Annotated in this window: 188 protein-coding genes, 2 tRNA genes and 1 riboswitch; of the genes, 109 read left to right on the top strand and 81 right to left on the bottom strand. The window is 69.4% G+C overall.

Annotated features, from left to right (window positions below; genetic code table 11):
• Positions 1-187: 187 nt before the first annotated feature.
• A complete protein-coding gene (locus tag ELQ90_RS14495) occupies positions 188-1081 on the bottom strand; it encodes a response regulator transcription factor (protein WP_128496016.1) in 894 nt (297 codons plus the stop codon).
• Positions 1082-1171: 90 nt separating this feature from the next.
• Positions 1172-2128, bottom strand: a complete 957-nt coding sequence (locus ELQ90_RS14500; protein ID WP_128496017.1) for a glycoside hydrolase family 6 protein — start codon at positions 2126-2128, stop codon at positions 1172-1174.
• A gap of 147 nt (positions 2129-2275) precedes the next feature.
• Here ELQ90_RS14500 and ELQ90_RS14505 point away from each other — a divergent pair, with 147 nt between their 5' ends.
• Together ELQ90_RS14505 and ELQ90_RS14510 are read left to right on the top strand one after the other, a co-directional pair.
• Positions 2276-3754: a malate:quinone oxidoreductase gene (locus ELQ90_RS14505; RefSeq protein WP_128496018.1), complete on the top strand. Its 1479-nt coding sequence runs from the start codon at positions 2276-2278 to the stop codon at positions 3752-3754.
• A gap of 2 nt (positions 3755-3756) precedes the next feature.
• Positions 3757-4383 carry a thymidine kinase gene (locus tag ELQ90_RS14510; RefSeq protein ID WP_128496019.1) on the top strand — a complete coding sequence of 209 codons (627 nt, stop codon included), beginning with the start codon at positions 3757-3759 and terminating at the stop codon, positions 4381-4383.
• Here the strand turns inward: ELQ90_RS14510 and ELQ90_RS14515 are convergent.
• A complete protein-coding gene (locus tag ELQ90_RS14515; protein ID WP_128496020.1) occupies positions 4352-4837 on the bottom strand; it encodes a VanZ family protein in 486 nt (161 codons plus the stop codon). The genes ELQ90_RS14510 and ELQ90_RS14515 overlap by 32 nt on opposite strands.
• Entirely contained in the window at positions 4834-5259 is a 426-nt protein-coding gene (locus tag ELQ90_RS14520; protein WP_128496021.1) for a VanZ family protein, read from the bottom strand. The genes ELQ90_RS14515 and ELQ90_RS14520 overlap by 4 nt, the downstream gene beginning before the upstream one ends.
• A 68-nt stretch (positions 5260-5327) precedes the next feature.
• Between ELQ90_RS14520 and ELQ90_RS14525 the strand changes: the two genes are divergently transcribed.
• Positions 5328-5404, top strand: a tRNA-Pro gene (locus tag ELQ90_RS14525).
• Positions 5405-5540: 136 nt separating this feature from the next.
• On the opposite strand, the gene ELQ90_RS14530 is transcribed toward ELQ90_RS14525, so the two are convergent.
• Together ELQ90_RS14530 and ELQ90_RS14535 are read right to left on the bottom strand one after the other, a co-directional pair.
• Positions 5541-6515 (bottom strand): metallophosphoesterase, encoded by a 975-nt coding sequence (locus tag ELQ90_RS14530; RefSeq protein WP_424980832.1) that lies wholly within the window; start codon positions 6513-6515, stop codon positions 5541-5543.
• Positions 6512-8995 carry a transglycosylase domain-containing protein gene (locus tag ELQ90_RS14535; RefSeq protein ID WP_166409095.1) on the bottom strand — a complete coding sequence of 828 codons (2484 nt, stop codon included), beginning with the start codon at positions 8993-8995 and terminating at the stop codon, positions 6512-6514. The genes ELQ90_RS14530 and ELQ90_RS14535 overlap by 4 nt, the downstream gene beginning before the upstream one ends.
• A 161-nt stretch (positions 8996-9156) precedes the next feature.
• Here ELQ90_RS14535 and sp36 point away from each other — a divergent pair, with 161 nt between their 5' ends.
• Positions 9157-9315 (top strand): Sp36 family protein, encoded by a 159-nt coding sequence (gene sp36, locus ELQ90_RS14540; RefSeq protein ID WP_128496023.1) that lies wholly within the window; start codon positions 9157-9159, stop codon positions 9313-9315.
• Entirely contained in the window at positions 9315-9785 is a 471-nt protein-coding gene (locus ELQ90_RS14545) for a RidA family protein (protein ID WP_128496024.1), read from the top strand. Before sp36 ends, ELQ90_RS14545 begins: the two co-directional genes overlap by 1 nt.
• A 71-nt stretch (positions 9786-9856) precedes the next feature.
• On the opposite strand, the gene acs is transcribed toward ELQ90_RS14545, so the two are convergent.
• Positions 9857-11821 (bottom strand): acetate--CoA ligase, encoded by a 1965-nt coding sequence (acs, locus tag ELQ90_RS14550; RefSeq protein ID WP_128496025.1) that lies wholly within the window; start codon positions 11819-11821, stop codon positions 9857-9859.
• A 498-nt stretch (positions 11822-12319) separates the two neighbouring features.
• On the opposite strand from acs, the gene ELQ90_RS14555 reads away from it, so the two are divergent.
• The 5 genes from ELQ90_RS14555 (at position 12320) to ELQ90_RS14575 (ending at position 15355) form a co-directional block, all read left to right on the top strand.
• Positions 12320-13345: a TadA family conjugal transfer-associated ATPase gene (locus ELQ90_RS14555; protein WP_128496026.1), complete on the top strand. Its 1026-nt coding sequence runs from the start codon at positions 12320-12322 to the stop codon at positions 13343-13345.
• Entirely contained in the window at positions 13342-14349 is a 1008-nt protein-coding gene (locus tag ELQ90_RS14560) for a type II secretion system F family protein (RefSeq protein WP_166409097.1), read from the top strand. The genes ELQ90_RS14555 and ELQ90_RS14560 overlap by 4 nt, the downstream gene beginning before the upstream one ends.
• 93 nt (positions 14350-14442) lie before the next feature.
• Positions 14443-14652 (top strand): DUF4244 domain-containing protein, encoded by a 210-nt coding sequence (locus ELQ90_RS14565; RefSeq protein ID WP_128496028.1) that lies wholly within the window; start codon positions 14443-14445, stop codon positions 14650-14652.
• The gene (locus ELQ90_RS14570) at positions 14649-14999 is read left to right on the top strand and encodes a TadE family type IV pilus minor pilin (protein WP_128496029.1); all 351 of its coding nucleotides are present in this window, start codon (positions 14649-14651) and stop codon (positions 14997-14999) included. Before ELQ90_RS14565 ends, ELQ90_RS14570 begins: the two co-directional genes overlap by 4 nt.
• The gene (locus ELQ90_RS14575) at positions 14999-15355 is read left to right on the top strand and encodes an Rv3654c family TadE-like protein (protein WP_128496030.1); all 357 of its coding nucleotides are present in this window, start codon (positions 14999-15001) and stop codon (positions 15353-15355) included. The genes ELQ90_RS14570 and ELQ90_RS14575 overlap by 1 nt, the downstream gene beginning before the upstream one ends.
• Before the next feature lie 21 nt (positions 15356-15376).
• On the opposite strand, the gene ELQ90_RS14580 is transcribed toward ELQ90_RS14575, so the two are convergent.
• Positions 15377-15613 (bottom strand): hypothetical protein, encoded by a 237-nt coding sequence (locus tag ELQ90_RS14580; RefSeq protein ID WP_128496031.1) that lies wholly within the window; start codon positions 15611-15613, stop codon positions 15377-15379.
• A 114-nt stretch (positions 15614-15727) separates the two neighbouring features.
• Between ELQ90_RS14580 and topA the strand changes: the two genes are divergently transcribed.
• From topA to ELQ90_RS14615, 7 genes are all read left to right on the top strand, one after another.
• On the top strand, positions 15728-18520 hold the full coding sequence (topA, locus tag ELQ90_RS14585) for a type I DNA topoisomerase (protein ID WP_128496032.1): 2793 nt from the start codon (positions 15728-15730) through the stop codon (positions 18518-18520).
• Positions 18517-19158 (top strand): dTMP kinase, encoded by a 642-nt coding sequence (tmk, locus tag ELQ90_RS14590; protein ID WP_128496033.1) that lies wholly within the window; start codon positions 18517-18519, stop codon positions 19156-19158. Before topA ends, tmk begins: the two co-directional genes overlap by 4 nt.
• 109 nt (positions 19159-19267) lie before the next feature.
• Complete coding sequence (locus ELQ90_RS14595) at positions 19268-20518, top strand: DNA polymerase III subunit delta' (RefSeq protein WP_243696200.1); 1251 nt, start codon at positions 19268-19270, stop codon at positions 20516-20518.
• 8 nt (positions 20519-20526) lie between these two features.
• A complete protein-coding gene (locus ELQ90_RS14600) occupies positions 20527-22086 on the top strand; it encodes an alpha/beta hydrolase (RefSeq protein ID WP_128496034.1) in 1560 nt (519 codons plus the stop codon).
• Between the two features lie 113 nt (positions 22087-22199).
• Positions 22200-22272, top strand: a tRNA-Thr gene (locus ELQ90_RS14605).
• Between the two features lie 147 nt (positions 22273-22419).
• The gene (locus tag ELQ90_RS14610) at positions 22420-22896 is read left to right on the top strand and encodes a helix-turn-helix transcriptional regulator (RefSeq protein ID WP_128496035.1); all 477 of its coding nucleotides are present in this window, start codon (positions 22420-22422) and stop codon (positions 22894-22896) included.
• The gene (locus tag ELQ90_RS14615; protein WP_128496036.1) at positions 22893-23297 is read left to right on the top strand and encodes a VOC family protein; all 405 of its coding nucleotides are present in this window, start codon (positions 22893-22895) and stop codon (positions 23295-23297) included. Before ELQ90_RS14610 ends, ELQ90_RS14615 begins: the two co-directional genes overlap by 4 nt.
• 30 nt (positions 23298-23327) lie before the next feature.
• On the opposite strand, the gene ELQ90_RS14620 is transcribed toward ELQ90_RS14615, so the two are convergent.
• Positions 23328-24053 (bottom strand): DUF72 domain-containing protein, encoded by a 726-nt coding sequence (locus tag ELQ90_RS14620; RefSeq protein WP_128496037.1) that lies wholly within the window; start codon positions 24051-24053, stop codon positions 23328-23330.
• Between the two features lie 395 nt (positions 24054-24448).
• On the opposite strand from ELQ90_RS14620, the gene ELQ90_RS14625 reads away from it, so the two are divergent.
• The 6 genes from ELQ90_RS14625 (at position 24449) to ELQ90_RS14650 (ending at position 33459) form a co-directional block, all read left to right on the top strand.
• Positions 24449-25375 (top strand): aldose 1-epimerase family protein, encoded by a 927-nt coding sequence (locus tag ELQ90_RS14625; protein ID WP_128496038.1) that lies wholly within the window; start codon positions 24449-24451, stop codon positions 25373-25375.
• The gene (locus ELQ90_RS14630) at positions 25372-26412 is read left to right on the top strand and encodes a Gfo/Idh/MocA family protein (protein WP_128496039.1); all 1041 of its coding nucleotides are present in this window, start codon (positions 25372-25374) and stop codon (positions 26410-26412) included. The genes ELQ90_RS14625 and ELQ90_RS14630 overlap by 4 nt, the downstream gene beginning before the upstream one ends.
• 41 nt (positions 26413-26453) lie before the next feature.
• The gene (locus ELQ90_RS14635) at positions 26454-27944 is read left to right on the top strand and encodes a D-alanyl-D-alanine carboxypeptidase/D-alanyl-D-alanine-endopeptidase (RefSeq protein WP_243696201.1); all 1491 of its coding nucleotides are present in this window, start codon (positions 26454-26456) and stop codon (positions 27942-27944) included.
• A gap of 32 nt (positions 27945-27976) precedes the next feature.
• Positions 27977-28492, top strand: a complete 516-nt coding sequence (locus ELQ90_RS14640; RefSeq protein WP_128496040.1) for an NUDIX hydrolase — start codon at positions 27977-27979, stop codon at positions 28490-28492.
• A gap of 35 nt (positions 28493-28527) precedes the next feature.
• Positions 28528-29121, top strand: a complete 594-nt coding sequence (locus ELQ90_RS14645) for an isochorismatase family protein (RefSeq protein ID WP_128496041.1) — start codon at positions 28528-28530, stop codon at positions 29119-29121.
• A gap of 396 nt (positions 29122-29517) precedes the next feature.
• On the top strand, positions 29518-33459 hold the full coding sequence (locus tag ELQ90_RS14650) for an IPT/TIG domain-containing protein (protein WP_166409100.1): 3942 nt from the start codon (positions 29518-29520) through the stop codon (positions 33457-33459).
• Between the two features lie 64 nt (positions 33460-33523).
• Here ELQ90_RS14650 and ELQ90_RS14655 read toward each other — a convergent pair whose 3' ends face one another.
• Positions 33524-34963, bottom strand: a complete 1440-nt coding sequence (locus ELQ90_RS14655; protein ID WP_128496043.1) for a helix-turn-helix transcriptional regulator — start codon at positions 34961-34963, stop codon at positions 33524-33526.
• Positions 34964-35085: 122 nt separating this feature from the next.
• Here ELQ90_RS14655 and ELQ90_RS14660 point away from each other — a divergent pair, with 122 nt between their 5' ends.
• Entirely contained in the window at positions 35086-36939 is a 1854-nt protein-coding gene (locus ELQ90_RS14660) for a phosphoenolpyruvate carboxykinase (GTP) (RefSeq protein WP_128496044.1), read from the top strand.
• Between the two features lie 172 nt (positions 36940-37111).
• On the opposite strand, the gene ELQ90_RS14665 is transcribed toward ELQ90_RS14660, so the two are convergent.
• The 4 genes from ELQ90_RS14665 to ELQ90_RS14680 form a co-directional block, all read right to left on the bottom strand.
• The gene (locus tag ELQ90_RS14665) at positions 37112-39025 is read right to left on the bottom strand and encodes an ABC transporter ATP-binding protein (RefSeq protein WP_128496045.1); all 1914 of its coding nucleotides are present in this window, start codon (positions 39023-39025) and stop codon (positions 37112-37114) included.
• 49 nt (positions 39026-39074) lie between these two features.
• A complete protein-coding gene (locus tag ELQ90_RS14670; RefSeq protein WP_128496046.1) occupies positions 39075-39290 on the bottom strand; it encodes a hypothetical protein in 216 nt (71 codons plus the stop codon).
• A gap of 68 nt (positions 39291-39358) precedes the next feature.
• Positions 39359-40549, bottom strand: coding sequence for an N-acetylglucosamine-6-phosphate deacetylase (gene nagA / locus ELQ90_RS14675; RefSeq protein ID WP_166409102.1), 1191 nt, complete (start codon positions 40547-40549; stop codon positions 39359-39361).
• The gene (locus ELQ90_RS14680; RefSeq protein WP_128496047.1) at positions 40546-41763 is read right to left on the bottom strand and encodes an ROK family transcriptional regulator; all 1218 of its coding nucleotides are present in this window, start codon (positions 41761-41763) and stop codon (positions 40546-40548) included. Before ELQ90_RS14680 ends, nagA begins: the two co-directional genes overlap by 4 nt.
• Positions 41764-41915: 152 nt before the next feature.
• On the opposite strand from ELQ90_RS14680, the gene ELQ90_RS14685 reads away from it, so the two are divergent.
• The 7 genes from ELQ90_RS14685 to ELQ90_RS14715 are packed head-to-tail and all read left to right on the top strand — an operon-like array spanning position 41916 to position 49022.
• Positions 41916-42956: an SIS domain-containing protein gene (locus ELQ90_RS14685; RefSeq protein ID WP_128496048.1), complete on the top strand. Its 1041-nt coding sequence runs from the start codon at positions 41916-41918 to the stop codon at positions 42954-42956.
• On the top strand, positions 42953-43870 hold the full coding sequence (locus tag ELQ90_RS14690; RefSeq protein ID WP_128496049.1) for a BadF/BadG/BcrA/BcrD ATPase family protein: 918 nt from the start codon (positions 42953-42955) through the stop codon (positions 43868-43870). Before ELQ90_RS14685 ends, ELQ90_RS14690 begins: the two co-directional genes overlap by 4 nt.
• Positions 43870-44799 carry a sugar phosphate isomerase/epimerase family protein gene (locus ELQ90_RS14695; protein ID WP_128496050.1) on the top strand — a complete coding sequence of 310 codons (930 nt, stop codon included), beginning with the start codon at positions 43870-43872 and terminating at the stop codon, positions 44797-44799. Before ELQ90_RS14690 ends, ELQ90_RS14695 begins: the two co-directional genes overlap by 1 nt.
• Entirely contained in the window at positions 44796-46163 is a 1368-nt protein-coding gene (locus ELQ90_RS14700; protein ID WP_128496051.1) for an ABC transporter substrate-binding protein, read from the top strand. Before ELQ90_RS14695 ends, ELQ90_RS14700 begins: the two co-directional genes overlap by 4 nt.
• Positions 46163-47098, top strand: coding sequence for a carbohydrate ABC transporter permease (locus ELQ90_RS14705; RefSeq protein ID WP_128496052.1), 936 nt, complete (start codon positions 46163-46165; stop codon positions 47096-47098). The genes ELQ90_RS14700 and ELQ90_RS14705 overlap by 1 nt, the downstream gene beginning before the upstream one ends.
• A complete protein-coding gene (locus ELQ90_RS14710; RefSeq protein WP_128496053.1) occupies positions 47095-47910 on the top strand; it encodes a carbohydrate ABC transporter permease in 816 nt (271 codons plus the stop codon). Before ELQ90_RS14705 ends, ELQ90_RS14710 begins: the two co-directional genes overlap by 4 nt.
• On the top strand, positions 47907-49022 hold the full coding sequence (locus ELQ90_RS14715; RefSeq protein ID WP_128496054.1) for a Gfo/Idh/MocA family protein: 1116 nt from the start codon (positions 47907-47909) through the stop codon (positions 49020-49022). The genes ELQ90_RS14710 and ELQ90_RS14715 overlap by 4 nt, the downstream gene beginning before the upstream one ends.
• Positions 49023-49113: 91 nt before the next feature.
• Here the strand turns inward: ELQ90_RS14715 and ELQ90_RS14720 are convergent, their stop codons facing one another.
• The 6 genes from ELQ90_RS14720 to ELQ90_RS14745 form a co-directional block, all read right to left on the bottom strand.
• The gene (locus tag ELQ90_RS14720; RefSeq protein ID WP_128496055.1) at positions 49114-50544 is read right to left on the bottom strand and encodes an MFS transporter; all 1431 of its coding nucleotides are present in this window, start codon (positions 50542-50544) and stop codon (positions 49114-49116) included.
• A 166-nt stretch (positions 50545-50710) separates the two neighbouring features.
• The gene (ribH, locus tag ELQ90_RS14725; RefSeq protein ID WP_128496056.1) at positions 50711-51181 is read right to left on the bottom strand and encodes a 6,7-dimethyl-8-ribityllumazine synthase; all 471 of its coding nucleotides are present in this window, start codon (positions 51179-51181) and stop codon (positions 50711-50713) included.
• A 73-nt stretch (positions 51182-51254) separates the two neighbouring features.
• Positions 51255-52538 carry a 3,4-dihydroxy-2-butanone-4-phosphate synthase gene (gene ribB, locus ELQ90_RS14730; RefSeq protein ID WP_128496057.1) on the bottom strand — a complete coding sequence of 428 codons (1284 nt, stop codon included), beginning with the start codon at positions 52536-52538 and terminating at the stop codon, positions 51255-51257.
• Positions 52535-53161: a riboflavin synthase gene (locus ELQ90_RS14735; protein WP_128496058.1), complete on the bottom strand. Its 627-nt coding sequence runs from the start codon at positions 53159-53161 to the stop codon at positions 52535-52537. Before ELQ90_RS14735 ends, ribB begins: the two co-directional genes overlap by 4 nt.
• Before the next feature lies 1 nt (position 53162).
• Positions 53163-54185: a bifunctional diaminohydroxyphosphoribosylaminopyrimidine deaminase/5-amino-6-(5-phosphoribosylamino)uracil reductase RibD gene (gene ribD / locus ELQ90_RS14740; RefSeq protein ID WP_243696202.1), complete on the bottom strand. Its 1023-nt coding sequence runs from the start codon at positions 54183-54185 to the stop codon at positions 53163-53165.
• A gap of 94 nt (positions 54186-54279) precedes the next feature.
• Positions 54280-54425, bottom strand: a riboswitch (FMN riboswitch).
• Between the two features lie 44 nt (positions 54426-54469).
• Positions 54470-55507, bottom strand: coding sequence for a sugar-binding transcriptional regulator (locus ELQ90_RS14745; RefSeq protein ID WP_128496059.1), 1038 nt, complete (start codon positions 55505-55507; stop codon positions 54470-54472).
• A gap of 90 nt (positions 55508-55597) precedes the next feature.
• Between ELQ90_RS14745 and ELQ90_RS14750 the strand changes: the two genes are divergently transcribed.
• From ELQ90_RS14750 to glpK, 3 genes are all read left to right on the top strand, one after another.
• A complete protein-coding gene (locus ELQ90_RS14750) occupies positions 55598-57373 on the top strand; it encodes a glycerol-3-phosphate dehydrogenase/oxidase (protein ID WP_128496060.1) in 1776 nt (591 codons plus the stop codon).
• Positions 57374-57495: 122 nt separating this feature from the next.
• Positions 57496-58248 carry an MIP/aquaporin family protein gene (locus ELQ90_RS14755; RefSeq protein WP_279432141.1) on the top strand — a complete coding sequence of 251 codons (753 nt, stop codon included), beginning with the start codon at positions 57496-57498 and terminating at the stop codon, positions 58246-58248.
• Between the two features lie 68 nt (positions 58249-58316).
• Complete coding sequence (gene glpK / locus ELQ90_RS14760) at positions 58317-59831, top strand: glycerol kinase GlpK (protein WP_128496061.1); 1515 nt, start codon at positions 58317-58319, stop codon at positions 59829-59831.
• Positions 59832-59914: 83 nt separating this feature from the next.
• Here glpK and ELQ90_RS14765 read toward each other — a convergent pair whose 3' ends face one another.
• From ELQ90_RS14765 to ELQ90_RS14780, 4 genes are read right to left on the bottom strand one after another with little or no spacing between them, the layout of a single operon-like run.
• Positions 59915-60517, bottom strand: a complete 603-nt coding sequence (locus ELQ90_RS14765; RefSeq protein ID WP_128496062.1) for a GNAT family N-acetyltransferase — start codon at positions 60515-60517, stop codon at positions 59915-59917.
• Positions 60518-60547: 30 nt separating this feature from the next.
• Positions 60548-61552: a tryptophan--tRNA ligase gene (gene trpS / locus ELQ90_RS14770; protein ID WP_128496063.1), complete on the bottom strand. Its 1005-nt coding sequence runs from the start codon at positions 61550-61552 to the stop codon at positions 60548-60550.
• Positions 61553-61607: 55 nt separating this feature from the next.
• Positions 61608-62456 (bottom strand): exodeoxyribonuclease III, encoded by an 849-nt coding sequence (locus tag ELQ90_RS14775; protein WP_128496064.1) that lies wholly within the window; start codon positions 62454-62456, stop codon positions 61608-61610.
• A 47-nt stretch (positions 62457-62503) separates the two neighbouring features.
• Positions 62504-63646, bottom strand: a complete 1143-nt coding sequence (locus ELQ90_RS14780) for a YihY/virulence factor BrkB family protein (protein ID WP_128496065.1) — start codon at positions 63644-63646, stop codon at positions 62504-62506.
• 146 nt (positions 63647-63792) lie between these two features.
• Here ELQ90_RS14780 and ELQ90_RS14785 point away from each other — a divergent pair, with 146 nt between their 5' ends.
• The gene (locus ELQ90_RS14785) at positions 63793-64740 is read left to right on the top strand and encodes an FHA domain-containing protein (protein WP_128496066.1); all 948 of its coding nucleotides are present in this window, start codon (positions 63793-63795) and stop codon (positions 64738-64740) included.
• A gap of 125 nt (positions 64741-64865) precedes the next feature.
• On the opposite strand, the gene ELQ90_RS14790 is transcribed toward ELQ90_RS14785, so the two are convergent.
• From ELQ90_RS14790 to ELQ90_RS14810, 5 genes are all read right to left on the bottom strand, one after another.
• Positions 64866-65627: a succinate dehydrogenase iron-sulfur subunit gene (locus tag ELQ90_RS14790; RefSeq protein ID WP_128496067.1), complete on the bottom strand. Its 762-nt coding sequence runs from the start codon at positions 65625-65627 to the stop codon at positions 64866-64868.
• Position 65628: 1 nt separating this feature from the next.
• On the bottom strand, positions 65629-67443 hold the full coding sequence (gene sdhA, locus ELQ90_RS14795) for a succinate dehydrogenase flavoprotein subunit (protein WP_128496068.1): 1815 nt from the start codon (positions 67441-67443) through the stop codon (positions 65629-65631).
• An 11-nt stretch (positions 67444-67454) separates the two neighbouring features.
• On the bottom strand, positions 67455-67913 hold the full coding sequence (locus ELQ90_RS14800) for a succinate dehydrogenase hydrophobic membrane anchor subunit (protein ID WP_128496069.1): 459 nt from the start codon (positions 67911-67913) through the stop codon (positions 67455-67457).
• 11 nt (positions 67914-67924) lie between these two features.
• Positions 67925-68257 (bottom strand): succinate dehydrogenase, cytochrome b556 subunit, encoded by a 333-nt coding sequence (gene sdhC, locus ELQ90_RS14805; RefSeq protein WP_243696214.1) that lies wholly within the window; start codon positions 68255-68257, stop codon positions 67925-67927.
• Positions 68258-68535: 278 nt separating this feature from the next.
• Complete coding sequence (locus ELQ90_RS14810; protein ID WP_128496071.1) at positions 68536-69669, bottom strand: magnesium and cobalt transport protein CorA; 1134 nt, start codon at positions 69667-69669, stop codon at positions 68536-68538.
• A 79-nt stretch (positions 69670-69748) separates the two neighbouring features.
• Here ELQ90_RS14810 and ELQ90_RS14815 point away from each other — a divergent pair, with 79 nt between their 5' ends.
• The 13 genes from ELQ90_RS14815 to ELQ90_RS14875 all read left to right on the top strand — a co-directional run bounded on the left by ELQ90_RS14815 (position 69749) and on the right by ELQ90_RS14875 (position 85617).
• On the top strand, positions 69749-70864 hold the full coding sequence (locus ELQ90_RS14815; RefSeq protein ID WP_128496072.1) for a mannose-1-phosphate guanylyltransferase: 1116 nt from the start codon (positions 69749-69751) through the stop codon (positions 70862-70864).
• Between the two features lie 174 nt (positions 70865-71038).
• Positions 71039-71809, top strand: coding sequence for an HAD family hydrolase (locus ELQ90_RS14820; protein ID WP_128496073.1), 771 nt, complete (start codon positions 71039-71041; stop codon positions 71807-71809).
• 47 nt (positions 71810-71856) lie between these two features.
• Complete coding sequence (locus ELQ90_RS14825) at positions 71857-74346, top strand: glycoside hydrolase family 65 protein (protein ID WP_128496188.1); 2490 nt, start codon at positions 71857-71859, stop codon at positions 74344-74346.
• Between the two features lie 413 nt (positions 74347-74759).
• Positions 74760-76334 carry an ABC-F family ATP-binding cassette domain-containing protein gene (locus tag ELQ90_RS14830; RefSeq protein ID WP_243696204.1) on the top strand — a complete coding sequence of 525 codons (1575 nt, stop codon included), beginning with the start codon at positions 74760-74762 and terminating at the stop codon, positions 76332-76334.
• Between the two features lie 181 nt (positions 76335-76515).
• Positions 76516-77604 (top strand): BMP family lipoprotein, encoded by a 1089-nt coding sequence (locus ELQ90_RS14835; protein WP_128496074.1) that lies wholly within the window; start codon positions 76516-76518, stop codon positions 77602-77604.
• Positions 77605-77722: 118 nt separating this feature from the next.
• On the top strand, positions 77723-79237 hold the full coding sequence (locus tag ELQ90_RS14840; RefSeq protein ID WP_128496075.1) for an ABC transporter ATP-binding protein: 1515 nt from the start codon (positions 77723-77725) through the stop codon (positions 79235-79237).
• Positions 79234-80496 (top strand): ABC transporter permease, encoded by a 1263-nt coding sequence (locus ELQ90_RS14845; RefSeq protein WP_128496076.1) that lies wholly within the window; start codon positions 79234-79236, stop codon positions 80494-80496. The genes ELQ90_RS14840 and ELQ90_RS14845 overlap by 4 nt, the downstream gene beginning before the upstream one ends.
• Positions 80493-81809, top strand: a complete 1317-nt coding sequence (locus ELQ90_RS14850) for an ABC transporter permease (protein WP_128496077.1) — start codon at positions 80493-80495, stop codon at positions 81807-81809. Before ELQ90_RS14845 ends, ELQ90_RS14850 begins: the two co-directional genes overlap by 4 nt.
• On the top strand, positions 81806-82234 hold the full coding sequence (locus ELQ90_RS14855) for a cytidine deaminase (protein ID WP_128496078.1): 429 nt from the start codon (positions 81806-81808) through the stop codon (positions 82232-82234). The genes ELQ90_RS14850 and ELQ90_RS14855 overlap by 4 nt, the downstream gene beginning before the upstream one ends.
• Before the next feature lie 63 nt (positions 82235-82297).
• Positions 82298-83602 carry a thymidine phosphorylase gene (locus ELQ90_RS14860; RefSeq protein ID WP_128496079.1) on the top strand — a complete coding sequence of 435 codons (1305 nt, stop codon included), beginning with the start codon at positions 82298-82300 and terminating at the stop codon, positions 83600-83602.
• Between the two features lie 48 nt (positions 83603-83650).
• Positions 83651-84781 carry an adenosine deaminase gene (locus ELQ90_RS14865; protein ID WP_128496080.1) on the top strand — a complete coding sequence of 377 codons (1131 nt, stop codon included), beginning with the start codon at positions 83651-83653 and terminating at the stop codon, positions 84779-84781.
• A 105-nt stretch (positions 84782-84886) separates the two neighbouring features.
• On the top strand, positions 84887-85348 hold the full coding sequence (locus ELQ90_RS14870) for a PTS sugar transporter subunit IIA (RefSeq protein WP_128496081.1): 462 nt from the start codon (positions 84887-84889) through the stop codon (positions 85346-85348).
• On the top strand, positions 85345-85617 hold the full coding sequence (locus tag ELQ90_RS14875) for a PTS sugar transporter subunit IIB (RefSeq protein ID WP_128496082.1): 273 nt from the start codon (positions 85345-85347) through the stop codon (positions 85615-85617). The genes ELQ90_RS14870 and ELQ90_RS14875 overlap by 4 nt, the downstream gene beginning before the upstream one ends.
• Positions 85618-85666: 49 nt before the next feature.
• Here ELQ90_RS14875 and ELQ90_RS14880 read toward each other — a convergent pair whose 3' ends face one another.
• The gene (locus ELQ90_RS14880) at positions 85667-87349 is read right to left on the bottom strand and encodes a phospho-sugar mutase (RefSeq protein WP_128496083.1); all 1683 of its coding nucleotides are present in this window, start codon (positions 87347-87349) and stop codon (positions 85667-85669) included.
• Entirely contained in the window at positions 87346-88179 is an 834-nt protein-coding gene (locus tag ELQ90_RS14885; RefSeq protein ID WP_128496084.1) for a purine-nucleoside phosphorylase, read from the bottom strand. Before ELQ90_RS14885 ends, ELQ90_RS14880 begins: the two co-directional genes overlap by 4 nt.
• Before the next feature lie 137 nt (positions 88180-88316).
• On the opposite strand from ELQ90_RS14885, the gene ELQ90_RS14890 reads away from it, so the two are divergent.
• Positions 88317-89753 (top strand): NAD(P)H-quinone dehydrogenase, encoded by a 1437-nt coding sequence (locus ELQ90_RS14890; RefSeq protein WP_128496085.1) that lies wholly within the window; start codon positions 88317-88319, stop codon positions 89751-89753.
• Positions 89754-89804: 51 nt separating this feature from the next.
• Here the strand turns inward: ELQ90_RS14890 and ELQ90_RS14895 are convergent, their stop codons facing one another.
• From ELQ90_RS14895 to ELQ90_RS14905, 3 genes are all read right to left on the bottom strand, one after another.
• Positions 89805-90746: a hypothetical protein gene (locus tag ELQ90_RS14895; RefSeq protein WP_128496086.1), complete on the bottom strand. Its 942-nt coding sequence runs from the start codon at positions 90744-90746 to the stop codon at positions 89805-89807.
• Positions 90747-90902: 156 nt separating this feature from the next.
• On the bottom strand, positions 90903-92672 hold the full coding sequence (locus ELQ90_RS14900) for an acetyl/propionyl/methylcrotonyl-CoA carboxylase subunit alpha (RefSeq protein WP_128496087.1): 1770 nt from the start codon (positions 92670-92672) through the stop codon (positions 90903-90905).
• Positions 92673-92802: 130 nt separating this feature from the next.
• Positions 92803-93456, bottom strand: a complete 654-nt coding sequence (locus ELQ90_RS14905; RefSeq protein ID WP_243696205.1) for a Maf family protein — start codon at positions 93454-93456, stop codon at positions 92803-92805.
• 43 nt (positions 93457-93499) lie between these two features.
• On the opposite strand from ELQ90_RS14905, the gene ELQ90_RS14910 reads away from it, so the two are divergent.
• Genes ELQ90_RS14910 through ELQ90_RS14925 form a run of 4 tightly spaced genes read left to right on the top strand, consistent with a single transcriptional unit; the run spans position 93500 to position 97720 of the window.
• Positions 93500-94750: a class I SAM-dependent RNA methyltransferase gene (locus ELQ90_RS14910; protein ID WP_128496089.1), complete on the top strand. Its 1251-nt coding sequence runs from the start codon at positions 93500-93502 to the stop codon at positions 94748-94750.
• Between the two features lie 15 nt (positions 94751-94765).
• On the top strand, positions 94766-95422 hold the full coding sequence (locus ELQ90_RS14915; RefSeq protein ID WP_128496090.1) for a response regulator transcription factor: 657 nt from the start codon (positions 94766-94768) through the stop codon (positions 95420-95422).
• Complete coding sequence (locus tag ELQ90_RS14920; RefSeq protein ID WP_128496091.1) at positions 95412-96674, top strand: sensor histidine kinase; 1263 nt, start codon at positions 95412-95414, stop codon at positions 96672-96674. The genes ELQ90_RS14915 and ELQ90_RS14920 overlap by 11 nt, the downstream gene beginning before the upstream one ends.
• Positions 96671-97720 carry a hypothetical protein gene (locus ELQ90_RS14925; protein WP_128496092.1) on the top strand — a complete coding sequence of 350 codons (1050 nt, stop codon included), beginning with the start codon at positions 96671-96673 and terminating at the stop codon, positions 97718-97720. Before ELQ90_RS14920 ends, ELQ90_RS14925 begins: the two co-directional genes overlap by 4 nt.
• Here the strand turns inward: ELQ90_RS14925 and ELQ90_RS14930 are convergent.
• From ELQ90_RS14930 to ELQ90_RS14945, 4 genes are all read right to left on the bottom strand, one after another.
• Positions 97696-98490: an SDR family NAD(P)-dependent oxidoreductase gene (locus ELQ90_RS14930; protein WP_128496093.1), complete on the bottom strand. Its 795-nt coding sequence runs from the start codon at positions 98488-98490 to the stop codon at positions 97696-97698. The genes ELQ90_RS14925 and ELQ90_RS14930 overlap by 25 nt on opposite strands.
• A 58-nt stretch (positions 98491-98548) precedes the next feature.
• Positions 98549-99934, bottom strand: coding sequence for an LLM class flavin-dependent oxidoreductase (locus ELQ90_RS14935; protein ID WP_128496094.1), 1386 nt, complete (start codon positions 99932-99934; stop codon positions 98549-98551).
• A gap of 553 nt (positions 99935-100487) precedes the next feature.
• Positions 100488-100745: an acyl-CoA carboxylase subunit epsilon gene (locus tag ELQ90_RS14940; RefSeq protein ID WP_128496095.1), complete on the bottom strand. Its 258-nt coding sequence runs from the start codon at positions 100743-100745 to the stop codon at positions 100488-100490.
• An 11-nt stretch (positions 100746-100756) separates the two neighbouring features.
• Positions 100757-102328: an acyl-CoA carboxylase subunit beta gene (locus ELQ90_RS14945; protein ID WP_128496190.1), complete on the bottom strand. Its 1572-nt coding sequence runs from the start codon at positions 102326-102328 to the stop codon at positions 100757-100759.
• Positions 102329-102515: 187 nt separating this feature from the next.
• Here ELQ90_RS14945 and ELQ90_RS14950 point away from each other — a divergent pair, with 187 nt between their 5' ends.
• The 5 genes from ELQ90_RS14950 (at position 102516) to ELQ90_RS14970 (ending at position 107148) form a co-directional block, all read left to right on the top strand.
• Entirely contained in the window at positions 102516-103310 is a 795-nt protein-coding gene (locus ELQ90_RS14950) for a biotin--[acetyl-CoA-carboxylase] ligase (RefSeq protein ID WP_128496096.1), read from the top strand.
• A gap of 50 nt (positions 103311-103360) precedes the next feature.
• A complete protein-coding gene (locus tag ELQ90_RS14955; protein ID WP_166409104.1) occupies positions 103361-103906 on the top strand; it encodes a PH domain-containing protein in 546 nt (181 codons plus the stop codon).
• Positions 103907-103937: 31 nt separating this feature from the next.
• Positions 103938-105167, top strand: coding sequence for a 5-(carboxyamino)imidazole ribonucleotide synthase (locus tag ELQ90_RS14960; RefSeq protein WP_279432142.1), 1230 nt, complete (start codon positions 103938-103940; stop codon positions 105165-105167).
• Between the two features lie 107 nt (positions 105168-105274).
• On the top strand, positions 105275-105793 hold the full coding sequence (gene purE, locus ELQ90_RS14965; RefSeq protein ID WP_424980836.1) for a 5-(carboxyamino)imidazole ribonucleotide mutase: 519 nt from the start codon (positions 105275-105277) through the stop codon (positions 105791-105793).
• A gap of 53 nt (positions 105794-105846) precedes the next feature.
• Positions 105847-107148, top strand: a complete 1302-nt coding sequence (locus ELQ90_RS14970) for an LCP family protein (RefSeq protein WP_128496192.1) — start codon at positions 105847-105849, stop codon at positions 107146-107148.
• An 87-nt stretch (positions 107149-107235) separates the two neighbouring features.
• Here the strand turns inward: ELQ90_RS14970 and rfbB are convergent, their stop codons facing one another.
• The 4 genes from rfbB to ELQ90_RS14990 form a co-directional block, all read right to left on the bottom strand.
• Entirely contained in the window at positions 107236-108234 is a 999-nt protein-coding gene (gene rfbB / locus ELQ90_RS14975) for a dTDP-glucose 4,6-dehydratase (RefSeq protein WP_128496099.1), read from the bottom strand.
• A 51-nt stretch (positions 108235-108285) separates the two neighbouring features.
• On the bottom strand, positions 108286-109422 hold the full coding sequence (locus tag ELQ90_RS14980; RefSeq protein WP_128496100.1) for a glycosyltransferase family 4 protein: 1137 nt from the start codon (positions 109420-109422) through the stop codon (positions 108286-108288).
• Positions 109419-110285, bottom strand: coding sequence for a dTDP-4-dehydrorhamnose reductase (gene rfbD, locus ELQ90_RS14985; RefSeq protein ID WP_128496101.1), 867 nt, complete (start codon positions 110283-110285; stop codon positions 109419-109421). The genes ELQ90_RS14980 and rfbD overlap by 4 nt, the downstream gene beginning before the upstream one ends.
• Positions 110286-110357: 72 nt before the next feature.
• A complete protein-coding gene (locus ELQ90_RS14990) occupies positions 110358-111083 on the bottom strand; it encodes a CAP domain-containing protein (RefSeq protein ID WP_128496102.1) in 726 nt (241 codons plus the stop codon).
• A 195-nt stretch (positions 111084-111278) separates the two neighbouring features.
• Here ELQ90_RS14990 and ELQ90_RS14995 point away from each other — a divergent pair, with 195 nt between their 5' ends.
• From ELQ90_RS14995 to rfbA, 3 genes are read left to right on the top strand one after another with little or no spacing between them, the layout of a single operon-like run.
• Positions 111279-111884, top strand: coding sequence for a dTDP-4-dehydrorhamnose 3,5-epimerase family protein (locus ELQ90_RS14995; protein WP_128496103.1), 606 nt, complete (start codon positions 111279-111281; stop codon positions 111882-111884).
• Positions 111881-112843, top strand: a complete 963-nt coding sequence (locus tag ELQ90_RS15000) for a class I SAM-dependent methyltransferase (RefSeq protein ID WP_128496104.1) — start codon at positions 111881-111883, stop codon at positions 112841-112843. Before ELQ90_RS14995 ends, ELQ90_RS15000 begins: the two co-directional genes overlap by 4 nt.
• Positions 112844-112862: 19 nt before the next feature.
• Entirely contained in the window at positions 112863-113726 is an 864-nt protein-coding gene (gene rfbA, locus ELQ90_RS15005; RefSeq protein WP_128496105.1) for a glucose-1-phosphate thymidylyltransferase RfbA, read from the top strand.
• Positions 113727-113813: 87 nt separating this feature from the next.
• Here the strand turns inward: rfbA and ELQ90_RS15010 are convergent, their stop codons facing one another.
• The 4 genes from ELQ90_RS15010 to ELQ90_RS15025 are packed head-to-tail and all read right to left on the bottom strand — an operon-like array spanning position 113814 to position 118749.
• Positions 113814-115388: a glycosyltransferase family 2 protein gene (locus ELQ90_RS15010; RefSeq protein ID WP_128496106.1), complete on the bottom strand. Its 1575-nt coding sequence runs from the start codon at positions 115386-115388 to the stop codon at positions 113814-113816.
• Positions 115385-116725, bottom strand: a complete 1341-nt coding sequence (locus ELQ90_RS15015; RefSeq protein ID WP_166409106.1) for a glycosyltransferase family 4 protein — start codon at positions 116723-116725, stop codon at positions 115385-115387. Before ELQ90_RS15015 ends, ELQ90_RS15010 begins: the two co-directional genes overlap by 4 nt.
• Positions 116726-116767: 42 nt before the next feature.
• On the bottom strand, positions 116768-117628 hold the full coding sequence (locus tag ELQ90_RS15020; protein WP_128496108.1) for a glycosyltransferase family 2 protein: 861 nt from the start codon (positions 117626-117628) through the stop codon (positions 116768-116770).
• A complete protein-coding gene (locus tag ELQ90_RS15025) occupies positions 117625-118749 on the bottom strand; it encodes a glycosyltransferase family 4 protein (protein WP_243696207.1) in 1125 nt (374 codons plus the stop codon). Before ELQ90_RS15025 ends, ELQ90_RS15020 begins: the two co-directional genes overlap by 4 nt.
• Positions 118750-118866: 117 nt before the next feature.
• On the opposite strand from ELQ90_RS15025, the gene ELQ90_RS15030 reads away from it, so the two are divergent.
• The 3 genes from ELQ90_RS15030 to ELQ90_RS15040 all read left to right on the top strand — a co-directional run bounded on the left by ELQ90_RS15030 (position 118867) and on the right by ELQ90_RS15040 (position 123175).
• Positions 118867-119685 carry an ABC transporter permease gene (locus ELQ90_RS15030; RefSeq protein ID WP_128496110.1) on the top strand — a complete coding sequence of 273 codons (819 nt, stop codon included), beginning with the start codon at positions 118867-118869 and terminating at the stop codon, positions 119683-119685.
• Complete coding sequence (locus ELQ90_RS15035) at positions 119682-120425, top strand: ABC transporter ATP-binding protein (protein ID WP_128496111.1); 744 nt, start codon at positions 119682-119684, stop codon at positions 120423-120425. Before ELQ90_RS15030 ends, ELQ90_RS15035 begins: the two co-directional genes overlap by 4 nt.
• A gap of 71 nt (positions 120426-120496) precedes the next feature.
• Complete coding sequence (locus ELQ90_RS15040; RefSeq protein ID WP_128496112.1) at positions 120497-123175, top strand: hypothetical protein; 2679 nt, start codon at positions 120497-120499, stop codon at positions 123173-123175.
• A 55-nt stretch (positions 123176-123230) separates the two neighbouring features.
• On the opposite strand, the gene ELQ90_RS15045 is transcribed toward ELQ90_RS15040, so the two are convergent.
• Positions 123231-124550, bottom strand: a complete 1320-nt coding sequence (locus tag ELQ90_RS15045; protein ID WP_208020677.1) for a rhamnosyltransferase WsaF family glycosyltransferase — start codon at positions 124548-124550, stop codon at positions 123231-123233.
• A 127-nt stretch (positions 124551-124677) separates the two neighbouring features.
• Between ELQ90_RS15045 and ELQ90_RS15050 the strand changes: the two genes are divergently transcribed.
• Both ELQ90_RS15050 and ELQ90_RS15055 read left to right on the top strand, forming a co-directional pair.
• Positions 124678-127821: a glycosyltransferase gene (locus ELQ90_RS15050; RefSeq protein ID WP_166409108.1), complete on the top strand. Its 3144-nt coding sequence runs from the start codon at positions 124678-124680 to the stop codon at positions 127819-127821.
• A gap of 137 nt (positions 127822-127958) precedes the next feature.
• Complete coding sequence (locus ELQ90_RS15055) at positions 127959-129257, top strand: UDP-glucose dehydrogenase family protein (protein ID WP_128496115.1); 1299 nt, start codon at positions 127959-127961, stop codon at positions 129255-129257.
• Between the two features lie 59 nt (positions 129258-129316).
• On the opposite strand, the gene ELQ90_RS15060 is transcribed toward ELQ90_RS15055, so the two are convergent.
• The 3 genes from ELQ90_RS15060 to ELQ90_RS15070 are packed head-to-tail and all read right to left on the bottom strand — an operon-like array spanning position 129317 to position 133148.
• Entirely contained in the window at positions 129317-130588 is a 1272-nt protein-coding gene (locus tag ELQ90_RS15060; RefSeq protein ID WP_243696208.1) for an O-antigen ligase family protein, read from the bottom strand.
• Positions 130585-131922 carry an O-antigen ligase family protein gene (locus ELQ90_RS15065; protein ID WP_128496116.1) on the bottom strand — a complete coding sequence of 446 codons (1338 nt, stop codon included), beginning with the start codon at positions 131920-131922 and terminating at the stop codon, positions 130585-130587. The genes ELQ90_RS15060 and ELQ90_RS15065 overlap by 4 nt, the downstream gene beginning before the upstream one ends.
• A 47-nt stretch (positions 131923-131969) precedes the next feature.
• Positions 131970-133148 (bottom strand): acyl-CoA dehydrogenase family protein, encoded by a 1179-nt coding sequence (locus tag ELQ90_RS15070; protein ID WP_128496117.1) that lies wholly within the window; start codon positions 133146-133148, stop codon positions 131970-131972.
• A gap of 171 nt (positions 133149-133319) precedes the next feature.
• On the opposite strand from ELQ90_RS15070, the gene manA reads away from it, so the two are divergent.
• The gene (gene manA / locus ELQ90_RS15075) at positions 133320-134528 is read left to right on the top strand and encodes a mannose-6-phosphate isomerase, class I (RefSeq protein ID WP_128496118.1); all 1209 of its coding nucleotides are present in this window, start codon (positions 133320-133322) and stop codon (positions 134526-134528) included.
• Between the two features lie 18 nt (positions 134529-134546).
• Here the strand turns inward: manA and ELQ90_RS15080 are convergent, their stop codons facing one another.
• Complete coding sequence (locus tag ELQ90_RS15080) at positions 134547-135527, bottom strand: GlxA family transcriptional regulator (RefSeq protein WP_128496119.1); 981 nt, start codon at positions 135525-135527, stop codon at positions 134547-134549.
• Between the two features lie 82 nt (positions 135528-135609).
• Here ELQ90_RS15080 and ELQ90_RS16710 point away from each other — a divergent pair, with 82 nt between their 5' ends.
• The 4 genes from ELQ90_RS16710 (at position 135610) to ELQ90_RS15095 (ending at position 140966) form a co-directional block, all read left to right on the top strand.
• Entirely contained in the window at positions 135610-135747 is a 138-nt protein-coding gene (locus tag ELQ90_RS16710) for a hypothetical protein (RefSeq protein WP_166409110.1), read from the top strand.
• A 253-nt stretch (positions 135748-136000) separates the two neighbouring features.
• Positions 136001-136327, top strand: a complete 327-nt coding sequence (locus tag ELQ90_RS15085; protein WP_128496120.1) for a WhiB family transcriptional regulator — start codon at positions 136001-136003, stop codon at positions 136325-136327.
• 80 nt (positions 136328-136407) lie between these two features.
• Positions 136408-139557 (top strand): glycosyltransferase family 2 protein, encoded by a 3150-nt coding sequence (locus ELQ90_RS15090; RefSeq protein WP_128496121.1) that lies wholly within the window; start codon positions 136408-136410, stop codon positions 139555-139557.
• Positions 139554-140966, top strand: a complete 1413-nt coding sequence (locus tag ELQ90_RS15095; RefSeq protein WP_128496122.1) for a DUF5719 family protein — start codon at positions 139554-139556, stop codon at positions 140964-140966. Before ELQ90_RS15090 ends, ELQ90_RS15095 begins: the two co-directional genes overlap by 4 nt.
• Positions 140967-140990: 24 nt before the next feature.
• Here the strand turns inward: ELQ90_RS15095 and ELQ90_RS15100 are convergent, their stop codons facing one another.
• On the bottom strand, positions 140991-141443 hold the full coding sequence (locus ELQ90_RS15100; protein ID WP_128496123.1) for a metallopeptidase family protein: 453 nt from the start codon (positions 141441-141443) through the stop codon (positions 140991-140993).
• An 89-nt stretch (positions 141444-141532) separates the two neighbouring features.
• On the opposite strand from ELQ90_RS15100, the gene ELQ90_RS15105 reads away from it, so the two are divergent.
• The 3 genes from ELQ90_RS15105 (at position 141533) to ahcY (ending at position 144788) form a co-directional block, all read left to right on the top strand.
• Positions 141533-141745, top strand: a complete 213-nt coding sequence (locus ELQ90_RS15105; RefSeq protein WP_128496124.1) for a DUF3499 family protein — start codon at positions 141533-141535, stop codon at positions 141743-141745.
• Positions 141746-141750: 5 nt separating this feature from the next.
• Positions 141751-143196, top strand: a complete 1446-nt coding sequence (locus tag ELQ90_RS15110; protein WP_128496125.1) for a phosphomannomutase/phosphoglucomutase — start codon at positions 141751-141753, stop codon at positions 143194-143196.
• An 89-nt stretch (positions 143197-143285) separates the two neighbouring features.
• Positions 143286-144788, top strand: coding sequence for an adenosylhomocysteinase (gene ahcY, locus ELQ90_RS15115; RefSeq protein WP_128496126.1), 1503 nt, complete (start codon positions 143286-143288; stop codon positions 144786-144788).
• A gap of 94 nt (positions 144789-144882) precedes the next feature.
• On the opposite strand, the gene ELQ90_RS15120 is transcribed toward ahcY, so the two are convergent.
• Complete coding sequence (locus ELQ90_RS15120; RefSeq protein ID WP_128496127.1) at positions 144883-145722, bottom strand: RDD family protein; 840 nt, start codon at positions 145720-145722, stop codon at positions 144883-144885.
• A gap of 18 nt (positions 145723-145740) precedes the next feature.
• Between ELQ90_RS15120 and ELQ90_RS15125 the strand changes: the two genes are divergently transcribed.
• Positions 145741-146736, top strand: a complete 996-nt coding sequence (locus ELQ90_RS15125) for a stage II sporulation protein M (RefSeq protein ID WP_128496128.1) — start codon at positions 145741-145743, stop codon at positions 146734-146736.
• Positions 146737-146969: 233 nt separating this feature from the next.
• Here ELQ90_RS15125 and ELQ90_RS15130 read toward each other — a convergent pair whose 3' ends face one another.
• Genes ELQ90_RS15130 through ELQ90_RS15155 form a run of 6 tightly spaced genes read right to left on the bottom strand, consistent with a single transcriptional unit; the run spans position 146970 to position 153406 of the window.
• Positions 146970-147716 (bottom strand): aquaporin, encoded by a 747-nt coding sequence (locus ELQ90_RS15130; protein WP_128496129.1) that lies wholly within the window; start codon positions 147714-147716, stop codon positions 146970-146972.
• Positions 147717-147774: 58 nt separating this feature from the next.
• Positions 147775-149082, bottom strand: a complete 1308-nt coding sequence (locus ELQ90_RS15135) for a DUF58 domain-containing protein (protein WP_128496130.1) — start codon at positions 149080-149082, stop codon at positions 147775-147777.
• Positions 149083-150090: an AAA family ATPase gene (locus ELQ90_RS15140; RefSeq protein WP_128496131.1), complete on the bottom strand. Its 1008-nt coding sequence runs from the start codon at positions 150088-150090 to the stop codon at positions 149083-149085.
• Positions 150087-151289 (bottom strand): DUF4350 domain-containing protein, encoded by a 1203-nt coding sequence (locus ELQ90_RS15145; RefSeq protein WP_166409112.1) that lies wholly within the window; start codon positions 151287-151289, stop codon positions 150087-150089. The genes ELQ90_RS15140 and ELQ90_RS15145 overlap by 4 nt, the downstream gene beginning before the upstream one ends.
• A 2-nt stretch (positions 151290-151291) precedes the next feature.
• The gene (locus ELQ90_RS15150) at positions 151292-151954 is read right to left on the bottom strand and encodes a DUF4129 domain-containing protein (RefSeq protein ID WP_128496133.1); all 663 of its coding nucleotides are present in this window, start codon (positions 151952-151954) and stop codon (positions 151292-151294) included.
• Between the two features lie 3 nt (positions 151955-151957).
• Positions 151958-153406 carry a DUF7847 domain-containing protein gene (locus tag ELQ90_RS15155; protein WP_128496134.1) on the bottom strand — a complete coding sequence of 483 codons (1449 nt, stop codon included), beginning with the start codon at positions 153404-153406 and terminating at the stop codon, positions 151958-151960.
• Positions 153407-153590: 184 nt separating this feature from the next.
• Between ELQ90_RS15155 and mtrA the strand changes: the two genes are divergently transcribed.
• The 5 genes from mtrA (at position 153591) to hpf (ending at position 159157) form a co-directional block, all read left to right on the top strand.
• On the top strand, positions 153591-154277 hold the full coding sequence (gene mtrA, locus ELQ90_RS15160; protein ID WP_128496135.1) for an MtrAB system response regulator MtrA: 687 nt from the start codon (positions 153591-153593) through the stop codon (positions 154275-154277).
• A 4-nt stretch (positions 154278-154281) separates the two neighbouring features.
• Positions 154282-155940, top strand: a complete 1659-nt coding sequence (gene mtrB / locus ELQ90_RS15165; protein ID WP_208020678.1) for an MtrAB system histidine kinase MtrB — start codon at positions 154282-154284, stop codon at positions 155938-155940.
• A complete protein-coding gene (locus ELQ90_RS15170) occupies positions 155937-157616 on the top strand; it encodes an LpqB family beta-propeller domain-containing protein (protein WP_128496136.1) in 1680 nt (559 codons plus the stop codon). Before mtrB ends, ELQ90_RS15170 begins: the two co-directional genes overlap by 4 nt.
• A gap of 86 nt (positions 157617-157702) precedes the next feature.
• The gene (locus tag ELQ90_RS15175) at positions 157703-158377 is read left to right on the top strand and encodes a ComF family protein (RefSeq protein ID WP_128496137.1); all 675 of its coding nucleotides are present in this window, start codon (positions 157703-157705) and stop codon (positions 158375-158377) included.
• Between the two features lie 114 nt (positions 158378-158491).
• Positions 158492-159157 carry a ribosome hibernation-promoting factor, HPF/YfiA family gene (gene hpf, locus ELQ90_RS15180; RefSeq protein ID WP_128496138.1) on the top strand — a complete coding sequence of 222 codons (666 nt, stop codon included), beginning with the start codon at positions 158492-158494 and terminating at the stop codon, positions 159155-159157.
• Positions 159158-159247: 90 nt separating this feature from the next.
• On the opposite strand, the gene ELQ90_RS15185 is transcribed toward hpf, so the two are convergent.
• The 6 genes from ELQ90_RS15185 to ELQ90_RS15210 form a co-directional block, all read right to left on the bottom strand.
• Entirely contained in the window at positions 159248-159832 is a 585-nt protein-coding gene (locus ELQ90_RS15185) for a PadR family transcriptional regulator (protein ID WP_128496139.1), read from the bottom strand.
• Between the two features lie 75 nt (positions 159833-159907).
• Positions 159908-160675 (bottom strand): FadR/GntR family transcriptional regulator, encoded by a 768-nt coding sequence (locus ELQ90_RS15190; protein WP_128496140.1) that lies wholly within the window; start codon positions 160673-160675, stop codon positions 159908-159910.
• Positions 160672-161460 (bottom strand): 3-oxoacyl-ACP reductase, encoded by a 789-nt coding sequence (locus ELQ90_RS15195; RefSeq protein WP_128496141.1) that lies wholly within the window; start codon positions 161458-161460, stop codon positions 160672-160674. Before ELQ90_RS15195 ends, ELQ90_RS15190 begins: the two co-directional genes overlap by 4 nt.
• On the bottom strand, positions 161457-162836 hold the full coding sequence (locus ELQ90_RS15200; RefSeq protein WP_128496142.1) for an aldehyde dehydrogenase family protein: 1380 nt from the start codon (positions 162834-162836) through the stop codon (positions 161457-161459). The genes ELQ90_RS15195 and ELQ90_RS15200 overlap by 4 nt, the downstream gene beginning before the upstream one ends.
• Positions 162833-163570 (bottom strand): gamma-glutamyl-gamma-aminobutyrate hydrolase family protein, encoded by a 738-nt coding sequence (locus ELQ90_RS15205; RefSeq protein WP_128496143.1) that lies wholly within the window; start codon positions 163568-163570, stop codon positions 162833-162835. Before ELQ90_RS15205 ends, ELQ90_RS15200 begins: the two co-directional genes overlap by 4 nt.
• Before the next feature lie 22 nt (positions 163571-163592).
• Positions 163593-164954, bottom strand: coding sequence for a glutamine synthetase family protein (locus ELQ90_RS15210; protein WP_128496144.1), 1362 nt, complete (start codon positions 164952-164954; stop codon positions 163593-163595).
• Between the two features lie 192 nt (positions 164955-165146).
• Between ELQ90_RS15210 and ELQ90_RS15215 the strand changes: the two genes are divergently transcribed.
• Positions 165147-166676: an amino acid permease gene (locus tag ELQ90_RS15215; RefSeq protein WP_128496145.1), complete on the top strand. Its 1530-nt coding sequence runs from the start codon at positions 165147-165149 to the stop codon at positions 166674-166676.
• Between the two features lie 183 nt (positions 166677-166859).
• Complete coding sequence (gene secA / locus ELQ90_RS15220; protein WP_128496146.1) at positions 166860-169724, top strand: preprotein translocase subunit SecA; 2865 nt, start codon at positions 166860-166862, stop codon at positions 169722-169724.
• 174 nt (positions 169725-169898) lie between these two features.
• On the opposite strand, the gene ELQ90_RS15225 is transcribed toward secA, so the two are convergent.
• The gene (locus ELQ90_RS15225) at positions 169899-170396 is read right to left on the bottom strand and encodes an Rv3235 family protein (protein ID WP_243696209.1); all 498 of its coding nucleotides are present in this window, start codon (positions 170394-170396) and stop codon (positions 169899-169901) included.
• Between the two features lie 588 nt (positions 170397-170984).
• On the opposite strand from ELQ90_RS15225, the gene ELQ90_RS15230 reads away from it, so the two are divergent.
• Positions 170985-171575, top strand: a complete 591-nt coding sequence (locus ELQ90_RS15230; RefSeq protein WP_128496147.1) for a hypothetical protein — start codon at positions 170985-170987, stop codon at positions 171573-171575.
• 62 nt (positions 171576-171637) lie between these two features.
• Here ELQ90_RS15230 and ELQ90_RS15235 read toward each other — a convergent pair whose 3' ends face one another.
• Entirely contained in the window at positions 171638-171925 is a 288-nt protein-coding gene (locus ELQ90_RS15235; RefSeq protein WP_128496148.1) for a helix-turn-helix domain-containing protein, read from the bottom strand.
• 124 nt (positions 171926-172049) lie between these two features.
• Between ELQ90_RS15235 and ELQ90_RS15240 the strand changes: the two genes are divergently transcribed.
• From ELQ90_RS15240 to ELQ90_RS15250, 3 genes are read left to right on the top strand one after another with little or no spacing between them, the layout of a single operon-like run.
• Positions 172050-172685, top strand: coding sequence for a hypothetical protein (locus ELQ90_RS15240; RefSeq protein WP_128496149.1), 636 nt, complete (start codon positions 172050-172052; stop codon positions 172683-172685).
• Positions 172682-173947: a CpaE/TadZ family protein gene (locus ELQ90_RS15245; RefSeq protein ID WP_128496150.1), complete on the top strand. Its 1266-nt coding sequence runs from the start codon at positions 172682-172684 to the stop codon at positions 173945-173947. The genes ELQ90_RS15240 and ELQ90_RS15245 overlap by 4 nt, the downstream gene beginning before the upstream one ends.
• Positions 173948-173956: 9 nt before the next feature.
• Positions 173957-175450: a sensor histidine kinase gene (locus tag ELQ90_RS15250; protein ID WP_128496151.1), complete on the top strand. Its 1494-nt coding sequence runs from the start codon at positions 173957-173959 to the stop codon at positions 175448-175450.
• A gap of 94 nt (positions 175451-175544) precedes the next feature.
• Here the strand turns inward: ELQ90_RS15250 and ELQ90_RS15255 are convergent, their stop codons facing one another.
• Positions 175545-175793: a WhiB family transcriptional regulator gene (locus tag ELQ90_RS15255; protein ID WP_090711166.1), complete on the bottom strand. Its 249-nt coding sequence runs from the start codon at positions 175791-175793 to the stop codon at positions 175545-175547.
• Positions 175794-176164: 371 nt separating this feature from the next.
• Between ELQ90_RS15255 and ELQ90_RS15260 the strand changes: the two genes are divergently transcribed.
• On the top strand, positions 176165-176617 hold the full coding sequence (locus ELQ90_RS15260; RefSeq protein ID WP_243696210.1) for a hypothetical protein: 453 nt from the start codon (positions 176165-176167) through the stop codon (positions 176615-176617).
• Between the two features lie 46 nt (positions 176618-176663).
• On the opposite strand, the gene bcp is transcribed toward ELQ90_RS15260, so the two are convergent.
• The 3 genes from bcp to aroA are packed head-to-tail and all read right to left on the bottom strand — an operon-like array spanning position 176664 to position 179565.
• Entirely contained in the window at positions 176664-177134 is a 471-nt protein-coding gene (bcp, locus tag ELQ90_RS15265; RefSeq protein ID WP_128496197.1) for a thioredoxin-dependent thiol peroxidase, read from the bottom strand.
• 5 nt (positions 177135-177139) lie between these two features.
• The gene (gene rsgA / locus ELQ90_RS17050) at positions 177140-178207 is read right to left on the bottom strand and encodes a ribosome small subunit-dependent GTPase A (RefSeq protein ID WP_243696211.1); all 1068 of its coding nucleotides are present in this window, start codon (positions 178205-178207) and stop codon (positions 177140-177142) included.
• Positions 178204-179565, bottom strand: a complete 1362-nt coding sequence (aroA, locus tag ELQ90_RS17055) for a 3-phosphoshikimate 1-carboxyvinyltransferase (RefSeq protein WP_243696212.1) — start codon at positions 179563-179565, stop codon at positions 178204-178206. The genes rsgA and aroA overlap by 4 nt, the downstream gene beginning before the upstream one ends.
• A 151-nt stretch (positions 179566-179716) precedes the next feature.
• On the opposite strand from aroA, the gene ELQ90_RS15275 reads away from it, so the two are divergent.
• Together ELQ90_RS15275 and ELQ90_RS15280 are read left to right on the top strand one after the other, a co-directional pair.
• Positions 179717-180451, top strand: coding sequence for a sigma-70 family RNA polymerase sigma factor (locus tag ELQ90_RS15275; protein ID WP_128496153.1), 735 nt, complete (start codon positions 179717-179719; stop codon positions 180449-180451).
• Positions 180448-180714, top strand: coding sequence for a zf-HC2 domain-containing protein (locus ELQ90_RS15280; RefSeq protein WP_128496154.1), 267 nt, complete (start codon positions 180448-180450; stop codon positions 180712-180714). Before ELQ90_RS15275 ends, ELQ90_RS15280 begins: the two co-directional genes overlap by 4 nt.
• A 111-nt stretch (positions 180715-180825) precedes the next feature.
• On the opposite strand, the gene ELQ90_RS15285 is transcribed toward ELQ90_RS15280, so the two are convergent.
• The gene (locus ELQ90_RS15285) at positions 180826-184611 is read right to left on the bottom strand and encodes a multifunctional oxoglutarate decarboxylase/oxoglutarate dehydrogenase thiamine pyrophosphate-binding subunit/dihydrolipoyllysine-residue succinyltransferase subunit (protein ID WP_208020679.1); all 3786 of its coding nucleotides are present in this window, start codon (positions 184609-184611) and stop codon (positions 180826-180828) included.
• Positions 184612-184744: 133 nt separating this feature from the next.
• Between ELQ90_RS15285 and guaB1 the strand changes: the two genes are divergently transcribed.
• The 4 genes from guaB1 to ELQ90_RS15300 all read left to right on the top strand — a co-directional run bounded on the left by guaB1 (position 184745) and on the right by ELQ90_RS15300 (position 188763).
• Positions 184745-186187 carry a GMP reductase gene (guaB1, locus tag ELQ90_RS15290; protein WP_128496156.1) on the top strand — a complete coding sequence of 481 codons (1443 nt, stop codon included), beginning with the start codon at positions 184745-184747 and terminating at the stop codon, positions 186185-186187.
• A gap of 75 nt (positions 186188-186262) precedes the next feature.
• Complete coding sequence (locus tag ELQ90_RS16715; RefSeq protein ID WP_166409116.1) at positions 186263-186415, top strand: hypothetical protein; 153 nt, start codon at positions 186263-186265, stop codon at positions 186413-186415.
• On the top strand, positions 186408-187721 hold the full coding sequence (locus ELQ90_RS15295) for a hemolysin family protein (protein ID WP_128496157.1): 1314 nt from the start codon (positions 186408-186410) through the stop codon (positions 187719-187721). Before ELQ90_RS16715 ends, ELQ90_RS15295 begins: the two co-directional genes overlap by 8 nt.
• Positions 187714-188763, top strand: a complete 1050-nt coding sequence (locus tag ELQ90_RS15300) for a hemolysin family protein (protein WP_128496158.1) — start codon at positions 187714-187716, stop codon at positions 188761-188763. The genes ELQ90_RS15295 and ELQ90_RS15300 overlap by 8 nt, the downstream gene beginning before the upstream one ends.
• Positions 188764-188832: 69 nt before the next feature.
• Here ELQ90_RS15300 and ELQ90_RS15305 read toward each other — a convergent pair whose 3' ends face one another.
• On the bottom strand, positions 188833-189903 hold the full coding sequence (locus tag ELQ90_RS15305; protein ID WP_128496159.1) for an NADH:flavin oxidoreductase/NADH oxidase: 1071 nt from the start codon (positions 189901-189903) through the stop codon (positions 188833-188835).
• Between the two features lie 82 nt (positions 189904-189985).
• On the opposite strand from ELQ90_RS15305, the gene ELQ90_RS15310 reads away from it, so the two are divergent.
• From ELQ90_RS15310 to ELQ90_RS15325, 4 genes are all read left to right on the top strand, one after another.
• The gene (locus tag ELQ90_RS15310) at positions 189986-190819 is read left to right on the top strand and encodes an ADP-dependent NAD(P)H-hydrate dehydratase (RefSeq protein WP_128496160.1); all 834 of its coding nucleotides are present in this window, start codon (positions 189986-189988) and stop codon (positions 190817-190819) included.
• 106 nt (positions 190820-190925) lie between these two features.
• The gene (locus tag ELQ90_RS15315; RefSeq protein WP_128496161.1) at positions 190926-191381 is read left to right on the top strand and encodes an FMN-binding protein; all 456 of its coding nucleotides are present in this window, start codon (positions 190926-190928) and stop codon (positions 191379-191381) included.
• Positions 191368-192285: an FAD:protein FMN transferase gene (locus ELQ90_RS15320; RefSeq protein WP_128496162.1), complete on the top strand. Its 918-nt coding sequence runs from the start codon at positions 191368-191370 to the stop codon at positions 192283-192285. The genes ELQ90_RS15315 and ELQ90_RS15320 overlap by 14 nt, the downstream gene beginning before the upstream one ends.
• A complete protein-coding gene (locus ELQ90_RS15325) occupies positions 192282-193781 on the top strand; it encodes a ferredoxin--NADP reductase (RefSeq protein WP_128496163.1) in 1500 nt (499 codons plus the stop codon). Before ELQ90_RS15320 ends, ELQ90_RS15325 begins: the two co-directional genes overlap by 4 nt.
• A 223-nt stretch (positions 193782-194004) precedes the next feature.
• On the opposite strand, the gene ELQ90_RS15330 is transcribed toward ELQ90_RS15325, so the two are convergent.
• From ELQ90_RS15330 to ELQ90_RS15340, 3 genes are read right to left on the bottom strand one after another with little or no spacing between them, the layout of a single operon-like run.
• A complete protein-coding gene (locus tag ELQ90_RS15330; protein ID WP_128496164.1) occupies positions 194005-194802 on the bottom strand; it encodes an amino acid ABC transporter ATP-binding protein in 798 nt (265 codons plus the stop codon).
• Positions 194799-195668, bottom strand: coding sequence for an amino acid ABC transporter permease (locus tag ELQ90_RS15335; RefSeq protein WP_128496165.1), 870 nt, complete (start codon positions 195666-195668; stop codon positions 194799-194801). The genes ELQ90_RS15330 and ELQ90_RS15335 overlap by 4 nt, the downstream gene beginning before the upstream one ends.
• Positions 195669-195690: 22 nt before the next feature.
• Positions 195691-196542, bottom strand: a complete 852-nt coding sequence (locus ELQ90_RS15340; protein ID WP_128496166.1) for an ABC transporter substrate-binding protein — start codon at positions 196540-196542, stop codon at positions 195691-195693.
• A 142-nt stretch (positions 196543-196684) separates the two neighbouring features.
• Between ELQ90_RS15340 and ELQ90_RS15345 the strand changes: the two genes are divergently transcribed.
• From ELQ90_RS15345 to ELQ90_RS15360, 4 genes are all read left to right on the top strand, one after another.
• Complete coding sequence (locus tag ELQ90_RS15345) at positions 196685-197923, top strand: glycosyltransferase 87 family protein (protein ID WP_128496167.1); 1239 nt, start codon at positions 196685-196687, stop codon at positions 197921-197923.
• Positions 197924-197959: 36 nt separating this feature from the next.
• Complete coding sequence (locus ELQ90_RS15350; protein WP_128496168.1) at positions 197960-198268, top strand: thiamine-binding protein; 309 nt, start codon at positions 197960-197962, stop codon at positions 198266-198268.
• Positions 198269-198395: 127 nt separating this feature from the next.
• Complete coding sequence (locus ELQ90_RS15355; protein WP_128496169.1) at positions 198396-199625, top strand: glycosyltransferase 87 family protein; 1230 nt, start codon at positions 198396-198398, stop codon at positions 199623-199625.
• 64 nt (positions 199626-199689) lie between these two features.
• A complete protein-coding gene (locus ELQ90_RS15360) occupies positions 199690-200925 on the top strand; it encodes an MFS transporter (RefSeq protein WP_243696213.1) in 1236 nt (411 codons plus the stop codon).
• Here ELQ90_RS15360 and ELQ90_RS15365 read toward each other — a convergent pair.
• The 5 genes from ELQ90_RS15365 to ELQ90_RS15385 form a co-directional block, all read right to left on the bottom strand.
• Positions 200915-201562: a response regulator gene (locus tag ELQ90_RS15365; protein WP_128496170.1), complete on the bottom strand. Its 648-nt coding sequence runs from the start codon at positions 201560-201562 to the stop codon at positions 200915-200917. The two genes, ELQ90_RS15360 and ELQ90_RS15365, sit on opposite strands and share 11 nt — an antisense overlap.
• A gap of 35 nt (positions 201563-201597) precedes the next feature.
• Positions 201598-202821, bottom strand: a complete 1224-nt coding sequence (locus ELQ90_RS15370) for a hypothetical protein (protein ID WP_128496171.1) — start codon at positions 202819-202821, stop codon at positions 201598-201600.
• A complete protein-coding gene (locus tag ELQ90_RS15375) occupies positions 202818-204044 on the bottom strand; it encodes a sensor histidine kinase (protein ID WP_128496172.1) in 1227 nt (408 codons plus the stop codon). Before ELQ90_RS15375 ends, ELQ90_RS15370 begins: the two co-directional genes overlap by 4 nt.
• Positions 204045-204156: 112 nt before the next feature.
• Positions 204157-205362 carry a homoserine O-acetyltransferase MetX gene (gene metX / locus ELQ90_RS15380; RefSeq protein WP_128496173.1) on the bottom strand — a complete coding sequence of 402 codons (1206 nt, stop codon included), beginning with the start codon at positions 205360-205362 and terminating at the stop codon, positions 204157-204159.
• 135 nt (positions 205363-205497) lie between these two features.
• Positions 205498-206823 carry a bifunctional o-acetylhomoserine/o-acetylserine sulfhydrylase gene (locus ELQ90_RS15385; RefSeq protein WP_128496174.1) on the bottom strand — a complete coding sequence of 442 codons (1326 nt, stop codon included), beginning with the start codon at positions 206821-206823 and terminating at the stop codon, positions 205498-205500.
• Between the two features lie 248 nt (positions 206824-207071).
• Here ELQ90_RS15385 and ELQ90_RS15390 point away from each other — a divergent pair, with 248 nt between their 5' ends.
• From ELQ90_RS15390 to ELQ90_RS15425, 8 genes are all read left to right on the top strand, one after another.
• The gene (locus tag ELQ90_RS15390; RefSeq protein WP_128496175.1) at positions 207072-207848 is read left to right on the top strand and encodes an SDR family oxidoreductase; all 777 of its coding nucleotides are present in this window, start codon (positions 207072-207074) and stop codon (positions 207846-207848) included.
• Complete coding sequence (locus ELQ90_RS15395) at positions 207845-208408, top strand: phosphoribosyltransferase (RefSeq protein ID WP_128496176.1); 564 nt, start codon at positions 207845-207847, stop codon at positions 208406-208408. The genes ELQ90_RS15390 and ELQ90_RS15395 overlap by 4 nt, the downstream gene beginning before the upstream one ends.
• The gene (locus tag ELQ90_RS15400) at positions 208405-209121 is read left to right on the top strand and encodes a Type 1 glutamine amidotransferase-like domain-containing protein (RefSeq protein ID WP_128496177.1); all 717 of its coding nucleotides are present in this window, start codon (positions 208405-208407) and stop codon (positions 209119-209121) included. Before ELQ90_RS15395 ends, ELQ90_RS15400 begins: the two co-directional genes overlap by 4 nt.
• Positions 209118-209816, top strand: a complete 699-nt coding sequence (locus ELQ90_RS15405) for a uracil-DNA glycosylase (protein WP_208020680.1) — start codon at positions 209118-209120, stop codon at positions 209814-209816. The genes ELQ90_RS15400 and ELQ90_RS15405 overlap by 4 nt, the downstream gene beginning before the upstream one ends.
• A 9-nt stretch (positions 209817-209825) precedes the next feature.
• The gene (locus ELQ90_RS15410; RefSeq protein WP_128496178.1) at positions 209826-210404 is read left to right on the top strand and encodes a GNAT family N-acetyltransferase; all 579 of its coding nucleotides are present in this window, start codon (positions 209826-209828) and stop codon (positions 210402-210404) included.
• 100 nt (positions 210405-210504) lie between these two features.
• Positions 210505-211938 carry an amidase gene (locus tag ELQ90_RS15415; protein ID WP_128496179.1) on the top strand — a complete coding sequence of 478 codons (1434 nt, stop codon included), beginning with the start codon at positions 210505-210507 and terminating at the stop codon, positions 211936-211938.
• Positions 211935-212315 (top strand): TraR/DksA family transcriptional regulator, encoded by a 381-nt coding sequence (locus ELQ90_RS15420; RefSeq protein ID WP_128496180.1) that lies wholly within the window; start codon positions 211935-211937, stop codon positions 212313-212315. The genes ELQ90_RS15415 and ELQ90_RS15420 overlap by 4 nt, the downstream gene beginning before the upstream one ends.
• Positions 212316-212474: 159 nt before the next feature.
• On the top strand, positions 212475-218589 hold a 6115-nt coding region (locus ELQ90_RS15425; protein WP_128496181.1), incomplete at its 3' end, for a PA14 domain-containing protein.

The raw sequence follows: 218589 nt of genomic DNA on the forward strand, positions 1-218589 counted from the left end.
CCCCTCAGTTCCCTGGGCCTCTCGAGAGGCTCGAATCCCAGACGACCCAACATCGACTCGAGCCCTTCGACGGGTTCAGGGAGCACCCCCTCAGCTCCCTGAGCCTCTCGAGGGGCTCGAGTCGTTTTGCGGGGTCGCCGGGTGGTCGGGTCGTCGGGCCGGGCGGGCCGTGGTTCGGGACGCGCCGCTAGTTGAGGGCAGCGAGGCGGTAGCCGACGCCGCGAACGGTCTCGATGAAGCGGGGTGCGGCGATGTTGTCGCCGAGCTTGCGGCGCAGATTGGCCATGTGCACCTCGACGGCGCGCTTGTCGGCATCGTTCACGTAGTACGTCGTGACGTAGTCCTCGCCGCGGAGGCGCAGCGCGAGGTCGGCCTTCGAACGCACGCGGCGGCGCGAATCCATGAGCGCGGCGACCAGGTCGAACTCGCTCCGCGTCAGTTCGAGCTCGACGCCGTCGACCTCGGCGATCCGCATCTCGGCGTTGACGCGGAGGCCGTTGTGCTCGAGCCAACCCTCGTCGGGCGAGTCGCTCGACGACGCAACGGGTGCCGGCGCGGAAGGTGCGTCGGCCGGGGGAGCGACCGCTGGTACCCGCGCCGAGACGGCGGGCGCGACGGCGTCCATGGTCGCGCTCCAGACGGGGGCGGCGACGGGGCCGCTCGTGGCAGCGGGGTCAGCGACGGCCGGCTCGCCGCCGGCGAGCCGGGGTCGACGCAGCATCGCCTCGATGCGAGCGCGCAGTTCGCGCGGGCGGAAGGGCTTCGTGACGTAGTCGTCCGCCCCGGCCTCGAGTCCCTGGAGGGCGTCGATCTCCTCGTCACGAGCCGTGAGCATGACGATGTAGGTGCTGCTGAATGCGCGGATGCGCTTGGCCGCCTCGAACCCGTCGATGCCGGGAAGGCTCACGTCGAGGGTCGTCACGACGGGGGAGAACTGGCGCACCGCTGCCACACCGTCGATCCCGTTGTCAGCCGACACCGTCTCGAATCCCGCTTGAGAGAGTACGGTCTCGAGGAGTCCCCGGATGTCGGGGTCGTCTTCGATGATTACGGCGAGGCGCCGTTCGCCAGTGTCATCCATCGGGCCGATCGTAGCAACTCGCGGACGCTTCGGATGCCCCCCTCGGCCGGGGCGCCGTCGGCGTGGCGCGCTGTTCGGCAGGACCGAGGATCACCAGCCGGCGTTGCGCGCGAGTTCCGCGAGACCCGCCGGCCACCACTCGCCCGCCGCGGGTCCGCCGTTGCAGGAACCGTCGCTCTCGCCTGGCGCCTTGATCCAGAGGTTCGCGTCCATCGCGCCGCTCGTCGGTTCGGTGAGGGGCGTGGCGCCGAGCGCCCGGCCGGACGGGTTGCACCAGTCGGCGTTCGAGCCGGCTCCGTTGCGGGAGGTGTCGATGACGTAGTGCGCTCCGCCGAGGAGGCCGCTGAGCTCCTCCGCGTAATCGCGTTCGTCTGCGGTGGGGTTGAAGTTCGAGACGTTCGTCGAGAAGCCCCTGATCCCGTCGACGCCGACCCTTTCGAGGAGATCCGCCATGTCGTCGACGCTCCGCCAGTTCGAGTGTCCGCCGTCGACGTAGACCCACGCGTCGGTCCCGGCGAGGGTCGACACCGCGTCGCGGACGAGCGCGACCTGTTCGTCCTCGTCCTCGCACTCGATCGCGAGTGAGAGCGAGTCCGGCTCGACGATGACGACGCTGTGTTGCTCACCCAGTGAGTCGGCGATCTCCGCGACCCACTCCGGGTAGGCGGAGGGGGAGAGCCCTCCGGCGGAGAAGTTTCCGCAGTCGCGGTTGGGGATGCCGTAGACGACGAAGACGGGCACCGACCCGGTCCGTGCGGCGTCGGACACGATGGAACGTACGTAGCCGCCGACCTCACCGGGACCCTGCTCCTCCGGCGTGAGCCAGATCCCGGTCGGCGTCGTGGCGACGCGTTCGACGACGGCGTCGCCCTCGCCGGCCGCGACAGCGGTCGCCGCCGATCCGGCGGGATCGACGTAGATGCGCTGGGCGTCGAACGGTCCGCTCATCTGTGCGTTCACGAGGAAGACGAATCCGGCCGCGACGACGAGCACCGGTACGAAGACGCTCGCGAACACGAGCGCAGTACGCCCTCGGACTTCACCCACGATCCTCCCCCACCGGCCGCCTCTTCGACAGTGTATTGCCCCATCCGGCCGCTGGAGTCCGCCCGACGCGTCCTGCCTGCCGCGGTGGTGCGGCGACGGCTGCCCGGCCGGGTTCGATGCTCGTCCGCGCCACCTAAACTAGAGGTCATGACGTCTCCTGAACCGGTGGATGTCGTCCTCATCGGTGGCGGCATCATGAGCGCGACACTCGCTTCCCTCATTACCGAGCTCGAGCCCGACTGGACCGTCGAGATCTTCGAGCGCCTTGGCGATGTCGCCCAGGAGAGCTCGAACCCGTGGAACAACGCGGGGACGGGTCACGCGGCGCTGTGCGAGCTCAACTACATGCCGGAGGGCAAGGACGGCTCCGTGGACCCGTCGAAGGCGATCGGCATCAACGAGCAGTTCCAGCAGAGCCGGCAGTACTGGAGCCACCTCGTGGAGAAGGGCGCCATCTCGCAGCCGTCGAGCTTCATCAACGCGGTCCCGCACATGACCTTCGTGACGGGTGAGCACGACGTGACCTACTTGCGGAACCGCTACGACGCGCTCAAGGACCAGCCGCTCTTCGCCGGTATCGAGTTCTCGGACGACAGCCGTCGCATCGCGAAGTGGGCCCCTCTGCTCATGGCCGGTCGGCGCTCGGGCGTGCCCTTCGCCGCGACGCGGGTCGAGGCGGGGACGGACGTCGACTTCGGCGCCCTCACGCGCCAGCTCTTCGCGTCGGCGATCGACAACGGCGCGAAGCTCCGCCTCAATCACGAGGTGCGCACGCTCAAGAAGAACCGCGACGGCACGTGGCACATCGGATTCCGACGCACCGTGGGGCGCGCCCCCGGTGCCGTGGACGCGCGCTTCGTGTTCGTCGGAGCCGGTGGCTGGGCCCTCAAGCTTCTGCAGAAGGCCGGCATCCCCGAGATCGACGGCTACGGCGTCTTCCCGATCTCCGGTCAGTTCCTGCGTACCGACGACCCCGCGATCGTCGCGAAGCACCAGGCGAAGGTCTACAGCCAGGCAGCGGTGGGCGCTCCGCCCATGTCCGTTCCCCACCTCGACACGCGCGTCGTCGACGGCAAGCCGAGCCTGCTCTTCGGGCCGTACGCCGGATTCAGCCCCAAGTTCCTCAAGAACGGCTCCATCCTGGACATCGTGACCCAGGTGCGCCCGAAGAACCTCGGCCCCATGCTGTCGGTCGCCCGCGACAACCCGAGCCTGCTCACCTACCTCATCGGCGAGTTGCTCGCGTCGCGGAAGAAGAAGGTCGCGGCCCTGCGGGCGTTCATGCCGACGGCCGACGGATCCGACTGGGAGCTCATCACCGCGGGTCAGCGCGCGCAGGTGATGAAGAAGGACCCGAAGAAGGGCGGAGTCCTGCAATTCGGCACCGAGGTGATCGCCGCGGGCGACGGCACGATCGCCGGTCTCCTCGGGGCGTCACCGGGGGCCTCGACGGCCGTGCCGATCATGCTCGACGTCCTGCGCACGTGCTTCCCCGGCAAGGCCGACGAGTGGGACGAGGCACTGCGCACGATGATCCCCACGGTCGGGACGACCCTCAACGACAAGCCGGAACTCGCCGACGAGGTCCTCACACGTACGGCTCGGGTACTGGGAATCGCTCGCTAGCCATGGCGAAGCTGTACTTCCGTTACGGAGCGATGAACTCGGGCAAGAGCACCGCTCTCCTCCAGGCGGCCTACAACTACGAGGAGCGGGGACAGCGGGTCCTGCTCACGAAGCCCGCTGTCGACACGAAGGGCGACCGGTCGATCCAATCGCGGCTCGGCGTCACGCGCGAGGTCGACTACGTCATCGAGCCGGCGGAGGACACGCTCGCGCAGTTCCGACGGCATCGCCAGGAATCGCTCGAACGCGACGGTGTCGACATCAGCTGTCTGCTCGTCGACGAAGCGCAGTTCCTCGAGGGGACGCAAGTCGACGGTCTGCTGCGCGTCGCGCTCCTCGAGGGCGTACCGGTGCTCGCGTACGGGATCCGCACGGATTTCCTCACCGAGGCGTTCCCGGGATCGAGGCGCCTCCTCGAGGTCGCTCACACGATCGAGGAGCTCAAGACGATCTGCCGCTGCGGCAGGAAGGCTCTCTTCAACGGACGTAAGGTCGGAGACCGGTTCGTCTTCGACGGCGATCAGGTCGCCATCGACGGTGAAGAGGTGACCTACGAGTCGCTGTGCGGCAATTGCTACCTCGAGGAGTCGGGCAACGTCATCGGTGCCCACCCCGCGCCCGCGGCCTGACGCGCTCCTCCAGCCACCGATCGGTGCGGCGGCGAGCCGCGGCTCGTGAGGCCAGCCGGAATGCCGTGACCACGAGTGCACCGATCGTCGCACCCACCGTGTTCGCGAGCACGTCGAGCGGGGTCGCGAAACGCTGCGGCAGCAGCATCGCCTGGCCGAACTCGATCGCGAGCGACAGGGCCAACCCGATGATCGGGGCGAGCCACCATTCCCAGCGGGGGAGCACGAGCGCGATGAGGGCGCCGAGCGGCACGAACATCACGATGTTGGCGCCGAATTCGAGGTGGGCGTAGTCGACCCAGCCGGGTGCCCCGGCTGCGGCGAGTCGGTCGAGTATCGACCCGAGCACGCTGCGCATCCCCCGGTCCACGGGGACGGGCCAGTAGCCGATCACGAAGACGACGGTGAGGGTGAGCGTCGCGAGGACGCGGATGGCGGTCGTCCGCCCGCTCACGTGACCTCGGGGCGCCGCCGCTCACGGCGGCGGACGATGAGGGACAGGGCGCCTCCGATGAGTGCTCCCGCGGTGTTGGCGACGAGGTCGGACGTCGTCGCGAAGCGTTCGGGCAGGAATGCGCCCTGCAGGAACTCGATGAGCAGCGTGAAGGCGAGTCCGAGCACGATCGCCCACGCCCACATCCACCGCGGCACGCTGAGCGCGAGGAAGAGGCCGAACGGGATGAACATCACGATGTTCGCGGTGAACTCGATCGCCTCGAAGGTGATCGCCTCAGGGAGTCCGGCGGCGTGCAGCGCCTCGACGATCGCCCGGGCGAGGGGAGTGCCGTCTCCGCCCCGGGGATCCGGCCACAGTGTCATGGCGAGGATCGCGAGCGTCGTGACGGCCAGGAGGATCGTCGGAAGTCGTCTCGCCATGCGCTCGATTATGGCAGTGTCTCGGGCGGCGAAAATCTCGGGTATCCTGGACGAGGCCTTCGGGCCATCGGGGTGTGGCGCAGCTTGGTAGCGCGCCTCGTTCGGGACGAGGAGGTCGCAGGTTCAAATCCTGTCACCCCGACCATCCGGGCCCGGATCCACGCGAGAGCGAGGATCCGGGCCTTCGTCGTTCCCTGTCTCTCCCACAGAGGAAAACCCCTGTGGGCACGTGTAATCGTGCCCACAGGGGATCTTCAGAGGAGGAGGGGAGGAGGGGCCGACTAGCGCTCGGAGGGGACGAGGGTCAGCAGGGTCGCCTCGGGGAGGCACGCGAAGCGGACGGGCGCATAGATCGAGGTCCCGAGCCCCGCCGAGACGTGCAGGAAGGCCGTCCGGTAGGCGTGACGCCACGTGCTGAGGCCCTTCACCTGACGGCGGGGGATGTCGCAATTGGTGACGAGGGCGCCGAAGAACGGCACGCACACCTGGCCGCCGTGCGTGTGACCCGCGAGGATGAGCTCCGCGCCGTGCGTGACGAAGGAAGCCAGCACGCGGCGATACGGCGCGTGCGCGACACCGATCGTCACCGTCGGCTCCGAACCGGCGCTGTCGTCGTCGAGCGACTCCTCGTCCTGCCGCGAGTCGATGAGACCCGTGAGCCGGTCGAGGCGGTCGCGCCCGATGTGCGGGTCGTCGACACCGAAGAAGTCGAGACGGGTGCCCTTGATGGTGAGCGAACCGACGTCGTTGTTGAGACCGGTCCAACCGAGGCCCTCGCGGAAGAACCGCTCGAGTCGCGCCGTGTCGAGATCGGCGGGGGTGTCCTTGACGCCCCCGGAGTGGCGGACGAGATACCGGAGCCAGTTCTTTCGAAGGGGCCCGTGGTAGTCGTTCGAGCCGTTGACGAAGACACCGGGGATGCCGGCGAAGTCCGCGAAGGCCGCCTCGATGCCGGGAATCGCGTCCTCGTGGCCGAGGTTGTCACCCGTGTCGACGACGAGGTCGGGTCGCAGCTGGGCGAGAGACCGCACCCAGGCCCGCTTGTCCCGTTGCCACGGCGCCATGTGCAGGTCGGAGAGGTGGAGCACCCGGATCGGCTCCGAGCCCGCCGGCAGGACAGGCACGGTCACTCGGCGGAGCGTGAACATCTTCCGCTCGACGAGCGAGCCCCACGCGAAGGCGAGCGCCCCCGCCAGCACTGTGGCGCCCAGCACGATGCCGGGCGCCACGACGCCGCGAGGAAGGCGCGAACTCAACCGCAACCGATCGACACGGTCGAGGCGGGCTCGCCGTCGGTGTTGCCACCGGGGTTCTGACTCGTCACGCGTGCGTCGTCCGCCGTGCACGAGCCGTCGACGGCCACCGCGAAACCGGCGCCTTCGAGCTCCTGTTTGGCGTCGCCCGGTTCATCACCGATGACGTCGGGCACCGCGACTCCCTGTCCGTTGCTGACGTAGAGCGTGATCGTGGAGCCGAGCGTCGCGCGCCCACCGCCGGCGGGGTCGGACCGCGCCACACGGCCGGCTTCGACGGACGAGGGGACCTCGCCGTCGGCGACGTTCACGTCGAAACCGGAGGCCTCGAGCTGCGCCGTCGCCTCTTGGACCGACATGCCGGAGACGTCCGAGATCGCTCGTGTCACGACCTTGGTGAGGTCGGGGTCCGGAGCCGGGAAGGCGTCGCCGCCGTACTTGTTGATCGCCGCGTCCATGATCGGACGTGAGATGGCGTGGCGGAGCTGTCCCCCGTTCGTCCCCTTGATGACCGTGCGGTTGAGTCTCGTGAACCCCTCGACGTTGCCGACCCACACGGCGGTCGTGACCTTCGTCGTGCTGTCGACGATCCAGGTGTGACGGTATTCGTCCGCGGTTCCCGTCTTGCCGAGGATCGGCGCCTCGTAAGGGTTCGACGCGGTTCCCGTTCCGCGGGTCATGACGCCCTGGAGCGCGTACGCGGCGGTCGCGGCGATGCCCTCGTCGATCGCCTGCGAGCACGTGCTCTCGGGCTTGGCGAGCTCGGTGCCCTCCGGGTCGACGATCTTGTCGATCGCGACGGGCGTGCACAGGACGCCGCCGTTCGCGATGGCCGCATAGGCCGTGGCCATCGTGAGCGGGGACACCTCGTTCGTTCCGAGGATCGACGAGTTGTTCGTCTGGAGGGGCTTCCCGTCCGCTCGGTGCGCACCGAGCGCCTCGGCGGTCTTGCTGATCTCGCAGAGGTCGAGTTGCGACGCCATCGCGGCGTACGCCGTGTTGACGGATCGCTCCGTCGCGGCCCGCACCGTCATGTTGCCACCCTTGTAGCCGCCTTCACCGGCGTTCTTCGGGTCCCACGTTCCACCGCCGAAGCCGCACGAGTCGTACATCTGGAACGACCGCTTGAGTCCGTTGACGCTCGCGTTGACGGAGTTGCCGTTCTCGAGCCAGTTGACGAGGGTGAAGAGCTTCCACGACGAGCCGGCCTGGAAGCCGGAGGATCCGCCGTAGTCCTTGTCGGTGTTGTAGTTCACCTGCGTGAAGTCGCCGCCCGTTTGGGAGGTGCTGAACTTCTTGCTCTGCGACATCGCGAGGATCCGGCCCGTGCCGGGCTGGACCGTGACGGCCGCGGCCGCGACGTTCATGCCGTCGATGGAGGTCGGCATCTTGCCGTAGATCGACTCCTCGGCGGCGTGCTGCACCGTCATGTCGAGGGTCGTGTAGATGTCGAGTCCGCCACGCTTCAGGAGGTTGAGGCGATCGGCGGGGTTCTCGCCGAAGGCCGGCGAGTTCTTGATCTCGTTGATCACGTAGTCGCAGAAGAACGCCGCTCCGCCGGAGGGCTCACAACCGGCCTGCGGTTCCGTGATCCGCGGCTCGATAGGGGCTTCCTTGGCCTCGTTGTACTGCTCGTCGGTGATCTTCCCGTACGTGTGCATCGCGGCGAGCGTGACGTTGCGGGCCGCGAGGGTCTCGGCGTAGCCATTCGCAGCGCCGTTCGTCTCGCTGTCGGGGCGGTCGATGCGCAACGTGTTCGGGTTCGTGACCATCGAGATGATCGTGGCCGCCTGCACGAGGTTTGCGTCCTTCGCCGAGACGCCGAAGTAGTACTGCGACGCCGATTCGACGCCGTAGGTCACTCCGCCGAAGTGGGCGATGTTGAGGTACCCGCGGAGGATCTCGTCCTTCGAGTACTTCTTCTCGAGGCCGATCGCGTACCGCATCTCCTTGAGCTTGCGGGCCATGCCGTCTGAGCCGTCGGCGGTCGTGTACGCGGTCGCGCACTTCTCGCCCTCCTCCACCGACTCGGCGTCGCTCACGCAGCGCTGGACGAGAGTGTTCTTGACGTACTGCTGGGTGATCGACGACCCACCCTGGACGTTCTGCCCGAGCGCGTTCGAGACCACGGCGCGGCTCGTACCGATGATGTCGACACCACCATGCTCGTAGTACCGGTTGTCCTCCTTGGCCACCGCGGCGTCCTTGAAGAACTGCGAGATCTGATCCCACTGCACTTCCTGCCGGTTCTGGTCGTAGAACTGGGCGAGTTGGACAGGGGTCTTGCCGTCGGTGTCGTAGACGTACACCGTCGACTTCTCCATGAGCGGCGTGATCTCGAGGAAGTCGGGCAGGGAGTTGAACACCTTGATGGTGTTGCTCGCTCCCATGCCGGAGATGGCGAGGGCCGGGGTCACGGCGGCGGTGACGAGGATACCGGCCGCGGCGCTGAGGCCGACCAGGCCGAGGAGACCCCCGAGCACACCTCTAGCCGTACGTTTTTGATGAGGCATAGGATCGATGGTAAGCGACGATTCTGGAAATGCGCCCTATCACGCGCGCAGACGGGCGCCCGGTAGCGGCACGCGATCGGGGGTGTCGTACCTCGTCAAAGACCCGCACACCCCATCTCGAAGGAGTCTCCATGACGCGCTGGGAGTACATCACCACGCCGCTTCTGATCCACAACACCACCGCGATCCTCAACAACTGGGGGAGCGACGGGTGGGAGCTCGTACAGATCGTGAACGGCCCGGAGGGCGGCCTCGTCGCCTACTTCAAGCGCCCGGTGGTGAGCGCCTGATGGGAGCCGTGACCGATCGGCTCGCCGAACTCGGCGTGGAACTGCCGGAGGTCGTGCCGCCGCTCGCCGCCTACGTCCCCGCCGTGGTGAACGGCAATCTGGTCTTCACGTCGGGTCAGCTCCCGATGTCGGGAGGCCAGCTGCCCGCGACCGGCAAGGTCGGCGAGGGCGACGGGCTCGTCTCCGCCGACGACGCGAAGACCTACGCCCGCACGTGCGCGCTCAACGCGCTCGCCGCTGCGCGCTCCGTGATCGGTTCGCTCGATCGCGTGACGGCCGTCGTGAAGGTCACGGGCTTCGTGGCGTCCGATCCATCGTTCACGGCTCAAGCGGCCGTCATCAACGGCGCGAGCGAGTTCCTCGGCGAGGTCTTCGGCGACGCCGGGGTGCACGCTCGATCGGCGGTCGGCGTGGCTGTGCTGCCGCTCGACTCGCCCGTCGAGGTCGAGGTCATCCTCGCGTTCGCCTGATCAGCAGCGACGACACGACGGCGGGCTCCCGGATCGGGAGCCCGCCGTCGTCGTCTGAGGACGCGTGCCGGTCAGCGCACCACCTTGTCGCCGATGATCCTCATGACCTGCGTGTCCGCGAGCGTCGTCGTGTCGCCGATCTCCCGGCCCTCGGCGAGATCGCGCAGGAGACGCCGCATGATCTTCCCCGAGCGGGTCTTCGGCAGCTCCGCGACGACGTAGATGTCACGGGGACGCGCGATCGCGCCGATCTGCTTCGCGACGTGCGAGCGGAGTTCGGCCGCGACGTCGGTCGCCTCGGCGTCGGCCTTCTGGCTCTCCTTGATGATGACGAAGGCGACGACGGCCTGCCCCGTCGTGTCGTCGGAGGCGCCCACGACGGCCGCTTCCGCTGTGAAGTGGTGGGCGACGAGCGCCGACTCGATCTCCGCGGTCGAGAGGCGGTGCCCTGAGACGTTCATGACGTCGTCCACACGACCCAGCAGCCAGATGTCGCCGTCCTCGTCGATTCGAGCGCCGTCGCCTGCGAAGTACCGATCACCGAACGTCGACCAGTAGGTCTCTCGGAAACGCTCCTCGTCGCCCCAGATGCCGCGGAGCATCGACGGCCACGGTTCCGTCACGACGAGGAGTCCATCGCCCTGGCCGACGGACGTGCCCGCGTCATCGACGACATCGACCGAGATGCCCGGGAGGGGGACCTGAGCGCTGCCCGGCTTCGCCTCCGTCACGCCCGGCAGGGCCGAGATCATGATGGCGCCCGTCTCGGTCTGCCACCACGTGTCGACGATCGGCGTCCTGTCCGCGCCGATGACGTGCCGGTACCAGAGCCATGCCTCAGGGTTGATCGGCTCGCCGACGGATCCGAGCAGCCGGAGGCTCGACAGGTCGAAGCGCTCCGGAATCTGCCGACCCAGCTTCATGAAGGACCGGATGGCCGTGGGTGCCGTGTAGAGGATCGTCACGCGGTACTTCTCGATGATCTCCCACCAGCGCCCGGAGTGCGGGGTGTCCGGAGTGCCCTCGTAGAGGACCTGCGTCGCACCATTTGCAAGCGGCCCGTACGCGACGTAACTGTGACCCGTGACCCACCCGACGTCGGCCGTGCACCAGTAGACGTCCGACTCGGGGCGCAGGTCGAAGACGTTGCGGTGAGTGAACGCGACTTGCGTGAGGTACCCGCCCGAGGTGTGCAGGATGCCCTTCGGCTTCCCCGTCGTCCCCGACGTGTAGAGGATGAAGAGCGGGTTCTCGGCGGGGAAGGCCAGCGGCTGGTGCTCCGGCTCGGCGGCCGCCATGGCGTCGTGCCACCAGATGTCGCGACCCTCGACCCAGCCGACCTCGTTCTCTCCGCGGCGCACGACGAGCACGTTCGTGACGGTGTCTTGCGCCGGTAGGTCTCCGCGCGGCTCGAGCGCCGCGTCGACCGCGGGCTTGAGCGCGGAGACCTTGCCCTTGCGCCACCCGCCGTCGGCCGTGATGACGAGCTTCGCGCCCGCGTCGTCGATTCGGGCGCGCAGGCTGTCGGCGCTGAAGCCGCCGAAGACGACGGAGTGCGCGGCGCCCAATCGTGCGACAGCGAGCATCGCGACGATCGCCTCGGGGATCATCGGCAGGTAGATCGCGACGCGATCACCCGCCTCAACACCGAGCTCGGTCAGGACGTTGGCGGCTCGCTTCACGTCGGCCGTGAGCTCCGCATACGTGATGGCGCGAGAGTCGCCCGGCTCGCCCTCCCAGTAGAGGGCGATGCGCTCGCCGTTGCCTGACTCCACGTGGCGGTCGAGACAGTTGTAGGCGACGTTGAGCTCACCGTCGTCGAACCATTTCGCGACCGGAGGGTTCGTCCAATCGAGGGTGCGCGAGAAGGGCGTGTGCCAGTGCAGCAGTTCGCGCGCCTGATCCGCCCAGAACCCCACGCGGTCGGTCGATGCCGCGGCGTACAGATCGGGTCCGGCGACTGCCGCGTCTCGGAACTCGGGGGACGGGGGGAAGACGTGCTTCTCGTGCGGCGTCTGCTCGACCTGTGAATCCATGAACCGCTCGCTCCTTCGCGTGCTCTGCCGGTGCGTTCGGGCGTGCCCGAGCTCGCCCGTACGCGGACGATGAATCGACGATATCGCGGTCGGTTGACACGGACACCCTCCGAAAGGAGGGATCGGGCCGGGCCGATGCGGACACTGGGATATCAGTTGGGGCCGCCCGCCGAGATCATTGGCGAAAAACGGATGCGGGGCGTACGATTGGATTCGGCCGAATGCAAATTCTGGCGTGCAGCGCGCGTGATTCCCCCGATCCAGCGTTGCGTGAGGCGGCATCCATTCCCCCCAATGGATGCCGCCCTTTTTTGTGCCGCCGGTGGTCGTCTTTGTGCCGCCGGCCGTCGTCGTCCGGTCGGCGCCGGTGACCGTCGTGCCGCCGGTCGTGGGGACCGTGGCGGACGACCGCCGTCCACAGGACCCGTCGGACCGGCCCTGTCCGCGGGCCTCATCCGGCCCTGCTGCTGCGAGGAGACGGAGCTGTAGCGTCCTCGCATGATGGACCGATTCGTCGCCGTGCCCTCCTTCCGCAATCGCGAGGCCCCGCGCTCCACCTCGTCCGCCGGGTCATCGGTCGAACGCCTCGCGCTCGCGGCCGAGTTCGGCCCGCTCGCACGTCTCGTCGCGGACCCCGACGCGACGGACATCTTCGTGAACGGCGGGCGCGACGTCTGGGTCGACCGAGGAGGAGGGCTGGACCGAGCCGACGTTCCAACCCTCGACGCCGGCGAGACGCGCGAGCTCGCGGTCCGGCTCGTCTCCCTCGGTGGCCGGCACGTCGACGAGGCGACGCCGTGCGTCGACGTCCGTCTCGCCGGAGGAGTCCGCGTCCACGTGGTGCTCCCGCCGATCGCATCGTCGGGAACGGTGGTGTCCGTCCGGCTCCCGCCGGAACGGCGACTCGGCCTCGAGGATCTTGCGGCGTCCGGCATGTTCGGGGGCGAATCCGCGCGCGTCGATCGGCTCGTCCGAACCGTCGGGGCGCGGACCAACCTGCTCGTCACGGGAGCGGGAGGGAGCGGGAAGACGACTCTCCTCGGGGCGCTGCTGGGTGCCGCCCCTCCGCACGAACGCATCGTCACGATCGAGGACGTCGCCGAACTGCGGATCGACCATCCGCACGTGGTCGGTCTGCAGTCGCGGCAAGCGAACGTCGAAGGGGCCGGCGATCTCGGTCTGGAACGGCTCGTGCGGGAGTCCTTGCGGATGCGGCCCGATCGGCTCGTCCTCGGGGAGTGCCGCGGAGCCGAGGTGCGCGAACTGCTCGCCGCCCTCAACACCGGTCACGACGGAGGAGCCGGTACCCTGCACGCCAACTCCCTCGACGATGTCCCCGCCCGGCTCGAGGCCCTCGGCGCTCTCGCCGGGATGAGCCCCACCGCACTCGCCCGTCAGGCCGTGAGCGCGATCGGCCTCGTGCTCCATCTCGAACGGGAAGGGGGAGTCCGTCGACTCACCGAGGCGGGCCGCCTCGCACTCGGGTCAGATGGCCGACTCGTGATCGAGCGGACCGACTGGTGAGCCGGCCGCCGCGAGGATCGGTCCTCGATGCGCTCCGCAGCCGTGCCGCGCGACGGCGCCGGGGCGGCCTGGGCGCAGACGACACCGTCGACGATGCCGCCGGCGTGAGCGAGCGGCTCGCGGTTCTCCTCGCGGCCGGGGTCTCCCCGTCTTCGGTCTGGGGGTACCTGCTCGATGAGACGGAATCGACAGCCGCACACGACGGGCTGCTCGAGCGACGACTCCGGGGCGTCGACTCGGCGGCCCGTGCAGGGGACGACGTCGTGTCGGCCATCGTCACCGCCGTGCCGCGATCACCCGACGATGATGCCTGGCGTGCGGTCGCTGCGGCGTGGGTCGTGTCCACCGAGGCTGGAGCACCTCTCGCTCCCGCGCTCCGTGGCTTCGCCGGAGCTCTGCGCGAGATCGTCCAGTCGCGTCGTGAGGTCGAGGTGGCGCTCGCGGGACCCCTCGTGAGTTCGCGCATCGTCCTCGCACTGCCGCTCGTGGCGGTGGGGCTCGGAAGCGCGCTCGGGTTCGACGTGCTCGGTGTGCTCCTCGGCAGCGTCCCCGGATTCGTGTGCCTCGCCGTGGGCGGCGCGCTCGCGGCGATCGCCGTCTGGTGGGTGCGGCGACTCACCGCTGGAGCGCGACGGGCGGACACGTCGCCGGGGCTCGAGGCCGATCTCGTCGCCATCGCGATGGCCGGCGGGCTGTCGGCGGGCCGGGCGGTCGCTCTCGTCGATGACGCGCTCGTCCGCGTGGGGTTGCGCGCCGGTGACGCAAACGCCATCGAGCGCATCCTCGCACTCTCGCGCCGGGCCGGTGTTCCGGCGGGCGACCTGCTGCGGAGCGAGGCGGAGGCCGAGCGCCGTCGAGCGCGGACGGAAGGCGCGCGGCGGGCCGCCCGGCTCGGATCCCTGCTCATGATCCCGCTCGGTGTGTGTGTCCTTCCCGCCTTCATGGTCCTCGGTATCGCCCCGATGATCCTGAGCCTCCTGTCGTCCACCGGCCTCTCGTGGTGACGCCTGTCCGCGGCCGGACCGCTCCAGCCGTGATCGCACCGACCGACGAGCTTGACTGGCCGTCCGACCGTTCACCCAGGGAAGGAACCCGACATGACCCACCCCACCGCCGCACCTCGCACCGCGCTCCGCAGTCTCGCCCGACGACTCCACGACGACGAGGGTGCTGCGACCGCCGAGTACGCGATCACCACGATGGCCGCCGTGGCGTTCGCGGGTCTCCTCGTCGCGATCATGCGTTCCGACGAGGTCCGCGGCATCCTCACCGATCTCGTCCGTCGCGCACTCTCCTTCGAGGGATGACGGTCCGCGCCGAGAGGGGCAGCATCGCGGCGGAGTTCGCCGTGGTGCTGCCCGCGGTGCTGCTCGTCCTCGTGCTGTGCGTGGGCGCCGCATCGGTCTCCCTGCAGCGCATCGAGGTTCAATCCGCCGCTTCCGCCGCGTCCCGCATCCTCGCCCGCGGCGACGGGCTCGGCGCGGCCACCGGCGCGGTCGGCCGCTTGGCGCCCGGCGCTCGCCTCGCCGCGGCTCGCGATGGCGACTTCGTCTGCGCGACCGTCGCATCGACGGCCCGTTTCGTCGCGGCGCGAACGGCTGGTGTCCGCCTCACCGGGCGTGCATGCGCGCTGTCCGGGGACGAGGTCTCGTGATGAGCGGAACTCGGAGCGACCACGGTTCGGCCTCCGTGATGGCCATCGGCATCCTCGCCGTGGCCGTCATCGGCACCACGGCCGTCGGTGCGGTCGGTCTCGCGACGACTGCGCGCGTCGGGCTCGCGGGGGCAGCGGATGCAGCAGCGCTCGCCGGTGCGGACACTCTCGCGGGTTTCGCCTCGGGCGACCCGTGTCTCATCGCCGCGCAGGCGGCCGACCTCAACGCCGCCGATCTCGAGAGCTGCATCGTCTCGGGCTCGGATGTCGAGGTCGTGGTGGGCGGCGTCGTCCTCGGCGTCCCCGTGACGGCGCGCGCGAAGGCCGGGCCTCCACCCGAGGAGCCTCCGCCGTGACGGTCGGTTCCTGGTCGCGCGTCAGTCGAACGAGGTGGAGCGGTACCGGTATGCCACGGCACTCGGCCGGTCGGAGCCCTCTCGATCGAACTCCCTGTCGGAAGTGCACGTGTATATATAGGTCTTCTTCCCGTCGGTGGGAATTCCGATGCTCGGTTTCGGTTCTCCTGAATCAAGGAAGTCGACGGAGATCGTCTTCCCCTCGAGCGGACCGTCCGCGAGCTTCGCGGTATAGCGAGCGGCGACTGTTGTACTCATGCGACCCATTGTCCTCACCGGCTCCGGAGACGCAAGAGCCGGGTCGAGGCGAGTGGAGCGATTAGGCACCTCCTCCATTCGTGTGTGTATGGTGTGCCTGAAGAAAGGACCCCTGTGGCCACCACCAAGAAGCTCGTGATCGTCGAGTCCCCGACGAAGATGAAGTCGATCGCGGGGTACCTCGGCGACGGCTACGAGGTGCTCTCGAGCGTCGGCCACATCCGGGACCTCGCAGAGCCCAAGAACCTCCCCGCCGAACTCAAGAAGGGCTCCCTCGGCAAGTTCGCCGTGGACGTCGACAACGGCTTCGAGCCCTACTACGTCGTGTCCGACGCCAAGAAGAAGACCGTCGCGGAACTGAAGCGGGCTCTCAAGGACGCCGACGAGCTCTACCTCGCAACTGATGAGGACCGCGAGGGCGAGGCCATCGCCTGGCACCTCCTCCAGGTCCTCAAGCCGAAGGTCCCGGTGCACCGCATGGTGTTCCACGAGATCACGAAGGACGCCATCCTCGCGGCGAAGGACAACACGCGCGACCTCGACGAGTCGCTCGTCGATGCTCAGGAGACGCGCCGAATCCTCGACCGCATCTATGGCTACGAGGTCTCACCCGTCCTCTGGCGCAAGGTCGGACCGAGCCTCTCAGCCGGCCGGGTCCAGTCCGCCGCGACGCGTCTCGTCGTCGACCGCGAGCGCGAGCGGCTCGCTTTCGTCCCGGCGTCGTACTGGGACATCTCGACGACGGCGACCCCGGGCGAGGAGAGCGACGCCTTCGAGGCTCGGCTCGTCCGGCTCGACGGCACCCGCGTCGCGACCGGTCGGGACTTCGACGACAAGGGATCGCTCACCGCGAAGGTGACGACGCTCGACGAGGTTTCCGCCACGCGGCTCGCGAGCGCTCTCGCCGCCGGCGCCGACGCGAAGGTCTCGCGCCTCGAGACCAAGCCGTACTCCCGCCGTCCCGCCGCGCCCTTCACGACCTCGACCCTGCAGCAGGAGGCGGCCCGCAAGCTCCGCTTCTCCGCCAAGCAGACGATGAGCGTCGCGCAGTCGCTCTACGAGAACGGCTACATCACCTACATGCGTACCGACTCGCCGTCCCTCTCGGGACAGGCGATCAACGCGGCCCGCGAACAGGCCGTCGAACTGTACGGAGCCGACTCGATCCCCGACAAACCCCGGCTCTACACCGGCAAGTCGAAGGGCGCGCAGGAGGCGCACGAGGCCATCCGGCCGTCGGGGGAGCACTTCCGCTCTCCCGCTTCGCTCGCCAATGCGCTCCGTGGCAATGACTTCCGCCTGTACGACCTCATCTGGAAGCGCACCGTCGCGAGCCAGATGGCGGATGCGAAGGGGCAGACGGCGACGGTCACGATCGAGGCCGCCGTTCCCGAAGCCGCCCGCGAGGTCGCGTCGATCGCCGAGTTCACCGCCGCCGGCACCGTCATCACGTTCCGCGGGTTCCTCGCGGCGTACGAGGAGGGCCGTGACGAGGAGCGCGTCGCCGATCCGACGAAGCGCGAGGCGAAGCTCCCCGAGCTGACGGAGGGGCAGACGCTCACCCTCACGGACGTCGATGCGAAGGGACACGAGACGTCGCCGCCGCCGCGCTACACCGAGGCGAGCCTCGTCAAGGCGCTCGAGGAGCTCGGCATCGGTCGTCCGTCCACCTACGCGGCGATCCTCTCGACCATCATGGATCGCGGCTACGTGAGCCAGCGCGGTCAGGCACTCGTCCCCAACTGGATCGCGTTCAGCGTCGTCCGGCTCCTCGAGGACCACTTCTCGGAATTGGTCGAATACGACTTCACGGCGTCGATGGAGGAAGATCTCGACGAGATCGCCGCGGGCCGCCGCGACCGCCTCGACTGGCTCACCTCGTTCTACTTCGGCAAAGACGCCCACCGCGGCCTGCGGCAGGTCATCGACAACCTGGGGGAGATCGACGCACGCGAGATCAACTCGGTGCACCTCGCCGACGACATCACGCTTCGCATCGGCCGATACGGCCCGTATCTCGAGGTCGCCGATCCCGAGGGCACGCCAGATCCCGAGACGGGCGTCGTTCCTCCGCGCCGCGTGAACGTGCCGGAGGACCTCGCGCCCGACGAGCTGACCGCCGAGAAGGCCCGCGAGCTCGTCGATGCGCCGATCGTCGGCGACCGCGTCGTCGGTGTCGACCCCGAGACCGGCAAGCAGATCGTCGTCAAGAACGGGCGTTTCGGTCCGTACGTCACGGAGGTCGAACCGGAACCGGAGGCCGAGGCGCCGCTCGCGGACGCGAAGACGGGCGAGATCATCGAGCCCACCGACGCCGAGGCGAAGACGAAGACCACGAAGGCCAAGACGACCAGAGCGAAGACCGCGTCGAAGGCGGCGGCCCCCAAGCCCCGAACGGCTTCCCTCTTCCGCTCGATGTCACCGGAGGAGATCGACCTCGAGACGGCGCTCAAACTGCTCTCCCTCCCGCGCATCGTCGGCGCCGACCCGGAGACGGGCGCCGAGATCACCGCGCAGAACGGTCGATACGGCCCCTATCTCAAGAAGGGCACCGACTCGCGTTCGCTCGAGTCGGAGGACCTCATCTTCGACATCGAATTGCCCGCGGCTCTCGAGATCTTCGCGCAGCCGAAGTACGGAGCCCGGCGTGCGAGTTCGGCGCTCAAGGAGTTCGAAGCCGACCCCGTGAGCGGCAAGCCCATCCGCATCCGCGACGGCCGATTCGGTCCCTACGTCACGGACGGCGAGACGAACGTCACGATCCCGAAGGCCGAAAACCCCGAAGAGATCACGTTCGAACAGGCCGTCCAGATGCTCGCCGACAAGCGAGCGAAGGGACCGGCCAAGAAGCCCGCGAGGGCGGCCGCGAAGAAGAAGCCGGTGCGCAAGGCGGCGGCGAAGAAGTGACGGGGGAGTCGTCGCCGGCCGGCCTCTGGATCACTCTCGAGGGCGGCGACGGCTCCGGCAAGTCGACGCAAGCGGCGCTGCTCGAGACCTGGCTCGCCGGGCGGGGGAGGACGGTCCTCCGGACCCGTGAGCCCGGGGGGTCCGACGTCGGCGTGGCGATCCGCGAGATCGTCCTGCATCACCGCGGGGACATCGACCCTCGTGCCGAGGCGCTGCTCTACGCGGCCGACCGCGCGCACCACGTGGCGACCGTCGTGAAGCCGGCGCTCGCGCGCGGCGAGGTCGTCGTGCAGGATCGCTACCTCGACTCGTCGGTCGCCTACCAGGGCGCGGGGCGGGTGCTCGACGGAACCGAGATCCGTAACCTGTCTCTGTGGGCGACGGGATCGGCGCTCCCCGACCTGACCATCCTCCTCGATCTCGACGAGGGCGCAGCCCGGGGCCGTCTCGACACGTCGCGCACGCGATACGACCGGCTCGAGGCGGAGAAGGCCGACTTCCACGCGCGTGTCCGATCGGCCTTCCTCGGCCTCGCGCGTGCCGAGCCGGACCGATTCCTCGTCGTTGACGCGTCAGGGGAGATCGACGCGATCGCGGAGGCCATCCGGGCTCGCGTGGAGACAGCCCTCGACGCCTGACCGTGTTCCCGGCTGCGGCGGGACCGTCGCTGCGGTGGGGACAGAGGCGGGGGAATTCCGACCGACCCTCGCGGCGGCGGGGGTCGGGGGTCCCGGCTACGCTGGTCGAGTGACGGTGTGGACGGAGATCACGGGGCAGCGCGACGCGGTCGCCGAGCTCGCTCGCGCGGCCGCCATCGACCCCCGCGACGGCTTCGGGCCGGTCAGCTCCGAAGCCGACGGTCTCTTCGAGGGACTTTCGGACACCGACGGATCCGTCACCGCAGCGGATGGCGCGGCGAGTGCCCGCTCCGGTGGCAACGCGAACGCGATGACGCACGCATGGCTCATCACCGGTCCGCCCGGCTCAGGTCGCTCCAATCTGGCGTACGCTTTCGCGGCCGCACTCATGAGTCCGGACGGGCGCGGTGACGACAACACGGTCCGCCAGGTCGACGCCCGCACCCACCCAGATCTCGGCGTTCTCGCGACGGAGAACGTCAGCTTCAAGATCGAAGACGTCCGGCGCTTCGCCACGACGTCCTACTACTCCCCGTCCGTCGCCCGCTACCGCGTCATGGTCGTCGAGGACGCCGACCGCATGACCGAACGCACCTCCAACGTCCTGCTCAAGGCCCTCGAAGAGCCGCCGGAGCGCACCGTGTGGATCCTGTGCGCTCCGAGCGACGCCGACATGCTCCCGACCATCCGCTCCCGCGTGCGTACCGTCCGGTTGCGCATCCCCGACGTCGACGAGGTGGCCGAACTCATCGCACGTCGTGACGGTGTCGACGAGGCGACGGCGGAGCAGGCCGCTCGGCTCGCGCAGAGCCACATCGGCATGGCGCACCGCCTCGCGACCGACCCAGAGGCGAGGCGCCGCCGTGACGACACCGTCCGGACCGCGCTCGGGATCCGCTCGGTCGGAGGCGCCGTGCTCGCCGCCGCCCGCATGATCGAGGTGGCGACCGCCGACGCGAAGGCGTACACCGAGTCGAGGGACGCGGAGGAGCGCGAGAGCGCGCTGCGGTCGCTCGGGGTCGAGCCGGGCGCCGCGGTACCGGCGGCGCTGCGTTCGCAGCTCCGCGCGCTCGAGGAGGACCAGAAGCGGCGGGCGACACGGTCGCTCCGCGACGGCATCGACCGCATCCTCGTCGACCTGCTCTCGGTCTACCGCGACATCGTCATGGTGCAGCTGGGTCGACCCGGTGCCGTCATCAATCGCGAATTCGGCGATGACATCGGGCGGGCCGCCGCCGCCTCGACGCCGGCACGCACACTCGAGACGATGGACGAGATCGCCGTCGCCAGGAAACGTATCGAAGGGAACGTCGCTCCAGCCCTCGCCCTCGAGGCGATGCTGGTGTCGGCGGTCCGGTGAGGGAGAACATGACACGCACACGCCAGCGCACCCTGCTCGCGATCGGGGCTCTCGCCGTGGCGCTCACGACGCCCCTCACGGGGTGCGTGACGGCGTTCTTCCCGCAGGGCGGCGGCTCCGGGGGAGTGTCGACGCCGGCCCCGGTCGCGGACGACCTCGCAGAGGATCTCGTCCCGTTCTACGAGCAGCAGCTCGCGTGGGAGTCGTGCGAGGGCGACGGCCTCGAGTGCGCGACCGTGACGGCTCCCATGGACTGGGAGAACCCCGCGGACGGCGACATCGAGTTGTCGATCGTGCGTCAGCGTGCCATGGGCGGCGACCCGATCGGGTCGCTGCTCATGAACCCCGGCGGGCCGGGAGCGTCCGGCGTCGACCTCGTCGCCGACAGCGTCGACTTCGCCGCCGGGGAACCCCTTCAGCGCGACTTCGACATCGTCGGGTTCGATCCACGCGGTGTCGAGCGCTCGACGCCCGTGCAGTGCCTCGACGCGGAGGGGATGGACGCCTACCTCTACGACCTCCCCACCGCGGAGAAGGGCAGCGACGCCTGGATCGCCGAGATCGAGGAGGGCGGCGCGGAGTTCGGTGAGGCGTGCGCCGAGAACACCGGTGAGTCCCTCGAGTTCGTGACGACGGTCAACGCCGCGCGCGACCTCGACCTGCTGCGCGCCGTCCTCGGCGACGACCAGCTCTACTACCTCGGCTACTCGTACGGCACGTTCCTCGGGGCCACCTACGCGGAGCTCTACCCGGAGCACGCCGGGCGACTCGTGCTCGACGGCGCGATCGACCCGTCCGCCTCGATCGCCGACGTGAACGTCGCGCAGTCCATGGGCTTCGAGAGCGCCCTCGCCGCCTACCTCGAAGACTGCCTCGCGTCATCCGAGTGCCCCTTCGACGGCACCGTCGACGAGGCCAAACAGGACATCGCGGCCCTGCTCGCCTCGGTCGAGCAGTCGCCGCTTCCCGCGAGCGACGGCCGGCAGCTCGGCACGTCGACCCTCGTCACGGCCATCATCTATCCGCTCTACTCGGCGGCGAGTTGGCCGTACCTCTCGCAGATGTTCGAGCAGGTCATGTCCGGTGATCCGACCTACGCGTTCTACTTCGCCGACCAGTACAACGGGCGCGACGAGGACGGCGAGTACCTCAACAACCAGACCGAGGCGTTCTCGGCATACAACTGCCGCGACTACACGTTCGACCCGGACGTCTCAACTATGCGCGCCAATGCGGAGGAGCTCGCAGAGCTCGCCCCGGTGATCGGCCCGTACATGGGCTACGGCGACATCGGCTGCTCGGCGTGGCCGTACACGGAGCAGGCCGACCGCGACGAGATCCACGCCGAGGGAGCCGCCCCGATCATGGTCGTCGGAACCACGAACGACCCGGCGACGCCGTACCAGTGGGCAGAGGCGCTCGCCGATCAGCTCGAGAGCGGCTTCCTCGTCACGTACGAGGGCGAGGGTCACACGGCGTACAACAAGGGCTCCGACTGCGTGAACGCGGCCGTCGAGGCCTTCCTCGTCGACGGCACAGTGCCGGAGGAGGGGCTCACCTGCCAGTGATCCGGGGGCGCTACGCGCCCGGGCGGCGCCGCCGTTTTCACGTTCGCCCCTCGACCCGCTAAGATCGTTCACTGTGCGTTACAGAAATCCGGAAACGGGTTCGGAGCGCATGTGCCGCCTTAGCTCAGTTGGTAGAGCGATTCACTCGTAATGAATAGGTCGTCAGTTCGATTCTGACAGGTGGCTCCGTGTTCATGAGAGTCGACGGCCCGCGCCGGTGTCGTCTCCCGAATCCCTCGGCCTCGGCCGGGGGATTTCTTCGTGGGGCGACAGGTCGTTCTCTCGGTCTATCGGATCGTTCCCGCCGGGCCGGTCGCGGTGTACCGTCGAGGCATGTCACCCGATCGGCTCCGGATGCTGCGCGACCTGCGGCGTGCCCGTGACCTGATCGATCGCGAGTACGCGCGGCCGCTCGACGTGCCGACGATCGCGCGGCACGCCCTCATGTCGCCGTCGCACTTCTCCCGGCAGTTCCGAGCCGCCTACGGTGAGACGCCATACGAGTACCTCATGACCCGACGTATCGAGCGGGCGATGCTGCTCCTCCGGAGCGGCGTCTCGGTGACGGACGCGTGTACGGCTGTCGGTTGCACCTCGCTCGGCTCGTTCAGCTCGCGTTTCTCCGAGGTCGCGGGGGAGCCGCCGCGCTCCTACGCCGCTCGCGAGCACGCGGCCGTCGCGGCCATGCCGTCGCGATTCGCCCACGCCGTCACCCGGCCCCGCCGATCCGGGCGCCGCGTCCCCGGCCGGGCTATCGAGCAGGATCGGAGAAGCGCCGACGCAGCCTCCAACCCTACGGTGAAGGCATGATCTCCCTCCAGTACTGCGCCATCACCGTCGAGGACGTCGACGCCTCTATCGCCTTCTACCGTGACGCCCTCGGCTACGAGGTGCGCAACGACGTCTCCTCGGGGGACCAGCGCTGGGTCACTCTCGGAGCCGGGGACGAGCCGGCGGCCGCCGAACTCGTCCTCTCGCAGCCCCATGCCGGGCAGTCGCCCGAAGACGGCGACACTCTCCAGGAACTGCTCGTGAAGGGCGTGCTCGGGTTCTTCGTCTTCCGCACCGACGACGTGGACGCGGCCTTCGAGCGGGCGCGCACTGCAGGCGCCGACGTGCTGCAGGAGCCCGTCGACCAGCCGTGGGGCCCACGCGACTGCGCGTTCCGGGATCCGTCGGGCAACATCATCCGTGTAGCGCAGGCCCTTTGACGCACGGCGCGCGCCGCCGAGGGTCCCGCCTCACCGCAGCAGGTCGGTCAGCGTCTGCGCGTTGCGCACGGCGTTCCCGTCGCCGTCGTTGTTGAAGTACACGTAGACGTCCTTCCCGGATTCACGCCACTCGCGGATCCGGTCCGCCCACCACGCGAGGTCGGCGTCCGAGTAGGAGCCCGCGTAGAGCCGCTCGTGGTCGGGGCCGTGCATGCGGACGTAGACGACGTCCGACGTGGCGCGGAGGACGCACGGCAGCCCGGCGCCGCTCATGACGCACATCGCGGCCCCGTGATCCTCGAGCAACCGGAAGACGCCCTCGTCGTTCCAGCTCGGGTGCCGCCACTCGATCGCGACGGCGATCCACGGCGGCATCGCCTCGAGGAAGTAGGCGAGTCGCGCGTCGTCGCGTTCCAGATCGGGAGGCAACTGCACGAGCAGGACGGCGCGGTGGTCGCCGAGTTCGTGCCACGACGCCACGATGCGATCTACCCACGACTCGGGATGCAGCAGCCGACGACCATGGGTCAACCAGCGCGGCGCCTTGGCGGACAGGAGGAACCCCGGCGGCAAGCGATCGCGCCACCCCGCGAAGGTCGGGGGAGGAGGCCACCGGTAGAAGCTCGCGTTGAGTTCGACGGTCGGGAAGCGCTCCGTGTACGCGTCGAGGCGGCGGCTCGACGGGAGGCCCGGCTGATAGAGGACGCCGTTCCAGTGGTCGTAGCTCCAGCCCGAGGTCCCGATATGGATTCCCACCCTCCGAGCGTAGGCATCTCGACCCGGCGGCCGACAACCCCTTCCGGGAGGACGTCCGATCCGTCCCGAAAGCCGAGGTCAGTCGAGAACGAGCGCCCAGGGGCACGAGGCCGGCCTGCGCGGCCTGGATGACGAGGGCCTCGGGGACGCACGCGGCGGCGAGGCCACCACGCCGCCCGCTCCAGCCGAGCTCCTTTGCCGATGGGTCGACGAGGATGTCGCCGATCTCGCCGATGTTGTTGCTCGCGCCTCTGAGGACCCGACCGAGCTCATCGCACCGCGCGAGTCGTGACGGTCGGGGCGAGCGTGAGGGCCACACGACGACCCTCACGCTCGCTCGACGGCCGGTGCGACAGGGAGGCCGTCGAGCGTCCCCTCATGTATGGTTCGGAGCGATGAGCACATCGGAGTGGTACCCCACAGGAGAACAGATCGATCTCGTCCGCGACGGCGTCTCGGCCGTCGTCACGGAGGTCGGCGCGACGATCCGTCGCCTCGTCGTCGCGGGTGTCGATCTCGTCGAGGGCTTCGCCGCCGACGAGATCCCGAAGAGTTCGCAAGGCGCGATCCTCGTCCCCTGGCCGAACCGGGTCCGTGACGGGAAGTGGGAGCACGGCGGGCGCACGCTCCAGCTCGACCTCAGCGAGCCGAAGTTCGGCAACGCGTCCCATGGGCTGCTCCGGAACACCGCCTACGCGGTCGAGCGCCTCGCCCCCGATCGCGTCGTGCTCCGCGCGCCCGTGCACCCGACGAGGGGGTACCCGTTCAGTCTCGCGACCGAGGTGGAGTACGAGCTGACGGGAGACGGGCTCGCCGTGACGCATCGGATCACGAACCACGGGCGGGAGGCAGCCCCCGTCGGAGTGGGTGCCCACCCCTACCTCCGCATCGGTGAGACACCGACCACCGAGCTGACCCTCCGGACCACGGCGGCGACCATCGTGCTCGTCGACGAGCGGTCGAATCCCACGGGCACGGCGCCGGTGCCGCCCGAGAAGGACCTGCGCGGGGGACCGCGCGTCTCGGACGTGACGCTCGACGACGCCTTCACGGATCTCGAGCCCGTCGACGGTCGGGTCGAGCACGTGCTGACGGCGCCCGACGGCAGCACCCTCACCGTCTGGGCCGACGAGGTGTTCGCCTGGGTGCAGGCGTTCACGTCCACGACCCTGCGGCCCGGCCGCATCGCGCTCGCGGTCGAGCCCATGACGATGCCGGCCAACGCCTTCAACTCCGGCGACGGCCTCACCTGGCTGGACCCGGGCGGCACCTTCGCGGCGCAGTGGGGGATCCGAGCGGACATCGACGAGGAGCGACGGTGAGCGGAACGACGGATAGAGCGAGACCGGCCGGATTGCGCTGGGGCATCCTCGGGACGGGCGGCATCAGCACGACCTTCGTCGAGGACGTCATGGCCGGCGGCTTCACGGTCGTCGCCGTCGGCTCCCGCTCCACGGAATCGGCGGAGCGCTTCGCCCGTGAGCACGGCATCGCCCGGGCGCACGGGAGCTACGCAGACCTCGCGGCCGACCCCGAGGTCGACGCCGTCTACATCGGTACGCCGCACCCGTTCCACGCCGAGAACGCCGTCGAGATGCTCGAGGCGGGCAAGCACGTCCTGGTCGAGAAGCCGTTCACGATCAACGAGGCCGAGGCTCGGCTCATCGCCGACACGGCCGTTCGCGTCGGGAGGGTCGCCCTCGAGGCGATGTGGACGCGCTTCCTCCCGCACATGGTGCGCGTGCGCGAGATCATCGCCTCCGGTGCGCTCGGGGAGCTGCGCTCCGTCACGGTCGACCACAACCAGGACCTGCCGGACGACCCCGGTCACCGCCTCAACGACCTCGCTCTCGGCGGTGGGGCCCTCCTCGATCTCGGCATCTACCCCATCTCGTTCACGTGGGACGTCCTCGGCGCACCGGCGGAGATCTCGGCCCACGCGATCTTCAAGGACACGGGGGCGGACGCCCAGACGGCGACGTTCTTCCGCTACGCGTCCGGCGCCATCGCCACGACCCTGTCGGCGAGCGACGCGGCAGGGCCGAACCGCGCGACGGTCGTGGGCACGGACGGCTGGTTGGACTTCGAGAGCGTCTGGTACTCGCCGACGACGGTGCGGCACCGCGCGGCGGACGGCACGGTGCTCGAGGAGATCGACGGTGCGGTCGAGGGACGCGGGATGCGGTTCCAGGCGGCAGAGCTCGAACGTCTCGCCTCGGCCGGACAGGTCTCCGGCGAGATCCTGCCCCTCGAGCAGTCCGTCGCGATCATGGGGACCCTCGACGCCGTCCGTGCCCTCACCGGGCTGCGGTACCCCGGGGAGGGCACCGCCGACGGTGCCTCCGATGAGCGACCATAGAGACGAGCGACTGTAGAGACGAGCGACCGTAGACTCGTGGAGTGACATCCGACGCCAGCCTCCGCCTGACGCGGGCGGAGAGGCGCGAGGCTCGGCGTGCCGCACCTCGCCACGGCCGGAGGCCCGCCGCGTTCGGCGCGGGTACGGCCGCCGGCATCGCAGTACGGACGATGTGTGCGGCTCTCGTCGCGGCCGTCATCACCGTCTCCGCCGGTGTCGGCACGACCGTCGTCGCGACGGCGGCCGTCGCCCCGACGCCCGTGCCGACCACACCGACGCCGACCGAGGACCCGCGCATCGTCGCGGACGAGCCGGTCCCGGCGGCCGCTCCGCGCACGTGTTCCGTCGCGGCCGCAGCCGCCGATCCGCGGCTCGCGACGTTGCAGGCGCAGGTCCGCAACGCCGACACCGGTGAGATCCTCTTCGACCGGGCAGGCGCCGTCCCCAACCGGACGGCGAGCACGCTCAAGGTCGTGACGTCGGCGGCCGCGCTCGCCGTGTTCGGCGCGGACCACCGCTTCGAGACGCGCGTCGTCGCGGGCGCGGAACCCGGCACGATCGTCCTCGTCGGCGGGGGAGACGTGACCCTCAGCCGTCTGCCGTCCGGACAGCCGTCCGTCTACCGCGACACCGCACACCTCGATGATCTCGCAGCCCGCACCCTCGCGGGCTGGACGGCCGCCGGCCACACCGAACCCGTGACCCGGATCATGCTCGACTCCTCGCTCTTCGGCGACGACTCGTGGCGTCCGGACTGGAATCCCAATGCACCGGCGGAGGGCTACCACACACCGGTCACCGCCCTGCAGGTCGACGGCGACCGGGAGGACCCCACGAAGAAGGGCTCCTTCCGCGGAACGGACCCGATCGGCCGCACGGGAGAGGCGTTCGCGCGCTACTTCCCCGGCGCCACACTCACGACGGGGGTCGCGCCGGCGGGCGCAGACGAACTCGCGAGCGTGCCGTCGCCCACCGTCGGATCGCTCGTCGGGGACACCCTGCTCCACAGCGACAACATGGTCGCGGAGATGCTCGCGCGCCTCGTGTCGATCGAGCTCGGCACCGGCAACACCTTCGCGTCCCTGCAGGAGGCGATCCCGACGGCCCTCGCCGACTACGGCATCCCGACCGACGGACTCACGATCGCCGACGGCTCGGGGCTCAGCACGGCCAACGCCGTGCCGCCCGCGTATCTGACCCGCTTGCTCGGTCTCGTCGAGGACGGCGTGGGCGAACTCGAAGCGGTCGAAGCCGGTCTCCCGGTCGCCGGTGAGACGGGCACCCTCGACGAGGACGGCCGCTTCACGGGCGACAGTGCCGCCGCGGTCGGACACATCCGAGCGAAGACCGGTTACATCCGTTCCGCCTACGCGCTCTCGGGCATCATCGACGCCGCCGACGGATCCACTCTCGTCTTCACGATCTTCGCTCTCGGAACCGTCGGCGAGAACCTGCCACCGTCGACGATGATGGGCGTCGACGCCCTCGCGACGGCGTTCTACCGCTGCGGCGACACGCTCTCGAACCGCTGACCCGGCGGATTCCCCACCGGTAGAGTCCCCCCGTGGCCACACCGGATTTCATCCTCGCCCTGCGCGAGAAGGTCGGCACGGCGCCGCTGTGGCTGTCCGGCGTCACGGCCGTCGTCCTGCGGGGGACGGAGACCCTCCTCGTGAAGCGAGCGGACACGGGGGAGTGGACGCCCGTGACCGGCATCATCGATCCGGGTGAGGAACCCGCCTACGCGGCTCTGCGCGAGGTCGAGGAGGAGGCCGGGGTGACGGCTGTCGCAGAGCGGCTCGCTTGGGTCCGGGTGACCGATCCGGTCGTGTACCCCAACGGCGACCGGTCGCAGTACCTGGATCTCGTGTTCCGGCTGCGCTGGACCGGGGGCGATCCCGAACCGGTCGACGGGGAGAACACCGACGCGCGCTGGTTCCCGCTCGAGGAGCTGCCGCCGATGTCGGACGACATGCGCACGAGGATCGCCGTGGCCGTGGAGGATCGCACGGAGGCGCGCTTCCAGGCGCCTCCGAGCGGTTCGACGCAAGTGGGCGTGAGCCTTCCGTCCGGATCCTAGAATCGGGTCATCACCGGAACCGAGGAGGACGGGACATGGCGCGTGCGCTGCTCATCGTCGACGTGCAGAACGACTTCACCGAGGGCGGCGCGCTCGGCGTGACAGGGGGGACGGCCGTCGCCGAAGGCGTCACCGCATACCTCCGCGGCAACACGCGGCGCTACGACCTCGTGCTCGCCTCGCGCGACTGGCACGACCCCGAGGGCTCGAACGGCGGCCACTTCGCCGACGGTCTCCCCGACTACATCGACACCTGGCCGCGGCACTGCGTCGCGGGGACGCCCGGTGCGGACTACCACCCGGCCATCGACACCGCGCTCGTCGACGTCCATGTGCGGAAGGGTCAGGGCGTCCCGGCCTACTCGCTGTTCGAGGGCACGACCGACGACGGGTCGAGCGCCGGCGCCGTCCTCTCTGCGCACGGTGTGACCGAGGTCGACGTCGTGGGCATCGCGACCGACCACTGCGTCCGTGCGTCCGCTCTCGACGCCATCGAGCACGGCCTGCACGTCCGGGTCCTCACCGACCTCGTCGCGGGCGTCGCACCCGACCCGAGTACCACCGCGCTCGCCGAGATCGTGCGGCAGGGCGGTGAGCTCATGGAGAGCGCAGCGGTCGGCGACCGCTGATCGCGGTTTTCCGAGGGGCCCGGGGGTCGCACCTTCCCTCGGGCCCCTCGACGTTCGGAACGAGGACGGCCGCGGATTGCCGGCCCGAACCGGAGGGCCCGCATCCGTGAGTGGTGCCGAATCCCGCTGCTCTTCCCCCCACTCGGGGTTCATTCCGTCCGGATCGTTGGACAGGCGGACCCTGCGCTGTCTAGTTTTTTCGTGCGGGGGCTCAGTTTCGAGTCGCGGGTTCTGAACCGCGACGGCAGTCGCTTCCGAACGGTCCAGTGAGGGGAAGACATGATGAATGTCCGGTCGAGCGCGTCGAGGATCGGCCACACGGCCGGGGCCACCGAGGCACGTCCACCCGTCAGGACGTCCCGCTCGCGACGGTGGTTCCGACTCGCGTCGATCGCCGTGGTCTCCACGATCTTCGCCTCCGCGGGAGCGGGAGCGGCGTCCGCAGCTCCCGGTGACCGCGCACAGGCCGAGGCCCTCTTCCTGAGCGGGGACGGCCTGATCGATCTCGACACCATCGCCGAGCTCGCGGGCCCGTTCTCGCAGTTCACGCCGGGCAGCGCCGAGAACGCTCCGCTCGACGTGTCGGCGTTGGGCCTCATCGAACTCGGTCTCGGACTGCAGCTCTTCGGCGGGAACGACGTGCTCGATCTCGGCGCGACGGGCCAGTACACGGCGACGAGCGCCGACGGCGCCGTCGCGGCCTCGGGGCTCATCACGGGTACCGGGGCCATCGCGGTGGGCAACGGATCGCCCGAGCAGCGCACCAGTCTCGACCTCGGCCCCGTGCTCGACGACGTCGCGGCCGACGGGGTCGTCGACGCGCTCGCCCTCGAGCTCGACGCCCTCACCGCTCGTGCCGCGTCGGAACGCGGCGCCACGGGCGCGACCACGGACGGCGACTACCAGGTCGCGGGCGGACGGCTGCGGATCTCGGCCCCCGCACTCACCCGGGTCGTGACGGGTCTCCAGGACACCGTCGCCGGGACGGAAGCGGCGGTGGACGGGCTCGCAGCCGACGGTGGCCCGATCGATTCGACGGTCGACGGCCTCCTGGGCGGGATCGCGGCCATCCTCGACGACGCCCTCGTCGGACTCGTGTCGCTCGACGCGCCCGCCGTGACGGCGACGCTCGACGTCGACCTCTCGTCGGTCGTCGCCGACGCGATCGCCGACGACTTCGTGAGCGGCCCCGTGACGATCGACCTCGGGGCTGGCGAGATCCTCGTCGATCTCGACGAGCTCTACACCCTCAACGAACTCGCCCCGAACACCCGGCTCCTCGACGACCCGGTCGTGAACGCGCAGATCACCGAGGCGATCAGCGACATCCTCACCGACCAACTGCCGACCGCAGTGGTCGGGGCCGTCTCCGACGTGCTCGACGAGACGACTCTCACGATCGACATCGCCGCCGCCGTCGAGGCGCTCGGGCTGCCGCTCGGTGACCTCGCGATCACGATCGTCGGTTCCGTCGGCGGCTTCCTCGGATCCGAGGGTGAGTCGGCGCCGGTCGTCGACCTTGACGGAACCGAGATCCTCGGCCTCGACCTCGGCGTGATCCTCGCCCCGATCACCGACTACGTGACGGCGTCCATCGTGCCGGCCGTCGGCGGAGTCCTCGCGGGCGCACTCGACCTCCAGGGTCTCGAGACCGCGGTGACCGCGACGGGCACGGGCGCCGTGACCGCTCTCACGCCGCTCGTCGATCTGCTGGGCGAGATCGTGCGCATCACCATCAACGTGCAGGAACGGCCGGGTTCATTCCGTCACCCGGCGGGCGCCGACGCGACGTCCTTCACCCAGACCGCCGTCCGCGTCGAGGTCCTGCCCGGCGCCGCCGACGTCGTGACGCTCGACCTCGCCTCCGCGACGGTCACCGCCGCCCCGCTCGCTGCTCCCACCGTCGGCTCCGTCGCTCCCGATCGCGGGCCGGAGACCGGTGGGACGGAGGTGACGATCACCGGGACGGGATTCGACGAGCTGTCCGGACCCGAGGCGGTCCTGTTCGGTGACACGCCGGCGGCGAGCTACGTCGTCGTCAGCGACACCGAGATCACCGCGGTCACGCCCCCGAACGCCCCGGCGACCGTGCCGGTGACCGTCACGAACCCGGACGGTGCGTCGACCCCCGGCGAGTTCACGTTCTTCCCGCTCACCGACATCACGGGCGTCGACCCGGGCACCGGCTCGGAGGAGGGCGGCGACGCCGTCACGATCACGGGCTCGTGCTTCACGGGCGCGACGGACGTGTTGTTCGGCGGGACGCCCGCGGCCGAGTTCCAGGTCGTGAGCGACACCGAGATCGTCGCGACCACCGCAGCGGGCACGGGCACGGTCGACGTCACCGTCGTCAACCCGACCGAGTGCGGCGACGCGACGCTAGAGGACGCGTTCGTGTTCGTGCCGGAGGGCGCCGCGGTCGTCACGGGACTCGAGCCGGATCGCGGGCCCGAAGTCGGCGGCACTCTCGTCACGATCACGGGCTCGGGCTTCGCCGAGGCGACGGGCGTCCTGGTCGACGGCGAGCCTGCCACCGATGTCGAGATCGTGAGCGACACCGAGATCGAGCTGACGACCCCCGCGCATGCTCCCGGGACCGTGGACGTCCAGGTGGTCACGGACGTGGGCGCGTCCGCACCCGCCGATTTCACCTACTACGGCGTCACGACCGTTGACACGGTGGACCCGGATGCCGGTCCGATCGCGGGCGGCACGACCGTCGTCATCACCGGGTCGTGCTTCACGGGAGCGACCGGAGTGCTCTTCGGCGACGTGCCCGCGACGTCGTTCGTGGTCGACAGCGACACGAGGATCACGGCCGTCGTACCCGCGGGCGCCGTGCCGGGTGCCGTCGACGTCACGGTCATCGGCGCCGGGGAGTGCGCCGACGGCGGCGAGGACGGCCCCGGGACGCTTCCGGACGGTTTCGAGTACGTGGGGGTCCCCGTCGTCACGGACCTCGACCCCGCACGCGGTCCGGTCACGGGCGGCACCGAGGTCACCATCACCGGTTCCGGCCTCGCCACGACGACCGCGGTCTCCTTCGGCGGCGTCCCGGCGACCGACATCCGCGTCGTGAGCGACGAGGAGATCGTCGCGACGAGCCCGGCATCGGAGGTGACGGGACCCGTTGAGGTGCTCGTCACCACCGCGGGCGGGTCGGTCGACGCGGGCGACTTCGACTACTTCGACGTCGGTCGGGCCACGGCCATCGACCCGGATCGCGGTCCCGAGACGGGTGGCACCGAGGTGACGATCACGGGTGAGGGGCTCGCGGACACGACGGGCGTGAGCTTCGGGGGCGTGCCCGCCGAATCGTTCGAGGTCGTCGACGACTCGACCGTCGTGGCCGTCACGCCGGCTCACCGCCCCGAGGTCGTCGACGTCGTGCTCACGAACGACGCGGGGGAGTCGGAGCCGGTCGGCTTCGAGTTCTACGACGTCGCAGCGATCGACGACGTCGAGCCGGGAATCGGCCCGGCCGCAGGAGGCACGACCGTCACGATCACCGGTTCCTGCTTCACGGGCGCGACGGCCGTGTTCTTCGGCGGCGTCGAGGCCTCGAGCTTCGTCGTCGTGAGCGATACGGAGATCCGCGCGGTCACCCCCGCGGGAGCGAGCGGCGTCGTCGACGTCACCGTGCTCGGGGCGGGGGAGTGCGGGGAGGCGACCGCACCCGACGGCTTCCAGTACACCGACGCCCCGATCGTCACGTCCGTCGCACCGGATCGTGGTCCGGTCGACGGCGGCACCCTCGTCACCATCACCGGCGAGGGCCTGAGCGACACGACGGCCGTGACGTTCGACGGCGTCGAGGGCACCCGCCTGACCGTGGTGAGCGCCACCGAGGTCACGGTGTTCTCGCCGCCCCACCCGGCCGGCACCGTCGACCTCGTGGTCGTCGACCCGGACGGCGCATCCGTGCCGGTGAGCTTCACCTACGTCGGGGCGGATGCACCGATCCCCGGCGGGACCGGCGTCGGCGTCGTGACCCCGCCGTCCGGCCCCGCCGGCGGAGGCACGACCGTGACGATCACGGGAACGTGCTTCACCGGGGCGCAGGCGGTCTACTTCGGTGACTCGCCGGCGGCGGGTTTCACGGTCGTGAGCGACACCGAGATCCGGGCCGTGAGCCCCGCGGGCTCCGGCAGCGTCGACGTGACCGTGATCGGTTCGGCGGACTGCGGGTCGGGAACCCTGTCCGACGCCTTCACCTATCAGACGGCACTCGCCGTGACCGGAGCGGGCGGGAGCGGGCTCGTGCTGCTCGCCCTGCTGCTGTTCCTCGCCGGTGCCGCCGGCGTGTGGTTCTCGACGCGCCGGGTGGCGCTGCGCTGATCCCGCCGCGGTGGCCACGGGGTCGGGATCAGGCGGGCGACCGCCGGGCCCCGGCCCCCGTGAGTCACGACTCGTGGCGGGAGAGGAACTCGTACACCTCGGTGTCATCGACGCCGGGGAACGACCCGCGGGGGAGCGGGGCGAAGGTGTGCGTGTGCACTCGAGCGCTCGGCCAGGCCTTCCCCGCCCAGCGGGCCGCGAGCTCGTCGGACGGGCGACGGCAGCACGACTCGTCGGGGCAGCGCGACTCCGCACGCTCCGTCGTCTCCCTGCCGCGGAACCACTTCGCGTCGTCGAACGGCACGCCGACGCTGATCGAGAACTCGCCGTCGTCCGTCGACCCCGTCTGGGTCGCGCACCAGTAGGTCCCCGTCGGCGTATCGGTGTACTGGTAGAGCTCCGTCGTCCGGTTCGTCCGATCGAAGGCGTTCCGCGCGCTCCACTTGCGGCAGACGAACTGCCCCTCGATCGCCCCCGTCACATCCGTGGGGAGCGGGAGGCCGTCGTTCTCGTAGCCGCGCAACAGCGAGCCGTCCCCGGTCACGCGCAGGAAGTGCATGCGCATGTCGAGCTTCGAGGTCGCGAGGTTCGTGAAGCGATGGGCCGCCGCCTCGTGGGTCACCCCGAACGCATCGCGGAAGTCCTCGATGGCGAGGTCCTTGTCGCGCTTCGCCTGGCTGAGGAACGCGACGGCCGCCGTCTGCGGCATGAGGCAGCACGCCGCGTAGTAGTTGATCTCGAGGCGCTGATGGAGGAACTCGGCGTAGCTCTCCGGTCGCTCGTGGCCGAGCACGCGGTGCGCCATGGCCTGGAGCGCCATCGACCGCAAGCCGTGACCGCCGGGGATGGAAGCGGGCGGCAGGTAGATCCTCTTGTTCTCGATGTCGATGACCGAGCGCGTCGAGTTGGGGAGGTCCGCGACGTAGATGAGGGTGAAGCCGAGCTGCTCGGCCATGATGCCGACCGTGCGGTGCGTGAGGGCTCCCGACGTGTGGCCGGCGGCACGCACGCGCTCCTCCGCGATCCGCTCGATGTCCGGGAGGTAGTTGTCGTGCTCGCGCATGCGCTCGCGCAACTCCGTGTTGGCCCGCCTCGCCTCCTCCGGCGTCGCGATCGCCTCGCTCGCGCGGCGCTGCAGCTCCCGGTGGAGCCCGACGACGGCTTCGAGCGTCTCGTCGGGCGTCCCCTTCGTGACGCGCACGCGGGGGAGACCGAGGCTCGCGTACAGGGCACCGCGTTGCGCGCGCTCGAGTTCGATCTCGAGTGAGGCGCGGCGCGTCGGCGCCTCCCCGGAGAGCAGCTCGGCGAGGTCGAGACCCAACTCGCGCGCGATGGACTGCAGGGTTCCGAGCTTCGGTTCTCGCTTGCCGTTCTCGATGAGCGAGAGCTGGCTCGCGGCGATCCCGACGCGCTCGCCGAGGCCGTCGAGGGTCAGTCCCGCCGCCGACCTGAAGTGCCGGATCCGGTGTCCGAGGGTGTCCAGTGAGGAGTCGCGCGTCGCCATGCGATTAACGGTAGCGAAAGAATCGAACTTCTTTCGTCCCATTATTCCGATCGTCTCGGGTGTATCCCCTTCAGACTGGCATCAACACCACTTCTTGACCGCCCGATGAAGGGACAACCGGCATGAGCATCGCGCACATCACGGACGCACACGACGATACCTCCGACGTGGACGACACGGAACTGCAGGGACGTGCAGCCCTCGAGGCCTGGGTCGAGCGCATCGCCGCGCTGACTCGGCCCGAGAGCATCGTGTGGTGCGACGGCTCCCGGTCGGAGTCCGACCGCCTGACGAAGCAGCTCGTGGCGGACGGCAAGCTCATCCGGCTCAATCCCGAGTGGCGTCCGAACAGCTTCCTCGCGCGGAGCGACCCCGACGACGTCGCTCGCGTCGAATCACGGACGTTCATCAGCACGACGCTGGAGGAGGACGCGGGTCCGACGAACAACTGGGTCGCGCCCGACGAGATCCGTACGGAACTCGACGTCGTCTTCGCGGGCAGCATGCGCGGCCGGACGATGTACGTCGTGCCGTTCTCCATGGGACCGCTCGGTGGGCGGCTGTCGCAACTGGGCGTGCAGATCACCGATTCCGAGTACGCGGTGCTCTCGATGGGGATCATGACGAGGATGGGTGCCCGCGTGCTCGACCTCATCGACGCGGGCACGCCATGGGTCGCGACGGTCCACTCGGTGGGAGCGCCGCTCGAACCGGGCGAGCAGGACGTCCCCTGGCCGTGCAATCCCACGAAGTACATCGTGCAGTTCCCCGAGACCCGCGAGGTGTGGTCGTACGGCTCCGGATACGGCGGTAACGCGCTGCTGGCGAAGAAGTGCTTCGCGCTGCGGATCGCCTCGGCGATGGGGCGCGAGGAGGGCTGGCTCGCCGAGCACATGCTCCTCATCAAGCTCACGGATCCTCGCGGCCGGTCGTACCACATCGCCGCCGCGTTCCCCTCGGCGTGCGGGAAGACGAACCTCGCGATGCTGCGCCCCTCGATCCCCGGCTGGACCGTCGAGACGATCGGAGATGACATCGCGTGGCTCAGGCCGGGCGACGACGGCCGACTCTGGGCGGTCAACCCGGAGGCCGGATTCTTCGGAGTCGCTCCCGGGACGGGGGAGTCGACGAACGCGACGGCCGTCGAGACCCTGTGGGGCAACACGATCTTCACGAACGTCGCCCTCCGCGACGACGGCGACGTGTGGTGGGAGGGACTCACCGACACACCGCCGGCGCACCTCGTCGATTGGCGGGGTGAGGACTGGACGCCGGACAGTGGACGTACCGCGGCCCACCCGAATTCCCGCTTCACGGTCGCCGCCGCGCAGTGCCCGCAGATCGCGGACGACTGGGAGGCGCCGGACGGCGTCCCGATCGACGCGATCATCTTCGGCGGGCGGCGAGCGACCAACGTCCCCCTCGTGGTCGAGGCGACGGACTGGCGCCACGGCGTCTACATCGGCGCCACGATCTCGTCGGAGAAGACCGCGGCGGCGGAGGGGACGATCGGCGAGCTCCGCCGCGACCCCTTCGCGATGCTGCCGTTCTGCGGCTACAACATGGCCGACCATTGGGCCCACTGGCTCTCGATCGGCGACACGCTGCGCTTCGATCGCGCGCCGCGCATGTTCCAGGTGAACTGGTTCAGGAAGGGTGCCGACGGGGAGTTCCTCTGGCCCGGCTTCGCGGAGAACGCCCGCGTGCTCGGGTGGATCGCCGCCCGTGTCGCGGGCGAGGCCCGAGCGGAGGAGTCGCCGATCGGCCGCCTTCCCCTGGTCGAGGACCTCGACCTCGACGGGCTCGACCTCACGGAGGAGACGCTCGAGCAGCTCTTCGCCGTCGACGTGGACTCGTGGCGCGAGGAGGCGGACCTCACGGAGGAGTTCTTCTCGAGCTTCGGCTCACGACTGCCCGCTGCGCTCTCGACCGAGCTCGCGGCGCTGCGTTACCGCTTGGCGCTCGCCGACTCCTGACGCGGACAGCTGCGCCTGCCCCGACGCGGGGCGGACGGGAGTGGCGGGCCCGGTGATGCCGCAGGACGACCTTGGCGGGACCGTTCTGCGGCATCACCCGGCCCTCCACCTTCGACATTCATCTGGTGATGGTGCGCGTAGATACGCACTCCATCGCCGATTCAATGTTCTGTTAGACGAGGAGCTGGTGCTTGGCGAGCTCGCGGTAGAGCGGCGTCGACTCGACGAGCTCCGAGTGGGTGCCGGAGCCGACGACCCGACCGTCCTCGAGGACGACGATGTGGTCGCTGTCCACCACCGTCGAGAGCCGGTGCGCGATCACGATGAGCGTGCGTCCCTCCGCGACGGCGTCGATCGCGAGCCGCATCTTCTGCTCGTTGACACCGTCGAGGCTCGACGTCGACTCGTCGAGCAGCAGGATCGGGGGCGCCGCGACGAGGGCGCGCGCGATTGCGAGGCGCTGCCGTTCGCCGCCCGAGAGCATGATCCCGTCCTCGCCGACGGGAGCGTCGAGCCCGGCGGGATCCCGGTCGAGCACGTCGCCGAGGTTGACGGCGTGCAGGACGTCGATGCACTGCTCGTCCGTCGCCGCCGGATTGCCGAGGAGGAGGTTCTCCCGGATGGTGCCGGCGAGCACGGGGGCGTCCTGCTCGACGTAGCCGATCCGGGCGCGCAGCTCGTCGCGCGGAAGGGACCGCGCGTCGATGCCGCCGAGTCGCACGACGCCGGAGGCGGGATCGTAGAACCGCTCGATGAGGCCGAGGATGGTCGACTTGCCGGCGCCGCTCGGTCCCACGATGGCCGTGCGCCGTCCGGGAGCCGCCGCGAAGCTCACACCGCGCAGCACGGGGTCTCCGGGGCCCCGTCGTCGGGGCGCGTCCGCCGCGTCCTCCTCTGCGTCCGTCTCCCCGGACTCCGGCGCGGAGGCTGCGGCTGCGTACGCGAAGACGACGTCCTCGAACTCGATCGCCGGCTGGCCGGACGGCGGCGTGCGCGCGGGCGCCGCCGAGCGCGCGATCTCGTCGTCGTGGGCGTCCTCGGAGGGCAGTCCGATGATCTCCTGGATGCGCCCGAGGGCGCCGAGCGCCTGGTTCGTCGCCGTGATCGCACCGAACGCCTGCCCGAGCGGCATGATCATCATGAAGAGGAAGAGGATGAACGCGACGAGGCTCGCGATCGTGATCGCGCCCGATGCGACCCGGAACCCGCCGACGCCGAGGACCACGAGGAACGAGGCCTGCATCGCAATGCCGGCGACGGGGACGACGAGAGCGGAGATCTTCGCGACCTGGACTCCCATGCGCCAGGCTCCCGTCGCGTTCTCGTCGATCATCCGCACTTCGCGCTCCGTCGCGCCGGCCGCGCGGATCGTGCGGACGGCGCTGATCGCACGTTCGACGGACGCCGCGAGGTCGCCGACCTTCTGCTGGGCGCGAGCGCTCGCGACCCGGATGCGCGAGGCGAGCAGTGTCACCGTCACGACCGACACCGCGATCACGAGCACCGTGAGCCCGAGCAGCACGGGGTCGATGATGAACATCGCGATGAGCGCTCCCACGAATGTGACCGCTCCTCCGACCGCTTCGACGAGGCCTTGCGTGAGGACCGCGCGCAGGAGCGTCGTGTCACTTCCCACACGCGAGACGAGGTCGCCCGTTCGGCGCACGTCGAACTCGGACACGGGCAGGTGCAGCATGCTCGCCACGAGCCGCCGGCGTGACGAGAGCACGACGCCTTCACCCGTCCGCTGCAGGAGGTAGTGCTGATAGCCGCTGATGAGTCCGCTCACAACGACGAGGGCGACGAGCGTCCACACGAGGGCACCGAGCGGCCGTCCGCTCTCGACGATCGCGATGACCTGACTGACGAGTAGCGGCTGTGCGAGCGAGGCGGCGGCCCCGAGCAGACTCAGCAGAATGATGAACCAGAGGATCCGGCTGTGCTCGAAGAGGTAGGGGAGAAGCTCGCCGAAGCGGGCGCGTGGGCCCTCGTCGGTCGCTGGGGCACGGCGCCCGAGGCGGAGCCTGTTCGCTCGGGGCTGCGGATCGGCTCGCGTGGCGCTGCGTGCCGGGGTGGGGCTGGTCATGCTGTTCGTCCTGTCGGTGTCACGTGGAGAAGCGGAGAAGCTGAGAGGCCTACGATCGACCGTACTTCTTGTGCACGGCCTGCCGGGACACGCCCAGGCACATCGCGATGAGTTGCCAGCTGGTGTTGGCGTTGCGCGCTCGCCGTACGGCGAGCGCCTCGACGCGGTCGAGCTCGCGCCGGAGCGCCGCGATGGAGCGGAGGGACTCGAGCGGATCGTTCGATCCCGCGCTCGCTGCGAGTGTGTGGATGGTGGTCGAGTCCATGACGGCTCCGCTGTCTGTCAATGCCGGTTGACACGCAGAGCCTATCCGCGTCGACCCCTTCCGTCAACTCACGTTGACACAGGGGTGGCCCCCCGAGGTCCAGGCCTGCGGTGCACGAGTCGGCCGCCCGCGATCGTCGCAACGACGGCGAGCGTATCGTCGAGCAGGACGAGATCGGCGTCGGCTCCCACGCGGATCGAGCCCTTGTGTCGCGCGCCGATCGAGGCTGCGGGGGTCGATGAGAGGGAACGCAACGCATCGGCGAGCGGCACTCCCGCGCGATCGACGAGGACGCGGAGCGCGGCATCGAGTGGTGTGATGCTGCCCGCGAGCGTCCCCTCGGGCGTGCTGGACGTGCCGTCGGATATGACGACGTCGGTGCCCTCCCACCGCCGATGATGGCCGTCCGGTAGTCCGGTCCCGTCCGAACCGTCACTCACCACGACGACCCTCTCCGCTCCCACCTCGCGATAGACCGCTGCGACGACCTCCGGCGGGACGTGGCGTCCGTCGACGATGATCTCGACCCGGACGCGCGGATCGGCGAGGACGGCCGAGACGAGGGAATCGCCGCGGCGTTCGGGCATGGCGTTGAAGAGATGCGTCGCTCGGGTCGCGCCGGCGGCGACGGCCGCTCGCGTGGCGGCCCCGTCGGCATCGCTGTGCCCGATGGACACGCTCACCTCCGCGCGGACCAGGGTCCGTACGGCATCCAGACCGTGCGGCGTCTCTGGGGCGAGCGTGACGATCGTGAGCGAATCGCCGAGGACGGTCACCAGCCGCCGGAGTTCCGCTATGTCCGGATCCCTCACCGCGTCGGCGCGATGCACTCCTCGGCGACGCGGATTCAGGAACGGCCCTTCGAGGTGCACGCCGAGCACGTCGAGGCCCGTCGGGCCGCGGCCGACGAGGGATCGCAGCGGTGCGATCGACTCCTCGAAGACCGGGCTGGGGAGACTCGCCGTAGCCGCCACCACGGACGTGACGCCGTGGCGCACCAAGAAGCCTCCGATCACGGTCGCGGCGTCCGTCGATCCCTCCATGAAGTTGCGCCCGAGGGCGCCGTGGACGTGCGTGTCGACGAAGCCGGGAACCACGAGGAGTCCGCGCGCGTCGACCTCCGCCGATCCGTTCGGCTCTCTGGCCGGGGCCTCGAGCGCGGCGATCCGTCCGTCCACCACGACGACGTCCTTCGCGGCGAAGGATCCGTCGGGCAGGAGGGTGCGTCCGCGCGACACGCGGAGGTCGGCACGGGTCACGCGACGACCTCTCCGGCCGACTCGGCGGGTGACCAGAGCGCCGGACGCGAGAGGATCCGGCGGTACGCGCCGCCGAGGAGGATGGACGATGCGTGGTCGCGCGCGAGGAACGCGGCGCCTTGGACGGTCGCGGCCGTCCCCTTCCGAGACGTCCGCAACTCCGTCCGTGGGATGCGCGAGAGGAATTCGTCGGCGACCAGGTCCACGAACGTCGCATCGCGCGAGAGTCCACCCCCGATGACGAGGACGGACGGGTCGAGCACCGTGGCGACGGCGGCGGCGATCCGAGCGATCGCCGTCGCGTGGCGCCGCATGATTTCGCCGGCGGCGACGTTCCCCTCCGCGGCGAGGGCGAAGACCTGCTCGCTGGATGCCGGCGGTTCGTCGCCGTCCGGCCAGACGGACCGCACAGCGGCGAGCAGTCCGTGCGAGCCGTAGGTGTGCTCGATCGCGTTGCGGGGCGAGTCCACGCCGCCATCCCACGAGAGGGGGATCTGGGCGAGCTCGCCACTGGCGCCGTTGCCTCCCCGGATCAGGGCGCCGTCCGCGAAGAAACCGAAGCCGAGTCCGACACCGATCTGCAGGTAGCCGCCGTCGTCGATCCCACGCAGATCGCCGTCCTCATGTTCCGCGACGGCAGCGCAATTCACGTTGTTCTCCACCACGACGGGAACGGTGTCCGGAAGCCCGGCTTCGCCGGCGAGCGCCGAGATCATCGTGGCGGTCGTGCCGCCGGGCGCGGAGGGGGTGAAGCTCTTCGGCACGACCTGGTTCACCCCGACTCCCACAGCGACGGGCTGCCCGCGCCCGCGTTCGGACTCGAACAGGGTCGCGACGAGCGCACCGGCGGCGAGGGAGGCGCCGACCGGATCCCCGGTTTCGACGCCGTGCTCGAGTCGCGTGAGCACGGTTCCGTCCAGGTGCTGTGCGAGGACGCTGACTTGCGTGGACCCGACGTCGACCCCGATGACCCAGCCAGCGGTGTCGGCGAGTCCGTAGACGAGCGTCGCTCGCCCGCGGGGACCCTGCTCCCGACGCAGCTCGCGCACGAACCCACGACCCTCGAGGTCGCTGAGCACATTGGTGACCGTGGGGAGGCTGATGCTCAACCCGGAGGCGATCGTCTTCCGCGTGGCCTCGCCGTGCTCCAGCAGGATCGCGAGCACGCCGGCGGCGATGTCGCCGATCGCCCCTGGCGGTTGGCTTCCTGGCATGGTCTCTCCGTCCGTGTACGCGGCCTCCACCGATCATCGTCCATGCCCGCCGTGGAGACGGATCGATCGGAACGAAAAGCTTGACTTAATTATTAAAGTCGGGAAGCTTAATAAACATTGCCACATCGGACCGACGAGGAGCGAATCGCACCGTGACGGAGACCACCCCATACGACCCCCCGAGGGACTGGATCCCGGCGGCCGCGTCGTTCGCCGCTCAGCCGACAGCGCTTCGGGCGATGGTCCGCTCACTTCCGGCGCAACTGGCGGGCCTGCCTCCCCGGCCTCGGCGCCTCATGATCGCGGCGATCGGAGCTAGCCACGCCGCGACGGCAACACCCCTGCACGTCCTGCGTGGCGACGGTATCGACGCGACGCGCCACCTCCCCGGGGAACTCATCGGGGGCACGTCGGCGGCCGACGTCCTGCTCGCAATCTCGCAGAGCGGCCGCAGCGCGGAGGTCGTCGACCTGGCGTCGCGCTCGACGGCGAGCTCGCTCGTCGCCCTCACGAACTATGCGCGATCACCCCTCGGGACGCGCGCCTCGCTCGACATCACGCTGGGCGACCACTCCGACAGCTCCGTCTCGTTCCTCTCCTTCACAGGCACCATCATGGCGCTGTCGATGATCGCCGACCACTGGGCCGGCCGGTGGATCGACGGCCGCTGGGACGACGTCGCCGACGCGACCGAAGAGGTCGCCGCCGTCGCGCGGCCTGTGCTCGAGGGGATGGTCGAGGAGATCGTGTCGCGATCGAGCGTCGACGTCGTCGCGCCCACCGCGGTGCTGTCCGCGGCCGAGGAGGCCGCTCTGATGCTCCGCGAAGGACCTCGGATCCCCGCCACCGCCATGGAGACCCGTCTCTACCTGCATGGTCCCATGGACGTCGCGGGAGACACCGCCCACGTCGTCATCGGAGGGGCACGCGAGTCGACCCTCGTCGACCAGCTCGTCGAGAGAACCACCACCGTCCTGTTCGTCACCGGCCGCGGCGGCCCTCGACCGACGACCTCCCGCGCACGCGTCGTCGAACTGCCGATCGACGCGAACGACGGGCCTGCGTTCTCGATCGCGGCGTCCGTCGTCGCCCAGCTCCTGACGCTGCTGTCGTCCGACGCCGTACACGTCGACATCGACGAGCCCGCGTTCACGAGGCTCGACACCAAGACGGCATTCCCGGAGTCCCGATGACAGAGGGCGTCGTCGCGGGGCTCGACGTGGGAGGGACGAAGGCACACGTGCTCGCCGTCGACAGCGGAGGCCTGACGGTGGTGGACAGGGTCGTCCCGAACCGCGGCTGGACCCGGCTGAGCGACGAGAGGCGCCGGGACGCGCTCGTGCGTCTGGCTCGTGAGCATCTCGGTGGTCTCGAGGTGACGGCCCTCGTCGCGGGCGTTCATGGAAGCGACAGCGCCGAGAAGCAGCGCGTGCTGGGTTCCGGGCTTGCGGAGACGTTCCCCCGGACCGAAGTCGTGAACGACTCCGAGCTCATCCTCCCGGCCGGCGGTCGCTCGACGGGTACTGGCGTCGTCGCGGGCACGGGCTCGTCGGCGACATCGACGGGCGCCGACGGCCAGGCCATCACCGTCGGAGGGTGGGGGTGGGCCCTCGGCGATGACGGCGGCGCGGTCGCCCTGGTCCGTGACGCAGCGCGAGCCGTCCTTCAGGCGGCCGACGCCCTCGAGCGTGACCTGCTCGTGTCGACCCTGCTCGACGCGCTCGACGCGCGGCACCCGCACGATCTCGGCCACCTCCTGGCCTCGAGCGAGCCCACCGAGTGGGCCGCCGCAGCGAGCGCTGTCTTCATGGCCGCCGCTGAGGGGTCGGCGAGAGCGGCGGAGGTCATCGAGACGAACGCGGCTGCCCTCGCCGGCCTGCTTCAGGTCATTGCCCGTCGTGGCGGCGACATCTCCGTCGTCGTCGCAGGAGGCGGCGTGATGACGGGCCAGCCGTCGTTCTTCTCGGCCTTCCGCCGGGCCGTCGAGCTGCGGCACGGCGACGACGCGAGGGTCACGCTCCTCACACGTCCGCCCGTCGTCGGCGCCGTAGCGCTCGCTCGCGCCCGGATGGACGGCTCGATCCGTCCCGATGCCAGGAGAACCTGATGATGATTCGACGCGCGAACGCACCGGTGACCTGGGGCGTATGGGGGCCGCACAGTCTGCCGGCGCACCGCGAGCCCGCCGACGTGCTGCGGGCGGTCGCCGACGCGGGCTATGACGGCATCGAACTCGGAGCCCTCGGGTTCTTCGGCCACGAAGAGGAGGTCGTTGACGCGCTCGGATCCTTCGGCCTCGCGAGCGCCGGAGCATACGTGCCGCTGCGAATCTTCGACGGCGAGGGCGCGCTCGCTGAGGACGTCTCCGCGCTGCGCGCGGTAGCCCGGGTGCTCGCCCTCACAGGCGCCACCGGTCCGTTGATCCTCGCGGAGGAGACGATCCCCGAGATCAAGAGGCATGTGGCGCGTGGACGGCAGCACCCTGAGCTCGACCTCGACGACGAGGAGTGGGACGAGCTCGTCCGCGTGGTCGAGCTCGCGGTCTCCATCACGGAGGACGCCGGCCTCACGGCGAGCTTCCACCCGCATACGGGCACCCACGTCGAGCAGCCCGCAGAGGTCGACCGGTTGCTCGAGGCCACGGACGTCGGACTCACCCTCGACACGGGCCACGCGCTCGCCGGGGGCGACGACCCGGTCGATCTCGCGCGTCGGTGGGCCGATCGGGTCAACCACGTGCACATCAAGGACATCCTCGTGAGCCCCGTCCATCACGCCGGCGCCGCCGGTACCGAATTCGGGATAGCGGACGTCTCGGTCCCCCTCGGGGATGGCGACGTCGATCTCGTCTCATTCCTCCACGAGCTCGAGTCCCGGCGATACGCGGGATGGGTGGTCGTGGAACAGGACCGTCGACCTGACGGCGGTCACGACCACGCGGACGTCGATCGCGAACAGCGACGGAACCTGGCGTGGCTCGACGGTCACATCCCCAACCCACCGGACCCCCGTGGTCAAACAGAGGAGAACTCATGATCCGCACCAGAAGAGCGCCGCTCGCCGCGGCCATCGGTATCACAACCGTGGTCCTGCTCGCGGGGTGCGCACCCGGTTCCGGGCAGCGCACTGGCCCCACCGAGACCGAGGAGATCACGGAACCGGTCACCGTCGAGCAGGTCGCCGAGCTGGGAGACGTGACGTTGCGGGTCTGGGCGGACGCAGGCGAGGAGAGCATGCTCGACGCGCTCGTGGAGCAGTACGAGGACACCTACGACAACGTCACAGTCGACGTCACGATCAAGGGGTGGGACGACCTGATGGGCACGGTCGTCAACGCGATGAACGGCGACAACGCGCCAGACGTCACGAACGGGAACCAGGGCTTCGCGATCATGGGAACGATGGTGAAGGGCGGAATGCTGCGCCCGATCGATGACGTGATCGCCGCCTACGGCATCGACGAGGGGCTTCCCGAGAGCGGCTTCGACTCCATGCGCTGGAACGATGACGGCACCCAGTGGGGGAGCGGGAACATCTACGGGATGGGAGGCGCGACGCAGCCGCTCGGCCTCTTCTACAACCGGGCGAAGCTCGAGGAGCTCGGCCTCGGGGTACCGGACTCCATCGGGGAGGTCGAAGAGGCGCTCGCCACGGCGAAGGCCGGGGGTGAGACGCCCATCCAGCTGGGCAATTCCGACCAGTACCCCCTCGGATCGCACGTGCTCGGGATCCTCATCAACATGTACGCGGATCCCGCAGAGGTCAACGAGTGGATCGCGGGCGGCGCCGACGCCTCCTTCGACAGCCCCGGCATCCGCGCGGCTCTCGAGAAGCTCGCGGAATGGGGAGAGAAGGGCTACTTCGCCGCGGGATACGACGGTCGCTCGCTCGATGACGCCGTCAGCGCGTACGGCGAAGGGGACGGGGTGTTCTTCCTCGGAGGGTCCTTCAACGGATCGAAGCTCGCCGCCGTCGATCCCGATGCGTTCGGGTACACGCTTCTGCGTGCCGAAAGCGGTGAGTACGTCACGACGGGCACGTTCGGGACGCCGTGGCACATCAGCTCGAAGAGCACGATCCAACCGGCCGCGATTGCCTTCCTCGGCATGATGCTGAGCCCGGAGTTCGCGCAGACGTACGCCGACAGCAGCCGGCTCCCCGTGGCCGACCTGGAGGGCGTGACGGCGACAGGATCGATGCACCAATCGCAGCTCGACGCCGCTCAGGCGCTCTTCGCGGACGGCGAGTTCGTCGGATACCTCGACTGGGCCACACCGACGATGCAACGCACGCTCGGCGCCGGTGCCCAGGAACTGCTGGGCGGACGGATGAGCGTCGACGAGTTCGTCGAGAGCGTGCAGTCCGACTGGTCCGACTACCAGACCGAGCGCACGGGCTGATGACGACGGCTCCCGCCGTTCGTGCGATGGCCGGCCGGGGAGCGCGTCGCGCGCGCTCCGGCCGGCCGGGACGCGCCCGCTCCCGCCATTACCTGTACCTGGTGCCGGGCTTCGTGCTCTACGCGGTCTTCACACTCACTCCGCTCGCGCAGACGATCCAGTACTCCTTCTATGACTGGGACGGGATCACCGAGGCGACGTGGGCCGGGTTCGACAACTATGTCGCCGTCGTCACCGACCCCGTGAGTCGATCGACGTTCGGCCACTCAATAATGTTCATTTTCTTCTACACGGTGCTCCCGACGGTCATCGGGCTGCTCATCGTCGCCGTCATGAACCGCGTGCGCATCCGATTCCTCACGGTGTTCCGCACCGTGCTGTTCCTGCCGCAGATCCTCGCCACCGTGGTGATCGCCGTGGCGTGGCGCTGGATCTTCGCGCAGGACGGGCCGATCAACGCGACCCTCGAGTTGCTGGGTCTCGGTGCGTTGTCCCGCGCATGGCTCGGCGACTTCACGACGGCACTGCCGGCCGTCGGGCTGATCGGCACGTGGATCATGTACGGGCTCTGCATGGTGCTGTTCATCGGCGGCGTCCAGAAGATCCCCGTCGAGCTCTACGAGGCCGCGCGCATCGACGGCGCCGGCCCGATCCGGGAGTTCTTCAGCGTGACGCTCCCGGGGCTGCGCGGTGAGATCTCGATCGCCCTGGTGCTCACGGTGACGAACGCGCTCCGCAACTTCGACATCGTCTGGAACACCACCTCGGGAGGCCCGGGCACCTCGACACTCGTCCCGAGCTACCTCATCTACGAGGGCGCGTTCGTAACGCGCGAGGTCGGGTTCGCCGCCGCCGCGAGCGTTGTGCTCACCGCCCTCATCCTCGTGATCACCGGTGCAATCACCCGGCTGCTGCGAGTGGGGGCCGACCGATGAAGGGATCCATCAGGGAGAGCATCGCCGGGCACGCCTTCCTCATCGTCGGAGCGGTGATCGCCCTCTACCCGTTCCTGTCGATCATGGCGCAGGCGCTGAGCCCGGCTCCCGCGAGCGCAGCCCGGGGCGTGACGCTCGAGAACTTCGCGTCGGCGTGGACCCGCGGTGGCTTCAGCACGTCACTGTTCTCGAGCGCGCTGGTGGCACTCGCCGTCGTGATTGCCACGGGGTTCGTCGCCACGCTCGCCGGTTACGCCCTGTCCGTGCTCAAGGTCCGGTGGCGGGGGCTCATCATGGCTGTACTCCTCGTCGGACTCGTGCTGCCCTCCGAGGCGAGGATCATCCCGCTGTACGACATGATGTCGAGCCTCGGTCTTCTCAACACCTACTGGGCGCTCATCCTGCCGCAGATCGCGAGTTCGTTCTCGCTCGCGACCTTCTGGATGGCGAACTACTTCGGTGCACTGCCGGCGAGTCTCGCCGAGGCCTCGTCCCTCGACGGGGCGAACAGCTGGCAGACCCTGAGGCACGTGTTCGCGCCGCTCGGCATGTCCGCTCTCGCGACCCTCAGCTGTCTCGTGTTCCTCTACACCTGGAACGAGTTCATGCTCGCCCTCGTCCTCATGCCGGACGATGCGACAGTGCAGACCGCCCCGCTGTCACTGTCGTTCTTCGCGGGCAACGAGCGCAACACCGAACCCGAGGTCATCGCCGCGGCCGCTGTGCTGGTGGCCCTCCCCGTCGTCATCGCCTACGCGTTCTTGCAACGGCGATTCATGTCTGGACTCCTGGAAGGAGCCGTGAAGGAATGAGCATCGATCCCGCGACCGGACGGAGGGTCCGTCTCGGCATCATCGGACTCGGGCTGATCACGCAGAGTGTCCACCTGCCCAATCTGCGGAGGCTGGCGGACCGTTTTGAGATCGTCAGGGTGTGCGACCTCTCCGCGAGTGTCGCCGAGGGCATCGCCGCGGAACTCGGCGCGATCGCCCACGGGACGCGATCGCAGGAGGTCATCGATGATCCCGCCGTCGAGGCCGTGCTCCTCTGCACCCCCGGGGCGCACTCCGAACTCGCGCGCCGAGCGCTCGAGGCGGGAAAGCACGTCTTCGCCGAGAAGCCGTACGCCTATGACCCCGAGACCGCGCAGCGCGATGCGGCGTTCGCGGCCTCAGTCGGCCTCGTCCTGCAGGTCGGCTACATGAAGATGTACGAGCCGGCGATGGCCGAGGCGAGACGGCGCCTCCCTGAGATCGGGGCTGTGCGGCTCGTGCGGATGACCGTCCTGCATCCGTCGGACGAGCACCAGACGGTCGGCATACCGGTGCTGCGCGGTTCCGACGTGTCCGACGATGCGATCGCGGCGGCCGTGACGGCGAACCGTCGGGAGGTCGCCGATGCGCTCTCCGCCGACCCGGGGGTCGATCCCGTGCTGTTCCGCAACGTCTTGCATGGATCCGTGTGCCACCAGGCCGCCGTGCTGCGGGCGCTCCTGCCCGATGACGAGGCGACGGTGTCGTGGGCCGACGCCGACGCGACGTCCGAGGGGGAGCGTCCGGGCCCTCCCCGGCTCCAGGTCGGAGGGCGCCTCTCGGGCGGGGCCCAGTGGACGTTGTCCTGGAACTGGCTCCCCGACTACCCCGGGTACTCCGAGTGGGTCGAGATCCTCGGGGATGCCGGCGTGATACGCATCGATCTCCCCGGGCCCTACGGAGACCTGCCGAGCGCCACGCTCCGCGTGACGAGCGCCGCGGAGCCACCGGTCGACAGCGGCGTCTGGGATCCGGGCACACCTGCCGCCTTCGTGCGCGAGCTGACCGCGTTCTCCGACGCGATCCGTGAGGGAGCCGCCGTGCGGTCGACCGCGGATGGCGCGGCGGCCGACGCGCGCCTCCTCCTCGAGATCGCTCGACGGCTCGCGTGACCGGAGGTCCGGTGGCCGTCGCCTCCGGGGACGCCGAACGGGTGGCTGGATCCGCTATCGGATCCAGCCACCCGTTCGCGTCACGACGATGTCAGGCGTCGATGTCGATGTCCTTCGTCTCCTTCGAGAGGATGAGCGCGATGAGCGTCAGGACGCCCATGACCGACAGGTAGACGCCCACCCAGAAGGGGCTGCCGTCGGCCGACGACCAGAGCCAGAGGGCCACGATCGGCGCGAGGGCCGCACCGAGGATCGAGCTCACGTTGTAGCTGATCGCCGAACCGGTGTAGCGGACGTTCGTCGGGAACAACTCCGGCAGGAGCGCACCCATCGGGCCGAAGGTCGATCCCATGAGCGCGAAGCCGAGCACGAGGAAGAGGATGACCGCGGGGGTGCCGCCGCCGAGCATCGGCACGAACAGGAAACCGAAGACGATGATGAGCGACGTGACCACGATGAGCGTCTTGCGACGGCCGAAACGGTCGGCGAGCGGCCCGGACACGAGCGTGAAGATGCCGAAGAACACGACGCCGAAGATGAGCATGAGCACGAAGTCGGTGTACGTGTAGCCGAGTCCCGGGTAGAAGGCCGCGCGGAAGCCCTCCTCGTTGAACGGGTTGCCGGCGGCCTCGGCGGCCGCTCGCGCGTTCGCCGTCGCCACCTCCACGTCCGATGCCTTCGTGCCGAAGGTGAGCGTGAAGTTCGTCATGAGGTAGAAGAGCACGTAGGTCGCGAGCATGATGAACGTGCCGAGGATGAGCTCGCGCCAGTTCGACTTGAGGACCGTGCCGAGGGGCAGCTTCCGGACGGCGCCGCGGTCGACCGTCTTCTGGAAGGCGGCGGACTCGACGAGGCGCAGCCGCACCCACAGGCCGATGACGACCATGACGGCCGAGAAGAGGAACGGGATCCGCCAGCCCCAGTCGTCGAACGCCTGCGACGGGGTGCCCGGCGCGTCGGCGTTCGGGAGCGTCGCGTTGATGATGAGGAAGATGCCGTTCGCGATGATGAAGCCGAGCGGGGCGCCGAGCTGCGGGAATGTGCCGTACCAGGCGCGCTTGCCGACGGGGGCGTTCTCCGTGGCGACGAGTGCAGCACCGCTCCACTCACCGCCGAGCGCGAAGCCCTGCGCGAGTCGGAGGACGAGGAGCAGGAGCGCGGCGAACCAGCCGATGTTCTCGTACGTCGGGAGGACGCCGATGAGGAACGTCGCGATACCCATGGTGAGCAGAGACGCGACGAGCGTCGCCTTGCGTCCGAACTTGTCGCCGAAGTGTCCGAAGACGACGGCGCCGACCGGGCGGGCGATCATCGCGGCACCGAAGGTCGCGAACGAGGCGAGCAGCGAGGTCGTCTCGTCGGCCGCGGGGAAGAAGAGGCGCGGGAACACGAGCACGGCGGCCGTCGCGTAGACGTAGAAGTCGTAGAACTCGATCGTCGTGCCGACGAGGCTCGCGAGGATGACGCGAGAGCGGGGATTGGCGGGAGTTGTACCGGAGGGTACGGAAGTGGTGCGAGACATGAAGTCAGACGTCCTGAGAGTGAGCGTGGGGGTGAGACCGCCGCGCGGCACGCCGTTCGTGCCCGCGACCGACGGTGGATGCTGGGGGTCCGCTCGTGACGGACCCCGTAACCCTACGCCGCCTGTGAATCCGACGCCAATTCGCGCGGCGGCGCCCCCATCTGCGCTAAGAGCGGAGCGCTCGCAAGGCGACGGCCGTCGCGACGGCCGCTTCGGCCGCCTCCCGGCCCTTGTCCTCCTTCGACCCGGGCAGTCCCGATCGATCGAGACCCTGCTGCTCGTCGTCGAGTGTCAGGACGCCGAAGCCGACGGGCTTGCCGGTGTCGAGCGCGACGCGCGTGAGTCCGTCCGTCGCCGCGGCGGAGACGTATTCGAAGTGCGGTGTGCCGCCCCGGATGATGACTCCGAGCGCCACGACGGCATCGGCGCCGGCTTCGAGGGCCGCCTTCGACACGACCGGCAGCTCGAAGCTGCCGGGGACCCGGACGAGCCGGTGCGAGGCGCCGGCCTCGTCGAGAGCCGCCGTCGCTCCCGCGATGAGGGCCTCGCTGATGGTCTCGTGCCAGCTTCCGGCGACGATGACGACGTCGAGACCGCTGCCGTCGACGGAGATGTCGGGTGATCCTGCACCGCTCATGTTCTGTGGTCCTTCGGTTGGGGGGATGGAGGGGGCGAAGCGTCGCGGTCGTCGACGAACGCGGGACTCGTGGTCAGCGCTGGTCGGCGGGCGGCACGGGCTCCGGCACGGGGATCACCATGTCGAGCTGGTGGCCCATCCGGTCGCGTTTCGTGTCGAGGTATGCGGCGTTGATCTCGCCGACGCCGACCACGAGGGGGACGCGCTCCGTCACGGCGATACCGCGGCCCTCGAGCTGACGCACCTTCTCGGGGTTGTTGGTGAGGAGGCGCACGGACGAGACCCCGAGGTCGTCGAGGATCGCGGTCGCGGCGGTGTAGCTGCGGGCGTCGGCCGGCAGTCCGAGGGCGAGATTCGCGTCGAGGGTGTCGAGCCCCTCCTCCTGGAGGCGGTACGCGCGCAGCTTGTTGACGAGGCCGATGCCGCGTCCCTCGTGGCCGCGCAGGTAGATCACGATGCCGCCAGAGCGGTCGATCTCCTCGAGCGCCGCGGTGAGCTGGGGACCGCACTCGCACTTGAGCGACCCGAACGCCTCACCTGTGAGGCACTCCGAGTGGACGCGCACGATCGTGCCGTCGGCGGGCTCCCCGGAGATGATCGCGACGTGATCGGCCCCCGTCTCGCGGTCGCGGTAGGCCCGCACGCGGAAGGTCCCGTGAGTCGTCGGGATCGTCGTCTCGACCTCGAAGCGCACGGCGGACTCGTCCTCGGCCTCCTCGCCGCGCCGGTCGCATGCGTCCGCGGCCTCCGGGTGGGCGTCGAGATGGGCGACGAGGTCGGCGATCGTAATGACGGGCAGATCGGATCGCCGTCCGAGCTCGAGGAGAGCCGGTAGGCGCATCATGTCGCCGTCGTCCTCGACGAGTTCCGCGATGACCCCGACGGGCTCGAGCCCCGCGAGCGTCATGAGGTCGACGGCGGCCTCGGTGTGGCCGGGGCGCGAGCGCACGCCTCCGTCGACCGCGCGGAGCGGCAGGACGTGCCCGGGACGGAGGAGATCGGACGGACGCGACGCCGGATCGGCGAGCACCCGGAGGGTGTGCGCGCGATCGTGAGCGCTGATGCCCGTCGTGATCCGGTCGGCGGCGTCGACGGAGATCGTGTAGGCGGTGCCGCGCGGGTCCTCGTTGCGAGCGACCATCGGCGGCAGCTGCAGGCGGTCCGCGATCGCATTGGTCATGGGCGCGCAGAGGTAGCCGCTCGAGTGGCGGATGGTCCACGCGATCCACTCGCGGGTCGCGAACTGCGCGGCGAGGATGACGTCGCCCTCGTTCTCGCGACCCTCGTCGTCGGCCACGATGACCGGTTTGCCGGCACGGAGAGCGTCGAGGGCTTGGGGGATCGTCGCGATCGTCATGATGCGCTCCTTCCGGCCGCTTGGAACGCGAGCATACGCTCGACGTGGCGGGCGATGATGTCGGTCTCGATGTTGACGGTGTCGCCGACCGCGAGCGCCCCGAGCGTCGTCGCCACGAGGGTCTCGGGGATGAGGGAGACCTCGAACCACGGCAGGGGCTCGTCCGGGGCGGCGAGGGAACTCACCGTGAGTGAGACGCCCTCGACGGCGATAGACCCCTTGTCCACGACGAGCGGGGCGAGCTCCGACGGCAAGGCGAACCGCAGGACGCGCCAGGCCGAGCCCGGGGTCACCGACAGAAGCGTCGCCGTGCCGTCGACGTGCCCCTGCACGATGTGGCCGCCGAGCCGGTCGCCCACGCGGGCGGCGCGTTCGAGGTTGACGGGACGTCCGACCGCGACGCCGTCGAGCGTCGACATCGCGAGGGTCTGGGCCATCACGTCGGCCGTGAAGGCCTCGTCGTCGTGGGAGACGACCGTGAGGCACACCCCGCTCACCGCGATCGAGTCGCCGAGCCGGGCGCCGGTGACGGCGAGGGGGCCGCGCACGGTCAGGCGTACGGCGTCCTCGCCGTGGTCGACGGCCGTGACGACGCCGAGTTCTTCGATGATGCCCGTGAACATGTCAGTGGCGTCCTTTCGGGGTGGCGATGAGGAGGAGATCGGGGCCGAGGGTCACGGTCTCGCGCACGGCGAGGCGCATCCCGTCGGCGATGGACTCGATGCCGAGGTCCGTGAGCGCGGATCGCGGGCCGCCGAGAAGCAGCGGAGCGAGGTACACGTGGAACTCGTCGACGAGTCCGGTCGCGATGACGGCGCTCGCGAAGCGCGGGCCGCCCTCGACGAGCAGGGAACGGATCCCGCGGGAGTGGAGGGCGTGGAACTCGCCCGGAAGGGAGGTTCCAGGCGAGGTGAGGAAACCGGCGGGGTGCGAACGAACGCGCGCGTCCGCCGGGATCTCCGATCGTCCGAAGACCACCGGGATCGGCTGGATCGGCGCGAGGTCGTCACCGAGCCGAGCGGTGAGGGCGGGGTCGTCGGCCACGACCGTGCCGGTGCCGACGGCGATGGCGTCGACGCCCGCTCGACGTCGGTGGACATCGGCTCGGGCCTCCGGCCCGGTGATCCACCGGCTCGAACCGTCGGCCGCGGCGACGCGACCGTCGAGCGACGACGCCCACTTGACGGTGATGAGCGGTCGGCCGAGCCGAGCCGTCACGAGCCAATCGTCGAGGAGGATCTCGCCTTCCTCGCTCTTCACGCCCGCGATCACCTCGATACCGGCGGCGCGGAGCCGCTCGGCCCCGCCGCTCGACGCGACGCCCGGGTCGTCCACGGAGTAGACGACGGTCGAGACGCCCGCGGCGATGAGCGCCTCGCTGCACGGGCCCGTCCGCCCGGTGTGGTTGCACGGCTCGAGCGTCACGACGACGGTCGCTCCAGCGGCCCCGCCCGGCGGGAGCTGCGAGAGGGCGTCGGTCTCGGCGTGCGGCGTTCCCGCGCCGCGGTGGTGCCCCTCGGCGATCACGCGGCCATCGGCGGCGAGGATGACGCAACCGACTCGGGGATTCACGCCACGAGCGGGCCCGAGCGCGGCGAGCTCGAAGGCCCGCGTCATCGATCCCTCGATGCCCGATTGCGTCCGCATCGTCCTCTTCCGTCCTGTCTCGATCGAGACGGACTCCGGGGTGCGGACGGTGCCGTGGCGGCATCGTCGATCACGGCCCGCGGGTTCGCGAAGCCGTCGTGCTGCCTTCCATCCGGACTCGAGTCGATCGGAACGATCGACCCATAACCGTCGGTGCTGGAGTTCCACCAGCTCAACCGCCGAAGCGGGTCGCGGACTGTCACCGCCGGTTCGGACTCTCACCGACCCCGGAGCACGTATCTCTTGTCATCGTAGATCAACGCGGCGGCGCGTGCGATATTCCGTCACCCGGGGTTACGGGAATGCCACATGGGGGAGTCGTCCCCATGGCCCTCGTCGTCCGCTCGCGTCGCGAGCGTCTCGTCGACCAGCCGCCGTGCGGTCCCCGAGTCGACGATGAGATCCGTGACGATTCCGGCCGCGAGGGCGCCCTTGAGGCTCTGGAGCTTCGAGACTCCGGAGACGACGCAGACCCGGCGTGCGACGCCGCGGAGCACGGCGATGCCGGGTCCCGACGAGCGCGCATTGAGGGCGACGCCGTCGTCGCTGCCGTCCTCCCGATAGAAGACGGTGGCCACGTCGCCCACGACGCCGGCGGCGGAGAGGCTCGAAAAGTCGTCATCGTCGAGGTACCCCCCGATGTACACCTGGCTCGGGACCCCGGCGAACGGCGAACCGAGGCCGAAAACAGCGATGTCGAGGGTGCGCTGCATCGCGACGACCCGCGCGATGCTGCGCTCCCGCCACAGCGCGGCCTTCGTCTCGGGGTCGTCGAAGAACGCGGGAACGGGGAACTGCTGGACGGCCGCTCCGTACGCCGCGCCATAGCGCTCGAGGATCTCGCTCGCATAGAGGATGCCCGTGGTGCGCGGATTGGCGGCGCCGTTGAGTTGCACGATCGTCGAGTTGTGCGTCGGCTTCGGAACGAGGTGGCGGGAGATCGCGCTCATCGTCGAGCCCCACGCGATGCCCATCGACATGTTGGAGTCGAAGAACGTTCCGAGAATTCGTGCAGCCGAGACGGCGACGCGCTCGAGCCGGTCGACATCGACGGCCTGGTCCGGGACGGGGACCACATGGGCGACGATGCCGAACAGCCTCGCGATGTCGCCCTCGAGCTGCCGCGGCATGTCGAACGGGGAGTGCACGCGGATGTCCACGAGCCCGGTTTCCCGCGCGTGACTGAGGAGTCGCGAGACCGACGAGCGCGAGGTGTGGAGCTCCGCGGCGATCGCCTCCATCGTGAGGTCCTGCAGGTAGTAGAGCTGCGCGGCCGTGAGAGCGTCCCGCGTCTTCGCGCTCAGCACGCCGGCTGACTCCATGTCCGCTCCGCCCTTCTGCACATATGTGCAACCCGCTTGAACATGTGTGAGTCTACGCCGGATGATTCCTTTCGAGGGTGCCGATGACGCATGGTCGTCGCGCCGATCGATCTATGCGAGGAGCACACCGTGGTACATCACAACCCGAACTCGGCCGAGCGCCGTGCGACCGTCTCGTCGATCGTCGATCGTCCCAACGCCCAGGTCCTCATCATCGGTGGTGGGATCAACGGCATCGCCACCTTCCGCGACCTCGCCCTCCAGGGCGTCGACGTCGTGCTCGTCGAGCGTGACGACTTCGTCGCCGGCGCGTCGTCCGCCTCGTCCCACATGATCCACGGTGGCGTCCGGTACCTCGAGAACGGCGAGTTCCGACTCGTCCGCGAGTCCGTGCAGGAGCGCAACCGCCTCATCAAGACGGCCCCCCACTACGTGAAGCCGCTCCGGACCACCATCCCGATCTACTCGACGTTCTCCGGGATCCTCTCCGCCCCGCTGCGGTTCCTCACCCACAAGGCAGGCAAGCCGACCGAGCGCGGCGCCGCCCTCATCAAGGTGGGTATGGAGCTCTACGACTCCTTCTCGCGCGACGGCGGAACCGTCCCGCGCCACCGCTTCCTCGGTCGCAAGCGCTCCCTCGAGGAGCTCCCGCGCCTCAACGCCGGGCTCAAGTACACGGCCACCTACTACGACGCGTCGATGCACGACCCGGAGCGCCTCGCCCTCGACGTGCTCCGCGACGGACTCGAGGCCGGCCCCCACGCTCGTGCTGCGAACCGGCTCTCCGCCGTCGGCTCCGAGGCCGGTGCCGTCGTCCTCCGAGACGAGGAGACGGGCGAGACCTTCCCGTTCAGCGCGGACGTCGTCGTGAACGCGAGCGGGCCGTGGACCGATCTCACCAACGCCGGACTCGGCACGCCGACCCGCTTCATGGGTGGGACGAAGGGCTCGCACATCGTGCTCGACCACCCCGAGCTGCTCGAGGCGACCGGTGGACGCGAGATCTTCTTCGAGCACGAGGACGGCCGCATCGTCCTCATCTACCCGCTCAAGGGCATGGTCATGGTCGGCACGACCGACCTCGAGGCCGACCCCTCGGAGCCGGCCGTCTGCACCGAGGAGGAGGTCGACTACTTCTTCGACCTCGTGAAGCACGTCTTCCCGGACATCGCCGTCGACCGCTCGCAGATCGTCTACCGCTTCTCCGGCATCCGGCCGCTGCCGGGTCACGGCGACACCGCTCCCGGCTTCGTGTCGCGCGACTACCGCATCGTCGAGGGCGACCTCGGCGGGACGACGCTGCTGAGCCTCGTGGGCGGTAAGTGGACGACCTTCCGCGCGCTCGGCGAGCATCTCGCGAACGAGGTCCTCGGCAAGCTGGGGCAGGAGCGCACGGTCTCGACGGCGGCGCTCGCGATCGGCGGAGGCCGCGACTATCCCACGACGCCCGCAGCGCGTCGCGTGTGGGTGAGCGCTCGCGCCGACGCCCTCTCCGCCGAGCGGGTCGACGAGCTGCTCGAGCGCTACGGCACCCGGGCCGATGCCTTCATCGCGCTCGCCGACGACGCCGACGAGCACCCCCTCGTCTCCGTGCCGTCGTACAGCCGCGAGGAGATCGCGCACATCGCGCGCACCGAGCAGGTCGTGCACCTCGAAGACCTCGTCCTCCGGCGCACGAGCATCGCCTTCACGGGCCGTGCCTCCCGCGCGGCGCTCGACGAGCTCGCCGAGATCACCGCCGGTGCCCTCGGCTGGGACGAGGCCACGCGGGACGCCGAGGTGGGGCGCACGGCAGCGCTCCTCGTCGAGCGTCACGGTGTGGATCTCGACGCCTCCCTGCGGGCGGAGACGAACGCGACGCGCTGATCCCCAGCGCGTCCGCGCGGCTCTTGTCGCGACACCCGCCTGACGATACGTTTCAGGGGGGTTGACAATCCTCGCCGAACGTCCGGGACAGACCCGGCCGGCGTGACTGAAAGAAGGTCAATGTGGACACTCCTCTGGCAACAATCTTCCTGAGCGAGGTGGTCGGTACCGCGATGCTCCTCCTCCTCGGTGGTGGCGTCGTCGCGACCGCGATCCTCGCGAAATCCAAGGGTCTCGGCGGGGGGTGGCTCCTCATCAACTTCGGGTGGGGTCTCGCCGTCTTCGCCGGTGTCACGGTGTCCTACTCCTCGGGTGCCCACCTCAACCCGGCGGTCTCGATCGGTCTGCTCACGACCGGGGCGATCTCGTTCGTGCAGTTCCTCGTCTACGTGGCGGCCCAGATGATCGGCGCGATCATCGGTGCCGTCCTCGTGTGGCTGACGTTCAAGCAGCATCTCGACGCCGAGACCGACCCGGGTGCAAAGCTCGGCGTCTTCTCGACGGGCCCCGCGATCCGCAACTACGGCTGGAACCTCGTCACCGAGATCATCGCGACCTTCGTCCTCGTCTTCGTCGTCATCGGCTTCGGCCGCGCCGGTGACCCCGAACTCGGCTCGCCGGCGGGTCTCGCCGCCCTCGGCGCCGTTCCCGTCGCGCTCCTCGTGGTCGGTATCGGTGCCTCCCTCGGTGGCCCGACCGGCTACGCGATCAACCCCGCCCGTGACCTCGGTCCGCGAATCGCCCACGCCTTCCTGCCCATCAAGGGCAAGGGCTCGAGCGACTGGGCCTACGCCTGGGTCCCCGTCGTCGGACCGCTCATCGGCGGCGTCCTCGCCGGTCTCCTCTCCGGCGCGCTGCTCCCGCTGCCCGCTTGACCAACCGGGTGCGGCGACCACGGTCGCCGCACCCGCCCGACACGTCGTCACAACAAAGGAGTTAACCCATGGCGCAATACGTCATCGCCATCGATCAAGGCACGACATCGTCTCGTGCGATCATCTTCGACAAGTCCGGCTCGATCATCAGCACGGGCCAGCTCGAGCACGAGCAGATCTTCCCCAAGGCGGGGTGGGTCGAGCACGACCCGAAGGAGATCTGGAACAACACGCGCGAGGTCATCGGCCAGGCGCTCTCGAAGGCGAACATCACCCGCCACGACATCGCCGCGATCGGTATCACCAACCAGCGTGAGACCGCCGTCGTGTGGGACAAGAACACGGGTGAGCCCGTCTACAACGCCATCGTCTGGCAGGACACGCGCACGCAGTCGATCGTCGACCGCCTCGCGAAGGACGGCGGAGTCGAGCGCTTCAAGCAGACCGTCGGTCTGCCTCTCGCGACCTACTTCTCTGGCACGAAGATCGTGTGGATCCTCGAGAACGTCGAGGGTGCGCGCGAAAAGGCCGAGGCCGGCGATCTCCTCTTCGGCACGACCGACACGTGGGTGCTCTGGAACCTCACGGGAGGCACGGAGGGCGGCGTCCACGTCACCGATGTGACCAACGCGAGCCGCACGCTCTTCATGGACCTCGAGACGCTCGCGTGGGACGACGAGATCCTCGCGGCCTTCGACGTGCCGAAGTCGATGCTCCCGGAGATCAAGTCCTCGAGCGAGGTCTACGGCACCGCGTCGACGCACAGCCTGCTGCGTGAGGTGCCCATCGCGGGCATCCTCGGCGACCAGCAGGCCGCGACGTTCGGCCAGGCGGCGTTCCAAACCGGCGAGGCGAAGAACACGTACGGCACCGGTAACTTCCTCATCTTCAACACCGGTGAGGAGATCGTGCGCTCCGAGAACGGGCTGCTCACGACGCTCGGATACAAGCTCGGTGACGCGAAGCCGCACTACGCGCTCGAGGGATCGATCGCCGTCACCGGTTCGCTCGTGCAGTGGCTCCGCGACAACCTCGGCCTCTTCTCGAACGCTCCCGAGATCGAGACGCTCGCGAAGCAGGTCGAGGACAACGGCGGCGCGTACTTCGTGCCCGCCTTCTCCGGTCTCTTCGCCCCGTACTGGCGTCCCGATGCCCGTGGCGCCCTCGTCGGCCTCACGCGGTACGTGAACAAGAGCCACATCGCCCGCGCTGCTCTCGAATCGACGGCTTATCAGACGGCCGAGGTCATCGACGCCGTCAACGCCGACTCCGGCGTCCCGCTCACCGAGCTCAAGGTCGACGGCGGCATGACCGCGAACGACACGCTCATGCAGTTCCAGGCCGACATCCTCGGCGTTCCCGTCGTGCGTCCCGTCGTCGCGGAGACCACCGCGCTCGGTGCCGCCTATGCGGCCGGTCTCGCGGTCGGCTTCTGGGCCGACCTCGACGACCTCGCCAAGAACTGGCAGGAGGACAAGCGCTGGGAGCCGCAGATGCCGTCCGAGCAGCGCGACAAGCTGTACCGCAACTGGAAGAAGGCCGTCACGAAGACCTTCGACTGGGTGGACGAGGACGTCGAGTGACGCCCTCCCACCGCGCCTGAACACGGACCGCCGGGACTCTCGAGTCGTCGAGAATCCCGGCGGTTCTGCGTGTCGCGACCCGGTCAGTCGGTCGCGTCGGCTCCCGTGGCCTCGGACGGCCAGCCGTCGGCGGGGGAGCGCGGATCCGTCGCGAGGATCGCGGCCGTCCACTCGTCCTCTCGACCGTCCCGTCCGGTCGCTCCGAGGCGGCGGGTGCCCTCGAAGCGGAAACCCGCGAGGCGGGCGACGCGAGCGGACGGACGATTGCCGCGGTATGCGCGCCACTGCACGCGCTGGAGGTCGGCTCCGTCCGCGTCGAACGCGTAGTCGAGCACCGCGGAGACCGCTTCCGTCATGATGCCGAGGCCGCGGCCCTGCGGGGACAACCAATAGCCGATCTCGCCGGCGCCGTCGCGGATCCCCTCGACGCCGATCATGCCGACGAGTTCGGTGCCGTCGTCGGTGCGGCGTCGGATCGCCCACGTGCGCGCGGTGCCGGCCTCCCATCCCGCCGGCACGAACGCGTTGACGAAGCCCTCGGCCGCATCGCGTCCGTACGGCGACGGGACGGTCGTCCACCGCTGCACCGCGGGGTCCTGGCAGGCGGCGGTGATGGCGTCGACGTCGTCCGACGTCGGGATGGAGAGCACGAGGCGCAAGGTGCCGAGCTCGACCGGATCGGTCATGCCGGGACCGACTCGACGTTCGTCACAGCCTCAGCGCCGCCGCAGCAGGCCGACGCGGTCGTACACGTCGGAGAGGGTGGCGTCGGCGACCGCATCGGCCTTCGCGGCGTTGACGGAGAGGATGCGATCGAGTTCCGCCGGGTCGTCGAGCAGCTCGAGCGCGCGTGAACGGACGGGTTCGAATTCCGCGAGCACGACCTCGGCGAGCGACTTCTTGAAGTCGCCGTAGCCGGACCCGGCGAATTCGTCCTCGATCGCGGGGACGGGCCGACCGGACAGGGCGGAGTAGATCGTCAGGAGGTTCGAGACACCCGGTTTGGCTTCGCGGTCGAAGCGGACCGACCCCTCGTCGTCCGTGACCGCGCGCATGATCTTCTTCCGTGTGGCCGACGGCTCGTCGAGCAGCCACAGCACCCCGGCGTGGGACTCCGCCGACTTCGACATCTTCGACGTGGGGTTCTGGAGATCGTAGATCCGGGCCGTCTCCTTCTGCGTGATCGCTTCGGGGACCACGAAGGTCTCGCCGTACCGCGAGTTGAAGCGCTCGGCGAGGTCGCGGGTGAGCTCGATGTGCTGCCGCTGGTCGTCGCCGACGGGCACGACGTTCGTTCGGTAGAGCAGGATGTCGGCGGCCATGAGGACGGGATACGCGAAGAGGCCGACGCTCGTCGCGTCCGTGCCGTATCGGGAGGACTTGTCCTTGAACTGCGTCATGCGCCCGGCCTCGCCGAACCCTGTGATCGTGTTGAGGATCCAGGCCAGTTCGGCGTGTGCGCGAACGTGCGACTGCACGTAGAGCGTCGACGACTCGGGCTCGATGCCCGCTGCGATGTACTGCGCGGCGGTGCGGCGGGTCTTCTCCCGCAGCTCGGCGGCGTCGTGCGGCTGCGTGAGGGCGTGCAGGTCGACGACGGAGAAGTAGGCGTCGTAGTCGCGCTGCAGCGTCCGCCATTGCAGGAGAGCGCCGATGTAGTTTCCGATCTGGAGCGAGTCGGCGGAGGGCTGCATTCCGGAGTAGAGACGGGGCGAGGTCATTGTCGTCCTTCGCGAGAGGATCCACCGAGGCGGATCCGGATGAGTGGGGGAGAAATCAGATGGCGTAGTCGACGACCACGGGGGCGTGGTCCGACCATCGGGTGTCCCAGGCGCTCGCCCGGTCGATCGCATAGGACGTGACGGTCGCCGCGAGAGCGGGAGAGGCCATGTGGTAGTCGAGGCGCCATCCGGTGTCGGTGTCGAACGCTTTGCCGCGCTGCGACCACCACGTGTATGGGCCTTCGACCTCGCCGGCGTGAGCGCGTCCGACGTCGACCCAGCCGTGGCCCGTGCCGACGCTGCCGTCGACACCCGTGACCTCGGCGCCTTCCTCGCCGAAGAAGCGGTCGAAGTACGCGCGCTCCTCGGGGAGGAAACCGGCGTTCTTCCGGTTGCCCTTCCAGTTCTTGATGTCGAGCTCGCGGTGGCCGACGTTGAGATCGCCGACGACGAGCGCATACTGGGCGTGTTCCCGGAGCTGGGGCAGACGGACGGTCATGGCGTCGAGGAACTTGTACTTCTCGACCTGCTTCGGGGTGCCGACGTCGCCCGAGTGCACGTACGTCGAGACGACGGTGATGGGGGTGCCGTCGACGTCGTAGTCGGCCTCGAGCCAGCGGCCGGCGCTGTCGAAGTCGTCGGCACCGAAGTCGACGCGGTGGACGTGAGCTGCGCGGCGGCTCGCGAGAGCGACTCCGGCCCGGCCCTTCGCCGTGGCCTCGTCGTGGAGCACCGTCCAGTCGGAGCCGAGGAGCGCCTCGATGTCGGCGGTCGACGCACGCACCTCCTGCATCGCGAGGATGTCGACGTCGCGACCGGCGAGCCACTCGCCCATGCCCTTGCGGTAGGCGGCGCGGATGCCGTTGACGTTCACGGAGGCGATACGGACGGGACGATCGGGCATTGCTCCAGTTTAGTCGTGACCGCCGACACGGCTCAGGGGCCGGCGGCTCAGGGGACGAGCGGGCGGCCCGTCGCGGCGGCCGTCGCCGCCTCGTCCTCCGCGACCGCGCGATCGAGCGCCCGGCGGGCTCGGAACCGGGAGACGGGCCCGCCGGCCTCGTCGAGCCGGCGGCGCGCAGCGTCGAGAGCCGACGCGGCGACGATCCGACGCGCGTCGAGCTCGCGTTGCGCCTGCTGCTCCGGCGTGTAGCGAGCGACCTCGACCCCGCGATCGTCGAGCGTGACCGCGATCCAGGTGGCGCACAGGAGGACGACCCGCCACACGATAGCGAGCCAGAGGAGGAGACCGATGAACACCGCGAAGGTCGCGAGCAAGGGATTCCGGGTCGCTCCGCCGAGGAGGTAGCCGCTCGCGATGCTCAGCGCGGCGAGGAGGACGCTCCCGGCCCCCGCGCCCACGAGGAGGTCGCGCGGCGGGATCGGGATCGCGCTCAGCACGCGGAAGATGAGGGCGAGGGCGATGACGTTCACGACGACCGAGACGAGGACGCCGACGATCCGGATGCCGACGGCGACGGGGGCCGATCCCTGGTCGAGCCCCAGCACTCCCGCGATCCAGTCGAGCGCCGCGGTGCTCACGACGGAGACGAGTCCGCCCGCGATGAGGAGCACCCCGAACCCCAGGGCGAGCCCGAGGTCGATCGCCTTCTGCAGGAGGAAGAAGCGCGTGACCGGTGGGACCCCGAACACGGCCCGGACGGCCTGCCGCATGAAGCCGAGCCACCCGATCGCCGTGCCGATGAGCCCGATGAAGGCGATCCATCCGACGAACTCGACGTCCTCGAGGGCGTTCGGGGAGATGATGCCGCCCTCGGCGATGAGTCCCGGCACGTAGCTGTTGATGATGTCGATGAGTGCGGAAAGGATGTCGGGGTTCGATCGGAGCCACACCCCGGCGAGGGAGAAGCTCACGAGGATCGCCGCGAAGACCGCGAAGACCGACTGGAAGCTCATCCCGGCCGAGAGGAGCTCTCCGTCGCGCTCGCTGAAGCGCGTGAGGACTCGCACGGGCTTGAGCGCCATCACGCGTTCGGCGAGTCCCGTCACGCGACCCATGAAGGTCGAGGAGTCCGGCGTCGGACGGTCGGCCGCGCCGTCCCCCCGGGGATCGGTGTCGGGTCGCGGGGCCATGGGGAGAGCCTAACGACCGCGTGGTCCACGTCGAAGGGGTGGCCGAGTCCCGCGAACGGGGGGCGTTCTGACAGAATGTTGTGAGGCGTGTGCCGAAGCCGACCGACGTTCCCAGCCGGCCGCACGCCCGTCGTCCGAGGTGGTCCGTGAATCCCAGCATCCGATACTCCGCGTGGACGGACAGCCCCGATTGGGTGCTGCTCGTCACGCGACGGATCGTCGTCGCCCTGAACTCGGCTCCGGACCACGCTCTCATCTCACGGTTGTGGTCGACCGCCTCGGCCGAGGGCGCCACCGTCGACCGCGTGCTCGACGTCGTCCCTGCCGAGGTCGCTGGTTCGCCGCTCCCGTTCGCCGTCGTGGGCATGCCGGTCGACGACGACTCGGGCGTCAGCTTCTTCGTCCATGCGGGTGCCGGACTCGACGTACTCGCCTCCGGCGCGCGCCGGCGAATCGTCGCCGAGAGCGGGCCGTGGTTCCGCACGCGCCTCGAGGCAGTGTCACACGTAGCGCTCGGCGACCCCGCGCAGATCCACGCCCCGGCTCTCCCGCTCACCGAGGGGGTCGTCCGTGCCGCCCGCCTGGACATGGTCTTCGCCGACGAGCGGTTGACCCAGCCGCGTACGGGCGCCGTCAGCGTCGCCGAGGCGGCCCACGACGGACATACGGTCCTGCGATCGGACCTCCCGCGGCCCCGCGATCTCGCGGCTCCCGACGAACCGGCGGTTCTCGGCGGGCCCCGCACTCTCATGTACGGCTACCGCCTCAACGGGAGCCAGCCCTTCGCCCTCGACGTCCCGCACTACTTCGGGCGCAACCCGAAGCTGCCGTCCGCTGGCGGGCGGGTCGTCATCGTCCAGTCGTCGACGAAGTCCGTCTCGGCGACGCACGTGAAGATCGAGCAACTCGGCGACAGCGTCGTCGTGACCGATCTCAAGTCAACGAACGGCACGTCGCTCATCGTCCCGGACTCGAGCTGGCAGCGCCTCGCCGCCGGGCAGTCGCTCGTCGTCCCCGCCGGTACTTTCATCGACATCGGCGACGGCAACGTCATCGAGGTCATGCCCGGCCAGCCCCTCGAACCGGGCCGCTAGTCGTCTCCGAGCCGGCGGCGAATCATCGCACGACCGTCGTGCCGCTCGCAACGCCCCCCCGCACGGCGACGGCGGCCCGACAGGAGTTCCTGCCGGGCCGCCGTCGTGACGAGGTGAGGCGGAGATCAGGCGGTGCCGCGCATGAGCGCGGACTTGACCTCGGCGATCGCCTGCGTGACCTGGATGCCGCGCGGGCACGCCTCGGTGCAGTTGAAGGTGGTGCGGCAGCGCCACACGCCGTCCTTGCCGCCGAGGATGTCGAGGCGGACCTTCGCCTCGTCGTCGCGGGAGTCGAAGATGAACCGGTGCGCGTTCACGATCGCGGCCGGACCGAAGTACTGGCCGTCGGTCCAGAACACGGGGCACGAGGACGTGCACGCCGCGCACAGGATGCATTTCGTCGTGTCGTCGAAGCGGGCGCGGTCGACGACCGACTGCACGCGCTCCTTGCCGGCCCCGGGCATCGTGCGCGCCTGGAGGAACGGCTGTACCTCGCGGTACGACGCGAAGAAGGGCTCCATGTCGACGATGAGATCCTTCTCGAGGGGCAGACCCTTGATCGCCTCGACGTAGATGGGCTTCGAGATGTCGAGGTCCTTGATGAGTGTCTTGCAGGCGAGGCGGTTGCGTCCGTTGATGCGCATGGCGTCGGAACCGCAGATACCGTGCGCGCAGGACCGACGGAACGTGAGCGATCCGTCCTGCTCCCACTTGATCTTGTGCAGAGCGTCGAGGATGCGGTCCGTCGCGAACATCTCGACGTCGAAGTCCTGCCAGCGCGGCTCGTCGTCGACGTCGGGATCGAAGCGACGGATGATCAGCGTGACGGTGAACGACTCGATCGCGTCTGCGTCGCTCGGTGCTGCGTCGAGGGTGGCCGTCGACATGTCAGTACTTCCTCTCCATCGGCTCGTATCGGGTGATCACCACGGGTTTCCAGTCCAGGCGGATGTGGTCCGCCGGATTGGCCGAGTGCGGGTCTCCCGACAGGTAGGCCATCGTGTGCTTCATGTAGTTCTCGTCGTCACGCTTGGGGTAGTCGTCCCGCATGTGGCCGCCGCGGCTCTCCCGGCGGTTGCGCGCGGAAAAGACGACGACCTCGGCGAGGTCGAGGAGGAATCCGAGCTCGATCGCCTCGAGAAGGTCCGTGTTGTACCGCTTGCCCTTGTCCTGCACCGAAATGCCGAGGTAGCGTTCGCGCAGACCGTGGATGATCTCGGTGACATCCGCGAGCGACTCGTCGGTGCGGAAGACCTGCGCGTTGCGGTCCATGTTGTCCTGGAGCTCCTTGCGCAGCACCGAGACGCGCTCGGTTCCCGTCGCCGACCGGAGCTGCGCGATGAGCTCGCGGATCTCCTTCGTCGGGTCCGCGGGAAGCGGCGTGAAGTCGACGCCCTGCACGTACTCGACGGCGTTGCGGCCGGCGCGCTTGCCGAAGACGTTGATGTCGAGCAGCGAGTTGGTGCCGAGACGATTCGATCCGTGGACCGAGACGCACGCGCACTCGCCCGCGGCGTAGAGGCCCGGGACGACGGTCGTGTTGTCGCGGAGCACCTCGGCCGCGACGTTCGTGGGGATGCCGCCCATCGCGTAGTGCGCCGTGGGCATCACGGGCACCGGCTCGACCACGGGGTCGACGCCGAGGTAGGTGCGCGCGAACTCGGTGATGTCCGGAAGCTTCGTCTCGAGGACCTCGGCTCCGAGGTGCGTGCAGTCGAGGAGCACGTAGTCCTTGTGGGGACCGGCGCCGCGGCCCTCGGCGACCTCCTGGACCATGCAGCGCGCCACGATGTCACGCGGGGCGAGGTCCTTGATGGTGGGCGCGTACCGCTCCATGAAGCGCTCGCCCGAGGCGTTGCGGAGGATCGCGCCCTCACCGCGGGCGCCCTCCGTGAGGAGGATGCCGAGCCCTGCGAGACCCGTGGGGTGGAACTGGAAGAACTCCATGTCCTCGAGCGGGAGCTTCTTGCGCCAGATGATGCCGACGCCGTCGCCCGTGAGGGTGTGCGCGTTCGAGGTGGTCTTGTAGATCTTCCCGAAGCCGCCGGTGGCGAAGATGATGGCCTTCGACTGGAAGACGTGCAGGTCGCCGGTCGAGAGCTCGTACGCGACGACGCCGGAGGGCTGCTCGACGCCGTCGACCTCGGTCATGACGACGTCGAGCACGTAGAACTCGTTGAAGAAGTTGATGCCGAGCCGGACGCAGTTCTGGAAGAGCGTCTGGAGGATCATGTGACCGGTGCGGTCGGCGGCGTAGCACGCGCGCCGCACCGGCGCCTTGCCATGATCGCGCGTGTGTCCGCCGAAGCGGCGCTGGTCGATCTTGCCCTCGGGCGTGCGGTTGAAGGGCAGACCCATGTTCTCGAGGTCGATGACCGCGTCGATGGCCTCCTTCGCGAGGATCTCCGCAGCGTCCTGGTCGACGAGGTAGTCGCCGCCCTTCACTGTGTCAAAGGTGTGCCACTCCCAGCTGTCCTCCTCGACGTTCGCGAGCGCCGCGGCCATGCCGCCCTGCGCCGCTCCCGTGTGGGACCGGGTGGGGTAGAGCTTCGAGATGACGGCGGTCTTCGCTCCGGGACCGGCTTCGATCGCAGCGCGCATGCCGGCGCCACCGGCGCCCACGATCACGATGTCGAACTGGTGGTAGTGGACGCCGTCCACGATCGTCGATTCGGACGCGGAAGTACCTGAGGGATTCGTCATGGTTCCTGTGACTAGGGGGCGGGGCAGAAGGAGGGGAGCAGGTGGGCCTGGTCGGCGCTCACCGCGGGGCACGGGTCGAACGTGAAGACGACGAGCGTGCCGAGCACGATGAGGACGACGACCGAGGCGAGGATCGCTCCCTTGAGGACCTTCCGGAGGACGGGGGTGCGGGCGTAGTCGTTGACGATCGTGCGCATGCCGTTGCCGCCGTGGATCATCGCGAGCCACAGCATGAGCGTGTCCCAGACCTTCCAGAACGGGTCGGACCACTTGCCGCCGACGAAGGCGAAGTCGATCGCCTTCACGCCCTCGCCGACCATGAGGTTGACGAAGAGGTGACCGAAGATGAGCACGAGGAGCACGACGCCGGAGACGCGCATGTACACCCAGCCCCACTTCTCCCAGTTGACGCCGCGACGCTTCGCGGAGCCCGCAGGGGTGCGGGGGGAATCGATGGTGGTGGAAGTCATGACCGTTCCCCTCAGTGGCTGAACACGTTGATGAGGTGCCGCGGCACGAAACCGATCATCGTGATGACCCAGAGGCCGATCACGACGTAGAACATGGCGCGCTGGTACACGGTGCCCTTCGACCAGAAGTCGATGAGGATGATCCGGATGCCGTTGAACGCGTGGAAGACGATCGCGCCGACGAGGGCGACCTCTCCGAGACCCATGACGGGCGTCTGGTACGTGCCGATGACCGCGTTGTACGCCTCTGGCGACACTCGCACGAGGGCGGTGTCGAGGACGTGCACGAGGAGGAAGAAGAAGATGGCCACGCCCGTGATGCGGTGGAGCACCCACGACCACATGCCCTCGCGGCCGCGGTAGAGGGTCCCCGCGGGACGCCGCGACGTCGTGGTGGAGAGTTCTGGCTCTCGCGATTGCTCCGGTGTTCCGACAGTCTTCACTGACACGAAACGACCTCCCATTTCCGGCGGGGGTTGTCGGGGCCTCTGCGGCCCCGTGCGTCACTTCGGCGCGTTGTACCAGTCTATTCGCGACCGCGGACATTGTCCCTTTAGGGGACCCTAACCCTCTCGACGTCGAGAGAGTCCCGGCGTCGTCGTCCGGGTGACCGCCGCAGCGCTCAGAGCCACTTGTTGCGGCGGAACAGGGCGAACAGTCCGACCCCCGAGGCGAGCAGGAGCGCGAGGGCGAACGGGTAGCCGAGGTCCCAGTGCAGCTCGGGCATGTGATCGAAGTTCATGCCGTAGATGCCTGTGATGATCGTCGGACCGAACAGGATCGCGGCCCACGCGGAGATGCGCTTCACGACCTCGCCCTGCTGCAGGCTCGTCTCCGTCATCCGGGCGATCTCGTCGTTCTGGCGCTGCGCGACGAGCGTGCCGTTGACCGTAAGGATGTCGCGCAGCAGCTGACGGAACGCCGTCACCTTCTCGTCGATGTGCTGGAGGTGGTCCGACACGTCGCGCAGTCCGCGCTGGAGTTCCGGCGCGACGCCGTACTTCTCGCTCCCGAGCTCGAGTCGACGCACGACGTCGAGGAGCGGCTGCTCGGCCCGCTCGAAGGCGATGACCTCGCGAGACAGCTCGTAGATGCGCCGCGAGACGGTCGTGTCACCCTCGAAGACCTGCTCCTCGATCTCGTCGATGTCATTGGAGAGGCCCTGGACGACGGGAGAATACTCGTCGACGACGGCGTCGATGATCGCGTAGAGCACGGCATGCGGCCCGAGGGAGAGCAACTGGGGATTGTCCTCCATGCGCGAGCGAACACCCGTGAGCTGCGGCGCTTCGGCGTGGCGGAGGGTCACGATGAAGTTCGGCCCGACGAAGAGGTGCAGCTCGCCGAACTCGAGCCGCTCGTCCTCGTCGACGTAGTCGGCGGCGCGGAGCACCATGAAGAGGACGTCGTCGTAGCGCTCCATCTTCGGGCGCTGATGGGCGAGCACGGCGTCCTCGACGGCGAGGGCGTGCAGCCTGAACTCGTCGGCGATCGCGCCGATCTCGTTCTCGTCAGGGCGGTAGAGACCGATCCAGGCGAAGCCGTCCGGCGTGTTCCGCAGCGTCTCGAACGCTTCGGAGAGCGTCGCGGGGGCTGAGACCTTGTGGCCGCCCGAGTAGATCCCCGCTGCCACGAGGCTGTCGCGATCGTCCGGTGCATGTACGAGGCGGCGAGCGCCGCGGGTCGCCGCCGAGCGCTTCACATCGGGAAGCGGGATGCCGAGGGTGTTGCGTCCGTCCACTGCTGCCCCTTCCATGACGTCATCACTGTAGACCTCTCGACAGAGTGCCGGCCGATCGCGGCTCGGCGGAATCGCGTGTCGGTATGGTGGCCCCATGACGACGTCTCTCGAGCGGTTCTACAGCGTGATCCCGGCCGGCGGCATCGGCTCCCGATTGTGGCCCCTCTCCCGCGCCGACGCCCCGAAGTTCCTGCACGACCTGACCGGCAGCGGGAGCACGCTCCTCCGCGCGACCTACGACCGACTCGCGCCGATCGCGGGAGCCGACCGGATCATGGTGGTGACGGGGCGCGCCCACCGTGCGGCCGTCGAGGCGCAACTCCCGGGTATCGCCGACCACAACATCGTCCTCGAGAGCGAACCGCGTGAGTCGTCCGCTGCCATCGGACTCGCCGCGGCGATCCTGTCCCGCCGTGAACCCGACGTGATCATCGGATCATTCGCGGCGGATCACGTGATCCGCTCCTCGCGCCAGTTCCGCGCGACGGTCGCGGAGGCCGTCGCGGCAGCCGACGCCGGCTACGTCACGACGATCGGCATCCAGCCGACGGAGCCCGCGATCGGTTTCGGGTACATCAACAGCGGCGAGAGCCTCTCGATCGACGCCTCGCCGAACGCCCTCCGCGTCCGCTCCTTCGTCGAGAAGCCGAACCTCGCGACCGCGCGTCGCTACCTCCGCTCGGGGGAGTACCTCTGGAACGCCGGGATGTTCATCAGTCGGGCTGACGTCCTCCTGGAGGAGCTCGGCCGTTCCGAGCCGGAACTCCGCGACGGACTGCTCGAGCTCGCGGCCGTCTGGGACGACCCGGCCCTGCGCGGTCCGGCCGTCGACCGCATCTGGCCGGATCTGCCGAAGGTCGCGATCGACTACTCCGTCGCCGAGCCCGCGGCGAAGGCCGGTCGGCTCGCGGTCGTTCCCGGCCACTTCGACTGGGACGACGTCGGCGACTTCGCGTCGCTCGCGAAGATCAACTCGGGCGGGCGTCCGACGGACCTCGCGATCCTGGGTGAGAACGCCCGCGTGCTGTCCGACTCGTCGAGCGGCATCGTCGTCACTCAGACGGCGCGCGTCATCAGCCTCATCGGCGTCAACGACATCGTCGTCGTCGACACCCCCGACGCCCTCCTCGTCACGACACGCGAGAACGCGCAGCGCGTGAAGTCGGTCGTCGACGCCCTCAAGCTGTCGGGCAGGGGCGACGTCCTCTGACCCTCCCCGGCACGTCCGGCACGACACTCGAGGGGGCCCCGGTCGTCCGGTTTGCACAGGAGCGTCCCGCTCGTCTTGCGCATCGGGAGATGACTGACAAGATTGTCTCCGACGGCCCCTGACGATGTGGGCGCGACCCTGTCTGTTCCTGCACCCACGACCAGTGGAGATCCCGTGACCACCACCCCATCGGGCAACGCGCTCCTGCCCGACCTCACCACATTCGACGCCGTGCTCTTCGACCTCGACGGCGTGCTCACGCCGACGGCCGGCGTGCACATGCACGCGTGGAAGCTCATGTTCACCGAGCTCTTCGAGGCCTGGGGCGTGACGAAGCCCTACCTCGACGAGGACTACTTCCTCTACCTCGACGGCATGCAGCGTTACGAGGGGGTCTCCCGCCTGCTCGCCTCCCGCGACATCTCCCTCCCGTGGGGATCGCCCGACGACGCGCCGACGGCCGAGACGGTCTGCGGCGTCGGCAACCGGAAGAACATCGCATTCGCCGAGACTCTCGCTCGCGACGGCGTCGCCCCCTATCCGGGCTCGGTCGCCATGCTCGACGCACTCGAGGCCGCCGGAGTGCCGAAGGCCGTCGTGTCGAGTTCGAAGAACGCCGAGGCCGTCCTCACGGCGGCCGGACTCCGCGAGCGCTTCGACGTCGTCGTCGACGGAGCCGTCGCAGAGGTCGAGGGGCTCCCGAGCAAACCGGCCCCCGACATGTTCCTCCTCGGCGCCGCACGTCTCGGCGTCGACGCCGCGCGTGCCGTCGTCGTCGAGGACGCGGCGTCCGGCGTCGCCGCAGGAGCCGCCGGCGGCTTCGCCCTCGTCCTCGGCGTCGACCGCGGTGCGGGGGCCGACGCGCTCCTCGCCTCCGGCGCCAACGTGGTCGTCTCCGACCTCTCCGAACTGCTGTCGGCCGACTCGGCCGCGGCGGCGCAGTGACCCTCGCCTCCAGCCTCCGACCCGAAGGACCCACACAACCCATGGCGATGATGGATCGCGAACGCTTCCCGGTCGATCCGTGGAAGCTCGTCGAGAAGAAGTTCGACCTCGACTCCGCCGGCCTGAGTGAGACGCTCTTCTCGATCGGCAACGGCTACGTCGGGATGCGCGGCAACAACGCCGAGGGCCGCAAGGCGCACGAGCACGGCACCTTCATCAACGGTCTCCACGAGACCTGGCAGATCCGGCACGCCGAGCAGGCCTACGGGTTCGCGGAGGTGGGCCAGACGATCGTCAACGCCCCCGACGCCAAGGTCATGCGTCTCTACGTCGACGACGAGCCGCTCTCGCTCGACGAGGCCGAGCTCATGGACTACACACGCACGCTCGACTTCCGGTCGGGCGAGTTGTCGCGCGAGCTCGTCTGGTTCACTCCGGCAGGCAAGAAGGTGCGGGTCAAGACCACCCGTATGGTCTCATTCGTCGAGCGACACCTCGCTCTGATGACCATGGAGGTCACGGTCGAGGACGCCGACGCCCCGGTGACGATCTCGTGTCAGATGCTCAACCGGCAGGACGGCGAGGACGAGTACGGCGGAGCGCCCGGTCGCAGCGGCAAGTCGTTCGACCCCCGCAAGACGGAGAAGATCGCCGACCGCGTCCTCATCCCGGGGGAGTACTGGCAGGACGGCGGCCGCAGCGTGCTCAGCTATCGCGTCGCCAACTCCGGCATGACGGTCGCCGTGGCCGCCGATCACACGATCGACACGGACAACGACTACGTGCACCGCACGATCATCGAGCCCGACATCGCGAAGAACGTGTACCGCGTCCAAGCGAAGGCCGGCGTCCCCATCAGTATCACGAAGTTCGTGAGCTACCACTCCTCCCGTGGCGCCCCCACGCGCGAGCTCATTAACCGGTGCCGCCGCACCCTCGACCGCGCTCGTTCGGAGGGCATCGAGGCTCAGCGCGAGAAGCAGCGCGATTGGCTCGACACCTACTGGCGTGCGTCCGACGTCCAGGTCGACGGTCAGCCGGAGATCCAGCAGGCCGTGCGCTGGAACCTCCTCCAGCTCGCCCAGGCCGCGGCTCGCGCCGACGGGCTCGGCATCCCGGCCAAGGGCCTCACGGGCAGCGGGTACAGCGGTCACTACTTCTGGGACACCGAGATCTACGTCCTCCCGTTCCTCAGTTACACGACGCCGCTGTTCGCGCGGAACGCGCTCCGCATGCGCGAACAGATGCTGCCAGCCGCGCGCAAGCGGGCGGCCCAGCTCAACGAGGACGGCGCGCTCTTCCCGTGGCGCACCATCAGCGGGGAAGAGGCCTCCGCCTACTACGCGGCGGGAACGGCGCAGTACCACATCAACGCCGACGTCACATATGCGCTCGCCCGTTACGTCCGCGCGACCGGAGACACCGAGTTCCTGCACCGCGGCGCGATCGACATCGCGGTGGAGACGGCGCGGCTGTGGGCGACGCTCGGTTTCTGGCGCATCGTCGACGAAGAGACCGAGACCTTCCACATCCACGGTGTGACCGGTCCGGACGAGTACACGACCGTCGTGAACGACAATCTCTTCACGAACGTGATGGCGCGGTTCAACCTCCGCTATGCGGCTCGCTCGGTGCGGGAACTCCAGCAGTCGGACCCGGCGGCGTTCTCGCTCCTCGCCGCGCGTCTCTCGCTCCTCGAGTCCGAGATCGAAGAATGGGAGCGCATCGGCGCCTCGATGGCGATCCCGTACTCGGACGCCCTCGGCATCCATCCCCAGGACTCGCTGTTCCTCGATCGCGAGGTCTGGGATCTGGCGAACACGCCCAAGGATCAGATGCCGCTGCTGCTCCACTTCCACCCGCTCGTCATTTACCGCTTCCAGGTGCTCAAGCAGGCCGACGTCGTGCTGGCGCTCTTCCTCCAAGGCGACGAGTTCACCCACGAGGAGAAACTCGCGGACTTCGAGTACTACGACCCGCTGACGACGGGCGACTCGACGCTGTCGGGCGCGGTGCAGTCGATCATCGCGGCGGAGATCGGGTATCAGGACCTCGCTCTCGACTACTTCCACGACTCGCTCTTCGTGGACCTCGCCGACCTCCACAGCAACGCTGCCGATGGTGTTCACGTCGCCTCAGCGGGCGGTGTGTGGAGTTCGCTCGTGAGCGGCTTCGGCGGCATGCGCGACTACGACGGCAAGCTCTCCTTCGATCCGCGGCTCCCCGCCGAGTGGACGAAGCTCGCGTTCAACCTCATGTGGCGGGGCAGCAAGCTCGTCGTACGGGTCCGACCCAATGAACTGAGCGTCACCGTCGTCGAGGGCGAGCCGGTCGAGTTCTCGGTGCGAGGCACGTCGTACACCGTCGAGTCGGGGGCCGAGCTCATCGTCCCCTTGCGCGATCAGGGGCCGCGGATCCCCGGCAAGCCCACCCAGCGGATCCACTCGCGAGCGCGTCGCGACGACGGCACCCTCATGACAGCGAGCCTGCCCGTCGTGAGCAATCTCGTGCACGAGGACGACATCGACGCGACGTGATCGGCTCCGCGCTGACCGCCCGGTCCGGGCGTCAGCAGTGTCGACCGCATCCGCCTGCGCGTCGAGGAGGGACTGTCGCTCTGACTCTCTCCCGTGTTAACGTCGATGCGTGAAGTTGTGACTCCCGTCCTGCACCCGCGTCCGAGGCCGCCGTCGATTCCGACCGCGCCGCCCGGCGGGTGATCGGTCTCCGGGGTACGACTCCTCCGCTTCGACGTCCCGCACGTCGACGACGAGGTCAGCACCCTTTCGACGACGGTGGGTGTCACGTGCGAACTTCTTCTTCTTCTTCTTCTTCGATCTCTCGCTCGGCCTCTCGGCTCGCCCCGACCGCGAACGACGGCGGCGACGTCCGTCACATCACGGTCGAGGGGGTGTCGCGGACTTTCGGGGACCGACGCGTCCTGACGGATGTGTCGTTCGTCGTACCTCCCGATGCGCGCATCGGGCTCATCGGAGAGAACGGCGCCGGCAAGTCCACCCTCCTGCGCATCGCCGGAGGTGCGGATCAGCCCGACACGGGGTCCGTCTCGGTGCCGCTCCGCACCGGTTCGTTGTGGCAGGAGGCGTGTGCGGCGCCGGGAACGACCGTGGCCCGATTCCTGGAGGCGTCGACCGATGAGGTCCGTCGGCTCGAGCGTGAGCTCGAAGCGGCGGCCGAGGCGCTCTCCGAGCGGTCGGCGGATGCGACGCACCGGTACGAGGCCGCGCTCGATGCGGCGGAGCGAGCCGACGTCTGGTCCCTCGCGGCGCGCGTCGCCTCGATCCTCGCCGCACTCGGCGTCGACGGTATCGACGGCGACCGGCTCCTCACGGAGGTGAGCGGCGGTCAGCGCGCGAGGCTCACCCTCGCGGGCGTCCTGCTCGCGCGACCCGACGCGCTCCTCCTGGACGAGCCGACCAACCATCTCGACGACGCCGCCGTCGCCTTCCTCCGTGACGAACTCGTCGGCTGGCGGGGCCCGGTGCTCTTCGCGAGCCACGACCGCGCCTTCCTCGACGAGGTCGCGACATCGCTCCTGGATCTCGATCCAGCGCGCACGCCGTCCGATCCACGTGGCAGCGGTGCGGGTGTCGCCGTCTTCGGTGGCGGCTTCACCGAATACCTCGCGAGGAAAGCGGAGGAGCGGACACGGTGGGAGCGCCGGTTCCTCGACGAGGAGCGAGCGCTCGCCGGCCTCGCGGACGTCGTCGCGCGGACGGGTGACGACCTCCGCTTCACGGGCGTGCGACGGGACAACGACAAGTTCATCGGGCCGTTCAAGGGCGCGAAGGTCGAGGCGCAGATCAGTCGGCGCATCGGCGACGCGGAGCGGCGCATCCAGGAGCTCGAACGCACGCGTGTCGAACCGCCGCCCCGACCGCTCGTGTTCTCGGGGATCCCTGTCGGCTTCGGAGTCCTCGCAGAGGGAGAACCGCTCGTCCGGCTGCGCGGCGTCACGGTCGATGGTCGGCTGACGCTCGACCGGCTCGACATCCTGCCCGAGTCCCGCATCCTCGTCACGGGGGCGAACGGCGCGGGGAAGTCGACGCTGCTCTCGGTGCTCGCCGGTCGAGTCCGAGTCGACGAGGGCACGGTCGCCCGACGGAAGGGCCTCCGGGTGGGACTGCTCGAACAGGACGTGCGGCTCGGCGATCCCGACGAATCGCCTCGCTCCCTGTACGGACGGACGCTCGGGGAGGAGCGGGCCGACCGCACCCCGCTGGAATCGCTCGGTCTCCTCGCGGCGCGCGACCTGGATCGCCCGGTCGGATCGCTGTCGGTGGGTCAGCAGCGCCGCGTCGCGCTCGCGCTCATCCTGGCCCGCCCGCCGCACGTCCTCCTCCTCGACGAGCCGACGAACCACCTCTCGCTCGCGCTCGCCTCCGAGCTCGAGACCGCGCTCGGCGGCTACCCGGGAGCGGTCGTGATCGCGAGCCACGACCGCTGGTTGCGGCGCCGCTGGACGGGCGCCGAAATCGGCTTGGAGGTCGTCTCCCGCTCGTGAGAGGGGCGCTCGATCGGTGGGCGCGGGATACACGCAACCGAGCGGGAAATCACCGCTTCGCGGCGCTATGTAACGAGTCTGTTGCGAGAACCTCCCCGGGTCCGGGGCGCTTCGTCACATTGGGTAACCTGTGTGCATCCGTCCCCGCCGTCCTGCCGGGGACTTCTTTCTGGAGGACATCTTGACTATCACTACCCGACGGGCCACCCTCTCCGGCCTCGCGAGCCTCGGCGTCATCGCGCTCCTCGCCGGCTGCGGCCAGGCGCCCGAGGAGAGCGGCGCTGGCGGCGGCGACGCAGCGTCCGACTTCACCCCCTGCATCGTCTCCGACGCCGGTGGATTCGACGACAAGTCGTTCAACCAGGCGAGCTTCGAGGGCATCACGAAGGCCGCCGACTCCCTCGGCACCGAGGTCACGGACGTCGAGTCCGAGACCGAGGACGACTACGCCCCGAACATCACGAGCCTCGTCGACGAGGGCTGTGACCTCATCGTCTCCGTCGGCTTCGCTCTCGCCGAGGCGACGAAGGCAGCGGCCGAGGCCAACCCCGACACCCATTTCGTCATGCTCGACGACAACTCGATCGAGGCCGAGAACGTCAAGCCGATCATCTACGACACGGCTCAGGCCGCGTTCCTCGCCGGCTACGCCGCTGCGGACACGACGGAGACCGGCACCGTCGGCACCTTCGGCGGCATGCAGTTCCCGACCGTCACGATCTTCATGGACGGCTTCGCCGACGGTGTCGCGTACTACAACGAGCAGAAGGGCGCCGACGTCAAGGTCGTCGGTTGGGACGTCGACGCGCAGACCGGTTCCTTCACCGGTGGCTTCGAGCAGAACGACACCGCGAAGCAGCTCGCGACGACGCTCATCAACCAGAACGCCGACATCCTGCTCCCCGTCGGTGGCCCGATCTTCATCAGCGCCATCGAGGCCATCCGCGACTCCGGCAAGGACGTCAAGATGATCGGTGTCGACGCCGACCTGTACGAGACGTACCCCGAGGGCGCCGAGTTCTTCCTCACGTCGATCCTCAAGCAGATGTCGACGGGTGTCGAGGACGTCGTCACGGACGCCGGCAATGGTGAGTTCGACAACGCCCCGTACGTCGGGACCCTCGAGAACGAGGGCGTCGGCATCGCGCCGTTCCACGACTTCGAGGACTCCGTGAGCGAGACGCTGCAGGCCGAGCTCGACGAGATCTCCGCCGGCATCATCGACGGTTCCATCGAGGTCACCTCGCCCGCTTCGCCCTCGGCGGAGTAACACCCCCGAACGGTCGGGAGGTCAGCCGTCTCGGCGGACCTCCCGACCTCGTGCGAGACGCACCAGGAGGCCAGCCGCTCGGCTGGCCTCCCGCTGTGTCCGGCTTTAGGATCATCGAATGCAACTCGAACTCCGCGGGATCACCAAGCGCTTCGGCGCCCTGACCGCGAACGATCACATCGATCTCGTCGTCGCCCCCGGCGAGATCCACTGTCTCCTCGGAGAGAACGGTGCCGGCAAGTCGACCCTCATGAACGTCCTCTACGGCCTCTACCAGGCCGACGATGGCGAGATCCTGCTCGACGGCATCGTCCAGCACTTCGAGGGTCCCGGAGACGCGATGCGCTCCGGAATCGGCATGGTGCACCAGCACTTCATGCTCATCCCCGTCTTCACGGTCGCGGAGAACGTCATGCTCGGCCACGAGCAGACGTCCTTCGGAGGCCGACTCGACCTCGACGCCGCGCGGAAGCGCGTGCGCGAGATCTCCGACCGCTTCGGGTTCAGCGTCGACCCCGACGCGATCGTCGGGGACCTCCCCGTCGGTGTGCAGCAGCGCGTCGAGATCATCAAGGCGCTCTCGCGCGACGCGAAGGTCCTCGTCTTCGACGAGCCGACGGCCGTACTCACGCCGCAGGAGACCGACGAACTCATGACGATCATGCGGCAGCTCCGCGACGAGGGCACGTCGATCGTCTTCATCACCCACAAGCTCCGCGAGGTCCGCGAGGTCGCCGACCGCATCACGGTCATCCGGCTCGGCAAGGTCGTCGGCGAGGCCGCCCCGACCGCGAGCAACTCGGAGCTCGCCGCACTCATGGTGGGCCGTGCCGTCGAGCTCGTCGTGCAGAAGGACGTCGCCCGTCCGGGCGCTCCCGCTCTCGTCGTCGAGAACCTCGACGTCATCGACGCGAACGGTCTCAAGGTCGTCAACGACGTGAGCTTCGCCGTGCACGAGGGCGAGATCCTCGCGATCGCGGGTGTCCAGGGCAACGGTCAGACCGAGCTCACCGAGGCCATCATGGGCCTGCAGCCGCGCGTGAACGGGCGAGTGAGCCTCGGAGGACAGGCCCTCACCGGTCTCAGCGTGCGACGAGTGCTCGACGCGGGCGTCGGCTTCGTACCCGAGGACCGGACGGAGGACGGCCTCGTCGCGGAGATGACGATCGCCGAGAACCTCATGCTCGACCGGTCGCACGGCGCGCCGTTCGTCGCGCGCGGATCGCTCCGCCGCGATCACCTCGACGACTTCGCCGAGGACAAGAAGAAGGAGTTCGACATCCGCGCGCAGTCCGTCTCGACCCCTGCCGGCCGGCTCTCGGGAGGAAATCAGCAGAAGGTCGTGCTCGCTCGCGAGATGAGCCGCGACCTGAAGCTGCTCATCGCGGCCCAGCCGACCCGCGGTATCGACGTCGGCTCGATCGAGTTCGTCCACAAGCGCATGGTCGAGACGCGCGATGCGGGGATCCCCGTCATCGTGGTGTCGACGGAGCTCGACGAGGTCGTCGCCCTGGCCGACCGGATCGCCGTCATGTACCGCGGGTCCATCGTCGGCATCGTGCCCGGTGACACCCCGCGCGATGTGCTCGGCCTCATGATGGCGGGCGAGCGTCCGGCCGAGGTCGCGGCGTGAGCGCGCAGACGGCGACGCCGCCGGCAACGAACGATCCGTCGTCGACGCAGCAACCGCGGGCGAACGCGATCCTCAAGGAGATCGTGAACGGGAACGTTCTCATCACGGTCCTCGCCGTCTTCCTCGCGCTGCTCATCGGCGGAGTGCTCATCGCCTTCTCGAACGAGGACGTGCAAGCCGCCGCCGGGTACTTCTTCAGTCGACCGCAGGACACGTTCGTCGCCATCTGGAACGCGGTGTCCGGAGCGTACGTCGCGCTCTTCCAGGGGTCGATCTACAACTTCCGCCGCGACGACTTCGTCACGGCCATCCGTCCTCTCACGGACACCCTCACCTACGCCGCCCCGCTCATCGTCGCGGGACTCGGCGTCGGCCTCGCCTTCCGCGTTGGCATGTTCAACATCGGCGGTCGCGGCCAGATGCTCATCGCGGCCGCCGCGGCCGGATGGGTGGGCTTCTCCTTCCACCTCCCGTGGGGCGTGCACCTCGTCGTCGCCGTGATCGCCGGAATCGCCGGTGGGGCACTATGGGCCGGCATCGTCGGTCTCCTGAAAGCCCGCACCGGCGCCCACGAGGTGATCCTCACGATCATGCTCAACTACGTCGCGTTCTACCTCGTGTCGTACATGCTGCGCGCCCCCGGACTGCTGCAGGCGCCTGATCAGGTCAACCCGAAGTCGCCGCCGATGCTCGAGACCGCGATCTTCCCGCCGCTCCTCGGACCGGCGTACAAGCTCCACGCCGGCTTCATCCTCGTCATCCTCGCGACGATCTTCGTCTGGTGGCTCCTCAACCGGTCGAGCCTCGGCTTCCGCTTCCGCGCCGTCGGCGAGAACCCGAACGCGGCCCGCGTCGCGGGTATGGACGTCAAGAACATCTACGTCTACGCGATGCTCGTCTCGGGTGGCCTGCTCGGCCTCGCGGGCGTCATGCAGGTGCTCGGCACCGTGCCGACGGGCTTCAGCTCGGGGATCGACGCGGGCATCGGGTTCGACGCCATCACCGTCGCCCTTCTCGGGCGTTCCAAGCCGTGGGGCATCTTCGCGGCCGGCGTTCTCTTCGGTGCGTTCAAGGCCGGCGGCTACGCGATGCAGGCGTCGCAAGGCGTCCCGGTCGACGTCGTCACGATCGTCCAGTCCCTCATCGTGCTCTTCATCGCCGCTCCTCCGCTCGTGCGGGCGATCTTCTTCCTGCCGGACGGCAGCAGGAGACGCCGCCGCACCACCCCGATCGTCACGAAGGAGGTCGAGGCCAAGTGAGCACCAGTACCGCCGTCACGCCCGACGCGACGCCCGTGTCCGCGACTCTCGAATCCACGGAGATCCGCAGCTGGAAGGCGACCATCGCGCTCGGGGTCTTCGTCGTCGTCGCCCTCCTCCTGTTCGTCGTCCTGGGACGCGACGGCGCCACGACATTCCGACTCTCGAGCGAGAGCGATGTCGTCCAGTTGGCGGACTGGGTGCTGCCCGCACGCAGCACCGGCATCACGGTCACGGTGCTGCTCGCGCTGCTCACAGCGGTCGTCGCTGTCCTCACCGTCGCCGGTTCGCGATTGAGCGCGCGTCTCCGCCGTGTCGCGCTCGCCGTCTCGATCGTCGCGTTCACGTTCCTCTTCCTGCTCGCGTTCCTCGCCTGGGCCGCCGCGGGGGAGTCGATTCCCGTGACGGGGCTGCTCCTCGGCACCGTCTCCCTCAGCGCGCCGCTCATCTTCGGAGCGCTCGGCGGGGTCATCTCGGAACGCGTCGGTGTCGTCAACGTCGCGATCGAGGGCCAGCTGCTCGCGGGCGCCTTCTGCGCGGCCCTCGTCGCGTCGATCACGGGCAACCCGTTCGCCGGGCTCATCGCCGCGATGGTCGCCGGCGTGCTTGTGAGCTTCGTCCTCGCCGCGTTCTCGATCAAGTACCTCGTCGACCAGGTGATCGTCGGCGTCGTGCTCAACGTCCTCGTGCTCGGCCTCACGTCGTTCCTCTACTCGACGGTGCTGTCGCAGGACACGCAGAATCTCAACACCGCGCCGCGCTTCCCGCGCTTCCCGATCCCCGTGCTGAGCGACATCCCCATCGTCGGACCCGTGCTCTTCCGGCAGACGCTGATCGTGTACCTCATGTACATCGCGGTGATCGCCGTCTACATCGGGCTCTTCCACACGAAGTGGGGGCTGCGGCTCCGCGCCGTCGGTGAGCACCCGCAGGCCGCGGACACGGTCGGCATCCGCGTGAATCCCACTCGGTTCTGGAACGTCTCGCTCGCGGGCGCCGTCGCCGGCCTCGGTGGCGCGTACTTCACGCTCGACTCCGTGTCGAGCTTCGGGAAGGACATGACGGCGGGAGCAGGATTCATCGCGCTCGCCGCAGTCATCTTCGGCCGCTGGAACCCGATCCGCGCGACGTTCGCCGCGCTGCTCTTCGGTTTCGCCACCAACCTGCAGAACGTCCTCGGCGCGATCGGTTCGCCGGTGCCGAGCGAGTTCATGCTCATGCTGCCGTACGTGGTCACGGTCCTCGCCGTCGCGGGACTCGTGGGCTACGCGCGCGGCCCCGCCGCCTCAGGAAAGCCGTACATCAAGTCATGACCGACGTCTCGAACACCGCGCCAGCCGATGACACCGATTGGGACGAGCTCCGCGCCGTCGCCGACGAGGCGATGAAGAAGGCCTACGTGCCGTACTCGAAGTTCCCGGTGGGGGTCGCGGCGATCGTCGACGATGGTCGCGTGATCGCAGGCTGCAATGTCGAGAACGCATCGTACGGTCTCACGCTCTGTGCCGAGTGCGCCCTCGTCTCGACGCTGCACCTCACGGGCGGCGGCAAGCTCGTGCGGTTCACGTGCGTCGACGGTGACGGGAACATCCTCATGCCGTGCGGCCGCTGCCGTCAGTTGCTCTTCGAGCACGCCGCCCCGGGGATGCTGCTCGAGACCGTCTCGGGTGTCCGGGCGATCGACGAGGTGCTCCCGGACGCCTTCGGTCCGAGCACGCTCGACGCCTACGCTCGCTGAACCCGCGCCCTTCGGCGTAATCGTCGGTGCGACCTCTCGTGCCGGCCGGAAAGGAACCACCCCATGACCGAGAACCAAGCCGTCGAGGCCTTCGACGTCGTCGACCTCATCCGGACGAAGCGCGACGGCGGCGAACTCTCGACCTCCGAGATCGACTGGCTCATCGACGCCTACACGCGGCGCTACGTCGCGGACGAGCAGATGTCGGCGCTCGCCATGGCGATCCTCATCCGCGGCATGAGCCGTCGCGAGATCCGGGACATGACGCTCGCGATGATCGCGTCGGGCGAGCGGATGGACTTCGGGGGGCTCGGCAAGCGAACTGTCGACAAGCACTCGACGGGCGGGGTGGGCGACAAGATCACGCTCCCGCTCGTGCCCCTCGTCGCGTCGTTCGGCGTGGCCGTCCCGCAGCTGTCCGGGCGGGGACTCGGTCACACGGGAGGCACCCTCGACAAGCTCGAGAGCATCCCCGGATGGCGCGCCGACCTCACGAACGAGCAGATGTTCGCGCAGCTCCGCGACGTCGGCGGTGTCATCTGTGCCGCGGGTACCGGGCTGGCCCCCGCCGACAAGCGCCTCTACGCGCTCCGCGACATCACCGGGACCGTCGAGGCGATCCCGCTCATCGCCTCGAGCATCATGTCGAAGAAGATCGCCGAGGGCACGGAAGCGCTCGTCCTCGACGTGAAGTTCGGCTCTGGCGCCTTCATGACCGACTACGCGAAGGCGGAAGAGCTCGCCCGCACGATGGTCGAGCTCGGCACGGACGCCGGCGTCGCGACCTCCGCCCTCCTCACGGACATGAACGTGCCCCTCGGTCTCGCGATCGGGAACGCCAATGAGGTCCGCGAGTCGGTCGAGGTCCTCTCCGGCGGCGGACCGGCCGACGTCGTCGAATTGACGATCGCTCTCGCCCGCGAGATGCTCGCGCTCGTCGGGCAGCCGGACGCCGACGTCGAGGCGGCTCTCGCGGACGGACGCGCCATGGACTCGTGGCGCGCCGCCATCATCGCTCAGGGCGGCGACCCGGACGCGCCCCTCCCGGTCGCGCGGGAGTCCCACACCGTGACGGCGGACCGCTCGGGCGTCCTCAGCCGTCAGGAGGCGCTGCCGTTCGGAATCGCCGCGTGGCGGCTCGGCGCCGGCCGCGCGCGGCAGCAGGACCCGGTGCTGCACGCCGCCGGGATCGACCTGCACGCCAAGCCGGGCGACGAGGTCGTCGAGGGTCAACCGCTCTTCACGCTGTCCGCCGACGACGACTCGCGCTTCGAGCGGGCCCTCGCCGCCGTCGACGGCGCCTGGGAGATCGCTCCCGCCGGCACCGTGGTCGAGCGTGGACCGCTCGTGCGACAGCGAATCGGCTGATCGGGACATCGCCGTCGTGCGCGAGTGGCCTCACGGTACGCTGATGCAGTGAGCACGAGCGACGACGAATTCTTCTCCGACGGCATCGACCTGCGTGACCTCCCCAAGGTCTCGCTCCACGATCACCTGGACGGCGGGCTGCGGCCGCAGACCATCATCGATCTCGGTCACGAGATCGACCTCGATCTCCCGGCGACCGACGCCGATTCGCTCGCCGACTGGTTCGTCGACTCGTGCTCGGCGGGTAATCTGCCCGACTATCTGAAGACCTTCGACCTCTCGATCGCCGTCATGCAGTCCCGCGAGGGGCTTCAGCGGGTCGCGCGTGAGTTCGTCGAGGACCTCGCGGACGACGGTGTCGTCTACGGAGAGATCCGGTGGGCGCCCGAGCAGCACCTCCGTGGGGGACTGAGCCTCGACGAGACGGTCGAGGCGGTCCAGGACGGCATCGACCAGGCGATCGACGACGCCGCACGAACGGGACACGACATCCGCATCGGCCAGCTGGTCACGGCCATGCGTCACGCGGACCGGGGCCTCGAGATCGCCGAGCTCGCGGTGCGGCACCGCGACAGAGGCGTCGTCGGCTTCGACATCGCCGGCGCCGAAGCGGGCTTCCCCCCGAGCCGCCAGCGCGTGGCGTTCGACTTCCTCGCGTCGGAGTACTTCCCCGTCACGGTGCACGCGGGGGAGGCCGACGGCCTCGAGTCCATCCGCGGCGCTCTCTTCGACGGTCGCGCGCTTCGCCTCGGCCACGGCGTCCGACTCGCCGAGGACATCACGATCGAGCGCAGCGACGACGAGAACGTCTACGTCTCGCTCGGTCGGCTGGCCCAGTGGGTCAAGGATCGCGAGATCACCCTCGAGCTCAGCCCGTCCTCCAACCTCCAGACGGGCGCCATCGAGCGGTGGGGCGAGGAGATCGAGGACCACCCGTTCGACCTCCTCTACCAGCTCGGGTTCCGCGTCACGGTCAACGTGGACAACCGGACCATGAGCGCAACGACTCTCACCCGCGAACTCGCCCTGCTGAGCGACGCCTTCGCCTACGACCTCGGTGATCTCGAGGCGTTCCAGCTCAACGCCGCGGCCGCGGCGTTCCTCCCTCTGGAGGAGCGCGAGGACCTCGCCGAGCGCATCTCGGCCGGGTTCGACGACGTGGAGAACGGCGCGCGCTGAGCGTCCCTCCACCGACCGCCGTGCGCTGAGGAAATGCTCGGTCGCCGAGCGGTACTCTGGTGGCAGACGACCCGCCGTCTGCCACCCCGACCTCAGGATCCGCCGATGCCGTTGCCTCAGCTCACCGAAGCCACCGTCCGATTGGGCGCGGCGGCGCGGGACTGGCGCGACGCCGTGCGGGTGGCCGGTGACGTTCTCGTCGCCTCGGGCTCCGTGCAGAGCGGATACCCCCAGCGCATGGTCGAGGTCATCGAGGAGTTCGGGGCCTACGTCGTCATCGCGCCGGGCCTCGCACTCGCCCACGCGCGGCCGGGCAGCGACGTGCGGGCCGATGGGCTGTCCCTCGTCACGCTCCAGACGCCCGTCTCGTTCGGGCACGCCCACAACGACCCCGTGCACGTCGTCATCGGCATCGCCGTCACGACAGCCGACGCGCATGTCACGGGCATCGCGGACCTCGCGAACGCCTTCAACGACCCGGACCTCGTCCCGGCGCTCGGCGCCGCTACCGAGCCGGCCACGGCGATCGACCTCATCGAAGCTGCAACAGCGAGGGGAGCGGTATGAAGATCGTCGCCATCTGCGGTGTCGGTGTCGGCACGTCTGGCATCCTGAAGGTCAACGCCGAGCGCGCTCTCGCCCGGCTCGGCATCGAGGCCGACGTCTCGGCCTCAGACGTCGGTTCGCTCGAGGTCTCGGCCGCCGACGCACAGATCATCCTCACATCCCCAGAGCTCGTCGACAAAATACCGCCCACGTGGGCGGACATCGTCGTCATCGACAACTACGTCGATCACGCCGAGATCGAACGCAAGCTGCTCGACGCGCTCGGCTGACGGGGTAGGCCGTCACCGCCGGTGCGACGGACTCTCCGCCGATCGCCGGCTAGGCTCCGACGAGCTCTGCGACGCCTGCGCGCAGCGCGGCGAGCCGTGACTCGGCCTCCGTCACGCGATGCGCGAGGTCACCCTCGGTGCTCGCGACGTCGATGTAAACCTTGAGCTTCGGCTCCGTGCCGCTCGGGCGCACCATGATCCGCGACCCGTCGGCCAGACGGAATCGGAGCACGTCGCTCGGGGGCAGCGCCCCGAATCCGCCGGCGAGGTCCTCGATCCGCTCGACTCGGACGCCCCCGACATGATTGGGCGGCTCGTCCCGCAATCGCGTCATCGTCGCCGCGATCCGACCGAGATCCGATACGCGAACGGAGATCTGGTCGCTCGCGAAGTGCCCGAAGGTCTCGCTGAAGCGTTCGAGGTGTTGGGCGATGCTCGAGCCCTCGGCCGCGAGGCGAGCGGCGAGATCGAGGAAGGCGACGGCGGCGGAGATGCCGTCCTTGTCGCGCACGGTCTCCGGGTTGACGAGGTACCCGAGGGCCTCCTCGTAGCCGAACACGAGGCCGGGGGCCCGTGACACCCACTTGAAGCCCGTGAGCGTGTCGGAGAACTCGAGGCCGTAGTGCTCCGCGACCGCCGCGAGAGCGGGGGAGGACACGATCGAGCACGCGAGCGTGCCCTCGGGCGCGCCCTCGTCCGGGGACGTCAGCGACTCGGCCGCGCGCCACCCGAGGAGCGCTCCGACCTCGTTGCCCGTGAGGCGCCGGTAGCCGGTGTCGCTCGACGCGTCCGGGATGGCGACGGCGAGTCGGTCCGCGTCGGGGTCGTTCGCGATGATGAGGTCGGCCGAGTGCTCGCGAGCGGTCGCGTAGGAGAGGTCGAGCGCTCCGGGCTCCTCGGGGTTCGGGAACGAGACCGTCGGGAAGTCGGGGTCCGGCTCGAGCTGCGCGTCGACCGTGACGGGTGCCGCGAAACCGGCGGCCTCGAAGACGCGGGAGGCGGTCTCCCACCCGACGCCGTGCATCGCCGTGTAGACGACGACGGGCTGCGCGGTGGGCGGAGTCGGTGCCACGCGCGCGGTGCGCGAGATGTAGGCGTCGATGACGCTCTCATCGGCTACCTCGAAGTCCCGCGAGCGGGGCAGATCGGCGATCGAACCGGCGGCGACCACGTCGATCGCCGCGGCGATCTCGGCATCCACGGGCGAGACGATCTGAGACCCGGCGTCACGATCGCCGAGGTAGACCTTGTAGCCGTTGTCGCGTGGCGGGTTGTGGCTCGCCGTCACCATGACGCCGGCACTCGCGTCGAGGTGACGGACCGCGAACGCGAGCACGGGGGTCGGGAGCAATCGGGGCAGCAGTACGGCGCGCACGCCGGCGCCCGCCATGAGCTCCGCGGTGTCCTCCGCGAACACCCGCGAGTTCTTGCGTCCGTCGTATCCGATGACGATGGAGGGCGTCGCACGGTTGGCGACGAGCCAATCCGCGAGACCGCGAGCGGCCTGGGCCACGAGGACGCGGTTCATGCGGTTCGGACCGGCCGCGAGCTCGCCGCGCAATCCGGCCGTTCCGAAGGCGAGGCGGGAGTCGAATCGCTCGGCGAGTGCCGACTCGGCGTCGGCGGATCCGCTCTCCGCGGCCTCGATGAGCGACCGGAGCTCGGCGCGCGTCTCCTCGTCGGGATCCTGCTCGAGCCACGCGGTCGCGCGCTCGAGGAGTCCACCGGTCACAGTCGCTCCACGACGCGTGCGAGCAGGTCGCTGATCACCGGTTCGGCGGCGCGGCCGGCTTCGATGACCTCCTCGTGGCTGAGGGGTGTCTTCTGGATTCCCGCCGCGAGGTTCGTGATGAGGGAGAGCCCGAGGACCTCCATTCCGGCCTGACGTGCGGCGATCGCCTCGAGCGCCGTCGACATCCCCACGATGTGGCCGCCGATCGCCTTGGCCATCTGCACCTCGGCAGGGGTCTCGTAGTGCGGGCCGCGGAACTGGCAGTAGACGCCCTCGTCGAGCTCGGGGGCGACCTCTCGGGCCACGGCCCGCAGTCGGGCAGAGTAGAGATCCGTCAAATCGATGAACGTCGCGCCCTCGAGGGGCGAGTCAGCCGTGAGGTTGATGTGGTCGCTGATGAGGACGGGGGTCCCCGGCGTCCAGGTCTCCTTGATGCCTCCGGCGCCGTTCGTGAGGATCATCGTGGTGGCTCCGGCCGCGGCGGCCGTCCGCACGCTGTGGACGACACGGCGGACTCCGTGACCCTCGTAGTAGTGGGTGCGGGCGCCGATGACGAGAGCGTGCTTCCCGGAGGGCAGGCGCACCGACCGAAGGGTGCCGACGTGGCCGACGAGGGCCGGCTTGGAGAAACCCGGGATGTCGGTTGCGGGGATGGTCGCGACCGTCTCTCCCATGAGCTCGGCGGCGCGTCCCCAGCCGGAGCCGAGGGTGAGCGCGATGTCGTGGCGGGCGACGCCGGAGATCTCGGCGATGCGCTCGGCGGCCTGCGCCGCGACGGTGAACGGATCGACGCCCGGAGCGTCCAACGGATTCGACGAGGAGTCAGCCATTCCTCCACTCTAATCTGGGCTTCGACATCGCCCATGGTTCACCACGCGAGGACCCGCGGCGTCGTGGCGCCGAGCACGCCGCGCCTTTCGCCACGCCCGAATTGGTGACCGCCTCTCGGCCCTGCGAGAATCGACGCATGGCTTACGAGTTTGAGCGGAAACAGCGGATCGCCGTACTCGGCGGGGGGCCAGGCGGGTACGAGGCGGCTCTCGCGGGAGCGCAGCTCGGGGCGGAGGTCACGGTCGTCGAGCGCGTGGGGGTCGGCGGATCCGCGGTCATCACGGACGTCGTGCCCTCGAAGTCGCTTATCGCGACCGCCGAGGCCGCGATAGCCGTCCGCGAGTCGTCGGAGCTCGGGGTCCAGTTCTATGGGCGGACCGGTGACGGGAAGCCCGTGCGACCCGAGGTCGCCGTCAATCTCGCCGCCGTGAACAAGAGGCTCCTCGGTCTCGCGCGTCAGCAGTCGGAGGACCTCCGCTCGAATCTCCTCGAGAACGGCGTCCGCATCGTCACGGGCGAAGGCCGACTCGACGGGCGCGATGCCGTCATCGTCTCGACGGAACCCGGCGGTGCCGGTACCGATTTCGACCGCATCGAGGCCGACACGGTCGTCATCTCCGTGGGCGCGAGTCCTCGCATCCTGCCGACCGCCATCCCGGACGGGGAACGGATCCTCACCTGGACGCAGCTCTACAACCTCTCGGCCATCCCCGAGCACCTCATCGTCGTCGGGTCGGGTGTGACGGGCGCCGAGTTCGCCTCGGCATACCGGGCGCTCGGATCCGAGGTCACCCTCGTGTCGAGCCGCGACCAGGTCCTGCCGGGGGAGGACGCCGACGCGGCCGCGGTCATCGAGCGCGTCTTCAAGCGCAACGGCATGACGGTCCTTGCCAAGTCGCGGGCCGAGTCGGTCGTGCGCTCCGGGTCCGGCGTGCTCGTGACGCTCTCCGACGGCCGCACGGTCGAGGGCAGCCACTGCCTCATCGCGATCGGCGCCGTCCCCAACACGGCGGGCATCGGCCTCGAGGAGGCCGGGGTGCAGCTCTCGGAAAGTGGCCACATCCGCGTCAATCGCGTGGCCCGCACGTCCGTCCCGAACATCTACGCCGCCGGCGACTGCACGACGTTCCTCCCGCTCGCGTCCGTCGCGTCGATGCAGGGTCGCACCGCGATCTTCCACGCCATGGGCGACGCCGTCACACCGACGGAACTCCGCAACGTGTCCGCGAACATCTTCACGCAACCGGAGATCGCGACCGTCGGCTGGACCCAGAAGCAGATCGAGGACGGGATCGCGCAGGGGGACATCTACAAGCTGCCGCTGTCGTCGAACCCGCGCGCCAAGATGATGGGCATCAAGGACGGCTTCGTGAAGCTGTTCGCCCGCACGGGGTCCGGAACGGTCATCGGAGGCGTGATCGTCGCTCCGAAGGCCTCGGAGCTCATCTTCCCGCTCGCCCTCGCGGTCGAACACCGGCTCAACGTCGACCAGGTCGCCCGCGCGTTCGCGGTCTACCCCTCGCTGACCGGCAGCATCACCGACGCGGCCAAGGCCCTCCACATCGTCCTCTAACCCCCCTGAAGATCCCCTCTGTGCTCGAATTTTCGCGCACAGAGGAGATCTTCAGGAGGGGGAGCGGCGGGTAGAAGGAAGTCCGGCGGTCCGGAGAACCGAGCTCAGCCGACCAGGCTTCACGACATCCGCGTGTTCCCAACGGGCAAAGCCCGAACAGAGACGCCGGAGCGTGTTCTCCCTGTTCTTCTCGGCGATGACCGCGCGGCGGGCGGCCTCAGGGTCGGCGCTTCCGAGTCCGCCGTACTTCAGCTGTCCGTCTGCCTCGCCGATGATCCCGTACTCGGGCCACCAGAAATCGACGAAAGCGCGGAACCCGTGACGGTCGATGAACTCCCTCTGAAGTTCCGGTGCGGGGAACCCCGCCTCCATCATCCGGACGCGACTCACTGATTCGAGCGGAGATTCCGCAAGGTGGGTAGCGAAGTCGGAGGCGGCGAATGCTCGCCGCGAACCCGGAAGGCCACGCATACGCTCGGCCGCGGCGACGAGCTCCGCTCGCGTCGTGAGTGAATCACCGGCGCCAACCCGGAGAGCGCTGTCCATCGTGACGACCGCTTCATGAAAGGGCACCAGGAGAGCGATGTCCACGGCGGTCTGAGCCACCGTCGTCACGGAGAAGTCGCCGAGGGCGAGTGTGTCGTGACGAGCGATGTCGCCCGTGTGTCGTCTGAAAGAGCCGGAGGAGCGAGCCCCGTCCTGAACAAGGATGTCGACCGTCGATGGCCAGGGCTGCCAAATATCGAGTCCCCAGTAAGCAGCAGCCGAGAAGTGTGACAAGACCGGGTCTGTCTTCAACCGTTCGAGTGAGGCCAGGACTCGGACGCGATGTCGTCGGACCGGACTGAGTTCGCTCCACGTCGTCCGCTCGACGTAAGCGCCGGGTGCGACGGAGAGCAGATCACCCCGACCGAGGGAGCGATCCAGGTCTCGGACGGAATCGCCTCGAGCGATTCTGTCGCGCCGACGGATGAGTATCGAGTCGTCTTCCATGCGAGGAGGATGCCCAGGTGTCCAGCCGCGATTGGGCACCATCATGGTCTCCGGGGAGGGGCGTGACGCAAGTCCCGCTGGGGACGACACTGCCCCGGTTACTGAATATCCCCTTTGAGCACGAATACACGTGCCCAGAGGGGATATTCAGGGGGGTCAGGAGGAGGGGAGGGAGAGGAGGCGGTGGCCGGCGGAGACCGTCGTGCCCGTCGGCGCGTCGAGCGAGGTGACGACGCCGTCCTTCGGGGCGGTGATCGGCTGCTCCATCTTCATCGCCTCGAGCACGAGGAGGAGGTCGCCCTTGACGACCGCCTGACCCTCCTCGACCGCGACCTTGACGATCGTCGCCTGCATGGGCGCCTTCACGTCGTCGCCCGTGGCCGTGGCCGAAGCCGTGCCCGACGACCCGCGACGCGGGGGCGGCGTGACGCTGCGCCCGCGCGGGCTCGTCGCCGGGAGCAGTGCGTTCGGCAGATTCACCTCGAGTCGCTTCCCCGAGACCTCGACGACGACGGTGTGCCGCTCGGTCGGCGGCAGCGACTCCTCGAGCTCACCGTTCCACGGCTCGATCTGGCCGGAGAACTCGGTCTCGATCCACCGCGTGAAGACGCCGAACGTCCCGTCCTCCGCCGTGAAGGCGGGGTCGCGCACGATGAGGCGGTGGAAGGGCAGCACGGTGGGCAGCCCGGAGACCTCGAACTCGTCGAGCGCGCGGCGACTGCGTTCGAGCGCCTGCTCGCGGTCGCGGCCGGTGACGATGATCTTCCCGAGGAGCGAGTCGAACGCTCCGGAGATGCTGTCACCGGCGGTGACGCCGGAATCGAGACGGATGCCGGGGCCGCCGAACGTCTTGAAGACGTGGATGGGGCCGGGCTGGGGGAGGAAGCCGCGGCCCGGGTCCTCGCCGTTGATCCGGAACTCGATCGAGTGACCCGTCGGGATCGGGTCGTCGTAATCGAGCGTGCCGCCCTCGGCGATGCGGAACTGCTCCCGCACGAGGTCGATCCCGGTGACCTCTTCGGACACGGGGTGCTCGACCTGCAGTCGCGTGTTGACCTCGAGGAACGAGACCGTACCGTCCTGCCCGATGAGGAACTCGCACGTCCCGGCGCCGAGGTAGCCGACCTCGCGCAGGATCGCCTTCGACGCACGGTACAGCTCGGCGTTCTGCTCGTCGGTGAGGAACGGGGCCGGGGCCTCCTCCACGAGCTTCTGGTGCCGCCGCTGCAGCGAGCAGTCACGCGTCGACACGACGACGACGTTGCCGTGAGCATCCGCGAGGCACTGGGTCTCGACGTGGCGGGGCTTGTCGAGGTACTTCTCGACGAAGCACTCGCCGCGGCCGAAGGCCGCGATCGCCTCGCGCGTCGCCGACTCGAAGAGCTCGGCGACCTCCTCGCGCTCGCGGGCGACCTTGAGCCCCCGCCCGCCGCCGCCGTACGCGGCCTTGATCGCCACGGGAAGGCCGTGGGTGTCGACGAAGTCGAGGACCTCCGACGCGTCGGCGACGGGGTTGAGTGTGCCCGGTGCGAGCGGTGCACCGACCTTCTCCGCGATGTGTCGAGCGGAGACCTTGTCGCCGAGCTTCTCGATCGCGTCGGGGGACGGGCCGATCCAGATGAGCCCGGCGCCCTGGACGGCGCGAGCGAAGTCCGCGTTCTCGGCGAGGAATCCGTACCCGGGGTGGACGGCATCCGCTCCCGAGCGACGAGCGACGCTCAAGAGCTTCTCGATGACGAGGTAGGTGTCGGCGCTCGTGGTGCCGTCGAGTGCGTACGCCTCGTCCGCGAGACGGACGTGCAGGGCGTCCCTGTCCTGATCCGCGTAGACGGCGACGCTGCCGATTCCACTGTCACGGGCTGCGCGGATCACACGGACCGCGATCTCTCCCCTGTTGGCGATGAGGACCTTCGTTATGCGTGGCACAAGAGTCGAGTCTATTGGGCGGTCGCAACCGGGCTGTGAGGAACATACACAAAAATGGCCGAGGGATGCGTGGGAAGCCACTAAAGCCTCGGCGCGGCTCCATCCGTCGTGGTGACCGGGATCGGCTCGCTCAGAGGGCGCCGCGTCGGTTCCACAGGGCGGTCCACTCGTGACCGGATTCCCGGACCAGCCGCCGGAGCGTCGGGAGGGAGAGGCCCACGACGGTCGACGGATCTCCGGAGATCGACGAGATGAACGGAGCGCCGAGGCTGTCGATCGTGAAGGCCCCGGCTACCGCGAGGGGCTCGCCGCTCGCGACGTAGGCGTCGATCTCGGCGTCGGAAATATCGTCGGCGAATGTGACCGTCGCTTCCGCCGTCGCTCCGCGTGCGTCGACGACGGCGCCCGCCGCCGGATCGACGTCGATGAGCCAGTGACCGGAGTGGAGGGTACCGGTCCGGCCACGATGCATGAGCCAGCGCTCGCGAGCGCGCTCGGGCGTGTGGGGCTTGCCGTGCATCGTGCCATCGAGCTCGAACATCGAGTCGCCCCCGAGGACGAGCCCGCGTTCCCCGCCGGCCGCGATGACGCCCTCGACGACGGCCTCGGCCTTCTCACGGGCGAGCAGGGCGACCGTCTCAGCGGGGGAGAGTACGCGGTGGAGCGACGCCTCGGCGAGGACGGCGTCCTCGTCGACGGCGGAAGGAAGCACGACCGGTTCGATGCCGCTCGACCGCAGCAGAGCGAGTCGCGCGGGCGACGTGGAGGCGAGGTACAGCAGCACGGGGAGGTCCTCTCGCGGTCGCGCGTGTGTCATGCTCGATCGCATGGCCGACGCACCCGACATCGTGGATCTGACGATCACCAACGTAGCCCACGGCGGGGTCTTCGTCGCTCGTCACGAGGGCCGCGTGGTATTCGTCCCGGACACCCTTCCCGGCGAGACCGTGCGGGCGCGACTCGTCGACACCCGCAAGAAGAGCTTCTGGCGCGCCGAGACCCTCGAGGTGCTCGATGCGTCGCCCGATCGGGTCGATCACGTGTGGTCGTCGTCCTCGATCGAGCGCGACCCGCGCGACCGGGCGGGAGGCGCGGAGTTCGGTCACATCGCACTCGAGCGCCAGCGTCGCCTCAAGGCCGACGTGCTGAGCGACGCCCTCGTGCGCTTCGGGGGTCTCGACGCCGACTCGCCGCTCACGCGCGTGGCCGTCGAGCCCACTCCCTCTGACGAGGGCGGAGACGGGCTGCGCTGGCGGACGCGTGTCTCGCTCCATGTGGACGAGGAAGGGCGCGTCGGACCGTATGCCGCTCGATCCCATCGTGTCATCCCGGTGGACGACCTCCCGCTCGCGACGACGGAGATCGCGGACGCTGCCCCTCTCCACGACCGCCTCCAGGGAGCGACGACCGTCGACGTCGTCGCGTCGACGGACGGTGTCCTCGTCGCCGTCGACGGGGCCGCCAGCACCGGAGCGCTGCACGAGCGGGTCGGCGATCGCATGTTCTCGCTCGAGCCGCTGGGGTTCTGGCAGGTGCATCGCGAGGCCGCCGAACTGCTGTCGGCGGCCGTGGCGTCGGCCGTCGACGCCGATCGTTTCGATGCCACCGCGCCGAACCTCGATCTCTATGGAGGCGTCGGTCTCTTCGCCGCGACCCTCGCCGACCGGTTCGGCACGGGGATCCGCGTGACGACGGTCGAAGCGGAGTCGTCCGCCACCGATCACGCCGCCGAGAACCTCGTCGACATCGTCGGAGCCCGCGCCGTCACGGATCGCGTCGATCGGTTCGTGCGCGCGATCGGTCGGGAGGGCGACCTGGCACGCTATCGCGACGCGACGGTCGTCCTCGACCCTCCGCGGTCCGGGGCGGGGACGGCGCTCGTCGGCGAACTCGCGGCGCTCCAGCCCGCCCAGATCGTCTACGTCGCGTGCGATCCCGTCGCGCTCGCGAGGGATACGAAGGCGTTGCGCTCCTCGGGATACGAACTCGCATCGGTGCGCGCGTTCGATCTCTTTCCCCACACGCACCACGTCGAGGCGGTCGCCGCGTTCTCGCGGAGCGGGGATCGCCGCTCCTGACGCTACGATGAGCCCATGGTTAGGGTAGCGATCATCGACGACCACGAGTCGGTCAGACTGGGTGTCTCGGCGGTGTGCGCCATGGCGGGGTACGAGGTCGTCCACAGCGTCTCCACCGTCGACGCCTTCGTGAGGAGGGCGACGGAGGAGCCCGTCGACATCGTCGTCCTCGACCTCTCCCTCGAGGACGGCTCATCTATCACCGACAACGTCCAGCGTGCCCACGCCACGGGCGCCGCCGTTCTGATCCACAGCATCGCCGATCGGGTCGCGAGCGTCAGGGAGGCCCTCGCGGCCGGCGTCGCCGGTGTCATCCCGAAGGCTTCGCCGACCGACGTCATCGTCGACGCGATCGCCACCGTCGCCTCCGGTGGAGTGCTCAACAACCTCGAGTGGGCGAGCGCGATCGACGCCGACAGCGAGTTCGCCACCGTGCAGCTCGGTCGCCGGGAGCGCGACGTCCTCCACCTCTACGCCTCCGGCCTGCCGCTCAAGCAGGTCGCCCTCGAACTCGGAATCGCCGTCTCCACGGCCAAGGAGCACCTCGGTCGCATCCGCAGCAAGTACGTCGAGGTCGGTCGCCCGGCCCCGACGAAGGTCGACCTGCTGCGCCGGGCCGTCGAGGACGGAATCCTGCCGGAGCTGAACCCCGGTCAAGTGGATGGCGACTGACCGACCCCGCAGCCGCTTCCGGCCCGCGACGGTCGCCGAGACCATCGCCACACGCGGAGAACTGTCCGGGCGCAAGGTCTTCAGCTCCGGTCGTGTCGAGGAACTCTTCTCGCGCACGATCGGCATCGCGACCGTCGTCTTCGGCGCTCAAGCGGTGTGGATCGGGCTCACCAACCCCGACATGATCACGCGACCGGCCGGTGTCGTGGCGCTCGTCTTCATGACGATCACGATGATCGCGACCGTCGTCGCCTCGATCGTGCTCCGGGGGATGCGGATAGCGACCCTCGTCTTCTGCTGGGGTTACCTCGTGGTCCTGCTGATCTGGCCGGCCCTCATCGACGTCCCGGGTTCGAACGCGGCCGAGCCGTGGTTCTGGTACCTCCTGACGGTCGCCGGGGCCTGCGCCGTCTTCGCGATGAGCGTCCGGCTCGCTCTCCTCTACACGCTCGTCTCGCCGATCATCTACGGCGTCGCGCGCGCCGCGACCAACGGACCCGACCAGTGGCAGGTGGGCGTCTTCGACGCCTCCTACGGCCTCATCATCGGGCTCGTCGCCTTCGTCGTCGGTGTGACCTTCCGCCGGGCGGCACGCGGAGTCGACGTCGCGCGCGACACCGCTCTCGCCCGCTACGACGAGGCCGTTCGCCTGCACGCGGTGGAGGCGGAGCGCGTCGAGGTCGACGCGATCGTCCACGACAGTGTGCTCGCGGCGCTCCAGGCGGCCGATCGCGCCGCCTCGCCTGCCCAGTTCCGAGCGGCGGCCTCCCTCGCGGTGAAGGCGCTCGCGCACTTCCGCGACGCGGGCCTCGCCCCCGCCGCGTACGACTCGCACCTCACCTCGGGGGAGATCGCCGATGCGCTCGCCGCCTCGGCCGCGTCGATGGAGCGGCACGTCGACGTGACGGCTCTCGGACGACGGGATCGCGACATCCCCTCCGTCGTGGCCGAGACGATCGTGCTCGCGGCCGCGCAAGCGATGCAGAACAGTATCCAGCACGCCGGGCGGGGCGACGTGAGACGCTCGGTCACCGTGCGGTCGACCGGCGAGAGCGGCGTGACCGTGACCGTCGAGGACGACGGTGCGGGATTCGACCCGGAGACGGTCGAGCCCGGGCGGCTCGGCGTGCGGGTCTCGATCATCGAACGGATGATCGCCGTCGGCGGTCGGGCCACCGTCGAATCGGCACCGGGCCGCGGCACGACCGTCCGGCTGTCATGGGAGCCGTCGGACGCGGAGGTCGGATCGTGATCCGCATCTCGCGATACACGATGCTCGCGCTCGCGGGGCTCTTCTCGCTCTACCACGTTTTCCGCGGTGTCATCACGCTGAACGTTCCGGAGTCCCCGTGGCCGAGCATCGTCGCGATGGTGCTCTACGTCGTCGCGACGACCATGAGCCTCTGGCCGAACTCCCCCGTCCAGATGCCTCTCTGGCTCGCCTTCTTCAATCTCGCGACGTCGATCGCGCTGTGCCTCCTCGTGACGAGCGAGCTGGATCCCGCGGTCAACAACGGCTACGCGACGTGGCACGTCGCATCGGTCGGGACGCTCATGACGATCACGGCCGCGCGTCGCCGCGAGTGGACGGCGTGGGCGGGGGTCGCCTTCCTCACCGTGCAGTCGGTCGTCTGGTCGGGCGTCGAAACCGCGCTCGAGATCGGGGTCACGGGCTCCGTCTGGTGGGTGGCGATCGCGATCGTGATCGCCCGCGCCCTCGCGCGAGCCGGGCGCGACGCCGAGAAACTCGTCCTCGCGGAGCGTGCTGCGGCGGAGTGGCAGGCCGCTCAGGACGCGCACTTCAACGAGCGCGCCCGCCGACTCGACGAGGCGTCGAGGCTCGCGGGTCCGACGCTCCGGCGGATCGTCCTGTCGGGCGGCGACCTCACGGCGCACGAGCGGGAGGACGCACGAATGCTCGAGGCGGCCCTCCGGGACGAGATCCGCGGGCGCCGACTCCTGAACGAGGCCGTGCGTCGCGAGGTGCTCGCCGCTCGCCGTCGGGGCACGACGGTGTCGCTCCTCGACGAGGGGACGATCGACGACCTGCCGCAGGAGGAGCTCGACCGGGTGCTCTCCGTCGTGGCCACCTCGGTCGCCGAGACGAAGACGGAACGCCTCATCGTCCGTACGGCTCCGCTCGACTCGACCGCGGCCGTCACGCTCGTCGGGCTGTCGAAGCCGGCGCCGGGCTCGGACGATCCGGACGACGACGTCGACCTGTGGCGCGAGGTGCCGCGCGTGGTGGGCGAGGAACCCGCGCTGAGGCGTTGTCAGGGAACGATCGAGTCCACGTAGCCGCCGTCGACGCGCACGGCGGCACCCGTCGTCGCCGACGCGAGCGGCGAGGAGAGGTAGACCACCAGGTTCGCGATCTCCTCGGGTTCGATAAGGCGCTGGAGCAGGGACTGCGGGCGGTGGAGTCGCATGAACTCCCGCTGGGCCTCGTCCCAGGGCAGTGACCGGTCGACGAGTTCGTAGACGAAGTCCTCGACGCCGCCGGTGTGCGTGGGGCCGGCGATGACCGAGTTCACGGTGACCCCGGTTCCTGCCGCTTCCTTGGCGAAGCCACGAGACACCGCGAGGAGTGCGGTCTTGGACATGCCGTAGTGGATCATCTCGCGGGGGATGACGATCGCGGAGTCGCTCGCGATGTCGAGGACGCGGCCCCAGCCGCGCTGCATCATCCCGGGGAGGTAGGTGCGGATGAGGCGCACGGCGGAGAGCACGTTGACCTCGAAGTAGCGACGCCACTCGTCGTCGTCGATGGAGAGGGCCTCGGCGGCACCGAAGACGCCCAGATTGTTCACGAGGATGTCGATGTCCGGCAGCGCGGTCAATGCCGCATCGACACCGGCATCGGTCGTCACGTCGGCCACGACGGGGACGAGTTCCGCGCCCGGCACCCGCTCGGCGATCTCTCCGATCGCCCGCGAAACCGTGTCCTCGCTGCGCCCGTTGACGCCGACGCGCGCGCCGGAGCCCGCGAGTCCCACGGCGATCGCCGCTCCGATACCCTGCGTCGACCCCGTGACGAGGGCCGTCTTCCCGCTCACATCGATCTGCATGCCCCCATCCTCCTCCATGAGAGGGCGGCCGTGCCTGGAGCGCCGTGCGGCCGGGGCGTCAGCCCGCGGCCGATCGGGGCGTCACACGGTGCCGCGATCCCGGGTGCTCCTCCGGCAACCGATCGCCGCGGCCGCTCAGCTTGTGGCGAAGGCTTCCGGGTGTGTACTCCTCCGGGTAGACGCCGCGTCGTCGCAACTCGGGCACGATGTGCTCCACGACGTCCTCGAAGGTTCCGGGCGTGATCGCGTAGGCGAGATTGAAACCGTCGACGTCCGTCTCCTCCACCCATTCCTGCAGGACGTCGGCGATCTCGGTCGGTGAGCCGACGATGCGTGGGCCCAGTCCTCCGATCGCGCCCATTCGGGCGATGTCACGAACCCTGAACTCGCCGCCGTCGTCGTTCGCCTCCTGGAAATTGGCGACGGCGGACTGGATCGCGTTGCTCTCGACGTTGCCGATCGGCTCGTCGGGGTCGTACCGGGAGAGGTCGATGCCCATCCAGCCCGACATGAAGACGAGGGCGCCCTCCTCGGAGGCGTAGCGGAGGTAGTCGGCGTGCTTCGCGTGGGCCTTCTCGCTCGTTTCGTCGGTGATGATCGTCAGGAGGGTATAGATCTTCGCGGCGTACCGGTCGCGACCGGCCGCCTCGAGGGCGTCGCGGATGCGGCCGACCGTCGCCGCCAGTCCGGCTTTCGTCGAGGAGGCGACGAAGATCGCCTCGGCGTTCGATGCCGCGAACCGGATCCCGCGGGGGGAGGCGCCGGCCTGGTAGATGACGGGGGAGCGCTGGATCGACGGCTCCGACAGGTGGATTCCCGGGACGGTGAAATGCGTGCCCCGATGACCGATCTCGTGAACCTTGTCCGGGTCGGTGAAGATTCCGCTCTCCCGGTCGCGTACGACGGCGTCGTCCTCCCACGAGCCCTCCCAGAGCTTGTAGAGCACCTCGAGGTATTCGTCGGCGACGTCGTAGCGGTCGTCGTGCTGGAGCTGATCCTCGTGTCCCATGTTGCGGGCCGCGCTCGGGAGGTACCCGGTCACGACGTTCCAGCCGACGCGACCCTTCGTGAGGTGGTCGAGCGTCGACATGCGTCGAGCGAAGGGGTACGGGTGCTCGTACGCCGTGCCCGCTGTGATGCCGAAGCCGAGGTGTTCCGTGACGGCGGCCATGGCGGACACGAGCAGGACGGGGTCGTTGACGGGGACCTGTGCGCCGTTGCGGATCGCCGCCTCGTTGCTGCCGCCGTAGACGTCGTAGGTGCCGAGTACGTCCGCGATGAAGATGCCGTCGAAGCCACCTCGTTCGAGCAACTGCGCGAGCGAGGTCCAGTAGGCGAGGTCCGTGTACTCGCTCGACCGGTCGTCCGGGTGGCGCCACATCCCCGAAGCCTGGTGGGCGACGCAATTCATGTCGAAGGCGTTGAAGCGGATCTGTTTGGGCATGCAGACGATCATGAGCGAAGCGGCGGTTTTCGTCACCCCGTGCGTCGCACGCCGTAACACGCCGACGAGGGCCCTGCCTCGCAGACAGCCTCAGGGAGGGTGGGGCACGCGTGTCGGGGTCGGCGGGTGACCCTTCGACAGGCTCAGGGAGCGTAGGGGTGCGTCCTGGAGAACGGCGCGCGGACCCTCCAACAAGCTCAGAGACCGAGGGGCGCGTCCCGCAGACAGGCCGCGGAAGAACAACCCGCCCCAAGCGATCGCACGGACACCCGACGCCCCCCACAAGCACACCGACCCGTACGGAGCGAAGCGACCGATTAAAAAGAGAAGGGCCGGTTCTTCCCGAACCGGCCCTTCTGAAGCCCCGGGCCAGAGCAATAACCCGAATACTGCTCTGACCCGCCCCCAAAACACTCGCCTCTACCCTAGTGAGGCGAATGATTGGCGGTGCAACTCTTGAGAGAGACACCTAGCAATAAGTATTCTGTGCCGTTCGGCCCTCGGCCGCTAGTCGGCATTTTGGGGGACACGGGAGGACACGCCTCCACCAGGCTCACGCCCAGGGGAAACGCCAGGCGCCGGGCGCCGGCCGGAGCGGAGCGCGCAGGTTGCGCTGGGAGAGCGACCAGCGACTCCGCACGGGCCCGTCGTCGGTTGTGGCGCGAGCGGCCTCCTCCTCGAGCTGTCGGGCGATCACGACGGTGACGGCCGCGATCTCCTCGGGCGTCGCCGCCGAGGTGACCACGTGTACGGCGGACACGGGCGCGCCGAGTTCGGCGTCTTTCAGGGGTGCCGCGTGTCGTCCTGCCATGTTCGCGCCGCTCACAGCGGGATGTTGCCGTGCTTCTTCGGCGGGAGGCTCGCGCGCTTGCCCTTGAGCGTCCGCAGCGCCTTGATGACGGCGACTCGCGTAGCGGCCGGCTCGATGACGCCGTCGAGCTCACCGCGTTCGGCGGCCAGGAACGGGCTCGCCACGTTGTAGGTGTACTCGTTCGCGAGTCGCGTGCGAACCGCTGCGACGTCCTCGCCGGCCTCCTCCGCCCGACGGATCTCACCGCGGTACAGGATGTTCACGGCGCCCTGGCCGCCCATGACGGCGATCTCGGCGGTCGGCCACGCGAAGTTGATGTCGGCGCCGAGTTGCTTCGACCCCATGACGATGTAGGCGCCGCCGTAGGCTTTCCGGAGGATCACGGTCACGAGTGGAACGGTGGCCTCTGCGTAGGCGTAGAGCAGCTTGGCACCGCGGCGGATGACCCCCGTCCATTCCTGGTCCGTACCGGGAAGATAACCGGGCACGTCGACGAGCGTGAGGATCGGGATCGAGAACGCGTCGCAGAATCGCACGAACCGCGAGGCCTTCTCTCCCGCCTCGATGTTGAGGGTCCCCGCCATCTGGTTCGGCTGGTTGGCGATGATGCCGACGGTCCGACCCTCGACGCGCGCGAAGCCGATCACGATGTTGGGAGCGAAGAGGGGTTGCACTTCGAGGAAGTCCCCGCCGTCGACGACGTGCTCGATGACGATGTGCACGTCGTACGGCTGGTTGGGGGAGTCCGGGATGAGCGTGTTGAGCTTCCGGTCAGCATCGGTCGTCTCGAGTTCGACGTCCGCGGCGTATTCCGGGAGTTCCGCGAGGTTGTTGTCGGGCAGGAACCCGAGGAGCGCGCGAGCGTACTCGAGCGCGTCGTGCTCGTCCTGAGCGAGGTAATGGGCGACGCCCGACCGGGTGTTGTGGGTGAGTGCGCCGCCGAGCTCCTCCATGCCGACGTCCTCGCCGGTGACGGTCTTGATGACGTCGGGACCGGTCACGAACATCTGGCTGGTCTTGTCGACCATGATGACGAAATCGGTGAGTGCGGGGGAGTAGACAGCACCGCCGGCGGCAGGGCCCATGATGATCGAGATCTGCGGGATGACGCCCGATGCCGCGGTGTTGCGCCGGAAGATTTCCCCGTACTTCCCGAGCGCGACGACACCCTCCTGGATGCGCGCTCCGCCCGAGTCGAGGATGCCGATGATCGGGACGCCGGTGCGCAGAGCCAGGTCCATGACCTTGATGATCTTCTCGCCCGCGACCTCGCCAAGGGATCCGCCGAACGTCGTGAAGTCCTGCGAGTAGATCGCGACCTGGCGGCCGTTGATCGTTCCCGTCCCGGTGACGACGGAGTCGCCGTACGGGCGCGACTTGTCCATGCCGAAGGCGTGGGTGCGGTGACGCACGAACTCGTCGATCTCCACGAAGCTGCCGTGATCGAGTAGTTCCGCGATGCGCTCGCGAGCGGTCATCTTGCCTTTGGCGTGCTGCTTCTTCTGAGCGGCGACGTCTGCGTCGGTGACGGCCTGCTGGTAACGATTCTTGAGGTCGGCGACTTTGCCGGCCGTCGTGAACATGTCGGGTTCGGTCGTACGCTCTTCGGTCACGGATGTCACTCTATCCCGGGCCCGGGTGACGGCACCGTGCACGACTTTCGACAAGAGACCGCCGCTTTGTTGGATGGATCTCCACAACGCGGAAAGCTCATCGTGTCGCCGTCGACGCCGTCGGTGCTCTCCCGAGTGCGGGCGTTAGCCTGTCGACATGCCCGCAGATGCGCCCGATCTCGCCCTCAGTTCCGCACTCGTCCCGCGTCTCGAGTGGCGCTCATCGATCGGATCGACGAACGTCGAACTCGTCGAGCGTGCCGGAGACCCCGCCTGGCCGGATCTCTCGGTCGTCGCGACCGACGATCAGACGGCGGGGAGGGGACGCCTCGATCGGAGCTGGATCGCTCCGGCGGGATCCGCCCTCGCCGTGTCGGTGCTCTTGCGTCCGACGCTCCCGGTGCACCGCCTCGGCTGGCTCCCTCTCATCGCGGGGCTCGCCGTGGCCCGCGCCGCCGATCGCTTCATCGACTCCGCGCGCGTCTCCGTCAAGTGGCCGAACGACGTCCTCGTCGACGGACGGAAGCTCAGCGGCGTCCTCTCGGAACTCACCGCCGACGGTTCCGTCGTGGTCGGTGCCGGAGTGAACACGCGGGCGACGGAGGAGGACCTTCCGGTCTCGACGGCGACCTCCCTGGCCATCGAGGGTGCGACGACCGTCGCCCCGGACGCGGTGCTCTCCGCCTATCTCGAGGAACTGCTGCCCCTCTATCGGTCGTTCGTCGAGCACGGCGGCGATGCGATGGCGAGCGGCGTGCGCGCGGCCGTCTCCGAGCGGTGCGCGACGATCGGTTCGCGGATCCGACTCGAGCTGCCGGGTGACGTCGTCGTCCACGGCACTGCCCGCGGCATCGACGCTGAGGGTCGGCTCGTCGTGCAACCGGCTCACGGATCGGGACTACTGCCCGTCGCCGCGGGTGACGTGACGCACGTCCGCCCCGACTCCGACTGACGCCCTCCGCCTCCACGGGCAGGCGGCATGCATACTGCACAATGGGTTCCATGACCTTCGAGCCCCCTGCTCAGGCCGGCGCAGCCGTGCGCGCGGCCGGAGCGACAGAGCAGGTCGTCGCGCGCATGCACCGCAACGCGCGCGTGCTGTTCCTGCCGGCTCTCCTCTTCATCGCCCTCGTGGGTGGAACGGTCTACCTCCTCGGGGTCGCCGAGGAGACCTGGCAGTTGGCTGGCGGTCTCGTCGTGGCCGGCCTCCTCTTCCTGTTCGGCGTGCTCGTGCCGTTCCTCTTCTGGTTGACGCGCAGCTACACCCTCACGACGAAGCGGTTGATCGTCCGTCACGGCCTCTTCACGCGCACGCGCCGCGAAGTGCTGCACTCGCGCGGTTACTCCATCACCCTGAAGCGCGGTCCCCTGCAGACGATGCTCGGTTCGGGAACGATCGTCGTCGACGCCGGAAGCGACCGTCCCCTCGTGTTGGCCGACGCTCCGGGAGCGGTTCTCGTCCAGTCGACGCTGCACGAGCTCATCGAGCGGTCGCAGGCGAGCGGCGGCTATGGGACCGGCCCGCAGGGCGGGACGGGCCGGTTCTGACCTGATTCCGTGGCCCCGAGCAGGGGCCCCGATGGTGGAGGATGGACTCGTTGACGTCGGCGGGACGGCCGTGCCGGTGGAGGACATCCCGGCGGCCCCGAAGAGAACTGGGAGTGAGAGCATGCCTCGAGTCGGAGTGATCGGTGGAGGGCAGCTCGCCCGCATGATGGTCCCGGAGGCGCTCGAGCTCGGCATCGAGATCCGCGTCCTCGCCGAAGCGGAGGGTGCCCCGGCGTCGATCGCCGCGACGGCTGTCGGCGACTACCGCGACGTCGACGCGGTCCTGAGCTTCGCGGCCGATGTCGACGTCGTCACCTTCGACCACGAGCACGTGCCCCAGCACGTCCTCCGCGCCCTCGAGGACTCGGGCACCGTCGTCCGGCCCGGTCCCGACGCTCTCCTCTACGCGCAGGACAAGATCCTGATGCGTCGTCGACTGCAGGAACTCGGGCTCCCCGTGCCCGAGTGGACGACGGCGTCGTCCCCGGAGGATCTCGAACGCTTCCTCGCTGACCACGGCGGCTCCGCGGTCGTGAAGACGCCGCGCGGCGGATACGACGGCAAGGGCGTGCGCGTCGTGCGTGCGGCCGCCGACGTCGCCGATTGGTTCGCGGCTCTCGACGAGGACGGCAACGGGGGCGAGCTGCTCGTCGAGGAACTGGTGGCGTTCCGACGGGAGCTCGCGCAACTCGTCGCTCGGCGTCCGTCCGGACAGATCGAGGCATGGCCCGTCGTCGAGACGATCCAGCGCGACGGCGTGTGCGCCGAGGTGCTCGCACCGGCACCGGCCTCGGCCGGACGAGTGGCCGACGTCGCCGCGCAGATCGCCGTAGACGTCGCGGAGGGGCTCGGGGTCACGGGCGTCCTCGCCGTCGAGCTCTTCGAGACCGATGACGACAGACTGCTCGTCAACGAGCTCGCGATGCGCCCGCACAACTCCGGGCACTGGACGCAGAACGGCTCCACGACGAGCCAGTTCGAGCAGCACGTGCGAGCCGTGCTCGACCTGCCGCTCGGAGCCACGGGCACGGTGGCGCCGTGGAGCGTGATGGTCAACGTGCTCGGGGGGCCGACCGACGGCTCCGCCCTCGTCGATCACTACCCGGCCATGCTCGACCGTCACCCGACGGCGAAGATGCACGCGTACGGCAAGTCGCCCCGGCCGGGCCGGAAGCTCGGCCACGTGAACGTCGCCGGCGAGGAGCTCGACCAGGTCGTGTACGAGGCGCGGGCCGCTGCGGCCTTCTTCACGACCCCCTGAGCGCGATCCGCGGCCGGCGTCTGGGGTGGTGCCGGAGTTCGGTTTTTTCGCCGCTCGGCAGGGGAGGCTGGCGCGCCTGAACGGGCGCCCAGGGGAGTCGACCTAACATGTGCGTTATGCCACACCACGATTCCGCGCGCCCGATCGTCGGCGTCGTCATGGGGAGCGACTCCGACTGGTCCGTCATGAGCGACGCCTCGGCCGCCCTCAGCGACTTCGGCATCGACCACGAGGTCGAAGTCGTGAGCGCGCACCGCACGCCCGCTCGCATGATCGCCTACGGCCGCGAGGCCGCCGACCGTGGTCTCCGCGTCATCATCGCGGGTGCCGGCGGCGCCGCGCACCTCCCCGGGATGCTCGCCTCGGTCACCTCCCTGCCGGTGATCGGCGTCCCCGTCCCCCTCGCGCGGCTCGACGGCCTCGACTCGTTGCTCTCCATCGTTCAGATGCCCGCCGGCATCCCCGTCGCGACCGTCTCGATCGGCGGGGCGAGGAACGCGGGACTGCTCGCCGCCCGCATCCTCTCCACGTCAGACCTCGCAGTGCGCGAGAAGCTCGACGCATACGCGCTCGCGCTCGAGAACCAGGTGGCCGAGAAGAACGAGCGCCTCAAAGGGAGTCTGTGAGCGGCATCGCCGCGAGTCCGATCCGCTATCCGGACTCGCGCTCGGCCCGGGTGATGACGCATCGCGCGTGGTGGCTCGTGCTCATCAACTTCCTCATCCCGGGCTCGGCCCAAGTGCTCGCCGGAAACCGTCGACTCGGGCGGCTCGGACTCGGCGCGACCCTGACGCTCTGGGCCCTCGTGATCATCGCCGTCGCCCTCTTCGTCTTCCTCCGGTCGGCCTTCATCACGATCGTCACCTTCGAGCCCGTCCTCTGGCTCGTCCAGGGACTCATGGTCGCCTACGCCGTGTTGTGGTTCGTGCTCACGATCGACACCCTGCGGCTCGTGCGACTGGTCAAGGCCGCTCCGGGCGCGCGCGCCTGGATCGCCGCGGCGACCGTCGTCCTGCTGGCCGTCTCGGCAGGAGGAGCGACCGTCGGTGCCTACTACGCGGGCGTGACGCGAGGGACCCTCTCGTCGATCTTCGGCGGGGGCGCCATGGAGGCCCCGGTCGACGGCCGCTACAACATCCTGCTCCTCGGCGGTGACGCCGGACCGGATCGCGACGGGCTGCGACCCGACACGATCCGGGTCATGAGTGTCGACGCCGAGACGGGCGCGGCGACGACGATCGGGCTCCCGCGCGACATGCGCCACACGCCCTTCTCCGCGGACTCGCCCCTCGCCGGCCTGTACCCGGACGGCTTCCAGAACTGCGACGTGAGCGCGTGCAAGCTCAACGCCGTCTACACGGAGGCGGAGCTCCGACACGGGGACCTCTATCCCGACGCCGTCGCCGGGGGCAGCTCTCCCGGTATCGAGGCCATGAAGGAGGCGGCGGAGGGCGTCACGGGACTGATGATCCAGTACTACGTGCTCATCGACATGCAGGGCTTCGCCGATCTCGTCGACGCGCTCGGCGGCGTCGAGGTCACCGTCAACGACCGTCTCCCCATCGGCGGAGACGAGCAGCTCAACAATGTCGATGGCTGGATCGAACCCGGCACCCAGGTCCTCGACGGCTACCACGCGCAGTGGTACGCGCGTTCGAGGCACTCGACGAGCGACTGGGACCGCATGGAGCGGCAGAACTCGCTCATCGAGGCGATCCTGACCCAGTTCACGCCGGGCAACGTGCTGACGAAGTTCGAAGCGATCGCGCAAGCGGGCTCGAAGATCGTGAAGACCGACATCCCGCAGGGGATGCTCTCGTACTTCGTCGACCTCGCCACGAAGACGCGCGAGCAGCCGATCGAGTCGATCGAGCTCACACCGCCGACGGTCGATCCCGACGATCCCGATTTCTCCGCGATCCACGAACTCGTCGGGACGTCGCTCGCCCCTCCGGAGGATGAGACGTCCGGCGACGGCTGACGCGCAGGCCTGATGCGACGAAAGACCGCGGTCGTCCTCGAGAGTCGAGGACGACCGCGGTCTTCTCTGAGTCGGTCGGAGGAGCGGCTACTGTCCCTGCGCGGCGTAGCGGGCCTCGGTCGCGTCCTTGACGGGCGCCCACCAGGCCTCGTTGTCGCGGTACCACTCGATCGTGGCGGCGAGACCGGCCTCGAAGTCGACGTAACGCGGCTCCCACCCGAGCTCGGTGCGCAGGCGCGTGGAGTCGATCGCGTAGCGCAGGTCGTGCCCCGGGCGGTCGACGACGTGGTCGTACGCGTCGGCCGGCTGACCGAGGGTCGTGAGGATGAGCTCGACGACCTCCTTGTTGTTCTTCTCGCCGTCGGCGCCGATCAGATACGTCTCGCCGATCGTGCCCTTCTCGAGGATCGTGAGCACGGCGGACGAGTGGTCGTCGGCGTGGATCCAGTCGCGCACGTTCTCGCCGGCTCCGTAGAGCTTGGGGCGCTCGCCGCGGAGGACGTTCGTGATCTGGCGGGGGATGAACTTCTCGACGTGCTGGAAGGGCCCGTAGTTGTTCGAGCAGTTGCTGATCGTGGCCTGCACGCCGAACGAGCGCACCCAGGCACGGACGAGGAGGTCGCTCCCGGCCTTCGTCGACGAGTAGGGGCTCGACGGGTTGTACGGCGTGTTCTCCGTGAACCGGGCGGGGTCGTCGAGCTCGAGGTCTCCGTAGACCTCGTCCGTCGAGATGTGGTGCAGTCGGGTGCCGTGACGGCGGGCGGCCTCGAGAATCGTGTACGTGCCGATGATGTTGGTGTCGAGGAACGGCCGCGGGTCGTCGAGCGAGTTGTCGTTGTGGCTCTCCGCAGCGAAGTGCACGACGGCGTCGACCGTGGGGAACAGCTCGTCGAGGAGGGCGGCGTCGGTGATGTCGCCCTTCACGAACGTGAGTCGGTCGGCGGGGATCCCCTCGAGCGACGCGAGGTTGCCCGCGTAGGTGAGGGAGTCGAGCACCGTCACGTGCGAATAGGTGCGACCGATGACGTGGTGGACGAAGTTGGATCCGATGAAGCCGGCACCGCCGGTCACGAGAAGCTTGGACATTCGATCATCCTAACCGGAGGACCGCGGCGTCCACGGGCCCAGGGGCGAGCGTCAGAGGTCGGCGTGCAGCTGCCACACCCGCTCGGCGGAGTCCCGCCAACTGAACGCTCGCTCCCGGTCCTGGGCGAGGATGCCGAGACGCCGGAGTTGTTCGGCGTCGGACAGTGTCGAGGAGAGCGCCGCGGCGAGGCGCTCGGGATACCCCTTGCCGGTGAGCTCGACCGCGACGCCGGCCCCGGCCGAGACCTCCACGAGGGCGTCGTCGTCCGAGTGCACGACGGGGGTGCCGAAGCGGAAGGCCTCCACGATCGGGAGGCCGAAACCCTCATGACGCCCGGGATGCACGAAGACCGTCGCGCGATCGAGGAGGACGGCGAGGTCGGCGTCGTCGACGACGCCGAGCGCGCGGACCCGGTCGTCGGGGAGACCGGCCTCGTCCGCGACCGACGCGACCGTGAGTTCGCCCCACGAGTCCGGTCCGAGGATGAGAAGCGGAAGATCCGGAGCGCCGGGGAGTCCGAGCGCCGTGATGAGGTCGGTGAGTCCGCGCCGCGGATCGAGGCTTCCGATCGTCAGGATGAACTCCCCCGGGAGACGTAGTCGTTCGGTGCGCTCGTCCGCGTCCGGCGGGACGACGAGGTCCTCGCTCGCCGCTCCACCGATGACGCGCACGCGATCGCCGAGATCCACGATCTCGGCGAGGCGACCCGCGACGGCGTGCGACGGTACAACGACGGCGTCCGCGTGCTTCCGCGCACGCTTGAGCATCGCCTTGTTCCACGCGACGGTCGCGGGAGTGAGCGACTTCGGGTGCGTCCACGCGAGGGTGTCGTGGACCGTCACGACGATCTGGGTCCCGTCGGAGGAGGTGTCGTGCTTGACCAGCGGGGCCAGCAGACCGGGCGCGTGGATCATGCCCGTCGCGAGCGTCGGCGCGATCCCGAGCTGCCACGCCGTGGCGAGTTCGCGTCGGGGGAGCGTCGTGCGGTGGAGGTCGCCGAGGCCGGGGAGACGCTCCGTGAGGGCGTCGATCTTGTCCTGCGGCAGCGCCGAGACGATCCCTTCGACGGTGCAGCCGACGGGAGCCGTCGCGATGAGCCCACGCGTGAGCTCGTGCGTGTAGCGTCCGACACCCGTGGGAGCGGGCGTCGCCATCTGATCGATGACGACGCGGAGGACCGTCGTCATGACCGGGCCGGCGCCGCGGGCGCGACGGCGCCCTGCTCGACGGCGTCGTGAAGGGCTTCCCGCCAGTCGCGGAGCGGCGGCAGCCCGGCACGAGCCCAGCCGTCGTGACCGAGCACCGAGTAGGCCGGTCGCGGCGCGGGACGCGCGAAGGTGGAGCTGTCCGTCTCGAGGACGCGTTCGGGATCGAGGTCGAGCTCCTCGAAGATCGCCCGGGTGAACCCGTGCCAACTCGTGATCCCGGCGTTCGTGCCGTGGTAGACGCCCGCGGGGGCGTCGGCATCGAGGAGGGCGACGATCCGCTCGGCGAGGTCCTTCGTCCACGTCGGCTGGCCGAGCTGGTCCGTCACGACCGAGAGGGTGTCGTGACTCGCCGAGAGACGCACCATCGTGGCCGCGAAGTTCGGCCCGTGCGCCCCGTAGAGCCAGGCCGTGCGGACGACGTAGGTGCCATCGGGGTGCTCGGCGATCGCCGCCTCCTCGCCCGCCGCCTTGGTCCGCCCGTACGCGTTGATGGGGTCGCGGGTGGTGTCCTCGGCGTACGGCGAGGTGGCGAAGCCGTCGAAGACGTAGTCGGTCGAGATCGTCACGAGCTTCGCGCCGGTCTCACGCGCGGCGATCGCCAGATTGCGCGGGCCCGTCGCGTTGACGGCGAAGGCCGCCTCCTCGTCGGTCTCCGCGTCGTCGACCTTCGTGTACGCTGCCGCGTTGATGACCGCGTCGTGGCCCGCCACGGCGGCCCTGACGGCGTCGAGGTCCGTCACGTCGAGGTCCGCGCGACCGAGCGCCGTGACCTCGCGACCCGCGAGAGCGTCTTGCAGATCGCGACCCAGCATTCCGCTGGCGCCGGTGATGAGATAACGCATCGTGCTCCTTCGTCTGAACGGGTCGATTCTAGGCGAGGACCATGCGCGGACCCGTGGGAGCCGCGGCGTCTGCTATCGCTTGATCACGGGAGTCGGACTGCTCGTCTTCGAGACGGATGTCCCGCCGAAGTTCGCCGTCACCCGCACGGTGAGCCGTTTTCCGACCTGCGATTCGAGGACGAGGTGACGGGAACCGCGGGCACCGGAGATCGCGACGCCATCGGCGTACCACTGCCAGGACAACGCCGCGCCGGCCGGCGCGAAGCCCGATACGCGCGCGTCGAGGATGTAACCGACGTGGGACATGCCGGAGAGTTGTGGAACGGTGACCGAGACGGCCGGGTAGGCGGCGAAGATCTGGACCCAGAAGTGGCCCTTCGGGTTGTAGCCAACTCCCATGTGCGTGTAACGGGAGTCGAGGATGTTCGCGCGGTGACCCGTCGACTTCATCCACGCCTTCACGACTGCGCCGGGGGACGTGTAGCCGTAGGCGATGTTCTCGCCGCAGCACAGCGAGGCACCCTTCGCCACGCGTGACGCGCGCCAGTCGTTCGTGCTGTGCTCCATGCGGCCTGTCGACGACATGTGGTTCGCCCAGGTCTGGGCCGTGTTGTTGAGACTCCACTCGGTCTTCAGAGCCTTGCGGCCGTTGACCGCGCGATGCTCATTGGTGATCCTGATGACCGATTGCGCAGTGGTCTCGGCGTGTGCTGGGGCCGACGCGGTCGTGGCGGCGCTCGCCGATCCCACGAAGATCCCGACGGCGAGCACGGCGATGAGTCGAAGCGTCCGTGACATAAGAACTGTCCTCAATCCGGGTCACGCTCGGGGTGGCGGGACGGGGGCGACTGATGAGATGGGTGCTTCTTCGGGGGGGCTGCTTCAACGGTATGCGGAGACCGCTCGTCCGGCAAGTCGGGAGCGGCTCGGAGCCGCCGGGACGCGGGTCGGCCTTCCATGGCGCACCGGGGACCACGCGGTAGGCTTCGTTCCGTGAACATCCGCGAGCTCAGCATCCCCGACAGCTACGAGATCACGCCCCGTCTCATCGGTGACGACCGCGGGCTCTTCCTCGAGTCCTACAAGGCAGACGCACTCCGAGAGGCGACCGGTCGCACGATCGACCTGGCGCAGACCAACACCTCCGTGTCGACGAAGGGGACCGTTCGCGGCATCCACTTCGCGGACATCCCGCCGAGCCAGGCGAAGTACGTGACGGCGCACCGCGGCGCGGTCCTCGACTTCGTCATCGACATCCGCGTCGGTTCGCCGACCTTCGGTCAGTGGGACTCCGTCCTGCTCGACGACGTCGACCGCCGGGCCATCTTCATCTCGGAAGGGCTCGGGCACTGCTTCGTCGCACTCACGGACGACGCGACGGTGAACTATCTCGTGACCGACGTGTACCGCCCCGACCGGGAGCACGGCATCAATCCGCTCGACCCCGCCATCGGGTTGGCCTTCCCCGAGGAGGCCGGCGAGCTGCTCCTCTCGCCGAAGGACACCTCCGCTCCCTCCCTCGAGGCGGCGCGGGCCGCCGGCGTCCTCCCCGACTGGGAGACCGCTCGAGCGTTCTACGGCTCCCTCGCGGTCTCATGAGCGACGAGGCGGAGGTCGTGCCCGATCGCTTCGCTCCTGGTCGGCTCTCGGCGGCGGCGTACTGGCAACCGGCGCATCTCATGCGGTCGGCCTGGATCGAACACGGGTCCTTCGCCTCGACGATCGTCGATGTCGTGCGCCCGTCCCGACTCGTCGAGCTCGGCACGCACCACGGCTACTCGTACTTCGTGTTCTGCGAGGCGATCGCGCGCCTCGGACTCCCCACGACGGCGGTCGCCGTCGACTCGTGGGAAGGCGACGAGCACGCCGGATTCTACGGCGAGGACGTCTACCGGTCGGTGAGCCGCATCAACGAGGAGTACGCGGGGTTCTCCACCCTCAAGCGCAGCTACTTCGACGCCGCGCTCCCCGATTTCGAGGACGGGTCGATCGATCTCCTCCACATCGACGGGCGCCACCGCTACGAGGACGTGCTCCAGGAGTTCACCTCCTGGCTCCCCAAGATGTCGCCGCGCGGCGTGATGCTCTTCCACGACACGAACGAGTTCCGCACGGGCTTCGGGGTGCATCAGTTCTGGAGCGAGGTCGAGGTCCGGTACCCCTCGTTCCACTTCCTCCACGCTCACGGCCTCGGCGTCCTCGGAGTGGGCAGCGACCTCGATCCACGCGTGCGAGAGATGTTCGACATTCTGAACGCGCAGACCGATCTCTACCGCGGGGCCTTCTTCGCGCTCGGTGCCGACATCAAGCGGCGGTACAACCTCGAGAGCAAGCCCGAGCGCGTCGAGGAGCTCGAGAGCCGCGTCGCCGAGGTGACGGAAGCGCTCGCCGCCGAGGAACGTCGTCGCGAGGAAGAGCAACTCCGCCTCGCCGAGAAGCAGCGCGAACTGCGTGCGGCGCGTCGGGCGCTCTCGGACGTGTACGAGAGCACGAGTTGGAAGGTCAGCGCGCCCGTGCGCGCCGTCGGTTCTCTGCTCGGTCGGGGCCGTCGATCCTGATTCGCTAGGATTGCCCATTATGCGTGGCATCGTACTGGCCGGAGGATCCGGCACCCGTCTGTGGCCGATCACCAAGGGTATTTCGAAGCAGTTGATGCCCATCTACGACAAGCCGATGATCTACTACCCCTTGTCGACGCTCATGATGGCGGGGATCGACGAGATCCTCATCATCACGACACCCGAGTACAACGAGCAGTTCCGTGCGCTCCTCGGTGACGGTTCCGACCTCGGCATCCGTTTGGAGTACGCCGTGCAGCCGTCGCCCGACGGTCTCGCCCAGGCGTTCATCATCGGCGAGGAGTTCATCGGCGACGAGAGCGTCGCCCTCGTTCTCGGCGACAACATCTTCCACGGCACCGGCCTCGGCTCGTCGCTGCGGGGTCACACCGACATCGACGGCGCGATGATCTTCGCCTACCACGTCTCGAATCCGACGTCCTACGGCGTCGTCGAATTCGATGACGACTTCCGGGCCGTGTCGATCGAGGAGAAGCCGACGACCCCGAAGAGCAACTACGCGGTCCCCGGGCTCTACTTCTACGACAACGACGTCGTCCGGATCGCGAAGACCATCGAACCGAGCGCGCGGGGCGAGCTCGAGATCTCCACGGTCAACGAGCGCTACCTCGAGGCCGATCGGCTTCGCGTCCAGGTCCTCGACCGGGGCACGGCATGGCTCGACACCGGGACATTCGAGTCGATGATGCAGGCGTCCGAATACGTGCGCGTGATCGAGGACCGCCAGGGCTTCAAGGTCGGCTGCATCGAGGAGATCGCCTGGCGCGCCGGGTGGATCGACGACGATCAGCTCGCAGCGCTGGCCGCACCGCTCGTCAAGAGCGGTTATGGCCGCTACCTGCAGGGGTTGCTCGCGGGTTGAGAGACGTCCCGTCCACGAGACGGAAAACGGCAAGAGCCGCCCGCACGAGAGTGCGGGCGGCTCTTGCCGTTCTCCAGGACGACGTGATCAGCGACCGAGACGCCGGCGCACACCGTTGACGACGCGGCGGGCGAGCGACGTCGGTCCCGGCGCGATCGACTGGGCGCGCCGCGCCCATTGCGTGAGCCGCGGCTCCGTCGGGGTCGTCTCCGCCTTCCCCGCGGACGGACGGGCGAAGCGGAACCACCGGTCCCGGAGGCCCGCGATGTCGACCTCGCGAGTCCACCACTCGCCGATGAGCGATTCGATGAGCCGGTCGGGGCCGAGGCCCTCGATCACGGACCACGATGCGGAGGTCGCGACGGGCGTCGCGGTGAGGTAGTCGACGAGTTCCGCGTTGGCGCGCTCGGATCCGCCGACGATGACGTCGGCGCTCGAGATGAGGTCGAGCACCGCCGTGCGCGACTCGCCGCGCGCGTCGCGCTTGTCCCACCGACGCAAGTGCTCCGGTTCGGCGTTGACGTAGACCCACCGGAGCGCGCTCCGATTGAGTCGGAGCAGCTGGGCGGCGGAGGAGTCCGGCGACCCGATCGCGATCCCGATGTCGTGGAGCGACCGGAACTGCGAGTGCGGGACGACCGTGATGCCGCGGAAACGCGAGGCCGCCGCCGGGGCCGCCGCGTCGGGGACGGAGACGGTGAAACGCGCGACCGAGGCCGAGGCGCGCACGCGGGCGGCCTCCAGGAACTGGACGGCGGCATCAGGCAGTCGCGATCCGTCGAGCGAGTCCACGTCGATGAACACGGTGGGCACGTCGTCGCCCGGCAGCATGGCGTCTGCGAAGTGGTCGACGGGGTCGATGTCTCGCCACAGGTACTGCTGCACCGCATCGGTGTAGAAGGGGTAGCGGGAGACGACGATCTTCTCGTGCGCCGACCGGAGCGCCATCCGCTTCTCGCCCTCGAAGCTCTTCGCGCCGGCGTGGAAGACGAGAGCGCGGTTGGCGATGAGGGACGTGTACCCGTGCGCGTTCACCCGCAGGCAGAAGTCGTTCTCCTCGCCGTAGCCGGGCGCATAGATCTCGTCGAAGAGGCCGTGCGCCCTGATGAGCTCGCGACGGATGAGGAAGCAGAACCCCATGGCGACGGGGGAGATGCTGAAGCGCCGCAGGTCGTCACGCAGGTGCTCGTGGACGGCGGCGCTGCGCTCCATCGCCCGCGGCGTCTTCGGCACTCGCAAGTAGTGGGGGATGCTCGCGATCGTCGCGTTGTTGCTCCGGGCGCACACGACACCGTGGGTGTCCGACGCGTGCAGCACCTCGGACATCTCCTCGAGGAACCCCGGGGTCGTGACCGTGTCGCTGTTGAGGAGCAGGATGTCGTTGTCGGTCGCGTCGAGCTCCGTCACCGCTCTGTTGCAGTTTCCGACGAAGCCCAGGTTGCGGGCGTTGCGCTCGTACCGTGCGCCGGCGACGCCCTCGATGCGGGAGAGGAGCGCGCGTTCGATCTCGTCGGCCTCGGGTCCCACGTCGTTGACGAGGAGGAGGGAGTGACGGGAGAGGTCGACGTTCGCGATGACCGAGTCGACGCAGTCGAGCAGAGTCGGGAGGTCGCCGTAGACCGGGACGACGATCGTGACCGGCCGGCTCACCGCGGCGCTCATCGTCCGACCACCCGTCGGACGACGGCGATGGGCCGTTTGGCGAGGTTGCGCAACCGTCCCTTGACCCGGGTGGCGACGAAGCGCACGGTCGTCTGCCCGCCCGTCTTCATCATCTCCGAGTAGAGACCCGGGAGGGCGAACCAGTACCGCGCGATCTCGGGCAGCTTGTACGCGGGCCCTCCGATGAGTCGCGTGAGCGTGTCGATGGCCGCATCGTTGCTGTACTCGTGCTCGGTCATGCGGATCGCCCGCTCGCGAGCGGCCGCACCGTGGGCCAGCACCTTCCCGGGATCACCGGCGTAGCCGGCGATTGCCTCGACGAGCGTCTCCGGGTCGTCGGGCGTGAACAGGGCGCCGGTCTCGCCGTCGGCGACGAGTTCTGCGCCCCCGCCGTCGACCGACACGATGGCGGGCTTCGACAGGAGCATGTACTCGAGGGTCGTCCGGCCGAACGCCTCGATACTCGAGGCCGTCACGCACACGTCGGCTGCGGCGACGAACGGGAACGGATTCTCCTGCTCGCCGACGATCGTGATGCGGTCGGCGACTCCCGCCGCTCGCGCCCGCGCCATGAGCCGCACGTCGTAGTCCGGGTCCGTCCAGGAGCCGATGAGGCAGGCGCTCGCACGGATGCCGCGCTTGTCGAGAGCTCCGATCGCATCGACTACGCGCCACTGGCCCTTCGTGTCCGACAGACGACCCACGACGGCGATCTTGAGTCCGGGGTCGGTGCCGAAGGGAGCACGATCCGGTTCGGCGGCCGCCTTCTCCGCGAGCGAGGAGACGTCGACTTTGGGGTAGACGACCTGGATCGGCTTGTCGTCCATGTACTGCGCGATGTGATCGCGCACCGCGATCGAGTTGGAGAAGACGGCCTCTGAGAGCAGCCCGATGTCGCGGAACGTGCGTTCACGACCGATCTGGAAGGCGAGGCCGTGGTCGAGGTCGCCGTACTCGCGCACGAACCACGCGTGCGGGATGCCGAGGACCTTCGCGGCGAATGCCCCCCACGGGGCGACGATCGAGTTCGTCACGACGAGGTCGGGTCGCCGATCCTCCATGAAGGAGATGATCTGCTGCGTCGACGCATAGTCCTCGCGTGCGAAGTAGGTCTTCTCGGCGAGGGGGGCGTCGACCTGGGGGATCGTCCATCCGCGGTAGCGGTAGGACTTGAACGCCCAGCCCTTCTCCTCGATCGCCTTGATGAACTGGCCGCGCGGGTGCTTCGTGATGAAGACAGCCTCGAAGTCCGGATCGCGGTCGTACCAGTCCTGAACGAGCTGGATGAGGGAACGCTCGGCGCCGCCGAGGTTGATGGGAGCCGTACTGTGATTCACGAAATAGACGAGCACAACGACTGATTCTAGGGTGCAGCCCTGTCAGGAGCCCGGGGATCGCGTCGCGAGCCGCGCCCTCACCGCGAGTCCGGCGCGGAGGGCCCACCGGAGCGGGGCCCAGACGACGCCCGGATAGACCCGCGAGACGTAGGTGTAGGCGCTGCGGTGGTGCGCCCGGACCATGGCGGTCGATGCGTGCGAGGTCGAGTGCGCTCCCACATGCGTCACGACGGACGCGGGCACGTAGCGGCAGCGGAACCCGGCCTCGCCGATCCGTCGGCCGAGGTCGACGTCCTCGAAGTACATGAAGAACGCGTCGTCGAAGCCGCCGATCCGCTGGAAGACGGAACGACGGACGAGGAGGCACGCGCCGGACAACCAGCCGGTGTCGAAGGGTTCGTCCACCGTGGCGAGATTGGTGGGGCGGTACCGCCGGGACCACGGGTTGTTCGGCGCGACCGTCGACAGCACGCCGTGGCCGATGCCGAGGAAGAGGCGCGGCAGGGGGCGGGCGGAGGGATAGGTGCTGCCGTCGGCGTCGAGGATGCGGGGTCCGACGACACCGATGTCCGGCCGCGTCGACGCGGCTTCGATGAGTGCGTCGATCGCGCCGTCGTGCATGACGACGTCGGGGTTCACGATGAGGATCCAGTCCTCGTCGGCTCCTTCGGCGGCGCGATTGGCCGCGCGGCCGTAGCCGAGGTTGGCGTTGTTCTCGAGCACATGGACGGCCTGCCCGCGGCGCTCGGCCTCGCGCGCAGGCGCTCCGTCCGTGGAGCCGTTGTCGCTGATGACGACGCGCAGGTCGTGCGTCGACGCCCTCTCGAGGGAGTCGAGGAAGGCCGTGAGGTGGTCGCCGGAGTTGTAGGTGACGGTGACGACGAGCACCGAAGCGCGCGTCATCGTCGTGCCGCCGCTCGCCGGTAGGCGTCCCGATGCGCCGCAGCGCTCGCCGCCCACGTGAATCCGGCCGCGCGCTCGCGAGCCGCGTCGGATCGGCGCGCGCGAGCGTCCGTGTCGGCCACGATCGTCGAGATCGCCTCGCCGATCGAGGAGACATCGGTGCCCGCGTAGACGACGGCGTCGCCGCCGACCTCGGGAAGCGACGACTCCCGAGTGGTGATGACGCTCGCGCCCGAGGCCATCGCTTCGAGCACGGGGAGGCCGAAGCCCTCGCCCCGACTCGGGTACACGACGGTGAGGGCGCCGCCGAGGAGGACGTGCAGTTCTTCCCGGGGGAGGTAGCCGGGGAGCACGACCGTCAGGTCGTCGGGGACGCGCGACAGGTGGTCGTCGATCGTGGTGTCCCAGCCGCGCGCGCCGGCGAGGACGAGGGCGGGCGGATCTGTCGTGCCGGCGAAACGCTCGACGTAGGCGTCGATGAGGGCCGGGACGTTCTTCCGAGGCTCGAGCGTTCCGAGGAAGGCGATCCAGCCCGATTCCGGCAGACCGAGGCCGCGGCGGAAATCGGCGACGGCGTCGTCCGTCGGCGGCCGGAAGGTCTCGAGGTCGACTCCGTGATGAGCGACGACGGCTCGCCCCGTCTCGACGGGCGCGAACGGCGCCAGTTCGTCGAAGGTCGCGGCGCTCGGTGCGACGAGTACGTCCGCCCGGCGGGCGCCGAGCAGCGTCCATGCCCGGAAGAACCACCGCTTCACGACCGAGTGGTCGGCCGGGAGCGTGAAGAAGGTCGCGTCGTGCACCGTGACGACGCTGCGCGACCGGGAGAGGAGAGGGAAGGTGTAGTGCGGTGAGTGGATGACATCGGCGCCGAGGGCTCTCGCGATCCGGGGGAGTCGGAACTGCTCCCAGAGCATCCGCATGAGAGGGTGCGCGAAGCGGTCGCCCACGACGACCCGTCCGTAACCGCGGCCGGAGGTGAAGGTCGAGGCCGCGAGGGACCGGCGGGTCACGACGGTGACGCGCACGCCATCGCCGCGAAGTTCCGGTGTGACGCCTTCGAGGTACCTGCCCACTCCGCCGAGTTCATCGGGGATTGCGGTACCGTCGAGGAGTACGTGCACGCTCTGCATCCTCCCGCGACCCACCTCGTCTGATTCGGCGGATTGCCCGCACAAATGTTTAGATTCTAGTCGAGACGCGGAGGAATTCTCCTCCGCGTACCTTCCCGAAAGCACCGGATGACCTACCTCTCAGAGCTTTTCGCAAGCCGCGAGCTCTTCTACAACCTCACGATGCGCGACGTGAAGGGGAAGTACCGTCGAACCGTCCTCGGGCAGTTGTGGTCGCTCATCAACCCGCTCGCGACGATGCTCGTCTACACGCTCGTCTTCTCCTTCATCTTCCGCGCACGGCCCTCCGTCGGCGACCCCAGCGGGCTCGACATCTACCCGCTCTGGCTCATGACGGGCCTACTGCCGTGGCTGTTCTTCACCCGCGTGGTCACGGGCGGCATGTCGTCGGTCATCGGCAACGCCGGCCTCATCAAGAAGGTCTACTTCCCCCGCATGCACTTGCCGTTCTCGGTCGCCGGGTCGGTCGGGTACACGTGGGCGATCGAGATGGGCGTGCTCGTCGTCGCCCTCACGGTCTTCGGAGGCATGCCCCTCATCTGGGTCCCCGTCGCCGTGCTCTTCATGGTCCTGCTCGCGCTGTTCGCGCTCGGACTCGCGATGCTGCTCGCGATCGGGAACGTCTACTTCCGGGACCTCCAGCACTTCACATCGATCGCGTTGCAGATGTGGATGTACCTGACCCCGATCATCTACCCCCTGCACCTCGTCGAGGACCAGGCCGAGGTCCACGGCCAGTGGATCCTCGACGTCTACAGGCTCAACCCGATGGAGCGCTTCGTCTCCGTCTTCCGAGAACTGCTCTACGACAACCGGTGGCCCGACCTGGGCGACTCGCTCGTCTGCGTCGCGTGGACCGTCGCGATGTTCACGATCGGCTTCCTGGTGTTCAAGCGGAGCGAGAAGAGATTGGCCGAGTTGCTATGAGTGAAGCCGCCGTCGTCGTCGATGACGTGTCGAAGAAGTTCCGTCTCTACAAGGAGAAGAACGACTCGCTGAAGACCGCGTTCATGCGCGGCCGCCGTTCGGTGCACGAGGACTTCTGGGCGCTCAAGGACGTCTCGTTCGAGGTCCCGGAGGGATCGACCTTCGGTCTCGTCGGCCGGAACGGTTCCGGGAAGTCCACTCTGCTGAAGTGTCTGGCGAAGATCCTCTACCCCAATTCGGGGTCCATCTCCTCGCGCGGGAAGGTCGCCTCGCTCCTCGAGGTGGGGTCCGGTTTCCACCCCGAACTGTCGGGTCGCGAGAACGTCTATCTGAACGGCTCGATCCTCGGGATGAGCCGCAAGGACGTCGACAAGAAGTTCGACGAGATCGTCGACTTCAGCGGTGTCCGGAAGTTCATCGACCAGCCCGTGAAGAACTACTCCTCCGGCATGTACGTGCGGCTGGGCTTCAGTGTGGCGATCAACGTCGACCCCGATGTGCTCGTCGTCGACGAGATCCTCGCGGTGGGTGACGCGGCCTTCCAGGCGAAGTGCAAGGAGAAGTTCGCGGAGTTCCGCCGAGCCGGGAAAACGGTCATCCTGGTGACCCACTCGATGGGGAATATCCGCGACATGTGCGACCACGCCGCGTGGCTCGACAACGGTTCCCTCGTGCAGGTGGGCGATGCCCAGAGTGTCATGAAGGCCTACACTGCAGATATCGATAAGGGAGATCGATGATCGCGGGGTTCTGCGCCGCGGCTACGTAGGGCCGGTTCGCACTCGGCTCGCCACACGGCTGAGGGAGAACCGTGGAAGCCAGATCGCGACGCATTGCGTCCCTCGCCGTCTGGGCACTCGTGCTCACGGTTCTCGTGCCGCTCGCGGCCCTCGTCGCACCGACGTCCGCCAAGGCGCTCGTGACGGACGGCTTCGATGCGGGATACATCATCAGCGACGAGCGGTTCTACGACTCCGGGTCGATGACCAACGTCCAGATCAACGATTTCCTTCAGGCGAAGGGTGCCAAGTGCACGACGAACTGCCTGAAGAGCTACCGGATGGCGACGAGTCAGCGTGACGCCGTCGCGGGCCGCTGCAACGGCTACACGGCCCGGAGCAGCGAGAACGTCGCCAACATCATCAAGAACGTCGCCGTCTCGTGCGGCATCAACCCGCAGGTCCTGCTCGTCATGCTCGAGAAGGAGCAGGGTCTCGTGACCGCCACGGCGCCATCGGCGTCCCGGTACAAGATCGCGATGGGCTACGCGTGCCCCGACACGGCGCCGTGCGACACGCGCTACTACGGCTTCTTCAACCAGGTGTACATGGCGGCGTACCAGATGAAGGTCTACGCGACCTCGCCGTCGTCGTTCCGCTACCGCGCCGGCCAGAACAACTCGATCCAGTGGCACCCCAACGCCTCGTGCGGATCGTCGACCGTCTACATCCGCAATCAGGCGACGGCGAGCCTCTACAACTACACGCCGTACCGCCCGAACGCCGCCGCACTTGCGAACCCGTACGGAACGGGCAACTCGTGCTCGTCCTACGGCAACCGCAACTTCTTCGTGAAGTTCTCGGACTGGTTCGGAGCGACGACCGCGGCGTCCCCCGAGGGTCGGATCAACTCGACGAGCGTCGAGCCGGGCCTCGTGAGGATGATCGGGTGGGCCCTCGATCGGGACAGCGCGGCGTCGATCGACGTCCACGTCTACGTCAACGGCAGCTTCTACCGGTCGGCGGCGGCGAACGTCTCGCGGCCCGACGTCGGCTCGGCCTTCCCCGGCTACGGCAACGCTCACGGCTTCGATCTCCGGCTCAACCTGCCGCCGGGATCGACCGAGGTGTGCGTCTACGGGATCAGCGTCGGCGGTGGACGGAACGCGCTCATCGACTGCCGCACCGTGAGCCCGATGTCGGGTCCGCCCGTCGGCGGGTTCACACTGGCCCAGGTCGAGCCCGGCGGCGTCCGTCTCACGGGCTGGGCGCTCGACCCGGACACGCTCGCACCGGCGACTGTCGCGGTGCAGTACCGCGGACAGCGGGTGGGAACGTTGACGGCGAACACGTCCTCGTCGGGTATCGACACGGGCTACCCGAGCTACGGGACGAACCGCGGCTTCTCCGGCCTCGTCGCCCTGCCTGCGTCGACGGGAGAGTTGTGTCTCACCGTCGTCAACGTCCTCGTCGGTAAGGACAAGTCCCTCGGCTGTCGCACCGTGACGGTCTTCGGGGACAGCCCGATCGGTAAGGTCGAAGCGGTCAACGAGGGGCCGACGTCGGTTCGAGTGACCGGGTGGTCCATCGATCGGCAGACGGCCGCTGGCGTCGTCGTCGAGCTCCTCGTCAACGGGACCGTCGTCGCGAAGCAGACGGCGGCGACGTCCCGACCCGACGTCGGTGCGACGTACCCGGCCTACGGGGCGAAGCACGGGTTCTCGATGGAGGGGCCGATCGGCTCGGGTAAGCAGGAGGTCTGCGTCCGCGCGGTCAACCAGGGTGCGGGGAGCTCGGTCACCCTCAAGTGCCGCACCTTCCTGACGCCGACGGGACTCCCGCAGATCGCGATCGAGTCACGCGTCCGCTCGGCGACGGGGTACACGTACACCGGATACGCGATGGAGCCCGACTCCACGACGCCCGCGACCGTTCGCGCCGTCACCTCGTCGGGGCAGGTCCTCGCCACCACGACGGCCAACCGTCCGCACGCCGCGCGCTCCGCGAAGTGGCCGATGTACGGCGGCCAGGGATTCACGATCTTCGTTCCGCTCGGAGCGGCGACGGCGGACTTCTGCCTCACGGCCGTCAACGTCGGTCCCGGCTCGAACGTCAACGCGACGTGTGAGAAGTGGGGGCCCAGCCCCGACGGGCGCCTCGATTCCGTCTCGCCGGCGCCCGGCGGATTCGATGCCGTCGGGTGGGCCATCGATCCCGACACGGCATCGCCGATCGACGTGCACATCTACGTCGACGGCAAGCACGTGTCGACGACGAAGGCGGCAGAGTCACGCCCCGACGTCGCAGGGGTCTACCCCGCTCACGGTGCCGACCACGGCTTCTCGAAGCGCGTGGCGGCGACGCCCGGGCAGCACTCCGTCTGCGTGTACGGCATCAACGTGAAGGCCGGCAAGAACGCGCAGTTCAAGGCCTGTCGCGTGGTCGTCGTTCCCGGCGGTGTCCCAGACGGCCGGATCAATTCGGTCACGCCGACAACGGGAGGCGCGACGGTCACCGGGTGGGCGATCGACTTCGACACGGCGTCTCCCATCGACGTGCACTTGTACGTCGACGGGAAGATGACGGCGTCCACGTTCGCCAACGTCAACCGTCCTGACGTCGGTGCGGTCTACCCGAAGTGGGGAGCGGCTCACGGCTTCTCCGCCGTCCTGCCGATGTCTAAGGGCACCCACGAGGTCTGCGCCTACGGCATCAACGTCGGGGCCGGGAAGAACTGGAAGCTGGCGTGTAAATCGGTGACGGTGCGCTGAGGCGTTCGTCCGACGGCCGGTGCGAGGGGCTACCCCTCCACCGGCCGTCGTCCGTTCAGTCCCGCGTGATCAGGGGAGCGATCGCGTCGAGGGCCGAATCGAGCTCTCCTCCGATGTCGGCCGCCGCGATCGGGGCGTAGCCCCCGGGACCCGACGATCGCTCGAGCCGGACGGCTTGCGCGAGAGCCTCGCCCAGGGTGTCGGGGGATTCGGGAACCGCGGCGATGCGCTCGTGCACGCCGACGCGTGTTCCGAAGAAATCGTTCGTGACGACGTGCGCGCCCGAGATCGCCGACTCGAGCGGCGGATGGCTCGGGTGGGGGCTCATCTGCAGCGACAGCACGACGTTCGCTGTCGGGAGGAAGGCGAAGTAGTCGTCCCACGCCATCCGTCCGAGAGGCGAGAGGCTGCGTCCCGAACCGAGGTCGATCGCACGGTGCTTCTCGCCCGCCGAGACGAAGTCGACGCTCGCGGCGTCGTCACCGAGGAGGCGGACGGCCTGTCGCATCGCGGTGACGCCGAGGTGGAAGAGGTTCCGCGGTTTCGACGGCCGACCGTAGAAGAGCACGGTCGTGCGCTCGGAGCGCGAGCGGCGTCGCGCGACCTCCTCGAGCTGGGCGAGGTCGAAGGCCGGCGCGAAGACGTGTCGCTCGTCGATGCCGACGCTCTCGACCGTCTCGAGGTGCTGGAGCAGGGGACGGGAGTTCACGAGGGGGACGAATCCGGCGTGGTAGGTGGAGCGTGCCGTCGTGTACGAGGTCGACCACGGGGCGAACCCGGGCTCGTAGTCCTGAATGAGGTAGACGACCGACGCGGGGTCGACGAGTCCGGCGTGCGCCGCCACGTCGAGCGCGTGGGCCGTGGTCCAGTGCGTGGCGATCCAGCGGTCCTGCGGATTGAAACGGGTCTTCGGGATTCCGGCGCGCAGGATGATCTCGGCGTCGAGGTCGAAGTTCTCGCGGAGGAACTCGCGGCCCTTCTCGATGTCGGGCGTGTCCTGGTTGCGGGCCATGGCGATGACGCGGACGGGCAGACCGAGCCGCTTACCGAGCCCGATGGCCGCCCAGATCGCCGTGGTGACACCCGCGAACACCGTGTGGGTACGGAACTCGGGCAGCACGAGGTTGACGTGCGTCGGCGTCGCTGTCGACGGGGTGAACGTACTGAGCCCGAGCGTCGAGTCGTTCAGCCCGGCGAACACTCGCGCCTCTGCGGGAGCCAACTCCGTCTCGTTCAGGCCGACCTTGTCGAGCGCGATGTTGTCCGTCGTCTTCCCGTGAGCCTTGAGGACGCGCGCGCGGAAGTCCGCCGACCTCAGGTACGTCAGGTTCAGCTTGGCCATGTCCGTGACGATCTGAAGAGGGCGAGGGGGCATGCTGGGACCTTTCGGTGATGCGACGGTCGGAATGACCTCATCCTAATTTGTTAGTCTGTGTCGTCGGAGAGGCCGCTGGATGCAGCAGCCACCGAGCTCGCGTCACTCAACCGCAAAGGTTTTCTCCATGGTCGCAGTACGGGCTGTCGCCCGCGCCGCTGTACGGCGTCTTCCGGTAATCGATCGTGCCGTCATCTCGCCGCTGCGCCGCGAGCGCCGCCGCCTCAAACTGCGACAGATCGCCCAGCTCGGGCTCGTCGATCCGGCCTTCGTCGGCGCTGAGACGGGACGCCGCGTCCGCACGGTCGCGCAGGCCGTCGACACCCTGCTCGACTACGGCAACGAGATCGCGCCGCACCCGCTCATCGAGCCACGATGGATCTCGAGCCGCTCGGACGGACGCGATTGGCTCCTGACGCTCCTCGACCCGACGGCCGCCGTCATCTCGGTCGGCCCGCTCCTCGACCTCGCGAGCGTGACACCTCCGGCCAATCCGCGGCATCTCGCGGACCGCGTGGCTGGCTTCCTCCGGTCGGCCACATCGTCGACGCTCCTCCCGCTTCCGGAGGGCACCGCCGGACCGATCACGCGGGACGAGGGCATCCGTCTCGCGACCGAGCTCGCGCGCCGGCACGCCGCCAGCGGAGAGCTGACGCGACCGCGCGTGTCGGCGCAGTGGAACCAGCGTGCCGAGCGCCGCTTCATCTCCGACCGCCTGGGTCGGGCCGTCACGCGGCCGTCGGATGCACGCGCGCTCGTGTCGATCGTCATGCCGGTCTACAACCGCGAGGGAGTGGTGGGGCGCTCGATCGAGTCCGTCCTCGCCCAGGACTTCGACGCGTGGGAGCTCGTCGTCGTCGACGACGGCTCGACGGATTCCACGCGCGATGTCATCGAGGCGTTCGCGAAGCGCGACGACCGCATCCGGCTCGTGCGCGGCGAGCACCGCGGCGTCTCGGCCGCCCGCAATCTCGGCGTCGCGGAGGCCCGTGCGGAAGTGCTCGCGTTCCTCGACTCCGACAACGTCTGGACTCCGCACTTCCTCTCGGTCTCCTACTCGGAGGTGGCGTCGGGCCGCGCCGATCTCACGTACGCCGCCGTCGAGCTCGATCGGGGCGGGAAGAAGCATGGCTACCTCGGCATGTCGGGTACGCGAGAGCACCTCATCAACGGCAACAGCTTCATCGACATGAACACGCTCGTCGTGAAGGCCGACCTCGTCGAGCAGGTCGGCGGATTCGACGAGAGCCTCCGGCGCTGGGTCGACTACGACCTCTTCCTCCGCCTCTTCCAGGTGACCGACCGCGTCACGTACCTCCCCTTCATCGGCGTCCGGTACGACCACCGCGACGACGCCCTCGACCGCATCACGACGAGCGAGTCGCCGCACTGGCGTGACGTCGTGCTCGGGAAGAACCTCCTCGACTGGGACGCGGTCAAGGCCTCCGTGCCGGAGCGGGTGGCCGGACGCATCTCCGTCGTCATCCCCACCACGGGACAGTGGGAGGCTCCACTCCTCGCCGTCGACCAGGTCCTCGCGTCGTCGCACGGGCTCGACGTCGAGGTCGTCGTCGTCGACAGCGGATCCTCACGCGAGGTGCTCGCAACCATCGCCCTCCGCTTCGCCCGCGACGAGCGCGTGCGCGTCATCTCGCGACCGTCCCCGCTCCGCGCGGCTCTCGCCAACAACCTGGGCTTCGCCTCGACGACAGGGGAGTACGTCGTGTTCCTCGAGCGCACGGCGACGCCGCGACCCGGATGGCTTCCGCCTCTCCTCGACGCTGTGGCGGACGAGTCGGTCTTCGCGGCGCAGCCTCTGCTGCTCGCTCCGGGCGACTCGCTCCACCACGCCGGTTTCGTCTTCGGGGGAGCGCGGACGCTCCCGATCCCGTTCCTCACGGACCACCCGCGCGAGGACCTCCTCCGTATGCTGCCGACGCGCTTCCACGCGGTGGGCGGTGGAGCCATCCTCGTGCGCTCGGACCGGTTCGCGGCTCTCACCGGTTACGACCCCACGTTCCAGAGCGCGTTCGACGACGTCGACCTCTGTCTGCGCGCTCGCGACGGCGGCCTCCCCGCCGCGGTCATCGTTCCGGAGTCCCTCGTCGGGTTCCGCGGCGAGAGCCGGAAGTGGCTCGCCGGCCGCGCCGTCGCGAACGGACCGCGCTTCACGGATCGATGGGGCGACGCGGTACCGGACGAGCTCGACGAGCGGTTCGCGTCCGCCGGCTTCCGGATCACCGGTTACGAGGAGGAGCCGCTCGCCACGGAACCGCCGCCCGAGTACCTCCGGCCCCTGTACGAGCGCATCGAGCGACTCGTGGAGGACGGGGAGTTCGCGGGGCGCCCGAGCCTGCGATGGGCCATCAAGATCGCCTCGCCCGCCGAGCACCGCGGCGACGTGTGGGGCGACACCTTCTTCGCCGACGACGTCGCGAGAGCGCTGCGCGAGCTGGGCCAGGAGGTCGTGATCGACCGCCTCGGCGCCCACAAGCGGCCGACGTCCTCGTTCGACGACGTCGTCCTCACGATCCGCGGCCTCGCGACGGTGCCGCGGCAGCAGGGCGCGACCAACGTGCTCTGGGTGATCAGTCACCCGACGCGGGTCAAGCACCGGGAGTTCTCCGCCAACGACCTGATCTATGCGGCGAGCACGCGCTGGGCCGCCCATGCGACGGAGGCCCACGGCCACGAGGTGCGGCCGCTGCTCCAGGCGACGGACGCCTCGCGTTTCCATCCCGATGTCGCTCGTCCGGGCTCGGGGCCCGACATCCTGTTCGTCGGCACTCCGCGGAAGGTGTTCCGTCCGATCGTCAAGAACACGATCGAGGCGGGCTTCGAGCCCACCGTCTACGGCCACGGCTGGGAGGAGTTCATCGGCGAGGACCTGATCGCCGGCGAGACCCTCGATCGCGTCGACGCTCCGGCGATGTACCGCTCGGCTCGGGTGGTCCTGAACGACCACCACGGCGACATGGCCGAGTGGGGTTTCCTCTCCAACCGGCTGTTCGACGGCGTCGCCGCCGGGGCCCGTTTGTTGTCGGACCGCGTCGACGGCATCGACGAGATCTTCGGGTCCGCCGTGATCACGGCGGATTCGGTCGAGGAGACCCGCGACGCTCTGCGGGACGCCGAGTCGCTCGTCCCCGAGAACGTGCTGCAGGAGGCGTCACGACGCGTTCGCGCGGAGCACTCCTTCGACGCGCGAGCGCACACGCTCGTGAACGACGTCTACGCGTGGCGGGACACCCACCCCGACGCCTCGTCCTGAGCGGGAGGGAGCGCGCCGACGCCGTTTCGAGAGGTGGCGCTGAGACGGGTGTCGGAGGGGTCGCCCCGGCGGGAGCGAACCGGGAGTGAGGGAGCGAGCCGTCTCGGCGCTCGGTCGTTGCTAGGCTGAACCACGATATGAAGCTCTCAGTTATCGGTTGCGGCTACCTCGGAGCCGTCCACGCAGCCGCCATGGCGTCCATCGGCCACTCCGTCGTCGGTATCGACGTCGACGCGGACAAGATCGCTCTCCTGAACTCGGGCCGTGCCCCGTTCTTCGAGCCCGGTCTCACCGAGTTGCTCACGGAAGCGCTCGCCTCCGGCAATCTGACGTTCTCGACGGACTTCGCCGATGCGGCGGGTGCCGAGGCGCACTTCGTCGCCGTGGGGACGCCGCAGTCGAAGGACGGCCTCGGCGCGGACCTCCGCTACGTCAACGCGGCCGTCGACGCGCTGCTGCCGCACGTGGCGCCGGGCGACGTCATCGTGGGCAAGTCGACGGTGCCCGTCGGCACCGCCGAGGGACTCGCCCAGCGGATCGACCCGACCGGGGCCGTCCTCGCGTGGAATCCCGAGTTCCTGCGCGAAGGCTTCGCGGTGGAGGACACACTGCGCCCCGATCGCCTCGTCTACGGCGTCGGCGCGGGCGCCGAGCGCGCCGAGAGCGTCCTCGACGCCGTCTACCACGTCGCCCTCGACGCGAACACGCCGAAGATCGTCACCGGGTACGCGACGGCGGAACTCGTGAAGGTGTCCGCGAACGCGTTCCTCGCGACGAAGATCTCCTTCATCAACGCCATGGCGGAGATCTCCGAGGTCACGGGAGCGGACGTCACGGCGCTCGCCGACGCGATCGGCATGGACGCCCGCATCGGGCGCCGCTTCCTCAACGCGGGTGTCGGCTTCGGCGGCGGCTGCCTCCCGAAGGACATCCGCGCCTTCCGGGCGCGCGCCGAGGAACTCGGTGTCGGGCACTCCGTCGCCTTCCTCGAGGAGGTCGACGCGATCAACCTGCGCCGCCGCGACCGCGTCGTGGATTTGACCACCGCCCTGCTCGACGGCGACGTCACGGGTCGCAAGGTGGCCGTGCTCGGCGTCGCCTTCAAGCCGAACAGTGACGACATCCGTGATTCGCCCGCGCTCGACATCGCGTCGCGCCTCGCCGCACTCGGAGCGAACGTCGTCGCGACGGACCCCGAGGCCATCGCGAACGCGCGTCGGATGGAGCCGGACCTCACGTTCGGCACGATCGAGGAGGCGCTCACCGACGCCGACATCGTCCTGCTGCTCACGGAGTGGAAGGACTTCACCGGCATCGACCCCGTGTGGGCCGCCTCGCTCGTGAAGACCCCGCTCGTGATCGACGGCCGCAACGCGCTTCCGCACACGCAGTGGATTGACGCCATGTGGGAGTACCACGGTCTCGGCCGTCGCTGACCCATTCCGCGCGTCACCCCGGCGACCGCCGCCCCTCACGGGTCGGCGGTCGCGGTCGTCTACGACGGGAGCCGTGACCGCCAGCTCTGGCTCTCGGACGCCTTCACGGCGCAGATCACGAGGAGCAGCCAGCCGGACTCGACGAGGGGGAAGCTCTCGGCCACGCCCGTCGTGAGGAGCGCGATGAGGATGAGCGCGGGCCATGCGTACGTGACCGTCCGGCGGTTCGACGCGAGAAGCCACGATCGGATCACCGCGAAAGCGCAGAGGGCGCCGAAGAGGGCGAGGCCGACGATGCCGACTTGGAGCGCGACGTCGATGTAGGCATTGAGCGCCGATGCGTGCTCACGTCGGACCGACCAGTTGATGCCGGCGAACGGGAGGATGGAGTCCCGCCAGATGCCCGTCCAACCCCATCCCTCGATCGGGTTCACGTCGACGGCGCGCAGCGTCGAGAGCCAGAGACTGTAGCGCACCTGGAACTCGCCGCCCGCGTTCAGCAATTCGATCACGCGCGAGCGGCCGACGTAGGTCGTCACGAGAGTGACGACGACGAGGGCGAGCAGGGCGTACTGCAACATCGGCCGACGCTCCGCCGGCGTGCGACGGACCGCGAAGAGGGCGGAGGTCGCCGCGAGGATGACGACGGCGACGACGGCCGTGACGGGCGAGCCGCTGAAGAACAGGCATGTGCCCGCGAGCACGATGGAGGCGATGCCCGGCCCCCTTCGCACCGATCGCGTCCGGAGCTCGATGATGTGGGTGACGAGGGCGAGGACGGCCACGAGGCCGAGCAGGTTGCGTGTGCCGAAGATGCCCTGGATCGGGCCGCCGACCGCCAGATCGCCCGAGACGCCCAGGAAGAGGATGGGGGTGTCGATGAGGATGCCGCTGAGGATCTCGACGCCCAGCGAGAGCGCCAGCAGGGAACGGAAGACGCTTCCCGCAGCACGGACGATCTGGATGAGGTCGCGGCACAGTGCGATCGCGACGCCGAGCAACGCGATCGCCACCTGGAACAGCCACCCCGCGAGCGAGATCCACTGCGCGCCGCTCCAGACGATCGAGGCGCCGCACCAGATCACGAACCCCAGGATCGTGAGGGGGAGGACGCCTCGCCACTCGATGAGTTCCCGACGCGCGACCAGGATCGCGATCGCGAGGACGCACAGTCCGGCGATGACGGCGATGTAGCCGGGCCAACCGATGAGGGACCGGACGAGGTGGCCGGCGAATCCCGCCGTGATGGCCGTGACGGTGAAAGCCTGGGCGACGGGCGCGGACTCGAGGAGGGAACGCAGCGTCTCGGGCGGGGAGGGGCGGGGCGTCACGCCGGCACACCGCCGGAACGTTCGATGAGCGGTCGCACCTTCGTGCCGACCGCGAGCGCGACGAGCAGGACCCAGCCGGACTCGATGAGGATGCGACTCTCCATGAGCGACTGGACGACGAGGACGACGGCGACGAGAAGAGGCAGGAGCGCGGTCATCGAATAGGGCGCGTCGTCGACGAGTCCGGTGCGCGGGCGGTCGATCGCGATGAACCAGGAGCGCCAGAGAACCGAGACGACGACGCCCGCGAAGAGGACGACCCCGACGATGCCGAGTTGGAGCCAGACGTCGAGCCACGCGTTGTGGGCCTGGAGCTGCTCGACGCCGTTGCGGACGATCGGGTCGTCGAACGGCACGGCGCCGGGCAGCCACGGGCTCGAGTACCCCCACCCGAACCACGGTCGCCTCTCGGCGAGCGACGCCACCTCCGCCCAGATGTCGATGCGGCCCGTGAGGTCCGCGCTCTTGCCGAGCAGTCCGAGGACCGCGCCCCGGAAGCCGATCGCGATCACGGCGGCGGCCACGAGCAGGGCTCCAGCGCCACCGTAGAGGGCGAGCCGACCGCGCGGCGATGCGCGGCGGGCGAGCAGCGCCGCCGAGAGGACCGCGATGCACGCGACGGCGGCCACCATCATCGTGCTCGACCGGGTGAGCCCGAAGGTGATCGCGGCGAGGCCGAGCCAGACGTACCCCGTGGTCCGTCGGACGGATCCGTCGGCCAGCTGGACGGCGAAGACCACGATGCCGAGGAGCGCGATGATCCCGAGGAGGTTGGCGTTGCCGACCCACCCCTGGATGCGATCGCCCTCGAACAGCACGTTGCGCGACCACAGGTCCATGAGAGGAGCATCCGCGCCGCGGCCGTCCCACGGGCGGGCGAGGGGCCCACGGATGATCGTCGCGACGACGAGCTCGAAGAGGAGCGAGAGCCCGATGAGCCACCGGAGTGACGCCCCGAGCGCCCGCTCGACGCCGTGCCAGTCGAGAGCGAGGGCGAGCGTGCAGCCCACGATCGTCGTCAAGACGGTGCCGACGAGCGTCGCGGCGGTCGGCCCGGGATACGCGCTCCACGCGAGCGAGAGAAAGGCGAGCGCGAGGAACGCGACGAGTGACTTCGGTGTCGTCGACCATCGCAAGCGGGGCCGGGAGCGGACGAGCACGACGGCGCTCGCGATGGCCACGACGATGCACAGAACGATGTAGCCGGGCCAGGTCAGGAGGTTCCGCCACCCGTCGCCGCCGAAGGCGATGACGAGTCCGAGCGTCGACACGCCGGTGGCCAGGAGGGTCCGGGTGTCCTGATCGCGCGGAGGCGAGACGGTCTGCACGCTCATGGGGTCAAGGGTAACGCGGCGGGCTCGTCGCCGAGCCGCGCCGTCACTCAGACGAAGGCCGCGGATCCGGTGATCGCGCGCCCGACGATGAGGGCGTTCATCTCGCGGGTGCCCTCGTAGGAGTAGAGGGCCTCGGCGTCCGCGAAGAAGCGCGCGGCGCCGTAGTCGAGCACGATGCCGTTGCCGCCCATGGCCTCGCGCGCCCACGCGACGGTCTCCCGCATCCTCGCGGTGCAGTAGGCCTTGGCCATGGCGGAGTGCTCGTCCCGCTGCGTGCCATCGTCGTGCATCTGAGAGACGCGGACGCACATCGCCATCGACGCCGTGATGTTGCCGAGGCACTTCGCCAGCAGGTCCTGGATGAGCTGGTGCGACGCGATCGTCTTGCCGAACTGGACGCGCTCTTTGGCGTACGCGAGAGCGGCCTCGTACGCGCCGATCGAGACGCCGACGCTGGACCAGGCCACACCGGCACGTGTGAGGCGCAGGACCTTCGCGGTGTCTCGGAACGACGAGGCGCGCTGCAGGCGGTTCGACTCCGGTACGACGACGCCGTCGAGAGCGATGTCCGCGTTCTGGACCGCCCGCAGACTGATCTTCCTCGCGATCGGCGAAGCGGAGTACCCGGGCGTCGATGTGGGGACGATGAACCCCTTGACCTGGGAGTCCTCGACGTCCTTCGCCCAGACGATGACGATGTCGGAGAAGGTCGCGTTACCGATCCAGCGCTTGGCGCCGTCGAGCACCCAGCTCTCGCCCTCCCGCCGTGCCGTCGTGCGCAGCCCCTGGGCGCTGTCGCTTCCCGAGAGGGGCTCCGTGAGCGCGAAGGCGCCGGTCACCTCGCCGCTCGCGAGCCGCGGCAGCCACTCCGCCTTCTGCTCATCCGATCCGCAGACTCCGATGGAGCCCATGGCGAGCCCCTCCTGGACGCCGACGAACGTCGAGATCGAGGCGTCGACCCGCGAGAGCTCCATCGAGACGAGCCCGCGGAACACGGCCGAGTTCTGGAAGGGAGTCGTCTCGGGCCAACCGAAGCGCCCGACGTCGGTCGCCATGAGGGGCTCGACGAGTTCGTGGGGGAACTCGGCCCGCTCCCAGTACTCGTCGATGACGGGTCGCACCCGCTCGTCGAGGAACGCGCGGACGACGGTGATGGCGTCCTTCTCGCGGTCGGTGAGGAGGGTCTCGAAGCCGAGGAAGTCGCTCGCGAGGGGCTCGAAGGACATGTCGCTGCTTTCGTTGCTCGATGGAGGGGGCGTGCGACGGCGCGCCTCGCACCCTCGCCCCTCGACCCTACGTCCGGCGCGTCGCGCGGTGAGAACGCTTGGTAGATTCGCTCCAGCCGGGATGCGCAGCCGTCCGGCGCTTTTTGTAGGGTCGCCCAGAGGAGAGTGCTCATGTTCCTGCCCATCGACAACGTCCCGCGGGATTACGCGTGGGGGTCGACGAGCGCGATCGCCGAGCTGCGGGGCCTCGAGCCGAGCGGCGCGCCCGAGGCGGAGTTGTGGCTGGGGGCGCATCCGGGCTCGCCCGCGCGCATCCTCGCTCCGGAGGCCGCCGGCGGTGCCCGCGATCTCGCCGAGTGGATCACCGCGGCTCCGGGCGACGCCGGCCTCGCCGGACCCCGGTTGCCTTTCCTCCTCAAGCTGCTCGCGGCCGCCGAGCCGCTCTCGCTGCAGGCCCACCCGTCGCTCGAGCAGGCGGCGGCGGGCTTCGCCCGCGAGAACGCCGAGGGCGTTCCCGTCGACGCGTCACACCGCAACTACAAGGACGCGTTCCACAAGCCCGAGCTCGTCGTGGCCCTGAGCGAGACCTATTCGGCGCTCTGCGGCTTCCGCGCGGTGCAGGAGACCCGCGGCCTCCTCGCGGCGATCGACGACGGCAGCGGGCCGCTCGCGCAGCTCGCGTCGTCCCTCGGTGGCGGCGAGGAGCCCGACGCCGAGGTGCTCCGCCGGACGGTACGGGATCTCCTGAGCGGTCGGATCGACGGCGTCGTCCCCGCGCTCGTCGGTGCGGCCGACGCGGCCCTGTCGGACGGGACGATCGACGAGGATGCCGCCGTCGTGCTCGGCACCATCTCGTCCCTCTCCGACGCCTATCCCGGGGACCCCGGCGTCGCGGTCGCCTTCCTCCTCAACCGCGTGACCCTGCGTCGCGGTGAGGCTCTCTACCTGCCCGCCGGCAACATCCACGCCTACCTCGAGGGACTCGGCGTCGAGCTCATGGCCTCGAGCGACAACGTCCTCCGTGGAGGGCTCACACCGAAGCACGTCGACGTCGACGAGCTGCTCGCCGTTCTCGACTTCGAGCCCCTCCCGGTGCCTTTGCTCTGGCCGGAGCAGGTCGGACCGGGGGTCGAGACGTTCCGCCCCGACGTCCCCGACTTCGAGCTCCTGCGGGTCGACGCGGCTCTCGCGGCCTCGACCCCCATCGTGCTCCCGGGGCCGGCGATCGCGGTGGCGACGGGCGGCTCGGCGCGCTTGCGTGCCGAGAGCGGGTTCGACCTCGCGACGGGCGCCGCCGTCTACATCGTGCCGACGGGCGAGCCGCTGCACGTCGAGGGTGACGGCGAGGTCTTCATCGCCACCACTCACCTCGACCGTTGAGGCGGTCTCTCCGGGCGCTCAGCCCGTGAGGAGGGCTTTGTCGTCGATGCAGGAGAACGCGCGGCGATAGGCGTTCGGCGTGGTCTTGAGCGTGCGCACGAAGTGGTGGCGCATGACCGAAGCGCTTCCGAAGCCGCTCTCGTCCGCGATCTGCTCGAGGCCGAGATCGGATCGTTCGAGCAGTTGCTGCGCCCGGATGAGTCGCTGCCGGTTCAGCCACGCGGCGGGCGTCGCGCCCAGTTCTGCGCGGAAGCGACGAGCGAAGGTGCGCTCCGACATGTGCGCGCGCCGTGCGAGGACCGAGATGGGCTGATCCTCCGCCAGGTTCTCGATCATCCAGGTCGTGACGTTCGCGAGCGAGGAGATCCGCTCGTGCTCTGGAGGCGTCTGGATGAACTGGGCCTGCCCGCCGTCCCGCTGGGGCGGGACGACCATGCGCCGCGCGATCACATTGGTCGCTGCGGCGCCCAGCTCCGTCCGCACGAGGTGGAGGCACGCGTCGATGCCCGCCGCCGTCCCGGCGCCCGTGATGACGCGGCGGTCCTCGACGAAGAGAACGTCCGGGTCGACCTCTGTTCCCGGGCACGTGCGAGCGAGCTGCTCCGTGTGCATCCAGTGCGTGGTCGACTTGCGCCCGTCGAGGAGACCGGCGGCGGCGAGGGCGAACGCGCCGCTGCAGACGCTCAGGACCCACGCGCCGCGTCGTTCGGCCGCGCGCAGCGTCTCGACGATGCGCGGGTCGATCTCGGTCTCGCCGGGGCCGGAGCCGAAGGCCGGGACGGCGACGAGGTCGGCGTGCTCGGCGGCCTCGAGACCCTCCGACACCATGAGGCCGAGGCCGTTCTTCATGGCGACGACGCCGGGGTCGGCGGCGACGACGTGGAAGTCGAAGGTCGGTCCTCCCTGAGCGCTCCGGTCGATGCCGAACACCTCGGCGAGCACCCCGAACTCGAAGGGGGCGACCTCGGGGATGGCGATCACGGCGACGGATCTGAGCATGGCGGCTCCTTGGCAGGAATGTGCGGATTGCTGGCAATCCTGCCACTGGTGGCAGGAAGGCGCAAATCCTAAATTTTCTGCCATGACACTATTCCTCATCCTCCTGGCCATCGCCCTCGTCGTCGGCGTCGCATGGACGCTCACCGTCACCGCGCGCGACGGCTACCGCCGCGTCCCGGACCGCGACTCCGGTCGCACCTCCCCGTCCACCTGGTCGTGAGTCCGTGGACAGGGCGGCCCGAGTCGGATCACGGCCTGCATACGACTCGCCGTGTCGCAACCCTCGATTGGGGGTCGAGGGTTTACGATCCCCGACTTGACCCGCGCGAACTACACGGGTGTAATTAGGTGTCGGCGGTGAAACGCCGGTGATCGTGAGATCGGATGTCATTCCGCCTCGATCGCGACGACCGGTGCGAGCACAGCGCACCGCCGCCGCAGGCACTCAAGCGCAACGTAGGTGGGGAGACGGTATGGGCATTCCGAACGAACATTCCGGTGTCCCGGACGACTGGTTCGTCGATCCCGTCCAGCTCGGCGTCCCCGGCGTCCGCAAGAACATCGACGCGGAGGACGACAACCCGCTCGCGTGGCAGTCGGACTCGCTCTGCGCTCAGACAGACCCCGAGGCCTTCTTCCCCGAGAAGGGCGGATCGACGCGCGATGCGAAGCGGATCTGCTCGTCGTGCGAGGTGCGGAGCCAGTGCCTCGACTACGCGTTGCAGAACGACGAGCGCTTCGGCATCTGGGGCGGGCTTTCGGAGCGCGAGCGCCGCAAGCTCAAGAAGCGCGCCGTCTGACGCCTCCCCGTCTGCGGGATTCGACCACGCCCGACGATGGCGCGGTCGCCGGTTCTCGACCGGCTTAGGCTGAACGCGCTATGGAGACCCGCGTAACCGTCCTCGTCGTCGCGCACTCGAACGCCGACGGCCTTCGCCGCACTCTCGACGCGATCACGGGGCAGACACGGACACCGGATCGCATCATCGGAATCGCCGTCGATGCGAAGGACGACGTGACCAGGGCCTTCGAGGACGCGAACGTCGAACGCATCGTCACCGTCTCGGAGAACCTCGCGTTCGGCCGCGCACTCGCCGTCGGAGTCCGTCAACTCGGAGAGCCGAGGGACGACGAGTTCCTCTGGCTCCTCGCGCAGGACACGGCTCCCGCTCCGACAGCCCTCGCTCGACTGCTCGCGGGTGTCGAAGTCGCGCCGTCCGTCGCCGTGGCCGGCCCCAAAGTCGTCGACGCCGACGACCCCGGTCGCATCCGCTCCCTCGGCGAGACCGTCACGACCTTCGGTCGGACCGTCGAGCTCGTGAGCGACGAACTCGACCAGGGGCAGCACGACGCCGAGACCGACGTGCTCGCGGTCTCACCCATCGGCATGCTCGTCCGAGCACGCGTCTTCGTGGATCTCGGGGGCTTCGACCCGGCGCTCGGCCCGGTCGACGACGGTCTCGACTTCTCGATCCGCGTCCGTCTCGCGGGGAGTCGCGTCGCGCTCATCCCCGCGGCCGTCGTCGCTTCGGCGGGGGACGGGATCGCGGGAGCGCCGCGCGGCAGACGATTCGGCACGGCGCAGCGCCGAGCGCGACTGTTCCGGAGCGCCGAACTGCACCGTCGGCTCGTGTACGCGCCCGTAGCGTTGCTGCCCCTCCACTGGCTCTCGATCCTCCCTCTCGCGGTGGTGCGAGCCGTCATCCACCTCGTCCTCAAGCGGCCGGGTCTCGTGGGCTCGGAGTTCCGGGCCGCTTTCAAGGCCGCGTTCGCGGACACCCGGGTCTTCTCCTCACGCGCGACGCTCGCTCGCACGAAGCGGGTCGGCTGGTCGACCATCTCCGACCTGCGGATGCCGTGGCGCGAGCTCCGACGCCGCCGACAGCTCGAGCGCGAGGTCTCCGGGGACGACGACACCTGGACCGAGCGCACCGATCTGCGCTTCCTCGGCGGGGGAGGAGCGTGGCTCGTCCTCGCGTCGACCGTCGCCGGACTCCTGCTCCTCCTGCCCCTCGTGCCGGCGACGGTGCTCGACGGCGGAGCGCTGCTGCCGCTCTCCCGATCGGTCGGTGAGCTCTGGGCGAACGTCGGCTGGGGATGGCGGGACATCGGCACCGGCTTCGTGGGAGCGTCGGACCCGTTCTCCGTGGTCGTCGCTGCGCTCGGCACCCTGACGTTCTGGGACCCCTCGTTCTCGATCGTCCTGCTCTGGCTGCTCGCCTTCCCGATCGCCACACTCGGCGGCTGGTTCGCGACGACGCGTGTGAGCGAGCGCAGCGGCTACCGCATGCTCGGCGCGGTGCTCTGGACGCTGTCGCCGACGTTCCTCGCGGCACTCGCCGATGGACGGCCCGCCGCGGTCATCGTCCACCTCGTCCTCCCCTGGCTCTTCCTCGCGGGCACTGCGGCCTCACGATCGTGGGCGTCGGCCGCGACGACCGCGATCCTCCTGTCCGTCGTCCTCGCATGCGCGCCGGTCCTCGTCGGGGCGCTCGGCGTGGTGTGGCTGCTCGCTCTCGTCTCGGCGGGCCGCGGCTTCGCCCGTGTCCTCTTCATCCCGGTTCCGACGCTCGCGCTCTTCGCGCCGATCGTGTGGCAGCAGGGCGTCCTCTCATCGCACTGGATGGCGCTCCTCGCCGATCCCGGCGCGCCGACGGCGACCGAAGCCGCGGGTCCGGCGTCCCTGCTCTCCGGCTTCCCGGTCGACCGCGACGGCGCCTGGGCTGCTCTCGCGTCGATCGCGCCGATCCCCGGATCCGTCCTCGCCGTCGCTCTGCCCGTACTGCTCGCGCCGCTCGCGCTCTTCGCTCTCGCCGGGCTCTTCGTGCGGGGCCAGCGCCGTACGCTCGTCCTCCTCGGCGTCGCCCTGCTCGGACTCGGAACCGCGGTCCTCGCCGGCTCGCTCACGATCGCGAGCGTCGACGGCACGGCCGTCTCCGTCTGGCAGGGCTCGGCACTCAGCCTCTACTGGCTGGGATTGAGCGGCGCAGCGGTGTCCGGGCTCGACGGGCTCGGCCGCCGCGCCGCGATCCCCGCCGTCGTGACCGCCGTCGCGCTCGCCCTCGTCGTCGTGCCCCTCGCGGCGGCGAAGCCGCTCGGGACCTCCGACGTCGTGGCCGGCTCCGGTCGGACGCTGCCCGCCTACGTCGACGCCGCTGCCGGCGAGGACCCGAGTGTCGGCACCCTGCGCATCACGCCTCTCGAGGACGGCTCGGTCGCCGTGCGCTTCCTCCCGGGCCGCGGCGACGTGCTCGACGGTCAGTCGACGATCGTGCGCACGGGCGCCCCGACGGCCGAGGCCGACGCGAGGATCGCCCAGCTCGCCGGCAACCTCGTGTCGCGGTCGGGCCTCGACACTGCTCCCGAGCTCGCCTCCCTCGGTGTGGACTTCGTCCTGCTCTCCACGGAGCCTGCCGACATCGCGGCGCTCGCCGGCACCGACGCGACGGAGCGGGCGGGTGAGGACGTCCGCGGCCCGCGCGACCTCGCGGCCGACGCGATCGCGGCTCTCACCGCCAATCCGGCCGTCGACTACGTCGGCCCGACCGACGCCGGTGAGTTGTGGCGCAACGTCGCGGTCGCCGATCGTCCGGCGCCCGCTGCGGTCGACCCGTTCTGGTCGCGCGCCGTGCCGGTCGCGTGGGCCGTCGTATTCCTCGTAGCCCTGCTCGTCGCTGTCCCGACGTCGGCCTCGCGCGAGGCGGCGCGTCGCCGCCCGCGAACCGTCGGTGTGAAGCCGGCCCCACAGCGCCGGCGGTCACCGGATTCCGACGAAGACGCCGTCGACGCCCTGCCCGATCTCGCGACGGCACCCGACGGGCAGTCCGAGCCCGATTGGGCTGACGAGTCGATCGCGGAGGCGGACGACGTGCCCGGCCGCAGCGTGTCGGAGGAGGACGGTACGCCGGAGGACTCGTTCGACGATACGGCGGAGGACGACTCCGCCGCTGTGACAGCCGATGACTCACCGGAATCGGATCACACCGGGCGGACCGACGCGCCCGCGCGCGACGCAGGAGGCTCCCGATGACAACACGACCGACAGTCACCCGAGTGGTGCGGACGATCGTCGGCGTGGTCGGCGTCGGAGCCGCGGTCGCCACCGTCCTGGTGACCGGCCGGCTCGACGTGCCGCCGATCGCGACCGAGCCGGCGAGCGTGACCGTGACCCCGACGCCCGCTCCGCAGTCCCGTGTATGCGCAGGACCGCTCGTGGAGATCGGCAGCGACCCGGCCGCCGCGACAGCCGCGTCCTCGATCGGATCCCCATCGATCATCGGGGGCGACGGGATCATCGTCGCATCCGACGTCTCACCGCTCGCGGCCCCGGACGACGTCGCCGGCGGTCCGGGGCCGTCCGTGCTCTCGGCGCCGCCGCCGGAGGACGCCACGGCCCTCGCCGGTTCCCAGAGCCAGAGTGTGACGAGCGAGCGGCTCGCCGGGTTCGCCGCGTCGGCGTGCGTCGAGGCGACGCCCGAGACCTGGCTCGTCGGCGGCTCGACCGACGTCGGGCAGTCGACCGTCGTCCTGCTCGCCAACGCGTCGACGGTCGAGGCGAGCGTGACCCTCGAGGTCTTCGGGGAGTCGGGACCGATCGACGCTCCGGGGGCGTCCGGCATCGTCGTCGCGCCGGGTACTCAGCGGATCGTCCCGCTCGCGGGAATCGCGCCCAACGTCCAGTTGCCCGCCGTCCACGTCACGAGCATCGGCGCACCGATCGCCGCCACCCTGCAGCAATCCGCGGTCCGCGCGATCACTCCGGAGGGCGTCGACACCGTCGGGGCGACGACGGCTCCGGCGACGGAGCACGTCATCCCGGGCTTCGCCGTGCCGCGCGCACAGCCCGCCGAGGGTGTGACCGGGTACGACTACCGCGTGCCGGGCGTGCGTGTCCTCTCGCCGGGCGCCTTCGACAGCGAGGTCACGATCACGGCGACCCCGGCCGGGGGAGCAGCGGGGGAGCCGCGCATCGCGGTCGTGCCGGCCGGTTCCGCCGTCGACGTGCCCCTCGACGATCTCGCCCCCGGCTTCTACAGCCTCACCATCACGTCGGACATCCCGGTCGTCACGGCGGCCCACGCGGCCGTGCAAGCGGGTGACGCCACCGACTTCGCGTGGTTCTCGGCCGCCCAGCCGCTCGACGAGAGCGTGACGGTCGCCGTCGCGGGATCCGAGCCGAGGACGGCCGTTCTCTCGCTCGTGAATCCCGAGGCGGAGGATCGGTCGGTCGGTGTCGTCGGCCCGAGCGGCGAGCGCGAGGTCGTCGTGCCGGCGGGCGGTGCGCCCGTCCTCGTCGGCGACGTCGCCGCGCTCTCGGTGCTCACGGATGTCGAGGGGCTGTCGGCGGCCGTCGTGTACGCGGACGGCGCCTCGTTCGCGTCGTTCGTGATCGCGCCACCGAGCGCAGCCTCGGATCCCGTGGTGGTCCGCACCCGGTAGGGCTGACGAGACGTCCTCGGAGGATCAGAGGAAGCGGAAGCGTTCGGGACCGAGGTCCCACGGGTCCTTGCCGAGGAACTCGGCCGTCGCACGGAACACGCAGCTCTCGATCATCATGCGCTGGTGGAGTTCGTCGTTCCGGTGGAGGTGGCTGAGCCGCTGGATCGGGATGCGGAAGATCGTGATGCGTCGCGACACCGCGTCGGTCTGCCAGCGGTCCACGCCGTCGTTCGAGTCGAGGGACGGCGGCATCGCCTGAACCTCGTAACGGACGCCCGCGAGTTCCTCCGGCCAGGATCCCCTCAGGAAGTCCGCCGTCGTCGCGACCGTCTGGTCGAAGAGGTCGATGCGGGACCGCAGCGCCGGAAGGGGAGGACGGACGACGGAACTGCGTCCGGCCCGTCCGTGACGATCCCGCCTCACCGCCTGGCGGCCCGGCTCGTCGAGGGGGGACCTGCGTGCCTTGCGCCTCACCATGCCGTCATCCTACGCGCGACGGCGGGCCCGGCGTCCGCGAGCGGCGCGGTGCCGCGGCGGTGTCGGCGGCTGCTCGTAGACTGACGCCGATGGACGACAGGAACTGCTCGAAGGTCGGGTGCACGCGCGAGGCCGTGTCCACCCTCAGCTACGACTACGGCGACCAGATGGCGGTGCTCGGCCCGCTCGGTCTCACGCGTGATCCGCACACCTACGACCTCTGCTCCATCCACTCGGAGCGGCTCTCTGTACCCAGGGGATGGCAGGTCATCCGCCACGCGGTGCTCGGCGAAGTAATGTGATCCCTATGGGATCGGAATCGATAAACGACGCACCTCGGATCGATGAGCGTGTGAAGGCGGTCGTCGGCGCGTACGACGTGCGCGGGGTCGTCGGAGACGACCTCACGGAGGACGTCGTCGAGGCTCTCGCCGCTGCTTTCGTCGACGAGGTGGGGGCCGCCGGCACATCCGTGATCGTCGGTCACGACATGCGCGACTCCTCCCCGGTCTTCGCGGCGGCGTTCGCGCGCGGAGCGAACGCTCGCGGTGCCGACGTCCTCTCCATCGGATTGTGCTCGACCGACGAGAGCTACTTCGCCTCGGGGAGCCTCGGGTTCCCGGCCGCGATGTTCACGGCGAGTCACAATCCCGCCACCTACAACGGCATCAAGTTCTCGCGAGCGGGCGCCGAGGCGATCTCGCGCGCGACGGGCCTCTCCTCGATCAGCGAGCGGGCGTCCCGATTCCTCGACGAGGGCGTGCCGTCGGTCGAGACCCCGGGATCCGTCCGGGAGCGCGACATCCTCGCCGACTACGCACGCTACCTCCGGTCGCTCGTCCCGCTCGACGGTATCCGGCCGCTGCGGATCGTCGTCGATGCGGGCAACGGAATGGGTGGGCTCACCGTCCCGGCCGTGCTCGAGACGGCGGCGGGTCTCCCGGCGCTCCCTCTCACGATCATCCCGCTCTACTTCGAGCTCGACGGCACCTTCCCGAACCACGAGGCGAACCCGCTCGAGCCGAAGAACCTCGTCGACCTGCAGAAGGCCGTCGTGGAGCACGGCGCCGATCTCGGTCTCGCCTTCGACGGCGACGCCGACCGGTGCTTCGTCATCGACGAGCGCGGCGAGGCCGTCACGCCGTCGGCGATAGCGGCCATCGTGGCCGTCCGGGAGATCGCTCGCGCACGCCGCGAAGCGCCCGACGAGCAGATCCACGTGATCCACAACCTCATCACCTCGCGCATCGTCCCGGAGACCATCGAGGCGGCCGGGGCGATCCCCGTCCGCACCAAGGTCGGGCACTCGCTCATCAAGGACGAGATGCGGCGCACCGGCGCCGTCTTCGGGGGAGAGCACTCCGCCCACTACTACTTCCGTGACTTCTGGAGCGCCGACAACGGCATGCTCGCCGCCATGCACGTGCTCGCCGAGTTCGGCGCGCAAGGCGAGCCGCTCTCGGCCTTCGCCGCCGAGTACTCCCCGTACGCCGCGTCCGGCGAGATCAACTCGACGGTGGCCGATGTGCCTGCGGCGTACGCGCGAGTGGTCGAGTCCTTCTCGGGACGCGCCGACTTCGACGAGCTCGACGGTCTCACGGTGACGGGCAACGCGAGTATGGACGACGACTTCTGGTGGTTCAGCGTCCGTCCCTCGAACACGGAGCCGCTCCTGCGACTCAACGTGGAGGCCGCGACGCCCGAGCGCATGCAGTCGATCCGCGACGAGGTCCTGGCGCTCATCCGCTCCTGACGTGCGCCGCGCACGCGCCCTCCTTGTCGCTGTCGGCAGTCGCGCGACTCGAACGCCGGGACCGCCGGTGCGGATGAGACAATGGGGTCATGACGATCACCTCTCCCGCCGCGACGGACGCCGAGTCCCCGTCGACCGCTCCTTTCGCCGTCGCCGACCTCTCCCTCGCGGAGGCCGGGCGGCACCAGATCCGGCTCGCCGAGAACGAGATGCCGGGGCTCATGTCGCTCCGCGAGGAGTTCGGTCCCACGCAGCCGCTCGCGGGCGCTCGTATCGCGGGTTCGCTTCACATGACGGTCCAGACGGCCGTCCTCATCGAGACCCTCGTGGCCCTCGGCGCCCAGGTGCGCTGGGCGAGCTGCAACATCTTCTCGACGCAGGACGAGGCGGCCGCGGCGATCGCGGTCGGACCGACCGGGACCGTCGAGGCGCCCGCCGGTGTCCCCGTGTTCGCCTGGAAGGGTGAGACGCTCACCGAGTACTGGTGGGCGACGAGCCGCATCTTCGACTGGTCGGCCGAGGCGGCAGCGGCCGGTGCGGACTGGACGGGTCCGAACCTCATCCTCGACGACGGCGGCGACGCGACCCTCCTCGTTCACAAGGGCGTCGAGTTCGAGGCCGCCGGAGCCGTACCCGAGGCGACGGACGGCGACAGCGAGGAGTACCGCGTCATCCTCGACGTCCTCCGTCGATCGCTGTCGGAGAGCGACGACCGGTGGACCCGGATCTCGCGCGACCTGCTCGGCGTCACCGAGGAGACCACGACCGGGGTGCACCGCCTCTACGAGTTGCACCGCGATGGCGACCTGCTCTTCCCGGCCATCAACGTCAACGACTCCGTCACCAAGTCGAAGTTCGACAACAAGTACGGCATCCGCCACTCCCTGCCCGACGGCCTGAACCGTGCGACCGACGTGCTCATCGGCGGCAAGGTCGCTCTCGTCGCCGGCTACGGCGATGTCGGCAAGGGCGCCGCCGAGGCGCTCCGCGGTCAGGGCGCTCGGGTCATCGTCACCGAGGTCGACCCCATCTGCGCCCTTCAGGCCGCGATGGACGGGTACCAGGTCTCGCGCCTCGAATCCGTCGTCGGCGACGTGGACATCTTCGTCACCGGAACCGGCAACAAGTCCGTCATCACGACCGAGCACATGCTCGCGATGAAGCACCTCGCGATCGTCGCCAACGTCGGTCACTTCGACAACGAGATCGACATGGACGGGCTCGCGCACGTCGAGGGTGCCGAGCGGATCGAGATCAAGCCGCAGGTCCACGAGTGGCGCCTCCCGACGGGTCGCTCGATCCTCGTGCTCTCCGAGGGTCGCCTCATGAATCTCGGGAACGCGACGGGGCACCCCTCGTTCGTCATGAGCAATTCCTTCACCAACCAGGTGCTCGCGCAGATCGAGCTCTACACGCGGCGTGAGGAGTACCCCATCGGTGTCTACGTCCTGCCGAAGCACCTCGACGAGAAGGTCGCGCGCTTGCACCTCGACGCCCTCGGGGTCGAGCTCACACGGTTGAGCCCCGAGCAGGCGGCCTACATCGGCGTGCCGACGGACGGACCCTTCAAGGTGGACCACTACCGCTACTGATCGGACGAGGAACGGCGATGCCCCGCAGTGGCCCTCCGCGGCATCGCCGTTCTCGTGTCCGGTCGCGTCGGCCCGGCCAGAGGCCCGGTGTCGGTCAGCGCTCCGGGAAGTGATGGGGATTGCCCTCGAGCGTCGGTCGCAACCGATCGAGTCGCTCCTGCTCGAGGGTGAGCTTGCGGAACTCGCGCTCGCGCCGGATCGCCGCGACCGCGAAGAGGAAGCGCTCGGGCGGCACGTTCGGGAGCGGTGACACGTACGGCGCGGCCTCCGCCGCGAGTTCGCCGCCGAGTCGCTCGCGCGCTCCCGGCGACAACCGCTCGACCTGCTTCAAGTACTGAGCGATGCGGCGCGCCAACCGGTCGGGCAGTCGGCCGACGTCGGCCGTGGCGGCCCACGCGCCGAGCTCCGCCGGAACACCGTAGACGGGTTCGACGACACGGGGCACGCGTTCGTGCTGCGAGTACGTCCCCGCGAGGAGATCACCGAGCCGCTTCGAGCGATCACTCAGCAGCCCGACGAGCGCGGCGACGCCGCCGAGGGTCATGTAGATCTCGAAGAAGGCGACGAGCGACCGGATGAAGGCGTGCCGGAAGCCGATCGCACCGCCGTCGTCGCGGACGATGCGCGCGCCGATCGCGAGCTTCCCGAGCGAGCGGCCCTTCGTCGCCAATTCGACGGCCGTCGGCACCACGATGAACGACAGCACGACGATCACGATGAGCCCGGCCTGCATGGCCGCCTCGTCGATCGCGAACTGCTCCGCCGCGACGAAGAGCAGGAACAGCAACCCGAGCCCCAGGAGGACGTGCACGATCAGGTCGATGATCGCTCCCGCCGCGCGGAGGATGAAGCTCGCGGGGCGGACGTCGAGCGCGACGGCCTCGCCCGTGACGAGCTCGTGCGGGTCCGCGGTCGTCTGCACGCTCGTCGTCATGGATATCATCGTAATCGGATGGATCTCGACGCCTACGCAGCCGCTCATCGCGCGGAATGGGACCGCCTGGACGCGCTCGGCCGCCAGGGGTCTCTCTCGGGTGCCGACGCCGACGAGCTCATCCACCGCTACCAGTCGGGCGCGACCCAGTTGTCGGCGATCAAGTCGACCGCCGGATCGACGGCCGTCGGCGACCGGTTGAGCGTCTCCCTGTCCCGCGCGCGCTTGCGCTTCACGTCGGCGGGTCGGAACGCCCTCTCGCAGATCCCGCGCTTCTTCGTGCTTCAGCTCCCCGCTGCGCTCTACCGCCTCCGTTGGGTCACGCTCGGCGTCTTCGTGGCCTTCACGATCATCGCGTCGCTCTACGCGACGTGGATCGCGACGAATCCGCAGGCGCTCGCCGCACTGGGCGACGAGGAGTCGCTGCGTCAGACGGCCGAGCAGGGTTTCGTCGCGTATTACTCGGAGAATCCCGCGACGTCCTTCGCCGGCCGGGTCTGGACGAACAACGCGTGGATCGCCGCTCAGTGCATCGCCTTCGGCATCACCGGGGTGTGGGTGCCCTACGTCATCGCGGGCAACGCCCAAGGGGTGGGCCTCACCGCCGGCATCATGTTCGCGTTCGACGAGGGTGACACCTTCTTCCTCTACATCCTCCCGCACGGGCTCCTCGAACTCACGAGCGTCTTCGTGGCGGGAGCCGCGGGCCTCCGGATCTTCTGGGCTTGGGTCGCGCCCGGTCGGTCGTCGCGGGCCCACGCGCTCGCCCGGGAGGCTCGTGCTCTCTTCACGGTCGTGATCGGGCTCATCATCGCGCTGTTCGTCTCCGGGCTCATCGAGGGCTTTGTGACGCCGGCCCCGTGGCACCCGGCGGTGAAGATCGCGATCGGGGCCGTCGCGCTCGGCGCCTTCCTCGCCTACATGCTCGTCCTCGGACGGCGGGCGGCTCGAGCGGGGGAGACGGGTGACCTCGACGAGTTCGAGCGCGGAGCGACGACGCTCGTCGCCGGCTGACGCCCGGGGTGTGCCGCCGCGGCTGCTCGGCCGCATGAACGCCTCGATCCGGTTCCTCGTCTGGGGGAGGGGGCATCGGCGCCCTCGCCTCCGGCGCGCTCGGGAGCGGTGTCGGCGTCGTCCCGACGATGTGGATCGGGGCGGTCGGCGCCCTCTTCGCGGCCGTGCCCGTCTGGTTCTCGCCGCTTCTCGGGATGCGCAGGCTGTCCGCGGAGTGGTCGCCCCCGGCGGTGTCAGCCCGCCTCGACCTCCGAGCGCGATCGTGAGGCCAGGCGCACCGCGAGGGCCGCGATGATCGCGCCGACGAGGGGGAAGAGGACGAACGCCCAGAGTTGCGAGATCCGGTCGGGGCCCGCGAAGAGAGCCGTGGCGAATGATCGAGCCGGGTTGAATGAGGCGTTCGACACGGGAAGTGCTACGAGCGTCATCGCGACGAGTGTCGCGCCGATGACGGACGCGGCGACGCCGGACGCACCTGGGCGAGCGGCCCGCGGAGCGACGGAGCAGTAGACCGCGACGAGGAGGGCCGTCGCGAGGGTCTCGACGAGCGCCACCGCGACGAGGCCGTACCCGTCGGGCGATCCCTCGTAGCCGAAGCCGCCGGACGCGAATCCGGCGCGCTGCGCCTCCTGAAGGGCGCCGGGCGGACCGTCGGCCACGACCGCGAGGACGAGACCGGCGCCGAGCGTCGCCCCGACGAGTTGCGCGATGAGGTACGTCGAGACGTCGCGCCACGGGAAACGCCCCGCGACGGCGAGCCCCACCGTGACAGCCGGATTGACGTGGGCCCCCGACACCCGGCCGAGCGTCGCGACGACGGCGAGCAGCGCGAAGCCCGTGGCGACCGCGAGGCCCATCGTGCCGAGCACGGCACCGCCGATGACGGACGAGCCGACGAAGACGGCGGTCACGACGAAGGTGCCGAGCGTCTCGGCGCCCACGACGGCGGCGAAGCGGGGTTCGGTATGCGAGCCGGTCATGATCCGACAGTATCGATGGCCGGAGGAGGAGCCACGTCTCACGCGCCGGGCGCGAGGCTCAGAGTCGGCCGGCGGCCTTGAGCGCGAGGTAGTGGTCCGCGAGCGCGGGCGGCAGGTCGCTCGGCGAACCGGTCACGACGTCGGCCCCGGACCGGCGCACCGCCGCGGCGACCCGCGCGGCGTCGAGGACGGCGCGTTCGGCGGCCGCCGCACGGTACACGGCCTCGCGGTCGCCCCGATCGTTGCGCGCCTCGATGACCGCGGGATCGGTCACCGACACGACGGCGACGGTGTGGCTGCGCGTCAATTGCGGGAGGACCGCGAGCAGCCCGCTCGACGCCCCCGGTGTCTCGATCGACGTCAGCAGCACGACGAAGGCGTGACGGCTCGTGATCTGGCGGACGTGGCCGGGCACGGCGTCCCAGTCCATCTCGATGAGGTCGGGGTCGATGTCGGCCATGGAGTCCACGAGCTTCGCGAGCAGATCGGCTCCCGTCGCTCCCGTGACCCGACCCCGAACGCGTCGGTCGACCGCGAGGAAGTCGACCCGGTCGTCCGCCCGCGTCGCGAGCGCGGAAAGCAGCAGGGTCGCCTCGAACGCCGTGTCGAGTCGGACCTCGTCGGCGATCCGGGCGGCCGAGGTGCGGGCCGTGTCGACGACCACGACGACGCGCCGGTCACGTTCCGGTCGCCACGTGCGGACGACCAGGTCGGAACGGCGGGCGGTCGCGCGCCAGTCGATCGAGCGGACGTCGTCGCCGCGGACGTACTCGCGCAAGGAGTCGAACTCCGTCCCCTGGCCGCGGACCATGACGCTCGTCGCCCCGTCGAGTTCGCGCAGGCGTGCGAGGCGGCTCGGGAGGTGCTTCCGCGCGTTGAAGGGCGGGAGGACGCGCAGGACCCCGCGCGACGCGATCGTCGCCTGGCGGGCACCGAGGTGCAGTGGACCGACGGAACGGACGGTGACGTGCTCGGACCGTCGCTCACCGCGGCGGACGGGGCGCAACGTCTGCTCGATGCGTCGTCGTTCACCGGCGGGGATGATGACCCGGCTCCGTTCGAACGGAGCCCCGGCAGTCGGCTGCCAGCCGTCGCGGACGAGTGCGCGGACCGTCCGTCGACCGGTGTTGACGATGAGGAGCTCGCTCGTCGTCGCCTCGCCGAGCCGGACGCGGTCCGCGATCGACCGCGTGATGCGGAGCGATCGGGGCGAGCCGGCGAGCGCGACGTCGATCACGAGCAGGAGGATCGAGAGCGCGATCCACCCGGCGAGCACGGCGAAGGAGCGCGACGGATCGGCGCCCACCGCGACGACGGGGACGACCCCGAGGCACAGGAGCGCGACGAACCAGCCCGTGACCGCCATCTAGATCGGGACCTGGACCTGCTGGACGATCGAGCGCAGGATCGCGTCGGTCGCGACGCCCTCGAGCTCGGCTTCCGGCCGCAATTGCAGCCGGTGTCGCCAGACCGGGATGACCATGGCCTGAACGTGGTCCGGCGTGATCGAGGCGTAACCGCTCAACCACGCCCACGCCTTCGCGGAGGCGAGCAGAGCCGTCGTCGCGCGAGGGCTCACGCCCATCCGCACCGACGGGCTCCGACGAGTCGCGCGCGCGAGGTCCACGATGTAGGCGAGCACGTCGGCGCCGACGGCCGTGCGGGCCGCGGCGGCCTGAGCGGCCGTGAGCTGCTCGCTCGAGAGCACGGGGGAGACACCGGCTCCGGGCAGGTCGCGCGGGTTGAAGCCCGCGGCGTGCCGTCTGAGCACCTCGACCTCGGTGTCGCGTTCCGGGAGATCGAGGACGAGCTTCAGGAGGAACCGGTCGAGCTGCGCCTCGGGAAGCGTGTACGTGCCCTCGTACTCGATGGGATTCTGGGTCGCCGCGACGAGGAACGGGTCGGGAAGGGGGCGCGTGACGCCGTCGACCGACACCTGCCGCTCCTCCATCGCCTCGAGGAGGGAGGACTGGGTCTTCGGCGGCGTGCGGTTGATCTCATCGGCGAGCAGGATGTTCGTGAAGACCGGCCCCTCGCGGAACTCGAACTCCCCGCGCTTCCCGTCGTAGACGAGCGAACCGGTGACGTCGCCCGGCATGAGGTCGGGTGTGAACTGCACGCGTTTCGTGTCGAGCTGGAGCGCGTGGCTCAGGGTGCGCACGAGGAGCGTCTTCGCGACGCCGGGCACACCCTCGAGAAGGACGTGGCCGCGTGCGAGCAGCGCGATGATGAGGCCCGTGACGGCGGCGTCCTGACCGACGACGGCCTTGCCGACCTCGCTGCGAACGCGTGCGAGCGAGTCTCTCAGGGCGTCGGACGGATCATGGGAGGCGCGGGGTGCCGCGTCGGGGGAGGTGGGGTACTGGTCGCTCATCGTGCTCTTCTCCCGGTGGGGTCAGTGAGGGTGCGGATCTGGGCTTCGAGGATCGTGAGGGCGTCGGAGAGGCCGACGAGCTCGGCGTCGCTGCGAGGGACGGCGTCGATGAGGATCGACCGCACCTCGTTCGGGGACCGTCCCGTCAGGGCGGCGGCGGCGGCGGAGACGTCTCCGGCGTCGGCGTGGCGGGACAGCGCGAGCAGCGACGCGATGCGCTCTATCGCTCCGATCCGGAGCGAGTCGAGCGCCCGGAGCCGTGCGGAGGTGCGCTGGTAGAGACGAGCGCGACCCTCCATCGTCTCGCCGGCCCTGACCGTGACGGGAAGGGGCTCGACGACGAGGGGACCGAATCGGCGGCCCCGCCAGACACCGGCCGCGACGGTCGCGAGCAGGACGAGCAGGAGGGAGGGCACGACCCAACCGGGTGTCAGCTCGCCGATGGTGGGAGGGGCGTCGGCCTCGACGTCGGCGAGTCCGGGGACGTACCAGACGAGTTCGTCGCTCGCTCCGAGGAGGCCGAGCGCGAGCGCCGCGTTCCCGTAGTTCGTCACGGAGCCGTTCGCGAAGACCGCAGGCGAGCCCACGATCGTGAGGGGAGTCGCTCCGGGGACGGAGACGACACCGAAGCGATCGCCGTCGACGGGGAAGCAGCCTTCGACGTCGCCATCGATGCGGTAGGTGTTGTCGACCGTCGCGCGTTCCGCCCGCTCGGACGTCGGGTCGGAGCACTCGGCGTCCACACCGTCGCCGCCGGCTGAACCCGCGATGCGGACATCGGGAGCGAGCTCCTGCAGGACCGGGAAGGAGGGGTCGACGAGGACGATCGAGCCCGCTGCCCCTGCGAGACCGGCGAGCCGCGACGGGTCGAGGTACGGGGTGTCGACGACGAACAGCGTCGCGTCGCCGGCGCTCTCGAGCGCGCCGAGCGCGTCGTCGGCACTCGCGACGGCCGTGACCGTGACGCCTTCGGCTTCGAGCACCTCGGCAACGGCCTTGGCCCCCTCGGGGTCGGCGCTCGTCGGATCGAGAGGAGGAGCACCCGTCGACCCGGCTCCCGCCATGGAGGAGACGACGGCGACGACGAGGAGTCCGAACGCCGCCATGACGATCCAGAAGACGGCTCGGCGCAGCCGCGTGCGGAACCGCGGGGTGATGACGGCGTCCTCGCCGATCTCGGGAGCCCGCGTGTCGGTCATGCTCATACCGGCGCCCCGTCCGGGGCGTCGGCGAAGACGGGAGAGCGTCGTGAGGCGGTCGCGTCGAGGTCGGTGATGGAGCGGTAGAGCTCCACCGTCCCAGTCGCTCCCGCATACCGCACGGCGTCGAAGCCGGTGGAGGCCGAGTGGACAGCATTCCCCAGATCCGGGAAGGCGCTCGAGGCGTGGCGCGCGAACTCGTGCGCCGTGGTCCCCGGGAGCATCGTTATGACGGTGCGCTCCTGCAGGCCGCGCGCGAGCGCGCGGAACGCGTCGAGCGAGGCGGCGGTGTAGTCGCCGCGAGCGGCGGCGCTCGCCGCGTCCCGTCGGAGTTCGGCCGCCGACCGCCGCTCCTCGGCCCCGAAGAGACCGTCATCCACGCGGCTGCGCCGGTTGAGTCGCGGAACGCCCCAGACGAGGAACGCCACGACGATGCCGACGACGAGGAGGACGGCGATCACGACGGGCACGATGCCGCCGAGGGAGCCATCCGTCGGGACGATGAGTGATTGCAGCCAGTCCGAGATCGCCTGGCCGACGAGGTCGAGGAGGGTGGGCTGCGCCGCCTGGTACTCGGGGTCGGAGAGCTCGCGCAGGAGGAGCTCCCGCGCGTCGGGCGCTGAGGGGTCGACCGGAACGTCGGTCCACGGGAATCCGAGCGACAAGGGTCAGGCTCCGCCGACCCGCTCACGCGCACCGAGGGGGAAGGGGTCTTCCACTCCCGCGTCGCCCGTCTGCCGCGCCTCCACGAATCGCGTCAGCTCGAGGTCGAGCCCTTCTTTCCGCATGCGCAGGTCGATGTAGACGAGCGCGATCGCCGCCGCCTGCACGACGGAGGTGATGGCGGTCACGACGAGGGTGACGAGGAGCAGGAGGATGTACGTCACGACGAACGTCGCGAGGGCGGTCCCCTCACTGCTGCCGGTGGGGTCCACGAGGACGCCGCCGATGCCCATGATCATGCTGATGGGGAACGTCACGACCTGACCGGCGGCGCTCAGGATGATGGCGACGAGCGCGAGCACGCCGAAGGTCCGCCAGAAGTAGCCGACCGTGAGCGACCACGACCGCGACACCGCGCGGAAGACGGGCGCGCGTTCGAGGACGATGAGGCTCGGCACGATCGCGAGCTTCGTCGAGAGCCACGCGAACAGTACGACGAGCGCCAGACCGGCGAGGACCGCGACGCCGATGCCGAGGCCGATGAAGTCGGTCCCGATCGCGATGATCGCCCACACGATGCCGACGACCGCCCCGAGCGCGAGCACGACCGCGACGGTCGTGATGAGTGTCCAGCCGACGAGGGCCCAGAGTCGGGGGAGCGCGCCCTTCCAGACCTGGCCGAGCGTGAGCTTCTCGCCGAGCGTCGCCCTCGCGACCTCCGCGACGACGACGCCCTGGACCATGACCGTGCCGATCACCGAGATCACGACGGGGACGAGGGCGGCGAGGATGATCGCGAGGATCGATCCGGCCGTGATCGTCTCGCGGTCCTCGGGAGCGGCCGAGGCGATGCGATCGGTCACGAACCACGTGACGGAGCCCAGGACGAGTACCGTGACGACGATCACGAGCCCCTGAACGAGGATCGCACTGCCGAATGTGGCCTTGGGGTTCCGGCGGAGCGCCTGGAACGGGGCGCCGAGCAGCGTGCCGAATCCGAGCGGGCGCAAGGGGATGAGGCCGGGCTTCGGCGGCGGAGCCCATCCCGCGGACGGCCCGCCCGCCGCGGTCGCGGCCCAAGCCGGTGCTCCGGCGGGCTGTCCGTAGGCGGGCTGCCCGTACGTCGGCTGCTGCCCGTACGTCGGCTGCTGGCCGTAGGTCGGCTGCTGGCCGTAGGTCGGCTGCTGGCCGTAGGCGGGCTGCTGGCCGTAGGCGGGCTGCTGGCCGTAGGCGGGCTGCTGGCCGTACGGGGGCTGCTGGCCAGAGGGACTCTGCTGTCCTGCGGGGTTCGTGGCGTTCCACGGCGAACCCGCCGGTCGGGGAACGGCGGCGGGAGCCGCCCAGGGCATCGCGGGGGGGCCCTGCTGGGGAGCGACCGCGGCCCCGCCATCGGGTGTGGGCCCGTTCTCCGGGGGCGTCCCCGCGTTCTCCCGCTCGCGCGCGTCCTCGACCATGTGGACAGACCCTTCCGCAGTCACCGTGAGATTCCGTTGCCCCATGCTTTCACACGGAAAGGGGCGCGCACACGGCGGGTCGGCGTCGTGACGCCTCGTCGATTTGGTACCTCGACTACTCTGGGGGGAATATCGCGGGTGCGATCGGGCATCGCGGCCCGCGTGAGAAACGAGAACGGGGCCCATGAGCGCACGAATCCTGGTCGTCGACGACGACACGGCTCTCGCCGAGATGATCGGCATCGTCCTGCGCACCGAGGGCTTCGACACGGCCTTCTGCGCCGACGGTGCGCTCGCCGTCGAGACCTTCGAGCGGGAGAAGCCCGACCTCGTCCTCCTCGACCTCATGCTCCCCGGTATGGACGGCATCGAGATCTGCTCGCTCATCCGCCAGGAGTCGGGCGTCCCGATCATCATGCTCACGGCGAAATCCGACACGACCGACATCGTCGGGGGACTCGAGTCTGGAGCCGACGACTACATCGTCAAGCCTTTCAACCCGAAGGAGCTCGTCGCCCGGATCCGGACGCGCTTGCGCCCCGCGGCCGAGTCGTCGAGCGACATCGTGCGCATCGGCGACCTGACGCTCGACGTGGCCGCCCACGAGGTCATGCGGGGCCAGACGCGCATCTCGTTGACGCCGCTCGAGTTCGACCTCCTCCTCACGCTCGCCTCGAAGCCCCAGCAGGTGTTCACGCGGGAGATGCTGCTCGAGCAGGTCTGGGGTTACCACTACAAGGCCGACACCCGACTCGTGAACGTGCACGTGCAGCGCTTGCGTGCCAAGGTCGAGCTCGACCCCGACAACCCGCGCATCGTCATGACCGTGCGAGGCGTCGGCTATCGTGCGGGCGCAACCGACTCGGCGTGAGACCGTGTCCGACGCCGGTCCCGACCCCCTGAGGCTCGTCCGCTCGATCCGCTCCCTGCCGAGGAGGGTCGCGGCGGCGTGGCGCCGTTCCCTGCAGTTCAAGACGGTCGTCGTCACGCTCGGCCTCACGGGTCTCGCGGTGTTCATCGCCGGCGCCTACATGTCGGTCAGCATCGGGAACGACCTGTTCCAGTCGCGGCTCGACCAGGTCCTCGTCGATTCCGCGCGAGCGCAGCTCGCGGCGCAGCGCACGTTCGATGCCGCCGAGACGGGCGAGGCCGTCAACCTCGACGGCGTCATGGGCTCGGCCCGCAACGACATCGCGACGGTCTCCTCGTCCCGCCTCATCACCGTGTACCGCGTGCCCGGTCAGGACTTCGACCCTGCGGCCCCTCAGGACTTCGAAAGCCCCGGCCTCGACACCCGCGTCATCTCGGCCGGCCTCCGTGAGGAGGTGGCGGAGAACTCCGACGGGCAGTGGTGGCAATCGGTCGAACTCTCCGACAGCCGCGGCGGCTCGCCCGCGATCGTCGTCGGTCAGCGAATCACCGTGCCGGGTGCCGGCGACTACGAGCTCTACATGGGCTACGACCTGAGCGATCAGGAGGAGACGCTGCAGTTCGTGCAGCGCACGCTGCTCTTCGCGGGACTCGCCCTGCTCGCACTCATCGGTGCGGTCGCCTGGGCGGTGGTGCGGATCGTCGTTCTCCCGATTCGCGTCGCCGCCGAGACGAGCGAGCGGCTCGCCGCGGGGGAGCTCGAAGTGCGCATCGATCGCCGCGGTGAGGACGAGATCGCGACTCTCGCCCGGTCGTTCAACGCGATGGCGGAGAGCCTGCAGTCCCGGATCAAGGAGCTCGCCGAGCTTTCGCTCGTGCAGCAGCGCTTCGTGTCGGACGTCTCGCACGAGCTCCGGACGCCCCTCACGACGATCCGGCTCGCGGGCGACGTCCTGTACGACCAACGCTCCGATTTCCCGCCGGCGACGGCGAGGACGGCGGAGCTCCTGCACACACAGGTCGAGCGGTTCGAACTCCTGCTCGCCGATTTGCTCGAGATCAGTCGGTACGACGCCGGATCGGCGGAACTCGAGACCGAACGCACGAGCATCGCCAGACTCGCCGAGGACTCCGTCGACGAGCTCGGCGAGCTCGCCCGCCAGCACGGCTCGGACCTGCGCCTCGTCGCGCCGGGCGGCTACACGGAGATCGACGTCGATCCCCGCCGCATCCGCCGCATCGTGCGGAACCTCGTCGGCAATGCCATCGAGCACGGGGAGGGCCGTCCCATCGTCGTCTCGGTCGACAGCTCGGAGACGGCCGTCGCCCTCGGGGTCCGCGATTACGGCCTCGGCATGGCCGAGGTCGACGCCGAACGCGTCTTCGACCGCTTCTGGCGCGCCGATCCGTCACGACGGCGCACGATCGGCGGCACGGGCCTCGGCCTGTCGATCGCGCTGAGCGACACGATGCTGCACGGTGGTGCGCTCGAGGTCTGGTCACGGCCGGGCGAGGGCAGCCTCTTCCGCTTGACGCTCCCGCGCACGCCCGGCGGTCCGCTCGGCGACTCCCCGATCCCGCTGCCCCCGCTCGACGCCGATGCGCCCGGCACGGCGCCCGTGTCCCTGTCCGTCCAGTCGACATCGAAAGAGGTGGGCTCGTGAAGCGCGTCGTCGCAACGATCCTCGCCGCGTTCCTCGTGATCGTGTGCGCCGGGTGCGCGGGGATCCCGCGGAGCGGTCAGGTCCAGGAGGGCCAGCCGGTCACGGCGGACGACGGCCTCGACATCACGTTCATCCCGAGCGGCCCTCAGCCCGGGTCGACGCCAGAGCAGGTGTTGAGGGGCTTCATCGCCGCGGCATCCGGACCCCAGAACAACTACGCCGTCGCGCGGGAGTACCTGGCCCCGCGGATCGAGCGCGAATGGCAGCCGGACGTGAGCGTGCTCGTCGACGCCTCGGCGGAACGTCGGTTCCAGGCGGAGGGGGACGCCGTGCAGTTGTTGAGCGTCTTCCCCGACGCGCAGGTGGACGCGAACGGCGTGTACGAGCGGAACCCGTCGGACAACCCCGTCGTGCTGACCTACGGGTTCGAGGAGGTCGACGGGGAGTGGCGCATCAGCTCGGCCCCCGACGGCATCGTCCTCGACGCGAGCACCTTCACGACGGTCTTCGGCACGTACGCCCTCATGTTCTTCGACCCCACCTGGACCTACCTCGTGCCCGATCTGCGATGGTTCCCGACGCGGGCGTCGACGGCGACGACCGTGGTGAAAGAGCTCCTCGACGGGCCGTCGCCCTGGTTGAGCGGCGGCGTGAGGACGGCGTTCCCCGACGGCACGGCGCTGTCGACGCAATCCGTGACGGTCGACGGAGACGTCGTACGGATGGACTTCTCCGGGGGGTTCACGGGAGAGAACGCCGTCGCGCAATCGAGGATGCGGGCGCAACTGGCAGCGAGCCTCACCGGGATCGGTACCCTCGGACCCGACAGCATCTCCTCGCAGGGAGCGGTCGTCTCGATCGACACGTTGACGGTGCCGTCGCCGCGCGTGGATGCCCGTGCCCTCGTCCTCGCCGAGGACGGCTTCGGATTCCTCTCGGGCGACGTGGTCGAGCGGATCGATGGACTGTCGCCTGCTGTCGAAGGCCTCGCGCCCTCAGCCGTGTCGGTCGGTGTCGGCCTCGCGTTCGCCGCGGCGCTCACGCCAGACGGCGTCTTCATCGTTCCCTCGACAGGGGACGACCCCCTCCGGGTCGACGGCCGCGGCGGTCTCCTGCCTCCGACGGTCGATCCCTTCGGGTACACCTGGAGCGTGCCGAGCGACGACCCCGGGGCCGTGCTGGCCTTCCGTCGCGACGGCAGCTCGACGGAGGTCGCGACGCCCTGGCCGGAGGCGTCGAGCATCTCGTCGCTCCAGGTCTCCCGAGACGGGACACGCGTCGCGGCGCTCGTCACGACGGCGTCGACGACCCGGCTCGTCGTCGCCGCGGTCACGCGCTCAGAACCGACAGGGCCGCCCACCGTGATCGGCGACCTGTACGAGCTCGACGAGACGACCAACAGCCCCGTGGCGGTGACGTGGGTGGACGACCGGTCGGTCGCGGCGCTCACCGAGGACGACGAGGGCGACGGCGAGATCGAGGTCTACACGATCGGATCCAGCAGCACGATCGCTCCGGCGCTCGCGGGTGCGACGACCGTCGTCGGCGCCAACACGCCCCAGCAGATCCGCGCCCTGCTCGGCACCGGGGAGATCCGTGTCCGGAGCGGATCCGGGTGGCAGACGCGTGCGACCGGCGTGGAGGTCCTCGCGACCCAGTTGGCGTCACTCGGCTGACGCCCACCGACCCGGTCGGCCGCTCGTCGTCCACCGGGACGTCGGCACGCACCCCCGGGAGATCGCCGCGGCGGGAACATCGGCGAATGCTCGTTCCGTTGCCGTCGTCCGTCGCACGCGCTCTCCGTGATGCGCTCGCCGTCGTGTTCCCGGTAGCGTGCCCGGGCTGCGGCGCCCCCGACGAGGTCGTCTGCGCCGACTGTCGAGCGGAGTGCGTCCCACGCGTGCGATGCGAATCCGTCGGGGGGATCGACGTGTGGTCGGCCGTCGACTACGCCGGAGCCGTCGCCCGTCTCATCGTCGCGTTCAAGAACGACGGTCGCACGAGCGTCGCGCCCGTGCTGGCGGAGCCGCTCGGGCGGAGCATCGACGCGGCGATGTCTCACGCCGGAACATCGGACGAGATCGGCGTCGTGGCGATCCCGGTCCGGCGCTCGTCCCTCCGGCGGAGGGGATATCGACCCGTGCACCTCCTCGCGCGTCGAGCCGGCGTCGACGTCGAATCGATGCTGCGATTCGTCCGGGAGCCGCAGGACCAACGGCGCCTCGGCCGCGCGGACCGAGCGAGGAACCTTGCGTTCGCCATGCGCGGATCCCCCGCCATCGCAGGTCGGAGGGTGCTCATCGTCGACGACGTCCTGACCACCGGCGCGACCCTTTCGGAGGCCGTCAGAGCGGTGCGCGAAGCCGGGGGAGAGGTCATCGGTGCCGCCGTGCTCGCCCGCACGCGGCGTGGCCGACGGGCCTCGCGGCGCGTCTGAGAGGTGGGTCGGAAGTCTCGTGACAAGAATCGGAAGCGGCGCTAGTGTCGATTGACACGGCGTGGAAGAACCGTCCGAATCGTCAGGCGGCACGCCGAGAACGGGGAGGTCGCTGTGGAAACCAACATCGTCGGTCTGGGACTGGGGATCACGGATCGCTTCCGGGACTACGTCGAGGAGAAGTCCGAGAAACTCGGTAATCTCGCGGACCGCGCGCTCGCGTTCGACGTCAAGGTCAGCCGCCACCACGACAAGAGCGGGAAGCCGGGGGACGACCGCGTCGAGCTCACTCTCGTGGGCCCTGGACCGCTCGTGCGGGCCGAAGCATCCGGATCGGACAAGTATGTCGCCTTCGACCTCGCGATCGCGAAGATCCTCGAACGTGTCAGACGATCGAAGGACCGGAAGAAGGTGCATCGGGGGCGAGGTCGCACTCCGCTCCGCGCCGCGAGCGAGCAGGGCTTTGTGAACGCGGGTCTGCAGGCCGCTCCCGTCGAGGTCCTCGCGGCGGTACAGACCGGGTCCGTCCCCGTCGCGGGCGGTGACGCGGAAGCCGAGGAGGAGGACTACAGCCCCGTCGTCATCCGCGAGAAGGAGTTCCCCGCCGAGTGGATGACCGTCGACGAGGCCGTCGACCGCATGGAGCTGGTCGGGCACGACTTCTTCCTCTTCATCGATGCGCGGACCGATCAGCCGAGCGTCGTCTACCGCCGCAAAGGCTGGGACTACGGCGTCATCGAACTGGTCGACGAAGCGAAGGCGAAGGCCAAGGGCGCCTGACCGCCTGAAGTGACCGACGGCGATGGTGCACGCAGTGCGCCATCGCCGTCGTCGTATCCGCGATCCCGCGACCATCGTGTCGCGGGGTCCTCAGACGGAGCGGACCTTCACCGGTCGCCCGCGCCGCGGCTTCTCCGTCGCCAGCGGGATGGACTGCGCCGGCGTCTCGGTGAGCACCCGTCGGCAGTGGTCGAGCCACGCGAGTTCCGCCTCGGCGTCGAAGACGAGGCCGTCGCGCACGAGTCGTCTCGACAGCGACGCTGCAGACCCGTCGGTCCCCGTCTCGTCGGCGCGGAGCTGCTCGAGCCGAGCCTCCGTCGCGGTCCTCTGGGCGCGCAGGACGGCTCCGACGTCGGAGTCCGGGAGGGTCGCGGCGATCGCGACCTTGATCGCGAGCTCATCCCGGGCGCCGCGAGACGGCAGCGTCGGCTCGTCGAGCCAGGACACCGTGGACTTCCGTCCCGCCTCCGTGATCTCCCAGTAGAGGTGGCCGTCGGCGTCGGTCTCACCGCGCCGGACGAGCCCGTCGCGTTCGAGCCGCTCGAGCGTCGTGTAGGTCTGTCCGACGTTGAGGGGCCACGTCGATCCGGTCCGCCGGTCGAACTCCGCCCGCAACTGGTACCCGTAGCACGGTCCGATCGAGAGGATCGCGAGCAGGCTCTGTCTGACGGTCATGGCGCTCCGGTCGGTCGGATTCGGATACCCGGTAAATATATACGACCTATACGTATCGTGAGTCGAAGACCGGCGTCAGCCGAGGAACCCCCTGAGGAGCGCCGCTGAGCCCGCGAGGTGCTCGGCCATGGCGCGGGCAGCGCCATCGGCATCACCCGTGAGGATCGCGATCACGATCGCTTCGTGCTGTTCGTCGGAGTGCCGGATGTTGCGATCGAGCAAGGGGATGTCGTCGAGCAGGAGGTTCACCCGCATCCGGTTCTCCGCGAGGAGGGGGAGCAGCGATGGTGATCCCGTCAATTCTCCGATCACGAGGTGCAGCCGCGAGTCGAGTCGACGGTACTCGTCGCCCGTCACGGCCCGCGTGTCCGTGAGGCTCGACCAGAGCAGGTCGCGCTCCGCCGCCGTGAGCGCTCGAGACGCGGCCGATCGTGCGGCACCCACCTCGAGGATCGACCGGAGCCCCAGCACGTCGTCGATCTCCGCCGGTGACGCTCGGAGGCGCGCGGGATCGTCGGAGCCCGCCACCCCGTGCGCCCGGTCCGGGAGCGGATCGCACACGAAGGTCCCGCCGTAACGGCCGCGGCGCGACACGAGGTAGCCCGCGGTGCCGAGTTCCTTGATCGCGTCGCGGACCGTGTCGCGACTCACGGCGAGCCGAGCGGCGAGGTCGCGCTCCGGGGGAAGCGCGTCGCCGGGTGCGACGAGGCCGAGGCGTATGGTCTGGAGCAGCCTGTTGACGGTCTCCTCGAACGCGTTCTGCTCATGAACGGGTCGGAGGACCGCGTCGCCCGCCGTGGTGTTCCGCGCCGCTCCGTCACCGTCGGGTTCCGTCGGTGTCACAGGGGCGTCACGTAGGCCGACCCGATCCCGCCGTCCACCATGAAGCTCGACGCCGTGATGAAGGATGCGTCGTCGCTCGCGAGGAACGCGACGGCGGCGGCGAGCTCCTCCGGTTCGGCGAAGCGGCCCACCGGGACGTGGACGAGGCGACGGGCGGCGCGCTCCGGATCGGACGCGAAGAGCTCGGTGAGGAGAGGAGTGTTCACGGGGCCCGGGCACAGCGCGTTGACGCGGATGCCCTGGCGCGCGAACTGCACGCCGAGTTCGCGCGTGAGGGCGAGGACCCCGCCCTTCGATGCCGTGTACGAGATCTGCGACGTCGCCGATCCGAGGACGGCGACGAAGGACGCCGTGTTGATGATGGATCCCGATCGCTGTCGCACCATGTGGCGCAGCGCCGCGCGCGAGCAGAGGTACACGGAGGTGAGGTTCACGTCCTGCACCCGCTGCCAGGCGGGGAGCTCGGTCGTCTCGATCGAGTCGTCGTCGGGAGGAGAGATCCCCGCGTTGTTGAAGGCGATGTCCAGGCGGCCGAACCGCTCGACGGTCTCGTCGAAGAGGTGGTCGACGGAGTCCTGGTCGGAGACGTCGCAGTGCAGGTAGTGGCCGTCGACTTCGTCGGCCGCCGCCGATCCCGCTCGATCGTCGAGGTCGGCGATCACGACGGTGGCGCCTTCGGCGGCGAATCGGCGCGCGGTGGCGAGCCCGATGCCGCTTCCTCCACCCGTGACGACGGCGATGCGGCCGCCGAGCCGTCGTGTGAGATCGATCGGGGTCACGGTCATCGGTTCTCCTCCGGTGCGTCGTCGATGGCGAAGAACACGTTCTTCGTTTCAGTGAAGGCGAGGGGCGCGTCGGGACCGAGCTCGCGCCCGAGCCCCGATTGCTTGAAGCCGCCGAACGGCGTCGTGTAGCGCACGGACGAGTGCGAATTCACGGACAGGTTCCCGGATTCGACGGCGCGCGAGACCCGGACGGCCCGCGACAGATCGCGCGTCCAGATCGATCCGGACAGGCCGTAGTCGGTCGCGTTCGCGAGGGCGATCGCGTCCGCTTCGTCGTCGAACGGCACGACGGAGACCACGGGGCCGAAGATCTCCTCCCGGAAAGCGCGGTCCGTCCGTCCAGGGGTCAGGACCGTCGGTGGGAACCAGAAGCCCTCCCCGGTCGGCGCCGAGCCGCGGAACGCCACAGCGTCGTCGTCGGGGACGTAGCCGGCGACCTTCGTGAGGTGCGCACGGGACACGAGCGGACCCATCTCGGTATCGGGGTCGAATGGATCGCCCACCACGACGGCCCGGACCGCGGGTTCGAGCAACTCGAGGAAGCGGTCGAACACACGCCGTTCGACGAGGATGCGGCTGCGGGCGCAGCAGTCCTGGCCGGCGTTCTCGAAGACGCCGGATGGCGCCGTCGCCGCCGCCCGCTCGAGATCGGAGTCGGCGAAGACGATGTTCGCGCTCTTCCCGCCGAGCTCGAGGGTCACCCGTTTCACGTTCTCCGCGGCTCTCGCCATGATGGTCTTGCCCGTCGCCGTCGAGCCCGTGAAGACGATCTTCCGAACGTTCGGGTGCGTGACGAGCCTGTCGCCGACGACCGACCCGAGCCCGGGGAGGACCTGGAAGAGGTCGGCGGGCAGTCCCGCCGCGATGCCGAGCTCGGCGAGGCGCAGCGAGGTGAGCGGCGTCCATTCGGCCGGTTTGAGGACGACGGCGTTCCCGGCTGCGAGCGCGGGGGCGAAGGCCCACGACGCGATCGTCATGGGGAAGTTCCAGGGGGTGATGACCCCGACGACGCCGATCGGCTCGTGGAAGGTGATGTCGAGGCCGCCAGCGACGGGGATCTGCGCTCCGGCGAGGCGCTCGGGTGCTGCCGCGTAGTACTGGAGCACATCGCGGACGTGCCCTGCCTCCCAGCGCGCTTGAGAGATGGGGTGGCCCGAGTTGCGCGCCTCGAGTTGCGCGAGCTCCTCGACGGCGCCGTCGACTGTCGCGGCGAACGCACGGAGGACCTCCGCGCGGCCGCCCGGCGCGAGCCGCGCCCAACCGCGCTGGGCCACGACTGCGCGAGCGACGGCGGCGTCGGTCTGTTCGACGTCCGCGAGTTCCAGTTCGACGAACGGTGCGCCCGTCGAGGGGTCGACGAGGCTCGTCGTCGTCATGCCGGTACTCCTTCTGTCGTGCGTCGGTCGTCGGCACGACGGTCCGCGCCGACCCGCGCGGCCTCGACGACGGCTTCGAAGAGGCGGAGGTCGTCGAGGTCCTCCTCGGGGTGCCACTGCACGGCCACGACGAAGGAGGCGCCGGGCAGCTCGACGGCCTCGACGATGCCGTCGCTCGTGTGGGCGCTCGCGACGAGGCCGTCACCCAGCCGGTCGACCGCCTGATGGTGGTAGAGCTTCACGGCGACGCGCGGGCCCACGATGCCCGCGAGGGCGGTCTCCTCCTGCACCGACACCTCGGCTTGAGAGAAGATGCCGCCGCCCCGCTGGTAGCGGTCGTCGCCCACGATGTCCGGAAGGTGCTGGTGGAGCGTCCCTCCTCGAAGGACGTTGAGGACTTGCGCGCCGCGACAGATCCCGAGCACGGGGAGATCGCGATCGAGCGCCCCCTCCAGCAGGTCGAACTCCCACGCGTCGCGATCCGGCCGTGGCTCGTCGGAGTCCGGGTGGGGGGTCTGCCCGTAGCGCGCCGACTCGATGTCCTTCCCGCCCGTGAGAACGAGAGCGTCGAGACCCGCGAGTACGCGGTGGGCGACCGCCGTGCTCGACGGTTGCGGCGGCAGCAGCACGACGGTGCCGCCCGCGCGCGTGATCGCCTCGATGTAGACGTTCGGCAGAAATGACGCCGGAACGTCCCACACCCCCGTCGTCGACTGCTCGAGGTACGTCGTCATCCCGACGACGGGACGGTATCGCTCAGAGTCGTTCGAACCCACGGACCCTCTCCCAGTCGGTGACGGCGGCGTCGAAGGCGGTCTGCTCGACGCGAGCGGCGTTCAGGTAGTGTTCGACGACGTCGTCGCCGAACGCCTCTCGAGCCACGGAGGAGGCGCCGAAGAGTGCAGCGGCATCCCGCAGCGTCGACGGCACCCGGTCGGCGTCGCTCTCGTACGCGTTGCCCGCGAGGGGCTCACCGAGCTCGAGCTGCTGGTCGATCCCGTGCAGTCCTCCGGCGATGAGCGCCGCGACGGCGAGGTACTGATTGACGTCACCGCCCGGCACGCGGTTCTCCATCCGCATCGACGGCCCGTGCCCGACGACGCGAACCGCACAGGTGCGGTTGTCGAAGCCCCACGCGACGGCGGTGGGGGCGAAGCTCCCGTCGGCGAACCGCTTGTAGGAGTTGATGTTGGGTGCGAGGAAGAGGGTCAGCTCCCGCAGGGTCGCGAGCTGACCGGCGACGAAGTGCCGGAACATGGCGGACATCCCGTCGGCCGCTCCGGCGTCCGCGAAGACGAACGCTCCGTCGGTGCCGCGGAGCGAGAGGTGGACATGGCAGCTGTTGCCTTCGCGCTCGTTGAACTTGGCCATGAAGGTGATGCTCTTGCCGTGGGCGTCCGCGATCTCCTTCGCCCCGTTCTTGTAGACGGAATGGTTGTCGCACGTCGCCATGGCGCCCGTGTAGCGGAAGGCGATCTCCTGCTGGCCGAGGTTGCACTCGCCCTTGACGCCCTCGCAGTACATGCCGGCCCCGTCCATGCTCACGCGGATGTCGCGGAGCAGCGGTTCCATCCGCGTGGAGGCGTGGAGAGCGTAGTCCACGTTGTAGTCGCTCGCCGGCGTGAGGTCGCGGTAGCCGCGCTTCCAGGCGTCGCGGTAGCCGTCGTCGAAGACGATGAATTCGAGTTCGGTGCCCACGTAGGGCACGAGCCCGCGTTCCGCGAGCCGCGCGATCTGGCGCGCGAGGATGCGGCGCGGGGACTGTTCGACGGGTCGTTCGTCGAGCCAGTGCAGGTCCGCCGTCACGATGGCCGTGCCGGGAAGCCACGGTGCCAGACGCAAGGTGTCGAGATCCGGGATCATCGCCATGTCGCCGTAGCCGGTCTCCCAGCTCGACATGCTGTAGCCGCCCACAGTGTTCATCTCGACGTCGACGGCGAGGAGGTAGTTGCAGCATTCGGCGCCGTGCGTCGCGACCTCCTCGACGAACAGTCGCGCCGAGACGCGCTTGCCGACGAGTCGGCCCTGCATGTCGGTGAAAGCGACCACGACGGTGTCGATCTCGCCTCTCTCGGTCAACGCCGTGAGGCGCTCGAGGGTGAGATTGCCTGTCGTCATGGCTGCTCCCGCGGTAAAGGTCGGTTGGCGTTCATTGAAGCACACTGAGGCACGGCCCCGTGCCCCTTCTGTTACAGGATGTTTACATCTAAAGGTTGGTCGGCGGTACCAATCAAGGAATAGTCTCTCGCTCAACCGCTCCGCCTCCGCTCCACCGCAGTGCTCCCCGCCGACGAAGAGAAAGAGGACCAGATGGCCGCAGCAGACAAAGTGAGCGTCTCCGGCGTCACCTACAGTCAGGCGGAAGCCGGCTACTTCGAGAAGCGCAGCCTCAAGCGCACCGCGGGTTTCTGGGGGATCTGGGGCATCGGCATCGCCGCCGTCATCTCCGGCGACTTCTCCGGCTGGAACGGCGGACTCGCGGTCGCGGGATGGGGCGGGCTCGTCATCGCCTTCGGTCTCGTCATCGTCATGTTCCTGCTCATGATCAACAGCATCGCGGAGATGGCGGCCGCGATGCCCCACACGGGCGGCGCCTACTCCTTCGCCCGCGCCGCGATGGGACCGTGGGGAGGCTTCGTCACGGGTTTCGCCGAGACGATCGAATACGTCATGACGACCGCCGTCGTCACCTACTTCTCCGCGCAGTACGCCGATCAGATCCTCGACACCCTCGTCGGCGTGAGCCTTCAGGAGCAGTCGATGATGTGGGTCTGGTGGCTCGTCCTCTACGCGATCTTCGTCGGGCTCAACTCCATCGGGGCCAACACGTCGTTCCGGTTCGCGATCATCGTCGCGATCATCTCCCTCGGCATCCTCCTCGTCTTCGCGGTCCTCTCGCTGACATCCGGGGCCTTCGACGTCGCCAACCTCTTCGACCAGCCAGCGCAGGAGGGCGGTTCGGCCTTCCTCCCGTTCGGATTCTGGGCCGTGATCGCCGCGATGCCCTTCGCGATGTGGTTCTTCCTGGGTATCGAGGAGCTCCCGCTCGTGGCCGAGGAGGCGCACGACCCCGAGAAGGACATCCCACGCGCGAGCATCTGGGGATTCGTGACACTCATCGTGACGGGTGGCACCGTGCTGCTCCTCAACCCGGGCGTCCTCGGAGCCGAGGCGACAGCCGGTTCGCTCGAGCCCCTTCTCGAGGGTTTCCGCTCGGTCATCCCCGCCGAGCTCGCGGCCGTCCTCTCCGCGTTCGCGCTCATCGGCCTCCTCGCCTCGCTCCAGGGCATCATGTTCGCCTACGGTCGGAACGTCTACTCCCTCTCCCGCGCCGGCTACTACCCGAAGTTCCTCTCCCTCACGGGAGCGCGCCAGACGCCGTACGTCGCGCTCATCGCCGGAGCCGTCGTCGGCTTCCTCTCGCTCTTCCTCGCGGAATACGGCGGAGCGACGGCAGGCGGCATCGTCCTCAATATCGCCGTGTGGGGGGCGGTCATCGCCTACATGCTGCAGATGGTCTCCTACGTGATCCTGCGTCGGCGCTTCCCGAACGCCCGGCGACCGTTCCGCAGCGTCTTCGGCGTCCCTGGCGCCATCGTCGCGGGCGTGCTCGCGTTCGTCATCTGGATGGGGGAGAACCTCAACCCCGCCTACACGCCCGCGATCATCGCCGCGATCGTCGTCTACGTCGTCGCGCTCGTCCTGTTCGCATTCTTCGGCCGACGCAACCTGGTGCTGTCGCCGGAGGAGGAGTACGCGATGTCGGGAGGCCTCCACGGCGACCCCGCGACCGAGGGTTATGGGGGAGCGGTCGAGGACGAGATCCTCGGTCGGCGCTGAAGCGGATCCGGCCGGTGTGCGCCCTGGGACGGGCGGTCCGACCGGCACAGGGATCCGACGACTTTCAGCGTGCGGTGAGCCGCCCGGACTAGCATGGGACGGTGCGGGGCGAAGCCCTGCCCGAGAACATGCACCGGCCGACGATAGAGGTCGATGTCGACGACGCACGAGTGGAGTATGTCCGTGGCCTCAGTACTGGAAAAGGTCCTCAGAGTCGGCGAAGGCCGAATCCTTCGACGACTGCAGAACATCTCGAAGACGGTCAACTCGCTCGAGGACGACTTCACCGGCCTCAGCGACGACGACCTCCGCAACGAGACCGTCGAGCTGCGTGAGCGGTACGAGAAGGGCGAGTCGCTCGACGACCTCCTGCCCGAGGCCTTCGCGGCCGTCCGCGAGGCGGCCAAGCGCACGCTCGGCATGCGCCCCTTCGACGTGCAGATCATGGGTGGCGCCGCGCTCCACCTCGGCAACATCGCCGAGATGCGGACCGGTGAGGGCAAGACCCTCGTCGCGACCCTGCCGGCCTACCTCAACGCGATCGCCGGCAAGGGCGTGCACATCGTCACGGTCAACGACTTCCTCGCCACGTACCAGTCCGAGCTCATGGGTCGTGTCTTCCGTGCGCTCGGCATGACGACGGGCGTCATCGTCTCCGGTCAGAACCCCGCGCAGCGCCGCGAGCAGTACGCCGCCGACATCACCTACGGCACGAACAACGAGTTCGGCTTCGACTACTTGCGCGACAACATGGCGTGGCAGTCGAAGGACATGGTCCAGCGCGGCCACTTCTACGCGATCGTCGACGAGGTCGACTCGATCCTCATCGACGAGGCGCGCACGCCGCTCATCATCTCGGGTCCCGCGTCGGGCGAGGCGAACCGCTGGTTCACGGAGTTCGCGAAGATCGCGACGCGCCTCATCGAGGGCGTCGACTACGAGGTCGACGAGAAGAAGCGCACCGTCGGCGTGCTCGAGGCGGGCATCGAGAAGGTCGAGGACCATCTCGGCATCGACAACCTGTACGAGTCGGCGAACACGCCGCTCATCTCCTTCCTCAACAACGCCATCAAGGCGAAGGCGCTCTTCAAGCGCGACAAGGACTACGTCGTCATGAACGGCGAGGTCATGATCGTCGACGAGCACACGGGCCGAATCCTCGTGGGCCGCCGGTACAACGAGGGCGTGCACCAGGCCATCGAGGCGAAGGAGGGCGTGACGGTCAAGGCCGAGAACCAGACCCTCGCCACCGTGACGCTCCAGAACTACTTCCGTCTCTACGACAAGCTCTCCGGCATGACCGGTACGGCCGAGACCGAGGCGGCCGAGTTCATGTCGACGTACAAGCTCGGCGTCGTCCCGATCCCCACGAACAAGCCGATGAAGCGCATCGACCAGTCGGACCTCGTCTACAAGAACGAGGAGTCGAAGTTCGCGCAGGTCGTCGAGGACATCGTCACGCGGCACGAGAAGGGCCAGCCCGTCCTCGTCGGAACCACGAGCGTCGAGAAGTCGGAGTACCTCTCGCGCCTGCTCGCGAAGAAGGGCATCCGGCACGAGGTCCTCAACGCGAAGAACCACGCTCGTGAGGCCGCGATCGTCGCCCAGGCAGGTCGTCTCGGTTCGGTCACCGTCGCCACCAACATGGCCGGTCGTGGAACCGACGTCATGCTCGGCGGCAACGCCGAGTTCCTCGCCGTCCAGGAGATGAGCCAGAAGGGCCTCTCGCCCACCGAGACGCCCGACGAGTACGAGGCCGCGTGGGACGACGTGTTCGCCCGAGTCAAGGCGGAGGTCGAGGAGGAGGCCGAGAAGGTGCGCGATGCCGGCGGACTCTACGTGCTCGGCACGGAGCGCCACGAGTCGCGGCGCATCGACAACCAGCTCCGCGGTCGATCCGGCCGCCAGGGTGACCCGGGCGAGAGCCGGTTCTACCTGTCGCTCACCGACGACCTCATGCGACTGTTCAACTCGGGAGCGGCCGAGAGCATCATGGGCCGCGGAGTGCCGGACGACGTCGCGATCGAATCGAAGGTCGTGAGCCGGGCGATCCGATCGGCCCAGGGTCAGGTCGAGTCGCGCAACGCCGAGATCCGCAAGAACGTGCTCAAGTACGACGACGTCCTCAACCGTCAGCGCGAGGCGATCTACGCCGACCGCCGCCACATTCTCGAGGGCGACGACCTGCACGAGCGGACTCAGAAGTTCCTCGAGGGAGTGATCGACGAGGTCCTCGACCAGCACCTCGCCGAGGGCTCGAGCGAGGAGTGGGACCTCGACGCCCTCTGGGTCGAGCTCAAGACGCTGTACCCGATCGGTCTCACGATCGACGAGGTCGTCCAGGAGGCGTCGACCCGCGGTCGGCTCAACCGTGACTTCCTGCGTCGAGAGATCCTCTCGGACGCGAAGCTCGCCTACGAGCGTCGCGAGGAGCAGCTCGGTTCTCCCGCCATGCGCGAACTCGAGCGCCGGGTCGTGCTTCAGGTGATCGACCGCCGCTGGCGCGACCACCTCTACGAGATGGACTACCTCAAGGACGGCATCGGTCTGCGCGCCATGGCGCAGCGCGACCCGCTGGTGGAGTACCAGCGAGAGGGCTACGCCATGTTCCAGCAGATGATGGGGCAGATCCGCGAGGAATCGGTCGGCTACCTGTTCAACCTCGAGGTCGAGGTCAAGAGCGCGGACACCGACGAGGTCGGCGCGTCGATCTCCGCGAAGGGGCTCGCGCGACCGGAGGGCGAGGAGGAGAAGCTCAGCTACTCCGCCGCGAACGAGGGCGGCGACGTCGAGGTCCGTAACCAGCGCGGCCAGATCGAGAAGAACGCGACGAATCGAGCGCGTCAGGCGGCCGCGAAGGCCACCGCGGCCGGAGCGGCCCCCGCTGCGCAGCCCGCTCAGCAGGCTCAGCGCCCCGGTCAGAAGCGTCAGCCGCAGAAGTCCCAGCCGGCTGCCCGAGGTGCGTTCGGCCAGTCGCAGGGCGACGACGGCGCAGCGGCGACGGGTAACCGCGCCCAACGGCGCGCGAGCGATCGCAAGGGCAAGTAGCGGTTCGCAGCCGACGACGAAGCGGTGGTCCCTCTCGGGGCCACCGCTTCGTCGTCGGCGGCCGTTCGACGCGAGCGCCGCGGCGGTGGAGGGGTCGCTTGATGGTGTCGCCCTGGATCGGATCCTCGCCCGCCCCCTCGAGCACGTGAATGGCTCTACAGCACGTGTATACCGCTACAGCACGTGGATGGCGACTGCTCGCCACCGGCGGTCGACGCCCTCGAGGCGGATCGCGATCGCTCGGCTGCGGCGCCGTGAATGTGCGACGACGACACCCTCGACGATGCCGTCACGAGGGCTCGTGGCGATGACGCTGCCGATGCGGAGGACGGGACGCGCGATGGGTGTGCCTGAGAGGGATCGGGCGCGCTTCGCGAGGAGCGACCGGCGCAGGATGGTGCGGTAGACGTCCTCATTGACCCATCGAGCGAGTTGCTCGAGTTCTCGAGCACCGGCCAGCACCTCCACGACGCAACGGGCCAGGTTCTCGAGGAGCGGAGCCGGGTCGGGCAGCTCCGAGGACGGCGTCGACTGGCGTCCGAAGAAGCGGTCGATGTCGAATGGCTCGCCGCGACGAGGGCGAGCGGATGGAGCGGCGGAGCCGGTCGCGGGCGCGACGGGAGACACCGGTGGTCGGAGGCCCGACGAGCGGGCAGATGATGCAGATGACATGCAGGATCCCGATTTCCGGATGCCCGCGAGCCGCCGATCGGCGCCGATCAGCCGCGATCGATCCGGCCGACCTCGCGCCTCGGGGGCGTCGATGGTCGTTGGGGAGCACCCTGAAGAGGCTGCTCGGCAGCTCGTCGGGGTAGGACCGTACGCTCCGCACGGGTGCGGGAGTGCGTCGGCGCTCCTCTGGAGTCGATGTGGCTGTCTGGCGTGTCGGGAAGGACCGCGGGCTCGATGTGCGTGAAGAGACAGTCCCCGCATGGCGGGGTCCGGCGAGTGGCGATCGTGCGACCGTCGCTCAACCGGTGGCAGCGCCTCGCCCCCCAAATCGGCGCGCGTCTGCATCAACTTTCGCCCCCCGTTCGGGGGTGCTGCGGCCCACGCTAGCGTATGAGCCAGACCCTCCCTGCAGAGCCCGGCTCGGGCCTGTGGAGAATATACCGACGGGCTCGAGGGGCGACAATGGTCCCCCCTCTCCCCGTATCGGGGGGTCGGCATCGACCCGGAGCCGCTTGGGGAGAAGGGCCCCGCCTCGATCACCGCCGTCGGTAGCCTGACCAGGGCGTGGGAGGGGAGGGGAGGGGATCGATGCGATGGGACGACCTGTTCGACGACCTCGAGAGTCAGCTCGAGCACGAGCGCGACGCGGAGGAGCGCGACGAGCGAGCCGACGAGGAGCGGGTCCGGATCGGCCGGCTGCTCCTTCGTGAACGGGTCGAAGCGCTCACCCTCGGTTCGCGCGGCAGCGCCACCATCACCCTCGAGCTCGGCTCGGAACGCCTCGTCGTTCGGCCGACGACGATCGGTCGCGACTGGGTGTCGGGTGAGACAGCCGTGGCCGGAACGCGGTCACGAGGATGCATCATCCCCGTCGCGGCGATGACGGGCGTCGTCATCCCGCCGTCAGAAGTCGCCAGAAGCCTCGGGGTCCTGCCGACGGCCGGAGCCCCCCGGGTGTCCGACCGCATCGGGTTCGCGTTCGTCCTCCGCGACCTCTGTCGACGCCGGGTGACGACCGAGATTCACACGACCGGGGGAGTGCGGACCGGGACGATCGACCGGGTGGGGCGCGACCATCTCGACCTCGCGGTCCACGCGCTCGGCGAGGCCCGGCGGCAGCGGAACGTGACCGATGTGCTGATTCTTCCCTTCGCCGCGGTGCGGCGGGTCATGCTCTGACGTCGTCCACCGACGCGCCGCATCCCGGTCGGCCGCTGGGGAAGCGGAGGGCGGTCCGGACCTCAGCGTCGGAGGGCCGAGGCGTCGCGCGAGTCGGCGATGTCCACGACGCTCGCGTTCGCGATCTCGCGCCAGAGTCCCATGCGCCTCGACTCCTCGTACTTGCCGGCGATGAAACCCTCGAGCGCCGTTCGTTCGATCCGCCAGCGCCGAGGGCGTCCCACGCGGATGGCCGGAAGCTCCGCCGTCCTGACGAGTTCGAGCACCTCCTCGGACGAGATGTTCAGGATCTCCGAGGCATCGACGACGGTCAGGAATCGACCGATCGAGTCTGGGGATACCTGGTCCATGCCTCCCAGTATGGAGCGGTGGGCCGCACGAGGCGGGGCTTGTGGATAACATTCGGCCCGCAGGACCGGCCCTTGGCACGATGGCTCCGGCGCGGGGGACGTGCCGGGACGGGGGACCGGAATCATGAGTGCGCGACCACCGAAGAGAAGACGGTTTCCGCGATCCGTCGACGTCCGACTCCTGGTCGGCATCGTCCTCGTCGCGGCGTCGATCGGCGGCGTCTGGGCCGTCGTCGCCGCAGCCGACCGATCGGTTCCCGTGTACGCCGCGGCCTCCACCATCGTCGCGGGTGACGCCGTCGGGAAGGACGACTTCGTCGTCGAACAGGTGTCGCTCGGGCGGGCGGGCGATCTCTACGCTGCTCCCGGCAGTCTCGGCGACGGGCTCGTGGCCACGCGGACGGTCCTCGCAGGCGAACTCATGCCACGGGAGGCGCTGTCGTCATCGCATGATCTCGCGCGAGCGCCGGTCGTCGTGACGGTCGCGGGAGAACTCGCCGAACGGGTCACGGAGGGGCGGGAGGTGGATGTGTGGACCTCGAGCACGGGAGACGGCGACGAGGCCGTGGGGGCTCCGCCGTCGGTGCTCGTCTCGGGAGCGCTCGTCATGCGGATCGTGAAGGAGGAGAGCCTCGTGGCCGGGTCCTCGGAGGTATCGGTGGAGCTGTCCGTCCCGGACGGAGCCGTCGCCGTGCTCCTCGCCGCCACGGCGGCCGGTGATTCGCTCACTCTCGTGCCCGTCGACGGAGGGACGGAATGAGGATCGCGTTCGCCGTAGCTCGCCGGCTCGAGGACGCCGTGGTGGGTGCGCTCGTCGAGCGGGGCCATGACCTCGTCGCCCGCTTCAGCGAGGGTGACGACGTCGCGTCCCTCATCGGTCCGCTGCTCCCGGACGTCCTCGTGGTCACGGCAGACGGGGATCGGCTGACGCGTGATGTCCTGACGGCGTGCGACGAGGCCGGTGTGCGGCTCGTCGCTCTCCTCGACGGCGAGGTGTCCCGCCGCATGGCGGCCTCGCTCGGCGTCTACGACGTCATATCGGTCGACGCCCCGATCGACGATCTCGACGAGGTCGTCGTCGGCGGTTCCGTCGCGGCGCGGTCCCGCGCGAGAGCCGGCGGCATCGTCGCCGTCTGGGGGCCGAGCGGTGCTCCGGGTCGCACGACCATCGCCGTCACGATCGCCCACGAACTCGCACGCACGGGAGCTACCGTCGCCCTCGTGGACGCCGACACCGTGGGAGCATCCATCGCCCCGGCGCTCGGGATGCTCGACGAGGCGCCGGGGCTCGCGGCCGCGTGTCGGCTCGCCGGACACGACGCCCTCACGCCTGCCGAGCTCGACAGGGTCGCACGGGAACATCCCGTCGACGACGGTCGTTTCGCCGTGCTCACCGGGATCACCCGTGCCTCGCGCTGGCCCGAGCTCTCCGCCGACCGGATGACGACGACCCTCGCCGCGTGCCGCTCGTGGGTCGACCACGTCGTCGTCGATGTCGGGTTCTCCCTCGAGGACGACGAGGAGCTGTCGAGCGACCTCTTCGCGCCCCGTCGGAACGCGGCGACGGTCGCCTCTCTCCGGGCCGCCGATCGTGTTGTCGCGGTCGGCGGGGCCGACCCGATCGGCGTGAGTCGGTTCATCCGGGCACACGCCGATCTGCGCGAGGTGGTCGGTCCGACGACGGTCGACGTCGTGATGAACCGGGTGAGGTCGTCGACCGTCGGCGTCGGGGCCGGACACCAGCTCCTGACGACTCTCCGGCGGTTCGCCGGTGTCGATGACGCGGTGCTGGTCCCGAACGATTCCCGGACGGCCGATGCCGCGCTCCTCGAGGCGCGTCCGATGGGGGAGGTCTCACCGCGGTCGCCGGCGATCGCCGAACTCCGTCGCTATGCACGAGCTCACCTGATCACGGCGTCCGAGCCGCCGACCGAGGGGCGCCGCGCCGCTCGGCTCGCGCACGCGGGGGAGCGGCAACGGACGTCGTGGGGCACGCCGTTCCGCCGGAAGCGCTCGGCCTAGACTGGGACCGTGTCGACGCTCAGTGATTTGGTACTCGCCCAGGGCCGTTCGGGGGAGGACGACGTCAACTGGCTGCACATGCTCGTGCAGGACGCCCAACTGCTCGCCGATCTCGCGTTCGCGGACATCGTGCTGTGGGTGCCGACGACCGACGACAGCTTCGTCGCCGTCGCCCACTACCGTCCGTCGAGTGCGGCGACCCTGTTCTATCGCGACTTCGTCGGCCAGCGCATCAAGCAGCAGTGGCGGAGCCAGGTCACCGAGGCGTTCGAGACCGGGATCATCGTCGACTCGTCCGCTCCCGACTGGTACGAGGAGACGCCGACACGAGTGCGCGCGGTTCCCGTCCTGAGGCGCTTGCGCTCGTCGCACCCGGAGACGACGGACGCGCCGATCGCCGTCCTCACACGGCACACGAACCTCGGTGAGGCGCGCACCCCGAGCCGTCAGGAGTTGACGTTCAACGCACTCGCCGGCGAACTGTTCACCATGATCGCCGCCGGCGACTTCCCCGATCTGTCGGCGCCGGCCGGCCCGCGCCGCGGAGCGCCGCGCGCGTCTGACGGCCTCATCCGGCTCGACGTCGAAGGCACCACGACGTTCGCGAGCCCGAACGCCCTCTCGGCGTTCAACCGCATGGGTTTCGTCGAAGAACTCGAGGGCGAGTCGCTCGCCGAGGTCACGACGCGGATCCTCCCGTCGGAGGACCTCGTGGACGAGTCGTTGCCGCTCGTCGTCACGGGGAGGGCGCCCTGGCGGACGGACATCGAGGCGCGCGGGGTCACGGTGTCGTTGCGCGCGATCCCGCTCCGACACCACGGCACGCGCACGGGCGCGATCGTGCTGTGCAGGGACGTCTCCGAGCAGCGGCACCAGGAACGCGAGCTCCTGACGAAGGACGCGACCATCCGCGAGATCCACCACCGGGTGAAGAACAACCTGCAGACCGTCGCGTCGCTCTTGCGCATCCAGTCCCGGCGATCCCACACCGACGAGGCACGTGACGCCCTCTCGCAAGCCATGCGGCGCGTCGCGGCGATCGCGGTCGTCCACGACACGCTGTCGGAGGGACTGACACAGGACGTCGATTTCGACGAGGTCTTCGATCGCGTGCTCATGCTCGTCGCCGAGGTCGCCTCAGCGCACAACACGACCGCCCACCCGCGGAAGACGGGGGCGTTCGGTGTCCTCCCGAGCGAGTACGCGACGCCGCTCGCGCTCGCCCTCACCGAACTCGTGACGAACGCCGTCGAGCACGGGCTCAACGGCCTCGAGGGTAGCGTCGAGATCGAGGCTCAGCGCAACGACGAGCGGCTCACGGTCGTCGTGCGCGACAACGGAGCAGGACTCCCCGAGGGCAAAGTCGGTTCCGGACTCGGCACGCAGATCGTACGCACCCTCATCCAGGGCGAACTGGGCGGCACGATCGACTGGCACACCGTGGTCGGCAACGGCACGGAGGTCACGATCGACATGCCGTTCCGGTGGATGAAGAACCGTTAGGCGATCACGACCGCCGGGCGGATGCGATCGGCTCGAAGGGAATCGCTAACGCGCGGCGGACGAAGGCGGCAGCGACGAGGCGCGAGGTGCCTGATCAGGACGCGCGGCGCGCGCGGGCGGCGCGACGCTTGAGGGCGCGGCGTTCGTCCTCGGACAGTCCACCCCACACGCCCGAATCCTGGCCGGTCTCGAGGGCGTACTGAAGGCAGATCTCGGTGACGGTGCAGCGGCCGCAGACGGCCTTCGCCTTGTCGATCTGGTCGACGGCCGGCCCCGTGTTCCCGACCGGGAAGAAGAGTTCCGGGTCGGCGGTGAGGCAAGCGGCTTTGTCGCGCCAGTCCATGCAGGTGCTCCTTAATTGCGGGGGAATCGACCGATGTGGTCGGAGTGGGGTCTCGCGGCCGGAACCGTCGAACGGGACGTAGGGTGACGTCGGTGTTCGTGTTCTCTCCCGACGGGCACTCCTCCTGTTGCACTCCTCCTCCACAGCGGGAGGCACAGACGATCGGATCGTTGCGGCAAGGCATGCCTCACCGTTCGAGATCCGATCGATGGGGTGCATCGATCGGATAGCGCGTGAGCGTTTCGGGGGAAGCGGTCTCCAGGGGAGGTCCGTCAAGCGGACGTGCTCGCAACCCTGAGAGCGTCGTTTCGGCCTCCAATATGGTCGCATACTGGGTAGACCGAATCAATAGCTTTGTATGGGATTGGCCTGTGAACGCAGCATCGATGGACCACCGGGACGACTCGGGCGACCGCCTCGCCGGACCATCGACGGGCCCGTCGCGCGCGGTGCGGGTCGTCTCGGCGCTCGTGGGACTCGAGGCGATCGCCCTGGCCGCCGCGGTCGTCGTCCTCCTCATCGACGTCGTCACACTCACGCCGGCGTCCCTCGCGAGCGCCGTCGCGCTCATCGTGCTCACGGCGGTCGCCGCCGTCTGGGTCGCGTGGATCGCCGTGTCACTCCTGCGTGGCGCGAGCTGGTCGCGCGGCGGAGCACTGTTCTGGCAGCTCATCCAGCTGACCGTCGCGCTCGGGGCGATCCAGGGCGCGTTCGCGCAGCCGCTCATCGGGGCCGCCATCGCGGTACCGTCGCTCGTCGTCATCGTGCTGCTCTTCACCCGATCGGTCATGCAGCACACCCGCAGGCCCGACCGCGAAGGCTGAGTCTCGGTGGCCCTCGGTGGCTTTCAGGGCCTGCCGCGCCGGGCGCTCAGTCGAGACCGAGCTTCTTCCGCAGCATCGCGACGTGCCCGGTCGCCTTGACGTTGTAGAACGCGTGCTCGATGGTGCCGTCCGGACCGATGACGAAGGTCGAGCGCAGCACGCCCGTGACGACCTTCCCGTAGCTGTTCTTCTCCCCCCACGCCCCGTAGGCGAGGTGGACGCTCTTGTCCTCGTCTGAGAGGAGGTCGAACGGCAACGCGTCGCGATCCCGGAAGGCCGACTGCTTCTCCGGGGCGTCGCGGGAGATGCCGACGACGGTGTAGCCGGCGGCGAGCAGCGAGGCCTCGTTGTCGCGGAAGTCGCACGCCTGGGTGGTGCAGCCGGGCGTCATCGCCTGCGGATAGAAGAAGAGGATGACGCGTTCGCCCGCGAGGTCCTCGAGGGAGACGACGTCTCCGTCCTGGTTGCGGAGGGAGAACTGGGGGGCCGGCTCGCCGACGGCGAGTCGCTGGGTCACGGTGGTCACTCTCCGAGCTTAGGCGCTGACACGACGCTCTGAAGGAGACGGTGGAACGAGTCGAGTCGGGCTGCTCCGCCCTCGCCCAGCTCGCCCCTCTCGACGGCCTCGGCGATGGCGCAGTCGGGGGCGTCGGGGAGATGTGTGCAACCACGTGGGCAGCCCTCCGCGATCTCGGCGAGGTCCGTATACGCCTTGAGGATGTTCGCGGGGTCGACGTGGCCGAGGCCGAAGGAGCGCACTCCCGGAGTGTCGATGACCCAGCCGCTCCCGGCGGCGGCGCGCACGCGATAGGACTCCGTGGACGAGGAGGTGTGCCGGCCGCGGCCGGTGACCTCGTTGACGCGGCCGATCGCTCGTCCCGCTTCGGGGACGAGGGCGTTCACGAGCGTCGACTTGCCGACGCCCGAGTGCCCGACGAACACGGTGCTGTGACCGATGAGGCGCTCGGTGATCTCGTCGACGGGGATGCCGCCGGACCCGGAGGTCACGACGTCGAGGTCGAGTCCGGCGAAGTTCTCGAGGAACTCCGTCGGATCGGCGAGGTCGGTCTTCGTGATGCACAGGATGGGGCGGATGCCGGCGTCGAGGGCGGCGACGAGGTAGCGGTCGACGAGGCGCGCGCGGGGCTCCGGGTTCGCGGCGGCCACGACGACCACCATCTGGTCGGCGTTCGCGACGATGACGCGCTCGACCTGGTCGGTGTCGTCGGCGCTCCGCCGGAGGAGGGTCGATCGTTCCCGGATGCGGACGATCCGCGCGAGAGTGCCCTCGTCGCCGCTCACGTCGCCCACGAGGTCGACCTGATCGCCCGTCACGACGGACTTACGCCGCAACTCGGACGCCCGAGTGGCCGTGAGCTCGCGTTCGTCGGCGGTGCCCTCGCCGAGGAGGACGAGGTAGCGCCCGCGGTCGACGCTCAGGACGCGCGCCGTTCGCGCGTCCTTGTGCTCCGGGCGTTGCTTCGTCCGCGGGCGCGAGCCTTTCGGGTTGGGGCGTGTGCGGATCGAGTCCTCGTCGAACTCGTCGAACTCGCCGTCGTCCTCGGCGTCCGCCGTCTCCCACCAGCTCACGCGGAACGCGCCTCCACCATGCCGCGCCAGAGGGTCGGGAACTCGGGGAGGGTCTTGGCGGTCGTCGCGATGTCCTCGATGCGGACACCCTCGACGACGAGACCGATGATCGCTCCGGCGGTCGCCATCCGGTGATCGTGGTAGCTGAGCCAGCGGCCGGCGCTGAGCGGGCGGGGCGTGATACTGAGCCCGTCGTCCAGTTCCTCGACGTCGCCGCCGAGTCGGTTGATCTCGGTCGCGAGCGCAGCGAGCCGGTCGGTCTCGTGGTGTCGGATGTGTCCGATTCCCCGGATGGTCGAGGGGCCCGTTGCGAGGGCCGCGAGTGCCGCGAGGGCCGGCGCGAGCTCGCCACCCGTCGTGAGGTCGAGGTCGACCCCGGAGATCTCCGTCGGGCCTGTCACGGTGATGCGATCGCCCTCCACGGTGACCTGCGCGCCGAAGAGGGGGAGCAGGTCCGCGAGGTCCGCGCCCACCTGCGTCGTCGACTCCGGCCAGCCTGTGATCGTGACGCGACCGCCCGTCGCGACGGCCGCCGCGAGGAACGGGGCGGCGTTCGACAGGTCGGACTCGATGCGCACGTCCCGGCCGGCGATGGGACCGGGCGCGACCCGCCATGACCCCTCCCCGTCGGAGACCGCATCGACGCCGCGCCGACGCAGAGCGTCGAGGGTCATCTCGATGTGGGGGACGCTCGGCAGTCGCTCGCCGGAGTGGCGGAGGTGGATGCCGTCGTCGAAGCGTGGTGCCGACAGGAGGAGGCCGGAGACGAACTGACTCGACTGCGAGGCGTCGATCTCGAGCGATCCGCCCGTCACCGAACCGGTGCCGTGCACTGTGAAGGGGAGCGAGCCCCCGCTGCTCGCGTCGACGTCGACGCCGAGTGCCTGAAGGCCGGAGACGAGGCCGCTCATGGGACGGCCTCGTGCCGCATCGTCGGCGTCGAAGACCGTCGGGCCGAGGGCGAGCGCGGCGACGGCGGGCACGAACCGCATGACGGTGCCGGCGAGTCCGCACTCGATCGTCGTGGAGCCCGTGAGCTCCTCGGCGGGTGCGACGATCCAGTCGTCCCCGTAGTCGCCGGAGGCCGGGGCCGCGTCGATGGATGTGCCGAGGGAGCGGAGCGCTTGGACCATGTTGTCGCTGTCGCGCGAGTGCAGGGGAGCGCGGAGACGGGAGGGGCTGTCGGCGAGCGCCGACAGCACGAGTTCGCGATTCGTGATCGATTTCGAGCCGGGGAGCGTCATCGTCGCGACGACGGGTCCGTCCGCGACGGGCGCGAGCCAATCGTCGTCGGTCGCTGGGCTGTCGCGCTCGCCGAAGAGGTCGACTTCTGGGGCGGAATATTTGGCTTCGAACATCGTTGTCCTAGGGTAGCGGCGATTCGCCGCGACGAGAGGAGAGCCCGTGTCGTCAGCAGTGCTCGAGCGCCCTTCGACCCCCTGGGTCGACGCGGGTCGCAATGTGCTGCCCACGGGCCGTTCCCGGTCGCTCGAACTAGACTGGGCGACGATGAAACCGATCGACGACGCCCCCGCTTCCGACTCGTCGGAAGACAACGCCGCACCGGACGTCCCGGACGCCTCCGACGACGCGACGACCGAGGTGCTCGACGACGTCGTCGAGACCGTCGAGGAGGCTCTCGACTTCGACGAAGTGGTGCCGACCGACGCCGATCCCCGCCCTCTGTTCGAGGAGCAGGCTCTGCCCTTCATCGACCAGTTGTACGGCGCCGCCATGCGGATGACGAAGAACCCCTCCGACGCCCAGGACCTCGTCCAGGAGACGTTCGTGAAGGCGTACGCGGCCTTCGGTCAGTTCCAGCAGGGCACGAATCTCAAGGCGTGGCTCTACCGGATCCTCACCAACACCTACATCAACCAGTACAGGAAGAAGCAGCGCGAGCCCTATCAGGGCACGATCGACGACCTCGAGGACTGGCAGCTCGGTGGAGCCGAGTCGACCACGGCGTCGTCGAGCCGGTCGGCCGAGGCCGAGGCGATCGACAGGATGCCCGACAGTGCCGTCAAGGACGCGCTGCAGGCGATTCCGGAGGACTTCCGGTTGGCCGTCTACTTCGCCGACGTCGAGGGATTCGCCTATCAGGAGATCGCCGACATCATGAAGACCCCCATCGGAACCGTGATGAGCCGGCTGCACCGAGGCCGCCGGATGTTGCGGGAACTGCTGGCCGATTACGCGCGCGAGCGCGGCATCGACTCCACACGCGTAAGGAGCACACGATGAACGATTGCGGTTGCGACAAAGCGAAGCGGGATCTCGAGGAGTACCTGCGCAACGAGGTCTGCCGGACGGAGGCCTCGGACATCCGGGACCACCTCGAGCACTGCGAGTCCTGCCGGAGCGAGGCGGTCCTCGCCGTCACCCTCACGGAGGCCGTGCAGCGCGCGTGCCAGGAGACGGCCCCTGCCGACCTCAAGGCGCACGTCCTCGAGCGCCTGCGCGCCGTCAAGACGGATCACGAGACGTCGAGCGTTCCCTCGCTCTGAGTCCGACCGGGCGTTCGAGTCGAACCGGGCACCCTGCTCGCGCCACGTGCACGAACGACATGACGAAGGCCCCCTCCGATCACGGTGGGGGCCTTCGTCATGTGCGGCGACTCAGTGGTCGAGAGCCCGGCGGATCAGGTCGCTCTGCTCGGCGGCGTGCCGCTTCGCCGATCCCGTCGCGGGCGATGCCGACGCGGCGCGTGTGACCCCGGAGATCTCGCGGCCGATGGCCTTCGGGAACTCGTTCGCGACGAACGGCCACGCCCCCTGGTTCTCCGGTTCGTCCTGCACCCACACGATCTCGGCCGACGGGTACTTCTCGAGGACGGCGCCGAGCTCCTCGGCAGGGAACGGGTAGTACTGCTCGAGTCGCACGAGGGCGATCGATTCGTCCGTGTTCTTGTCGAGTTCGGCCCGGAGGTCCCAGTGCACCTTGCCGGCGTGGAGCAGCACACGCGTCACGGCCGAGCCGTCGAGCGCGCGCGTGTCGTCGAGCACGGGGCGGAAACGGCCCGACGTGAAGTCCGCCACGTCCGACGTCGCGCCGCGGAGGCGCAGCATCGCCTTCGGTGTGAAGACGACGAGCGGACGCCGGGGGAGGGCGTACGCCTGACGACGCAGGAGGTGGAAGTACGACGCGGGGGTCGACGGACGCGCGACCGTCATGTTGTTCTCGGCGCACAGCTGGAGGAAGCGCTCGATGCGCGCCGACGAGTGGTCGGGCCCCTGACCCTCGTAGCCGTGCGGGAGCAGCAGCACGACGCTCGAACGCTGGCCCCACTTCTGCTCGGCGCTCGAGATGAACTCGTCGACGATCGTCTGCGCGCCGTTGACGAAGTCTCCGAACTGCGCCTCCCACAGGACGAGGGCGTCGGGGCGCTCGACGGAGTACCCGTACTCGAAGCCCATGACCGCGTACTCGGAGAGGATCGAGTCGTAGATCCAGAAGCGCGCCTGGTTCTCGTGCAGGTTGACGAGGGGCAGCCACTCCTGGCCGTTCACGCGATCGTGCAACACGGCGTGACGCTGCACGAACGTACCGCGGCGCGAGTCCTGACCGCTCATGCGCACGGGCGTGCCCTCGACGAGCAGCGACCCGAGGGCGAGGAGTTCGCCGAACGCCCAGTCGATGCCGCCGTTCCGGCTCATCTCCTGACGCCGCTTGAGCAGCTGATCGAGTTTCGGGTGGACCGTGAAGCCCTCCGGCTTGTTCTCGAAGGCGTTGCCGACGAGCTCGATGACGCTCGACGACACGGCGGTCGACTCGGGCTCGCCCGAATAACCCTCGTCGTCGACGGTGGGTGAGACGATCGGCGTCGAGGCCGTCTGGGCCGCGTGCGTCTCCATGAAGGCGCGCTCGAGGCGGTCCTGGAAGTCGCGGTGGGCGGCCTCGTACTCCGCTTCGCTGATGTCGCCACGGCCGACGAGTGCCTCCGTGTAGAGCTTGCGCACGGAGCGCTTCTGCTCGATGAGGCTGTACATGAGCGGCTGGGTCATCGAGGGGTCGTCGCCCTCGTTGTGACCGCGCCGGCGGTAGCAGACGAGGTCGATGACGACGTCCTTGTTGAACTCCTGGCGGAACTGGAACGCGAGTTCCGAGACGCGGACGACGGCCTCGGGGTCGTCGCCGTTCACGTGCCAGATGGGCGCCTGCACGGTCTTCGCGACGTCGGTCGCGTAGACCGAGCTGCGGCCGTCGCGCTCGGGGGTCGTGAAGCCGACCTGGTTGTTCACGACGATGTGGATCGTCCCGCCGGTCTTGTACCCGCGGGTCTGGGAGAGCTGCATCGTCTCGAGGACGATCCCCTGTCCCGCCATCGCGGCGTCGCCGTGCACGAGGATCGGCAGCGTCGAGTACGTCCCGATCGGCTTGCGGTCCTGCTTCGCCCGGACGATTCCCTCGAGTACGCCGTCGACGGCCTCGAGGTGCGACGGGTTCGCGGCGAGGTAGACGGGGAGCTCCGTGCCGTCGGCGGCGCGGAACGTGCCCTCGGTGCCGAGGTGGTACTTGACGTCGCCCGAGCCGTGGGACTTCTTGTCCTGAGTGCCCTCGAACTCCTGGAAGATCTGGCCGTACGTCTTGCCAGCGATGTTCGTGAGGACGTTGAGACGACCGCGGTGCGCCATTCCGATCGCCGCGCCGTCGAGTCCCGCGGCCGCTGCGCCCTGGAGGATCGCGTCGAGGCAGGCGATCGTGGACTCGCCGCCCTCGAGGCTGAAGCGCTTCTGACCGACGTACTTCGTCTGCAGGAACGTCTCGAACGCCTCCGCCTCGTTGAGCTTGCCCAGGATGCGCAACTGCTCGTCGTGGGTCGGCTTGGCGTACGGCCGCTCGACCTTGCCCTGGATCCACTTCCGCTGAGCCGGGTCCTGGATGTGCATGTACTCGAGTCCGATGGTGCGGCAGTAGGAGTCGCGGAGGACGCCGAGGATGTCGCGGAGCTTGGCCTGGCGCGAGTCGCCGAACTCGCCCGTGACGAACTCGCGGTCGAGGTCCCAGAAGGTGAGGCCGTGGCTCGCGATGTCGAGGTCGGGGTGCGAGCGCTGGACGTACTCGAGCGGGTCGACGTCGGCCATGAGGTGACCCCGCACGCGGAACGCGTTGATGAGCTCGTGCACGCGCGCCGTCTTGTTGATCATGTCGGCGAGGTCGACGCTGATGTCGGTCGCCCACCGGATCGGCTCGTAGGGGATGCGGAGCGCCGCGAAGATGTCCTCGTAGAAGCCGCGCTGCCCGAGGAGCAGTTCGTGGACCTTCTTGAGGAACTCGCCGGAACCGGCGCCCTGGATGACGCGGTGGTCGTACGTCGAGGTGAGGGTGATCGTCTTGCCGATACCGAGCTCGACGAGTGTGTGGTCCGAGGCGCCCTGGAACTCCGCCGGGTACTCGAGGGCGCCGGCGCCGATGATGCAGCCCTGGCCCTTCATGAGACGTGGCACCGAGTGCACCGTGCCGATGCCGCCGGGGTTCGTCAACGAGATCGAGGCGCCCTTGAAGTCGTCGGCCGTGAGCTTGTTCCCGCGGGCACGACGGACCAGGTCCTCGTAGGCCGCGAGGTAGTCGGTGAAGCTCAACGTGTCGGCGCGCTTGATCGCCGGCACGAGCAGTGCGCGCGATCCGTCGGGCTTCGGCAGGTCGATCGCGATGCCGAGGCCGACGTGGGCGGGGGCGACGACGCTGGGCTTGCCGTCGACCTCGTCGTAGTACACGTTCTGGCTCGGGAACTCCTTGAGCGCCTGGATGAGCGCCCAGCCGATGAGGTGGGTGAAGCTGACCTTTCCGCCGCGCGAACGCTTGAGGTGGTTGTTGATCACGATGCGGTTGTCGATCATGAGCTTCGCGGGCACCGTGCGGACGCTCGTCGCCGTCGGGACCGTGAGGCTCGCGTCCATGTTCGTCGCGAGCGACTTCGCCATGCCGCGGAGCGGCGACACGACGTCCTCCGGCTCCTCCTCCGCGGTGCTCTTCGAGGGTGCGGGGGCGTCGGCCGGGATGGGCGCAGACTGGGGCTGTTGGCTCGTGGTCCGGGCGATGGGACGCGTGGCGTCGGGAGTCGATGAGGGTTCCGTCGGCTTGGCCGATTCTCCCGCGGCCGCTGTCGAGGTCGCGGGCTGCGCGGTCGCCGGTGCCGTCGCACGCGGGGCGCTCTGCGGAGCCGGCGCCGAGGACGGGACCGTCTCGGCCGACGGGGCGCTCGCCGTGGGGGCCGGCGTCGATGCTCCGCTCGCACCGGTCTTGTGCTGGTGGTACGCCTCGAGCGTGGGCCACCAGGATGAGTCCACCGAGTTCTTATCGACTCGGTACTGCTCGTACAGCTCGTCGACGAGCCATTCGTTCGCTCCGAATTCCGCTGCGGAATTCTCGTCGGTTCCTGCTCCGGTCATTGGGCCTGACACGGTCGGACCACCACTTTCGTTACTCGCCATTCGGACCGCCACCGAGGGCTCGATGGCGTCGCACACTCCGGGAATCAAGCCTAAACCCTGCCACCCCTCTCCGCGGCACCCCGTAGACGGCTAGCGTGGTTTCATGCAGTTCTACGGAGACGAACCCCGCCACGACCTCACCTACTCGGACGTGTTCCTCGTGCCGTCGCGATCGGGCGTGTCGAGCCGGCTCGACGTCTCCCTCGCTCCGCAGGACGGGACGAGCCAGACGATCCCGATCGTGTCCGCGAACATGAACTCCGTGACGGGCCCGCGGCTCGCTGCGACGCTCGCCCGCCGCGGCGGGCTCGGCGTCCTCCCGCAGGACATGCCGCTCCAGGGACTCGACACCGCCATCCGGTGGGTGAAGGACCAGGCCGTCGAGTTCGACTCCGCCGTCTCCTTCTCGCCCGACACGACCGTCGCCGAAGCCCTCCTCGTCGTCCCCGCCGTCCCCGGCGGACACGGCGTCGTCGTCGTGGGCGGCGACGGCGAGCTCGTCGGGTGCCTCGACGCCGAGCGCCTCGGCCGGGCACTGCCGGACGCCCGCCTCGGCGATCTCGTGCACGGAGGCGTCGCCTCCATCGACGCCGACGACGTCACCTCCGCCCGCGCAGCGTTCGACCTCATGGTCGAGGCGGATATCGAGTTCGCGCCCGTCCTGCGCCACGGGCACCTCGTCGGCACGCTGAGCCGCACGAGCGCGTTGCGCTCGACGCTCTACTCGCCGGCACTCGACGCCTCGGGTCGGCTCTCGGTGGCCGCCGCCATCGGCGTGAACGGAGACGTCGCGGCGAAGGCCAAGGCGCTCGCGGCAGCGGGCGTCGACGTCCTCGTGATCGACACGGCCCACGGTCACCAGGAGACCATGCTGTCGGCGCTCCGCACCGTCTCAGGGCTCGGGCTCGGCATCCCGATCGTCGCCGGCAACATCGTCACGGCCGATGGGGTCGCCGACCTCGTGGAGGCCGGAGCCGACATCCTGAAGGTCGGTGTCGGCCCGGGCGCGATGTGCACGACGCGCATGATGACGGCGGTCGGCCGACCACAGTTCTCGGCCGTTCTGGAGACCTCCGAGGCGGCGAAGGCGCACGGCGCGGCCGTGTGGGCGGACGGCGGCGTCCGATACCCGCGCGACGTCGCTCTCGCTCTCGCCGCGGGCGCGTCCTCCGTCATGATCGGTTCCTGGTTCGCCGGCACGATCGAGGCGCCCGGCACGATCCACGCCGACGACGCCGGTCGGCTCTACAAGGAGAGCTGGGGCATGGCCTCGACGAAGGCGGTCCTCGAACGCTTCGGCCGCCTCGACCCCTACGAACTCGCGCGGAAGACGCTCTTCGCCGAGGGCATCAGCTCCTCGAAGATCTATCTCGACCCGCTCCGGCCGTCGGTCGAGGACCTGCTCGACATGATCACCTCGGGGGTGCGCTCGTCGTTCACCTACGCGGGCGCTCGCTCCATCCCGGAGTTCCACGACCGAGCGCTCGTCGGTCTCCAGTCCGCCGCCGGCTACGAGGAGGGCAAGGCGCTCCCCGTGTCCTGGTGACGCCCGCCGGCTGCCATCGGGTGCGCGGTTGCAGAGGAGGGCGATGGGCGAGGCGGCGGATATACTGAGGCGACAATGGACGATCCTCCCTCTGCGAATTCCTCCGTCTCCGCCGGTGCGTCCGGCGTCGGTCGCCCCCTCTCCGCGGTGTCCTCCATCGAGGAGCACGACGCCCCATCGGAGGACGACAGTCCCGGCCTCCGCGTGACGGAGGCCCTCCATGTATGAGTGGATCATGCTCGCGATCGGGCTGGTCCTGACCGTCGGCACCGGCTTCTTCGTCGCGAGCGAGTTCTCGCTCGTGAACCTCGACCGCTCCGACCTCGAAGCGCGACGCGACCGCGGCGAGCCCCGACTCGTGATGACGATCGCGGCGCTCAAGATCACGTCGACACATCTCTCGAGCGCGCAACTCGGCATCACGCTCACGACGCTCCTCACGGGGTACACGATGGAACCGGCGATCTCGTCGCTCCTCGCCGAGCCGCTCACGGCCGTCGGAATCCCCGAACCCGTGATCGCGCCCGTGGCGACCGTCGTGGCCGTCCTGATCGCGACCCTGCTGTCGATGATCATCGGGGAACTCGTCCCGAAGAACTTCGCCCTCGCCCTGCCTCTGCACACCGCGAAGCTCGTGATCCCGTTCCAGACCCTCTTCACGACGGTCTTCAAGCCCGCGATCGTCGTCCTCAACGGCAGTGCGAACGCCATCCTCCGTTCGGTGGGCATCGAGCCGAAGGAGGAGCTCTCGGGAGCGCGCACGGCCGAGGAACTCTCGAGTCTCGTGCGTCGTTCGGCGGGAGCCGGCACCCTCGAGCAGGACACCGCGACGCTGCTCAACCGCACGCTGCTGTTCTCGAGCCACACGGCGTCCGACGTCATGACGCCGCGACCTCGGCTCGAGGTCGTGCGCCGCACCGATCCGGCCTCTCTCGTGGTCGAACTCGCCAGGAGCACCGGTTACTCGCGTTTCCCCGTCATGGACGAGGACATCGACGATGTCGTGGGGCTCGTGCACGTCAAGCAGGCCGTCGCGGTTCCGCGCGAGCGTCGTGCCGACGTGCCCGTCTCCGCCCTGCAGTTCGACATCCTGCGCGTCCCCGAGACGATGAGACTCGACACGTTGCTCGTCGAGCTTCGCGGTCGCGGCTACCAGATGGCCGTCGTCGTCGACGAGTACGGCGGGACGGCGGGTGTCGCGACGCTCGAGGATCTCGTGGAGGAGATCGTCGGCGAGGTGTCCGACGAGCATGACCGGTCCCGGGCTGGCGTCGTGCGAGGGAGGGACAGCACGGTGTTCCCGGGCAGCCTGCGCCCCGACGAGCTCCTCGAGCGCACGGGCGTCAAGGTCCCGGAGGAGGGACCGTTCGAGACGGTCGGAGGCTTCATCATGAGCGAACTCGGGCGACTGCCCGTGTCGGGCGACGAGGTCGAGATCGAGTCGGGCACGCTTCGGGTCGAACGACTCGACGGACGCCGGATCGACCGCGTCAGATTCACCCCGCGACCGGAAGAGGGCGGCGACGATGAGTGATTGGGCCGGAATCGCCTGGTTGGTCGTGCTGCTCGCGGCCAACGCGTTCTTCGTCGGAGCCGAGTTCGCGGTCATCTCCGCGCGGCGTTCGCAGATCGAGCCCCGCGCGGAACAGGGCAGCCGGAGCGCCAAGACGGCCCTCTGGGCCATGGAGCACGCGACGCTCATGCTCGCGACGAGTCAGCTCGGGATCACGGTCTGCTCGCTCCTCATCCTGAACGTCTCGGAGCCGGCGATCCATCATCTGCTCGAGTACCCGCTCCACCTCACGGGCTGGTCGGAGGAGGTCATCGGGACCGTCGCGTTCGTGATCGCGCTGCTGCTCGTGTCCTACCTCCACGTCGTGTTCGGCGAGATGGTCCCGAAGAACCTGTCGTTCTCGATCCCGGATCGAGCGGTCCTTCTGCTCGCGCCGCCCCTCGTGATGTTCGCGCGCATCTTCAAACCGATCATCTGGACGCTCAACGCCACGGCGAACGCCGTCCTGCGCCTCTTCCGTGTGGAGCCGAAGGACGAGGCCACGTCGTCGTACACGCTCGAGGAGGTCGCCACGATCGTGTCGCAATCGACGCGCGAGGGCGTGCTCGACGACTCCTCCGGAGCGCTCGTCGCGGCGTTCGAGTTCACGAGCAAGAAGGTCGGCGACGTCGCCCTGCCGCTCGACGGCATCGTGACCCTGCCCGAGACCGTGACGGCCGCCGAGCTGGAGCGGGCGGTGGGGAAGCACGGCTTCTCGCGCTACGTCATCGTCGATGCCGATGACCAGCCGATGGGCTACCTGCACCTCAAGGACGTGCTGCGGTTCGAGGCCACGGCGGAGCCCGGCGACGAGGACCGGCCGGTGCCGACCAAGCGGATCCGCCAGCTCGTCTCGATCTTCGAGGAGACCGATCTCGAGGACGCGCTCACGATCATGCGACGTTCGGGCGCCCACCTCGCGCGCGCGTTCGATCGAGAGGGTGAGACGACGGGCGTCCTGTTCCTCGAGGACATCATCGAGGTGCTCGTCGGCGAGGTCCAGGACGCGACGCAGCGCCGCTGATGGGCGCCCGAGCGGTCGACCGGCGCGTTCGGTCGGCCACTCGGCGCCGTGTCGCCGCCCGGTGATCGCTCAATCGAACGGCGCGCGAAGGTACTGCGGAGCCGTGTAGTCGATCGTGGCGCCGAGCTGTGCGGCGGCGCGCAGCACGATGTGCGGATCGCGGAGGAACTCGCGCGCCATCATGATCGCGTCGGCGCGACCGGAGCGGACGATCTCCTCGGCGGCCTCCGGGTCGGTGATGAGACCGACGGCGCTGACGGGAGCCTCGACGGCGTCGCGGACGTGCGTCGCGAATCGGACCTGATACCCGGGCTCGGTCGGGATGGTCGCGTGCACGTTCCCGCCTGTCGAAATGTCGAAGAGGTCGGCACCCGCTTCCACGGCCCAGCCGGCGACGGTCGCGGTGTCGTCCTCGTTCCACCCGCCCTCGGTCCAGTCCGTGGCGGAGAGCCGGACGAAGAGGACACGCTCGCCGATGGCCGCGCGCACAGCCCCGACGACCTCGAGGAGGAGCCGGGCGCGGTTCTCGAGGGTTCCGCCGTAGGAGTCCGTGCGCTCGTTCGACAGCGGGGAGAGGAACTGATGGAGCAGGTAGCCGTGGGCGGCGTGGATCTCGAGGACGTCGAAGCCCGCGTCGACCGAGCGGCGAGCGGCCGCGACGAAGTCGGCGATCACTTTCTCGATTCCCGCGCCGTCGAGCTCCCGCGGAGCGGAGTAGCCCGGGAAGGCGAGGGCCGACGGGCCCACCGTCTCCCAACCACCCTCCGCCGGGGGCACCGTACCGCGCTGCTCGGCCCACGGCCGGTAGGTGGACGCCTTGCGCCCAGCATGCGCGAGCTGGATCCCGGCCGCCGCACCCTGGCCGTGGAGGAAGCGCACGATACGCGCCCAGACCTCGGCCTGCTCGTCGGTCCAGATGCCGGTGTCCTCGGGGGAGATCCGGCCCTCCGGGCTCACCGCCGTTGCTTCCGTGATGACGAGCCCGGCGCCGCCCGCGGCGAACTGGCCGAGGTGCACGAGGTGCCAGTCCGTGGGGACGCCGTCGCGGCGGTCGACGGAGTACTGGCACATGGGCGCGACCCAGAGCCGGTTGCGGATCGTGAGAGAGCGGAGGCTGAGGGGTTCGAAGATGGCGGGCACTGCATTCCTCTGGTTCGTTGACGTTCTGTCGCGCACCCGCGAGGGGGTGCTCGAGCGACCCGAATCAACCTATCGTGAACGCATGAGCGACGAGACGGACTGGACACGCGATGATGCCGTGCGATGGTTGCGGCGACCGACGGCGGGGGACGACAAGTACTCCCGCGGCGTGCTCGGGATGGCGACGGGCTCCGAGCGGTACCCGGGGGCCGCCGTCCTCGGCGTCGACGCGGCGGTGCGCGCGGGAGCCGGTATGGTCCGCTACGTCGGGCCGGACGCCGTCGCCCACCTCGTTCTCCAGCGACGTCCCGAGATCGTCCGCGGGATCGGCCGCGTGCAGGCGTGGCTCATCGGTTCCGGCATCGACGGTGAGGACCCGGGGGATGAGCGGGTGGCCGACTTCCGCCACGCGCTCGCCGACGGTGTCCCCGTCGTCGTCGATGCCGGTGCCCTTTCCGCGGTGACGGGGAGAATCAACGGGCTCGCGGTTCTGACCCCGCACGCGGGGGAACTCCGTCGGCTGCTCGCCGCACGGGGCACCGAGGTCACCGCCGACGAGCTCATGCACGACCGCGAGCACTGGGCACGACGAACGGCCGAGGACACGGGCGCTGTCGTGTTGCTCAAGGGCTCGAGGACCCTCGTCGCCGAGCCGGGCGGAGGTCTCATCCGCCTGCCCGAGGCGTCGCCGTGGCTCTCGACGGCGGGCACGGGCGACGTCCTCGCCGGGATCGTCGGCACCGTCGTCGCAGCATCGGCGGACCGGCTCCACTCGAGCGTCGAGCTCGCCGAGGCCGCGGCGACGGCGTCGCTCGTGCACGCGCTCGCCGCCGAACACGCGTCCGGTGGCGGACCGATCGCCGCCCTCGACGTGGCCGAGGCGGTCCCCGCGGTCATCGCCCCGCTTCTCGCATGATGGCCTCGATCGCTCACAGGTTTCTCACAGTGGGACGAAAGGGGAAAGCTACCGGCCGTCCGTAGCGTCGATGACGACGAACGCACATCGACGACAGGGAGCCATCATGCGCGCACGGACACGACGGACCACGGGAGCGGCCCTCGCGGGCATCGCCGTCATCGGAGGGCTCGCGGCGTGCAGCGCCGACAGCACCGTCGCGACGGACGACGATGGGGGATCGACCACGAGCGAGGAACCGGGCGCGGCGACAGGGTCGGCCGGAACCTACGCCGACGGCGAGTACATGGCCGAGGGCGAGTACACGACGCCGGGCGGACAGGAATCGGTCACGGTCACTGTCACTCTGGAGGGCGGCGTCGTCTCGGCGCTCGAGGTCGAGGGCAGCGGCGGCAGCCCGAACACGCAGCGATACCAGGGCGAGTTCATCGAGAACATCGACGCCGAGGTGGTCGGCAAGAGCATCGACGACCTCGACGTCTCGAAGGTCGCCGGCTCGTCGCTCACGAGCGGTGGGTTCAACAGTGCGATCGAGACGATCAAGAGCGATGCCGCGAGCTGAGCTCCTCTCCGAGGTCCCGACCGCCGCGGCCGGTGTCCACGAATTCGAGGCGATCGGGGTCCCGTGGCGGATCGACACGCAGCACCCGCTCGCCGACGTCGCCCGCGAGGCTGTCGTGGCATGCACCGACGCCTTCGATCGTGCCTGGTCGCGGTTCCGCACCGACTCGCTCGTCGCGGAGATCGCGCGCACGAGCGGTGAGCGGACGCTGCCGCCCGAGGGCGCCGGCCTTCTCGCGCTCTACCGGACGCTGTACGACCTGACGGCCGGACGGGTGTCCCCGTTCGTGGGCGCTGCTCTCGAGGACCTCGGCTACGGTCGGCGCCTCGGCGTCGCCTCACCTGCATCGGGGTCACCGGGGCCGCCCGGCTCGGTGGTTCCGGCGTGGGACGACGTCGCATCGCTCGACGGTGACGTCCTCAGTACGGCCGCTCCCGTCGTCCTCGACGTGGGAGCGGCAGGCAAGGGCCTCCTCGTCGACCTCGTGCTCGAGGTGCTCGCCGACCACGGCGTGCACGATGCGACCGTCGATGCCTCTGGGGACCTCCGCGTCTCGGGCCGCCGCCGTGAACGCGTCGCTCTCGAGCACCCGTTCGACCCGACGCGTGCGATCGGCGTCGTCGACGTGGCGGACGGAGCGTTGTGCGCTTCGGCGACGAATCGCCGCTCGTGGGGCGACGGGCTCCACCACGTGATCGACGGGCTCACGGGCCGCCCCGTCGACTCGATCGTCGCGACGTGGGCGCTCGCGCCGACCGCTGCCGTCGCGGACGCCGCGGCGACGGCCCTCTTCTTCGTCTCGCCCGCCGAGGTGCACGAGGCGACGGGTGCTCTGGGCGTCAGGATGTTCAGTACGGGCCGCAGCGAGCGGCACCGCGATTTCACCGGGGAGCTCTTCTCATGATCGGAGCGGTCGACGCGCTCATCGGCCGCGTGCCGATGTATCGGCTCGTGCTCATCCTGTTGGCCACGCTCACGGCGGTCGCCGTCGCTCTCTCCGCGTTCGGCGTCCTCTTCTTCACACCGCTCGAGCTGCTCGCGACGGGCGGCATCGCCGTCGCACTCTCATGGCTCGTGAATCGGCTCGTCGCGCCGCTGTTCCGCGTGAAGCCCCACGACGAGTCGGCGCTCATCACGGGACTGCTCCTCTTCTTCATCATGAAGCCGGGCATCGAGTTCGGCGACCTCGCCGCCGTCGCGGTCGCCGCCATCGTCGCCGCCGTGTCGAAGTACGTGCTCGCCGTCCGCGGCCGCCACGTCCTCAACCCCGCGGCGATCGGCGCGTTCGTCGCGACCCTCACGGGTCTCGGTGTGAGCTACTGGTGGGTCGGCAGCGAGTCGCTGTTCTGGTTCGTGCTCGTGGCGGGACTCGTGATCGTGTGGCGTGTTCGGAAGCTCGCCATGGCGGCGCTCTTCGTGCTCGCCGTGTGCGCCGTGATGATCCCGACCCTCGTGTCGAACGGCATGGCCGTTTCTGCGGCCCTCGCGACCCCGTTCCTCTCGACGGCCGCCGTGTTCTTCGCCGCGTTCATGCTCACGGAACCGCTGACCCTCGCTCCGCGCCACCGGCAGCAGCTCGTGATCGCCGTCGTCACCGGTGTGCTCTTCGCGCTGCCGTACCACGTGGGACCGGTCTTCTCCTCGCCGGAGCTCGCCCTGATCGTCGGCAACCTGCTCGCGTTCCTCGTGGGGCAGCGGCGGGGAGTGACTCTCACGGTGCGCGATGCCCGTCGCCTCGGCGGGGACGTGCACGAGCTCGTGTTCGACGCCGCGGCGCCTCTCCGTTTCCGCGCCGGGCAGTACGTCGAACTACACGTGCCTCACGCGAAGGGGGACAGGAAGGGCTTCCGACGAACCTTCAGCATCGTGTCGGCGCCGAGCGACGGTCGAGAGGTGCGCGTCGCCTTCCGGGTGCCGGAACCGGCGAGTTCGGCCAAGCGGGCGCTCCTCGAGCTCGTCGCGGGGGACACGGTCCGGGTGACTCTCGTAGCGGGCGATTTCACGGTTCCGGCCGACGCGGAGCGGAAGCTCGCCTTCGTCGCAGCCGGTATCGGCATCACGCCCTTCGTGAGTCAGATCCGCGAAGCGAGGGCGAGCGGCCGCCCCCGAGACATCGTGCTCGTCTACGCCGTCTCGGATCCGCGGGACATCATCTACGCCGACGAGCTCGCGGGCGTGCGCGTCCTCGTGTCGAGCCGCGTCGAGCCGACGGACCTGCCGGACGGTTGGAGCTGGATCGGACCGGAACGCGTGGACGCAGACGTCGTTCGAAGCGTCGTCCCCGACCTCGCCGAGCGCGACCTCTTCGTCTCGGGTCCGCCCGCGCTCGTCGACGACGTGCGCCGTCGGTTGCGTTCCTCGGCTCGTCGCGTGCGCACCGACGCCTTCGCCGGCTACTGACCGTCGGCCGTGGACCGATGCCGTCGCCGGCTACCGACCCCGATGCTCGTCCGCGATCCTCCCTCGGGTTGTCGCATCTCCGCGGTGTCCTGCCGCTCGGACCGCTGATATGCGACAACCCAAGGGAAATTGGCGCTCGAGGGGCGCGCGGAGAGAGGGACGCGCGGAGAGAGGGGCGCGCGGGTGACGTGGGCGTACGGAGAAGGGCGTGCCGCGGACGACCTCAGCCCGCAGTCGTGTCGTCCGGCGCCGCGCCGCGGCCGGCGGACGTGACACGGTCGAGGAAGGCACGAGTCCGCGGGTCGCGGGGAGCCCCGAAAATCTGATCCGGTGTGCCCTCTTCGCGGATGACGCCGGCGTCGAGGAAGACGACACGCGTCGCGACGTCCCGCGCGAACGCCATTTCGTGGGTCGCCATGAGGATCGTCGTTCCGGAGGCGCCGAGATCGCGCACGAGCTCGAGCACCTCCCCGACGAGCTCGGGGTCGAGAGCGCTCGTGATCTCGTCGAGGAGGAGAACTTCGGGTCCGCTCGCGAGCGCGCGGACGATCGCGACGCGCTGCTGTTGGCCGCCCGAGAGACGGTCCGGGTACGAGCGGGCGAAGTCGGCGAGGCCCACCCGGTCGAGCAGCTCGAGCCCGCGCGCCGCGGCGGCGGCCTTTCCGACGCCGTGGACGTGGCGGAGGGCGAGGGTCACGTTGTCGAGCACTGTGAGGTGCGGGAACAGGTTGTAGTGCTGGAAGACGGTCCCGAACCGCGCTCGTACGGCGTCCGCGTCGATGCGCGGGTCCGTGATGTCCGTCCCGGTCAGGAGGACCCGACCGTCGTCCACCTGCTCGAGCAGGTTGATGGTGCGCAGGAGCGTCGACTTGCCCGATCCCGACGCGCCGATGAGCGCGATGACCTCATGGGCGTCGACCGTGAGATCGATGCCGGCGAGCACGACCCTGTCGCCGAACGTCTTGACGACATTCTCGAGCCGCAGCACCGGCGTCGCCGAATCGGCGGTGGAGGCGCTCATACGACGCTCCCGTGCTGCTCGCGCTCCCGCTGCCGTGCCGTCAGCCAATCGGTGAGGCGGATCGTGGGCAAGGCGAGCGCGACGAACAGGAGCCCGGCGAGGACGTACGGGGTGAAGTTGTAGCTCGCCGAGGTCTCGATCTGTGCCGCGCGCACGGCGTCGACCGCTCCGAGCACCGAGATGAGGCCGACGTCCTTCTGCATGGAGACGAAGTCGTTCATGAGAGCCGGCGTCACCTTGCGGAGCGCTTGCGGGAGGATCACGAGGCGTAAGGACGCGATGTACCCGAGGCCGAGTGAGCGTGCGGCGAGTCGTTGCGACGGGTGCACGGCCTCGATGCCCGCGCGGAGCACCTCGGCGACGTACGCCGAATACGTGAGCACGAGCGCGACCGTTCCCCAGAACTCCATCGGCATCCGGGGGAAGAGTCCGAGCCCGGGGATGCCGAACCCCACGAGGTACAGCACGATGAGGAGCGGCATACCGCGGAACACGTCCGTGTAGGCGGCGGCGAGCAGCCGCAGCGGGAAGAAGATCGGGCCGCGGAGCGTGCGCACGGACGCGAGCAGGACGCCGACGATCGCGACCCCGATGCTCGCGACGACGAGGACACGGATGTTGAGCCACAACCCCTCGATGACGCGCGGCCAGGCCGCGACGAGCACCTCGGGATCGAAGAACGTCTCCTGGACCGAGCGCCATCCCGGGGTCCCGACCACGAAGACCGCGACGAGAGCCGCGAAGACGACGGTCGACGCGAGCGAGATGAGCACCGAGCGCCGCGACGACCGAGCCCGGAACGCGCGTCGTTCGAGCTCGAGCGCGCTCGGCGTCCGGTCCACGACGGCGCTGTTCGTCTCCGTCACGGGCGGGCGGTGGGGGGACACGTCACTCGAGCACCGGGGCGGTGTCGTCGCCGCCCAGCCACTCGGCGGCGAGCTCGTCGAGCGTGCCGTCCTCGCGGAGCGCGTCGACGGCGTCCGTCACCTCATCGGTGAGAGCGCTGTCCTTCGGGAGGACGATGCCGAACGCGTCGCCCTCCCCGTCGGTCTGCGGCAGTTGGCCGATGATGACGCCGTCGTCGAGCTCGGCGCCCGTCATGTAGAACGCCGTGGGGAGGTCGACGACGAGGGCGTCGATCTGGCCGGCCTCGAGGGCCGCCTTCGCATCCTCGTTCGAGTTGAACGCGCTCACCCCGCCCGTCGGGGCGATGATCTCCTCGGCCGCCGTGAAGCTCGTCGTACCCGTCTGGGCCCCGACGATGAGACCCGAGAGGTCGGCGATGCTCGCGGCGTCGGCCGCGGCGGACGAACCCGTCGTGATGACGGTCTGGGTGGTCGCGTAGTACGGCGAGGAGAAGTCGACGGCTTCCTCGCGCTCCGGGGTGATCGAGAACTGCTGCAGGTTGAGGTCGAAGTCCTTGGGACCCGGGGCGATGGAGGCTTCGAACGAGCTGCGGACCCACACGACGTCGTCCTCGTCGAAACCGAGCTGGTCCGCGATGGCGTACGCGACGGCGGCTTCGAAGCCCTCGCCGGTCTCGGGGGCGTCGTCGATGACCCACGGGAAGTAGGCCGGTTCACCGGTCGCGATCGTCAGCTTTCCGTCGGTGATGTAGCCGCTGTCACCGCCGGAGGATGCGCCTCCGTGCGAGCCGCCGGCGCTCGCGCAGCCCGAGAGCAGGGCGACACCGATCACGGCGACGACGAGGGGGACGGTGCTGCGGCGGACACGGGGCATGGCGATCTCCAGCGGGTCGGGTTGTCGGGAGACTCCACTTTCTCACCTCGACGCCCCCATCACCTACCAGCGGGTCGAAGTGTGACGAGCGGTGTGTCGTCGCTCTCGGGGCGGCGACGCGCTCGCCGCCTAGGATGGTGCCGTGAGGGCTCGTGTCGTGCTGTGGATCGCGTTCCTGTTGATCCATGCGGGCCTCGCGTGGTTGTGCCTCGCTGCTCCCGGACTGCCGCTCGGCGACGTCATCCTCGTCTACCGTCCGTGGTCGATCCAGGTCGCATCCGGATCGCCCGTCGTCGGCATCGATCTCGACTGGGTGTACCCGTTGCTCGCGCACGTCCCGATGCAGCTCGCCCTCGTCGCGGGGGAGTCGCTCTACGCCGAGGCGTGGCTCGTGCTCATGACGGTGCTCGACGCCGTCGCCTTCGGAATCCTCCTCGGAGACGGTTCGAGTCGGCGCCGGCTCGGCGCCGCGCGGTGGTGGCTCGGCTTCATCGCCCTGCTCGGCCCCATCTCGCTCGGCCGGATCGACTCGGTGACGGTTCCTCTCGCGGTCGTCGCCGTCCTCATCGTCATGAGGAGACCGGCCGCGGCGTCCGTGATCCTCGCCGTCGCCACGTGGATGAAGGTGTGGCCGGCCGCTGTGCTCGTCGCCGCCGTCCTCGCGCTCGGCACGCGACGGCGCATCGTCCTCGCCGCCGCAGCGCTGTCCTTCGGAGTCGTCCTCCTCGCGTTCGCACTCGGTGGCTCGGCTCACGTCTTCAGCTTCCTCGGGGAGCAGTCGGGCCGCGGCCTGCAGCTCGAGGCGCCCGTGAGCCTCTTCTACGTGTGGCAGACCGCATTGGGGGTCGAGGGCGCGTCCATCTACTACGACCAGGCGATCCTGACCTACCAGGTCGCGGGGCGCGGGATCGATGTCGTCATCGGCCTCATGACGCCGCTGCTCGTCGCCGCGTTCCTCGCGGTCGCGCTGCTCGGGTACCGGGTCGTGCGGCGCGGTGCAGCGACCATCCGGGTGCTCCCGACGCTCGCGCTCGCCCTCGTGCTCGTGCTCATCGCGGTCAACAAGGTCGGCTCGCCCCAGTACCTGACGTGGCTCATCGCCCCGGTCGTCCTCGGCATCGCGTGGCAGGGTCGCCGGTTCCTCGTTCCCGCCGTCCTGTCGTTCGGCCTGGCCGCACTCACTCACCTCGTCTACCCGTACCTCTACTGGATGCTGCTCTGGGCGTGGCCGCCCATGGTCGTCGTCCTCACGGTGCGCAACGTCGGCTTCTTCGTCCTTCTCGCCTGGTGCGTCGTCGAGCTGGTCATGGCCGGGCGCGGCGCGCCCTCCGAGCCCGTCCGCGACGCGGAGACCGGCGAGCTCGCCACTCGACACCCCTGACACGTCCGTCATCCAGCAGCAACGAAAGGACTCCCCATGCTCGTCGCATTCTCCGTCGCCCCCTCCGGCGGCCCGAACGGCACCGATTCCGTCCACGACGCCGTCGCCGCCGCCGTCAAGGTCGTCCGCGAGTCGGGCCTGCCGAACCGCACGACGTCGATGTTCACCGAGATCGAGGGCCCCGATTGGGACACCGTGATGGACGTCGTGAAGCGCGCGACCGAAGCTGTCGCGCCATTCGGCTCGCGGGTCTCGCTCGTGCTGAAGGCTGACATCCGCCCCGGATACACCGGAGAACTCGACGCGAAGATCGAGCGCCTCGAGAAGGCCATCGACGAGGACTGATCCTCGGCGCGCTGCTCCTCGACGGTGACCGCGTCTGGGCGATCCGACGCAGTGGAGGGACAGCGGGTTATCCACAGCCGCTGAGCGTCCCGGGACGCGCGAGTCGTGCCGCCTCTAGCGTTGGCGCGTGAAGAATCGGTATGCGCTGTGGACCGCGTTCGTCCTCGTCCACGCGTTGCTGATGCTTCTCAGCCTCGTGGGTTCGGGCAACCCGCTCGTCGACGTCACCGACGTGTACCGCCCCTGGGCGCTCGACGTCGTCGCTGGGAGGACGATCGTCGGGATCGAGTCGGACTGGGTCTATCCGCTCCTGGCCCTTGCGCCCCTCCTCCTGCCGCTCGTCGCGGGGGCTGCGGCCTACCCCGTCGCCTGGCTCCTGCTCGTCTCCCTGCTCGACGCGATCGGCTTCTTCATCCTGCTCGGTCGCGGCACCTCGCCCCGGCGTGCTGCCGCCGCGTGGTGGTGGCTCGCTTTCATCGCGGCCCTCGGTCCGATCGCGATCGATCGGCTCGATGCCGTCACCGTCCCTCTCTCGGTCACCGCCATGCTCCTCCTGGTGCGTCGACCGGGCGCCGCCGCGGTCCTGCTGTCGGTCGCCACCTGGATCAAGGTCTGGCCGGCGGCGCTCCTCGCCGCCGCGCTGATCACCGTGCGTCGGCGGAGTCGGCTCCTCCTGGCCGCCGCTGTCGTCTCGGCGGTCACGCTCGCGACCGCCCTCCTCCTCGGGGCCGGTGCTCACGTCATGAGCTTTCTGACGCTGCAGACGGGTCGCGGCCTTCAAGTGGAAGCGCCGGTCAGCCTGTTCTACCTCTGGCAGACCGCGGCGGGCCTCGACGGTGCACGGGTCTATTTCGACGAGCAGATCGTGACCTTCCAGGTCACGGGAAACGGTGTCGAGGCGGTCATCGCCGTCATGACGCCGCTGCTCGCACTCTGCATGACGGGTGTCGCCGTGCTCGGGGTGCTCGCCGTGCGTGCCGGTGTCTCCATCGTGCGTGTGCTTCCGCCGCTCTCGCTCGCCTTCGTGCTCGTGCTCATCACGGTCAACAAGGTCGGTTCTCCGCAGTACCTCACCTGGCTCATCGCGCCGATCGTGCTCGGCGTCGTCTGGCGTGGAGCCGGGTTCGCTCGGCCGGCGGCGGGAGCCCTCGTCCTCGCGTTCCTGACCCACGTCATCTACCCCTATCTCTACGCGCTGCTGCGGGATGCGGCATGGCCGATGGTCGCCGTCATCACGGCCCGCAACCTCGGGTTCGTCGTGCTCCTGTGGTGGTGTGCGGCGGAACTCCTGCGCGTGCGGCGGGAGGCGCGGGCGCCGAGGGGCACGGTGGCGGTGCCGGTCCTCCACGATCGCTGAGCAGGCGCGGCGCCCCGCGATCGAATCGATTCGAAACCGGCCGTCGGCGTCCTACACTGGACGAATGCCCTCCGTGACCAACGGGCCGACGACGATGTCCTCGGCCCGCATTCGTCTTGCCCTGCTCGCGCTCGCGGTCGGGGGCTTCGGCATCGGCACGACCGAGTTCGCGGCGATGGGGCTCCTGCCCGAGATCGCGTCCGACCTCTTCCCGGCTCTCTCGGCGAGCGACCCCGAGCGGGCGAACGCCCGCGCCGGACTGCTCATCTCGGCCTACGCGCTCGGCGTCGTGGTCGGCGCTCCGACGATCAACGCGTTCATCGCACGGTTCCGGCGCGATCGGGTGCTCGTCGTCCTCGCCGTCGCCTTCACGGTCACGAACCTCGCGGCGGCCCTCGCCCCCACCTTCGAGCTCATCCTGGTCTTCCGGTTCCTCGCGGGCATCCCGCACGGCGCCTACTTCGGGATCGCCGCGCTCGTCGCGGCGCAGCTCATGGGTCCGGGGAAGCGAGCGCGCGGAGTAGCCATCGCGATGGCGGGACTCACGATCGCGAACGTCATCGGTGTGCCCCTCGCGACCCTCGTCGGGCAGGCGTTCGGGTGGCGCGTCGCCTTCGTCCTCGTCGCTGCGGTCTTCGCCGTCGCCACCGTGTCCGTGCGGATCGCGGTGCCACGCGTAGACGGTGCAGCCGGCCAGACGATGCGACGCGAGCTCACAGTCTTCCGGAACGGTCGCGTCTGGTTCGCCCTCCTCACGGGCTGCATCGTGCTCGGTGGTCTCTTCGCCGTCTACACCTACCTCTCGCCCATCGCGACGGAGCTCGCGGGACTGCCCGGCGGGGTCGTCCCGTGGGTGCTCGCGACCGTCGGTATCGGGATGACCGTCGGAAACCTCGTCGGGGGTCGCCTCGCCGACTGGAGCGTCATGCGCAGCCTCTTCGGCTTCGCCCTGCTCATGCTCGTCGCTCTCGGCGGGTTCGCGCTCACGGCGCAGTGGCCGGTGACGCTCTTCCTCTTCACCTTCGCGATCGGCTTCGCCGCCCAGGGGCTCGGGCCGACGATCCAGACGCGCCTCATGGACGTCGCGGGGGACAGCCAGGCGATCGCGGCGGGCCTCATCCACTCGGCGCTCAACGTCGGCAACGCGCTCGGCGCGTACTTCGGCGGCGTCGCGATCGCGGCGGGTCTCGGCTACTCGTCACCCGCGGTCGTCGGCATGGGACTGACCGTCGTCGGCATCCTCATCGCCGCTCTCGGCTACACCCTCGAGCGACGCGGGGTGCTGCGCTCTACTCGATGATGATGCCGTCGAGGATCGCGCGCTTGCGCAGCGCGACCTTCGTGCCGACGTCGAAGCCGCTCGAGCGGTACTTCTCGCGGATGCGCTTGAGGTAGGACTTGGCCGTCTCCTCGGAGATGCTCAGCTCGTAGGCGACCGACTTCACCGGTTCGCCGGCTGCGTAGAGCGCCATGACGCGTCGCTCCTGCGCGCTGAGCTTCGGCGCATCGTTCGGCTCCGAGTTGAGCGCGACGTCGAGTTCGTCGGAGACGAACATCTGCCCGCGGTGTGCGGCGCGGATCGCCTGCACGATCATCGAGGCGTCCTCGCTCTTCACGAGGTAGCCGTGGGCGCCGGCGGCGAGTGCCTCGCGCACGAACTTCGGGTCGGAGTAGGTGCTCATGAGCACCGTCTTCACGCCCGTGGTCTTGAGCGTCGAGATCTTGAGGACGACGGGGATGTTGTCCTTGAGGTCGAGGTCGAGGAGTACGACGTCGACCGGGAACTCGGGGTGGGTCAGCAGTTCCGGCCACGTCGCGACGGCGGCTACCATGCTGATGTCGTCGGCGGCGCCGCGGATCCACTCGGTGAGTGCCCCGAGCAGCATCTTGTGGTCGTCGACGATGGCCAGACGGATGTTGCCGGTGTGGATGGTCATGCGATCTCCCTGAACTCGTGGTGCGATTCTACTGTTCAGCGCGGCTGATCATTGGGAAGCGGGACCTCGGCCTCGATGTCGACCCGGAGTCCGAGCGGCGTCGCGGTGTCGGTGTACCGGCCGACGCGACGGAGCGCGGCCCACGTGATCGCCTCGACACCCGAGCGGCTGATGCCATCGACGTCGAGGGCGATGAGCACGCGACGGGAGTCCGCCCGTGGCTGGTCGCGGCGCTCGATGAAGCTCACGCGAGCCGTAGCCGGCATGCGTGCCGCGCTCGACATGAGCATCCACAGGCCCGACAGCAGACCGTCGCGCTGCAACTGGTCCAGCCGCGCGGAGAGGCCGTTGGTGTCGTGGATCGTGACGTGGTCGCTCAGGAACTCCGACTCGCTCACGGCGTGAGACAACCACGTGTCCTGATGGCCCGCGACGAGATGACGACGGAGCTCGGTCGCGAGGGCACTCGCCTGATCGGCCCGCTCGGGGCTCAAAGGGAGCGCCTCGCGACCCGTCGCGACGTCGTCGAAAAGCTCTTCGACCTCGTGGTCGAGTTCGGCGAGCTCCGCGCTGCCGAGCATGCCGGCGGTCAGGACGACCGGGGCGCTGATGGCGCTCTGCGTGAGCACGCGGTCGAGGGCGAGGAGGATGTGGCGCCGGTACTCCCCGAGGATCGACGCTGCGATGAGCGGCGGGACGATCGCGAGCACGAGCAGCAGGAGGAGGGGACCGAGGCGGTCCTCTCCGGGACCGGGGACGAGGACACCGAGCAGTAACCCGACCCCGAGGATCGCGGACGCCATGACGATCTCCCGGGCCGGTCGGAGCGACGATGCTCCGAGCAGCACCGCTCCGACCGCGATGGCGGAGGTCGGATAGACCCCCTCGTCCACGACCTGCCAGACGGCGGCGAAATCGAGCACGGCGGCGGCCGTGAGGCTCAGCACCATCGACCAGAACAGCAATGTCGAGAAGATGAAGCCCGCCGCGCGGAGCGCGATCACGACGACCACGACGGTCACGAACAGGATCGCCCACGACGCGACGTTGAGCACGAGGCGAGGGAAGTCCTCGATGTGATCGAGGAAGCGCCAGAGGGCGTGCACGAAGAGGAGCCCGCCGGCGAGGCCGAGGCCGACTCCGAGCTGGGACGTGTTGAGGGTCAGGAGGGACGTCTCGCGGAGTCCCGCGCGGCGGACCCGATCGGTCTGCCACTCGAGCCCGGCCGAGGGGTCTGCTCCACTCGCATACCCGCTCACTTGGGCACCTCCAGGACGACGGTCGTCCCCGCTCCCGGCGACGAGAAGACGCGGACCGTACCGCCGATGTCCTTCACGCGCGCGATGACGGACTGCTGGAAACCGAGGCTCGATCGGCCGATGGTCTCCGGGTCGAATCCCGCTCCAGCGTCGGTCACGACGCCGCGCACGACCATGCCGTCGTCGCTCAGGGTCACGTGGGCCTCGTCGACGCCGGCGTGACGACGGACGTTCTCGATGCACTCCGTGAGGGCGAGGATGAACGACTCGAGGCGCGCGTGCTCGAGCCCGAGCTGACCGGAGCCGTGCCAGGCCACGTCGAGTCCGGAATTCGCGAATCGCGCTTTGACGGCCTCGAGCGTCCCGCTGAGCTGCAGTTCGGCGGTGTGCGTGAGCGTGTAGGCGCCGGACGACCGCGGCGACGGGCTCTCGCCCTCGCGGAGTCGGCGCAGGAGGTCGCGGTCGGACGCGGCCTGGTCGCGCATGGCCGCCTCGTCGACACCCCGTCCGCCATGCGCCAGGAGGGTGAGCGTCGCGAGCGCGGTGTCGTGCAGGAGCCGGGCGTCACGGTGTCGCTGGGCCTCGGCCTCACTCGCGCGGCGCTCGATGAGGTACGTGTACCCGATGCTCGAGATGCGGCGCATGACGCGTGGACTCGCGCGGGTGAGCCACACGCCGAAGACCGTCGTGACCGCCCAGCCGAGGGTGACGAGGACGGGCGCCGAGAGCGCCGGGTCGTCGCCGATGTTCGCCTCCAGGAGGGTCGCGATCGTCGCCGTCGTGGCGACGCCGTAGGTGAGCAGGATCACCTGCGCCCACGTCGAGGTGAGCACGGCGCCGATGCATCCGACGCCCCAGCCCGCGATCATCACCAGGGCGGCGGACGCGGACGCGTCGGGAGTCGGTCCCGTGGCGATGCCGACGACGGCGAGGCAGACGATGCCCACCGCGTACACGGCGACGACGGACAGCCCGTGCGGGTGACGGGCGAGGAGGAGGTGGGCGACGGCGAGGAGGGCGAGGGAACCGATGCTCCAGAGATATTCCGGCAGCGTGGCCGCTCCAGGGAGGCTCAAGGCGCTCGCGGCCCCGATCACACCGCTGAAGCCGAAGGTTCGCGCCATCCGGTAGGCGAGGCGACTCTGCTGGATCGAGAAGCGATCGACGGACTCGAACTGCCGCCGCGCGGGATCGGACGCGTCGATACCGCGCCACACGCTCATTCCGACCCTTCCTGTCCGGACCCCGTCATCCGTGCCCCGTGACCGTTCGCCAAGTTTACGGGTCGTGCGTGAAGACGGCGTGCGCGCGACACGCGTAGCGGAGGAGGGGTCCTCAGGCGGCGAAGATGCGGTCGAGGTGATCGGTGAGCACGTCGAACTCGATGAGGAAGCCGTCGTGTCCGAATTCCGACGAGATGACCGTCGGCTCGTCGCCGTCGATGTTGGTGCGGATGCCCGCGGCGATCCGCCGCTGGCCCTCGACGGGGAAGAGCCGGTCGGAGTCGATGCCGACGACGAGGGCGCGAGCCGTGACGCGGGCGAGCGCGTCCTCGACCGTGCCGCGGCCCCGCGCGATGTCGTGCGAGTTCATGGCCTCGACGAGGGTGATGTAGCTGTTGGCGTCGAAGCGGCGCGTGAACTTGTTGCCGTGGAAGTCGAGGTAGGAGGAGATCGCGAAGCGGCCTCCGTCCGCGAGCGGGTCGATCTCGGACTGCCAACGGCGACCGAAGCGGTCGTTGAGCTCGGTGGGGCTGCGGTACTGGAGGAGCGCCATCCGACGCGCGAGCGCGAGGCCGCGATGCGGGCCGCCGCCGTCACCCGCGTCGTAGTAGCGGCCGCCGTTCCACGCCGGATCCATCCTGATGGCCTCGAGCTGCACGGCGTTGAGCGCGATCTGGTCGGCCGTCGTGACGGGCGGGGAGGCGAGGATCGCGACGCGCTCGACGCGGTCAGGCAGCCCGACGGCCCACTCGAGGGCGTGCATGCCACCCATCGATCCGCCGATCACCGCGGCCCACCCGTCGATCCCGAGGGAATCGGCGAGCAGAGCCTGGGCTGTGACCTGGTCTCGCACGCTCACCGAGGGGAACCGCGCGCCCCATTCACGCCCGTCGGGGGCGAACGACGCCGGACCCGTGGACCCTTGGCAGCCGCCGAGCATGTTGGGCACGACGACGAACCACCGGTCGGTGTCGACGGCGAGACCGGGTCCGATGATGCGGTCCCACCATCCGGCGGTCGGCTGGCCGGGGCCCGCTTCGCCGCGCGCGTGGGAATCGCCCGTGAGGGCGTGGGTGATGAGCACGGCGTTATCGCGGGCGGGGGAGAGTTCCCCCCACGTCTCGAATGCGAGCCTCACGTGCGGCAGGTGACCACCGAACTCGAGGTCGAGCGGACCGAGGTTCGCGAACCGGCGGCCCGCGGGCGGATCACCGTCCCGCCATGCTCCCGTCGCGGGCGGACGGCCGAGGAGACTGCGCAGATCCGCGTCGGTCACGATGCGTGACGGAACGGTGTCCTCCGGGGTCTGCCAATCCATCTCCCCATCCTCGCCGACGCGGCGGACCGCCGGGTCCTTTGTTACGTCATCGCTCGGTGCGACGGCCGGAACGCGAACGGCCCCCGAGCCCGTCGATGACGACGGGCTCGGGGGCCGTTGTGGCGTGGTACCGCGTCAGACGCGAGCGGCCTCGACGACGGCTCGTGCCGCGGCGAACGCCTGGTCGAGGTCCGCCTTGAGGTCGTCGATGTTCTCGAGACCGACGGACAGACGCACGAGCCCGGGCGTGACACCCGTCGTGAGCTGCTGCTCGGGCGTGAGCTGCGAGTGCGTCGTGGATGCGGGGTGGATGACGAGCGAGCGGACGTCGCCGATGTTCGCGAGGTGCGAGAACAGCGAGAGGCTGTTGACGAGCGTGCGGCCCGCGTCGACCCCGCCCTTGAGCTCGAACGACAGCACGGCGCCGACACCCTTCGGCGCGTAGCGGTTGGCCGCCGCGTACCAGGGGCTCGACGGCAGGCCCGAGTAGTTCACGGACGCGACGTCGGGGTGGGCGTCGAGCCACTCCGCGATCTCCTGCGCGTTCTGCACGTGGCGTTCGATGCGGAGGCTCAGCGTCTCGATGCCCTGGATGAGGAGCCACGCGCTGTTCGGAGCGATCGCGGCGCCCAGGTCGCGGAGAACCTGCACGCGCGCCTTGATGATGTAGGCGAGGGCGTCGCCGACGGCCGTCGTGTAGCTCGCGCCGTGGTACGACGGGTCCGGCTCGGTGAGTCCCGGGAACTTCTCGACGTTCTTCGACCACTCGAAGCTGCCGCCGTCGACGATCGCGCCGCCGATGACGGTGCCGTGGCCGCCGAGGAACTTCGTCGCCGAGTGCACGATGATGTCGGCGCCGTGCTCGAAGGGACGGATGAGGTACGGCGTGGCGATCGTGTTGTCGACGATGAGCGGCACACCGGAGGCGTGCGCGACGTCGGCGACGAGCGCGATGTCGAGGATGTTGATCTTCGGGTTACCGATCGTCTCCGCGAAGAACAGCTTCGTGTTGGGACGGACGGCGCGACGCCACTCCTCGGCGTCGTCCTGGTTCTCGACGAACGTCGTCTCGATGCCGAGCTTCGCGAGCGTGTACTTGAAGAGGTTGTACGTTCCGCCGTAGATGGAGGAGCTCGACACGATGTGGTCGCCGGCCTGGGCGATGTTGAGAACGGCGGCCGTCTCGGCCGCTTGACCCGATGCGAGGAGGAGGGCGCCGGTGCCCCCCTCGAGAGCGGCGAGCCGCTGCTCGACGACGTCTTGAGTGGGGTTCTGGATGCGCGTGTAGATGTTGCCGAACTCGGCGAGCGCGAAGAGGTTCTTCGCGTGGTCGGCATCGTTGAAGACGTAGCTCGTCGTCTGGTAGATCGGGGTGGCACGCGCGTTGGTGACGGGGTCCGGCTGGGCACCCGAGTGGATCTGTTTCGTCTCGAACTGCCAGTTCGGAGTCGTGTCGCTCATGGGTTTCTCCCTTGCGTGGGTGGATCGTGCGGGGGGTCGGGGGCGCCGATCGGCGTAGGTCGAGGCTATGCGTGGTGTCCGCTCCCGACAACGACACGAGCAACACGGCGTAACCCCGCGGCCCGGCGATCGGTCGAGGCGTCCGCTCCGACGCATCCGCTGCGACGCATCCGCTCCGACGCATCCGCTCCGACGCATCCGCTCCGACGCATCCGCTCCGACCCGTCGTCAGCCAATACGCTGGAGGCATGACGGTCAGGCGCGCAGTGGTGACAGGGGCGAGTTCGGGGATCGGTCGGGCGACGGTTGCCCTGTTCCGGGACCACGGGTGGGAGGTCGTGGGCGTCGCCCGCCGGGAGGACCGGCTCGCGGAGCTCGCCGAGCAGACCGGGGCGCACAGGGTGACCGCCGACGTGACGGTCGCGGAGGACGTCGACCGGGTCAGGGAGGCTGTCGAGGCCCTCGGCGGTGCCGACGTCCTCGTCTGCAACGCCGGCGGGGCGATCGGGCTCGACCCCGTCGAATCGGCGTCACCCGACGACTGGCGTCAGATGTTCGAGGTCAACGTGATCGGGACGCAGCGCGTCATCGCCGCGCTCCTCCCGTCGCTCCGCGCGTCGACGCGCGACGGCGGCTCAGCGACGATCATCGGTGTCACGTCGATAGCCGCACACCGCGCCTACGAGGGCGGCGGCGGTTACAACGCGACGAAGCACGCGCAGCGCGCCGTGCTCGAGGTGCTGCGGCTCGAGCTGAGCGGAGAGCCGATCCGCGTGGTCGAGGTCGCGCCCGGGATGGTGCGCACGGAGGAGTTCTCCCTCAAGCGCTTCGGAGGAGACCGGGCGAAGGCCGACGCCGTCTACGACAACGTCCCGTCGCCGCTCGTCGCCGAGGACGTCGCCGAGGTCATCGTGCACGCCGCGGAGCTGCCCCCGCACGTCGACCTCGACTCCATCACGGTCAAGCCCGTCGCCCAGGCGGCGCCGCACAAGGTCGCGCGCGGCGAACTGCGGGCGAAGTCGTGAGCGACACGGCGGAGCGCGAGGTCCTCAGCTGGGAAGAGTTCGGCGAGGCGTCGCGCGAGCTCGCCCGCACCGTGCGGCGGAGCGGTTTCGCGCCCGACCTCGTCGTCGCGATCGCTCGCGGCGGGCTCCCGCTCGCCGGTGCGATCTCCTATGCGCTCGGCACCAAGATGTGCGGTTCGATCAACGTGGAGTTCTACTCCGACATCGACGAGACGCTCCCCGAGCCCGTCCTGCTGCCCCCGATGCTCGACGCTCCGGCGCTCGGGGGGAAGAAGGTGCTCCTCGCCGACGACGTCTCCGACTCGGGCAGGACCCTCGCGCTCGTGGTGGACCTCCTCGCGAGCTACGGCGCCGACGTCCGCACGGTGACGCTCTACACGAAGCCGCGGACGGTGCACGTCCCGGACTTCGAGTGGCGCACGACGGATCGCTGGATCACCTTCCCGTGGTCGGCGCTGCCGCCCGTGACCATCGAGACCGAGACCGAGACCGCGAACGACACGACAGTCGCTCCGGGCGACGACGCCCGGGGCGCACACGACGAGGGGACCACGACATGAGCATCCACCTGGTGGGAGGCGGAACCCGCTTCGCACACGACACGACGATTTTGTCCGCGTTCGTCGCGGAAGCGGCGGAACGGGCCGAGGTCGCGACCGTTCCGCGCATCGGCGTGTTCCTCGTCACCGAGGACGACGGCCTCGAGTACGCCGCCCGCGTGGAGAGCGAACTCGCTCTCGCGGGTCCCTGCGAAGCGATCGTGCGGTTGCGCGTCGAGGGCGGGCACTACGACCTGTCCGACCTCGCCGGCCTCGACGCGATCTATGTCGGCGGAGGCCTCACGCCCGCCTACGCGACGGCGCTCGAGCCTCTCGTCGGCGAACTGCGTCGGCTCGTCGCCGGCGGGACGCCCTACCTCGGGTACTCCGCGGGAGCCGCGCTCGCCGCCGAGCAGGCCGTCGTCGGCGGCTGGAAGATCGGCGGGGTCGCCGTGAGCCCCGAGGAGACGGGCGAGGACCTCGAGGAGGTGACGGTGCAGCCGGGCATCGGCCTCATCGACATCGCCGTCGACGTGCACGCGGCCCAGTGGGGCACGCTCGGCCGGCTCGTCGCCGCGACCGAGGCCGGGCTCGTACCGGGCGGCGTCGCGATCGACGAGAACACCGCGCTCGTCGTGTCCGAGTCGGGACTCTCCGTCGTCGGCACGGGCAGCGTCTGGCAGGTCACGACCGACGACGCCGGCGTGAGGGTGTCGACGGTCGCCCCATCGTGACGGGCGGGCGGCCCCTCGCGGAACTCGCCGCCGCCCGTCTGCTCGACCCGGAATGGGCCGAGGCGCTCGAACCGGTCGCCGGCGACATCGCCGCGATGGGGGAGTTCCTCCGCGCCGAGCACGCCGCGGGTCACGCGACCCTGCCGGCGGGCGACCACGTGTTGCGCGCGTTCTCGTATCCGCTCTCGCGGGTCCGGGTGCTCATCGTCGGCCAGGACCCGTACCCGACGCCGGGACATCCGATCGGGCTCTCGTTCGCGGTCGACGCCCACGTTCGTCCGCTGCCGCGTAGCCTCTCGAACATCTATCGCGAGCTGAACGACGACCTCGGCATCGCTCCGGCGCCCACCGGCGACCTCACGCCGTGGGCCGAGCACGGCGTCATGCTGCTCAACCGTGTTCTCACCGTGCGACCGGGCGAACCCGCCTCGCACCGTGGCAAGGGATGGGAGGCGGTGACGGATCACGCGATCCGGACGCTTGTCGCGCGGGACGCCCCGCTCGTCGCGATCCTGTGGGGGAAGGACGCGCAGAGCCTCACCCCGCTGCTCGGGTCGACGCCGATCGTGGCGTCCGCGCACCCGAGCCCGCTGTCGGCGTCGCGCGGCTTCTTCGGATCGAAGCCGTTCTCCCGCGTCAACGAGCACCTCATGGCCGCGGGCGCTGAGCCCGTGGACTGGTCGCTCGCGCATTAGGCTTGTCGCGTGCTGGAAGAGGAATACCTGCAGCCCCGCAAGCTGCCGCCCCACTTGAGGAAGAAGCCTGCGCCCGAGCCGTCGTTCGACTTCAGTATCCGTGACGCGGAGGCGGCGGACCTCCCGTACATCCGCGAGATCTACAACTACTACGTGACCAACAGCTCGGTCACGTTCGACGAGGACCGCATGAGCCTCGCGAAGTGGAAGTCGAAGTTCGCGCACCTGCAGAAGCAGGGGATGCCGTTCATCGTCGCCGTGTCGCCGTCCGGTCAGGTCCTCGGCTATGCGCTCGTTCAGCCGTGGAAGGAGAAGCGGGCGTACCGCTTCACCGTGGAGAACAGCATCTACCTCGGTGCGGCAGCGACCGGAAAGGGACTCGGTCGTGCGCTGCTCGGCGAGCTCATCACGCGGTCGAAGGCCGCTGGACTCAAGGAGATCCTCGCGGTCATCAGTGACCGGGGTGCCGAGGCATCGCTCGCCCTTCACGAGAAGTTCGGCTTCAAAGAGATCGGACGGATGGGTCGCGTCGGCTTCAAGTTCGACCGCTGGCTCGGCACCGTCCTCCTCCAGCTCTCCCTGAAGTAGCCGCGACGATTGTCCCTGAGCCTGTCGAAGGGCACCATCTCGTGGGCGCATTCCGCTTCGACGAGCCGCGCGCCCACTGCCTCGCAATAGGCTGGAACCCATGACCGAGACCGAGTGGGAGGCCCTCACCGCGCTCGAGTTGTGGACGCACCTGCAGCGCGATCGCATCTCACCCGTCGAACTCACGCAGTTCGTCCTCGACCGGGCGGAGCTCGCGAATCGCGAGCTGGGCGCGTTCGCGACGCTGACGCCCGACATCGCTCTCGCCCGCGCCCGCCACGTCCAGGACCACCAGCCGCGCACGGACATCCTCTGGGGTCTTCCCCTCGCGGACAAGGATCTCACCGCTCGCGCGGGAACACCCATCGCGTGGGGTTCCCGCGCCTTCCCCGGCACCGTCTCCGTCCGTTCCGACGCGATCGTCGACGTTCTCGACCGCTCCGGCGCCATCAGCATCGGCAAGACAGCGACGCCCGAGTTCGGCCTCTACGGCTACACGGAGCCGTTCGGTCGCCCGCCGGCTCGGAACCCGTGGGACCCGTCCCTCGGTACAGGCGGATCGAGCGGGGGAGCGGCGGCGGCGGTCGCGGCTCGCGTGCTGCCCTTCGCTCCCGCGAGCGACGGCGGCGGGTCGATCCGCATTCCGGCCGCGGCATGCGGCCTCGTGGGGCTCAAGCCGTCGCGGGGACGCGTCCCGTCGGGCTCCGCGCTCGACTCGCTCGCGGGCCTCGCGGTGAAGGGGCCGATCGCGCGGACCGTGACGGACGCCGCACTGCTGTTCGACGCGATGCTCGACCGGAGGAACGGCCGGCTGCAGCAGCCTTTCAGCGTCGGCGCTCCCGCGTTCGAGGACGGCGACTACCTCGGCGTCGCGTCGCGCGGCGAGGGTCGGTTCTCGCTCGGCCTCCTCGCGAACAGCCCGTGGGACGACGATGTCGAGATCACGCTCGACCCGGAGGCGCGCGCCGCCGTCGACCTCGCACTCGAGCAGTTCGCGGCCATCGGCCACACCGTCGACGACGTGACCCTCGACCACGGCAACGTCTACCCGGACGCGTTCCGCACGATCTGGCAGGTCTCGGCGGCGATGCTGCCCGTCGACGGCGACACGATCGGGCTCCTCGAGCCGGTGACGCAAGAGCTCGTGGCCCGGGGTCGGAGGATCTCGGCGCGCACGCTCGCTGAGACACTGTCGACGCTCGCGACGTTCGAGCGCCGCGTCATCGAGCAGTTCGACCGCTTCGACGCCGTCATCACCCCGACCCTCGCCCTCACCCCACGCCGCATCGGCTGGCACGACGTCGCCGACCCCGACCGCAACTTCGCCCAGCAGGTGCAGTACTCGCCGTTCACGTCCTTCGTGAACGTCGCAGGGCTCCCTGCCATCACGCTTCCCGTGTACGAGACGCCGGACGGAATCCCCATGGGGGTCCAGCTGATCGGACGCCCGGGGGGCGAGCACGTGCTGCTCTCGATCGCAGCGCAGCTCGAGCGTCGCTTGCATTGGCAGTACCGGCGGCCGGCGCTGTCATGACGCCCGACGGTCACGCCCACGATTCGACCGGGGCCGCCGACGCGCTCCGGCACCGCCGCGAACAGCTCCTCCGGGAGGCCGGCATCGCCGACGCCCGTCTCTCCGACATCCGCGCGACGCGCGCGAGCGGCTCTGACGACGACGAGCACGACCCCGAGGGCGAGACCCTCTCCGCGCAGTGGTCGCAAGCCGAGGGACTGCGTGTCGGCCTCGCCGATGAACTCGCCGAACTCGACCGGGCCATGGAGCGAGCCGCCGCGGGCACCTACGGCATCTGCGCGCGCTGCGGCCGCCCCATCGGTGCGGAACGCCTCGCCGCACGGCCCACCGCCGAGCTCTGCATCGACTGCGCGCGAGCCGCGGAGGCCGGGCGCTAGCCCCAGCACTGGGGTCAGCCTTTCGCAAGATGGTCCCCTTTTGCCTCGAATGGGGCACAGACGCGGCACTCGCGGGGCCAATACCGTGTGGTTTCTGTGCCCCAGCAATGGTTGACCGCACGAGCGGACGTGGCTTCGCCTCGACCGTGACCCGCAGACATGGCGCTTCATCGTCATGTCCTCTCGGGAGTCCTCGTGCGTTCGCTCCGTCGTTTCTGGTTTCTTCTCGTCGCCTTCGTGGCGGTCACCGCTCTCGTAGCAGAGGTCTCGGTGTCGTTCATCGTGACGCCGGCCTCGGCGGCGGAGTGGGCCGACCCCGACTCGCTTCCGCTTGTCGATTCCCCGGAGCTCGAGCTGCCGGGCTCCGAGATGCCCGACGGCGACTTCACGGATCCGCCTGCTCGTGACGTTGAGGAGATCGAGCGTGTCGAGCCTGCCGACGAACCGACCGAGTTCGATTCCGACGTGTCGGAGATCGTGGACCGCGAGGAGTTCGAACAGACGTATGTGAACCCGGACGGCACGAAGACGACGGAGCTGTCGACGGTGCCGCTCAATGTCGAACTCGAGGACGGCACGTTCGTCCCCGTGGACACCACGCTGTCGGGCGATGGATTCCTCGGAGCCTTCGGTGTCGGAACCGTCACGGCGGAGAGGCACCCCCAGGTCCCGACGTTCGCGGAGCACGCGGACGACGACCGGCCATTCACTCTGACGAACGACGAGTACACGATCGCCTTCGAGCTGGAGGGTTCCGCCCATGCGCGGGTCGAACGGAACCTGCTTCCCGTCGGCGACCGGTCGACGATCACTTACCCGGACGTCGAGCCGGGGGTGGACCTGACGTATGAGGTCACGAAGACGGGCGTCAAGGAACTCCTCGTCCTCGAGGACGAGGAAGCGGCCGACGACGGTCGCTGGACGTGGACCGTCGACGCCGATGGACTGGCCGTCGAGATGAACGAGGACGGAGCGGTCGTGTTCGTCGACGACGACGATTTCGTGCAGTTCCTCATCCCACCCGCTGTGATGTGGGATGCGTCGGCCGTCGAGGGCGAGCGCGAGGCCGCCGACAGCCCTGTCGACATGGCAGTCGACCACGTCGCCGGCTCCACGTGGGAGATCGATCTGATCGCGGATCTCGACTGGCTCGAGGACGAGGACCGCGTCTACCCCGTGTGGATTGACCCCACGACCTCGACGAGTCAAGAGGATGTGCGCGCGTTCCGTTCCGACGGCGCCACTCGCCACTACGGAAACGCCCTCGTCGGGAACTCCCGCTCCGACGGGAACACGTTCTGGCGCTCTGTCGTGCGGTACGACTTCTCGAAGTTCTTCGGCAAGCAGGTGCTCGACGCCCAGGTGTGCGCCTCCTATGCGGGGGAGGGGACGACGAACCTCTTCAAGGGTGCCCTCCGCCACGCGACCGGCTTCTCGTACTCGAGCACTGGTGAAGCGCTGTCGAACTTCAACATCGGCGCCGACGGATGTGGAGCCGGCCAGGTCCTCAAGGAGCGCATCGCTCAATGGGTGCGAGAGTCGAACCCCGACCCCCGCATTATGTTGTCGGGCACGGAGAGCAGCGAATACACGTACAAGCTGCTCGCCACCTCGCTCTACGTGAGCTGGAAGGACTTCCCGAAGGCGGGCGCGGCGAAGACACCGGCGAACAACGCCACCAACGTGTCGCTCGTCCCGTTGCTGAGCCTCGAGGGCCATGTGAAGCCCCCGGAAGCCGACGGGATGAACTACAACTTCCGCGTCTGGCAGGGCGAGACGCAGGTCTACGGTTCCGGTTGGATCGGTCAGGACAAGATCCAGGTGCCGCAATTCGTCCTGGCCGCCAACACGAAGTACACGTGGCAGGCCGACGTCCGTGACACCCTTCACGGGTGGCTCGGCACCTCCACGCAGCGTGCGACCCCCCGTGCGACCTTCACGACGGGAACCCCTCCCACGCCAGTGCAGAGCTCCGCCGTACCCGCGGATGACGCCGTGGTCGTGACGACCACTCCGACGCTCAGCATCACTCCCGGCGCGGGAGCCAACGCGAACACGCGCTACTGGTTCCGCGTCGCGACGGGCACCGACGCGAAATCCGGCCAATTGCTCAACTCGGGCTGGCGAGCGGCGACGTCATGGACGCTACCGAAGGGCAGCCTCGAGGACGGTGGCGTCTATTCGTGGGCCGTGCTCGTGACGCACAACGGAGACGAGTATCAGCAGTACTGGGTGAACTCCTTCCGCGTCGACAAGCGCATCGGGGACGCGGGACCGGCTCCGTCGGAGTCGGTCGGGCCTGCGACCGTCAATCTCGCGAACGGCAACCTGGGCCTGCAGTTCACGTCGCCGACTGTCGATACCGTCGGCGGTCCGATGGGGCTCGGCTTCACCTACAACTCGATGCAGGAGGATCGCAGCGGGCTCAAGGCGGAGTACTTCGACGTCAGCCCGGCCTCTGGTCAGGAGTTCACCCCTCCGAACCTCACGGGCAGGACGCCCGTGCTCGTGCGAACGGACGCGAACGTCTCCTTCGACTGGAACTCCTCCGCAGCAGGCCCGTCGCTCAAGGCCGACTACTTCGCAGCACGATGGACCGGTCTGCTCACGGTGCCCGAGCCCGGGTCGTACCAGTTCGGTGTCGCGAGCGACGACGGTGCCCGGGTGTCTGTCGACGGCCAGCAGGTCTACGACAAGTGGACCGCCCCGCAGGGCGGCACTCTCAACTGGGGCTCCTCGAAGACTCTGACCGGCGATCCCGTTCCCTTCAGCGCCTCCTACTTCGACAAGACCGCCAATGCGTCGATCGAGCTGTGGGTGAAGAAGGACGGCGGAGCCCAAACCATGGTGCCGGCCGACTGGTTCTCCAAGAAGGTCGAGACCCTGCCGCCGGGTTGGTCGTCCTCGGCGGCGCTCGCGGGTGAGGCCGGCTACTACATGGCGGCATCTGTCACCACGTCGGCCGTGATCCTGACCGATATCACCGGCGCGAAGCACACCTACAAGAAGCGCTCCGTCGGCGGCTACACACCGCCCGCGGGGGAGTACGGCGTCGTCGCACTCGACTCGAAGGCCCGCGTCACGTTCACGGAGGAGGACGGCACTGTCACGGTGTTCAACTCCGCCGGGAAGGTGGCGGCCGTGACGGGGCCGGCGGATGCCAAGAAGCCGGCGACTCCGGTGATCACGTACCGCGAAGGGACGACGCAGGTCGATCGCGTGTCAGACCCCCTGTCCGAGGTGTCGCCAGCCACGAGCCCGCGAACGTTCTCCCGCGAGGTCCGTTTCGTCTACGGCGGGGACACCGTCGCCGAGGTGGGGCTCAGCCCGCTCGACGGTTCCTCCGGCGGGTCTGCATGTCTGACTCCTTCCGGGTTCGCGGCGGCTCCGGTCGGGATGCTGTGCCGCATCATCTACCCGGGGCACGCAGCCGGAGCGGACGACACGACGCAGCTGTTCTACGATGCCTCCGAGCGCCTCGTTCGGATGGTCGACCCCGGTGCGGAGGTCGTCTCTTTCGAATACGACGCAGCCGGCCGGATGACGTCGGTCCGCGATTCACTCGCGAACGACTGGCTCCTCGCGGATTCGTCTCGGGTGGCCTCCTCTACCAACGCGGCGACGTTCGCCTACGATTCCGCCGGTCGCGTCGCCTCCGTGGCTCTGCCGGCGCCCGACGGGACGACGGCCGAGAAGCGCCCCCAGACGACGTTCACCTACCAGTCGGGCAAGACGTTCGTCGACGAAGCCGGGGCGACCGTCCCGACGGCGGCGCCGGCCAACGGGCACGGGCGAACGGTGACGTTCGATGCGGCGTACCGGGTGCTGACCGATACGTCCGCCACGGGTCTGACCTCGTCCGTCGTGTGGAATGCGGAGGATCAGCAGTTGTCATCGACCGACCCGAACGGTCGCATGACGACGAACATCTACAACGCCCAGGATCGTGTCGTCGCGAACTACGGTCCCGCCCCGGCGTCGTGCTTCGGGGCCGACCGTAAGCCGACGACGGCCTGCGCGGCCGTGCCTCATTCGACGACGACCTACGACAACGGGCTGAGCGGTCTCGCCGCGACCTACTGGAACAATCGCAACTTCTCGGGCATTCCGGAGACCTACAGCCTGGGGATCGGTCACCCGACCGGCGCCCTGTCGAAGGACTGGCTCCTCACGGGCCCGCCCGGTGTCAACACGGACGAGTTCTCGGTCCGCCTCACGGGTCTCGTCACCTTCCCTGCTGCGGCCACGTACACGTTCAAGACGTTCGCGGACGACGGCACTCGGCTCTGGATCGACGATCTGCTCATCGTCGACGAGTGGGGTGGCGGTGAAGCGCACTGGTCCGACGCCGGTACCTTCACGGCGAAGGCCGGACAGCAGGCCCGCATCCGGATCGACTACTTCGACGCCACGTCGACCGCCCGACTGGAGCTCCAGTGGGCCGCGGGCACCGCTGCCCTCTCCGTCGTCCCTGGCTCCGCGCTCTCACCGGATTACGGGCTCGTCGCGACGAGCACCGTCAACGACTCGGCAGCCGCGCCGTACGGAGGCGCGGCGAAGAGTCTCTCCACATCGATGGCGTACCAGTACCCCTGGCTCGGAGCCGCGACCTCGGCGACGGTGGACCCGTCCGGCCTGGCGCTGACGTCGTCTGCGACGTACGAGACACTCGGTTCCGGCTACCTCCGCCGTTTGAGCTCGACGATGCCGAGCGGCACGGGCTCTGCGTCGACGAGTGCCTACTACGGAGACACCCAGACACTGCAAGCCGTCTGGGGTGGTTCGGTGTGCGGGCTGCCGGCGTCGACTCCGCAGTTCGGCAACCTGAAATCAACGACCGGCCCGACCCCTGCTGTGGGTTCGGCGGTGACGACGCAGTTCGTCTACGACCTGATGGGCCGCGCGGTGGGTGTGAAGCGCTCGGGCGACACCTCGTGGACCTGCACGGTCTACGACGTGCGCGGTCGCGAAGCGTCGACGACCTTTTCCGCGTATGGTGACGAGCCGGCCAGGACCGTGACGAACGGCTTCAGCTCCACGGGCACGGCGTCCGGTGACCCGCTCACGACATGGACGGAGGACCCGGCCGGTCGGACGACGACGAAGGTCGACCTTCTCGGTCAGGCGGTGTCGTACACGGACGTGTGGGGCACGGCGACGACCGCGGTCTACGACCGCTTGGGTCGGATCACGGAAACCTCGACGACGGCTCCGAACGGCGGCTCGCGAACGCAGTCGTTCGAGTACGACGCGGACGGGAAGACCGAGCGGGTGCTCCTCGACGGCAAGCCCATCGCGGACCCCTCGTACACGGCCGGGGAGGTGACCGGAGTGGTGTTCCCGGGCGGGGCGGACGACGCCGGGAACGGGGTGTCCCTGACCAACGTGACGCGGAATCAGACCGGCGCGTCGACAGGGGTGACGTGGACCTTCCCGAACGGCCAGGCCGCTGTGCGCGATGCGGTCGTGCGCGCTCAGTCGGGCCGGATCGTCGCGAACACGGTGACGGACGGAAGCACGTCCGAGACGACCGCCTACACGTATGACGGTGCGGGTCGTCTCCTGACCGCGACCGGTGGTGTCGTGGACGCGTCGTATTCGTTCGCGAAGATGGGTGGCTGTGGTGCGGCGCCGACGGCGGGGGCGAACGGCAACCGGACCTCCTCGGTGGTGAATGGTGTGTCGACGACGTACTGCTACGACAACGCGGACCGGTTGACGTCGACGACGGTGACGGGTGCACCCGAGGGTGCGTCGGGTGTGAGCTCGTCGCTCGCGTCGATCGGGTATGACGCCCACGGGAACACGGTGACGCTCTCGGATCAGTCGCTCGTCTATGACGTGGCGGACCGGCATGTCGAGACGAACCTCGCCGACGGGACGAGCATCCGATACACACGGGATGCGTCGGATCGGATCGTGGAGCGCCGAGTCTCGAAGGCGAACACACCGGACGTCGTGACCCGCTTCGGGTTCAGCGGTGCCTCTGACAGCCCGGACCTGGTCCTGGATGGTGACGGGGCCGTAATCGAGCGGACGCTCGGTCTGCCGGGTGGGGTACTGGCGTCGTTCCGTCCGGACGGGTCGGAGACGTGGGCGTTCCCAAATCTGCACGGCGACATCGTCGTGACCACGGACGGTGCCGGGGTGCGGCAGGGTGCGCGAGCGGTGTACGACCCGTTCGGTCAGCCCGTGGACCCGGTGACCGGGGCGGTGGGAACGGCAGCGGCAGATGACGCGGTCCCGGACACGGTGTCGGAGACGGACGCGGACT

The sequence above is a fragment of the Labedella phragmitis genome, assembly GCF_004078635.1.
GTDB lineage: Bacteria > Actinomycetota > Actinomycetes > Actinomycetales > Microbacteriaceae > Labedella > Labedella phragmitis.

Coding starts and splice junctions, on each gene's coding strand:
- sdhC (WP_243696214.1), bottom strand. CDS start 68,257: ATGTGGTCGTGGGTGCTCCACCGCATCACGGGCGTGGCCATCTTCTTC.
- ELQ90_RS14520 (WP_128496021.1), bottom strand. CDS start 5,259: ATGGCGAGACGACTTCCGACGATCCTCCTGGCCGTCACGACGCTCGCG.
- aroA (WP_243696212.1), bottom strand. CDS start 179,565: ATGTTCGAAGCCAAATATTCCGCCCCAGAAGTCGACCTCTTCGGCGAG.
- ELQ90_RS14670 (WP_128496046.1), bottom strand. CDS start 39,290: ATGGACTCGACCACCATCCACACACTCGCAGCGAGCGCGGGATCGAAC.
- ELQ90_RS15200 (WP_128496142.1), bottom strand. CDS start 162,836: ATGACGACGACGAGCCTCGTCGACCCCTCGACGGGCGCACCGTTCGTC.
- ELQ90_RS14810 (WP_128496071.1), bottom strand. CDS start 69,669: ATGGAAGGGGCAGCAGTGGACGGACGCAACACCCTCGGCATCCCGCTT.
- mtrA (WP_128496135.1), top strand. CDS start 153,591: ATGAGCGCACGAATCCTGGTCGTCGACGACGACACGGCTCTCGCCGAG.
- ELQ90_RS16715 (WP_166409116.1), top strand. CDS start 186,263: ATGGACGATCCTCCCTCTGCGAATTCCTCCGTCTCCGCCGGTGCGTCC.
- ELQ90_RS15145 (WP_166409112.1), bottom strand. CDS start 151,289: ATGACCGACACGCGGGCTCCCGAGATCGGCGAGGACGCCGTCATCACC.
- ELQ90_RS14825 (WP_128496188.1), top strand. CDS start 71,857: ATGATGGATCGCGAACGCTTCCCGGTCGATCCGTGGAAGCTCGTCGAG.
- ELQ90_RS15020 (WP_128496108.1), bottom strand. CDS start 117,628: ATGACGCGCGCTTCGGTGCTCGTCGTCACCGTCACCTACAACTCCGGC.
- ELQ90_RS14790 (WP_128496067.1), bottom strand. CDS start 65,627: ATGTCGACGGCCACCCTCGACGCAGCACCGAGCGACGCAGACGCGATC.
- ELQ90_RS15385 (WP_128496174.1), bottom strand. CDS start 206,823: ATGAGCGACACGACTCCGAACTGGCAGTTCGAGACGAAACAGATCCAC.
- ELQ90_RS14775 (WP_128496064.1), bottom strand. CDS start 62,456: ATGCCCGATCGTCCCGTCCGTATCGCCTCCGTGAACGTCAACGGCATC.
- ELQ90_RS14510 (WP_128496019.1), top strand. CDS start 3,757: ATGGCGAAGCTGTACTTCCGTTACGGAGCGATGAACTCGGGCAAGAGC.
- ELQ90_RS14980 (WP_128496100.1), bottom strand. CDS start 109,422: ATGACGACGGTCCTCCGCGTCGTCATCGATCAGATGGCGACGCCCGCT.
- ELQ90_RS15300 (WP_128496158.1), top strand. CDS start 187,714: ATGAGTGATTGGGCCGGAATCGCCTGGTTGGTCGTGCTGCTCGCGGCC.
- ELQ90_RS14955 (WP_166409104.1), top strand. CDS start 103,361: ATGACCTTCGAGCCCCCTGCTCAGGCCGGCGCAGCCGTGCGCGCGGCC.
- ELQ90_RS14695 (WP_128496050.1), top strand. CDS start 43,870: ATGATGATTCGACGCGCGAACGCACCGGTGACCTGGGGCGTATGGGGG.
- ELQ90_RS15135 (WP_128496130.1), bottom strand. CDS start 149,082: ATGGCGGTCACGGGCTGGTTCGTCGCGCTCCTGTGCCTCGGGGTCGTC.
- ELQ90_RS14625 (WP_128496038.1), top strand. CDS start 24,449: ATGAGCACATCGGAGTGGTACCCCACAGGAGAACAGATCGATCTCGTC.
- ribB (WP_128496057.1), bottom strand. CDS start 52,538: ATGACGATCGCGACGATCCCCCAAGCCCTCGACGCTCTCCGTGCCGGC.
- ELQ90_RS14700 (WP_128496051.1), top strand. CDS start 44,796: ATGATCCGCACCAGAAGAGCGCCGCTCGCCGCGGCCATCGGTATCACA.
- ELQ90_RS14680 (WP_128496047.1), bottom strand. CDS start 41,763: ATGCCAGGAAGCCAACCGCCAGGGGCGATCGGCGACATCGCCGCCGGC.
- ELQ90_RS15215 (WP_128496145.1), top strand. CDS start 165,147: ATGGCCGCAGCAGACAAAGTGAGCGTCTCCGGCGTCACCTACAGTCAG.
- ELQ90_RS14950 (WP_128496096.1), top strand. CDS start 102,516: ATGCCCGCAGATGCGCCCGATCTCGCCCTCAGTTCCGCACTCGTCCCG.
- ELQ90_RS15350 (WP_128496168.1), top strand. CDS start 197,960: ATGCTCGTCGCATTCTCCGTCGCCCCCTCCGGCGGCCCGAACGGCACC.
- ELQ90_RS14565 (WP_128496028.1), top strand. CDS start 14,443: ATGACCCACCCCACCGCCGCACCTCGCACCGCGCTCCGCAGTCTCGCC.
- sdhA (WP_128496068.1), bottom strand. CDS start 67,443: ATGACGAATCCCTCAGGTACTTCCGCGTCCGAATCGACGATCGTGGAC.
- sp36 (WP_128496023.1), top strand. CDS start 9,157: ATGACGCGCTGGGAGTACATCACCACGCCGCTTCTGATCCACAACACC.
- ELQ90_RS14555 (WP_128496026.1), top strand. CDS start 12,320: ATGATGGACCGATTCGTCGCCGTGCCCTCCTTCCGCAATCGCGAGGCC.
- ELQ90_RS15255 (WP_090711166.1), bottom strand. CDS start 175,793: ATGGACTGGCGCGACAAAGCCGCTTGCCTCACCGCCGACCCGGAACTC.
- ELQ90_RS15365 (WP_128496170.1), bottom strand. CDS start 201,562: ATGACCATCCACACCGGCAACATCCGTCTGGCCATCGTCGACGACCAC.
- metX (WP_128496173.1), bottom strand. CDS start 205,362: ATGGATTGGCAGACCCCGGAGGACACCGTTCCGTCACGCATCGTGACC.
- ELQ90_RS14495 (WP_128496016.1), bottom strand. CDS start 1,081: ATGGATGACACTGGCGAACGGCGCCTCGCCGTAATCATCGAAGACGAC.
- ELQ90_RS14935 (WP_128496094.1), bottom strand. CDS start 99,934: ATGCCCAAACAGATCCGCTTCAACGCCTTCGACATGAATTGCGTCGCC.
- ELQ90_RS14800 (WP_128496069.1), bottom strand. CDS start 67,913: ATGACTTCCACCACCATCGATTCCCCCCGCACCCCTGCGGGCTCCGCG.
- ELQ90_RS14665 (WP_128496045.1), bottom strand. CDS start 39,025: ATGACCAGCCCCACCCCGGCACGCAGCGCCACGCGAGCCGATCCGCAG.
- ELQ90_RS15360 (WP_243696213.1), top strand. CDS start 199,690: ATGCCCTCCGTGACCAACGGGCCGACGACGATGTCCTCGGCCCGCATT.
- ELQ90_RS14920 (WP_128496091.1), top strand. CDS start 95,412: ATGGCGACTGACCGACCCCGCAGCCGCTTCCGGCCCGCGACGGTCGCC.
- ELQ90_RS15090 (WP_128496121.1), top strand. CDS start 136,408: ATGGAGACCCGCGTAACCGTCCTCGTCGTCGCGCACTCGAACGCCGAC.
- ELQ90_RS14745 (WP_128496059.1), bottom strand. CDS start 55,507: ATGGAGTCAGCCGGCGTGCTGAGCGCGAAGACGCGGGACGCTCTCACG.
- ELQ90_RS14815 (WP_128496072.1), top strand. CDS start 69,749: ATGACGACGTCTCTCGAGCGGTTCTACAGCGTGATCCCGGCCGGCGGC.
- ribH (WP_128496056.1), bottom strand. CDS start 51,181: ATGAGCGGTGCAGGATCACCCGACATCTCCGTCGACGGCAGCGGTCTC.
- ELQ90_RS15280 (WP_128496154.1), top strand. CDS start 180,448: ATGAACGATTGCGGTTGCGACAAAGCGAAGCGGGATCTCGAGGAGTAC.
- ELQ90_RS14915 (WP_128496090.1), top strand. CDS start 94,766: ATGGTTAGGGTAGCGATCATCGACGACCACGAGTCGGTCAGACTGGGT.
- ELQ90_RS15240 (WP_128496149.1), top strand. CDS start 172,050: ATGAGTGCGCGACCACCGAAGAGAAGACGGTTTCCGCGATCCGTCGAC.
- ELQ90_RS15080 (WP_128496119.1), bottom strand. CDS start 135,527: ATGCTCAGATCCGTCGCCGTGATCGCCATCCCCGAGGTCGCCCCCTTC.
- ELQ90_RS14750 (WP_128496060.1), top strand. CDS start 55,598: ATGGTCGTCGCGCCGATCGATCTATGCGAGGAGCACACCGTGGTACAT.
- ELQ90_RS15230 (WP_128496147.1), top strand. CDS start 170,985: ATGCGATGGGACGACCTGTTCGACGACCTCGAGAGTCAGCTCGAGCAC.
- ELQ90_RS14615 (WP_128496036.1), top strand. CDS start 22,893: ATGATCTCCCTCCAGTACTGCGCCATCACCGTCGAGGACGTCGACGCC.
- trpS (WP_128496063.1), bottom strand. CDS start 61,552: ATGACCTCGCCCCGTCTCTACTCCGGAATGCAGCCCTCCGCCGACTCG.
- ELQ90_RS14645 (WP_128496041.1), top strand. CDS start 28,528: ATGGCGCGTGCGCTGCTCATCGTCGACGTGCAGAACGACTTCACCGAG.
- ELQ90_RS15330 (WP_128496164.1), bottom strand. CDS start 194,802: ATGAGCGCCTCCACCGCCGATTCGGCGACGCCGGTGCTGCGGCTCGAG.
- ELQ90_RS14715 (WP_128496054.1), top strand. CDS start 47,907: ATGAGCATCGATCCCGCGACCGGACGGAGGGTCCGTCTCGGCATCATC.
- ELQ90_RS14840 (WP_128496075.1), top strand. CDS start 77,723: ATGCAACTCGAACTCCGCGGGATCACCAAGCGCTTCGGCGCCCTGACC.
- ELQ90_RS15320 (WP_128496162.1), top strand. CDS start 191,368: ATGCCGCGAGCTGAGCTCCTCTCCGAGGTCCCGACCGCCGCGGCCGGT.
- glpK (WP_128496061.1), top strand. CDS start 58,317: ATGGCGCAATACGTCATCGCCATCGATCAAGGCACGACATCGTCTCGT.
- ELQ90_RS15420 (WP_128496180.1), top strand. CDS start 211,935: ATGACGCCCGACGGTCACGCCCACGATTCGACCGGGGCCGCCGACGCG.
- ELQ90_RS15210 (WP_128496144.1), bottom strand. CDS start 164,954: ATGACGACAGGCAATCTCACCCTCGAGCGCCTCACGGCGTTGACCGAG.
- ELQ90_RS15000 (WP_128496104.1), top strand. CDS start 111,881: ATGAGCGACGAGGCGGAGGTCGTGCCCGATCGCTTCGCTCCTGGTCGG.
- ELQ90_RS14960 (WP_279432142.1), top strand. CDS start 103,938: ATGGTGGAGGATGGACTCGTTGACGTCGGCGGGACGGCCGTGCCGGTG.
- ELQ90_RS14710 (WP_128496053.1), top strand. CDS start 47,095: ATGAAGGGATCCATCAGGGAGAGCATCGCCGGGCACGCCTTCCTCATC.
- ELQ90_RS14855 (WP_128496078.1), top strand. CDS start 81,806: ATGACCGACGTCTCGAACACCGCGCCAGCCGATGACACCGATTGGGAC.
- ELQ90_RS14660 (WP_128496044.1), top strand. CDS start 35,086: ATGAGCATCGCGCACATCACGGACGCACACGACGATACCTCCGACGTG.
- ahcY (WP_128496126.1), top strand. CDS start 143,286: ATGACGATCACCTCTCCCGCCGCGACGGACGCCGAGTCCCCGTCGACC.
- ELQ90_RS15085 (WP_128496120.1), top strand. CDS start 136,001: ATGGGCATTCCGAACGAACATTCCGGTGTCCCGGACGACTGGTTCGTC.
- ELQ90_RS15390 (WP_128496175.1), top strand. CDS start 207,072: ATGACGGTCAGGCGCGCAGTGGTGACAGGGGCGAGTTCGGGGATCGGT.
- ELQ90_RS15275 (WP_128496153.1), top strand. CDS start 179,717: ATGAAACCGATCGACGACGCCCCCGCTTCCGACTCGTCGGAAGACAAC.
- ELQ90_RS15125 (WP_128496128.1), top strand. CDS start 145,741: ATGGATCTCGACGCCTACGCAGCCGCTCATCGCGCGGAATGGGACCGC.
- ELQ90_RS14860 (WP_128496079.1), top strand. CDS start 82,298: ATGACCGAGAACCAAGCCGTCGAGGCCTTCGACGTCGTCGACCTCATC.
- ELQ90_RS15105 (WP_128496124.1), top strand. CDS start 141,533: ATGGACGACAGGAACTGCTCGAAGGTCGGGTGCACGCGCGAGGCCGTG.
- ELQ90_RS14545 (WP_128496024.1), top strand. CDS start 9,315: ATGGGAGCCGTGACCGATCGGCTCGCCGAACTCGGCGTGGAACTGCCG.
- ELQ90_RS15070 (WP_128496117.1), bottom strand. CDS start 133,148: ATGTCCTTCGAGCCCCTCGCGAGCGACTTCCTCGGCTTCGAGACCCTC.
- ELQ90_RS15095 (WP_128496122.1), top strand. CDS start 139,554: ATGACAACACGACCGACAGTCACCCGAGTGGTGCGGACGATCGTCGGC.
- ELQ90_RS14765 (WP_128496062.1), bottom strand. CDS start 60,517: ATGACCGATCCGGTCGAGCTCGGCACCTTGCGCCTCGTGCTCTCCATC.
- ELQ90_RS15110 (WP_128496125.1), top strand. CDS start 141,751: ATGGGATCGGAATCGATAAACGACGCACCTCGGATCGATGAGCGTGTG.
- ELQ90_RS15175 (WP_128496137.1), top strand. CDS start 157,703: ATGCTCGTTCCGTTGCCGTCGTCCGTCGCACGCGCTCTCCGTGATGCG.
- ELQ90_RS14940 (WP_128496095.1), bottom strand. CDS start 100,745: ATGGCAGGACGACACGCGGCACCCCTGAAAGACGCCGAACTCGGCGCG.
- guaB1 (WP_128496156.1), top strand. CDS start 184,745: ATGCAGTTCTACGGAGACGAACCCCGCCACGACCTCACCTACTCGGAC.
- rfbD (WP_128496101.1), bottom strand. CDS start 110,285: ATGCGTTATCTCATCACCGGCGCCAGCGGAATGCTGGGTCGCGATCTG.
- ELQ90_RS15325 (WP_128496163.1), top strand. CDS start 192,282: ATGATCGGAGCGGTCGACGCGCTCATCGGCCGCGTGCCGATGTATCGG.
- ELQ90_RS15155 (WP_128496134.1), bottom strand. CDS start 153,406: ATGGTCGAGGACGCGCGCGAGCGGGAGAACGCGGGGACGCCCCCGGAG.
- ELQ90_RS14720 (WP_128496055.1), bottom strand. CDS start 50,544: ATGTCTCGCACCACTTCCGTACCCTCCGGTACAACTCCCGCCAATCCC.
- ELQ90_RS15205 (WP_128496143.1), bottom strand. CDS start 163,570: ATGACGACGTACCTCGAGCAGTCGACGACGGGGGTGTGGGACGTTCCG.
- ELQ90_RS15120 (WP_128496127.1), bottom strand. CDS start 145,722: ATGACGACGAGCGTGCAGACGACCGCGGACCCGCACGAGCTCGTCACG.
- ELQ90_RS14690 (WP_128496049.1), top strand. CDS start 42,953: ATGACAGAGGGCGTCGTCGCGGGGCTCGACGTGGGAGGGACGAAGGCA.
- ELQ90_RS15375 (WP_128496172.1), bottom strand. CDS start 204,044: ATGAGCGTGTGGCGCGGTATCGACGCGTCCGATCCCGCGCGGCGGCAG.
- ELQ90_RS14505 (WP_128496018.1), top strand. CDS start 2,276: ATGACGTCTCCTGAACCGGTGGATGTCGTCCTCATCGGTGGCGGCATC.
- ELQ90_RS14570 (WP_128496029.1), top strand. CDS start 14,649: ATGACGGTCCGCGCCGAGAGGGGCAGCATCGCGGCGGAGTTCGCCGTG.
- ELQ90_RS14655 (WP_128496043.1), bottom strand. CDS start 34,963: ATGGCGACGCGCGACTCCTCACTGGACACCCTCGGACACCGGATCCGG.
- ELQ90_RS15130 (WP_128496129.1), bottom strand. CDS start 147,716: ATGACCGGCTCGCATACCGAACCCCGCTTCGCCGCCGTCGTGGGCGCC.
- ELQ90_RS15100 (WP_128496123.1), bottom strand. CDS start 141,443: ATGGTGAGGCGCAAGGCACGCAGGTCCCCCCTCGACGAGCCGGGCCGC.
- ELQ90_RS15315 (WP_128496161.1), top strand. CDS start 190,926: ATGCGCGCACGGACACGACGGACCACGGGAGCGGCCCTCGCGGGCATC.
- ribD (WP_243696202.1), bottom strand. CDS start 54,185: ATGCGGACGCAATCGGGCATCGAGGGATCGATGACGCGGGCCTTCGAG.
- ELQ90_RS15225 (WP_243696209.1), bottom strand. CDS start 170,396: ATGTCATCTGCATCATCTGCCCGCTCGTCGGGCCTCCGACCACCGGTG.
- ELQ90_RS15140 (WP_128496131.1), bottom strand. CDS start 150,090: ATGAGCGACCAGTACCCCACCTCCCCCGACGCGGCACCCCGCGCCTCC.
- ELQ90_RS14780 (WP_128496065.1), bottom strand. CDS start 63,646: ATGGCCCCGCGACCCGACACCGATCCCCGGGGGGACGGCGCGGCCGAC.
- rfbB (WP_128496099.1), bottom strand. CDS start 108,234: ATGTCCAAGCTTCTCGTGACCGGCGGTGCCGGCTTCATCGGATCCAAC.
- ELQ90_RS15185 (WP_128496139.1), bottom strand. CDS start 159,832: ATGACCGTCAGACAGAGCCTGCTCGCGATCCTCTCGATCGGACCGTGC.
- ELQ90_RS15415 (WP_128496179.1), top strand. CDS start 210,505: ATGACCGAGACCGAGTGGGAGGCCCTCACCGCGCTCGAGTTGTGGACG.
- ELQ90_RS15245 (WP_128496150.1), top strand. CDS start 172,682: ATGAGGATCGCGTTCGCCGTAGCTCGCCGGCTCGAGGACGCCGTGGTG.
- ELQ90_RS15030 (WP_128496110.1), top strand. CDS start 118,867: ATGACCTACCTCTCAGAGCTTTTCGCAAGCCGCGAGCTCTTCTACAAC.
- ELQ90_RS14575 (WP_128496030.1), top strand. CDS start 14,999: ATGAGCGGAACTCGGAGCGACCACGGTTCGGCCTCCGTGATGGCCATC.
- ELQ90_RS15045 (WP_208020677.1), bottom strand. CDS start 124,550: ATGCCCCCTCGCCCTCTTCAGATCGTCACGGACATGGCCAAGCTGAAC.
- acs (WP_128496025.1), bottom strand. CDS start 11,821: ATGGATTCACAGGTCGAGCAGACGCCGCACGAGAAGCACGTCTTCCCC.
- ELQ90_RS14610 (WP_128496035.1), top strand. CDS start 22,420: ATGTCACCCGATCGGCTCCGGATGCTGCGCGACCTGCGGCGTGCCCGT.
- ELQ90_RS14885 (WP_128496084.1), bottom strand. CDS start 88,179: ATGGCTGACTCCTCGTCGAATCCGTTGGACGCTCCGGGCGTCGATCCG.
- ELQ90_RS15050 (WP_166409108.1), top strand. CDS start 124,678: ATGGTCGCAGTACGGGCTGTCGCCCGCGCCGCTGTACGGCGTCTTCCG.
- ELQ90_RS15310 (WP_128496160.1), top strand. CDS start 189,986: ATGAGCGACGAGACGGACTGGACACGCGATGATGCCGTGCGATGGTTG.
- ELQ90_RS14945 (WP_128496190.1), bottom strand. CDS start 102,328: ATGTTCACGACGGCCGGCAAAGTCGCCGACCTCAAGAATCGTTACCAG.
- ELQ90_RS16710 (WP_166409110.1), top strand. CDS start 135,610: ATGACACTATTCCTCATCCTCCTGGCCATCGCCCTCGTCGTCGGCGTC.
- purE (WP_424980836.1), top strand. CDS start 105,275: ATGTGCGTTATGCCACACCACGATTCCGCGCGCCCGATCGTCGGCGTC.
- ELQ90_RS15055 (WP_128496115.1), top strand. CDS start 127,959: ATGAAGCTCTCAGTTATCGGTTGCGGCTACCTCGGAGCCGTCCACGCA.
- ELQ90_RS14890 (WP_128496085.1), top strand. CDS start 88,317: ATGGCTTACGAGTTTGAGCGGAAACAGCGGATCGCCGTACTCGGCGGG.
- ELQ90_RS15195 (WP_128496141.1), bottom strand. CDS start 161,460: ATGACCGTGACCCCGATCGATCTCACACGACGGCTCGGCGGCCGCATC.
- rfbA (WP_128496105.1), top strand. CDS start 112,863: ATGCGTGGCATCGTACTGGCCGGAGGATCCGGCACCCGTCTGTGGCCG.
- ELQ90_RS14580 (WP_128496031.1), bottom strand. CDS start 15,613: ATGAGTACAACAGTCGCCGCTCGCTATACCGCGAAGCTCGCGGACGGT.
- ELQ90_RS14600 (WP_128496034.1), top strand. CDS start 20,527: ATGACACGCACACGCCAGCGCACCCTGCTCGCGATCGGGGCTCTCGCC.
- manA (WP_128496118.1), top strand. CDS start 133,320: ATGTTCCTGCCCATCGACAACGTCCCGCGGGATTACGCGTGGGGGTCG.
- ELQ90_RS14990 (WP_128496102.1), bottom strand. CDS start 111,083: ATGTCACGGACGCTTCGACTCATCGCCGTGCTCGCCGTCGGGATCTTC.
- ELQ90_RS15235 (WP_128496148.1), bottom strand. CDS start 171,925: ATGGACCAGGTATCCCCAGACTCGATCGGTCGATTCCTGACCGTCGTC.
- ELQ90_RS15340 (WP_128496166.1), bottom strand. CDS start 196,542: ATGCCCCGTGTCCGCCGCAGCACCGTCCCCCTCGTCGTCGCCGTGATC.
- ELQ90_RS15295 (WP_128496157.1), top strand. CDS start 186,408: ATGTATGAGTGGATCATGCTCGCGATCGGGCTGGTCCTGACCGTCGGC.
- ELQ90_RS14870 (WP_128496081.1), top strand. CDS start 84,887: ATGCCGTTGCCTCAGCTCACCGAAGCCACCGTCCGATTGGGCGCGGCG.
- ELQ90_RS14735 (WP_128496058.1), bottom strand. CDS start 53,161: ATGTTCACGGGCATCATCGAAGAACTCGGCGTCGTCACGGCCGTCGAC.
- ELQ90_RS14970 (WP_128496192.1), top strand. CDS start 105,847: ATGACGCATCGCGCGTGGTGGCTCGTGCTCATCAACTTCCTCATCCCG.
- ELQ90_RS14705 (WP_128496052.1), top strand. CDS start 46,163: ATGACGACGGCTCCCGCCGTTCGTGCGATGGCCGGCCGGGGAGCGCGT.
- ELQ90_RS15065 (WP_128496116.1), bottom strand. CDS start 131,922: ATGAGCGTGCAGACCGTCTCGCCTCCGCGCGATCAGGACACCCGGACC.
- ELQ90_RS15035 (WP_128496111.1), top strand. CDS start 119,682: ATGAGTGAAGCCGCCGTCGTCGTCGATGACGTGTCGAAGAAGTTCCGT.
- ELQ90_RS15010 (WP_128496106.1), bottom strand. CDS start 115,388: ATGAGCGCCGCGGTGAGCCGGCCGGTCACGATCGTCGTCCCGGTCTAC.
- ELQ90_RS15400 (WP_128496177.1), top strand. CDS start 208,405: ATGAGCATCCACCTGGTGGGAGGCGGAACCCGCTTCGCACACGACACG.
- ELQ90_RS14875 (WP_128496082.1), top strand. CDS start 85,345: ATGAAGATCGTCGCCATCTGCGGTGTCGGTGTCGGCACGTCTGGCATC.
- ELQ90_RS14930 (WP_128496093.1), bottom strand. CDS start 98,490: ATGCAGATCGATGTGAGCGGGAAGACGGCCCTCGTCACGGGGTCGACG.
- ELQ90_RS14895 (WP_128496086.1), bottom strand. CDS start 90,746: ATGGAAGACGACTCGATACTCATCCGTCGGCGCGACAGAATCGCTCGA.
- ELQ90_RS14910 (WP_128496089.1), top strand. CDS start 93,500: ATGGCCGACGCACCCGACATCGTGGATCTGACGATCACCAACGTAGCC.